Source organism: Pseudomonas sp. PGPR N4 (genome assembly GCF_059693665.1).
On sequence record NZ_JCAUKV010000003.1, the window covers coordinates 1 to 226,639 of the forward strand.

Here is a 226,639-nt window from a genome sequence, read left to right on the forward strand (position 1 = left end):
TGGTAGTGTGGGGTCTCCCCATGTGAGAGTAGGTCATCGTCAAGATTCATTTCGCAAAACCCCTATCTGCGCGAGCAGGTAGGGGTTTTGTCTTTTCCGGATCTGGGAATTTGGGGCTGCTGCGCAGCCCTTTCGCGACATAAGGCCGCTCCTACGACGACCGCGCAACGTCAATTCAACGCGGCCCCAAATATCTGCCCCCGCCACGATCACCGACATTTTCACCCCATCCGCCGCTCCGGCGCCGCAGCAAGGCCGTTCCTACGGCGATGTCAAACTATAAAATCAAAACACTACAGATAATGATTCGTATTTGCTAGAGTGCGTGATCGAACCTATTCCATCACGCCCAGCAGGTCTGCTTATGCTTATCCCTAACGTCCCCCGCAAAAATGCGTTTAATTCCGTGTGGCTGCCGATCGGGCTGGTCGCGAGTATCTCAACACCGTTCGCCTTGGCAGAAACGGCGCTGGAGAACCAGCAACCGGCTAGCGCAAGCGATAGCCCGGGCGTCGTTCTGGAGTTGGAGGAAACTGCGATCTCGGCAAGCGCCGATGCCTCGCGAGAAGGCTTGGTGCCTGAATATGAGGGTGGTCAGGTGGCCCGCGGTGGGCGCGTGGGTATCCTGGGCAACAAGGATTACATGAGCACGCCATTCACCTCGACGTCCTACACCAATCAGCTGATTCGGGATCAACAGGCACAAAGTGTCGCCGATATCCTTCAGAACGACCCGTCGGTGCGCATTGCCCGTGGTTTTGGAAATTTCCAGGAACTCTATGTAATGCGCGGCTTCCCTCTGTATTCCGATGACATTGCTTACAACGGCTTGTATGGGTTACTGCCACGCCAGTATGTGGCTGCCGAATTTATCGAGCGGGTGGAGGTTTTCCGCGGCGCCAACGCCTTCCTCAACGGTGCGGCGCCGGGCGGTACCGGGATCGGCGGTGCGATCAATATCCTGCCCAAGCGCGCCCCCAACGAGGCGCTGACCCGTTTGACTGTAGGTGCCGAGCACAATGGCTTTGGTACCGCCGCCGCGGATCTGGCACGACGCTTTGGCGAAGAGGATCGCTTCGGCGTGCGCGTCAATGTGGCCAAGCGCGGAGGCGAGACTGCGGTAGAAGACCAGGACCGTAGCCTGGACATGTTCGCCTTGGGCCTGGACTATCAAGGCGAGCGCTTGCGTTTGTCCGCAGATGTCGGCCATCAATATCACTTCATCGACAACCCATTACCCAGCGTCACGCCGACGGGCAGAGTGCCGAGCCCGCCCGATGCAGACAAGAACTACGGGCAGTCGTGGACCTATTCGAAAGAGAAGCAGACGTTCGGCACCTTTCGCGCGGAGTACGACCTGAGCGACGCTGTCACCACGTGGGCAGCGATCGGCATGCGCAAAGGCGAAGAGAAGAACGTGCTCGCCAACCCCTCTTCCAATGCCGCAGGCGTAACCCGAGCCAATCGTTTCGACAACTATCGCGAAGAAACCATCACTACCGGCGAAGTCGGGATGCGCTTCAACCTGCAGACCGGCCCGGTGTCGCACCAGTGGGTGGTGTCGGGTGCGATGTTCGACAGCAAGGATCGAAACGCGTGGGCGGGTAACTTCGGCGGCTTCGCCGGTGACCTGTATGATCCCGCAGATTTTGCTAAACCGGACAATGTGAGCTTCAGCGGTTCCATGTCCGATCCGCACATCACTGCCCGCACGCACACGCAAAGTCTCGCAATCGCCGACACGCTTGGCTTCTTTGATGATCAACTGCTGCTGACGGTCGGTGCTCGTCGTCAGGGCATGGATGTGACCGGTTATGACTACAACAGTGGCGACAAGACGTCGAAATACAACCGCTATGAGACCACACCTGTTGCGGGTGCTGTATACCAACTGAACGAGCAGTTCTCGGTATATGCCAATTACATCGAAGGGCTGACCAAAGGTGATACGGCCAGCGCCACCACAACCCTGCCTGACGGCTCCAGCGCGCCTGTTCTAAATGCTGGTCAGTCACTCGCACCGTATGTCGCCAAACAGACCGAGTTCGGCGTGAAATACGATGGCGGTGCTCTGGGCGGTAGCCTCGCAGTGTTCGAAACGCGCAAGCCTGTAGGTATTGTCGAGAATCAGGTATTCAAGGATGGCGGCGAACAACGTAACCGCGGCATCGAACTGTCGCTGTTTGGCACACCAATTCAACGCGTGCGCCTGCTCGGTGGGGTAACACTGCTTGACGCAGAACTGAGCAAGACTCAAAACGGTGAAAACGACGGCAACGAGCCGATCGGCGTGCCTAAGGTGCAAGCAAACATCGGCGGCGAATGGGATGTGCCCGGCGTCGACGGCCTGACCCTGACCAGTCGCGTTGTCTACACCAGTAGTCAATACGTAAACAACGCCAACAGCCTCGAGATCCCCTCCTGGACCAGGTTTGATCTGGGCGCGCGGTACGGCTTTAAAGTCGATGACAAGGATGTAACCTTGCGCGCGCGGCTGGATAACGTTGCGGGCCGTAACTATTGGGCTTCAACTGGCGGCTACCCCGGCTCGAACTACCTGGTGCTGGGCGCCCCGCGCACGTTTTCGGTCAGTGCGTCGGTAGATTTCTGATGATTTGATCCTGCCTGGAGTTTTGTACAGCCGGGTTGTCATGCTGCAAACAGGCCTCGCTCTGGTAGTACCCGCAAAGAGAAATATCCACCTAAAGCTTGAGAGGCAGTTCTAGTCGATCAGACAGGGGCTGTGCTGACGACCGCTCCAGATTTCGCCGCTTCGGCAATGGCCTCAGTGATGATCAGATTTCTGAGGCCATCGCGCACCGTGACCAGCGGCGCTTCAAACCCTTGGATGACCCGGCAGAAGTGCTCGAGCTGGAGCTCCAGAGGATCTCGACGTTCAACATCAGCGGTCGCCGTCTGGAAAGGTTTGAACCAGGATCGGTCCTCAGCGCGGGCATAGTATTTGAGGCGCATTGTGGGCACTGCAAGTGACCCGTTCTTGCCGCTGATTACATAGCAGTCTTCATCGGCGTAAGCGGCGTAGCTCGCATTCTCCTGGGACGTCTGCTCCCAACTGCGGGCACACCCCGCAGAGTCCGACAGCAGAAACGAGCCCAGGGCTCCGTTGGCAAAGCGCAGGCCGATACACACCGTGTCTTCGACCGGAAAGTTGCGCGCGGCACTCGACTGCATGGCCTGGACGGCAACGATCTCTCCGCACAGCGAGCGCAAGTTGCCGATCTCGTGAATCATGTTGATCAGGATCGGGCCGCCACCTTCCTGGCGCCGCCACACGGCCGCATCGAAGTAGTCATCCGGCTTGTAGAACAGCGCGCTGCCCTGCACGGCAACAATGTCGCCGAGCACGCCTTCGCCGATGATCTCCCGTGCCTTGGCCAGCACAGGGCTATGTGCTCGATGGTGCCCGACCAGCAGACGCGCACCCTTTGCGGTTGCCGCAGCGAGCAGACGCTTACCTTCTTCAACGCTGTGGGCGACGGGTTTTTCGATCAAGGCGGCAACGCCTGCCTCGACGCATTGCAACGCCTGCGCAACATGCAGCGCATTGGGCGTGGCAAGGATAACGCCGTCCGGTTTGACGTTGTCGAACAAGGCCGCCAGATCTGCATATTGAGGAACGCCCAGAGCGGTCAGGTAATCGTCCGGGATCGTTACCGGATCAACAACGGCAACCAGTTCACAAGACAGGCTCGCTTGTACAAGTTCGATATGGCGGCGACCGATCATGCCGACGCCGGCCACTGCAATTCTGATTCTGGACATGATTTGATCTTCACAGTTGTTTTTGTGTTCCTGAGGAGCAGCGCTGGCTCATCAGGTGCTGTTAGGATCCAGCCTACTATCGCCGGCGAAGGTCATAATTGGCTCAGATGAAATATCAGAATTCTCAATTACTGAACAATGACCCATTCCTGCGTGACCTTTTGCTCTTCACTGCGATCGCCCGCTGTTCTAGCTTCGTCAGTGCAGGGGCTGAGTTGGGGATCTCGCCAGCGCACGTCAGCAAGCGCATCGCGACACTTGAGCAAAGCCTCAACTGCAAGCTGTTCAACCGCACGACGCGCCGCGTCACCATCACCCGTGAAGGCGAGGCGATGCTGGTCTGGGCCAAACAGATTCTGGAAAACGTCCACGGCATGCTGGAAACGTCCCATGGAGACCGGGTAGAGCCCAGAGGCCTGCTGCGGATCAGCACCAGTCAACGACTGGGCCGTTTCCACGTGGCGCCCATTCTCGGCCTGCTGCGCAAGCGCTACCCAAGACTTGAGGTCTGGATCGAGTTGATGGACAGGCGCACGGACCTGATCGGTGAACAGTTCGACATCGATATTCGAGTAGGGGAGGTGACCGAGCAGCATCTGATTGCCCACAAGATCGCCAGCAGCCAGAGGATTCTGTGCGCCGCCCCGAGCTATGTCGCGGAGCGAGGCCATCCCGCTTCGCTGGCTGATCTGGCACAGCACGAGTGCCTGTTGCTGCGCGACAGGGACAGTAGCTTTGGTTTGTGGCGTCTAGAGGGGCCAGGTGGCATGGAGACCGTCAAGGTGACCGGGCCTATGGCATCGAACAACAGCGACATCGTGCGCGAGTGGGCGCATGAGGGGCTGGGCATCATCATGGCCTCCACATGGGACGTCGCCCCCAGTTTCGCGCAGGGCAAGCTCATGCGACTGCTGCCTGCTTGGCATCAGGTTGCGGATATTTCCGCGGTCACCACGGTCCGTGCTTCGCAGTCGGAAAGAATCAAAGTGTGCCTTGAGTTTCTGACTGAGCAGTTGACGGCTGGTGCTTATGCGCTTGAGGGCATAACTGACTGAGCAGCACATCAAAGAGCACTGCTTTGCTGGAGAAAACGTTCAAACTGTAGAAACTAAAAAGCCCGCAATCAGCGGGCTTTTGGGATGTTGCGTAGACGCTGGTAAGGCGTCTATGTGTTGCGTTTGGTGCCCCGAGGGGGCAACTGTGGATTGCTGGCAGGAAAGTGCTTTAGCTGGCGTATGGCTTCAAAGCACTGATTACGCAGGGTTTTCTCTAGTCGTCTCAGTGCAGAGCACGGCGATTGATTGCGTGGGCGTGGTAGCCTTTACGCCACTTTTACGCCAGCAAGGACAGAGGTAAGGAATGGCATCTTTTCGGAAGCGTAGCGGTGGATGGCGAGCCGAGGTGGCTAGATTGGGAGTGCGGGAAACTAAGACCTTCGCAATGAAGGCCGCAGCAATTGCATGGGCCACCACCCGCGAGGCTGAGATATTGGCATCTGCCGGCGGACCTAAGAGTTCGGTGGAAATGACCGTATCTGAAGCGCTACGCCGCTATAAACGCGACGTAACCCCCACCAAGGCTGGCAAGAAATGGGAAGAGCTTCGCCTGGACAAGTTTGATGCAGAACTTGAATGGGTAGGGGAATTCCTGTCGGACATCACTAGTGACCAGGTGGCCAAGTGGCGTGACGCGAGGCTTCGAGTAGTTGCGAGTCCCACCGTTCGCCGTGAGATGACGTTGCTGTCGTCAGTGTTCGAGATTTCTCGTCGGGAATGGCGCGCATGCGTGGTCAACCCTGTGCGAGATGTGAAGCGTCCCCTGAACAATCCGCCGAGAGATCGCCGTATCGACCCAGCGGAAGAAACGGCTTTGCTCAATCGGCTTGGCTACGTGGAAGCTGATGCCCCTGTGACACTTCACCAGGAACTGGCCATGGCATTTCTCATCGCCCTGGAAACAGCAATGAGGCAAGGCGAAATTCTCGGCATTACCGCCAAGGCTGTGAATCTTAAGCAGCGCTTCGTGCACCTCCCAATGACTAAGAACGGATCTAGCCGGAATGTCCCTCTGAGCAAGCGGGCCGTTGCACTGATAGGGATACTACTGGGAGAGAAGAAAGGTGCTGAAAAACTGTTCAGGCTGACATCTGCGTCGGCCGATGCAATGTTCAGGAAAGTGCGAGACGATGTAGCGATTGTGGGACTCACATTCCATGACACTCGGCATGAGGCTATTACGCGACTGGCAAGGAAAGTCGACGTCCTAGACCTTGCCCGTATCACCGGCCACAAAGACCCCCGTTCGTTGATGATCTATTACAACGCGACTGCTTCAGAAATGGCACTGCGTCTGGACTGAAAAAGCCTGCACGAGGCAGGCTTAAGCTTTACGCACGTCTTCTTGCGCGTGGTTCTGGGAGCCTTGCTTTATTTTGTCTGCTCCAGGTGATCACTTCCCCAGCAAACCAACGTTTGGATGCCCGCTCTCCGGTAGCGCACGGCTGCATGCTCTCCGGAAAGGTGTCCTGCACCACGACACGGCGTTCAACTGTGTACTGGGCCAACTTGAGATAGTCAGCAATGTCCTGTGTTGTCCACAGTTGGTCATGGATTGAAACCTGCGGTCGCTTCAGCTGAGTGATCAGTTCGTTCAGCGTGCTGATGAGAGCCGCGTTCTCCAGCATCAGCTTTTCGGTCGAGGGGGCATGCACATTACTCATTGCGATTATTCCATCAGTTGCCGCGCTGGGCGGTGAATTGAACGTGTGGCTCGGTGCTGCTGCGGTTGGCTGCGAACAGATCCCGCTGTGCTACCTGTGCGCCAAGCTTGTTGGCCAAAGCGCGTGCAGCTGCATCGGCGCTGATGGTGCTGCTGGCTGTAGCCTTCTCGCCGCGCGCCCGGGCGGTGTAAGTGCCGGCGCTGAGGCGAACGCTGATGACCAGGTCGTGGGTTGCTGTTTGGTTAACGTGCATATTGGCGCCCCTGCTGTGTTCGTCGCCGCCATCCACTTCCTGCGGGAACGTTTTGCCCGAGGCACCACGGATTACCAGGGTGTCGAAACGCATTGTGTTAGCCTTCTTTGTGCCGGTTCGGGGGTTTCTGCATGTGGTTCTCCTTGAGTTGGCTGGTGCCAGGGAGCTGCAACTTCTTGGCGCCACTTCGTTCTCAAATCAGTTCCGGCGGGCCAGGTGTACGACTAGGTCGTCGAATTGGGCGTCGTCCTCTACCGCTGACTGCCATGCCAGCACTTTGTGGATCTGGGCCCTGGTGCAGTCATCAACCAGGATCTCGCGCTGGCCACCGTTCCACCGGACTTCCAAGATCGTCAGCAAGCCGTCCTCAGCATATGCGCCGGCGTTGATGACGGGGTAGTTGTGGCCGGCTTGCACCAGCCGGTCTTGCTCCTGCTGCAGCTGGCTGCGGCCGCAAGAGCTGGCGTTTCCTATTAGCACACGAATTTGCATAACGACTCCTTGCTCAGGCCTGGAACATCCAGCACTTGACGATGGGTTGTTTGGTGATGGTGTAGTTGCTGGTTTTGGCCTGGTGGGCGCGCACGGCGCTATCGACGGCTTTATTGACCTCGATGAGTTTGTGGGAGCGGGAACCCTTGAGCCGATCGCGGAGCTCGTTGATGTCAGCAAGCTTCTGGCGATGCTCCGCGGCGCATTTAACGAAGTCGTTGAGGTTGATAGCGATCAGGTTGTCTTTCTTGCTGTGGTTGACCACCGGGCCGTCTGCGTCGAGGCCTTGCAGGTAGTCGTAGACCTCCCAAAATTCTGCGACCACAGGGTGGTCCGAGCTGATCGACGCCTGCCGTTCGATCGCCATCTTCACCAGCTGGGTGCGGGTATGGCTGATCTGATCGTCGTTGAGTGGCACCACCAGGCGTAGGCAGTCGAGAAGGGCGAGCATTTGGGCGTGGTTGTAGATGATCCGCTCGACGCGAATGTAGCCGCTGATCTTGTTGCCGCAGTGGTGACAGTGGCTGTCTTCGCCCTGGAACGGAGTCTGGCAAGCGAAGCAGTGTGAGTGCAGCGCCCGTAGCTTTGCCTCATACACAGGGAGCCGCTCCGCAAACAGCTCAAGGACTTCCGATTCTTTGCGCACAGCCTGCAGCAGAAAGTTACTGAGCAGGGTGCCGTCCAGCCCGTTCAGTCGGTCGGCAGCTGCACGACTCTCCAGCGTGACCTGCGGACGCACGAAGTGCAGTTTCACGATGCGGGTCATGATTGCTTCGGACGCTACTACCGGGGCGTTCTGGCTGATCGCGATCGTGCCACGGAAGGGCGGCTCGTAGGTTTCGTTGCCGGCAGTTTTAACGCCTTTGGTGGCAAGTGTGCCGCCGCCGAAGTAGTCCTTAAGTTCGTCCCATTCGAAGGTCTTTGCATGGGTCTTGTCGTCGCCGCTGCGATCGGACTCCAGCAGGACTACCGGCATGCCGGATACTTGCCCCATCAGTCGGCTGCGGCCTGCCTTTGTGGACTTCGCCGGGTCGAAGCCCTCATAGCCTTCACGGCCGAACAGCTTCCACAGCAGCGTGAGCAGCGTGGTTTTGCCGGCGCCGGCTTCGCCGGTGGCCTCCAGGAATGGGTAAGACTGGTAGCGGGACCGGATCTGCTCCGCGAACAGTGAACCAAACCAGAAGTTTAGGGCGACGATGCCTTGGGCGGCGAAGCACTTCCACAGCAGATCGAGCCACTCCGCGTTGTAGCGCTTCTCGTCTCGCTGCAGCGCCATTTTGACGCCTTTCTGCAAGCTCTTGAGCTTGAGCTTGCCCATCTCGAAGAACTCCTCCTCGTTGACGCCTACGATCTGTCCGTCACGCACCGCGACGTCGTTGAAGACATAGCAGCCGTATTCGCGGCTGTAGCCAAGATAGTCGATGGTCTGTACGGTTTTAATGCCGAAAAGCTGATCTTTCATGATCTTGTCCAATTGCTGTCCACTGCCGGTGAACACGGCTCCGGCACCCATGCCGAGAAGTCTTTTTTTGAATTCGCTTGCGGTGGCCACCTGGCTACCGGTGAAGGTGTTCTTCACGGCGGCGCCGTCGTGTGGGAAGTCGACGCGGAAGAAATACCAAGACTCGTCAGTGATCTCATTTCGCTGGTAGTACAGGGCTTTCGGGTAGCAGTTCGCGATCTCCACCACGCAGCCGGACATGCGCAGCGCTTTGGCGCGGCGGGCTTTGTCGTTGAGTTGCTGATCTTCCTGGGTCTCGCTCGAGTCCAAGGCCTGCATGGCGCTGTTGAACTTGGATATGTCGAGGCGCCACCAGTAGAGGCGGGAGTCGTACCCAAAGTGGAATTCCTCGCGCTCGCGCCACTGGTACAGCAGCAGTGCCTTTTCCACCGCGCTCTCTGCGATCAGCAGCGCACCGTGGTGCTTCGCCTCGTCCAGGTCGGTCTTGATTCGATCCGCCTGGACTTCGTCGTCGTCCAGGAACGCCCAACGCTGATGCAGATCGTTCCAGTCGACCTTGCGTGCGTCCGGCTGGGGAATCTGCGCTGCCTCGCAGGTGAACCCCAGGGCTCTGGCTTGCTTGACCCAGGCCTTGGTGTATTTGTGTGCACCTGGTTCGTTGTCGAGCGCCCAGATCAGCTTGGGTGTTTCTCCCTCGCAGGCAGTGATGAGCGCCTTGAGCGACTCCTCGGGGTAGGCGTTCGATGAAAGCGCAGCTACAGCCGCGATGCCGTTGTGCAACAAAGCGATGGCGTCGAAGATGCCCTCGACAATCCACAGCTCGTTCACTTCCTGCAGATCAATGCAGGGCGGGCACCACCAGTGACCTTTGTAGCTCTTACCAGGCTGGAAGCGTGCTTTCTTCTTGCCGAATCGCGCCGGTTGGTCGATCAGGCGCTCCCAGTAGCCCCCGTGCTCGAGTGGGAAACGTACGGTGGCTGAACCGATGCCCAGCTCGCGGTCGAAGTAGTTCTCTTGGGTAAACCAGCCATTGATCAGGCTAAGGTTGAAGCCGCGGGCAAACGATAGGTAAGCGAGGGCGCTTGCTGCCGGCTCTTTATCAGTTGCAGGTGCGCGCTTGCTCCAGTCGTCGAACAGGTCCGGATAGATCTCTTTGGTCGGTGCCATATAACGGCACTTTTCCTCACGCCCGCAGCGAATGAACCAGGGATTGTCGTGTCGTGAGAACAGGCGTTTCTGGCTGCACTGGGGGCACGTGCCCTTGCGCATGTAGCTGGTGCCGGCCATGTGCTGCAGGCCGAAGTCGGTTTCTAGGCGATGTAAAACGTCCGATCGGAGCTTCTGCTCCATAGCCTCTCGAATCACCGCACACGCTCCGATGATGCGGCTTTCAACTGTGCTTCCAGCGCTTTGTGCGTGCGGCTGATCCCACGCAGGTGGGGCAGGTCCTCGAGCACCTTGCGGCCTCGCTGACCGGCCGGGACGTTGCGATACCTATCGCAGTACCAGACCTCCGTCATGGCGTGGGTGTATTGGCCAGCGAGCCATTGCAGGTATTGCTTGGCCTGCTGCTCGTCCAGAGTGAGTTGGATGGTGATGTTGCTCATTACGGCCACCAGTTGAATGCAGTTTCCCCTTACCCACGCAGTACGGGGCATCGGGAAGGGGTTAATTCGGGGGGGGTGTTTCAGATGTCGCGTGTTTGAACCATCCGCCGCGGTAAGTGGCGGGCGGGTACTTGGTGGCGCTGCTGCGTGATCGTGTCGAGCACAATCAAGGACGGTCGAAAGATCCCGCTCAAGGCCGAAACACCGAGCATTTGCAAGCGCTTGGTGGTCTTGCTCTCGAATTCAGCAACGGCCAGCTCAGTAATCCGTGCCACCAGGTGCCCAGGGACTTCCAGCGAGTGGATAAGGTATTGGCTGCAGATCCGCATGACCTGGTCGTCACCCGAGAGGTGCATGCCCTCACGTCGGAACAGGTAGGCAACAGCAGCTTGCTGCATGGCAGCTCGGTAATCAGTTTCGTGGTTGATCAGGGGAACGGCGTTCATGCGTGTGCTTCCTCCGTGTCGAGCTGGTCCAGCAAGTCGGGGTGGTTATCCGCAGCAGCGGACTTCATGGCTTGGCGTCGTAGGGCGATCGGCGCCACAGGCAGACGCACTGATGGGTTCGGCATGCCGCTGGGGCTCATTTCGTGGGTCATTTCAAACTCAGCGCGTACAGCAAAGCCGCAGGCCTCGTTCATGCACTGCAGGTAGGCGATCCGCAGGAAAATGTGAGTACCTTCGCTTGTGCGGATACGCATCTTGCTGCTGCAGTGGGGACATACGAGCTTGTAGGCGCTGCTCACTTCATCCCCCTGGCACTTGCTGCGCCGTAAAGCTGAAGGGTTGCTGCTACCTCTGCCGTGCGCGCCGCGAAATAACGGGTGAGTGCCTGGATAATGGCCAGTGCCTCACATGCGTCTATGACGCCGTCCTCAATTGAGGATGCGATGAGCTGGTCGATGTGCCCCAGCTTCGCGTCGGTTTTCAACGAACGACGAAACAGCTCCACGTTGTCCAATTCCTCTGCTTTGGTCAGAGGCACGAACATACCGCCGTACAGACGGGCGACGAACTCGGGCAAGTAGGTGGTGCCGACTTCCTGCTCCAACTGATGGATCTGGTCGTAGCTCAGTGGGCGGCTGCCGGCGTTCTCGTAGACGCGGTTGTCGAACTGTTTCAGCTGATAGCCAAGGCGCGCAGCCGCGCACTCCCGGCCGCCTGGATAAGCACAGACAACGGCGCTGACAACCTGGCGCAAGCTTTCTAGAACGGTGGTCTTCATGTTCTGGTTTCTTCCTTGGGCCAGGATGGCTATTTTTCGATTTCGCCGAGCTTGATACCGAGTAGCACTGCTGCCCGATGCGCTTCGCCAAATCGGCCTTTCTTACGACCATTGAGCAGGTCACTGACCAGGTTTTTATTGAGGTTGTGCTTGCGACTGAACTGGGCGATGGAGATGCCGGCTCGATCGAGCTTCTCGCGTGCTTGATCCAGCGTTAGGGGGGCGGGCATAGTGTTCATCCGTGTTCAACCGTGTTCATGTAGCGGTGATGATGGTTCAATAATTTGGACCAGTCAATACCTAAGGTTTAAAAAAATGGCCATCGGCGAACGGCTGAAGGAAGAAAGGTTGCGTATGGGCTTTAGCCAGACTGACCTAGCAGGTGTAGGTGGCGTGGGGAAAACCACGCAAATCAACTATGAGAAGGGCGAAAGGAGCCCGGATGCGGGCTACCTCGCAGCGGTGGCAGAGAAAGGGTTGGACGTTCTCTACGTTGTCACCGGAGAGCGCAAGCCTCAGGCGCTGGGGACCCTTTCCTCCGAAGAAGCGCAGCTAGTTGAGCGGTACCGCCTCATGACAACCGAGGCACGGAACACTATCAACTCCGTAAGTGAAGCGCTGGCGACATTCCATAAGTAACTCAGCAGGATCGGTGGGCGCCGGCCCTCGCTTCTCAGGCAATCGCAGTCCGGCGGCTGCGACGACATGGAATCCAAGGAATGAATGGTTTCGGACGTGCTGTAGTTCGCGGCGCTTGTGCGCTGCTGGTTGCGCTGTCGATAGGGAATGCTTGTGCAAATGAGTTCAGCGACAAGGTGGCGCGTGTGTTGTCGTCGGCGGCGATCGACTCGGTGAGCGAGGCGGGCAAGGTTGGCAGCGTCTTGATGAAGGTTCCCGCGCGCTCGCCTGGTTATTACGAGTCAGGCGACAAGGCAAACAAGATCCTTGCTGTCGAATCGGTTCGGATTTTCAGAGAAGTGCCGGACCTGGAACGTCTCAAAATCACCCTCCCGAGGGACGGCAAAACGCAGACGCTTGATGTGACCAGGGCACAGTTGGAGAAGTACTACGAGATCGACTTGTCCGAGCTGGCGGCGAATCCGACCAACTGGCGAGAGAGCTTCATCCAGCCATACGACAACAAGGCGTCGCGTGCTGGCTTCGTGGAGCAGTTTGCAACGGAAAAACAGTGACACTTTGCTATCAAGGGGCTGGTGGCACGGCGATTCATGCTGAGAATAGGCGACTCCAGAGCGTTTAGTACGGTGCCATGGTGGTGCCGAGCGCTCGAAATGGAGTTTATATGCTGGGTCGCTACTATCAATATTTTAAGGAACTAATTTGTGTTGTTTGGCTATTCTGGCGTATCAGTCCGGAACGGCGTCGTCATGTAAGGATGATTCTTGAAGCGTTTGAAAAGCAGGGTCAATGATAGTGCGGTTTGGCCGCCTAGTTTGATTGTTTTGGCTGTTTTATTGTGAAGGGTGAGTCATGGAAGTTAAACATAAGCATTTAGCTAAGACTTTGCTTTTTTGGATTGCGCTGGGTGTTCCAGTTGTGGTTGGTTTTTTACTTGGGTTAGGTGTTTACTCTGCTGAGCCAGTCATGGTTTTATGTTTAAGGTCAGAGTGTGTTCAATCTTTTTTTACAATTTACAAGTTTCCAATAGCGATTGCTGGATTGTCACTTCCTTTGGTGGCAATGGTGGCGGCAGTTCATAGATCTATGGAGGCAGCGATTCAGATAGGAATAACTTCAGGGCAGTTTCGTGAGGCGCTTATAAATAACAGGTTCGGGAATTTTATTAAGCATCGGGAGGCTTTTGATAAAAGCATTGACGGATATTGTTCAAGATTGGGATCTTTTACCGGGGGTAAGATCTTTATTTTAGTCGACTCGCTATATGGTCAGCTCTTTCCTAAAGCCGCGATCGGAAACTTTGAGTGGGCGGGCGAACATAGTGTTGAGTTCATGGAGAAAGTTGAGGAAAGGGTTAGGGTTATAATTGATGAAGTTGAAAAGGACTCAGAAGATTTTCAGTTTGAAATTTTTTTTAATTCACTAAGATATTTGCTTCAAACGTTCGGGCTGAATTATGAGGCATCGAAAAAGTTGAGTTATCAGAAAGATAATGGAAGGTTCTTGTCCTGTCAGATTCCGGAAAGGGACGATTTGATTTCCTCGGTGGGCTCTGCCGCTCAGGACGTGGTAGACCTACTTCGTGTATTTAAAAATCTTGTCGGCATTTATGAGTTGAATGAATGTGATGTGCCTCTGTCGAAAGATAAACTAACTAGCACTCTTGGCGATTTTTCTAATAGATTATTTTATTCATAGATGCAGGGGCAGGCTATTGCTTACCTTGTCAGCTGCTGTTAAGGCTGTGTTTTCATGTATTTAATATTTAATGGTTAGCCTTGGCCTTGAGCTGCTAAGTATTTATGCTTGGCAGCTCCGTACCCTGAAACGCCTTAAGTAGTAACTGTAGCTCTTGATAGGCAGCCTTTTGGGCGGATTGCTTGTTATCAAAGACACGCCTAATTACTTTTTGTCGTGTTGTATTACCAACTATTACAGCGACCTCCTTGAAGGTGTCCTTGTTGCGATAGTACGCCACAACACCCGTGTGATTGCCCCCCTGCGATTTCTCGTAAAGCGTTTCAATTGAGTCCTCGGGCAACTTACTCTCCAGCTCCAGGCTGGTGGTGAAGCCTGCGTCGGCGGTGAGGCTGTGCTGCACGTTGCCGCCATACCAAACAATTGCATTGATCTCGTCTTTAACCCCGTGCAGGCTGTATGTGAGCTCGGGGATAAGATCTGCGCGGCCTTTGGCCAGGTTGTAACTCAGCGTCGCGCTGCCGCGTTGGAGGCGATTGAACTCTGATCGAGCTGCCCGGAGTGCTGACTCGCGGTCACTGTAGGTATGGCGCAAGTCTTTCAACTTGTCGCCGCCGCCGGCGATCGCCTCCTGCTTCTTGGTGCTGCCTACGTCGTAGTAGTAGGCCTTGACCCCGTCATAACTGTCGCGGTCGGCCTGTAGGAAACGATGACCGTCACCGTCGCGCCTGGTTAGGGTCACATGGGGTAGGGCAGCGCCCTTGGCATTCTTGCCGCCGCCGGCAGGGAGGCACACCAGGCAGCCGGCCTTGACCGTGATCACGGCGTCGTGCAGCTCGCCCAGGCGGGTCAGCATGTTGGCATCGGACTCATTCGCCTGATCCAGATGCTTCACAGCGCGTGCAGCGACGGCTTCAGCGATGCTGGACTTGAGATCATTAGCACCCGCGATATCAGTTAATACTCGGCCCAGAGTGGTGCTGCCCCAGCTGCGCTCGCGCTTGGTCTTCAGACCGTTTCGCAGGTCTGCCGATCGAGCGCGAATGTTGAGTACATCGGGTGACCCGCTGTGCTCTGTTTCATCGACGGTGTAGGTGCCCTTGTTCACCAGGCCCGTATCGCTCCAGCCCAGCCAAAGCTGCATCACCGCGCCCCGGGGCGGGATCTGGAGCAGACCGTCGTGGTCGCTCAGGCTGATGCTCAACTGGTCGGCCTCCAGGCCGCGGTTATCGGTGAGTTGAAGGCTGATTAATCGCGGGCTGATCACTCGTGCCATGTCCTTGCCCGCCACGGTCAAGCGAAATGCCGGGATCGATTGGCGTGCATCACGGTGCATCTCGTCGCGGGCATCCTGCACCAGCGCCGCAACACGCAGTTCTTCCTGAGTGAGCCCGATCACAGTACATCCCTCAGAATCGTTGAGTTGCGGTTTGCAGTGCCTTCCGTGAGGTCGATCCTGCCTGCATCGATGCGTTTCAGGGAGAGGCTGAACTCAATGCGTCGTGGCATACCGTCGGAGAAGAACAAAGTTTGCGTTTCGCTCAGGCTCTCGATGACGTACAGCCCACGCATGCGCCCAGATCCGTCCACCATTGGCCAACTGCGGCCTGTGTTGGCCATGCCTCGCAATTCATCCAGGCTGACCACGTCGCCGGCCAGCTCCGGGAGGATCACCCCGGGCAGGGTGATCTGGTCATCGCCTCGCCCAAGGAACTGGCGCGCTGGTTGCGCACCAACGCGGTTACCACTGGCGTAGCGCCAATCAGTTTGCCGCTGGAGTTCCTGGTAGGCCAGGGTGTTGACGCTAAAAACGAACATGCCCAGGGCGAGCATCATCTTGAGTTACTCCTGGTCAGAAAGGCGGCTTCGCTGCCGTGCGGACTTCTCGCGGTCGCGGCGGTCCAGCTCGGCACTGACGGCCCGGGCGATGGCTTGTGGGTCCATGCCTGGAGACGGGTGGATGTTGATGTTGAAGACATCGTGACTGTCGTTGACGGACGGAGCCGCGGCTGACACTGGTGGTCTGGTATCTAGCGTGATCCCTGGCGCCGTATCCGTGGCGAGCGATTTGCTCGCACTGAGCTGCGGAGTCAGCGGCTTAATATCAGGATGCTGTACGCTGGCCAGCTGCCTGAAGTTGAGGACCTCGGCAGTCTTTGGCTGCGTGGCAGGGATCTGCGGTGCGTCGACCTTGATGGCGGGCGGTACCACGCTGGTCAGCTGCCTGCTCAGGCTGAGGATTGCGGCAGTGTCGCCCGGTGCAGTTGCAGTCCCAGGTGCAGCAGAGAGGAGATCCGAACGTCTCGCGCTTGCGAGCTGTTTGTTCAAGGTGAGGATCTCCGCCGCTGTAGCATGGCTGGCGACAGCCTGCGGTGCAGCGGCGTTGGTATCTGTCCGGCCGGACTTCGACAGGCGCTCGATGAGGCTCGCGACTTCAACACTATTCGGCTGATCAGCTCGTGCCTGTGAGGCGGCAAAGGTGGCGTCCTGCCGCTCAGTCCGCAGCAATGGTGTGCTGAGCGCTTTGGAGTTGGCGGCTAGGTCTTTGCCAGCCTCGATCTGCGGCACAGCCGCGTTGAGCTCAAACCGTCCGGCCTTTGTCAGATCCTGGCCCATTCTCGCAACGGCTTCCAGCGGCGCCCTAGCGCCGGCCTCGACCCCGATAGCCAGCCCTTCTGTGGTAAACCCGCCCAGCTCAGCGAACACCCGCGACGGGCTATGAATGCCCAGCTTTTCCTTGAACCAGCCGACGGTGGAATCGCCCAGGCTGGTGATGGTGTCCTTTACCTGCCCGAGACCCGCGGTCAGGCCGCTGACTAGGCCACTGATGAGCATTCCGCCGAACTCACTGAACCGGGTTGGCATCTCCACGCCCAGGTAATTCAGTACTGCGGAGAAGGCTTGGTAAATCAGGCCAATGGGGCTGAAGTTTGCTAACACAGTGAGAATGCCGGCGACCCCTCCACTGAATCCGGCCTTGATCTCAGCCCAGGCTGTGGCGAAGTAAGCCTTGACCTGGTCCCAGTTCCTGTAGATCAAGAAGGCGGCACCAGCGATAACGGCAACGGCCGCCGCAATGGCCAGCACCACCGGATTTGCGGCCAGGGTCCACATAGCGGCGGATACAAGCCGAATGGCGCCCATCAGGCCGCCAGAGAGCACGCCAATGAGTTTTCCAATCATAGGCAACATCGCGGCGCCCTTGAGCGCGAACAGCGACATGCCATATTGAGCTAGCGCAAATGGACCGAGGATGCTGGCCAGGCCCACGGTCAGGGCACCCATAGCGGCAACCATGACTGCGACAGCTGCGGCGCCTTTGGCGATGCCGGTCGCGAGCTCAGGGTTGGCATCGATCCAACTCTTCGCTGTGCCTACGATCTCCGTCACCGTCTGAACCAACTCGCGCAGTGGCCCCCGCTCGCCCTCCACCAGGGATCCGATCAGAGCGCTCCAGGTTCCGGTCAGCTTGTCCAGGTCGCCGCCCAGGTTGTCGCGGAAGGTTTTCCCCATTGCCTCTGCAGCCCCGCTGATATCGCCCAAGCTGGCGGTACCGCCGGCCAAGGCTTTCAGAAATTCGGGAATCTGATCGACGGCAAGGTCTTCAACTGGCGTACCGAAGAGCGCAATGGCAGCGTTTGCCCTTTCGGCAGGGTTCTTAATGCGGAGCAGGGCATTTGCAGTTTTGGTCAGCGCCTGGCGGGCTTCCGGGCCGCCCTTGGCGATGTCCGAAGACATTTTCTTGGCATTCAGCCCGATCGAGGCGTAGGCCTCTGAGCTGGCTTTGGACATATCAGAACCACGGATGGAGAACTCTTTGATGGCATCTCCAGTTTTATCCAGGGCGAACTTGCCTTGCTTGGCCATGTTGACCAACAGGCTCATAGCTTCCTCCCCGCTGAACCCCATTCCTCGAAAGTGTGTGGAGTACTCGTGGAGGATTTCGGGGATCTCACCCCGCATTTGCGTCGAAACCTTTTGCATCCCCGCTGCGACCAGATCGAAAGCCTGCTCGCTGCTGCTGGCAAGACCATTCTTCATGAGGATGCCGACCATCTGGATGCTCTCGGCCACGTCAATTCCCATGATCTGGGAGAGATCGAGGGCGCGCCGCGCTGTAACGTCGAGTTCCTTATCGCCCACTTTGCCCAGGGCACCCAGCGTGCTCTTGGCTGCCGCGATCGCTTCGCCGATCTGAGCCACGTCGGTGCTCTGGCCGTCGGTGCGGATGTTGCGGACGATGCTCGAGTACTGCTCTGCCCGGGCTGGAGACTCTCCAGACTGGGCAGCAATCATCGAGCCCTGGTGCGCGATCTCCAGCTGCGGCGTCAACAGGGCTGCACCCAGCATGCCGGCGCCGATGCCGCCTGCAATGCCCGCGGCACCTGCGCCTGCCATCTTGCCCGCCCGGTCCTGTGTTTTGTCCAGGCGAGCCTTGGCCTGGGCTGCCTTACGCTGCGTTGCGGCCAGGTGTTTGAGCCTGGTTTCTTGCTGCTCGATCGTATGATTGGTCTGCGACATCTCCTGGCGGAGTGCAGCGTTATGTTGGTTGAGCTTGCGAGTATCAATGCCGGCGCCACTGAGACGCCGCTGAAGGGTACGCAAGGATTCCTGTTCGTCCTTGGTTTGCTGCTTGAGGGCATTGGTCGCCCTGATGGCGGCTTGAAACTCGGCCGTCATCTGTTTGGTAGGGGCGTCCACCTGCGACATGGCGCGCCCCATGTCCTTAACCTTGGCCCTGGCTTCATCCAGGGCTTTGGCGGTTTCACGGGCCTGGGTGTGCTGCTGCCGCCAGGCACTGACGTCCTTTTGCTGAGCGCTCAGCTCCTTGAGGCGCTCGCGGGTTTGCTTGAGTGCGCGGGCAGTATCCTGCCCGCTCTGGTTGATCTGGCGCAGCGGAGCGGTGGCTTTGTCCACGGTGTCCAGAAGTACCTTGAGCCGTAGATCATTTGCTGCCATTACCACTACTCCTTACTCGCGCCCGCTCGCGCCAGTCCATCAGGTCCCGGACGCCAAGCCGGTCCATGTCGGTCGGCGCCCAGTGGAAAACCACGGCCAGGTCGGCCATGGCGTCATCTACGCAGCCTGGGAGGCGTCCGTCATCGTCCGCTTCTGCAGCAAAAAACCGGTAACCTTCACGCCCAAGGCAACCAGGTCGGCTGGATCCAGGGCGCGTACCTCGGCCTCGGTGAGCGGGGAAATGCGCGGCAGCAACTTGATCAGGGCGCCGACGTCCATTTGCAGCAGGTCAGCGAGTTGGATGCCGCGCAGCTCGCCTGAGGACGGCTTGCGCAGCTCGATTTCAGTGAGTACTTGCTCGCCGCGCTTGACGGGGGTGTCCAGCTCGACGGTGTTGTCTTTTTTATCGGTGTTCATGGGTGTTCCCTGTGAGTAATGAGGTTAGAGGCCAATGGCGCGGCGCTGAGCAGCCAGCATGTCGACGCCATTCACGTTTTCGATGAAGTTGAGGAGATCGATCTCCACCAGGACAACGCCGTCCATGGTCAGCTTGTAGTAGCTGCAGGTGGTGGTGATGGTGTGCTCGGTGTCCTCGCCAGGGGTGGCTTCGCCCATGTCGATGGTTTCGTGGCGGCCGCGGACAACGACCTCGACCGCGCTGACCTGGCTGGAGTCGTCGCGCTGGTACGAACCTGCGAAGCGGATCATCAACCCGGAAGCACTGGTGGTACCGAACTGTTTGAGGACGTGATCGTCGATCCCGCCGATCTTCCACTCGGTCTGCAGGCCGTCGTCAGAAAAGCCCAGGTCTGCTTTAACGGGGCCGTTCATGCCGCCCCCTCGGTAGGATTCCATCTTCCGAGCCAGTACAGGCAGGGTTATTGATTTGGTCACCCCCACGAAGTTGATGCCGTCGTGGAACGTGTTCATGTTTTTGAGTTTGCGTGGCATCGCCATTGTGCAGGCCTCCGTCAGCTATTGATGCGGGTGGCGAAATCCGCCAGGTATCGGTCAGTGATGCGCTGACGGAAGTTGAGATCCTCCAGCGGCGGTACCGGCGTGTAGTCGTAATCGATGTACAGCTTGCCGGCCTTGAGGGTGGCCGCGGTATTCGCCTCTTCGTCGTACCAGGCCTCGCCGCCGATCAGATAGCCACCAGATATCAGCTCGCGGAATTTCGCGTTGATACCTTCGATCAGGTCCCGGATCAGCGATGGGTGCATCGGCTTGTCCATCGCCCACATATGGGCTTCGGCCATTGTGTCGGCCAGCACCTGGGCGGTGCGGGTGTAGTTCTCGAAGGCGAACAGCGGATCCTCGGAGCAGGTTCGGCTGCCCCAGAAGCGGAAACCGTCCGCATTGATGAGGGTGGTGACTTCACTGCCGTTCAGGTAGTTGGCGTCAGTGGCTGGGTTTTGCAGGTCCCAGAACACGTCGGCACTGATCCCGGTCACACCGTTGACCGGGATGTTGGAGATGGTTTTGTGCCACCCGGTTTCCTGGTCGATCTTGGCGCGCAGGCCCAGGGCGCGAGCCACTGCCGGCGCAACCGCTGTTGCATCGGATTCAGTGCTCCAGTATTCGAAGTCAGGCCAAATGACCATCACCTCGCGGGCGCCGAAGTTCTCGCGATACGCCACTGCTTCTTCCTTGGTTTTGCAACCGGAGGCACTGACGTAGGCGAAAGCACGCAGTTGCTGCGCGATCGATACCAGTGCGCTGGCCACCGGCCGCGAGTCCAGTCCTGGCACGCCGAGGATTCGTGGCGTGACCTTGAGCCGGGTTTTGGCTGCCAGCAACGCCTTCATGCCGGTGTATTTGCCGTTCTCGGTGGTGGTGCCAATGATGTTGCTGGTGGTTTCGTCGTCGGTGGCCCCGGTCGCCACTCGCACCACGACGGTGAGAGGCTGGGTCTGATCGGCAATCGCTTGCAGGCTGGTGGCCAGCGTGCCGGTTTTGCCTGCCTTCGCGATGGCGCTCTGCACGCGAGTGATCAAGACGGGGGTGTCGAGCGGGAATACGGCAGGGTCAGCATCGTCTGCGGTGCAGACCATGCCGACGATCGCGGTTGATACGGTACGGATTGGGCGCGTGCCCTCGTTGATTTCTACGACGCGCACGCCGTGATGGTATTCGCCGGCCATGATGAGTGCCTGTGCAGGTGGATGACAGGACACAGGCTGCCGCGCGCGCGTGACTTGAGCGAGCTGATGAGCTTGTAAGAGCGCGGCTTACAAGCTCGTCGACCTCATGCAGACATTTGGGAGTCGATCCAGGTTACCAATGCAGTTTCGTTCGGGCTGGTAGGCCAATCTTCTGCAGCTGGTGCTGCGGCGCTGATATCCAGGCGACTCAGCTCCACGCGGTAGACCTTCCAGGCCAGCAGCGCACCGGCTTCGTCCTCGGTGGCCATCTTGAGGTCAACCGCATCCTGCAGCGTGTTGATGCGGCCGGTAGCGAACTGGTTGGCCAAGGTCTGCTTGCGATACGCAACGCTGCGCAGCATCTCGGCACGGGCGGGTTCATCCACAGCCCACTTGTCACCCTCCCAGGTGTCGAACGCGGTTTCGGGCGCCTGCAGGGTGTAGCCCTCGGGCAGATCGCCCAAAGCCTGCCACTGGCGAGACTCGCCGGTGTCCGTGGTGTAGACAGTCGCGCCGCGATGGTCGGCGACCAGCACCCAGCCGTCTTCGTTGCGATTGATCAGCGCGACGAAACCGGGCTTAAGCGGCGGCGCCTCGATCTCGTAGCTATACGCCGGGAAGGCCCACACACCAGGCTCAAGCGGACTAGGGTCGGCCAGAGCAGTACCCAGGAACTCACCGGTTCCACGATGCACAGTACACAGCACCGGCGGCACCACTTCCGGCATCCCCCACCATTCAACAACCTCGACTGGCTCCAGCAGCTCGCCAACATCTACAACGCCAATTACGTTACCCATGGTTCACCTCAATACTTGATGCAGGCCAGATAGGCCCGGTTGGCCATGCGGGTTTCATTCCCGCCCGTGGCGTTGATGATCACTGGATGCGTATGCGCCCCGCCGCGACCTGTCCTGCCGTAGCCAGTAGCTGTACCTTTGCCAATCGCATCCGCCACCGTGGCCTGTCCGGTGGTGTCGACACGCGCCGTGCCGCCAACGTCTTCACCTTCAAGCCCGTGATCGTGATCACCGCTGGATGTCGCAGTGCCGGTATGGCCGTGCGATTCGAGCTGGCCAGCCTCGGTCGAGAACAACTCGCGACCCGGATTCAATGCGTTTAGGCCATCGGTCCAGGCGCGGTCAATCAGCTCGCGGTCGTCAGGTACGTTGAACGTGGTAGACCCATCGCCGGCGCCAAACTTGGTGCCGATGACCGCGAACAGCGCGGCATAGGTGGTACGCGAATACGCTGCGCCGTTTCGCTTCAACCAGCCCGCCGGCGGCGAAGTCGTCGCGAAGTGGGCAACCTGCCCCGGGGGCGCTGCCGCGTCGGTCTTTTTCTTCACCCACGCACTGTTTACGACCCGCGTGCTGTTGTCGTCATCAGCAGGGTGCAGCACAGTAGCGCCGTTGTTGAGTCGCACCAGGCCCGTGGCAAATTCAACCTGCAGAGGCCGTAACCCGTTGAAGTTGCCGCCGGCATCCCCGCCCTCGGTAAGCAGCAGGTAATAGCTGGTGTTGTCGACCCGCTGAATGACGCCGTATTGGCCTGCGTCATTGATCATGCGCAGGACATTGGCGCCCTTGATCTTGACCTCACCGGTAAAGGTGGGCGATTCCGTCTCGGCGACCTCACCCAGCTTGCCGCGCATGGCAATCACATAGTTAGCGTCCGAGGCCTGCATATCGACCCATTCATTCGGACTCAGTACCAGGGTGCTGGCCGTTGCGGCCTTCACATGGATTTCACCTGAGGTCAGCGTGATGGTCACATTGCCGGCGCTGACGTTGCGGATCGTGTACGTACCACCAGTGCCTGCATCGGCGGCGGCTGGCAGCTTTACCGCTACCGCAGCCGTCACGTTGAACACAAAGCCGGTTTGAGCCGCCGTTAGGGTTCGGGCCGAATTGACGCCGACCACAGGCCCCGAGAAATAACGGCGGCTGGCCTGCAGCAACGCTTTGACCGTCGACAGGTCGGGGTTTTCGTCCCAGTCCCGCCAGGTGATCACGCCGTTGGTAACGCCATAAGAGCAGCGGTGATACATCTTGTTGACGGTCTGCGGAAAGAACAGTTGATGCGTGTAGTTCTGCGCATTGGTGCCCACCACCACCAGAATGCCCGAATTACTGATGCCGGGTGGTGCGTTAACGGCCCCGTTAACTTGATACGTGCCGCCCACATTCAGCGTATTGAGGTCAATGCCGGTGGCCAGGTCAGACAGGTCGCTGGTACCCAATCCAAGAGACGCCAACAGATCGCCCACAAACTTGGTACTTGCTGCGCTGGCCGAGCGGTCAGAAGTGCCCTTTGTCGGCACCTGCGGATCACCGGTGAACGCTGGCGAGTCCAGCTCGGCCACTTCCTTGAATTTTCCTCGCCCAGTCACGAACCACGAGCCGCCAGAGGCCGCGACCTCGACCCACTCGCCGGCCTTGATGGTCGCACTAAGCGCCGTACTGCCCACCTCCACAATCGTGCCTGCGGACGCCACGACCAGCGTTTGCGTCGAGGTCGACGGGTTGCGCAGCGTGAAGGTCGCGCCGTTCCCCGCACTGGCAACTGTTGGCAGCGTCAGCGTCAGCCCTTGCGCATTGAACTGCACCGCATTGCCCGCTTGTTCTGGCTTCAAGGTCAGGTTGGTATTTACACCGATGACCGTCGACTTGTACGCCCGCGCTGCTGCAGCGACCGCCACTGCCAGCGCCGACATATTGGCCACCTGCAGCCCGGAACTTCCTGCAGGCGGGGTCGGTGTTTCCGGCGCGCCTGTAAACCTGGGCGAATTGAGCGCCGCTTTTTCTGCCAGCGCAGCGATCACCGTAGCGGCAAAGTTGGCGTCATTCCCGAGCGCTGCAGCCAGCTCTTTGAGCGTATCCAGCGAGCCAGGCGCGGAATCGACCAGCGCCGATACGGCGGTGTCTACGGCCCCCTTGATCGCTTGGTTTGCCTCGATCCTGCTGTAGGTTTCCGACTTGGTGTAAACGTCGGTGATCCCGTAACCCGCTACAGTCGTCGGGTTGGTAGCCGATACCACGCGGCCATACTTGTCGACCTGCACACTGCGGTAGGTGCCAGCATTCACCCCGGTTCGCCCGAACGCCATATCGAAGGCCAACGCCGTAACGCCCAGGGATATCGGGGCATCGGTCACCAGCTGCCAAGCGCTGTCGCCGTAGAGCGTGCCTTGCTCGACCGCGACCAGCAGGCCCGGCGTTACCTTGACGTTGGTGTTGGCGTCTGCAGCGCGTGTCCAGGCACCGGCGGCGGTGACGTAAATGCCATTGTCCTTGGCGGAGGTCTGCGCCTTGACCAGCACGCGCTTGCCAGCAGTCAGCACCACACCGTCGATCGTGGGCAGGCCGGTCAGCGCGATATTGCCGGTGGTGGCCACCAGCACCGAGTGTTTGAAGTCCTGACGGGCCAGTTCTTCGGTTACCCATTCACGGGTGGCGAGCACGACGCCTGGGTCAATCTTGAGCTGCACATTGGCCGAGCTGCTGACCACCAGGCTCAAGCGCACGACCTGGGTACGCCCTGAGCCTTGTGACAGTAACGGCTTGTAGGTCGGCGCACAGTTGGCCACCGCCACCAGGTCGCCGTCCTCGTCGTACAGGCCGATTTCCCGAATCCACTTACCGCCGATATCGGCCGGAATGACCTGCTCGGCCACGATGATCGACATGTCGTTGTCGTCGACCTTCAGCTGGTTGAGCGGCGCCCGGCGCCATTCGTTGATCAGCCGTTGCTGCGTTGCGTTGGGCGTCGGGTCAGTGCCGTTGGCATCCCCCACCCCCATCTGTGTGATTTTCCAGGCGATGCCCAGGGCATCGGCGTTGGCCTGCTTGGCGGCGCCCACATTCGTGAGGATCGCGTAGAACTGTGAGTTCTGGTCAACCATGAGCAATTTCCAGAGTGTCGATTGTGGTTTCACGACCACCGCGGTTGATTACCCCAATGACCGCAATGTCGCGCTGCATAGGCGGGTAGACGTCCAGAATGTCGCCTTCCTGGATGCCTATTCCCAGGTAGATCTGGCCTTTCGTTTCCAAGCTGATGGCCAGCTCAGTGAGGTGCCGGGTGAGGGGTTTTGCGTCGTCGATCAACCAGGTAAGTTCCTGGTACATCTCCTCTGTGATTCCGGTCTCAAGCACGCCTACCTTTAGGGCGAACGTGCCCGGCACGCCTTCGGGCACGGTGTCGAACCACTCCACGATCTCGATCAAGTAGCCGAGAGGCTCGACCACGCGGCGCAGGGCGCCGATCGTTCCCTTGCGCGAGTGGATGAAAAAGGATGACCGGATAGCCCTGCGCTTTGCTGCCTCTGGCCACCTGCTGTCCCACCGATCCACGGAAAATGCCCAAGCGAGGTATGGCAGCAGCGCTGCGGGGCATCGCTCGGGGCTGAGCAGATCCCGGATCGGTACCGGGACGCGCTGGATCTGGGCAAGCGCTTCGGCTGCCTGGCGCTCGAGCTCTGTGCTGTTGTGCGGCAGCAGGGTCATGTCTCGGTACCGAGCAGCAGGTCAATGGCGGTGCAGTACGGCGCTTGGGCCGTGGTTGCATTAATGTCTGCCCAGTTCTGCAGGACCACTTTGCGCACACCCTCAACGTGAAGAGCTGCGTGCACGGCCGATTCCGAGACCTGCATGCCCAGGCGGCGTCGTTGGTTCACATATGCCCAGACCTTTTGCTCTGCAGCGGCAAGGATCGGCTCTGCCTCGGGCCCCTGAGACTGTAGAAAGAGCGTGGCCTTGATCTGGAAGGCCAGAGGCTGGGCGCTCTGGACGATCAGGCGGTCGCCGACTGGACGGCGGTCTAGGTCGTTAAGGTACTCGCGGACCTGGTCGAGTAGCGCAGTACTGGCCAGGCCATTGGCTTCCGTGGACTGGATCGTCACGACCGCGACGGCCGGCGTTGGGCTTTCTGCAGAAGCGTCAGCTACCTGGCCGGCGGCCGATCGAGCATGGAAGATGTAGGCGTTCCTGGGGCCGGCGGTGCTCAGCCCCTCGAACGCCATTTGAGCGCGCTCGCGGAGAGCGTCGTCGCTCTCCATCACCAGGGGCACAGGCGGAATCGCCGACAGGTTCGCCACCTGGATGACCAAGCGCTGCACGTTGAAGTTGCCGGCAATCTGGTCAAGGTCCGAGCCTTTCGCGTAGGCCAGCATCGACGCAAGCGATGCCTCATTCACACGCTGCCGCCACACCATTTCGCGGTAGGCGTTTTCCTCCAGCAGCTTGGTAATCGGCTCAGACTCCAAGGCCAAGCGACCGGCGATTTCAGCTTGTTCGTCGGCTGGCCACAGCGAAATGGCATAAGCCTTGCGCTCTGCGAGGATCTGCTCGAAGTCAATCTGCTGGACCACATCCGGCGCGGGCAGCTGACTGAGATCGATCGGCGTGAAGGTATTCATGCGCTACCCCCCAGTTGCAGTGGCATGCGCATGCTGAACGGCTCGTTGCTATCGACCACTACACCGGTCAGCTCCAGCACTGCGCGCCCGCTCAGGTCGGGGATATCCAGCTGAACGCGGGTCAGGCTGATGCGGGGCTCCCAACTGAGAAGGGCCATTGCCGTGGCGGCGTACAACCGCAGGCACGTTGCGCCGTTAAGAGGCTGATCGATGAGCTCCGGCAGCAGGCTGCCGTATTCGCGCCGGGCTACACGGGTACCGATGCGGGTGGTGAGGATGTCCCCGACCGATTGAGCGATGTGCTCCGCGGTCGTTATGGTTGAACCATTGCTGCGATTCACTTTGCTGGTACCCCCGTAAGTCCTTGGCCTTTCATGACTTCTCCATGGAGGTGGGTGACCAGGCTGATGCCGCTTGCGATCACGTCCTTCGAGACGGTCACGTTGCCGGTGATGGTGATGTCGCCCAGGATGGTGATCCCGCCCCTGCTGATCAGCTGGGTCGTGCCCCCATCAGGCAGAACAGCACTCAGGTGGTGGGCCTGGCTGTCGTACTCGATGACCGCGCCGTCGCTGTAGGTACGGCGGTGCAGGCCGGCGCGGTCACCGTTGGGCGGGATCACGTCGCTGTAAATTCCTGTGACGGCCACGCCGTTGGCCAGCTGGCCGCTGGGGGAGAACAGCAGCACCTGCTCGCCAACAGTGGGTGGGTCCCATTCCTGGTCTGCACCAGCTCGCAATGCCAGCCATGGCAGCCAGGTCGTCTTGATTCCGCCGGTCTGCACCTGGACGCGGGGCGGCAGGTGCTGCACCGCGGCGACGGTGCCGAGGCGGATCAGGTTTTCCAGCAGGCGGTTGATTTCGGCGATGGAGTTCATGCCGGCGATGGTGGCGCTCCGCGTGCGCGAGCGCAGCTCAGGGCGTTTGTAGAGACGGGCTCTACAGACCGAGGTGGGCGAGTACCAGGTCTTTGAGCAGTTCCTGATCACCGGGCGTGAAACCGAGCAGCTCGCGCACCTCGTATTGAGCCTGCGGGCCGCGAGGCGCAATACGGTCGCGCAGGCCGTACTGGTGAACGCGAGCGATCCGCGCAATGCGGCCAGCAAACCCAACGGACAGGCTGCGCGCATCCCCCTTGGCCTTGAGATAGCTTGAGCTGCGCAGCTTTTGGAACATCTTGGCCTTCTTCTTCACGCGGCCTTGTTTTTCACGCAGTTTATGCTCCCGGCGCGGAGCGAAAGGCGTGTCGTCCGGATTGCGTTGCACCTGAATGCGTTGCTGCTGACTCCGTCGCAGTTGCTGTGCCACGGTGCGCGCAAGCTTCGCACGCCCGGCAGGCTCAAGTTTGCGCAGCAGCGGGCCAGCCCAGTCTTCCAGGGCGTCGAGGTTAGCCACGGGGTTGGCGCTTCGGATGAGGCATCGTCAAGGCCATACCAGGTGGCGGCGATGACGGCTGCCAGGATGCGATCGCTTGGCCGTCGGCCATGAGCGTGATCTCACCGTGCTCAACGTATTCCTCGTACTGCGGCTCAGCTGCATGGGTCACCGTGTGAGTGCCATCGGTCTGGCGCTCTACGATCACCCGCTCTGACAGGGGAAGCGTAATGCTGAGGTCGACTTTGCTCCGGTCGATGATGTCCGCTTCGAACTTCAGGCCCTCGGCCGATTTATTCAGGTTGACTAGCAGTTCCGATTGGTTGGACCGCAGCCAACCCAGGATCGGCAACATCACGCTGTCAGGATGGCCAGCGAAATCGGTCAGGATGATCTGCAGGCTATACGCATATTCAAACGACAGGCCGGCAGCTGCGGTGCAGCGAACTTTGCCCTGGTCGATGAACATGAGCAATCGATCCGGGTTTTCCTTGAGTCCGGGCACGGCCTGTAACAGGTGCTCGCGCAGGTTATCGGGCTTGTTCATGGGTCACCTGGAACTGGTAGACGCTATCGATCTGGGCGGCGCACTCGGCCCAGGCCAGTTCGGTCCGCTCCTGGTCATTGAGCAGTTGGCCGTTGACCTTCGGTGCCGTTGCCGGGAGCCGGCACGGCACTACCACTGGACAGCCATTGACGATAAGCGTCGGCGCCGGTGATGGCTGGACGCTCCCGCAACCGGCGAGCAGCATCAGGGAGAGGCTGATCAGCCCAGTTCCGCAGTTCTTCATTTTCATGCTTGAGGTCCTCGATCATACGCTCGCGTTCGGCCAAGCCGTTGCGCAGCGCCCCTTGGAACTTGAGCATCTGCGCTTGAGTTTCGCGCTCCCGCTCAAGGGTCGATTGCAGTTTGGTGGCAGTGTCGAGATTGCGACGAGCGTCGCCTTGGGCGGTGGCCAGCTGCTGCGCCAGGCCTTCAACGCTCTTCTGCTCGATCAGCAGTTGGGTGCGCTGCCACCAGCCCCAGGCGCCAAGGGTGATGCCCGCGGCCAGGGCCACCGACAGCAGTCCGCTGCGCAGGTCCATTACGCGGCCACCAAGGCGCGGTCCTGGTGTCGCTCGCAGGCGCGCTCGAGCTTCACGTCATACAGGTTCCGCTGGTAGTCGGGGCCGTTGTAGAGCTTGGCGACGGTCGCCCACTTTTGCGCCTTCAGGGCCTTTAGCAAGTTGGTGTCAGCTTCGATGTAGCGGACGAAGACTTCCAGGTGTTCCGCTTCGCTGCGGTTCATCGCCGCCACGAAGTCGTGGATGCTTGCGTAGCCCAGGCGTTGCCAGTGGTACCCCATGACCTGGAAGGCTCCCCAGCTGGCGGACTCCAGAGCGGCCACATCATCCAGCTGGCGTGCCTGGGCCAAGCGTTGGTGCTCAGCGGTCCCGCCGATGTAACCGCCGGCTTTGGGGTTGACCAGGGCAGGGGCCTGTTTGGCTAGCAGCAGAGCGCGCTGCAGCAGCTGCTCCTCGTCGTCGGCAGTCGACCGCACCAGTTGCAGACGCTTGTACATGACATGGCGCTCGTAAAGGATCACCGGCTTGCCATTGTCCAGGAAGCCGCGGCCCTTCGATTCGACCTCGTTCAGCGCGTACACGGCTGCCACCGGCACGCCCAGGCGCAGCGAGGCCTGCAGCAGGTCTGCATGCTTGAGCAGCTTCCCGGTGTCCTGCCCCTGCAGGCCGGCCAGGGTTTTCGGTCCAGCGATGCCGTCGGAGACGAGCCCGACCTTCACCTGGTAAGCCCGGACCGCTGCCTCGGTGGCATCACCAAAGGCGCCGTCGGCAATCAGCTTGGCGCCCCGATCGTTAAGCTTGCGCTGCAGGTCTCGCACCGCTTGGGAGCGGTCGCCGTGTCGAAGGGTGATCATGCGGTTTCCTCTTTGCGTGTGAAGAACTTCTTCGCGGTGGCGCGGGTGAACTCGACGCCAAGCAGGCCAATGACTCCGCCGAAAAACGGGGCTGCACTAATTGGAATGCCGATGAGTGACAGTCCGTGGCTGGCGGAGAGGGCAAGCGCGCCGCAGAGTGGGGCTTCAACAGCCATGCGGCGGATACCACCACCGCCGTACATCACCCGCAGGGCGGCGATAACTACGGCTAGGCAGCCGGCATACAGCCCGGGCCAGTTGTGCTCAAGCCAGGTCATGAACCAGGCCCAAGTTTCAGGACGATCAGGCATGTAGGTTCTTCCTTGGTTGTGGATTGGGGCGGCTTGTCAGTCCCATAAATTGATCATCTGCCGCTCTGGCGCGGCCGTCTGTTGCTCGGGAAGTGTCACGAGCAGGCCGGGCGGGAGCACAGGACCTTGATCGGCCAGGCCCGGATTGGCATCAAGCACGGCCTCAACTACGCCGACAGTACGGCCGTAATGCCGCCAACACAGGGCGTCGACGGTGTCGTTTTGCTGAGTGCGCTTCTGCTCGGCCATCAAAGCAGCTCCACGGTGGTGCGGGAGGTGCCCAGGAAATCCCGAATGGCCCAGCGCTGGTCGCGCCGGTAGTCGTCAATGGTTGGGGCTGAGTCATCGGCATTTTTGCCGCCGCTCGCGGTGGCGTCGTAGCCGCGGTACCGCTCGCATACCTCGGCGCCGGCTGCGCATTCGACGGCACGCACGTAAAGGTGCACGCGCTCAGCGCTAGTTAGGCGGTTGTCGTCTGGGGTTCCGGCCAGAGTGGTGAAACCCTCGGCCTGCCGGTCTGTTCGCCACGTGCTCAGGTCCCGGTTGACCCCGATGATTGCCGCAACAACGGCGGTTTCGAGACGGGCAGGGGTGACGCTGGAGTCGATGCGCAGGGTTTCCCGCAACTTGTCCAGGTCGATGGACGGCCAGAACGGGTTGCTGTTGATGTGGGCGCCCGGTACCGATTCGCTTGGTACCAGACCGCCGGCAATGAATCCGCTCATGGTCGTGCTCTGAATAGGTCGGCGGTGGTCGGGGCGTCACAGCTGCGCGAAAGATTCGCCGCTGATCAGCCCCGAGCCGCCGGGTTGCGGGGAACGCTCGGTTAGCCGGCAGTGCCGGTGAGTTTTTTCAGCAGGCTCTGGGCGCGGTCCAGTTCCTTTTTCCCGCCGCAGTGCTCATGCAGCTGGATTGCATCTTTGAGCAGGTCAATGCCGGCCTGAAGCTCGCCTGGTTGACCAGGATTATTTTTGTCCAGGCCCTCCAAGATGCCGCGGCCGAGGGCCAGCTTGAGCTTGGCGCGGACCTCGTCGGGCATGTCCTGTTCTTTGGTGAGTTCAGCGGTACGCCTCATCACGTCGATCGGGAACGACTCCCCGGCTTTCTGCGACTTGAGCGCAGCCTCAGCGACTTCTTCCGCGACAAGGCACCCCGTCGAACGGTTGAAGCGGTTCGGCATTTTGAGGCCGTGCTGCAAGACGTAGCCTGCGACGTCCAGGCCGTTGGCCCAATCGCCCGCATCGAAGCGCCAGAGCATGACAGTGGTCACTACGTCGTCTTGGGCGCCGCGGCCAGCCGAGAGCACGCCATCGATGTAGGGTTTGTACTCGCCAAGCAGTTCGGCTTTGACCAGTGCTTTGTGCTGGGTCGACTGGACCTGCTGCAGGCGCAGCTGGTCTTGCTGGAGCTTGGCAAGCATCAGCTCATAGGTGCTCAGGCCATCCATGAGCGCGGCCGGCGCGGTGAGTGCCGCCTCCTGGACGGCACGCTTGCGCAGCTGGGTACGTTGGGCGAGGGTCAGGCTCATGGCTTAGACCTTCTCGATGTTTTCGACCAGGGCGCAGGCGCCGAAGTCTTCAACGACATAGGACTCGTTGGACGACTGGTAGTCGGCGATCTGGTCGTACTCAGGCTCGTCGCGGATGTTGCGGCGACGTTTGTCGGTCTGCACATAGATGGAAAGCGCGCTCAGCGGGCCGACCCATACCGCGCCCTCGATGAAGAAGGGAACGTCGTGCTCGATCGGCAGGCCGCCCACACGGGTCTTGACGATGATTTCGTCGGCGGCATTGGCTTCCTGGTTCGAGGTCGCACCGTTCTCCAGGGCCTTCAGCTGTTTCGCGTGCAGCAACGCGGGGTCGATGATGGCGACCAAGTCCGAGCGCTTGCGGTGCCACGGGTCCAGCAGCTGGATGGCGTCGAACACCAGGGCGTCGAGCGTCTTGTAATCGCCAGTGGCGCCCAGCGTCACCTTGCCGGCGACGTCACCCTCGTCGATGACACGCTCAGGTGCGCGGTCACGCATTTTCTGCAGCCAGCCAATGTTCACGTCTTGCAACATGGGATTGGCTGCCAGGTCGGTGTCTGCAGCCGCGCTGGTGCCATTGAATCCGATCATGATCCGATCCAGGCCTTGGCGCTCGGCGATCGAGCCGGACAGGCGGGTCTGGAAGTCCTTGAACTTCGCCCAGGCGTCGAGTTTCGCGTATGGCAATGCAGTGTCGAAGTTGGTCTTTTTACAGGCGTAGGTATCAGCCTTCAGCGAGCTGACATCACGCGGTTGGCGGCGCTTGCCCGGGCCGGTCGCGGTGCGGCCGGCGGTCGGGCCATTCACGCCCAGCATGATCGCCTCGCCCTCGGCCTCGTCCACCGGGATGATGTTGATCTTCTTCAGGAAAGCGCTGGACTCCTGGATAGCGCTTTCGAGCTTCTGCGCGGGAGCTGGGGCGACGGTATAGGCCTCGGATACCGACGTCACGTCGTTGATCTTGGCTTGTTGGGCCAGGTAGCCGTTGTAGGCGAGCCGGGTTTGCTTCTGCATAGTGTATCTCCGAACTGGTGATGTGGTAGCGGCTTGGATCAGTAGTCAGCGACGACTTGCCCGTCGCCGCCTGCCACCGGTGGGCGCTGCTGCTGGGTGTGGTCTTCGGTGCTGCCCAGGCGCTTGACCAGCTCGTTGAAGTCGTTGGACAACTTGTCGTGCTTGGCCTGGAGCTCTTCGCGGGCTGTGCGCTCGGCAGTGAAGGCTTCGGCCTGTTCGGCGCCGTGGGTGGCGAGCTGGTCGACCAGCTCGCCCAAGGCGGCGAAATTAGCGGCATCCTTGCCTTCCTTCTCCTTGCTCTTGCCGAGGAGTTCGCCTACCCGTTCGCGCAATGAGGCGAACATGCTTGGGGTATCGACGACTTCCTCGAATTTCATTGAGGCTTCTTCAGCAGCGGTAAACAGATCGTCCTGGTGCTGCTTGCGGCTGGCCAGTCCGCTTTGAGTGCTGAATTTAAGCGCCTCGGTACCCAGGCTGGCCGGGCTGTCGGTGATGGCCAGGCCGATCAAGTAGGCCTTGCCAGATTCGGCGAAGTTGGGACGCACTTCAGCGGAGGTGTAGATCTTTTGCCCCTTTTTGTTCAGCTCGATCAGGCTGTCAGTTGGCTGAATCTGGGCGTACAAAGCGAGCTTCTTCTCGCCGCTGATCTCCACCTCTTCGGCCTTGAGCGCGAGCACGTCGCCGAACGAGCCAAACAAGGTGTCCGGGCCGAGGCCGCGAATGTGCTCACAGTTGAGGCGGGCGCCGTAGGTTTTCGGGTCATAGGACGCGGCCATGTCCTCGATCCAGGAGCGCTCTACGGTACGGCCGTCAGTGGTCGCACCCTCAACGAAGATGCGGAACCAGTCGGAACGAAGTTTCTTGGCGGGTGGAGTGCTTGCGGCCATTCGGGCTGTCCTCAGTGCAGTGGCGTTGTGCCTAGCGATGGGGGCATGGTCCGCAGCGCGCTGCTTTACGGCAACGCGGTGGCTTTGTAGGAGGGCGGGCTACAGGGTGCGCCAGTGGGGCAACGCGCGCGTGAGCGTCAGCATCGGCGCCATGAACACTACAGCCCAACCGACCACCGACTCGCGCCGCCACGCCAAGTTCCTGTACTGGACCGGTTGGCGCATCACTGATATTGCCGATTACCTGGACGAGAAGGAGAAGACCGTCCACAGCTGGAAGGCCCGGGACGAGTGGGACCGAGCAGACAACGTCGAGCGCATCGGCGGCGCTCTGGAGGCCCGACTCGTGCAGCTGATCCTCAAGGACGGTAAGAGCGCGGGTGACTTCAAGGAAATCGATCTACTGCACCGCCAGTTGGAGCGCCAAGCACGAATCCAGCGTTTCCAGGGTGGCGGTACCGAAACCGACCTCAACCCGAACATAGCCAAGCGCAACGAAGGCCCGAAAAAGCAGGCTGTGCGCAACGAGCTGAACGAGGAGCAAATCGAGCTGCTCGTCGAAGCGTTTCGCGATGGCTGCTTCGACTACCAGATGGACTGGTACCGCGCCGGCAACCAGCGCACCCGCATGATCCTCAAGAGCCGGCAGATCGGGGCCACGTTCTACTTTGCCCGGGAAGCCTTGATTGATGCGATCACGACCGGTCGCAACCAGATCTTCCTGTCAGCAAGCAAGGCCCAGGCACATCAGTTCAAGACCTACATGCAGTCATTCCTCAATGAGGTCCTGGGAGTGAAGCTGACCGGCGACCCGATTGTGCTTTGGAACAACGCGGAGCTGCATTTCCTCGGTACCAACTTCCGCACCGCCCAGGGGCGGTCCGGTAACTTCTACTTCGACGAATTCTTCTGGGTACACGGGTTCACTGAGATCAACAAAGTCGCGTCAGGCATGGCCCTGCAGAAGCGGTGGCGCAAGACGTACTTCTCGACCCCGAGCAGCATGGCGCACCAGGCTTACCCATGGTGGACAGGCGAGCGGGTCAACAAGGGCAAGCCCACCGCCCAGCACATCCAATTGGACGTCAGTCACGAGGCCTTGCAGCAGGGCCGGCTGGGCGAGGACAAGATCTGGCGGCAGATCGTCACGATCATGGACGCGGAGTCCCGCGGTTGCGATCTGTTCGATCTGGACGAGTTACGGATGGAGTACGACCCTGCGGCGTTCCAGAACCTGCTTATGTGCCAGTTCGTTGATGACGGCTCGAGCATCTTCCCGCTGTCGATGCTGCAGCCGTGCATGGTGGAAAGCTGGGATTGGCCTGGCTACAGCCCGTTTGCCATGAGGCCATTCGGCGAGCGGCCGGTCTGGATCGGCTACGACCCGGCCGAGAGTGGCGATTCAGCGGGCTTGGTCATATTGGGGCCGCCCATGGTCCCAGGGGGTAAGTTCTTCCTCCTGGAGCGGCATCAGTTCCGCGGCATGGACTTCAACTCACAGGCCGAGACCATCCGCCAGGTGACCCGCCGCTACAACGTGACCTACATCGGAATCGACACCACGGGCATGGGCAGCGCCGTGGCCCAGCTGGTGCGCCAATTCTTCCCCGCGCTGCGCACCTTCTCCTATAACCCCGAGGTCAAGACCCGCCTGGTCATGAAGGCATGGGACGTCATCAGCAAGGGCCGGCTGGAGTTCGACGCGGGCTGGACTGACGTCGCGCAGTCGCTCATGGCCATCCGTAAGACCATTACCCCGAGCGGTCGCCAATTCACATATACCGCCGGCCGGAACGAGGCCACCGGCCATGCGGACCTGGCCTGGGCACTCTTCCACGCATTGCACAACGAGCCGCTGGAGGGCCAGACCGTGGCCAACACCGGAATCATGGAGATCTATTGAGATGGGCACTATTGAGCAGGCCGGCGCAGCGCCGGCACACGAGGGCGATCGGTTGGTCGGTCCGGCAGCCAAGGCCGAGGCATTCACCTTTGGTGAGCCAACACCGGTGCTCGATGGCCGTGAGGTCCTGGACTACCTGGAGTGCTACGACAACGGCCGGTGGTACGAACCGCCGGTTTCCCTTGAAGGGCTGGCTCGCTCATCGAAAGCCAGCGTGTATCTGCAGTCGGGCCTGATCTTCAAGCGCAATGCGCTTGCCCGGACCTTCGTGCCACACAAGCTGCTGAGCCGGCAGGCGTTCGAACAAATTGTTATGGACCTCGGGTGGTCGGGCAACCTGTACCTGGAGAAGCGCGACAACATGCTGCGCGAAGCACTGGGTCTGCGCCCGTGTCTAGCCAAGTACATGCGCCGCGGCTCTGACCTGGACACTTACCACCAAGTGCGCAGTTGGCGGGATGAGCACGAGTTTCGTGCTGGGAGCATATGCCACCTGCGGGTAGCGGACATCAACCAGGAGGTCTACGGGCTACCTGAGTGGCTACCGGCACTGCAGTCGGCGCTGCTCAATGAGGCCGCCACCCTGTTCCGACGCAAGTATTACCAGAACGGCAGCCATGCCGGTTTCATCCTGTACATGACGGACGCTGCGCACAATGAGGACTTCGTTGATGATCTGCGCAAAGCCATGAAGAACAGTAAGGGCCCGGGCAATTTCCGAAACCTGTTCATGTATGCACCGAACGGTAAGAAGGACGGCATCCAGCTAATCCCGATCAGCGAGGTCGCCGCCAAGGACGATTTCGGGACCATCAAGAACATCAGCCGCGACGACCAGCTGGCGATGCTGCGCATTCCGCCGCAGTTGATGGGTGTGGTGCCGCAGAACGCTGGTGGTTTTGGGTCCGTACGCGACGCAAGTCAGATCTGGGCATTGAATGAGTTGGAGCCAGAGCAGGCGAGACTTCTTCAAATAAACGACTGGCTGGGTGAGGAGGTAGTAAGGTTTGATGAATACCAGCTTCCACTGGGAGCGTCGTGATCTAAGCCAATGAATTAGGGCTATTGGTCGGCAGTAGTCTTCAGAGGGCAGGCTGCCGATCAACGCTCTGAAATTACTTACCCTGCTGTAAAGCTATTAAGCCTTTGGGTAAGGGTCTTGAGTGTCTGTGTTCTATCGCGGTGATATCTGCCCATTCTTTTAAGCTCATCGCTTGGATCAAGATTTATATAATCTTCTTCGCTTATCAAGCAGGTACTTAGCCACTTGACGATGTATTCCATCGAATAATTTTCGCTTTTCGGGTTGGGGTGGTACCTGAGTGCTTCATAAATTTCATCCATCTGTACTTGTCCTGCTGCGAGTTTTTGAAATACTCCTGGCCGCATGACTTTCAATGCGCATATGCTTGCTATTAGGGCTGAATTAACATCGTCGCTTGCTTTCTGAGACAGAAGCATTAGCGCGAGGTTGGAAAATATTCTTTCGAGTTCGCGGAGCGAACAGTTCAGCTGCGTTCCTAGTGCTGTGAATAATTCGACCCAGTCGTGATTGTTTACTTCGTGTTGGGTTGCTAGATAGTCGCAGTACTTGCTGATGTCACTGTTGCGTCCTGCTTTTTTTGGTAACGTCGCTTCAATGCTTATGAATTTCTGCAAGTATGTGTGGGCGTCAATGTTTGATCCATATGTCGCTTTTATGGATTCCTGTAGTTGAGCTTTATTTATAACCAGTAGGAAGTTAACGTTCTCCACAGAAAATAAGTGCTTTATTTTTTCAAGCATTTCCACTGCGAAGGATGGGCGGCAGCGATCCAGCTCGTCGATGATTATTGTAAGTGGGCCGTCGGACGGTATCGTTAACGTCTTCGGAATTGTGGAGAGAAATTCCTTGAAATGCTCAATTGTCTCGCGTTCCTTTTTGTGATTTATCAGTCGGTCTTTGATGTATTTCTCAGCGGTGGTGCTGATGTCCTTGGAAATATCCTCTCCGATATTTGCAAACTCTGACAAGTCTGAGTCTTTGATCACACCAGCGGATATTGCTCGAATGCCTATCTTCGCACTCAGGGATAGAACATGAGCGCCAACGTTTTTCGCTTTATCAATGAATTCGGTTGATTGCTTGGGTGGGGCATTCGTAGATACGTAGTCAGTTATTGCTCCAGCAACTACCATAAAAGCGTCATCTACATAGTCTGATGCAAAAGCATCTATGTAGATATTTGGTATGTTTTCATTGTTGAGGATGTTTTGCCATGATCTAACAAATGTGGACTTTCCCTCACCCCAATTTCCATCTAGGCCAATGACCAAAGGTTGCTTGGAGTTTTTCACAACGTTGGCGAGCGCGACGCCAAATTCTTTTCTTCCAAATAAGTCTGGGCCGAAGTCTGCTCTCGGTGTTTGATGAGGTGTCAGCACAATTTTCATTATTACATCCTTGAATGGCTAGGTCAGAGCTACGCAGCATGCGTTCACAACATCGACTGAAAATTTACTTTGCACGCTTTGAGTCAATATCGCTTGGGGTTCGACACAATTCGCTTTTCCCCAGTCATGATCAGACTGAGGATGTGGCAGTTTGCCCAGTCGGGTTCGCAACGGCAAGCCAGTATGACCTTGGCGCGCGCGCTCGTCCCCCCGCCACGCCTGCGGGCTAAACGTGTCGGAATTTCTGCGCCCCTGCAGCCAGGGCCAAGCCGCACCGTGTCTGGGCTTGTGTGGGTGATGAGGTATATGAGGATTCTGCGGATCCCTGCGGCGAGGTTGTTTTGGTGGCGAAGGGGAAGCGGTGTCTTCTCGTTATGGGGGGAGCCGTGGGAAAAAGGTAAGTTTTCGTGAGGAGGACTTGGTGGGGGCTGAGATGCCCGGATTTGCTGGGATTGGCAGCTAACTTTGGATGGTTAGGAATGGTTAGGTTTGAGGTTAGTGATTCCCAACTGCTTAATTTTAAAGGATTTTATTTTTGAGAAACTGACTATAGGTAAAGGTAAGGAAATTACTATTACTTGACCAAAACCTAACTTTAAGAGTTCTTCTGGAAGCCAGAAATGTAGAGGAATGCAGCCTGTTCGCAGAAAACCTAACCGCCCTAACCTTTTTCCGATGGGTCAACATCAAACGGTGGTTGCCCCTAGGGGGAGGTTGGTCGAGAGTGACACCCAGATCGTCGTCTGCACACGCTTACTGAGTGGGGCAGGCTGCGCTTTGTTGCGCTGTTGTTCGATTTGCGCGCGCTAGGGCGAGGTTGCGTCGCTCCATTCTTTGGGCGGCATCTTCGAGGCCACTCATCAGATCGAGCGAGATGGCAGCTTGCTTGGACGCGAGGCTCACCATGGCTGGCAGCGCATTTATACGATTGAGCTCTTTGATTTCTTCGAGGGTGTAGTGCTTCCGAAAAGCTTCGACCGCGATGTCGATCAGTTGATTCGTCGGTACTGACATATCAAGCATGCAGTCCACTGTGTCTCTGTCGGCCTTGAATTCGAGCCGATAGCGTTCTGCCCTCTGTTTTTCCAGGGCCTCCATGGCGTTGCGGAAGCCAGTGGTTTCGATGTAGTACCTGATCTGTACGTTTATGTCATCGCTAACCACTGGGGAGCTTGCTGCCGTGCGGGAAGGTGAGAAGAGTTTGTCCCAGTTGGAAAACACTCCGGTGGAAATGACACCTACCAAGCCGATCACGGCGATGATGATCTCGTTTCTGGTAGCCATATTCCAACTCCTACTGAATCCATTCCTGGGACTGCTGAGCAGCGCTGTGCCGGGATGCGTGGAGGAAAACCATTACGCCACATTTACGCCAGACGAAAAAAAAGACCTTGAAAATCAAGGTCTTCTTTCCAGATCTTGGTGCCCCGAGGGAGACTCGAACTCCCACTCCTTTCGAAAACGGATTTTGAATCCGCCGCGTCTACCAATTCCGCCATCAGGGCTTGTGGGGCGGCAGTATAGAGAGGCTCCGCGGGTCGGTCAATCGGCTTTCATGGAGAATTTTCACAGGTTGGGCTAAACTTTGCGGCCCTGTCGAACCGAACACAATCATGCGCGTCGCCGATTTTTCCTTCGAACTCCCCGATTCCCTGATCGCCCGCCACCCACTGGCCGAGCGCCATGGCAGCCGACTGCTGGTTCTTGATGGACCGAGCGGCGCGCTGGCTCATCAGCAATTCACCGATCTGCTCGAACACCTGCGCCCAGGTGACCTGATGGTGTTCAACAACACCCGGGTGATCCCGGCGCGGTTGTTTGGCCAAAAAGCCTCGGGCGGCAAGCTCGAAGTGCTGGTCGAGCGCGTGCTCGACAGCCACCGGGTGCTGGCCCATGTGCGTGCAAGCAAGGCGCCCAAGGTCGGTACACAGTTGCTCATCGACGGCGGCGGCGAGGCCGAGATGGTCGCCCGCCATGACACGCTGTTCGAGCTCCGTTTCAGCGAAGAAGTGCTGCCGCTGCTCGATCGCGTCGGCCATATGCCGCTGCCGCCGTATATCGATCGCCCGGACGAGGGCGCCGACCGCGAGCGCTATCAGACTGTTTATGCCGAGCGCGCAGGTGCCGTCGCGGCGCCAACCGCAGGCCTGCACTTCGACCAGCCGCTGCTCGAGAAAATCGCAGCCAAGGGCGTCAAGAGCGCGTTCGTTACCTTGCATGTGGGCGCCGGCACCTTCCAGCCGGTGCGGGTCGACAAGATCGAAGACCACCATATGCACAAGGAATGGCTCGAAGTCAGCCAGGAGGTAGTCGACGCCGTGGCCGCGTGCCGTGCGCGTGGCGGCCGAGTGGTTGCCGTCGGCACCACCAGCGTGCGCTCGCTGGAGAGTGCCGCGCGTGATGGCCAGCTCAAGGCGTTCAGCGGCGACACCGACATCTTTATCTACCCGGGCCGGCCGTTCCATGTGGTCGATGCCCTGGTCACCAACTTCCACCTGCCGGAGTCCACGCTGCTGATGCTGGTCTCGGCCTTCGCCGGTTACCCCGAGACCATGGCGGCTTACGCCGCTGCGGTCGAGCATGGCTACCGCTTCTTCAGTTACGGTGATGCGATGTTCATCACCCGCAATCCGGCGCCGCGCGGCCCCGAGGATCAAGCATGAGTCGCACCTGTCGTATGTCCTTCGAACTGCTGGCCACCGACGGCAAGGCCCGTCGTGGCCGCCTGACCTTCCCCCGTGGCACGGTCGAGACCCCGGCGTTCATGCCGGTGGGCACCTATGGCACGGTCAAGGGCATGCTGCCGCGTGACATCGAGGCCACCGGCGCCGAGATCATTCTCGGCAACACCTTCCACCTGTGGCTGCGCCCGGGCACCGAGGTGATCAAGAAGCACAACGGCCTGCACGATTTCATGCAGTGGAAAGGCCCGATTCTGACCGACTCCGGTGGCTTCCAGGTGTTCAGCCTGGGCGCCATGCGCAAGATCAAGGAAGAGGGCGTGACCTTCGCCTCGCCAGTCGATGGTTCCAAGGTGTTCATGGGCCCGGAAGAGTCGATGCAGGTCCAGCGTGATCTGGGCTCGGACATCGTGATGATCTTCGACGAATGCACGCCGTACCCGGCCGAGCATGACGTCGCGCGCACCTCGATGGAGCTGTCGCTGCGCTGGGCGCAGCGCTCCAAGGACGCCCACGCCGACAACACTGCGGCGCTGTTCGGCATCGTTCAGGGCGGCATGTATCAAGACTTGCGGGAACGCTCGCTGGAGGCGCTGGTCAACATCGACTTCGACGGCCTGGCGATCGGCGGCTTGTCGGTCGGTGAGCCGAAGCACGAGATGATCAAGGTGCTCGATTACCTGCCGGCGATGATGCCCGCTGACAAACCTCGTTACCTTATGGGGGTAGGCAAACCCGAGGATCTTGTGGAGGGTGTGCGCCGCGGCGTCGACATGTTCGACTGCGTGATGCCGACGCGCAATGCGCGCAACGGCCATCTGTTCATCGACACCGGGGTGATCAAGATCCGCAACGCGTTCCATCGCCATGATGATTCGCCGCTGGATCCGACCTGCGATTGCTATACCTGCAGCAACTTCTCGCGCGCCTATCTGCACCACCTGGACAAGTGCGGCGAAATGTTGAGCAGCATGTTGAATACAATCCACAACTTGCGTCATTACCAGCGCCTGATGGCCGGTTTACGCGAGGCTATTCAACAAGGTAAATTGGCCGCCTTTGTCGACGCCTTCTATGCCAAACGCGGGCTTGCTGTGCCGCCTTTGGACTGACTGTAACCGTTTGCCAACCCAACACGTTGCAACATAACAACTGGAGTGTCACATGAGCTTTTTGATCCCCGCCGCCTACGCGGACGCCGCAGCCCCTGCCGCCGGCCCTATGGGTGGTGGTTTCGAGTGGATTTTCCTGGTCGGCTTCCTGGTCATCTTCTACCTGATGATCTGGCGTCCACAGGCCAAGCGCGCCAAAGAGCAGAAGAACCTGCTGGGCAACTTGCAGAAAGGTGACGAAGTTGTCACCAACGGCGGCATCGCCGGCAAGATCGTCAAGGTTTCCGATGACTTCGTGGTACTGGAAGTGTCCGACACCGTCGAGATGAAGTTCCAGAAGGGCGCCGTGGCTGCGACCCTGCCTAAAGGTACGCTCAAGGCTATCTGAGGTACCGGTTTTACTTTTTCCAGTCGGGGCGCGCAAAGCGCCCCGCGTCTTGAACGGGCGGCGTGATGCTGAACAAATATCCTCTGTGGAAATACGCACTGATCGTGCTGGTGCTGGCGATCGGTTTCATTTATTCCGCTCCCAACCTCTATCCGGATGATCCGGCTGTACAGATCAGTGGTGCCAGCTCGGCGCTGCAGGTCAACCAGGCCGACCTCGATCGCGTCAACAAGGCGCTGACCGAAGCGGGTATCACCGTGAAGGGCACTAGCCTGGGCGAGAAGGGCAGTGGCTTGGTACGCCTGACCGACCAGGAAGACCAACTGCCAGCCAAGGATGTGGTGCGCAAGGCCCTGGGCGATGATTACGTCGTGGCCCTGAACCTGGCCCAGACCACCCCGCAGTGGCTGCGTAACCTGGGTGCAAGCCCGATGAAGCTCGGTCTGGACCTGTCCGGTGGTGTGCACTTCCTGCTCGAAGTGGACATGGACAAGGCCATGAGCGCGCGCATGAAGGTCTACGAAGGCGAAGTGAAGACCCTGTTGCGCAAAGAGCGCATCCGCTACCGCAGCCTGCCTCAGCAGGATGGCGGCATCGTGCTGGGCTTCTCTGACGACGCCACCCGCGAACAGGCCCGTGCCCTGATTCGCAAGAGCTTCACCGATTTCGACCTGACCACCACCGAGCGCAACGAGCTCGCTGTGCTGCGTCTGGCGCTGACCCCGGCCAAGGTTGCCGAGATCCGCGAATACTCGATCAAGCAAAACCTGACCACCGTGCGTAACCGGGTCAACGAACTGGGTGTGGCCGAGCCGCTGGTGCAGCGTCAGGGCGCCAACCGTATCGTGGTCGAGCTGCCAGGCGTGCAGGACACTGCCGAAGCCAAGCGCATCCTCGGCAAGACCGCCAACCTCGAGTTCCGCTTCGGTGCCGAACCAGGTGCCTCCAAGGCCACTACCGAGGTCTTCGAATTCCGTGATGGCGGCCGTTCGGCGCCGGTCGAGCGTGGTTTGATCATTACCGGTGACCAGGTCACCGACGCCCAAGCCAGCTTCGACGAGCAAGGCCGGCCACAGGTCAACATCCGCCTCGATGGCCATGGCGGCGAGTTGATGAGCCGCGCGACGCGCAGCAACGTCGGCCGCAGCATGGCAGTAATCTTCATCGAGCAGAAGCCGATCACTCGCTACGTCAAGCAGACCGTCGACGGCGTCGAGAAGGAAGTTGCCGTACAGAGCTTCCAGGAAGAGAAAAAGATCATCAGCCTGGCGACCATCCAATCGCCACTGGGCAGCCAGTTCCGCATCACCGGCCTCAATGGCCAGGGTGAATCGTCCGAACTGGCCCTGCTGCTGCGTGCCGGCGGTCTGGCTGCGCCGATGTACTTCGCTGAAGAGCGCACCATTGGTCCAAGCCTGGGTGCCGACAACATCACCAAAGGTGTCGATGCATCGCTGTGGGGCATGCTGTTCGTGTCCATCTTCATCATCGCCATCTACCGTGGTTTTGGCGTGATCGCGACCGTTGCCCTGACCGGCAACATGATCCTGCTGCTAGCCTTGATGTCCCTGCTGGGTGCCACCCTGACCCTGCCGGGCATCGCCGGTATCGTGCTGACCATGGGTATGGCGGTCGACGCCAACGTGCTGATCTTCTCGCGGATTCGCGAGGAGCTGAAAAACGGCATGTCGGTGCAGCGCGCCATCCACGAAGGCTTCAGCCGTGCCTACACCGCGATCATCGACGCCAACCTGACCAGCCTGCTGGTCGGCGGTATCCTCTTCGCGATGGGCACCGGGCCGGTCAAAGGCTTCGCGGTAACCATGTCCCTCGGGATTTTCACCTCGATGTTCACCGCCGTCATGGTGACCCGCGCAATGGTCAACCTGACCTGCGGCGGGCGTGACATCAAGAAGCTGTGGGTTTGAGGGAATAACCATGAAAACCATCAACTTCATGGGCGTGCGCAACGTTGCGTTCGCCGTCACTGTCCTGCTGACCATCCTGGCGTTGTTCAGCTGGTGGCAGAAGGGTTTGAACTTCGGTCTGGACTTCACCGGCGGTACGCTCATCGAGCTGACCTACGAGCGTCCGGCAGACCTCAAGCTGGTCCGCGCCGAGCTCGCTCAGTCGGGCTTCGAGGACGCCATCGTGCAGAGCTTCGGTGCGACTACCGATCTGCTGGTGCGCATGCCGGGCGACGACCCGCAACTGGGCAGCAAGGTTGCTGCAGCGCTGCAGAAAGTCGGCGGCGACAACCCGGCGACCCTCAAGCGAGTCGAGTTCGTCGGCCCGCAGGTAGGTGAAGAACTGCGTGACCAGGGCGGCCTGGGCATGCTGCTGGCGCTGGGCGGGGTACTCATCTACCTAGCCTTCCGCTTCCAGTGGAAATTCGCCGTCGGCGCGATCATCTCGCTGATCCACGACGTGGTCGTGACCGTGGGTATCCTCTCGTTCTTCCAGATCACTTTCGATTTGACGGTGCTGGCGGCAGTGCTGGCGATCATCGGTTACTCGCTGAACGACACCATCGTGGTATTCGACCGCGTGCGGGAAAACTTCCGCGTCATGCGCAAGGCCTCGCTGATCGAGAACATCAACGTCTCGACCACGCAGACCCTGCTGCGCACCATTGCCACTTCGGTTTCGACCTTGCTGGCCATCGCCGCGCTGTTGATCTTCGGGGGTGACAACCTGTTCGGCTTCTCCCTGGCTCTGTTCATCGGGGTCATGGCCGGTACCTACTCGTCGATCTACATCGCCAACGTGGTACTGATCTGGCTGAACCTGAACAGCGAAGACCTGATTCCACCGGTCAAGGCCGAGGGTGTGGACGAGCGTCCATAACCGCAAGCCGCCGCCGTTTGGCGCCAAGAGAGCCGCGAGTGTTGAACTCGCGGCTTTTTTTTTGCTCCAAGGCTGGGACAAGCGCGGGTTATGGCCCGCTGGTACGATCAGGAGGTTCACGTGAATAAATCAATGCTGGTGGGTGCGGTGCTCGGTGCCGTCGGTGTAACTGCCGCAGGCGCAATGGCGACCTACAGCTTGGTGAACAAAGGCCCAGAGGTCGCTGAGGTGACCGACGTGCAGCCGATCAAGCAGCAGGTCAAGACTCCACGTGAAGTGTGCAAGGACGTGACCGTGACGCGCCAGGCGCCGGTCAAGGATCAACATCAGATCGCCGGTACCGTGGTCGGTGCGTTGGCGGGTGGCTTGCTCGGCAACCAGATCGGTGGCGGCACCGGCAAGAAGATTGCCACCGTGGCTGGTGCGGTCGGCGGCGGCTACGCCGGTAACAAGGTGCAGGAAGGCATGCAAGAGCGTGACACCTACACCACCACCCAGACCCGCTGTAACACCGTGCATGACCTGAGCGAGAAAGTGGTTGGCTACAACGTCACCTATTCGATTGGCGACAAGGTCGGCAAAGTGAAGATGGACCACGAGCCAGGTTCGACTATCCCGCTGGACGAGAATGGCAAGCTGGTGCTGAGTCAGGCCCAGAACGGGCAGTAAAGCTGTGCAGGAATCACACTGGCCGCTCCTACGCCGAGCGGTGCGGTTCTTGCGGGCATAAAAAAGCACCCCGTGGGGTGCTTTTTTGTGGCTGACCGGCGCTTAGCGCTTCAGCGATTGTGGTACGTGCGGCTGGATGGCAGTCAGCACGGCTTTGAAGCACTTGATGTTGCCAGCAACGATGTGGCCTTTCTCGAGGAATTCGTGGCCACCGTTGAAGTCGCTGACCAGACCGCCAGCTTCCTGCACCAGCAGTACGCCTGCAGCCATGTCCCACTCGGACAGGCCCGACTCCCAGAACGCATCGAAACGACCGGCCGCTACATAGGCCAGGTCAAGGCTGGCAGAACCGGCGCGGCGGATGCCGGCAGTCTGGCCAGTCAGGGCGCGGATCATGCCCAGGTAGTTGTCGAGGTCTGCCATCTGGTTGTCGCGGAACGGGAAGCCGGTACCCAGCAGAGCGCCTTCAAGGCTGGTGCGCGAGCTGACGCGCAGGCGGCGACCGTTGATCTGGGCGCCACGGCCACGGCTGGCGGTGAACTCTTCCTGGCGAACCGGATCCAGTACCACTGCGTGCTCCAGGCGACCGCGGTATTTGCAGGCGATGCTCACTGCAAAGTGCGGAATGCCACGCAGGAAGTTGGTGGTGCCATCGAGCGGGTCGATGATCCACAGGTAGTCTTTGCCTTCTTCACCTGAGCCAGCGTGGAAGCCGGTCTCTTCACCCTGGATCGAGTGGTTCGGGTAGGCCTTGCGCAGAGCATCGACGATTTTCTGCTCGGCAGCGCGGTCAACCTCGGACACGTAGTCCTTGGCGTCCTTTTCGTCCACCTTGATGGTGTCCAGGCGTTCGATGGAGCGGAAAATCAGTTCACTGGCGCTGCGAGCAGCGCGCAGGGCGATAGTCAGCATAGGCTGCATGGGCGGTTCACCTGGAGATGTTAAAGAAGAAAGCCGGCCATTTTAGCAGAGTTTTTTGACAACGGCAGCGCCGCATTTGCTTTCATGGCGTAACGTCCGTCGGTTCTGTAAGATCGACCGCCCTGATATCTGCCTTTGAGAGCACCCACCGTGCTGCAAAATATTCGTGTTGTTCTGGTCAATACCAGCCACCCCGGCAACATCGGCGGCGCTGCGCGTGCCATGAAAAACATGGGCTTGTCGCGCCTGGTGCTGGTCCAGCCACAGGAGTTTCCGGCAGCTGACGCCAGCGCCCGCGCTTCTGGCGCAGACGACGTGCTCAGTGGCGCGCTGGTGGTCGACTCGCTGGAAGAGGCGCTGGTTGGCTGCAGCCTCGCGATCGGCACTAGTGCCCGCGACCGCGCCCTGCCGTGGCCGATGCTGGATCCGCGCGAGTGCGGCGCCAAGTCGGTCGAGCGTGCCACCATGGGTGACGAAATCGCCCTGGTGTTCGGTCGCGAGCATGCCGGGCTGACCAACGACGAATTGCAGCGATGTCACTTCCATGTGCACATTCCCTCGAACCCTGACTTCAGCTCGCTCAATTTGGCCGCCGCCGTGCAGGTGCTTGGCTATGAGGTGCGCATGGCCTGGCTGGCCGCGCAGGGCGAGCCGTCGATCAGTGACAAGGCCGACGCCGTCGAACTGGCGACCCTGGACGAGATGGAGCGTTTCTACGACCACCTGGAAAAAACCCTGGTGGACATCGCCTTCCTCGATCCGGACAAACCCAAGCACCTGATGGCGCGCCTGCGTCGCCTGTACGGTCGCAGTTCGGTAGAGCGTACGGAAATGAGCATTTTACGCGGCATCCTCACCGAGACTCAGAAGGTCGCTCGGGGTGAGTCGCATAAGCGGAAGGATTGAGCAATGTTCGAACGTCTGCGTGAAGATATCCAAAGCGTATTCCATCGTGACCCGGCAGCGCGTAACGCTTTTGAAGTGCTGACCTGCTATCCCGGCATGCACGCGATCTGGCTGCACCGCCTCGGCCACGCCCTGTGGACGCATGACCTGAAGTGGCTGGCGCGGCTGGTGTCGAACTTCGGCCGCTGGATGACTGGCATCGAAATCCACCCGGGCGCGACCATCGGCCGACGCTTCTTCATTGATCACGGCATGGGGATCGTCATTGGTGAGACTGCCGAGATCGGTGACGACGTCACCCTCTACCAGGGCGTGACCCTCGGTGGTACCAGCTGGAACGCCGGCAAGCGCCACCCGACCCTGGGCAATGGCGTGGTAGTCGGTGCCGGCGCCAAGGTGCTCGGCCCATTCACTGTCGGCGCCGGAGCCAAGATCGGCTCCAATGCTGTGGTCACCAAGGAGGTTCCGCCAGGCGCCACCGCAGTGGGTATCCCCGGTCGCATTATCGTCAAGGCGCAGGAAGATTCCGAAGTCGAAGCCAAGCGCAAGGCCATGGCCGAGAAGATCGGTTTCGATGCCTATGGCGTCAGTGGCGACATGCCTGACCCGGTTGCCCGCGCCATTGGCCAGATGCTCGACCACCTGCAAGCGGTCGACGAGCGTCTGCAGGGCATGTGCGGCGCGTTGACCAAGCTGGGTAGCGACTATCACGGCAAGGCGCTGCCGGCGCTGCCCGAAGAAGATTTCGTTGACGTCGCACCGGTCGAGGCAAGGCAGCAGGCGCAGAGCGACACCCAGCCACATTGACAGCGACGATGGCGCTGGCCGTGGGCGTGTGCTCGCGGCCAGTGTCTGCTACACTCGCGCCCGCCCTTCGAGTGCAAACCCGACTAAAGCAGTAGGTCTAATAGTTGACTTAAATGCTCGGGAATCGCATACTTGCTCACATTCTGTAACTCCCGTGGTACCCATACGCCATGCGACTGACTACCAAAGGCCGATACGCAGTGACCGCCATGCTTGACCTGGCGTTGCACGCGCAGCATGGGCCGGTGTCACTGGCCGATATTTCCGAGCGCCAGGGCATCTCCCTCTCTTATCTGGAGCAGCTGTTCGCCAAGCTGCGCCGCAGCAGCCTGGTTTCCAGCGTGCGCGGCCCAGGCGGCGGCTATCAGCTGTCGCGCGGCATGGAAACCATCCAGGTTGCCCAGGTCGTCGACGCGGTCAACGAATCGGTCGACGCTACCCGTTGCCAGGGCCTGGGTGACTGCCATGCCGGTGATACCTGCCTGACCCACCACCTGTGGTGTGACCTCAGTCAGCAGATCCATGAATTCCTCAGTGGCATCAGCCTGGCCGACCTCGTCAAGCGCCGTGAGGTGCAAGAAGTCGCTCATCGCCAGGACCTGCGCCGTGTTGCAGGTCGATCCGCCCAGTTGGACAAGATTGAGACGTCCGCCGTCGACTGACATTGGTCACGAGCGACGCCACCGCCTGATAGGAGATATTCAATGAAGTTGCCGATCTACCTCGATTACTCCGCGACCACGCCGGTCGACCCACGCGTTGCCCAGAAGATGGCCGAATGCCTGCTGGTCGACGGCAACTTTGGTAACCCGGCGTCGCGCTCCCACGTGTTTGGCTGGCGCGCTGAAGAAGCGGTCGAAAACGGCCGTCGCCAGGTGGCCGAGCTGATCAACGCCGACCCGCGTGAAATTGTCTGGACCAGCGGTGCCACCGAGTCCGACAACCTCGCGATCAAAGGCGTTGCGCACTTCTATCAGACCAAGGGCAAGCACATCATCACCTCCAAGATCGAGCACAAAGCCGTGCTCGATACCGCTCGCCAGCTCGAGCGCGAAGGTTTTGAAGTGACCTATCTCGAGCCAGGCGAAGACGGCATCGTTACCCCGGGCATGGTTGAAGCGGTGCTGCGCGACGACACCATTCTGGTCTCGCTGATGCACGTCAACAACGAAGTTGGCTCGATCAACGACATCGCTGCAATCGGTGAACTGACCCGTGCTCGCGGCGTGCTGTTCCACGTTGACGCTGCACAATCTGCCGGCAAGGTCGAGATCGACGTGCAGAAGCTCAAGGTCGACCTGATGTCGTTCTCCGCGCACAAGGCCTACGGCCCTAAAGGTATCGGCGCGCTGTACGTCAGCCGCAAACCGCGCGTGCGTCTGGAAGCAATCATTCACGGCGGTGGTCACGAGCGCGGCATGCGTTCCGGCACCCTCCCTACGCACCAGATCGTCGGCATGGGTGAGGCATTTGCCATCGCCAAGCAGGAGATGGCCAGCGAGAACGCCCGCATCAAGGCGCTGAGCGATCGCTTCTTCAAGCAGGTTTCCAACCTCGAAGAGCTGTACGTCAACGGCAGCCAGACTGCGCGCGTGCCGCACAACCTGAACCTGAGCTTCAACTACGTTGAAGGCGAGTCGCTGCTGATGGCCCTCAAGGACATCGCAGTATCGTCCGGTTCGGCCTGCACCTCCGCTTCGCTCGAGCCGTCGTACGTACTGCGCGCCCTGGGCCGCAACGACGAGCTGGCACACAGTTCGATCCGCTTCTCCTTCGGCCGCTTCACCAGCGAAGAAGAAGTCGACTACGCCGCGCAGGAAGTCTGCAAGGCTGTCACCAAGCTGCGCGAACTCTCGCCGCTGTGGGACATGTACAAAGACGGCGTCGATATCTCCAAGATCGAGTGGGCCGCCCACTAAGCAGTCGCCGGCAAGAGCGGCTACCTGATGAGGAAGGAATTGCACCATGGCATACAGTGAAAAGGTCATCGACCACTACGAAAACCCGCGCAACGTCGGCAAGATGGACGCTGAAGACCCGGACGTCGGTACCGGCATGGTCGGCGCGCCGGCCTGCGGTGACGTGATGCGTCTGCAGATCAAGGTCAACGAGCAGGGCGTTATCGAAGACGCCAAGTTCAAGACCTACGGCTGCGGTTCGGCTATCGCTTCCAGCTCCCTCGCCACCGAGTGGATGAAGGGCAAGACCCTGGACGAAGCCGAGACTATCAAGAACACCCAGCTGGCTGAAGAGCTGGCGCTGCCACCGGTCAAGATCCACTGCTCGGTACTCGCCGAGGACGCCATCAAGGCGGCCGTACGCGATTACAAGCAGAAAAAAGGCTTGATCTGAGTCGTTTGACTGGACGCTAAGGAGTTCCGATGGCTATCAGCATGACAGAAGCCGCCGCCAACCACGTGCGGCGCTCCCTCGACGGGCGTGGCAAGGGTGAAGGCATTCGCCTGGCCGTACGCACCACCGGTTGCTCGGGCCTGGCCTACGTGCTGGAGTTCGTCGACGAAGTGGCAGGCGAAGACGAGGTCTTCGAGAACCACGGCGTGAAGGTCATCATTGACCCGAAAAGCCTGGTTTACCTCGACGGCACCGAGCTCGATTTCGTCAAGGAAGGGTTGAACGAAGGCTTCAAGTTCAACAACCCCAACGTGCGCGGTGAATGTGGCTGCGGCGAAAGCTTCAATGTTTGAGGCTTGATGTGGGTACTCCTTGTCATTTTGCCCTGTTCAATCTGCAGCCGGGCTTTCGCCTGGACCTCGATCAACTGGCCGTTCGTTACCGCGAACTGGCCCGTGAGGTCCATCCGGACCGCTTCGCCGATGCTTCCGAGCGCGAGCAGCGTGTCGCCCTGGAAAACTCGGCAGCGTTGAACGACGCCTATCAGACCTTGCGCAGCGCCCCCCGTCGGGCGCGCTATCTGCTGGCCATCAGTGGTCACGAAGTGCCGCAGGAAGTCACCGTACATGATCCGGCCTTCCTGTTGCAGCAGATGGAGCTGCGTGAAGAACTTGAAGAGCTTACCGACCTCGACGGTGTCGCGGTATTCAAGAAGCGCCTCAAGCTCGCGCAAGATACGCTGTTCGAGGAATTCGCCGCCTGCTGGGATGATCCTGCGCAGCGTGAACAGGCCGAGCGCCTGATGCGCCGCATGCAGTTTCTCGACAAGCTCGCCCAGGAAGTGCGCCAGCTCGAAGAGCGCCTCGACGATTAACCCGGTGTTGCCGTGACAACGCCTAAGGTAGCTAGATAAGCATGGCCCTACTGCAGATCGCCGAACCCGGTCAAAGCCCCCAGCCGCACCAGCGCCGCCTGGCGGTAGGGATTGACCTGGGTACTACCAATTCTCTGGTTGCTGCCGTGCGCAGCGGCCGCAGCGAACCGCTGCCCGATGCCGAGGGGCAGGTCATCCTGCCATCGGCTGTGCGCTACCTGGAGGCGGCTGTCGAAGTCGGCCAGGCCGCGCGCGAAGCAGCGCCAAGCGACCCGTTCAACAGCATCCTTTCGGTCAAGCGTCTGATGGGGCGGGGCCTGGCCGACGTCAAGCAGCTCGGCGAGCAACTGCCGTACCGCTTTGTCGGTGGCGAGTCGCACATGCCGTTCATCGAGACCATTCAAGGGCCGAAAAGCCCGGTCGAAGTGTCTGCCGACATCCTCAAGGTGCTGCGTCAGCGCGCCGAGGAAACCCTCGGCGGCGATCTGGTAGGTGCCGTCATCACGGTCCCGGCCTACTTCGACGATGCTCAGCGCCAGGCGACCAAAGACGCCGCCAAGCTTGCCGGGCTGAACGTGTTGCGCCTGCTCAACGAGCCGACTGCTGCGGCCGTGGCCTATGGCCTGGACCAGAACGCTGAAGGCCTGGTGGCGATCTTCGACCTGGGCGGCGGTACCTTCGATATCTCCATCCTGCGCCTGACTGCCGGCGTCTTCGAAGTGCTGGCCACCGGTGGCGATACCGCCCTGGGTGGTGACGACTTCGATCACGCGATTGCCAGCTGGATCATTGAGCAGGCTGGTTTGTCGGCTGATCTGGATCCAGCGACTCAGCGTCAACTGCTGCAGACCGCTTGCGCGGCCAAGGAAGCCCTGACCGATGCCGCCAGCGTGCGCGTTGTTCACGGTGACTGGCAGGGCGAACTGAGTCGGGCAGACTTCGAAGCGATGATCGAGCCGATGATCGCCCGTAGCCTCAAGGCCTGCCGCCGCGCCGTGCGTGACAGTGGGGTCGAGCTCGAAGAAGTGGTTGCGGTGGTCATGGTCGGTGGTTCGACTCGCGTACCGCGTGTGCGTGAAGCCGTCGGTGGACTCTTCGGCCGTGCTCCGCTGACCTCGATCGACCCTGATCAGGTAGTCGCCATTGGCGCCGCGATCCAGGCCGATACCCTCGCCGGCAACCGCCGCGAAGGTGGCGAGTTGCTGTTGCTCGACGTGATCCCGCTGTCGCTCGGTCTGGAGACCATGGGCGGCCTGATGGAAAAGGTGATCCCGCGCAACACCACGATCCCGGTGGCCCGCGCTCAGGAATTCACCACCTACAAAGATGGCCAGACGGCCATGATGATCCACGTCCTGCAGGGCGAGCGCGAACTGATCAGCGACTGCCGCTCGCTGGCGCGCTTCGAACTGCGTGGGATTCCGCCGATGGTTGCCGGCTCGGCGAAGATCCGCGTGACCTTCCAGGTCGACGCCGATGGCCTGCTCAGCGTCGCTGCACGCGAACTGGGCTCGGGCGTGGAAGCAAGCATTCAGGTCAAGCCGTCGTACGGCCTGACCGACGGTGAAATCGCCCGCATGCTCAAGGATTCGTTCGAGCACGCCGGCACCGACAAGCAGGCCCGCCAGTTGCGCGAGCATCAGGTCGACGGCGAACGTCTGCTCGAAGCGGTGCAGGGTGCGCTGGATGCCGACGGCGAGCGCCTGCTGAGCGCCGAAGAGCGCGAAGCCATTGGCTTCCAGATGCAACAACTACGTGATTTGCTGGCCGGCACCGATGGCCCTGCCATCGAGCAACAGACCAAGCGTCTGTCGCAGGTGACCGATGCATTTGCCGCCCGTCGCCTTGATTCGACGGTCAAAGCCGCACTGGCCGGGCGCAACCTGAATGAGATCGAGGAGTAATCGATGCCGCTGGTGACATTCCTGCCGCATGAGAAGTTTTGCCCCGAAGGGCTGACCGTGGAAGTCGCAACCGGGACCAACATCCTGGAGCTGGCTCACGACCATCACATCGAGATGGAAAGCGCCTGCGGCGGGGTCAAGGCCTGCACCACCTGCCACTGCATCGTGCGCAAGGGCTTTGACTCGCTCGACGAAGCCGACGAGCTCGAAGAAGACATGCTGGACAAGGCGTGGGGCCTGGAAGCGCAGTCCCGGCTGGGTTGCCAGGTGGTCGTCGGTGATACCGACCTGACCATCGAAATCCCCAAGTATTCGCTCAACCACGCCGCCGAAGCGCCGCACTGAAGCCTGGAGGCTGGCATGAGTCTGAAATGGGTTGATGTACTTGAGATCGCTATCCAGCTTGCAGAAAGCAAGCCGGAGGTCGATCCTCGTTATGTGAATTTCCTCGATCTGCACCGCTGGGTAGTGGCTCTGCCAGAGTTCAGCGACGATCCGACACGCGGCGGAGAGAAGGTGCTTGAGGCGATCCAGGGGGCCTGGATCGAAGAAGCCGACTGAGCGTCACCTGCAGGTTAGGCATTCCCCTGGAACCCGCGTATAATTCGCGGGTTTAATTTTTCGTAATACTCAATTTTCTGGAGTTACCATGGCTGTTCAACGTACTTTCTCGATCATCAAGCCTGACGCAGTTGCCAAAAACGTCATCGGCAAGATCACTTCGCGCTTCGAAGAAGCTGGCCTGAAAATCGTCGCTTCGAAACTCAAGCAACTGTCCAAAGCCGAAGCCGAAGGCTTCTACGCTGAGCACAGCGAGCGCGGTTTCTTCGGTGACCTGGTTGCCTTCATGATCTCCGGCCCAGTTGTTGTTCAGGTTCTGGAAGGCGAAAACGCCATCGCTCTGAACCGTGAGCTGATGGGCGCTACCAACCCTAAAGAAGCTGCTGCCGGCACCATCCGTGCTGACTTCGCTGAATCGATCGACGCCAACGCCGTTCACGGTTCGGACTCCGAAGCTGCTGCCGCTCGCGAAATCGCTTACTTCTTCGCAGCTACCGAGGTAACCGCTCGCTAAGCGAAAGCTTACGGGTGAGGGTGAATCCATGACGACATCTACTGGCAAAATCAACCTGTTGGGTCTGACCCAGCCGGAAATGGAACAATTCTTCGACTCCATTGGCGAGAAGCGCTTCCGTGCCGGTCAAGTAATGAAATGGATTCACCATTTTGGCGTCGATGATTTCGCCGCCATGACCAATGTCGGCAAGGTCTTGCGCGAAAAGCTCGAGGCTGTTGCCGAGATTCGGCCACCGGAAGTGGTCAGTGAAGACATTTCCGCCGACGGCACCCGCAAATGGGTGATCCGCGTTGCCTCCGGCAGCTGCGTCGAAACCGTCTATATCCCGACCGACGACCGTGGCACCTTGTGTGTATCGTCGCAGGCGGGCTGCGCCCTGGACTGCAGTTTCTGCTCCACCGGCAAGCAAGGCTTCAACAGCAACCTCACCGCCGCCGAAGTCATCGGTCAGGTGTGGCTTGCGAACAAATCCTTCGGCACTATCCCGGCCAAAGTCGACCGCGCGATTACCAACGTGGTGATGATGGGCATGGGCGAGCCGTTGCTCAATTTCGACAATGTCATTGCCGCCATGAAGATCATGATGGACGATCTTGGCTATGGCATTTCCAAGCGTCGCGTCACCTTGTCGACCTCAGGCGTAGTGCCGATGATCGACGAGCTGGCCAAGCACATCGACGTTTCCCTGGCACTGTCGCTGCACGCGCCGAACGACGAGCTGCGGAACAAGCTGGTGCCAATCAACAAGAAGTATCCGCTCAAGGTCCTCCTCGAGTCGTGCATGGGCTACATGGCCACCCTCGGTGGCAAGCGTGTACTGACCGTCGAATACACCCTGCTCAAGGACGTCAACGATCAGCCCGAGCATGCCACGCAGATGATCGAGCTGCTGCGCGATATCCCGTGCAAGATCAACCTGATCCCGTTCAATCCGTTCCCGCACTCCGGTTACGAGCGGCCGAGCAACAATGCAATCCGCCGCTTCCAGGACCTGCTCCACCACGGTGGTTACAATGTCACCACCCGTACCACCCGTGGTGAGGATATCGACGCCGCTTGTGGGCAGCTGGTTGGTCAGGTCATGGACCGTACCCGCCGCAGCGAGCGTTACATCGCTGTGCGTCAGCTCAATGACGACGTGCAGATCGCCGACAACGCTGCGCGTCACTGAGCGGGCCGGCAGCGATGATCCTGCGCGCAGCGCTGTCGCTCCTGACCCTGTTGCTGCTGGCCGGCTGCGTGTCGGGCGGCAGCAATGACCCGCTGGCCACCCAGCTGGGTCGGGCCGAGGCGGGCAGGGCGTATGTGCAGTTGGGGCTGGGCTATTTGCAACAAGGTCTGACCGAGCAGGCCAAGGCGCCGCTGGTCAAGGCACTTGCCCTGAACAGCCGTGATGCCGATGCGCATGCCGCGCTGGCGCTGGTGTTTCAGGCCGAGGGCGAGCCGACGCTGGCAACCGAGCATTTCCACAAGGCGCTGGCGCAAAATCCGGATGACACCCGGATTCGCAACAACTACGGCAGTTTCCTATATGCTCAGGAGCGTTTTGCCGAAGCCGAGTCAGTGTTTCGCCTGGCCGCTGCCGATACCCTGTATCCTGAGCGCTCGCGCGTCTTCGAAAACCTTGGCCTGACGGTTCTCAGGCAAGGTCGCCGCGACGATGCCCAGGCGCATCTGCACAAGGCGTTGCAGCTCAACCCGCGACAACCGCGAGCGTTGTTCGAAATGGCTGAGTTGTCCTACGAAAACAGGCATTATGTGCCAGCCCGGGATTACTACGATCGTTTCAGCCAACTGAGCGCCCCGGATGCTCGCAGCCTGCTGATGGGCAGCCGCCTGGCGCGGGTGTTCGAGCAACCGGCAACGGTGGCCGAGCTGGGCCAGCAACTACAACGACTTTATCCCGGTACGCCGGAATATCAGCAATACCTGTCGGAGCAATGATGAAAGCCGCGCATCCCGAAGTAGCAGCAGCGACTCACCAGCACCCCGGTGAGACCTTGCGCCAGGCCCGCGAAAACCGCGACTGGACGCAGGCCGAGGTAGCCCGCAAGCTCAACCTGACCCTGAGCTCGCTGAACAATCTCGAATCCGGCGCCTTCGACAAGCTGCCAGGGCACACCTTTGCCCGTGGTTACATCCGTGCCTATGCCAAGCTGATGGACATGGACCAGGCGCCTCTGGTCGCCGCCTTTGACCAGGTCACCGGCACCCACGCGCAAGGCAGCCAGGTGCACTCGCTGGGACGAATCGAAGAACCGGTGCGCCTGTCGCACAACGTCATGCGCGTTGTCAGCCTGGTTCTGCTGGTGGCAGTAGTAGGTGGCGGCTTCTTCCTCTGGAAGGACCAAAGCAGCCTGCGCAACAGCGACCTTGGCAAAATCGCCCTGGAGCACGTCGAAGTCGAGAGCGCCGACGGCACCACCCAGATCCACCCGCTGGATGAGCCGGAAGACCAGGCTGTCAGCGAAGCCCAGCAAGGCCAGAGTGCGCCGCTGCCATTGGAGCAGGCTGCCACTGGCGAGAGCAGTGGCTCGGCCAACGAAGAAGCCATTCCGGCAAGCCCGGCGGTCGCCGAGAGCACTGCCGCCGCCCCGGTGACCCCGGCCGCGACCAATAATGCCGCCACCGCACCGACTGCACCTGCGCCAGCTGCGCCGGTCAGCGCACCAGCCGTTGCCGCCACAGCCCCCAGCGCACCTGTCGCAGCAGCGCCGGTCCCCGCCGGCAGTGGCCGTGTCGCGATCCAGTTCTCGGCGGATTGCTGGACCCAGGTCACCGATGCCAACGGCAAGCTGCTGGTCAACGCCACCAAGCGCAAGGGCGACAGCCTGGAAGTCACCGGCACACCACCGTTCGCGGTACGCCTGGGCTTCGCCCGCGGCGCTCAGATCAGCTACAACGGCCAGGCCGTTGATGTTGCACCGTTCACCAGTGGCGAAACCGCTCGCCTGAAGTTGGGGCAGTAACTCATGCACGGCGAATCTCCAATCAAGCGTCGCGAAACCCGCAAGATCTGGGTGGGCAATGTGCCGGTGGGCGGTGATGCGCCTATCGCGGTGCAGAGCATGACCAACACCGACACCAATGATGTCGCCGCCACGGTCGGGCAGATCCAGCGCCTGGTCGATGCCGGTGTCGACATCGTCCGCGTCTCGGTGCCAGACATGGACGCCGCCGAAGCCTTCGGCCGCATCAAGCAGCAAGTCAGCGTGCCGTTGGTAGCCGACATCCATTTCGACTACAAGATCGCCCTGCGCGTGGCTGAGCTGGGTGTTGATTGCCTGCGCATCAATCCAGGCAACATTGGCCGTGAAGACCGCGTGCGCGCGGTGGTCGATGCTGCGCGCGATCGTGGTATTCCGATCCGCATCGGGGTCAATGCCGGCTCGCTGGAAAAAGACCTGCAGAAGAAGTACGGCGAGCCGACCCCAGCAGCGCTGGTCGAGTCGGCCCTGCGCCATGTCGAGCACCTCGATCGGCTGGATTTCCAGGACTTCAAGGTCAGCGTCAAAGCCTCCGACGTGTTCATGGCCGTTGAAGCCTACCGTCTGCTTTCCAAGCAGATCATCCAGCCCCTGCACCTGGGCATCACCGAAGCCGGTGGTTTGCGTTCGGGGACGGTGAAATCTGCGGTCGGCCTCGGTATGCTGCTGGCCGAAGGCATCGGCGACACGATCCGGATCTCTCTCGCCGCCGATCCGGTCGAAGAAGTCAAAGTCGGCTACGACATCCTCAAGTCGCTGCGCCTGCGCTCGCGTGGGATCAACTTCATCGCCTGCCCGAGCTGTTCGCGGCAGAACTTCGATGTGGTCAAGACCATGAACGAACTCGAAGGTCGCCTCGAAGACCTGCTGGTCCCGCTGGACGTCGCCGTGATCGGTTGTGTGGTCAACGGCCCGGGTGAAGCCAAGGAAGCCCATGTTGGCTTGACGGGCGGCACGCCGAACCTGATCTACATCGACGGCAAGCCTGCGCAGAAACTGAACAACGACAACCTGGTCGAGGAGCTGGAAAAGCTCATTCGCCAGAAAGCGGCCGAAAAGGTCGAAGCCGACGCGGCGCTGATCGCCCGCGGCTGATACACAGATTCGAAAGGACTTTTCGTGAGCAAATCGCTGCAAGCCATTCGTGGCATGAACGACATCCTGCCTGACCAGTCGCCACTGTGGCGTTACTTCGAAGGCACGGTCGCCAGTTTGCTGGACGGCTACGGTTACAGCCAGATCCGCACGCCGATCGTCGAATTCACCGAGCTGTTCAAACGCTCGATCGGTGAAGTCACCGACATCGTCGAAAAAGAGATGTACACCTTCGAGGACCGCAACGGCGATTCGCTGACGCTGCGTCCTGAGGGTACCGCTGCCTGCGTGCGCGCCGTGCTCGAGCATGGCATCACCGGCAACGGCCAAGTGCAGAAGCTCTGGTACACCGGGCAGATGTTCCGCCACGAGCGCCCACAAAAAGGCCGCTATCGCCAGTTCCACCAGATCGGCGTCGAGGTGTTCAACCTGGATGGCCCGGACATCGATGCCGAGCTGATCATGCTGACCTGGCGCCTGTGGGGCCAGTTGGGCATTCAGGACGCGGTCAAGCTCGAGCTGAACAGCCTGGGCACCAGCGAAGCCCGTGCACGCTATCGCGACGCGCTGGTCGAGTTTCTCTCGGCGCGCCTCGAGCAGCTTGATGAAGACAGCCAGCGTCGGCTCAAAAGCAACCCGCTGCGCATTCTCGACAGCAAGGATCAGGGCACCCAGGCCGTGCTGGTCGGCGCGCCGAAGCTGGAAGATTATCTGGACGAAGAATCCCGTTTGCACTTCGAGGGCCTCAAGGCTCGCCTGAACGCTGCCGGCATTCCCTTCGTGATCAACACCAAGCTGGTGCGTGGCCTCGACTACTACAGCAAGACCGTGTTCGAGTGGGTCACCGACAAGCTCGGCGCCCAAGGCACCGTGTGTGCCGGTGGTCGTTACGACGGCCTGGTCGAGCAGATGGGCGGCAAGCCGACTACTGGTGTTGGCTTTGCCATGGGCATCGAGCGGTTGATTTTGCTGCTGGAAACCCTGGGCAAGGTCCCGGAGTCGATCAGTCGCCAGATCGACGTTTACCTGTGCGCCTTTGGCGAGCAGGCCGAGTTGGCCGGTCTGGGCCTGTCCGAGCGGTTGCGTGACCAGGTACCGGGCCTGCGCCTGGCGGTCAACGCCGGTGCCGGCAGTTTCAAGAGCCAGTTCAAGAAGGCCGACAAGAGCGGGGCGTTGTTTGCCCTGATCATGGGGGACGACGAACTGGCGCAACAAGTGGTAGGTTTCAAACCCCTGCGTGGCCAGGGCGAACAACAGAACATAGCCTGGGATGCTCTGGCCGAGCACCTGCAAGCTGCCCTCGCGAACGCGTGAAGCAGTCAAACAGCCGAATTTGCTGAATAGGAGTATTGGGGTGTCGAGTACCGATGATGATGGCCTGAGCGCGGCCAAGGACTGGTGGGATCGCAACGGCAAGCCGCTGCTGACCGGCGCCCTGTTGGCTGCTGCTTTGGTAGCTGGCTGGCAGACCTGGCACAAGTACCAGAGCAATCAGTCACAAGGCGCTTCGGTGCTGTACCAGAACCTGCTGGAAACGGCCCTGACGCCGACCGGCGAGCCTGATGCAAGCAAGGTTGCCGAGTTGGCTGGCAAGCTCAAGAGCGAGTTTGGCGGCACCGCCTATGCCCAGTACGGCAGCCTGTTCGTGGCCAAGGTAGCGGTCGACAGCGGCAAGCTGGACGACGCAGCCAGCGAACTCAACAGCGTGCTGGCAAAACCTGCCGATGCCACCCTGGGCGAGATCGCACGCCAGCGTCTGGCCCGTGTGCTGGCTGCTCAGGATAAGGCTGACGAAGCACTGAAGCTGCTCGATGGCGACGCTGACAAGGCGTTCCAGGCCAGCCGCGAAGAGCTCAAGGGCGATCTGCTGGTACAGTTGGGCCGCGCTGGCGATGCCCATAGCGCATACGAAAAAGCCAAGGCCGCGTTGTCTGATGAAGCAGCGGTCGGTGGCCTGCAACTGAAGCTGGATGACCTGGCCAAAGGGGACGCTTGACGTGATCGGTTGGAAACAAGCAGCAGTGCTGAGCCTGGCCGTACTGGTCGTGGGTTGCAGCAGCAACAGCAAGAAGGAACTGCCTCCGGCCGAGCTTACCAAGTTCACCGAAGAAGTCGTGCTGAAAAAGCAGTGGAGCCGCTCGATCGGTGACGGTCAGGGTGAGACCTACAATACCCTGGTGCCGGCCATCGAAAACGACCGCATCTACGCTTCCGACGTCAACGGCGAAGTCTTCGCGCTCGATCGCAACACCGGCGACATCGTCTGGAAACAGGACCTCGACCTGCCGGTTTCCGGCGCAGTCGGCGTCGGCTATGGCCTGGTCATGCTCGGCACCCTCAAGGGTGAAGTGATCGCCCTGGACAGCAGCACCGGTGAAGAGCGCTGGCGCTCCCGCGTGACCAGTGAAGTGCTGGCGCCGCCGGCTAACAACGGTGACGTGGTGGTGGTGCAGACTCAGGACGATCGTCTGATTGGTCTGGACGCCGCGACCGGCGACCGTCGCTGGATCTACGAAAGCACTCCAGCGGTACTGACTCTGCGTGGCACTGGCGCACCGATCGTGACCAATCGCATGGCCGTTGCCGGCCTGTCGACCGGCAAGGTTGTTGCTGTCGACATCCAGAACGGCGTGCCGGTCTGGGAAAGCCGCGTCGCGATCCCGCAAGGTCGCTCCGAACTCGAACGCGTCGTCGATATCGACGGCGGTTTGCTGCTGTCTGGTGGTACCCTGTACGTCGGTACCTATCAGGGCCGGGTTGCCGGTCTGGATCTGGAAAGCGGCCGCGTGCTGTGGCAGCGTGATGCGTCCAGCTACGTCGGTGTCGCCCAGGGCTTTGGCAACGTCTACGTCAGCGAAGCTTCCGGCACCGTTGAAGGCGTCGATGAGCGTTCGTCGAGCGCACTGTGGAGCAACGATTCCATGGCGCGCCGTCAGCTGAGCGCCCCTGAAGTGTTCTCCAGTTACGTCGCAGTCGGTGACTTCGAAGGCTACCTGCACCTGCTGAGCCAGGTCGATGGTCGCTTCGTTGGCCGTGAGCGTATTGACAGTGATGGCCTGCGCGCCCGCCCCTTGGTGGTCGGCGACACCATTTATGTCTTCGGCAACAGCGGCAAGCTCGAGGCATTGACCATCCGCTGAGGCTAAGCTTGAAGCCGTGAGGCTTCGAGCAGTGGCGCATGATGCGCCGCGCGAACTCCGGCCGCTGCTCTGCAGCGGCCTTTGCATTTTCAAGAATTCAAGAGTGGAGAGCCGTATGGTTCCCGTAATCGCCCTGGTGGGGCGGCCGAACGTCGGCAAGTCCACCATGTTCAACCGCTTGACCAAAACCCGCGACGCCATTGTCGGCGACCTCTCGGGCCTGACCCGTGACCGCCAGTACGGCGATGCCATGTGGCAGGGCCGTTCGTACATCCTGATCGACACCGGCGGTATCACCGGTGACGAAGTGGGCATGGACGAGAAGATGGCCGAGCAGTCGCTGATGGCCATCGAAGAGGCCGACTACGTGCTGTTCCTGGTGGATGCCCGCGCCGGCATGACCGCTGCCGACCAGATGATCGCTGACCACCTGCGCAAGCGGAACAAGTCTGCGGTGCTGGTCGCCAACAAGATCGACCACATCGATCCTGACCTGGCACGTGCCGAGTTCTCGCCGCTGGGCATGGGCAACGCGATTCCGGTCGCCGGCTCCCAGGGCCGCGGTATCAACGCCCTGATGGAAGAGCTGCTTGGGCACATCCCGCGCGATCAGGAAGAAGACGCGCTCGACCAGGAAGTTGCCGAAGGCGAAGAGGCCGTTCGGATTCCAGGCCCGAGCGAAAAAGACGGCATCAAGATCGCCATCATCGGCCGTCCCAACGTGGGCAAGTCGACCCTGGTCAACCGCATGCTCGGTGAAGAGCGCGTGGTGGTCTATGACGAGCCAGGCACCACTCGCGACAGTATCTACATCCCGTTCGAGCGTGATGGTGACAAGTACACCTTCATCGACACCGCCGGGGTGCGCAAGCGCGGCAAGATCCACGAGGAAGTCGAAAAGTTCTCGGTGGTGAAAACCCTGCAGGCGATCAAAGACGCCAACGTGGTGATCTTTGTCATGGACGCCCGCGAAGGTGTGGTCGACCACGATCTCAACCTGCTCGGCTTTGCCCTTGAGGCCGGCCGCGCCATCGTCATCGCCCTGAACAAGTGGGACGGCATGCAGCCGGGCGAGCGCGACTACGTCAAGACCGAGCTCGAGCGCCGGTTGTTCTTCGTCGACTTCGCCGACATCCACTTCATCTCGGCGCTGCACGGCACCGGCGTGGGCAACCTGTACAAGTCGGTGCAGGCCGCGTTCAAGTCGGCGGTCACCCGCTGGCCGACCAGCCGCCTGACGCAGATTCTGGAAGACGCTATCGGCGACCACCAGCCGCCGCTGGTCAATGGCCGCCGGATCAAGCTGCGTTACGCTCACCTGGGTGGCGCCAACCCGCCGATCATCGTGATCCACGGGAACCAGACCGAGAAGATTCCACGCTCGTACTCGCGCTACCTGGAGAACACTTACCGTCGCGTGCTCAAGCTGGTCGGTACGCCGATCCGCATCGAGTACAAAGGCGGCGAGAACCCGTACGAGGGTAACAAGAACACCCTCACCGACCGCCAGGTCAACAAGAAGCGCCGCTTGATGTCGCACCACAAGAAGGCCGAGAAGAAGCGCAAAGACAAGCGCTGATTCTGGCCTGACCCTGCACCGGGGCTGCTGCGCGGCCCCTGTTGCATCAGTGTATTGTTTCAACCTTTTTCCTGATTGCTCGATCCGCTATGCTCGGACTCCAGTCCGTGCCGGATACCCCCAGGAAAGAGGGCTTCATGATCCGCAGCAAACTGCCGAACGTCGGCACGACCATCTTTACCAGCATGTCGCAGCTGGCCGTGCAAACCGGCGCGCTCAACCTGTCCCAAGGCTTCCCCGACTTCAACGGCCCGCAGGCGCTATTGGATGCCGTAGGCCGGCACGTGGCCGCCGGGCACAATCAATACGCGCCCATGACCGGCCTGCCGGCCCTGCGCCAGCAAGTGGCTGCGAAGGTGGCTCGGCTGTATGGGGTTAGCGTGGATGTCGAGCAGGAAATCACCATCACGCCAGGCGCCACCGAGGCGATCTTCTGCGCGATCCAGGCAGTGATCAATTCGGGCGACGAGGTAATCGTTTTCGACCCGTGCTACGACAGCTACGAGCCTTCGGTAGAGTTGGCCGGCGGGCGCTGCGTGCATGTGCCGCTGAGCAACGACGATTTTGCCATCGACTGGCAACGCTTCAGCGATGCCCTCACGCCGCGCACGCGCATGGTCGTGCTCAATTCGCCGCACAACCCCAGCGGAGCTTTGATCAGCCGTGCCGATCTCGACCAGCTGGCGGGATTGATTGCCGACCGCGATATCTACCTGGTCAGCGATGAAGTGTACGAGCACCTGATCTATGACGGCGTGGCGCATGCCAGCGTGCTGGCTCATGAACAGCTCTATCAGCGCGCCTTCGTCATCAGCTCGTTCGGCAAGACCTACCACGTCACTGGTTGGAAGACCGGCTACGTGATCGCGCCCCCGCAATTGAGCGCCGAGCTGCGCAAGGTACACCAGTACGTCAACTTCTGCGCAGTGACGCCGCTGCAGTGCGCGCTGGCAGACTTCATGGCCGAACACCCTGAGCACATCGAGCAGTTGCCGGGCTTCTATCAGGCCAAGCGCGATCTGTTCTGCGATCTGTTGCATAGCTCACGCTTCAGCTTCAAGCGTACCCCAGGCACCTACTTCCAGTTGGTCGACTACAGCGCCATCCGCCCTGATCTGAACGATGTCGACATGGCCCTGTGGCTGACCCGCGAGCATGGCGTGGCGAGTATTCCGGTGTCGGTGTTCTACCAGACGCCAGTCCCGCAGCAACGCTTGATCCGCCTGTGCTTTGCCAAACGAGAGGAGACGCTGCAGCAGGCAGCGGAGAAACTATGCGCGATCTGACCGCACTGCCCAACCTGAAAATTGCCATGGTGCAGACCACGCTGGCCTGGCATGACCGCGAGGCCAACTACGCCCATTTCGAAGAGTTGCTCAAGCAAGTCGGCAGCCCTGACCTGGTGATTTTGCCAGAGATGTTCACCACCGGCTTTTCGATGGAGTCCGAGCGCCTCGCCGAGCCCGAGAACGGCCCGACCGCCAAGTGGCTCAAGGCCCAGGCGAAGAAGCTCAACGCAGTAATCACCGGCAGCGTGATCGTCCAGGCCGCTGACGGCAGCCACCGTAACCGGCTGCTGTGGGCGCGCCCGGACGGTGAAATCCTGCACTACGACAAGCGCCACCTGTTCCGTATGGCCGGCGAGCACAAGCACTACACCCCGGGCGAGCGCCAGGTGCAGTTCGAGCTGAAGGGTTGGCGGGTCCGCCCATTGATCTGCTACGACCTGCGCTTCCCGGTGTGGAGCCGCGATGCCCATGACACTGACCTGCTGCTGTACACCGCCAACTGGCCGGCAGCGCGGCGGCTGCACTGGAACCGGCTGTTGCCGGCGCGGGCGATCGAGAACCTGTGCTTCGTGGCGGCGGTCAACCGGGTCGGCACCGACGGCAAAGGCTTTGCCTACTCAGGCGACAGCCAAGTGCTGGATTTCCAGGGCGAGAGCCTGCTCAGTGCCGGCGAAGCGGACGGCGTATTCACCGTCGAGCTGCGCGCGGCGGAACTGGCGGCGTACCGCAGCCGTTTCCCGGCCAACCTGGATGCCGATACCTTCGACCTGCATTGAGCGTTGCCGGCCGGGGCATAGCACTCCGGCCGTTCAACCGACTCAGTACACGTCGCGTCGGTAGCGACCGTCTTCTACCAGCTGTTGCAGCATGGCCTCGCCGAGGATGCCCCTGAGCGCCGCGTCGACTGCCGCGGCCATGCCCTGCAGGCTGCCGCACACATAGATGCAGGCGCCGTCGGCGACCCAGCGGCGCACCTCGTCGGCCTGCGCCAGCAGCAAGTCCTGGACATAGACCTTTTCAGCCTGATCACGCGAGAACGCCAGGTCCAGCTTGCGCAGCTCACCGCGCGCCAGCCAGCCTTGCAGTTCATCGGCGCAGAGCAGATCGCTGGCGCGATTGCGCTCACCGAACAGCAGCCAGTTGCGCTGTTCACCTTCACTGATACGTGCCTTGAGCAAGCTGCGCAGTCCGGCCAGCCCGGTGCCGTTGCCGATCAGCAGCATCGGTGCTGGGGCCACTGGCAGGTGGAAGCTGCTGTTGCGGCGCAGGCGCAGGCTCAGCGAGCCTTGCAGGGGCAGCACCTCAGTCAGCCAGCCTGAGCCCAGGCCAAGGCTGCCGTCAGTGTGCCGATGCTGGCGCACAATCAGCTGCAGCACGCCATCGCTGGCAATCGATGCGATCGAGTATTCACGCGTGCCGAGCGGCACCAGCGCATCGATAACCGCCTGCGCGTGCAGGCCGACCAGATGCTCGCGGCTGACCGGCAATTGCCGACTGCCCAGTGCCTGACCCAGAGTTTCGCGCGAACCTTCAAGTTGCACTGGGGTATCCAGATTCAAGCCCAGGCCTTGAATAAACGCTTGAACCTGGGCGGCGGCATTGCGCGGCAATACCTCCACCAGGTCGCCTGCATCCCAGCGCACCGCCTGCTCGGATTGCAGGTCGAGCAGGTACACCGGCTGGCCCTGGCTACCAGGATTGAGCAGCCTGCGCGCGGTCAGGGTCCAGCTGTTGAAGGCGGGCGCTTGCCAGGCGCTGACGGCGCTGGCGCCGGTCAACTGTGCCAGTTGCTGCTGCCAGTGCTGGAGCGCGGCTGGGTCGGCGTTGTCGACTTCGACCGGGCTGAATGCAGTGCTGGCGCCGCGCTCGGCAAGCCATGCCTGCAAGCGCCGCGCAAAGCCACAGAAGTGCTGATACTGGCGGTCACCCAAGGCGAGCAGGGCATAGTCCAGATGCTCCAGCGGCCACGCCTGGCCGAGTATCTTGCGCTCGAAACCACGGGCGCTGTCGGGTGCCTCGCCATCGCCAAAGGTGCTGACTACAAACAGCGCCCGGCGTGCCTGGCGCAGGTCATCTTCACCCAGCTCGGCCAAGGCGCGTACTTGCACCGACAGGCCTGCCGCCTGGAGCTGGCCGGCGCTCTGCCAGGCCAATTGCTCGGCAAGGCCGCTCTGGCTGGCAAAACCAATCAACCAGCTGTCACCTGCCGACGTGGTGCTGTCGACACTGCCACGGGCCACGCGGATCTGGCGTTGCTTGCGCCGGCGGTCGAGGTACAGCAGCCAGCCGGTGATGAAGAACAGCGGCATGCACAGGCTGGCGATGGTAAAGATGATCCGCCCGGGCAAGCCGAAATAGCTACCCACGTGCAGGGCATAGATGCTTTGCAGCAGTTGAGCACTGAGCGACTTGTCGGCATAACGCTCGATGCGCGTGAACGTGCCGGTAGCCGGGTCGAGGGTGACGGTGTCAAAGGCACGTTCGTGATCGGCATCGTCCAGCAGATAGAACAGCGTCGCCGGCTGCCCGCCAACCGGCGGCAGGCGCAGGTTGTAGCCAGTCAGGCCGGGCCCGGCCGCAGCCTGCAGGTTGCTCCAGATGGCGTCGTAGTCGACCCGCAGCGGCGGGGCCTTTTGGTTGACCGACTGCGGGCCACGGCGGCCACCGCCTTCGCCACGCTTGTGCTGCTGGCCCGCAGCCGGGGCGTCGCCGAGCAGCTTGTTCAGCCCGCGGCTGTACCATTCGTACGACCATGACAGACCGGTCAACGCAAACAGCAGATAGAACAGCAGGCACCAGGTGCCGAACACGGCGTGCAGGTCCCAATTGAACGCACGGCCCTTCTTCGCCCAGTCCAGGGTCAGCCAGGTGCGCCAGTTCAGCGCTTTGCGGGGCCAGCGTAGATACAGGCCTGACAGGCAGAAGAAGATCAGCATCAAGGTGCAGGCACCGGTGATCTGCCGGCCGCTTTCGCCCATGGCGAGAAACCGGTGCAGGCTGAGCATCAGGTCGAAGAAGCCTTGGCCGGAGACCTCGCCTTTGATCTCGCCGGTGTAGGGGTCGGCATAGCGCATCTCACCGCGGCGCTGGCCGGTTGGCGCGGTGAAGAAGATTCGTGCGGCATTGCCCTCGCGGGTGTCGACCCGCAGCATCGCGACCTTGTCGCCGTGCGCCGCCTCGACCCGCCGCACCAGCTCTGCCGGTGGCAGCACGCCTTCGGCGCGCACCTGCACCTTGAGCACATCGGCATCGAACAGGCGCAGCAGTTCTTCCTGAAACGACCAGATCGCCCCGGTGGTACCCATCAATGCCAAGACCAGCCCGGCCGTGATGCCAAACAACCAGTGCAATTGAAACAGCGACTTCTTCAGCACGTCGATCACCTTGTCTTGCCGCGCAAACTCAACCGGCGGACATTATGCCTTGCTACGCGAAAGCCCCGCTCACTGGCGTGAGCGGGGCTTGGCGATTGCTGCGTCAGAAATGGAAGCTGGTGGTCAGCAACGCTGTGCGTCCGGCTGCCTGGTTGGCGAAGTGAGTAGAAAACGCCTTGTCGTAGTACACCTCGTTGGTGAGGTTTTGTACGTTCAACTGCAGATCGACGTTCTTGCTCAGCTTGTACGCAGCCATTGCGTCATAGCGCACATAACTGTCGACCATGGTGGTGTTGGCTATGTTGCCGTACACATCATCCATGTAGAAGGCGCCGCCACCCACGGTCAGCTTTGGCGTAAGGGCGTAGGTGGTCCACAGGCTGGCACTGTTGTTCGGCGTATTCGGCAATTGATTGCCGTCGTTGACCGCACCCAGCGCGCCGCCGTCGATCTGGCGGGCCTGCATGTAGGTGTAACCGGCGAACACCTGCCATTTGTCGGTGAGCTTGCCACTGGCCGACAGTTCGACGCCCTGCACGCGGGTCTCGCCGATGTTTTCGTAGGTGGTGGTGTTGACCTGAACGCGGGCGTTTTCCTTCTCGGTGCGGAATACAGCGGCGGTCAGCGACAGGCGCTCGTCGAGCAGATCCCACTTGGTACCGAGTTCGTAGTTGGTGGTTTCTTCCGGCTCCATGTCGCTGGCCAACAGGTTGCCGGCGCGGTCGGTGGTGTTGCCCAGCGGGTTGCCTTCGGAGCCTTCGCCCAACTGCGCGCCGGGTGGGGTTGCCGAGGTGGCGTAGGAAACGTAGATGCTGCCGTTCTCGGCGGGCTTCCACACCAGGCCCAGTTGGCCAGTGATGAACTCGCTGGTGTCACTGCCCTTGGATGCAACGCCCTTGCTGTTGACGGCGGTAGCGCCAGAGGCGGTATAGCCGCGGTACTGGGTGTCGAAGTGGTCATAGCGCAGGCCCATGTTGAGCAGCCACTGTGGCGTCAGCTCAAGGGTGTCGAACACATACAGCGCGCGGGTGTTGCTCTTGGTGTCAGTGCCAGCATAGTTGCGCGCGATGGCGCCGTTCCACGGATCGTCCGGGTTGGGATTGCTCAGGGAGGTGCAGTTGTAGCCGCTGTTAGGGCCGATCAGGCCCGGGGTGCAGGTAGATGCTGTTGCGCCGCCGGTGTTGGTATTGACGTTGTAAGACGAGCGCTGGCTTTCTTCCCGGCTCAGCTCAATGCCGGTGGAGAAGCTGTTCTTCATGCCGCCCAGGTAGAACTCGCCAAACAGATCGGTTTGGTTGGTTGTGGTAGCGGTGTTGCCAACTCGGGTGTTGGCGCGGCGCCAGACGCTGCCGTTGTTGACGTTGCCCTTGCTGTCGTCGGGCTGCGTGAGGATGTAGTCCTGCATGCTGTTGCCATGACGCAGGGTGTTCTTGATGGTCAGCGCGTCGGTCAGGTCATGCTCGATCGCGAAGGTGGCGATGTCGACCCGGCTCTTGCGAAAATCACGCCCGGTCAGGCCGTAGAAGTTGTCGCTGTCGCCACCGTCATCCGGTTTGCTCGGGTGGGCCGAGGTGCGCGCGTTGCTGCCCGCGGTCGGGATCGAATAGGGGATTCCCGAGTCCGGCAGATCGTCGCTTTCCAGGTGGTAGTAGTCAAGGTTGACCCGGGTTGGCGTGCCCAGGCCAAACGCCAGCGACGGGGCGATCCCCCAGCGGTCGTAATTGACCTTGTCGCGGCCAGCGACGTTGCTCTCGTGGGTCATCAGGTTGAGGCGCCCGGCAACACTGTCACTGAATTGGTAGTTGCCATCCAGGGTGTAGCGCTGGGTCTGGTCACTGCCCCAGGTCCAGGCACCGTCCAGCGAGTTGCCCAGGTGCGCGCGCTTGCTCACCAGGTTGATGGTGCCGCCGGCGGCGCCACGCCCGCCAACAGCCGAGTTCGGCCCTTTGGCCACTTCCACCGATTCAACAGCGAAGATTTCCCGAGTTTGCGCGCCAGTGTCGCGCACGCCGTCCAGGTAGGTATCACCCTGGGCATCGAAGCCGCGGATGAACGGCCGGTCACCTTGGGGGTTGCCGCCTTCGCCGGCACCGAAGGTAATCCCCGGGACGGTGCGCAGGGCGTCTTGCAAGCTCAGCGCGTTGGTTTCCTTGATCACCTGCTGCGGGATTACGGTTACCGAGCGCGGGGTGTCCACCAGCGGCGCGGTGTACTTGGGCGACGAGGCTTTGTCGACCTTGTACTCGGTTGCGGCCTGTTCTGCCTTGCCGTTGACGCTGGTCGCGTCGAGCGTGATGGCTGCGGGCTCTGCGGCATAGGCAGACGAAGCACTGATGGCAACGCCAATGGCTGAGGCGAGCAGGCGTGGTGAACTTACAGCAGACGGCACGTGGCGCATTTTTTTATGACCTTCCCCAAGGTGTGAAGGCCGCGAAGAGTAATGTAAGCAATTGTAAGTCACAATTGAGAAATATTACCATTCGGTACAAATTTACATTCTTTACAATTTAACCCTGCATTTTCTCCGGTCTCATTCGTTAGGGCATGGTGAAAGGGCTTGCCGTGAGTAAAAGGGAATCAATATCATTGGCGCCCTAGTCCCGACCCGGTCCATTTCCATGCTGCTGCACATCCCTAGCCTGTTCGCCGCCGATGAACTCTTGCGGATTCGTGAAGCGCTGGCGCAGGCAGATTGGGCCGATGGCAAGGTCACCGCAGGCCACCAATCGGCCAAGGCCAAACACAACCTGCAGCTGCCAGAGGCGCATCCATTGGCCAAGGAAATCGGCAGCGCCCTCATCGAGCGTCTTTGGCAGACCCCGCAGTTCATGTCTGCGGCCCTGCCGCACAAGGTGTTCCCGCCGTTGATCAACTGTTATCGCGAGGGTGGCAACTTCGGCTTTCACATCGACAATGCCCTGCGCCAGCCCAAGGGCAGCGCCGAGCGAGTGCGCACCGACCTGTCAGCGACGCTGTTTCTCAGTGACCCGGACAGCTATGACGGCGGCGAACTGGTGATTCAGGACACCTATGGCACGCAGCAGATCAAGCTGGCCGCAGGCCACATGGTGCTGTACCCCGGCACCAGCCTGCACAAGGTCAACCCGGTCACTCGCGGTGAGCGCTACGCGGCGTTCTTCTGGACTCAGAGCCTGGTCCGTGAAGACAGCCAGCGGGCGCTGCTGTTCGAGATGGACAATGCCATTCAGCAGCTCAGTGCTGACCTGCCCGATCACCCTTCACTGCTGCAACTGACCGGCGCCTATCACAACTTGCTGCGGCGCTGGGCAGAGGTCTGAACATGTCCTATACGTTGCGCCGCGATGAGGTCGTGGATGTCACAGCGCTGCGAGCCATGCTCGAAGCCAGCCCCGCTAAGGCCGCCCAAGCGATCCTGGCAGCGGCCGGGCAGGGCGTCAGTGAGGCGCAGTTGTTGCTGGGCCAGATCCTGCTCGATGGCCGCGGCATCGAGCAGGATCCGCAGCTGGCGCGGCGATGGTTCAGCATTGCCACCCGCGCCGGCAGCGGCATGGCGCACAACATGCTTGGGCGCTGCCTGGAGCACGCCTGGGGCGGGCCGGCCGACCTGCCTGGCGCAGCAGTGCAGTACCAGCGCGCAGCCGCGCAGGGGCTGGACTGGGGCTGGTACAACCTGGGCAACCTGCTGGCCACCGGGCGCGGTGTCGAGCTTGACCAGAAGCTGGCGCTGGCCTGCTACGAGAAGGCTGCACATCTGGGCCACGCCAAATCGATGAACCTCTATGGGCGTTACCTGGAACAAGGCATCGCCGGCCCTGCCAGCCCAGCGCGGGCGTTTCGCTGGTATAAGCGCTCGGCCGAGGCTGGGGATTTTCGCGGTATGTTCAGCCTGGCCATGGTGCTGATCGAGCGTGGCCAGTTGGGCGAGGCGCGGCCTTGGCTGGCGCGTGCGCGGGTGCAAGGCAACGTCAACTTCCTGCGCAGTGCAGTGCTGACTCTGCAAGGTGCTGGACGGTTGCTGGCTGAGGAGGCGGCAGTGTTTGCGCAGGAGCTGCGCCAGCGGGAGCTGGGCTAGCAAAGCGCTGCGTTTACATACAAAAACGGGGCCTTGCGGCCCCGTTTATGATTTACAGGTAGTAGGCTTTCAACGGTGGGAAACCATTGAACTCCACTGCGCTGTAGCTGGTGGTGTAGGCGCCGGTCGACAGCCAGTACAGGCGGTCACCGATGGCCAGGTTCAGCGGCAGGCCATACTTGTAGTGCTCGTACATGATGTCGGCGCTGTCACAGGTAGGCCCTGCAATCACCACTTCTTCCATCTCGCCTTTCTTCTCGGTCCAGATCGGGAACTTGATCGACTCGTCCATGGTTTCGATCAGGCCGGAGAACTTGCCCACGTCGGTGTACACCCAACGCTCGACCGCGGTACGCGACTTGCGCGCAACCAACACCACTTCGCTGACCAGAATACCGGCGTTGGCAATCAGCGAACGGCCCGGCTCGAGGATGATTTCCGGCAGGTCGTCGCCGAAGTCTTCCTTGAGGAAGCGGATGATTTCTTCAGCGTAAGTCTCCAGGCTGTTGGTCCGGGTGATGTAGTTGGCCGGGAAGCCGCCACCCATGTTGATCAGCTTGAGAACGATGCCGTCTTCTTCCTTCAGGCGCTCGAAGATCACTTTGACCTTGGCGATGGCGGCGTCCCAGACGCTGATATCGCGCTGCTGCGAGCCGACGTGGAAGGAGATGCCGTAAGGCACCAGGCCCAGGTCACGGGCAAGGATCAGCAGGTCCATGGCCATGTCGGTCTGGCAGCCGAACTTGCGCGACAGCGGCCAGTCGGCAGTGGTCGAGCCTTCGGTGAGAATGCGCACGTAGACCTTGGAACCCGGCGCAGCCTTGGCGATGTTGCGCAGGTCGGCTTCGGAGTCGGTCGCGTACAGGCGCACACCCTTGTCGAAGAAGTAGCGGATGTCCTTGGACTTCTTGATGGTGTTGCCGTAGCTGATGCGGTCCGGGCTGACGCCCTGGTTCATGACCTTGTCCAGCTCGTAGATCGAGGCGATGTCGAAGTTCGAGCCTTTGTCCTTGAGCAGGTCGATGATCTCGACCGCTGGGTTGGCCTTGACTGCGTAGTAGACCTTGGCGAACTCGAAACCGGCGCGCAGGTCGTCATAGGCCTTGCTGATCATCTGCGTATCGATGACCACAAACGGGGTTTCCTGCTTGTCGGCGAACGCCTTCATCTTCTGGAAGGTGTCACGTGCGAAATAATCTTCGACTTGGATCGACATGCTCAAGGACTCCATGGGCAAACTGAAAAAGAAAGTGGCTGCAAACTGAACGCCCTCCGTATCCCCACTTTGGTTCGCCTACTTCCCAAGGCATGTCGCCGAAAGCAAAAAGGCCAACCGCATGGTTGCGCCTGCTGTCTCGTCGTCAGTACTTGAGCCGGATGGATCGTTTCCAGCATGGACGTTCGGCGCGCACTTTAGGGCGTGAACCAGGCAAGATCAACAGGCAATCCCCACCTGTTCGTCGCGGATCGACGAGCAGTTACTGGAATAACCGACTCGTATTACCGACAGATGTTCCTGAGCAGGCTCAAACGTAAATAATTGTGGAACAGGCAGGGATCTGGCGGCGAACCCCTGAAAAGCTGTGTTCATTGCAGGTCGGTGATATTTCACTGCAAGAACCCGCAAGTAAGCTCTGGAGACCGTTGGTCAGTGGTTCGCTGGATCACACGTCGAGGCAGGGAGTGTTCACATTTATGGCCACACAGTCAGTGCCTGCGAGTGGCCAAAAAAAGCATAAATTTTTTGTTACTACAGCGGGGGCGCCCGATCACAGACGCCCCCGTTGATTCAGGAAGCCACCGTCTCGGCCGGGGAGACGATGCTGGTCTTGGCACCGCGAGAGCGCCCCGAACTCAGGTAGGCCGCAATCGACTCCTGGGTCACCTCGCCAAGGAACACCTGCTCGGCGTCCAGCACCGGCAACCACGCCCGGTTGAACTCGTACATCCGCGACAACAGGATGCGCAGGTGCTCATCGTGCGAAGCGGTGGCGTTGAACTGACGCAGGAAGTCAGCACAGGTGCCCTGTTGCCGGTGCATGTCGCGGCGGCGCACATAGCCCAGCGCCTTGTTCGCCGCGTCGGTCACCACCACGTAGCGGCGGTCGTGCTCGTCGAGCAGCTCCAGCGCATCGGCCACTGGTGTTTCCGGGCTGACCGACGGCGCGTTGTCGGCGGCGTCCTCGGCGCGCACCAGCAGCAGCCGCTTGAGGGTGCTGTCCTGGCCGACGAAGTTGCTGACGAAGTCGTCCACCGGGTGCGCCAGCAGGGTATCCGGATGATCCAACTGGAGCAGCTTGCCCGCGCGGAAGATAGCGATCTTGTCACCCAGCTTGATCGCTTCGTCGATGTCGTGGCTGACCATGATCACGGTCTTGTTCAGCGCCCGCTGCATCTCGAAGAACTCGTTCTGGATCATCTCGCGGTTGATCGGGTCGACCGCGCCGAACGGTTCATCCATCAGCAATACCGGCGCATCTGCGGCCAGTGCGCGGATCACGCCGATGCGCTGTTGCTGGCCACCGGACAACTCGCGCGGGTAACGCTGCAAGTACTGCTTGGGTTCAAGCTTGATCATGCTCATCAGTTCGCGCGCGCGGTCGTGGCAGCGCTGCTTGTCCCAGCCGAGCAGGCGCGGCACTACGGTGATGTTCTCTTCGATGGTCATGTTGGGGAACAGACCGATCTGCTGGATCACGTAGCCGATGCTGCGGCGCAGGCTGACTTCGTCCAGCCCGGTGGTGTCCTCACCGTTGATGAACACCTGGCCTGAGGTCGGTGTGATCAGGCGGTTGATCATCTTCAAGGTGGTGCTCTTGCCGCAGCCCGACGGGCCGAGGAACACGCAGATTTCGCCTTCGTTGACGGTCAGGTTGACCGAGTCGACGGCTTTGACGTCCTTGCCGTTGGCATGGAAGGTCTTGCTGAGGTTCTTCAATTCGATCATGAGCGCAGTCCTCGTGGAGTCAGGGCACGTTGCAGGGCTTGCAGGAGCAGGTCGGCGACAATCGCCAGCAGGCTCACCAGCACCGCGCCGACCAGCAGCATCGACATGTCGCTGCGGCTGATGGAAGTCAGAATAAGCACACCCAGGCCACCGGCGCCGATGGTCGCGGCGATGGTCATTACGCCGATGTTCATCACCACGGCGGTGCGCACCCCGGCGAGGATCACCGGCACGGCGATCGGCAGCTCGACCATGCGCAGGCGCTGGCCGAAGGTCATGCCGATACCGCGGGCGGCTTCACGGATGCCCGGTTCGACGTTGGTCAGGGCCAGGTAGGTGTTGCGCAGGATCGGCAGCAGTGAATAAAGGAACACCGCCGTGATCGCCGGCAATGGGCCCAGGCCCTGGCCGAACTTGGAGTAGAACGGCAGCAGCAGGCCGAACAAGGCAATCGAGGGAATGGTCAGCAGCACCGTGGCGCTGGCCTGCAGTGGGCCGGCCAGGACCGGGAAGCGTGTCATCAGAATGCCCAGCGGCACGCCGAAGACAATCGCCAGGCTGACCGCGATGCCGACCAGGGTGATGTGCTGCCAGGTCAGCTGCAGCACCAGCGCCCAGTCGAGGTGGGCAAAGGTATCGAACAGGCTCATGGCTGTACCTCTTTGTCGGCAGTGCCGGGCAGCGGGTGCTCACGCAGGAATGCAGCGGCAACCACCGACGGGCTCTGGTGTTCGACGTCGACCTTGGCATTGAGCTGGCGCATGGTCTCGTCGTCCAGTTGCTCGGCCAGCGGCTTGAGCAGGGTGGCCAGTTGCGGGTTGGCGTCGAGTACCGCTTTACGTACCACCGGCGCAGCGGTGTAGTCGGGGAAATAGTGCTTGTCGTCTTCCAGCAAGGTCAGATTGAACGCGTTGAGGCGACCATCTGTGGTGTACACCAGGCCGGCAAACACCTGATCGTTGCGCAGCGCGGTATAGACCAGGCCGGCGTCCATCTGGCGGATGTTGGCGCGGCCGACCTGCAGGTCGTACAGCTCTTTCAGGCCCACCAGGCCATCCGGGCGATTGGCGAACTCGGTGTCCAGCGCGACCAGATGCTTGCGCTTGTGCTCGTCACGCAGCACCTGATTGAGCTGGCTGATGTTGCGCACCTGCGGATACTTTTCGGCGACCTTGCTGGGCAGGGCCAGGGCGTAGGTATTGCTGAACCGCGACGGGGTCAGCCAGATCAGGTCCTTTTTCGCGTCTAGCTGTTTGACCTTGGCGTAGGTCGCTTCGGCACTGGTCATGCGCTCGTCGATATGGTTGTACGAGACCAGCGACACACCGGTGTATTCCCACATCAAATCGAGCTGGCCGGTCTCTTGCGCCTGGCGCGCCAGGCTGCTGCCCAGGCCGCCGGTCACGCGCACGGCAAAGCCATTGGCGCGCAGGTATTGCGCGGTGATTTCGGCGAGTACCGTCTGTTCGGTGAACACCCGGGCACCGATGCGAATCAGCGGTTTTTCCGCCGCTTGGGCAAATCCTGCCAACAGCAGGCCCGCGCCAAGCAACAAGGCGATGGTTTTTCTCATGGGTTCCCTCTACTTATTGAGCCAGACCGCGTTCCAGCCAGCGTTTGCTGGAGAAACTCACCAGCACATCCAGCAACAACGCCAACGCCGCCGTGCAGGCCGCGCCGAGCAGTAGCTGTGGCTGATTGTTCAAGGCAATGGCAGGGAAGATCAGGCTGCCAAGGCTGTTGGCGCCGATCAGAAACGCCAGCGGCGCGGTGCCGACATTCAGCGCCAGAGCAACCCGCACGCCGCCGACAATGATCGGCACGGCGTTGGGCAGTTCGACTTGCCAGAGTTGCTGGCGCGGAGTCATGCCGATGCCGGTAGCGGCTTCCTTGAGTGAGGCAGGGACGTTTTTCAGGCCTTCGTAGGTGTTGCGCACGATTGGCAGCAGGGAGGCGAGAAACAGCGCGAAGATCGCCGGGCCTGCGCCGATGCCCAGAAAACTCAGGGCGATGGCCAGTACGGCCAGGGGAGGGATGGTGTTGCCTACGTTGAAGAACTGCATGAAGCGCTCGGCTTTGTCGACCCGGTGCGGTCGACTCAAGGCAATCCCGGCGGGGATGCCCACGGCCAACGCCGCCGCCATCGAAGCCAGCACCAGCACAAGGTGCGCTTGCAGGTAAAACCACAGATCGTCGCGATAACGCGCGATCGTATCAAGGCCGATCCAGTGGATCAGCAGGGCCAGGATGACAAGCGCGGTGGCCCATCCCATCAGCCCTTTTCCGTAGCGTCTAGCCACAGGTGGACTCCTTTTCTTGTCGTCGGCGAACAGTGCTGCGCAGCGCGGCCAGTGCAGGCGGCGGGCAGAGTGATCGCGAGTAGCAGCGTGGCGCTCAGCAAAGCTGCGCGGACATGCCATGAGCCAAGCCCCGTCGGGCTCGAAAATGCAGGTATTACCAGCCCCAAACTGCAATGGTCAGCAGGGGGTGGACGTCTCCGGGGACGCAAAGGTTCCCATCTACGGCGGCAGTTGGCCAGTGTTAATCACTGGCAAGGCCAATTCATGGCGCGACAAAAACAGCGGATTTATCCTCTGCAGGCGTTGAAATACCTACGCTGGGCCGCTTCGTGGACATTTGCCTGTGTGGCTGCAAAAAACTCGGCTGGCCAGGCATTGGCTGATGGCTTACGCCGCTGGGCAGGGCGCTGCGGCTGTGTTTGGGTCTATGGGCGGTTTCGGGTATAATCTGCGCCCTTTTTTCGATCCCCATTCAGGCGATTTCCCATGACCAACCAGGCCGCCGAAGTCGCGAAGCGCCGCACTTTCGCAATCATTTCCCACCCCGACGCCGGTAAGACCACCATCACCGAGAAACTCTTGCTGATGGGCAAGGCCATTGCCGTCGCCGGTACCGTGAAGTCGCGCAAGTCCGACCGCCACGCCACCTCCGACTGGATGGAAATGGAGAAGCAACGCGGTATCTCCATCACCACCTCGGTCATGCAGTTCCCTTACCGCGAACACATGATCAACCTGCTCGACACCCCGGGCCACGAAGACTTCTCGGAAGACACCTACCGCACCCTGACCGCGGTCGACTCGGCCCTGATGGTGCTCGATGGTGGTAAAGGCGTCGAGCCACGCACCATCGCCCTGATGGACGTCTGCCGTCTGCGTGACACGCCGATCGTCAGCTTCATCAACAAACTCGACCGCGACATCCGCGACCCGATCGAGCTGCTCGACGAGATCGAAGCGGTACTCAAGATCAAGGCCGCGCCAATCACCTGGCCGATCGGTTGCTACCGCGACTTCAAGGGCGTTTACCACCTGGCCGGCGACTACATCATCGTCTACACCCCAGGCCATGGTCACGAGCGCACCGAGGTCAAGATCATCGAGAAACTCGACTCCGATGAAGCCCGCGCGCACTTGGGTGACGAGTACGATCGCTTCCTTGAGCAACTGGAGCTGGTTCAAGGCGCCTGCCACGAGTTCAACCAGGAAGAGTTTCTCAACGGCCAGCTGACTCCGGTGTTCTTCGGTACCGCGCTGGGCAACTTCGGTGTCGACCATGTGCTCGACGCTGTGGTCGACTGGGCGCCACGCCCGCTGGCGCGCGTAGCCAACGAGCGGACCGTCGAGCCGGTCGAAGAGAAATTCACCGGCTTCGTGTTCAAGATCCAGGCGAACATGGACCCGAAACACCGCGACCGCATCGCCTTCATGCGCATCTGTTCGGGCAAGTACGAAAAGGGCATGAAGATGCGCCACGTGCGCACCGGCAAGGACGTACGCATCGGCGACGCCCTGACCTTCTTCTCCTCCGAGCGTGAGCAACTGGAAGAAGCCTTTGCCGGCGACATCATCGGTCTGCACAACCACGGCACCATCCAGATCGGCGACACCTTCAGCGAAGGCGAAAGCCTAGGCTTCACCGGCATCCCGCACTTCGCCCCGGAATTGTTCCGCCGCGTGCGGCTGAAAGACCCGCTCAAATCCAAGCAGCTGCGCCAGGGCCTGCAGCAGCTCGCCGAAGAAGGCGCGACCCAGGTGTTCTTCCCGCTGCGCAGCAACGACATCATCCTCGGTGCGGTCGGTGTGCTGCAGTTCGACGTGGTCGCCAGCCGCTTGAAGGAAGAGTACAAGGTCGAGTGCGGCTACGAGCCAATCACGGTCTGGTCGGCGCGCTGGATCAGCTGCGACGACAAGAAGAAGTTCGAGGAATTCGAGACCAAGGCCGTGGAAAACCTCGCCGTCGATGGCGGCGGTCACCTGACCTACCTCGCCCCGACCCGGGTCAACCTGGCGCTGATGGAAGAGCGCTGGCCGGACGTGAAATTCCGCGCCACGCGGGAACATCACTGATCTGATTATTGGGGCCGCATCTGCGGCCCCAATGCTGTTCAGTTACCGGCTTTGATACTGGTCCACAGGCGAGTGCGAATGCGGTCGATCTTGGCGGGCATCGCCTCCAGTGCGTATAGCTTGCCCATCACATCGTCACTCGGGTAGATCATCGTGTTGCTTTTAAGTGCAGGGTCGACCAGCGTGTCGGCCTTGAGGTTGCCGTTGGCGTACTGCACATGGTTGCTGATGTTGGCCATCACCTCAGGCTGCAACAGGTAGTTCATGTAGGCGTAGGCCTGCTTCTCGTCGGGCGCATCGGCTGGCATGGCGACCATGTCGAACCACATCGGCGCACCTTCCTTGGGGATCGAATAGCCAACCTTGACGCCGTTCTTGGCCTCTTCGGCGCGATTCTTCGCCTGCAGCACATCGCCGGAGAAGCCAACCACCACGCACACGTCGCCATTGGCCAGGTCGCCGGTGTACTTGGATGAGTGGAAGTAGCTGATGTACGGGCGCACCTTCATCAGCAGTTCTTTGGCTTTCTCGTAGTCCTTCGGATCCTGGCTGTGGTGCGGCAGGCCGAGGTAGTGCAGGGCAATCGGCAGCAGCTCGGGGCCGTTGTCGAGCACCGCCACACCGCAGCTCTTGAGCTTGCTCATGTACTCGGGCTTGAAGATCAGGTCCCAGGAATCGACCGGCGCGTTGTCGCCGAGCACCGCCTTGACCTTGTCGATGTTGTAGCCGATGCCGGTGCTGCCCCACAGGTAGGGGAAGCCATACTGGTTGCCCGGATCATTGACCTCAAGCGCCTTGAGCAGTACCGGATTGAGGTTCTGCCAGTTGGGCAGTTGGCTCTTGTCGAGCTTCTTCAGGGCCTTGCCCTGGATCTGCCGGGCCATGAAGTGGTTCGACGGGAACACCACGTCATAGCCGGAGTTGCCGGTCATCAGCTTGCCGTCGAGGGTCTCGTTGCTGTCGAACACGTCATAGGTCGGCACGATGCCGCTGGCCTGCTGGAAGTTCTTCAGGGTATCGGGGGCGATGTAGCTCGACCAGTTGTAGATCTTTACCGACTCGGCGGCGTTGCTGACACAAGCGGCGAGCATCAGGGGAGCGATTAGAAGCGTGCGCATGTCCGGGGTACCTTGCTTTGTGTGTTGTTATCGAAGGACGGCAGAGGCGATCAGCGATCAGAAAATCAATACATAGCTCTTGCGCACGGTTTCTTCGATGTCCCAGATCCCGGTGCTGTTGGCCGGTAGCATCAGTGCGTCTCCGGCTTCTATGAGTAGCGGTTCGCCTCCATCAGGGGTGAAGGTGCAGCGGCCCTTGATGAAATGGCAGAACTCCTGCTGCACGATCTGCCGGCGCCAGCGCCCTGGGGTGCACTCCCAGATACCGGTTTCGACCCCATCGCTGCGTTCGACGCTGGTCACCGACGTCACGGCGACTGGCTCCCCGAGCGGCACGGCGACCGGGTTGGATTCCTCGAGTACGGCGCTGTCGGTGTGTTTGAACTGGGTGATGTTCATGACCAGTGAATCCTGTGTTGAGAAAAGGGCAAGTCAGTGCATGAAGCCTTCCATGAAGTCGGCCACGCCGCTGGCCAGGCGCCGGCGCCAGGGGGCGCTGGCAGGGTTGGCGAGGGTGCGGTCTTCATGGACGAAGCTGCGGATGATCGCGTTGTAGCCCAGCCAGCGGCAGGGCTCGGGCGGCCAGCTCGCCAGGCTCGTCAGCGGGCAGTTGTCGTGTACCCAGGGCTGTGCGGTCAGCTGGTTGTGCTGGCCAAGAATCAGCGCCGCCAGGGTGCGCCCGCCCAGGTTGGTCGCGCCTACACCTTCGCCGCCGTAGCCGCCGGCGAGGGCGATGCCGCGCTGACGATCACACAGCATGTGCGGGCGGAAGCGCCTGGCCATGCCTAGGTTGCCGCCCCAGGAATGGGTAATACGGGCGTTTTTCAGCTGCGGGAACAGCTCGCCAAACAGATAGCGGCGCAGCTCGATCTCGTGGTCCTTGAGGTTGAAGTCTTCGCGCAGGCGGCCGCCAAAGCGATAGCCACCACGCGCACCGAACACCAGGCGGTTGTCGGCTGTGCGCTGGCCGTAGGTGACCTGGCGGCTGTTCTCGCTGAAGGCCTGCCCCTGGTTCAGGCCGATCTGCTCCCAGGTCGACTCCGGCAACGGCTCGGTGGCGACCAGCAGGCTCTGCACCGGCAATTGGTGCTTGCCTAGCGGCGGCAGGCTGGCTGCGTAACCCTCCACGGCCGGCACCAGCCAATGGGCGCGGACGTTGGCATGGGGCGTGCGCACCATGCCAGGCTGCAGATCAAGCGCAGGGCTGTTCTCGTAAATGGTCACGCCCATGCGCTCGACCGCTCGGGCCAGGCCGCGCACCAGTTTGGCCGGCTGGATGGTGGCGGTGTGCGGGCTGAAGATCGCCCCGTAAGGGCTGCTAACGCGCAGCTGTGCATCCAGTTGTTCAGGACGCAGCCAGCGGTAGTCGTCTTCGTTCATGCCCTGGCGGTAGAGCTCGTCGAGGTGGGCACGCAGGCTGCGCTCCTGCTCCGGATACCGCGCTGCGCAGTACAGTACGCCACCTTTGCGGTAGTCGCAGTCGATGCCTTCATGCTGCAGCACGTTGTGCACTTCGTCAGGGATGCCATGCAGCAGGTCGATACTGGCGCGGCGCAGCTGCGGCGACAGGGTAGCGAGCAGGCGGTCTTCGCCCAGCAGGTTGCCCATCAGCCAGCCGCCGTTGCGCCCGGAGGCACCGAAGCCGGCGATGTTGGCTTCGACAATGGCAATGCTCAACTGCGGCGCCTGCTGTTTCAGGTAATAAGCGGTCCACAGGCCGGTGTAGCCGGCGCCGATGATGCACACGTCGACATCGAGGTCCTTGGCCAGGGCCGGGCGGGCGTCGAGGGGCTCGTCGAGCTGGTCCATCCAAAGGCTGATCGTGCGCCAGGGTTGCATCAGGTGCAGCTCCACATCGGTAAGGTCTGTGGCTGATCCTAGGTTGTGCTGGCGGCGGCTGTCTTACGTGCGTGCACGCAGCGAAAGTTGTTTTACGTAAGCCTTGGGCGACAGCCCGGTGTGCTCGCGAAACGCCTTGTAGAATGCTGACAGCGAGTTGAAACCGGCGCCGAACGCCAGCGCATCCATGGTGGCACCGCCGCTGCTGCCGTCGAGCCCGGCCAGCAGGTGCTGCAGACGCGCCTGGTTGACGTAGCGATAGAAGCTCTGGCCGAGCACCTGATTAAGCAGGTAGGAAATCTGATTGCGGCTGTAGCCGCTGTCCTTGGCCACTTGTTGCAGGTCCAGCTCAGGGTCCAAGTAGGGCCGCTGGCGCTGAAAGTAATGCTCAAGATCCTGTGCCATGGTGCTCAGCTGACGCGGTGACAGGCCCAGCCGGCTGGTGGCAGGACGCAGGCCGCCGTTGCTGATGCTCTTGCTGCCCTGACGGACCAGTGTGGCGTATTCGTTGACCCGCCAGATCAAGCCGTCCTTGACGGTGATCGCCTCACTGGAGTGAAACGCAGTCAGGCCATCGCCGCCCTGCACCGTGACCTCGTACTGGATGAAAGCGGTGCAGCCGTCGACCCTGATGCGGTCACTGTGAATGATGTCTTCGCCTGCTTCACGGGGCAGGCAGGCGCGTACGTACTCGCGCAGCTCGGCATGGCCCATTACACGGTTCTGGAAGAAGTCGTGGTACTCGACGTCGGGGTGATACAGGGCCATCACCCCGTCGAGGTCGCGGTGTTTCCAGCACAGGTGATAGCGCAGCACGGTGTCGGCTGTAACGGGCGTCTGGGCGGGGCCGTCGGGCAGGGTAATCGATGTCATGGGGTGATGGTGCCGGGCCGCTCAGCGCCGGGCAAGTGCGCGTTGCCGAGGCCCCATTGCAGAAACCCTGAGTGGTATATGGCCATTCGGGTTTTATGCACGATCTTCCCTATACGTTTTTTTGTAAGTAGTTGATTTATATAGATGTCATTTTTTGTCGCAATTGGCACAGTGTCTGCACTAGTGCAAGTGCAAGCAAACGGAACCGTTGCTAACTACAAAAGGCGCTGCCACATGATTACCACTGCCGAGCTATCACCCACTGCCGCCGATGCCTCGAACCATTCGGGCGTGTCCTGGGCGGCGATCTTCGCCGGTGCCGCTGCTGCTGCGGCCCTTTCATTGATCCTGATGATCCTGGGCGCGGGCCTGGGCTTCGCTGCAACTTCGCCATGGGCCCATGAGGGTGCCAGTGCCAAGGCGCTGGGTATCTCGACCATTATCTGGCTGCTGCTGACGCAGATTATTGCATCGGGCGCCGGTGGCTATGTTGCCGGTCGCCTGCGGGTCAAGTGGGCCAATCTGCATGCTGATGAAGTGTACTTCCGCGACACCGCGCATGGCTTCCTGGCGTGGGCTGTGGCGACTCTGGTAACCGCAGTGCTGATCGTCAGCATGCTCGGCAACGTCCTCAGCGCTGGCGCGCAGGCCGGTGCAGCTGCAGTGGGCGGCGCGGCTACTGCTGCGACCGCAGTAGTGGGCAAGACCGATGCTGACCCAATGGGTTATTACATCGACAACCTGTTCCGCAGCGAAGGCCCAGCGCCTGTAACAGACGACGCTGCTACCGCAGTTGCCGGTCGCATCGTTGCCCGTGCCGTAGCCAACGACGGTGCTCTGTCTGCTGATGACCGTACCTACCTGGCGCAATTGGTTGCTCAACGTACCCGCCTGACTCAGGCCGAGGCCGAAGCTCGCGTCGACCAGATCTATACCGAAGTGCAGCAGGATGCACAGAAAGCCAAGGTAGCTGCTCAAGAAGCCGCTGATACCGCCGCCAAGGTCGCTGCCTGGACCGCTCTGTGGACCTTCATCGGCCTGCTTTGCGGCGCGTTCTTCGCCTGCCTTGCTGCCCTGTTTGGTGGCCGTCAGCGTGATCAGGCTCGCTGGATCGACGTCGACGACGCGGCTTATGTCGGTCGCCGTACCGTTCACACCAACAGCGCGCCGATTCGCTAATCAACTGAACTGACCAGGAGAACTACCATGCGCTCGATTCTGCTTTGGATGATTGGGGTACCGATCCCTGTGATCATTTTGATCGCGATCTTCATGCACTGATAAAACCGGGGGGCGCTTTGCGCCCCTTTCGCGACACAAGGCCGCTGCTACAGCTCAGACCGCGTATTTCGTTATCTCGCGGCGTCTGTAGGAGCGGCCTTGTGTCGCAAAAGGGCTGCGAAGCAGCCCCAGCTATCTAAAGAAACTGCTCCGCGTAATGACACGCCACCTGCCGCGTCCCCACCTGCCGGAACGCCGGCACCTCCTTGCTGCACCGCTCCGTGGCATACGGGCAACGCTTGTGAAAGGCACAGCCATCTGGTGGATTCAACGGATTGGGCAGCTCACCCACAATCCGAATCTTCGGCTTCAACGGGTCTGGATGAATCGCCGGGGTCGCTGACAACAACGCCTGGGTATAAGGGTGCAGCGGCTTGTCATAGATATCCGCCTTCGGCCCCATCTCCGCAGGCCTGCCCAGATACATCACCAACACCTGATCAGCCACATGCCGCACCACCGCCAGGTTGTGCGAGATGAACACGTAAGCGGTGTTGAATTCCTTCTGCAGGTCCATGAACAGGTTCAGCACCTGGGCCTGGATTGACACATCCAGCGCCGATGTCGGCTCATCCGCCACCAGCACCTTTGGCTGCAGCATCATCGCCCGGGCCAGGGCAATGCGCTGGCGCTGGCCACCCGAGAACATGTGCGGATAACGCTGATAATGCTCCGGTCGCAAACCCACCTGCTGCATCATTGCCTGAACTCTCTCGCGGCGCTCCTGCTTGCTCAGCGAGGTGTTGATCAGCAATGGCTCGGCCAACTGGTCACCAATCTTCTGCCGCGGATTGAGCGAGGCATACGGGCTCTGGAACACCATCTGCACATCACGGCGCAGTTGCTTGCGCTGCTCCTTGCTGGCGCCAGTGACTTCGGTGCCTGCGATCTGCAACGAGCCGGCAGTGGGTTCTTCGATCAAGGTCAGGGCGCGGGCCAGGGTCGACTTGCCGCAACCCGACTCGCCGACCACCGCGAGGGTCTGGCCCGCTTCGAGCTCGAACGACACGCCATTGAGTGCCCGCACCAGGGCATGGCCCTTGAACAGGCCGCGAGAAACCTGGTAATGGCGGGTAAGGTCACGTGCGCTGAGTACGGCAGTCATCACGCCACCTCCTGGTTCAGTGGATAGAAGCAGCGCGCCAGGCTCTGGCTCTTGGGCTCGAGCGCTGGTCGCTGCGTGCGGCAGTTGTCGCGCACATACGGGCAGCGCGGCGACAACAGGCAGCCCTGCGGCCGGTCATAGCGGCCGGGGACGATGCCGGGCAGGGTGGCCAGGCGTTCGGCACCGATGCTGTGCTCGGGGATAGCCGCCAGCAAGGCTTCGCTGTAGGGATGCGCGGGCACGTCGAACAGTTCAGGCACCTGACCAACTTCAACGGCCTGGCCGGCATACATCACGCAGACCCGCTTGGCGGTTTCGGCCACCACGGCGAGGTCATGGGTGATCAGGATCAGCGCCATGTTGCGCTCCTGCTGCAGGTTGACCAGCAGCTCCATGATCTGCGCCTGAATGGTCACATCCAGCGCCGTGGTCGGCTCGTCGGCAATCAGCAGCTTGGGCTCACCGGCGATGGCCATGGCAATCGCCACACGTTGGCTCATGCCGCCGGAAAGTTGGTGCGGGTAGGCCTGCAAGCGGCTTTCGGCAGCCGGAATCTCGACTTTTTCGAGTAGCTCCAGGGCCCGTTGCCGGGCCGCTTTGCCTTTTAAACCGAGGTGCTGGCGCAGTACTTCTTCGATCTGGAAGCCGACCGTGTAGCTGGGATTGAGCGCGGTCATCGGGTCCTGAAAGATCATCGCGATGTCCTTGCCGACGATCTTGCGCCGCTGGCGGCCACTGAGCTTGAGCATGTCGGTGCCGGCGAAGCTCATGGTGTCTGCGGTGATCCAGCCGGGGGCGTCGATCAAGCCCATCAGGGCCATCATGGTCACCGACTTGCCCGAGCCGGACTCGCCGACGATGGCGACGATCTCGCCGGCATCGACCGCCAGGTCCAGGCCATCCACCACCGGCACTGCCGAGGCATCGCCGAAGCGCACATTGAGGTTGTTGATCTGCAATAGCGACATGGCGTGGTCCTCAGGCGGCGTTCTTGAGTTTCGGGTCCAGCGCATCGCGCAGTCCGTCGCCCATCAGGTTGATTGCCAGCACACTGAGCAATATGGTCAAACCGGGCAGGCTCACCACCCACCAGGCGCGTTCGATGTAGTCGCGGGCCGAGGCCAGCATGGTGCCCCACTCAGGCGTTGGCGGTTGCACACCCAAGCCAAGAAAGCCCAGTGCTGCGGCATCGAGGATGGCTGAGGAAAAGCTCAAGGTCGCCTGCACGATCAGCGGCGCCATGCAGTTCGGCAGCACGGTGACGAACATCAGCCGCGGCAGGCTGGCGCCGGCCAGTCGGGCAGCGGTGACGTAGTCGCGGTTGAGTTCGCCCATCACCGCGGCGCGGGTCAGGCGCACGTAGGCCGGCAGCGAAACGATGGCGATGGCGATCACGGTATTGATCAGGCCAGGGCCGAGGATCGCGACGATGGCCACTGCCAGCAGCAGCGAAGGCAGGGCCAGCATCACGTCCATCAGGCGCATGATCGACGGCCCGAGAATCCGCGGAAAGAACCCGGCCAAAAGGCCGAACAGCACGCCCGGGATCAGCGAAATCACCACCGACGACAGGCCGATCAGCAGCGACAGGCGCGCGCCCTGGATCAGCCGCGACAGCAGGTCACGGCCAAGCTCGTCGGTGCCGAGGATGAACTGCCAGGTACCGCCTTCGAGCCACACCGGCGGGGTCAGCAGGAAGTCGCGGTACTGCTCGCTCGGGCTGTGCGGTGCAACCCATGGCGCGAACAGCGCGCAGAACACCACCAGGGTCATGAATGCCAGGCCTGCGACCGCGCCCTTGTTGCGCGCGAACGCTTGCCAGAATTCCTTGTACGGTGACGGGTACAGCAGGCTTTGATCGACCGGGCTGGGCGCGGTCACGGTGTTGCGCGTATTACTGCTCATGACGGGGCCTCAGCGCTGGTGACGGATACGTGGATTGGCCAGGCCGTAGAGAATATCCACGACGAAATTGACCAGAATGACCAGGCAGGCGATCAGCAGGATGCCGTTCTGGACCACGGGATAGTCACGGGCGCCGATGGCTTCGATCAGCCATTTGCCGATGCCCGGCCAGGAAAAGATGGTTTCGGTCAGGACCGCGCCTGCCAGCAACGCGCCGACCTGCAGGCCGAACACCGTCAGCACCGGGATCAGCGCATTGCGCAGGCCATGCACGAACACCACCCGCGCTGGCGACAGGCCCTTGGCGCGGGCAGTGCGGATGTAGTCCTCGCGCAGCACTTCGAGCATCGACGAGCGGGTCATGCGGGCGATTACCGCCAGTGGAATGGTGCCAAGCACGATGGCCGGCAGAATCAGGTGCATGAGCGCATCCTTGAACGCGCCTTCTTCGTCACTGAGCAGGCTATCGATGAGCATGAAGCCGGTCCGCGGCTCAATATCCAGCAAGGGATCGATGCGCCCGGATACCGGCGTCCAGCCAAGGCTCACCGAGAAGAACATGATCAGGATCAGGCCCCACCAGAAGATCGGCATCGAGTAGCCGGCCAGAGAAAGCCCCATCACCCCGTGATCGAACAGCGAACCGCGCTTGAGGGCGGCGATCACGCCGGCGAGCAAACCGACGACGCCGGCGAAGAACAGCGCCGCCAGGGCCAGTTCGAGGGTCGCCGGGAACAGCGTGGTGAACTCGCTCCAGACGCTCTCGCGAGAACGCAGCGATTCACCCAGATCGCCCTGGGCGAGCTTGCCGATGTAGTCCAGGTACTGCACCGGCAGCGGCTTGTTCAGGCCCAGGCGCTCCATAGCTTGGGCGTGCATTTCAGGGTCGACCCGGCGTTCGCCCATCATCACTTCGACCGGGTCGCCGGGGATCAGGCGAATCAGGGCAAAGGTCAGCAGAGTGATACCGAAGAACGTCGGAATCAGCAGGCCCAGACGTCGGGCAATAAAACTCAACATGCTTGGTGTACCTCATCAGCCGGCCAGCCCGCCATCGGGGCGGCTGGTCCGGATTGCGCCGCCGGCTCCCGTGCAGGCTGCCAGCGGTCATTGTTGTCGTGCTACTCCACCCGGGTTGTGGCAAAGTTATTGTTGGTCAGAGGGTTGAGCTGATAACCCTCCACATTCGCACGCATGGCCGTGAACACTTTCGGATGGGCCATGCTGATCCAGGGTTGGTCGCCATCGTACACCGCCAAGGCCTTGAAATAGAGGTTTGCCCGTTGATCTTCGTCGATCACGGTGCGCGCCTGACTGATCAGTGCCTGAAACTCAGAGTTGCACCAGCGTGCATAGTTCTCGCCGCTTTTGGCCGCATCGCAGCTGAGCAGCGGAGTGAGGAAGTTGTCCGGGTCGCCGTTGTCGCTGCCCCAGCCTGTAGAGACCAGATCGGCCTCGCCGTTTTTCGCCCGGCGCAGCATCTCGGCCCACTCCATCACGCGGATTTCAAGCTTGATGCCGATCTGAGCGAGGTCTGCCTGGAGCATCTCGGCAGACAAGCGCGGGTTGGGGTTGGTCGGACCGCCGCCGTTGCGCGTGAACAGGGTGAGCGCGGTGCCGGGCGGCACTCCGGCCTCTGCCAGCAACGCGCGGGCCTTGTCCAGATCACGAGGTGGGTTGTGGTTGTCGGTATTGAAGCCGGACATGCTTGGCGGATAAGGGTTTACCGCCATCAGCGCGTTGCCTTTGCCGAACAACTGGTCGACATGCGCCTGGCGGTCGAAGGCTAGGTTGATCGCGCGGCGCACGCGCACATCGCTGAGGTATTTGCGTTGGGTATTCATGGCGATATAGCCGGTGACCAGCGCTTCCAGCTCTGCCACCTTCAGGCGTTTGTCCTGCCTGATCAAAGGCACATCGTCAGGCTTGGGATGCAGCGCGACCTGGCATTCATTGGCGTGCAGTTTCTGGACCCGCACGTTGTTGTCGGTGGCGATCACGAATATCAGCGGGTCAGCCGGCGGCTTGCCGCGGAAATACTCCGGGTTGGCCTTGTAGCGCACCTGAGCATCCTTGCGATAACGCTGGAAGATGAACGGACCGGTACCGATCGGCTTGCTGTTGAGCAGGTTGGGGGTGCCGGCCTTGAGTAGCTGATCGCCATATTCGGCGGAGTAGATCGAGGTGAAGGCCATGGCCATGTCACGCAGGAACGGCGCTTCCGGCCGATTGAGGGTAAAGACCACGGTGAGCTGATCGGTCTTCTCGACCGACTTGATCAGTTTGCTGAACGCCATGCTCTCGAAGTACGGATAACCGACACTGGTCTTGTTGTGCCAGGGATGGTTCGGATCGAGCTGACGGCGAAAACTCCAGAGCACGTCGTCGGCGTTGAAGTCGCGCGTCGGCGTGAAGTAATCGGTGCTGTGGAATTTGACCCCTGGGCGCAAGTGGAAGGTGTAGGTCAGGGCATCGGCACTGATCTCCCAACGCTCGGCCAGCGCTGGCTGGATATCGGTGGTGCCGGGTTTGAAATCGACCAGGCGGTTGAACACGGTCTCGGCCGAAGCGTCGGCAGTCACTGCGGTGGTGTACTGAACGATGTCGAAGCCCTCAGGGCTGGCCTCGGTGCACACCACCAGCGGCTTGGCCGCAACGTTTGCCGCTGCGGCGAGGGTCAACAGGGCTGCCAGGGCAGCGCGTAGGGATAGAGATGTCATGCAACCTCCCTGCTATGAATGATCCAGCGTAGCCGCCACGGCCGGCCTCAGCGAGCCGCGGCGGCTACGGTCAAAGGATGTTGAAAGGGATGGTGGTGACGATGCGCAGTTCATCCAGGCTGCCGTCGGACTGCGCCTTGCTGGCCCGGTGGGTGGTATAGGTAGCGCGGATGCTGGTGTCTTTCAATGGGCCGCTCTGCAGCACATAGCTGCTGCCGACACCCCACTCGTAGTGGGTCTCGCCGTCCACACCGCGCACGTCATAGGCCGTACCGCGGTAGTGGGTGCCGTCGATGCCCCAGCCGCGGGCGTTGTACAGGTTGAACTTGAGTCCGGGCACGCCGTAATAAGCCATGTTCAGGACATAGGCCAACTGCAGCGATTTCTCGTTGGGGCCGTTGAAGTCCGAGAGTAATGAGTTGGCCAGGTAGATGCCGTTGGTTTCATGCAGGTAGTCGAAATACTCGTTGCCCATGACCTGCTGCCAGGACGCCGTCAGGCTGTGCGCCTGATGAGTCAGTCCCAGCGACAGGCTGTAGGTGTCGTTATCGATTTTACCGAGCTTCTTGCGGCCTTCGTCCTTGGTTTTGTAGTAGTGCAGGGCGCTGGTCAGGCTCAGGCTTGCGCTGTCTCCCAGCACATGGTTGGCGCCGAAGTAGTACTGGTTCCAGAAGTCATCCACCTTGGCCGCGTACAGGCTGGCGCTCAGGTTGGGCAGCGGCTGATAGTTGAGGCCGACGGTGCTGGCGCGGTCGGTTTCCAGGCCAGCAGCGCCATACTCGCTGCGGAACTTGCTCAAGCTTTGTTCGGTACGTGGCGAGACTCGGTCGAAGCTGGCGAAGTCGAACGAGAGCTTGTCGAATTCGGCGCTGTGCAGGCTGACGCCTTGAAAGCTCGAGGGCAGAGCACGGTTGCCGATGCTGGCCAGCATTGGTGTGTCGAGCGACTGGCGGCCCGCAGTCAGGGTGGTGTTGGAAATCCGCGCCTTGATATTGGCCAGGCCGGCTTTGCTCCACTGGTCGAGCGGGTCGCCATTGCTGTGGGTCAGGGTACGGTTGTTGGGGCCGGCCACCGAGCGGCGGTCGCGCTCCAGGGCTACAGCGTTGTAGGCCGCCACTTCTGCGGCGAAGCCGACGGTGCCCTGGGTGAAGCCTGAGCTGTAGTTGAGGATGCTGCCCTGCAGCCAGTTGCTGCGGCTATGCGTGTCGTGGCGGCTGCCGTCGCTTTTGCTGTACTTCCACAGCGGCGCGCGTGCTGCGCGTTCGCGGGCATACCAGTTGCGGGTGCTGCCGGTGACGCTTTGGCCGTCGAAAAAGCCGCTGGCGTCGGCCTGGGCACTGGGCCTGAGCTTGAGGGTGAAGAACTCATCGCCGAGCGTGTCGGCCTGGGCGGCCGTGCAGAACGCACCTAGCGACAGTGCCAGTGCAGTGGTTACGGGTAGTTTCATGGCTACAGCTCCATTGTATTTTTTTAGTTATCGCCGCGCCTTGTGAGCGCGGGGTGGTTGCGGTGTTGCCGGAGGACGCGGGGTGTCCGCGAAGAGGGCGGGCGCAGCGGCTCAATCGACGCTGACGCCAGTGAAGTCATTGCGGCCAAATGGGCTGACCTTGAAGCCCTGGACCCGAGTGCTGAGCGGCTGATTGACCGTCGAATGTGCTACCGGGGTAATGGGTACCTGCTGCTTGAGGCGCTGCTGGGCCTGTTGATACAGCGCGCTGCGCTGGGCGGGGTTGGTGACCTGTTTGGCCTGCTGGACCAGTTGGTCGTACTCGCGATCGCACCAGCGCGAGTAGTTGTTGCTGCCGATGGCGGCGCAGCTGTAAAGCGTGCCCAGCCAGTTATCGGGGTCGCCGTTGTCGCCGGTCCAGCCGATCAGGGCAACGTCATGCTCGCCACTTTTCATCCGCTTGACGTATTCACCCCACTCGTAGCTGACGATGCGCACCTTGAAGCCGAGCTTGTTCCAGTCGGCCTGAAGCATCTCTGCCATCAACTTGGCGTTGGGGTTGTAAGGACGCTGCACGGGCATGGCCCAGAGGGTGATTTCGGTGCCGGGCTTGACCCCGGCCTCGTCCAGCAGGCGCTTGGCCTTGGCCGGGTCGTAGAGGGCGTCCTTGATGCTGGTGTCGTACGACCATTGCGTCGGCGGCATGGCATTGACGGCCAGTTGCCCGGCGTCCTGGTACACCGCCTGCAGGATCGCCTGCTTGTTGACCGCCATGTCCATGGCCTGGCGCACCTGCAACTGGTCAAACGGCGCGTGCTGAGTGTTGTAGGCGATATAGCCGAGGTTGAAGCCCGGCATGCTCAACACCTGCATGTTGTCGTCAGTGCTGAGCATCGGCAGGTCGGTAGGCCTTGGATTCAGGGTCACCTGGCATTCGTTACGCCGCAGCTTCTGCATCCGCACCGACGGGTCGACGTTGATCGAAAAGATCAGGTTGTCCAGCTGCACTTGCTCAGGCGCCCAGTAGTGCGCGTTGCGCTTGTAGCGGATCTGCGAGTCTTTCTGATACTTGCTGAACACAAACGGCCCGGTGCCGATGGGCTTGCGGTTGATGTCGGTCGGGCGGCCGGTGGCGAGCAGCTGCTCGGCATACTCGGCGGAGAGGATCGAGGCGAAGCTCATGGCGATGTTCTGGATGAACGCTGCATCGACGCTATTCAGGGTGAAGTTGACGCTCAGCGGATCGTTGCTTTCGATCCTGGCGATGTTCTTGTCCAGGCCCATGCTGACGAAGTAGGGAAACTCGCTGGGGTACGCCAGGCGGAAGCGGTGCTGACGGTCGAGCATGCGCTGGAAGGTGAACAGCACGTCATCGGCGTTGAAGTCGCGGCTTGGCTTGAAGGTTGAACTGCTGTGGAATTTCACTCCCGCACGTAAGTTGAAGGTGTAATGCAGGCCGTCGTCGCTGACCTGCCAGCTTTCGGCCAGCGCCGGTTGCACTGCGGTGCCGCCGCGCTCGAACTCGACCAGGCGGTTGTAGATCGGTTCGGCGGCGTCATTGTCGGTGGCGCTGGTGTACTGGGCGGTGTCAAAGCCGGCCGGGCTGCCCTCGGAACAGAACACCAGGCTGTTGCCATGGCTGAGCGATGCCTGGGTCAGCAAGCCCAGGCCTAATACAACCGAATACAGCGGAATATGGCGCATGGCAGATCCTTCTCCTCATCCAATGTCAGCCGCAGCGGGGGCGCTGGAGCGGCAACAATTGCTCGTTCCTGACGTTACGTCGGGAGGGAAGGAGGCGACAGGTTGTGATTTCCCCAAGGGCTGTAGGGATTTTCCGACGGAAGTGGGGGATCCGTCCGATGGCCTGATTACAGCGCCCACTGCCAAGGGCTGGCAGTGGGCCTGGCGGGGTTATTTGGCGACGCTTACGCCGTAGAAGGAGTTGAGGCCGAACGGGCTGATCTTGAAGTCCTGCACTGTGCTGCGCATCGGCTGGTACACAGTCGAGTGAGCGATCGGGGTAATCGGCACCTGCTGTTTGAGGATGTGCTGCGCCTGTTGGTACAGCTCGCTGCGCTTGGCTTGGTCAGGGGTGGCCTTGGCCTGCTTGATCAGGTCGTCATAGGGCTTGTAGCACCACTTGGAGAAGTTGTTGCCGTCGACCGCATCGCAGCCGTACAAGGTGCCCAGCCAGTTGTCCGGGTCGCCATTGTCACCGCTCCAGCCGATCAGCATGGCGCCCTGTTCGCCGCCTTTGGAGCGCTTGATGTACTCACCCCATTCATAGCTGACGATCTTGGCCTTGATGCCAACCTTGGCCCAGTCTGCCTGCAGCATCTCGGCCATCAGCTTGGCGTTGGGGTTGTATGGGCGCTGCACGGGCATGGCCCACAAGGTGATCTCGGTGCCTTCCTTGATGCCGGCCTCCTTGAGCAGCTGCTTGGCTTTTTCCGGGTCGTAGGGGGCGTCCTTGATGCTGCTGTCGTAAGACCACTGGGTCGGCGGTAGGGCATTGACTGCCAGCTGGCCGGCGCCCTGGTACACCGATTCAATGATCTGCGGCTTGTTCACCGCCATGTCCAGGGCCTGGCGAACCTTGAGCTGGGCCAGCGGGTTGGGCTGGTTGCTGCCTTTGATCTGGTCCATCACGTTGTAGGCGATATAGCCCAGGTTGAAGCCAGCCTGGTCAGGCATCTGCAGGTCTTTGTCGGCCTTGAGCGGCTGGATGTCGGCCGGTCGCGGGAACAGTGTCACCTGGCACTCGTTACGCTTGAGCTTCTGCATGCGCACCGAGGCGTCGGTGGTGATGGCGAAGATCAGGTTGTCGAGCTTGACCTCACCGGCTTGCCAATACTGCTTGTTGCCCTTGAAACGGATCAGCGCGTCCTTTTGATACTTGTTGAAAACGAACGGGCCGGTGCCGATCGGCTTCTGGTTGATGTCGGCCGGCTTGCCCTGCTTTAGCAGTTGATCGGCGTATTCCGCTGACTGGATCGAGGCAAAGCTCATCGCCATGTTCTGGATGAACGCTGCATCTACCTCATTGAGGGTAAAACGTACGCTGTGCTCATCGATTTTTTCGACGCTGGCGATGTTGCGGTCCATGCCCATGTCGGTGAAATAAGGGAATTCGCTGGGGTATGCCTTACGGAACGGGTGGTTCTTGTCGAGCATGCGCTGGAAGGTGAACAGCACGTCATCGGCATTGAAGTCGCGGCTCGGTTTGAAGTACGGCGTGGTGTGGAACTTGACCCCTTCACGCAGGTGGAAGGTCCAGGTCTTGCCGTCGTCGGAGACGTCCCAGCTGGTCGCCAGACCCGGAATCACCTTGGTGCTGCCGCGCTCGAACTGGCTGAGGCGATTGAAGATGGTCTCGGCCGAAGCGTCGAAATCGGTGCCAGTGGTGTACTGACCAGGATCGAAGCCTGCCGGGCTACCCTCCGAACAAAACACCAGGTTGCTCGCGGCGCTGGCCGACGGCGCTCCGGCGAGCAAACCTGCGCCGAATAAAAGCGGAATGACTGCATGTTTGAGCATGATGGCCTCATTGTTGTCATTTTTAGCTGAGATGGCCTTGTGAGCCGACCCATCGATCTTTATGCGCGGCAGATTGGCAATGCAACAGTGTGGGGGATAGCTGGCAAGCGGAATGTGGAACGAGCGTACGATAATGTCGCCTAGGTGTAATTAATAGCGAAGTTGATCGTTTGCGCGGCGAAGATGGCGGCTTTTTGCCATATGTTGCGCAGCGGGATGTCAAGGAGGAAGCGCCGCATTGGGGCGTAGGAAAGGGCTTAAAGCGATGTAAGAGGGGGCCGTAAAGCGGCCCCTTCCGGTATAACGTGCAGATCAATCGATCAAGGCATCAGCACTTCAATCAAACCGTCAGCATTCATGCTGACTTCACTGGTGCCCGCTTCGATTTCAGGCGCCACCGCCGCCTCATCAGCCCCCATGGCTTTCATCGCCATTGGCGCGCTGCGCATATAAGGGCGCGGATAGCCGCTGCTGTTCAGGTTCAGGTTGACCACCTTGTAACCCTTGCCGCCGAGGGCCTCGGTCGCCAGCTGAGCGCGAGCCTTGAAGGCATTTACCGCATCCTTGAGCAACTCGTCTTCGCTGGTCTTGCGCGTAGTCTGGGCAATGGAGAAGTCCATGCCGCCCATCTTCAGGTCCTGCAGCAGCTCGCCGGTGAGTTTCGACAGGGTCGGGAAGTCGGCGCTCTCGAGGCGCAGCTCGGCACGCTCGCGCCAGGCGGTGATCTTCTGACCCTTGGCATCGTAGACCGGGTAGCTGTTGCGGCTGCCCTGGCTGATTTTCACTTCCTTGACCTGACGCGCCTGCTGCATGGCCTTGTTCATGGTCTCGGTAATGTCCTTGGCCAGCTTGCCCGGATCGCTGTTCTGAGCTTCGCTGTAAAGGGTCACGACCATCAGGTCGCGGGGCACTTCCTTGCTGACTTCGGCGCGTAGCGAGACCTGGTTGTAACGCGGCTCTTCAGCCAGCGCCGGGAGGCTGGCCAACAGGCCGCAGGAAAGCAGCAGGGCAGTGCTGCGACGAGACATATGCATAGGTGACTCCTTGGCGAAGAATAGGCGTGGCGAGTAATTGTCCATGCCACGCATGGCCCATAGGACCGGTTTCAGTGTAGTGGGTTCAAAAGTGCCATCATCAAGCTGTGACAAAGTGTGGCGCTTTGCCGCAGCGCTGCAGTGCAAGGCCAGGCTTGGGTATACTCCCGCCGATGTCCCTGGAGCACTCATCAGGAGAGCTCATGCTCGCTGCCGCACAACCGTTGTCTGCAACTCGCCAGAACCTCTGGCGCCTGACCGTTATTCGGGTCCTGGTGCTGGCCGCCCAGGCCGGCTCGGTCGGCGTTGCCTACTGGACCGAACTGCTGCCGCTGCCGTGGCTGTCGCTGGCGGCAACCCTGGCGCTGTCATCGCTGCTGTGCGCCTTCACCGCCTTGCGCCTGCGCCTGTCGCTGCCGGTTACCGAACTCGAGTACGCCTTCCAGCTGGCCTGTGACCTGCTGATTCACAGCGCCTTGCTGTACTACTCGGGTGGCTCGACCAACCCGTTCGTCTCCTATTACCTGGTGCCGCTGGCGATTGCTGCGGTGACCTTGCCGTGGATCTACTCGCTGGTGCTCTCGGGCCTGGCCCTGGTCGCCTACAGCCTGTTGCTGGTGCAGTTCTATCCGCTGGAAACGCTGCCGCTGGCGCGCGACACCATGCAGGTCTACGGCATGTGGCTGAGTATTGCCCTGGCCGCGGCGGTGATCACCTTCTTTGCCGCACGCATGGCCGAAGAGTTGCGCCGCCAGGAGCAATGGCGTGGCGAGCGCCGCGAAGAGAGTCTGCGCGATGAGCAATTGCTGGCCGTCGCCACGCAGGCCGCCGGTGCCGCGCATGAGCTGGGCACGCCGCTGTCGACCATGAGCGTACTGATCAACGAGATGCGCCAGGACCATCACGACCCGCAGTTGCAGGAGGACCTGGCGATCCTGCAAGACCAGGTCAAGCTGTGCAAACAGACCCTGCAGCAACTGGTGCGCGCCGCCGAGGCTAACCGACGCATGGCCATCGTCGAGCAGGACGTTACCGCCTGGCTCGACGAAGCACTCAACCGCTGGCACCTGATGCGGCCCGAAGCCAGTTACCGCTTCCAGCGCCTGCGCGATGGCGAGGTGCCGCAACTGACCCCACCGCCCGACCTGACCCAAGCGCTGCTGAACCTGCTTAACAATGCTGCCGATGCCTGCCCGGATGACCTTGAAGTGCGCCTCGACTGGAGCGCCGAGGACATCATCATCAGTATCCGCGACCATGGCCCGGGCATTCCTCCGGCCATTGCCGAGGCCATCGGCAAACCCTTCTTTACCACCAAGGGCAAAGGCTTCGGTCTTGGCCTGTTTCTGAGCAAGGCCAGCGTTACGCGTGCGGGCGGCTCGGTGAAACTCTATAGTCATGAGCAGGGCGGCACGCTTACCGAGCTGCGCCTGCCCCGTGGCAAGCGAGGAGATGAATGATGACTGATGAAACCCAGATCGACGGCGAAGAGCTGCCGCACCTGTTGCTGGTAGACGACGATGCCACCTTCACCCGGGTCATGTCCCGGGCCATGAGCCGCCGCGGTTTCCGCGTAAGCACCGCGTCGTCGGCCGAGGAAGGTCTGATCCTGGCCCAGCACGACCTGCCCGACTATGCCGCGCTGGACCTGAAAATGGACGGTGATTCGGGCCTGGTGCTGCTGCCCAAGCTGCTCGAGATGGACCCGGAAATGCGCGTGGTGATCCTCACCGGTTACTCGAGCATTGCCACTGCGGTCGAGGCGATCAAGCGTGGCGCCTGCAATTACCTGTGCAAACCGGCTGATGCCGATGACGTGCTGGCGGCGTTGCTGTCCGAGCACGCTGATCTGGATTCGCTGGTACCGGAAAACCCCATGTCGGTGGACCGCCTGCAGTGGGAACACATCCAGCGCGTGCTCGGCGAGCACGAAGGCAATATCTCCGCCACGGCGCGGGCGCTGGGCATGCACCGGCGCACCTTGCAGCGCAAGCTGCAGAAGCGCCCGGTACGCCGCTGAGGTGAGCGCTGCCGACTGGGTCGAGTGACGACCCAGCCGGCAGCGTGTACTTCACCCGCGCGTTACCTCCGCCTCCCGTGCCACGGTCTTGTGCGCTAGCAGCGTGTAGATGCACGGCAGCACAAACAGCGTGAACAAGGTCCCGATCGACATCCCGGTGGCAATCACCATACCGATGTCAAAGCGGCTGACCGCCCCAGCGCCTGTCGCCAGAATCAACGGCACCATGCCGAACACCATCGCCGCGGTCGTCATCAGCACTGGCCGCAAGCGGATCGCCGCCGCCTCTTCGATGGCTTCGCGCACATCCAGCCCCTTGTCCTTGCGCAGCTGATTGGCGAATTCGACGATCAGAATGCCGTGCTTGGTAATCAGCCCGATCAACGTCACCAGGCCGACCTGGGTGTAGATGTTCATGCTCGACAGGCCCAGGAACAACGGCAGCAAGGCCCCGCAGATCGACAACGGCACCGTCACCAGAATCACCAGCGGGTCACGGAAGCTCTCGAACTGCGCCGCCAGCACCAGGAAGATGATCGCCAGCGCGAGGCCGAAAGTTACCCACAGCGCGCTGCCTTCCTGGACGAACTGCCGCGATACCCCGGCGTAGTCGAACGAGAAGCCTTCTGGCGCTTCTTCACTGGCGATCTGCCGCACCGTCGCCAGCGCTTCGTCCATGCTCACCAGTGGCACGCCCTGAATGATCGCCGAGTTCAGTTGCTGGAACTGGTTGAGCTGGCGCGGTCGAGCACGGTCGCTCAGGGTGATCAGGGTCGACAACGGCAGCAGTTGGCCCTGGTTGTTCTTCACGTAGTAGCTGTTGAGCCAGTCGGGATTGTCGCGATAGGCGCGTTCGACCTGGGCGATGACCTTGTAGCTGCGCCCTTCGAGGGTGAAGCGGTTGATCTCGCCTTCGCCGAGCAGGGTGGCCAGGGTGCCGCCGAGCACGTCCATCGACACGCCCATCTGCGCCGCCTTGGCCCGGTCGATGTCGACCACCACCTCGGGCTTGTCGAACGCCAGGTCGATGTCGAGGAAGGCGAACTTGCCGGACGCCTGCGCGCGCTCCTTGACCCGCTGGGCGACCTCGAGCAGCGCCGGGTAATCACCGGCAGTATTGATTACGAACTGGAACGGCAAACCTTCGCCAGTGCCGGGCAGCGCCGGCAGGTTGAAGCCGAAGATCTGCAGGCCGGCGATTTCGGCAAGCTTGGCCTGGACCAGTGGCAGCAGCTCCATCTGGCTGCGCTCGCGCTCGTTCCACGGCTTGAGCAGGAAGCCACCGATGCCGCTCTGCACGCCATTGAAGCCGTTGATCTGGAACGACGAGTAATACTCCGGGAAGCCTTTGAAGATCCCGGTGTACTGATTGGTATAAGTGTTCAGGTAATCAAGGTTGGTCGGCTGCGGCGCACTGCTGATCATGAAGATCACGCCCTGATCCTCGTCGGGCGCCAGCTCGTTCTGGGTGAACTTGAGCAGCACCGGGATCAGGCACAGGATGATCACGGCAAACACCACCACCACCGGCCTGGTGTCGAGGGTGCCGTGCAGCAGCCGTTGATAACGCAGCTTGAGGCCGTCGAAGATCCGGTCGAGGCGATGCGCCAGGCCACTGGCGTTCTGCTCGCGGCGCAGCAGCAACGCGCACATCATCGGCGACAGAGTCAGGGCGACGATGCCGGAGATCACCACTGCACCCGCCAGGGTCAGGGCAAACTCCTTGAACAGCGCACCGGTCAGGCCTTCGAGAAAACCAATTGGTGCATACACCGCAGCCAGGGTAATAGTCATCGACACTACCGGTATCGCAATTTCGCGGGCGCCCTGCAGCGCCGCATCGAACGGCGTCTTGCCTTCCTCGATATGGCGATGGATGTTTTCCACCACCACGATCGCATCGTCCACCACCAGGCCGATCGCCAGCACCATCGCCAGCAAGGTCAGCAGGTTCAGCGAGTAGCCCATGGTCTGCATGAAGAACAGCACGCCGATCATCGACAGCGGGATGGTGACGACCGGGATCAGCACCGAGCGCAGCGCGCCGAGGAACAGGAACACCACGACGATGACGATCAGCACCGCTTCGCCGAGGGTCTTGATCACTTCGTCGATGGAGGCCTGGATAAACAGCGTCGCGTCGTAGGCAATCGACACCTTGAGCCCGGCCGGTAGTTGACCTTCCAGCTCCGGCATGACCCGCCGCACTTCCTTGATGACCTCGAGCGGGTTGGCCGACGGCGTGGCCTTGATGCCGATGTACACCGAGGGCGTGCCGTCGAACGAGCTGACCGTGTCGTAGTTCTCTGCGCCCATCTCGACCCGGGCGACATCGCCGAGCAGCACCCTGGTGTCGCCGGCCGTCTTCAGCGGCAATGCAGCAAACGCCTCCGGTGATTTCAATTCGGTGGTGGCGTTGATGCTGGTGACCACGTACTCGCCCTTGACCTCGCCTGCGGCCGAGAGGAAGTTGTAGCGGCGCACGGCATCGGTGACGTCATTGGCGGTCAGGCCGAAGCCGGCCAATTTGACTGGGTCGATCCAGATGCGCATGGCAAACACCTGGTTGCCGAGGATCTCGGCCTCGGCCATGCCCGGTAGGGTCGCCAGCTTGGGCTGGATCACCCGTGACAGGTAGTCGGTGATCTGCGGGTTGCTCATCTGCTCGCTGTAGAAGCTGATGTACATCAGCGCCGAGGCGTCTGCTGCCTCCTTGCTCAATACCGGCGCTTCGGACTGCTGCGGCAGCTTGTTGCGCACTTCGTTGGCCTTGGCCAGCAGCTCGGTGAACAAGCGGTCGCTGTTGGCGCCAACCCGTGCGTAGATCGAGATGATGGAGAAGTTCTGCCGGCTCACCGAGGTCATGTAGTCGATGCCTTCGGCACTGGCCAGGCTCTGCTGCAGCGGCTGGGTGATATAGCCCTGGATGGTCTCGGCGTTGGCCCCGGGGTAGGCGGTGGTCACCGTGATCAGGGCGTTTTCCATTTGTGGGTACTGGCGGATCTGTAGTTTGCTCCAGGCCTGAAAGCCGAGCAGCAGGATCAGCAGGCTGACCACACTGGCCAGCACCGGGCGGCGGATGAACGGGTCTGTGAACGCCATGTCAGCCTCCTGCTCAGTTGCCGCGCGGAGCGCTGGCTGGGGTGGTCGACGCTTGCTCGGTGATCTGGATGGCGGCGCCCGGGGTCAGTTTCAGTTGCCCGGCACTGACCACCCGTTCTCCCGCCTTGAGCCCCTCACTGACCACCACCACACCGTCACGGCGCTCGCCGGTGCGGATGGTGCGTTGCTCGGCGATCAGCTGCGGCTTGCCGTCGGCGGCGTTTTCCGGCTGGCCGTCTGCGTTCTGTTTCGGGCTGACCACGTATACCGAGTTGCCGTACAGGGTGTAAGTGATGGCGCTCTCCGGCACTACCACCTGTGGCTGAGGATCGGGCAGCAGCACCAGCAGGCTGGCAAACATCCCCGGCAGCAACTTGCCATCGGGGTTGGCCAGGCTGGCGCGGACCAGCAGGTTGCGGGTGTTCTCGTCGACCTTGGGGTTGATCGCGCTGAGCGTGGCATTGAAGGTCTGGCCAGGGAACGCCGCCACCTGCAGCAGCACTTTTTGGCCGAGGGCCAGTTGCGGCAGGCTCTGCTCGGGCATGTTGAAGTCGACGTACAGGCTGGACAGGTCCTGCAGGGTAGCGATCACCGTACCGCTGGCAAGAAAATCGCCGATGTCGACCTGACGGATACCAATGGTGCCGCTGAACGGCGCCTTGATGCTCTTCTTCTCCAGCGAGGCCTTGAGCTGATCGACCACCGCCTGGTTACGCCGGTACTGCGCAGTCAACCGGTCGAACTCGCCGCGAGAGATAGCCTGGTCACCAACCAGCTGACTACCACGGCCGTAGTCCACCTTGGCCAGGCCTAGGTCAGCCTGGGCGGTGCCGAGCAGGGCGGCTTCCTGATCGCTGTCCAGTTGCAGCAACAACTGGCCTTGCTTGACCTGCTGGCCAGACTCGAAGTGCAGCGACTTCACCGTGCCGGCCTGCTCCAGGCTCAGCTCGACGCCCTGCAACGCCTTGAGGCTGCCGACCGCCGGCAGGCGCTGCTGCCATGGGCGCTGCTCAGCCGTTGCGGCGGCAACGCTGACCGGCGGTTTCGGTGCGGTAAACATCTGGATCTGCTGATAGATCGAAAAGGCCTTGTAGCCCCCCAGAATCAACACGATCAACAGCACGATGGCCAACATGATCAGCATGCGCCGGCGCAGCATAGGTCCACTTCCCTGGAGGTAGTCATTATTATGGCTGAGGCACGACCACGGGCGTTCCTGCCCACGTGCGAATGCACTGAGTATCGCTGGTTTTCAGTGAGTAGTGTTTCGAATGGGCCGTTCGTTGATCTAAATCTGCCCAGCAATCGTTGAGCGAGACAAATAAATCGCGGCATCCCGCGAACATCGAACGCACGCTGTCTTTGTAGGAGCGGCCTTGTGTCGCGAAAGGCGCGCGTAGCGGGCCCGGGATTTGCGTAGCGCCAAAGAATGCTGGGGCCGCTGCGCAGCCCATTCGCGACACAAGGCCGCTCCTACAGTGGACCGCGCATGTCGATGGAACGCGGGTGCCGGGGCGCCGGAACGATCGCGATAGGCCAGCGCAGCTGGCCCCGGCTATCCGACGGCTCTATCTGATCAAACCAGATGCAGATGGTTATCCCACAAGCCAGACGGCAGCTCCAGCGGCTGGCCCACAAGCTGCTGTTTGCGGCAGTCGTAGAAGCGGCAACGGCCTTGGCCGGAGGTGACCACAAAACCGTCCTTCACCGCACCCACGCCGGCGCAGTCGGGCATCGGTGCGTCGAGCTTGATCGCTGCCGTGTCCAGGTCCCAGATGAACAGCCGGTTGGCCCGCGGCGCAGTCAGGGCGACCAGCCGCAACTCGCTGTGGATGGCCACACTGGCGGTGTACTGAGCCATCGACTGCAATTGCCGCTCCGGCACCGGGAATGCCTGGAACGGTTCGCCCGGGCGCTTGATCGCCAGCAGCTCGGCGGTCTCATCCGATGCGCCCATGAACTGCTGGCAAGCGACCAGGGTGCCGTCGCTGCCGATGGCCAGGTGGCGCACGCTGTTCATCTGCTGCCCGAGGGTTTCCTTGGACAGCAGGGTGCCATCGCGCTGCATCATGACCAGGCTTGGTTGCATGGCGTTGAGGTTCATCTCCACCCGGCTTTCGGCTTCGGTGCGGATGCCGCCGTTGGCCACTACCAGGGTTTCGCCGTCGGGCATCCACGCCAGCTCGTGCGGGCCGATGCCGTGGGTCGAGATCTCGCCGCTGTGCACCAGGCGTTCACCGTCGAAGCGATACACCCCGAGTACGCCACGGCCCGGATCGGTGGTGTCGTTCTCGGTGGCGTACAGCCACTCGCCGTCCTTGTGCATCACCGCATGGCCATAGAAATGCCGGTTGGGCTGCGCCGTCAGGGTTTGCAGCAAACGCCCATCACGCAGGTCGACCAGATAGCTTTCGGTGCCGGGGCGACGCGCCACGAACAGCGCAATCGGCTGTTGCGGGTGATGAATGATGGCGTGGCAACGCTGGCCCACTTCGGTGGCGAACACCTGGCTGCCGTCGAGGCGATAGCCGACGGCGTAGTGCTTGCCGTCGGCATCGTCGCGGGCCGACAGCAGCAGTGGCTCGCTGCCTTTGTTGCGCAGCAGGCTCCAGCCGCCCAGGGTCAGGGCGCTAAGGGCGATACTGGCAAGTTTCAGGGCCTGGCGTCGCAGCATGTCAGTCACCGTCGTTGGCATTGAAGCCCAGCTGAATGTTCAATGCTTTGGCCAGCTCGCCTTCGTGCAGGCGGTGAACCACGTTGAGGCTGTCGTAGATATCGTTCAAGGTCTGCTTGCCGGCGTCGTCCGCGAGCAGCTCGCCAAGGGGCTTGTCGTTGGCGGCCAGCAGCTTCAGCGCGTTGGCATAGGCGGCGTCGATCTTGTCGGCGAGGGCGCTCTGGTCCTTGCTGAGCAGGCCGCGCAAGCCGCGGTTGTCGACCCCGACCCAGACCGCCTGGGCGGCTTTCAGGCTGGCTTCCAGGCTCTTCATCGAAGAGTGGCTGCGCCAGGCTTCGGCCTGCAGCGGCTGGGCGATGCCCTTGCTCTGGCGGCCCATCGGTGCGCCGAGCTTTTTCTTCAGGGTGTCCAGTGCGGTGACCTGGGCGCGGAGCAGATCGGCGATCGCCTCGTGCGAGTCAGCATAGCGCTGGTTGGGGAACTTGGTCATCTGCGAAAGCATGCCGTCGGTGCTGTTCCAGCCCTTGAGGATCTCTTCGGCGAGGGCCTTCTGGTGTTCGCTGATGGCCACCAGCAGCGGGCAGTAGCGGGCCTTCTGCTCAGGGGTGGCGATGTCCGGCTTGCTGTCGAAAAGGATGTACTCGTAGGCCGACAGACCGCGCACGACGACGCTGGACTTGCCCAGGGTCTCGTTGTCGATCGGCTTGTCGCCGTTGACCAGTTGCTCGACCTGACGGCCGACCAGGTTTTTCTTGTCGGGCCAGAACTGTACCTGCCACGGGCGGTTGCCTTCGGCCAGCGGGCCGACCAGCAGAGGCTGCAGCTCGGCCCAGGCTTTTTGCGCGTTGAGGAAGTCGGCGCGAGCGGCGTCCAGGGTGGTTTTGCCTTCACAGTAGGACAGGGCGCTGGCGGCCAGCTGGCGGTCAGCTTCGACCCAGCGGCTGTAAGTCGGCAAGATCACCTGCTTGGCGATTGCCGCCGAGGTGACGGCCTGCGGGTCTTGCGGCGAGCAAGCACCGAGGGCGATTGCGGCGAGGCTGGTGAACAACAGTTTGGGTCGGAACATGCCCGGCTCCTTGCGCGTTAAAGTGAATTCAGAAAAGCCAGCAACGCGGCGCGTTGCTCGGCATTGAAGGTCAAGACCTGGTCGCGCGCCGCCTGCGCTTCGCCGCCATGCCAGAGCACGGCTTCGAGCAGGTTGCGGGCGCGCCCATCGTGCAGTAACTGAGTGTGGCCGCTGACCGTTTCGGTCAGGCCCAGGCCCCACAGCGGCGCTGTGCGCCAGTCCTGGCCACCGGCGGCGAACTCGCTGCGCTGGTCGGCCAGGCCGGGGCCCATGTCATGCAACAGCAGGTCGCTGTAGGGGCGAATCAGCTGGTTGGCCAGCTCCGGCTCGACGCCTGCGCTGGCCGTGGTGAACTGCGGCGTGTGGCAGCCCTGGCAGCCGGCCTGGAAAAACAGGTTCTTGCCGGCCAGCACCTGTGGTGCGTCGACGTTGCGGCGGGCCGGCACGGCCAGGTTGCGGGTATAGAAGGTGACCAGGCGCAGGATATTGTCGCTGACCTCTTTCTCGCCGTCGGCGCCGTCACCGTTGGGCGCGGCCAGGCAATCGGTCTGGGCCGGGGTGCAGTCGTCATGGGGCTTGAGCGTGCTGGTCAGGCCCATGTCGCCGGCAAAGGCATGCACGTTCTGCTGGTTGACGTTGGGCTGCCCGGCTTTCCAGCCGAAGCGGCCGAGCACGGTCTTACCCTGGGCGTCATCCCAGACCTGATTGGCGCGCCCGCGGATGCCGTCGCCGTCGCGATCGTCCGGGTCGGCGTTGGCCAGAATCGCCGCTTCGGGGATTGCCTCGAGCAAACCCAGGCCGATCATCGGCGGCGCGATCCGCGCCGAGAAACGCGTGGCGGGGTGCAGCGGGCCGTAGCCGAGCTGGGTGATCTGCAATTGCGGGCGGCGCAATTCCACCGTGTGGCCGTCGGCGAAGCGTACGGTCTCGCTGCTGTAGCTGACGCGGACCTTGCCCTCGGGCTTGATGCCGGGGATGGCCATGTCCTGCAACTGCGTGCCGTAGAACGGCTCCGGGACCACGCCCAGGCGTTCGATTTCCTTGGCGTAGGCGGGCTGGTCGGGGATCGACAGCCTTACCAGCATCGACACAGCGTTGCTGTCGTCGAGTTCCGGCGGGTGCCCGCGGCCGTCGCGGACGTGGCAGTTCTGGCAGGCGTTGGTGTTGAACAACGGGCCGAGCCCGTCACGCGCGGTGGTGGTCGCCGGAGCGATTACCCACGGGTTGCGGAAAAAGCTGTTGCCCACGGCAAAGTCCAGCCGCCGCTCGGGGCTGAGGTTGGCAGAGGGTAGGGAGAAGGCCTGGCGATCGCTGCGCAGGACGGTTGCCTTGCCACCGGACAGGGCCTCGCCTGGTTCGGCCTGAGTGAAACGCGGGGCGTCGTCACAGGCGACCAGAACAGCGGCCAGTAGCAGGGGGCTTAGGCGGAGCAAGGACATCAACAATCCTGGGCTTGGGCAGAAAACCGGCGTGCAAGCTTAGCAGGACGGGATTGTTTGAATAAGAGCAATTTGCAATTACTGGATGAAATCGTTGTCAGGTTGCTGCTGCAATTGGGGCCGCAAAGCGGCCCCAATAGAGTAGGTTTACAGCCCGAATCAGAACTCGTGATCAGCAGTATCCGGATTCAGGTTGGCAATCCCCAACTTGCCCGCAGCCTGTTCGATCGCACCGGTCTGCTTGACCAGCGAAGCAATCGCATCACGCACGATCTGGTTGCCGGCAGCATTGTCGGCGGCGATCAGCTGATCGTAATGCTCACCCTTGAGGGCATGATCGACGATCACCTGGATCTTGGCCTCGGTGGCCTCCAGGTCAGCTTTCAAGGTGGCGTCGGTAGCCGGGTCAACCTTGGCCACCAGCGACGACAGGCTCGGGCCGGTCAGCTTGCTGCCGTCGGCGCGGGTGTACTCGCCCAAGTAGACGTTACGAATACCCTTGGCATCGTAGAAGTGCGAGTAGTGGGTGTTGTCGCTGAAGCAGTCGTGCTCGTCTTCCGGCGAGTTGGCTTCCAGCGAAACCTTCATGCGCTCGCCCGCCAGTTCACCCAGCGACAGGCTGCCCATGCCGAACAGCATCTTGCGCACGCCGTCGTTGACCGGCTCTGCTTCCAGCGTGGAGCGGTAGTTGTCGGCGACGTTTGGTGCCCAGTTGCCGACCATCTCTTCGAGGTCTTTTACAAGCAGGTCGGTGACCGCCTTGAGATAGGCACGGCGACGGTCGTTGTGGCCACCGGTGGCGCCAGCGCCTTCCAGGTAGTCAGACGCCGGACGGTTGCCCGCACCTGGGCCGGTGCCGTTCAGGTCCTGGCCCCAGAGCAGGAATTCGATTGCGTGGTAACCGGTTGCGACGTTGGCCTCTGAACCGCCCAGCTCATTCAGGCTGGCGAGTTTCTCCGGGGTCAGGTCCTTGACGTCGATCTTGTCTTCGCCAACCTGGATTTCGGTGTTGGCAATGATGTTGGCGCTGGCGGCAGGGTTGCCCAGCGCATGCTCGTAGCTCTTGTCGACGTAGTCGATCAGGCCTTCGTCCAGTGGCCAGGCGTTAACCTGACCTTCCCAGTCATCGATGATGGTGTTGCCGAAGCGGAACACTTCGCTCTGCAGGTACGGCACGCGGGCAGCGACCCAGGCATCCTTGGCGGCTTGCAGGGTTTCGTCGTTCGGCGTGGCGAGGAACGCGTCGATCGCGCTTTGCAGGGTCTTGGCGGTGCTCAGCGAGTCGCTGTAGACGGCCGAGACGAGCTCTGCATAGTGCTTGACCACGGCCTTGCCAGCCGCCTCGTCGATCGCCCCGGCGGTCGCGGCGGTGGTGCTGGCGGCAGCAGGTGCCTGGGCTTGCGGAGCGGCGGCCTTGTCATTTTTGCCTTCGCCGCAACCGGCGAGGGCGATAGCGATGGCCAGCAGACTGGCGGAGGCCAGAGGCATACGAATCATTGTTGGTTTCCTGCGTGGTGGGTTTGGACGTGTGCCGTGGCACGCGAAACCGTGACATCATGCGAAAGATTTGCATTTGCTGTAAAGGGGTGGGCAGTGAATTCATGAAAATGCCCGCGGGTGGGGCATTTTCCTGTTCTGGCGGGGTTTACAGCACTGAGACCTGATTGCGCTGGGCCTGCTTGAGGTAGGCAGTCAGCTCGCGCGCCGACAGCGGCTTGCTGTAGTGATAGCCCTGCCCCTCATGGCAGCCCTGGGCAATGATGTAGGTCTCCTGCTCGGCGGTTTCCACGCCTTCGGCGATGACCTGCATGCCAAGGCTCTTGCCGAGCTGGATGATGGCGCGAACGATGGTGGCGTCATCGTCGTCATCGAGCAGGTCCTGGACAAAGCTCTTGTCGATCTTGATCTTGTCCAGCGGCAGCGATTTCAGGTAGCTGAGCGAAGAATAACCAGTGCCGAAGTCGTCAATCGCAATCAGCGCACCTGAGCGACGCAGGCTAAGCAGGTGCTGGGCGGCGGTGCTGATGTCTTCCATCAGGCCGGTTTCGGTGACTTCCAGCTCAAGGCTGCGTGGCGGCAGGCGATAGGCCTGCAGCAGGTTGTTGACCACCCGCGGCAGCTCGTTGTGGTGCAGTTGCACGGTCGACAGGTTGACCGCCATGCGCAGCTCGCCAAAGCCCTGATCATGCCATTCGCGCAGTTGCCGGCAGGCCTGGTCGAGGACCCATTCGCCGATCGGGATGATGTGGCCATTCTGCTCGGCCAGCGGGATGAACTGGTCGGGAGGGACCATGCCCAGCTGCGGATGCTGCCAGCGCAGCAGGGCCTCGACGCCGACTACGCTGTGGTCGCGGTAGCTGATCTGTGGCTGATAAACCAGGTACAGCTGGTTGCGCGGCAGGGCTTCGCGCAGGTCCTTTTCCAGTTCGCGGCGTCGGCGCATTTCGCTGTCGACGCTGGCGATGTAGAACTGGTAGCGATTGCGCGAGCGCGCCTTGGCCAGAGTCATGGTCTGCTCGGCCTTTTGCAGGAGCTTTTCGGTGCTGTCGCCGTCCTCCGGGAACAGGGTGATGCCGATGGTCGCGCGCAGGCGGATTTCCTGCTGCTCGAGGGCAAACGGCGCCTCCAGGTCGTCGAGGATGCTCTGGGCCAGCTCGGCCGCCTCGTAAGGCTGCTCGATGTCGGCCTGGACTAGCGCAAACTGGTCGCCGCCCAGCCGGGCCAGGGCGCCGAGGCGGCCACTGTGTGCGCGCAGACGGTCGGCCAGGGCCAGCAGCAACTGGTCACCGACCTGATAACCGAATTGTTCGTTGATGCCTTTGAAGTCATCCAGACCTACGCACAGCACCGCTACTCGGCGCTGCAGGCGGCCGCCATCGACGAGGATCTTGTCCAGTTGCTGCTGCAATTGCTGGCGGTTGGGCAAGCCGGTCAGAAAGTCATACTGAGCCATACGTTGCAGGCTGTTCTCGGCTTCATGGCGCAGGTGGGTATTGCGCTCGATCGAGGCCAGCAGCTGGTTGGCGGTGTTGACCCACAAACCCAGTTCATTCTTTTCGTGGCCTTTGACCAGCGGAATCTGATGCTGGCTGGGCCGATCAGGGTTGATCTGGGTAAGGTGCTCGATGATCTTCGACAGCGGCTTGGTCAGCAGCCAGTGGTAGACCAGGTACAGCACCAGGCCCATGGCCAGCGCTCGTAGTACGCCGGAGATGAAGATGATCACGGCGTTGATCAGGAATTCTTTGCCATAGGCGGCAGTGTCGAGGGTGATGCTGAGGTCGCCGTAATACTCGCTGTAGGGGCCGCGGCCGACCAGTTGCGTGGTGTAGGTGCGTTCCTGACCGAGCAACAGATCGGTCAGCCAGCGCATCGACATGTCGCGCAGCGGTCGCGATTTCTCTGCGAGCATGGTTTCGTTGGGGTGGCCAATCGAGGCCATGCGCACCGAGTCATCCTGGAACAGGCCTTCCATGACCTGCATGCCCATTTCCCGGTCGAGGCTGTAAACCGCCTGCGTCGACGGGTCACGGAACATGTCGAGGATGCGCTGGGCATCGCTGTTCACCGCCTGACGCGTCTTGTAGGTGTCGTAGACGATCTGCGCACAGCTAAGGACGACGCCAACCGCTAGCGCCGACAGCAGCACTACCCTGAGCAACTTGACCGATAAGCTGTTCCGCAATTGCAGCTTCAATGGGGATTCCTTAATCCATGCGCATGCCATTATTTTGCCAGTAGTTGTGGCAAGACACTATCGACCCTTTGTTGCATTGCTACTGTATCGGTTGCGCAGGCTTGCTACTTTAGTGCTATGCGCCAACTTTCCCAGAGATTTGATGTTAGCGCGCTATGCGGGCGGATCAAGCTGGATTTGCAGCGGTGCGAGCGGGCATAAAAAAACCCGGCAAGTGCCGGGTTTTTTTTGTGCCAAAAGCGAAGTCGATCAGGCCTTGAAGGTCTGGCCTTCGAACTGCTCGGCAACGAACTTCCAGTTGACCAGGTTCCAGAACGCCTCGACATACTTAGGACGGACGTTGCGGTAGTCGATGTAGTAAGCGTGCTCCCAGACGTCGCAGGTCAGCAGCGGAGTGTCGCCGTTGGTCAGCGGGTTGCCGGCGCCGATGGTGCTGGCCAGTGCCAGGGAACCGTCAGCTTTCTTCACCAGCCAGCCCCAACCGGAACCGAAGGTGCCGACCGAAGTCTTGGTGAACTCTTCCTTGAACTTGTCGAACGAACCGAAGGCGGCGTTGATGGCCTCGGCCAGTGCGCCAGTCGGTTGGCCGCCGGCGTTTGGTGCCAGGCAGTTCCAGTAGAAGGTGTGGTTCCAGACCTGAGCGGCGTTGTTGAAGATGCCACCCGAAGAGGTCTTGACGATCTCTTCCAGGGTCTTGCCTTCGAATTCGGTGCCTGGGACCAGGTTGTTCAGGTTCACGACATAGGTGTTGTGGTGCTTGTCGTGGTGATACTCCAGGGTTTCCTTGGAGATGTGCGGCTGCAGGGCATCATGAGCGTACGGCAGCGGCGGCAATTCAAAAGCCATGGTGGATCTCCTGATTCAGGTCTAATTCGCGGTTTGCGCAAGGCCGATCACGGGCGGCCCGAGGTACGTCGGCGAGTTTGTACTCTTTGCGACGCAAGCCTTGGATCATATCACCAGCCCCCGCGCATAACCACGCAACAACTATAGGGACAAATAGTTGCAGCGCCGGCGCCAGTGGCATTCAGCCCAGAATCAGCTGCGCGGCCACCGCAAACATCATCACTGCCACCATCAGGTCGAGCAGGCGCCAGGTCGCCGGCCGTGCCAGCCACGGTGCCAGCCAGGCTGCGCCGAGGGCGAGGGTGAAGAACCACACCAGTGAGGCGCTGGCCGCCCCTGCTACGTAAGCGCTGGGCACGGTTTGCTGGGCGCCCAGGGAGCCGATCAGCAGCACCGTATCCAGGTACACATGGGGGTTTAGCAGGGTCACTGCCAAGGCGCTGAGCAGCACCGCCCGGCGCGAGCGGGAGCCCTGGCCTTGCTCCTGCTCCAGGCTTTGTTTGGAGCAGGCCCGTTGCAAGGCCTTGGCCCCGTACCAGATCAAGAACGCCGCGCCGCCCCAACGCGCAGCAGCCAGCAACGTCGGGTTCTGCGCCAGCACCGTGGCCAGTCCGAACACTCCGGCGGCAACCAGCAGGGCGTCGCAGACCACGCAGAGGATGGCCACCGGCAGATGGTGTTCACGGCGCAGGCTCTGCGCCAGTACAAACGCGTTTTGCGTGCCGATGGCCATGATCAGGCCAAAGGCAACCAGCATGCCGTTCATATAACTTTGCCACATAGCGCAGACACTCCACTGCCACCAACCGATTGGCTGGCGCTGATTGCTTGATCGAATGCTGGTCATTGTGCCGATCTGCGTTGTATAAGAAAAACCAATAAAGCTGATCAGGCATTAGTAAAATCGATGTTCGACTACAAGCTCCTGGCGGCCCTGGCGGCGGTCATCGAACAAGGCGGTTTCGAGCGCGCAGCACAAGTGCTTGGCCTGTCGCAATCGGCCGTGTCGCAGCGGATCAAGCTGCTCGAAGCGCGGGTCGGCCAGCCGGTGCTGGTGCGCGCCATGCCGCCGAGCCCGACCGAAGTCGGCCGGCAACTGCTCAACCATGTGCAGCAGGTGCGCCTGCTCGAGCGTGACCTGCAGCGCCAGGTGCCGGCGCTGGACGAAGGCGGTATGCCCGAACGTCTGCGCATTGCGCTCAATGCCGATAGCCTGGCGACCTGGTGGGCCGGTGCGGTGGGCGCGTTTTGCGCCGAACAGCCGGTGTTGCTGGACCTGGTAGTCGAGGATCAGGACGTCGGCCTCAAGCGCATGCGCGCCGGTGAGGTTGCGGCTTGCCTGTGTGGCAGCGAGCGCCCGGTGGCCGGCGCGCGCAGCCAGCCACTGGGCGCCATGCGCTATCGCGCCTTGGCAAGCCCGGCATTCATGGCCCGGCATTTCCCGCAGGGCTTCGACGCCAGCCGGCTGGCGCGGACCCCGGCGATCGTGTTCGGCCCGGATGACTTCCTCCAGCACCGTTATCTCGCATCGCTAGGCATTGCCGATGGATTTTTGCATCACCTGTGCCCGTCCTCGGAGGGCTTTCTGCGCATGACCGAAGCCGGCCTGGGCTGGGGCCTGGTGCCGGAGCGGCAGGTGACTGCGCAGCTGCAGTGTGGCGAACTGGTAGAAATCTGCGCCGATACTCCGATCGATGTGCCGCTGTACTGGCATCATTGGCGCAATGGCGGGCAACTGCTCGCCCAATTGACCGAGCACCTGCGCCAAATGGCGCCAGGTTGGCTAGTGCCGTTGTAGCCGGCCGCGACGTCAACTGCATCTGAAATCTGGCAAGGCGGAGTGTTACATGCGAATTCTGGTCACCGGCGCGAGCGGCTTTATCGGCGGGCGCTTTGCGCGTTTTGCCCTGGAGCAGGGCCTTGAGGTCCGTGTCAACGGGCGGCGTGCCGAAGGCGTGGAGCATTTGGTCAAGCGCGGCGCGCAGTTCATCCCAGGTGACCTCGGTGATGCCGAGCTGGCCCGGCGTCTGTGCCAGGGCGTCGATGCCGTGGTGCATTGCGCGGGCATGACCGGCGCCTGGGGGCGCTACCAGGATTTCCATCAGGGCAATGTGGTGGTCACCGAAAACGTCGTTGAAGGCTGCCTCAAGGAACATGTGCGCCGGCTGGTACACCTGTCGTCGCCGTCGATCTACTTCAATGGCCGCTCCCGCCTGAATGTGCAGGAACAGCAGCTGCCGCGGCGCATGCATGACCATTACGCCACGACCAAATTTCTCGCCGAGCAGAAGGTCTTCGGCGCGCAGGAGTTCGGCCTCGAAGTGCTCGCCCTGCGCCCACGGCTGGTCACCGGCGCCGGCGATGCGAACATCTTCCCGCGCTTGCTGCAGATGCAGCGCAAGCGCCGCCTGGCGATCATCGGCAACGGCCTGAACATGGCCGACTTCACCAGTGTGCACAACCTCAACGAAGCGTTGCTCAGCTCACTCTTTGCAGATGATGAGGCGCTCGGCCAGGCCTACAACATCAGTAACGGCCAGCCGCTGCCGCTGTGGGATGTGGTCAATTACGTCATGCGTCAGATGCAGTTGCCGCAGGTCACCCGCTACCGCTCCTACGGCCTGGGTTACAGCCTGGCAGCACTCAACGAAGCGGCGTGCATGCTCTGGCCTGGCCGCCCGCAGCCAACCTTGTCACGCCTGGGTATGCAGGTCATGAGCAAGGACTTCACTCTCGACATCAGTCGGGCCCGGCAGCATCTGGATTACCGGCCTCAGGTCAGCCTGTGGAGCGCGCTCGACGAGTTCTGCGGCTGGTGGAAGAACGTCCCGCACAACCGCTGAAGCGCGCGTCTTGATGATGGTCATCAACGTAACGCGCTGGCGGTTTATACTGTGTCTCTTTGCTATGACTGTGGTTGAAAGCCCCCATGCGTAACGATCTTCGCGACGACTTCGACGACGTGCCAACATTGCGTGCCGGCACCCGAGATGACGATGAACTGCTCCCCAAGCACGTGGCGCGCAGCCGCCAGAAAGCCGCACGGCCGACCAACACCGCGCCGCTCTGGGCTTTGCTGGTGGCCTCGTTCATCGCCCTGGCCGGGCTCGGCTGGTGGAGCTTCCAGCAGATTTCGCTGATGGAGCAGCAACTGGTCGCGACCCAGGAGAGCTTTGCCCGCATCAGCGAGGAAGCCGCCGGCCGGCTGCAAGCGATCAGCGGCAAGGTCGAAGCCAGCGATGCCAGCGTCAACACCGGCAGCGAAGCCTTGAAACTGCAGATTCGCCAGTTGCAGGCCAGCCTGGCCGAGCAGGGCAAGCAGCAGCAGGGCGTGGCCGGTCAGGCCGGCGACCTCGGCAAGCGTCTGGAACAGGTGCTGGCCGATACCCGCGACCAGCAAAAAGCTGTAACTGAATTGCAGACCCAATTGCAGGCGCAGTTGAAGGCGGTGAATGCCGAGTTGGCGGCGCTGAAGGCGGGCCAGCTGGATGGCGGCAAGCTCGACAACGAGCTCAAGAGCCTGAACAGCGAGATTGCCGCGCTGAAGAAGCAGGGCAACCCGAGCGCGGCGATCAGCAGTCTGGAGCAGGACGTGCTGGTGCTGAAGAGCCAGATCGACAATCGCCCCGCAGCAGCGGCCAGCAGCGGTGCCTCGGTGCAGGAATTCGACGCTTTCAGGGGGCAGACCACGCGCAGCCTGAACACCCTGCAGAACCAGGTGCAGAACCTGCAACAGCAGATCAACGCCCGGCCATAGCCGTAATGCTGATGGGGGGCCGCGCAAGGCGGCCCCATTCATCTGCTTACAGCCGTGGATAGTCGATATAGCCCACCGCGCCACCGCCATAGAACCCCTCCGGCCGCGCCTCGTTCAACGGCGCATCGGCGGCCAAACGTGCTGGCAGGTCCGGGTTGGCAATGAACGGCACGCCAAACGCCACGGCATCGGCCAGGCCACCGGCAAGGGCAGCGTTGGCGCTGGCCTTGTCGAAGCGTTCGTTGACGATGTACGGCCCACCGAATGCTTGCTTGATCTGCGCGCCGAGGCTGTCGTCGGCGAGTTTTTCCCGCGAGCAGATAAACGCGATACCGCGTTTGCCCAGTTCGCGGGCGACGTAGGTGAAGGTCTCGGCGCGGTCAGCATCGCCCATGTCATGGGCATCGGCGCGTGGCGCCAGGTGCATGCCGACGCGCTGGGCGCCCCACACTTCGATCACCGCATCGGTCACCTCCAGCAGCAGCCGGGCCCGGTTCTCCAGTGAACCGCCGTAGTTGTCGTTGCGCTGGTTGGTGCTGCTTTGCAGAAACTGATCCAGCAGGTAGCCGTTGGCGCCATGAATTTCGACGCCATCAAAGCCCGCCGCCTTGGCGTTCTCGGCACCGATCCGATAGGCCTCGACAATGTCGGCGATCTCTTCGCTTTCCAGTGCCCGCGGGGTTGGGTAGTCGGCCAGCGGACGCACCAGGCTGACATGGCCCTTGGGCTGGATCGCGCTGGGCGCAACCGGCAGTTCACCGTTGAGGTAGCTGGGGTGGGAGATGCGCCCGACGTGCCACAGCTGCAGGAAGATCCGCCCGCCGGCAGCATGCACTGCCTTGGTCAGGCTGTGCCAGCCGCGCACCTGGTCGTTGGACCAGATGCCGGGGGTGTCCGGGTAGCCAACGCCCATTGGCGTCACCGAAGTCGCCTCACTGAGAATCAGCCCGGCGCTGGCGCGCTGCACGTAGTACTCGGTCATCAGCGCATTGGGCACGCGGCCTTCGTCGGCGCGGCAGCGGGTCAGTGGCGCCATGATGATGCGGTTGGGCAACTGCAGGTCACCCAGCAGCAGTGGATCGAATAGCGTAGTCATCGGTTCAGCCTCGCAAAGGTTCAGTTGCCAGCGGTGGCCAGCTCGGCATCGTTGCCGCGCTGGTTGAAAGTGATGAGGGTGACGATCAGGGCCAGCAGCGCCAGGGCTGCGGCGGCCAGCGGCACGCGGGTCAGGCCCAGACCATGGGCGATCACGCTACCGCCGACCCAGGCGCCGAGGGCGTTGCCCAGGTTGAAGGCGCCGATGTTCAAGGTCGACACCAGGTTCGGTGCAGCCTTGCCGTAGGTGACCACGTTGACCTGTAGTGCCGGCACGGCGGCAAAGGCAGCTGTGGCCCACAGGAACAGAGTGATTTCAGCGGGGATCACGGCGCTGCTGGTCCAGCTGAACAACGTCGAGATCACCGCCATGGCCACAAACACGCCAATCAGAGTTGCGCCCAGACGGCGGTCGGCGAGCTTGCCGCCGATGATGTTGCCCAGGGTCAGGCCAAGGCCGATCAGCAGCAAGGTCCAGGTCACGCCGCTGGGCGAAACCCCGGTGACATCACCCAACAGCGGCGCGACATAAGTGAAGAGGGCGAACATCGAGGCCGAGAACAGCACGGTCATGCTCAGTGACAACCAGATACCGGCCCCTTTCAGCGCGGCCAGTTCAGCGCGCATGTCGACCGCCTCTTCGTCACGTTGCAGCGGCAGGTAGCGGATCAGGCCGGTCAGCGCGATCACACCGATCACGGTCACTGCCCAGAAGGTCGAACGCCAGCCGGCGACCTGGCCCAGCGCAGTCCCCAGCGGCACGCCGAGCACGTTGGCCAGGGTCAGGCCGGTGAACATCAAGGCTACGGCGGAGGCGCGGCGATCGGCCGGTACCAGGCTGGCGGCGACCACGGAACCGATGCCGAAGAAGGCCCCATGGCACAGCGCGGTGACTACACGGGCGAACATCAACAGGTTGTAGTCAGCGGCGACGGCGCACAGCAGGTTGCCGACGATGAACACGCCCATCAGCGTGACCAGCGCGGCCTTGCGTGGCAGGCGGGCGGTGGCCAGGGCCATGAACGGTGCGCCGATGGCGACGCCCAGGGCATAGCCGGTAACCAGCCAGCCAGCACCAGGGATAGACACGCCGAGGTCGCTCGCCACTTCGGGCAGCAGGCCCATGATGACGAATTCGGTGGTGCCGATGGCGAAGGCGCTCAGCGCCAGCATCAAGAGTGGAAGGGGCATCGCTGAATCCTCGTCAGAGCGTTTCGCTCAGTTGCTTGAGAAACGCCTGGATCGCGTCCTCGTTGCGTTTGAAAAAGTGCCACTGGCCGATTTTCTGGCTGCTGATCAGGCCTGCGCGTTGCAGGGTGGCCAGGTGGGCCGACACGGTGGATTGCGAGAGGCCGCAGCGTTGGTCGATCTGGCCGGCGCAGACACCGTGCTCGATGCTGTGCTGTTGATCGGGGAACTGGGTGGCCGGGTCCTTGAGCCAGCCGAGGATTTCGCGGCGGACTGGGTGGGACAGGGCTTTGATGGTTTCGTCGAGGTCCAGGGGCATGGGGGAGGCTCTTGGGGTAGGGCGCTATATCGCGATGGGACGAAATATAAATCGGTATTTCGCGATATACAAATATGATGTTGGTCTTAGCTCGGGTCGAATCGCTATATCGGGTTATAACGATATTGGGGGTCAGCAAAACACCACAAAAAGCAGATAAGCCCGCAGCCAGTTATCCATCATCCCAAGCCGACCCACCCGCAGAAATCTTATACTGCCCCCATGAACTACCTAGCCCACCTCCACCTAGGCGGCCAACAGCCGCAGCAACTACTCGGCAGCCTATACGGCGATTTCGTCAAAGGCACCCTGCACGGCCGTTTCCCGCCCACCCTGGAAGCTGCCATCCAGCTCCACCGCTCGATCGACAGCTACACCGACAGCCACCCCATAGTGCTAGCCGCACTGGCCCGTTTCCCGCGGGAGCGGCGGCGCTACGCCGGAATCGTGCTCGACGTATTTTTCGACCATTGCCTGGCGCACCACTGGCACGACTACGCCGCCCAGCCGCTGACCGAGTTTACCCAGCGCTTTTACCAGGTCCTGCTCGCCGAGCCCGAGCTGCCAGGCCGGCTCGCGCATATCGCTCCGATGATGGCCGCGGACGACTGGCTGGCCGCGTACGGCGATTTCGCTACGCTGGAGTACGTATTCCGAGGCATAGGCCGGCGCCTGTCGCGCCCCGAAGGCTTGGCGGGAGTAATGCCCGAACTGGAGGCGCTGTACCAGCCGTTGCTGGAAGACTTCAGAGCGTTTTATCCACAGCTGCAGGCGTTCGCCAGCGCCCGCTGGCCCCGCTGATCAAGCCGCTCGCGCTTGCCGGCGTGGGGCCAACTCGGCTTGCTCGTGCCCGAACAGGGCGCCATGAATGGCTTGTTGTGCCTGAAACGCCAGCTGCGCGCGCTCCTTGCCGACGCTGCTGATCGGCGCCAGCAACTGAATGCGTACCTGCCCACGCGGTTGGGCAAACAAGCGCAGCAGGTGTGAAACCAGGTCGTCATCGCCAACGAAAGGTGCAATTGGATCAACCTCACCACTGCGCCAGTACTGAATCGCCACCGGTTGCAGTGGGGTAGCGCCATCGATGGCGCCGGCCAGCAGGCGGCCGTGGAAGGTGCGCAGGCTGCGGCCATCGGTAGTGGTGCCTTCCGGAAAGATCAACAGCGGCAGGGCGTCGCCCAATTGTTGGCTGATCTGCTCGCGCAGGCCTTGGGCGTCACCGCCACCGCGGCGGATGAACAGCGTCCCGGCCTGCTCGGCAAGCCAGCCGGCCAGCGGCCAGTGACGGACTTCGGCCTTGGACAGAAACGATAGCGGGGTGAGCATGCCGAGCAGCGGAATGTCGGTCCATGACACGTGATTGCCGACCCACAGCATCGGCCGCTGCGGCAGCTCGCCGAGCACCTCGACCTGAAATGGCAGCGCGCCGACCAGGCGCTGCATGTACCAGCGGCTCCAGCGCTGGCGCAGAGCCAGCGACACCGGCACACGCAGACGCTGGCCAAGCGCGGTAACGCTGGCCATGGCCATGCCGATCAGCAGCACCCACAGCAAACGTGCCAGGCGGGCGGCGACCCGCAGCCTCAGCATCACACCGCTGCCTTGAAGTGGCGGGCGTAGCGCGGGCAGAGGTCGTCGCGTTTGAGCAGGATGAACACGTCGGCGACCTGGAAGTCCTCGTCCCAGCACGGTTCGCCGCAGATCTTCGCGCCCAGGCGCATGTAGGCCTTGAGCAGCGGGGGCATTTCGGCAATCACGTTGTTCGGCAGGGCCAGAGTCGGCAGCGGTTTTTTCGGCTCGGCGCGCAGGTTTTCGGTGCACAGGTAGCGTTCACGCAGGCGCTGCATGATCGCGTGGGCCTGCACACCGCCATCCTGCATGGGGATGCTCGCGCAGCCCATCAGGTAGCTGTAGCTGCCTTCGTTGAGCACCTCGGCCAGCTCGCCCCAGAGCACGGCGATGGTGCCGCCGTTGCGATAGGCCGGGTCGACGCAGGTGCGGCCCAGTTCAAGGATCGGCCCCTGCAATTGCAGCAGGCCGTGCAGGCTGAACTCTTCTTCGCTGTAGAAACGCCCGAGGCTGCTCGCGGCTTGGTGGTCTAGCAAGCGGGTGGTGGCAACCAGGCGGCCAGTGCTCAGGTCACGCACGCCGATATGGCGGCAGTGGATATCGAAATCGTCCATGTCCAGGCCCTGTTCGGCGCCCTTGAGCTTGGCCATGAGTTCACCGCTGAACACCTTGAAACGCAGGGCCTGGGCTTCTTGCAGGGCCGCAGCGCCTAGCAGGCGCTCGGCTTGCAGACGGCGTTCAGTGCTGGTGTCGCCTGAGCGAGCGATCTGGGTCATTGCGAGTCTCCATTGGCCAACCATGTGCGGGGCTGCCGGTCGGCTTTGTTGTGCAGGGTCAGCCTAGGTAGGGGGGGTGTCACCTCGGTGAATCTTTGGTGATGCTTGCGTGACAGCCACCGCTGGCCGTACCTGAGGGGCCGCGAGACTGCTGCTTGCTGCACCGAAGGCGGGCGGGTAATGTTCACGGCTTTGTTTCACGGAATTTCCCATGCCCATGCTTGCCCGTCTGCTTCCCGCCCTGTTCCTGGCGTTGTGCCTGCCTGCTCATGCCAATTGGCACCTGGACGGTGAGTCTTCGCGCTTGTCGTTCGTCACCGGCAAAAACGGCGAGATCACCGAAGTGCATCGCTTTCTGGTGCTGCACGGCAGCGTCGATCGCAAGGGCGCAGCCGGCCTGCGGATCGAGATGGATTCGGTCAGCAGTGGTATCCCGCTGCGTGACGAGCGCATGCGCGATGGCCTGTTCGAGGTCGACCAGTTCCCCGAAGCGAAGGTCAAGGCGCAGATCGACCTGCGCCCGATCGACAACCTCGCCAACGGCGCGCAGATCGAATTGCGCCTGCCGCTGACCGTCACCCTGCACGGCCACTCGCACAGCTACAACGCATTGCTGATGGCCACGCGCCTGGACGAGCGGCGCTTTCAGGTGGTGACCCTTGAACCGTTGATCCTGCGCGCCGCTGACTATGGCCTGCTGCCCGGGCTCGAGAGCCTGCGCAAGTTCGCCAAGCTGAAGTCCATCAACCCCTCGGTACCGGTCAATGCGGTGCTGATCTTCAACGCCCGCTGATATGCCAGGGCCGGTCTTTCCTTGGCGCGACGGTAATCATTTCGAGCTGCTGATCGACGGCCCCGATTTCTTCCCGCGGATGTTGCACCTGATTGCCGAGGCCGAGCGCCAGGTCGATCTGGAGCTTTATCTGGTCGAGGCCGGCACGTGCGCCGAGGCAGTGGTCACTGTGCTGGAGCAGGCCGCCCGGCGCGGCGTGCAGGTGCGCTGCCTGTTTGATGACTACGGCTCGCTGGCCTTCACCACGGCGCTGCGCCAGCGCTTGCTTGGCGCCGGTGTGCAGTTGAGCTGGTACAACCGCCTGCACTGGCGCCGCGGCGTGCGCAATCTGTACCGCGATCACCGCAAGATTCTCCTGGTCGACAGCCGCTGGGCGGTAGTCGGCGGCACGGGCGTCACCGATGAGTTCTGGCAGCCGCAGGCCGAGCGCAGCGAATGGCATGAAGTGATGGTGCAGATCCAGGGACCGGTGGTCAGCGACTGGCAGCTGTTGTTCGATCGCCAATGGCATGCCAATGACCGTCGCACCGCCTGGCGACCGCCAGCTGGTTTCGGTCTGCCACGCCTGCCCAAAGTGCCGGTGCAAGGGCAGGGCATGGGCCGGGTGGCTTACGCCGATGCCCGGCAACACCGCGACATCCTGCATTCGCTGGTGCGTGCCCTGAACAGCGGGCAGCAGCGCATCTGGCTGGCGACGCCGTATTTTTTGCCGACCTGGAGTGTGCGTCGTTCTCTGCGTCGGGCTGCTTCGCGCGGCATCGACGTGCGCCTGCTGCTGACCGGGCCGCGCACCGACCACCCCTCGGTGCGCTACGCCGGGCACCGCTATTACCCACGCTTGCTGCGCGCTGGCGTGCGCATCTTTGAATACCAGCCGTGCTTCCTGCACCTGAAGATGGTCGTGATCGATGACTGGGTCAGCGTCGGTTCGTGCAACTTCGACCACTGGAACCTGCGCTTCAACCTGGAGGCCAACATCGAAGCGCTCGACCCCAGCCTGACCGCAGCAGTCAGCGCCAGTTTCGAGCGCGACTTTGCCCTCAGCGAGGAGGTTGATCTGGCCCACTGGAACGCGCGGCCGTTGTGGCGGCGAGTCAAGCAACGGATCTGGGGCTGGATGGACCGGCTGGTGGCCAACCTGCTGGATCGGCGCAATTGAGATGAACGGCGCATATCGGTAAGCGCCGAAGCGGTCTATCGTGCTCTGATTGATCCCAGGCTAGGCAAGGAGCGGTGGCGATGACAGGCAAGAAGATTCTCATGCTGGTGGGCGACTATGTCGAAGACTACGAAGCGATGGTGCCGTTCCAGGCGCTGAGCATGGTCGGCCACACCGTGCATGCGGTGTGCCCGGAGAAAATCGCGGGGCAGACGGTGCGTACCGCTATCCACGACTTCGAAGGCGAGCAGACCTACAGCGAAAAACCCGGGCACAACTTTGCCCTCAACTTCGACTTCGTCCAGGCCCGCGCCGAAAGCTACGACGCCTTGCTGATCCCGGGCGGCCGCGCACCTGAGTACCTGCGCCTGAACGAGCAGGTGCTGGCGCTGGTGCGGGCTTTCGACGAGGCGCGCAAGCCGATTGCCGCGGTGTGCCATGGCGCCCAGCTGCTGGCAGCGGCAGGCGTGCTGCGTGGCCGCGAGTGCAGCGCGTACCCTGCCTGCGCGCCGGAAGTGCGTCTGGCCGGAGGTACTTTCATCGATATCGCGGTGGATCAGGCCCACGTCGAGGGCAACTTGATTACCGCACCGGCATGGCCTGCGCATCCTGCCTGGCTGGCAGCGTTCCTGAAAGTGCTGGGCACTCGGATTTCTTGAATCGGCCGCTGTGCAGGGGGCGAGGCTGACAGCAAAAAGCGGCAGTTATGTAGGAAATATCCTTTTAGCAGTGGCTATTGTCCGCAAAACCCAGCGCCTGGCGTATCATTAGCCCCCTAACGGCAACCCCAAAACCAGGACCGCTCGCGCATGCTCGCCCTTCTTATCCAGACGCTGAACATCACTGCACCGGTGTTCGCCATGCTGTTCATGGGCGTATTGCTCAAACGTTTGCACCTGATCGACGACAACTTCACTAAGGTTGCCTCGACGCTGGTGTTCAACGTGTGCATGCCGGCGCTGCTGTTCCTTGGCATCTACCATGCCGATCTGGATGCAGCGATCAAACCCGGTGTGCTGGTCTACTTCACCGCAATTACCCTGATCGGCTTCGCCTTGTCCTGGGGCCTGGCGATCTGGCGCGCGCCGCTGGCCGAGCGCGGCATCTACACCCAGGGGGCTTTTCGCGGCAACAACGGCGTTATTGGCCTGGCCCTGGCGGCCAGCCTGTACGGTGATTACGGCATTTCGCTGGGCGCGGTGCTCGCCGGCCTGGTGATCCTCCTGTACAACTCGCTGTCGGCGGTGGTGCTGGCGGTGTACAGCCCGGACCTCAAGTCCGATCCGTGGAGCATCTGCAAAAGTGTTTTCAGCAACCCGCTGATCATCAGCGTGCTGCTCGCCACACCCATGGCCTACGCCCAGGTGCCGCTGCCGAACTGGCTGCTGACCTCGGGCGACTATCTGGCGCAGATGACCCTGCCACTGGCGCTGATCTGCATTGGCGGCACCTTGTCGCTGGCGGCGCTGCGCGACAGCGGCAAGCTGGCGGTGGATGTCAGCCTGGTGAAGATGGTCTGGTTGCCGCTGATTGGCACCCTCGGCGCCTGGCTGTGTGGTTTCCGCGGTGCCGAGCTGGGCATCCTGTTCCTGTACATCGGCAGCCCTACCGCTGCCGCCAGCTATGTCATGGCCCGCGCGGCCAATGCCAATCATCAGTTAGCGGCGGCGATCATCGTCATCACGACCCTGATGGCGGCGATTACCACCAATATCGGCATCTTCATCTTGCAGTGGGGCGGCTGGATCTAGATCCTTGCTGCCTGAACAGAACAACAACAGCAACAACGCTGCCACCTGACCTAAGGACACTCCATGCAAGACCAGAACTCGCCCGAGCGGTTACAGCGCGGCCTGAAAAATCGCCATATCCAGCTGATCGCGCTGGGCGGGGCCATCGGCACCGGGCTGTTCCTGGGCATTGCCCAGACCATCCAGATGGCCGGCCCATCGGTGTTGCTCGGTTATGCCATTGCCGGCCTGATGGCCTTCCTGATCATGCGTCAGCTTGGCGAAATGGTGGTGGAAGAGCCGGTTGCCGGCAGCTTCAGCCACTTCGCCCATAAATACTGGAGCGAGTTCGCCGGCTTTGTCTCGGGCTGGAACTACTGGGTGGTCTATGTGCTGGTAGGCATGGCCGAGCTGACCGCAGTCGGCATCTATGTGCAGTACTGGTGGCCGGACTTCCCGACCTGGGCCACGGCAGCGATCTTCTTTGTGGTGATCAACCTGATCAACCTGACTCAGGTCAAAGTCTACGGCGAGATGGAGTTCTGGTTCGCTCTGGTCAAAATAGTGGCGATTGTCAGCATGATCGGCTTTGGCGCCTGGTTGCTCACCAGCGGCCAGGGTGGCCCGGATGCCAGCGTCGCCAACCTGTGGCAATACGGTGGCTTCTTCCCCAATGGCGTCGGCGGTTTGATCATGGCTCTGGCGGTGATCATGTTCTCGTTCGGCGGCCTGGAGCTGGTCGGTATCACCGCCGCCGAGGCGGAAAACCCGCGGGTGAGCATTCCCAAGGCGACCAACCAGGTGGTGTACCGCATCCTGATCTTCTACATCGGTGCGCTGGCGATCTTGCTGTCGCTGTACCCGTGGCAGAAGGTGGTGCAGGGCGGCAGCCCGTTCGTGATGATCTTCCATGAGCTGGACAGCAACCTGGTCGCGACCATCCTCAACGTAGTGGTACTGACCGCCGCGCTGTCGGTGTACAACAGCTGCGTGTACGCCAACAGCCGCATGCTGTTCGGCCTGGCCAGCCAGGGCGATGCACCGCGTCAATTGCTCAAGGTCAGCCGTCGCGGCGTGCCGCTGACCGCGCTGGGTGTGTCGGCTACGGCCACCGGCCTGTGCGTGGTGATCAACTACCTGATGCCGGGCGAAGCCTTCGGCCTGTTGATGGCGCTGGCGGTATCAGCGCTGGTGATCAACTGGGCAAGCATCAGCATCACCCACCTGAAATTCCGCAAGGCCAAGATCGCTGCCGGCGAAACGCCGTTCTACCGCAGCTGGGGTCATCCGATCACCAACTACCTGTGCCTGGCGTTCATCGTGCTGATCCTGGTGGTGATGTACCTGACTCCGCCGATCCGCATCTCGGTGATGCTGATCCCGCTGTGGATTGCCGCACTGGGCATTGCGTTCAAGCTCAAGAAGCAGCGCCAGGCCAAGCGCTGAGGTGTTTGCTGCAAGGCCTGCGCGGCTAAACCTGCGCAGGCCTCAGTGCTGGCGCCGCCAGGCGCGCACGGTGGTGTAGAGCAGCGTCAGGGCGAGCAGCGGCAGCACGTAGAACAGCATCAGTTTCTCCAGCTTGCCCGCCAACGGCATGCCGGTGGTGAAGGTCACCACATGCAGGCCGTAGGCCAGGTACAGGCAGAGAAATACCAGTCCCTCGGCGCGGGTGACGCGGTAGCCGGAGTAGAACACCGGCAGGCTCAGGCAGGCGACGCCGAGCATTACCGGCAAATCAAAGGCCAGCGCATTCGGTGAGATCGACAGCGGGGCAGGGGTGACCAGCGCGGTCGCACCCAGCACCGCCAGCAAATTGAACAGGTTGCTGCCGATCACCGTACCTACCGCCACTTCGCGCTCACCGCGCAGCGCCGCAACCAGCGCAGCGGCAAGCTCCGGCAACGAGGTGCAGACGGCGACTACGGTCAGCCCAATGATCCGTTCCGACAGGCCAAGGTCAGTGGCCACTTCCACTGCGGCTTCCAGCAGCAGATGGCCGCCAATGCTGAGCAATACCAGGCCCAACGCGGTCTGCCCCACAGCACCGCTCCAGAAGCGCAGGCGGCTGACCTCGAGGGCATTCGGTGCCGGATAAGTACGCGCGTAGTGGCGCGATTGGTGCCAGAGGATCAACAGATAACCGAGCAGCCCGAGCAGTAGCAGCGCGCCTTCGAAGCGGCCCAGCTGGCCGTTGGCCGCGAGCAGGTAGACCAAGGCGCTGGCGGCCACCATCAACGGGATGTCCAGACGCACCAGTTGGCGCGACACGCGCAGCGGGATGATCAGCGCGGTAAAGCCGAGAATCACCAGCACATTGAAGATGTTGCTGCCGATCACGCTGCCGACAGCGACGTCAGGCGCACCTTGATAGGCCGCTTGCAGGCTGACAGTCAATTGCGGCGCGGTACTGCCGAAGGCAACCAGGCTCAAACCGATTATCAGCGGCCGCACATGCAGGCGCGTGGCCAGGCGCAGGGCGGCGCGCACCAACAGTTCGGCGCCGAGCACCAGCAGGACAAGGCCCACAGCCAATTGCAGGAGGCTGAAGGTGGGTAGGGTGGCGAGGTCGAAAATGGTCAGGCTCCCGTTGGCTCAGTCGCTCAGACCTTGTACCCGCACTCGCGCGGTTCCGCTACGGATCATGCCGATTTTTTCTGCGGCCGCGCGGGACAGATCGATCAAACGGCCACGGCTGTGTGGTCCGCGGTCATTGATGCGCACCACGACGCTGCGCTGGTTGGCCAGGTTGGTGACCAGCACCCGGCTGCCAAAAGCGAGGCTGCGGTGGGCGGCGGTAAGGCCGTGCTGGTTGAAGGGCTCACCACTGGCGGTCCGTTTGCCATGGTGGCGCGAACCGTAATAGGAGGCGGTGCCGGTCTTGTCGTAACCGCTAGGGTCGATATCGTGACTGGCGCAGCCGGCCAGCAGGGAGAAAAGCGCAAGTGCGCCAAGGGTATGCCGCATGCTCGCGTACGCTCCGCAAAGAATGAGTTGCGCGGTGCACGGCCATGGCTGGCCGCGCACCGCGCAGGGCTTAGCCTTCGAGCTTGGCCTTGAGCAGTTGGTTCACCTGCCCCGGGTTGGCCTTGCCTTTGGAGGCTTTCATCGCCTGGCCGACGAAGAAGCCGAACATCTTGCCGCGCTTGGCTTCATCGGCGGCGCGGTACTGTTCGACCTGCTCGGCATTGGCTGCCAGCATTTCGTCGAGCATGGTCTCGATTGCACCACTGTCGGTGACCTGCTTGAGGCCCTTGCTGTCGATGATGCTGTCGGCGTCGCCTTCGCCTGCGGCCATCGCTTCGAACACGGTCTTGGCAATCTTGCCGCTGATGGTGTTGTCGCGAATACGCAGGAGCATGCCGCCCAGTTGCTCGGCGCTGACCGGCGCCTGGTCGATCTCGACACCGAGCTTGTTGAGCAGGCTGCCCAGCTCGACCATGACCCAGTTGGCGGCGAGCTTGGCGTCGCCACCAATGCGCACCACGGCCTCGAAGTAGTCGGCCTGTTCGCGGCTGGCGGCCAGCACGTTGGCGTCGTAGGCCGACAGGCCGTACTGGCTCTGGAAACGTTCGACCTTTTGCGGTGGCAGCTCTGGCAGGCTGGCGCGGATGCTCTCGAGCAGGCTGCTCTCGATCACCACCGGCAGCAGGTCAGGGTCGGGGAAGTAACGGTAGTCGTTGGCTTCCTCCTTGCTGCGCATGGAGCGGGTCTCATCCTTGTTCGGGTCGTACAGGCGGGTTTCCTGGATGACCCGGCCGCCGTCTTCGATCAGCTCGATCTGGCGCTGGATTTCGCTGTTGATGGCGCGCTCGATGAAGCGGAACGAGTTGACGTTCTTGATCTCGCAGCGAGTGCCGAACTCGACCTGACCCTTCGGCCGGATCGACACGTTGCAGTCGCAACGCAGCGAACCTTCGGCCATGTTGCCGTCGCAGATGCCCAGGTAACGCACCAGCGCGTGGATCGCCTTGACGTAGGCCACGGCTTCCTTGGCACTGCGCATGTCCGGCTCGGAGACGATCTCCAGCAGCGGCGTGCCGGCTCGGTTGAGGTCGATGCCGCTGGCGCCATTGAAGTCTTCGTGCAGGCTTTTGCCGGCGTCTTCTTCAAGGTGCGCACGGGTGATGCCGACGCGCTTGATGGTGCCGTCTTCAAGGGCGATGTCGAGGTGCCCCTTGCCGACGATCGGCAGGTCCATCTGGCTGATCTGATAGCCCTTGGGCAGGTCAGGGTAGAAGTAGTTCTTGCGCGCGAACACGTTGCGCGGGCCGATCTCGGCTTCGATGGCCAGGCCGAACATGCACGCCATGCGCACGGCTTCCTGGTTGAGCACCGGCAGTACGCCAGGCATGCCCAGGTCGATCAGGCTGGCCTGGGTGTTCGGCTCGGAGCCGAAGGTGGTAGCGCTGCCGGAGAAAATCTTCGACTGGGTGGCGAGCTGGGTATGAATCTCCAGCCCGATCACAACTTCCCATTGCATGTGTGAATTCCTCAGAAGCCGGTAGGGGCGCGGGTGTGCCAGTCGGTGACTTGCTGGTAGCGGTGCGCGACGTTGAGCAGGCGGCCTTCCTGGAAGTACGGCGCCAGCAGTTGCACGCCGACGGGCAGGCCGTCGACGAAACCGGCTGGCATCGACAAGCCGGGCAGGCCGGCCAGGTTGGCGGTGATCGTGTAGACGTCTTCGAGGTAGGCGGAGACCGGGTCGTTGCTCTTGGCGCCAAGTTTCCAGGCCGGGTTGGGCGTGGTTGGGCCGAGAATCAGGTCGACGTCTTCGAAGGCTGCCATGAAGTCGTTCTTGATCAGGCGGCGAATCTTCTGTGCCTGCAGGTAGTAGGCGTCGTAGTAACCGGCCGACAGCGCGTAGGCGCCAACCATGATCCGGCGCTGTACTTCAACGCCGAAACCTTCACCGCGCGAGCGCTTGTAGAGGTCGGTGAGATCCTTCGGATCCTCGCAGCGATAGCCAAAGCGCACGCCATCAAAGCGCGACAGGTTGGACGAGGCTTCAGCGGGGGCGATCACGTAGTACGCCGGGATGGCGTGTTGCATGTTCGGCAGGCTGATCTGCTTGACCACCGCGCCGAGCTGCTCCAGTTCCTTGACGCTGGCATGCACCAGGTCGGCGATGCGCGAGTCGAGGCCGGCACCGAAGTACTCCTTCGGCAGGCCGATGCGCAGGCCTTGCAGCGGCGCGTTGAGGTTGGCGCTGTAATCAGGCACTGGCTCGTCGATGCAGGTCGAGTCCTTGGCGTCGAAGCCGGCCATGCCTTGCAGGAGCAGGGCGCAGTCTTCGGCAGTACGGGCCATCGGGCCGCCCTGATCGAGGCTCGATGCATAGGCGATCATGCCCCAGCGCGAAACACGACCGTAGGTCGGTTTCAGGCCGGTCAGGTTGGTCAGCGCCGCCGGCTGGCGGATCGAGCCGCCGGTATCGGTGCCGGTTGCCACCGGCAGCAGGCGTGCCGCCACGGCTGCCGCCGAACCACCGGACGAACCACCCGGCACGTGCTCGAGGTTCCACGGGTTCTTCACCGGGCCGTAGTGGCTGGATTCGTTGGCTGAACCCATGGCGAATTCGTCCATGTTGGTCTTGCCCAGAGTGACCATACCGGCCTCGGCCAGCTTGCTGACCACGGTGGCGTCATACGGCGCGGTGAAGTTGTCGAGCATCTTCGAGCCGCAGCTGGTGCGTACGCCCTGGGTGCAGAACAGGTCCTTGTGGGCGATCGGGGCGCCCAGCAGAGGGCCGGTTTCGCCAGCGGCGCGACGGGCGTCGGCAGCGCGCGCCTGATCCAGCGCGCGTTCTTCGGTGACGCTGATGAAGCTGTTCAGTTGCGGATCGAGTTGCTTGATCCGGCCCAGCAGGCTCTGGGTCAGCTCTTCGGATGAAAACGACTTGTCGGCGAGTCCGCGGGCGATCTCGGCCAGGGTCAATTGATGCATGGCAGGTGCTTTCCCTTACTCGATGACTTTTGGAACCAGGTACAGACCGTTCTCGGTCGACGGGGCGATGGCTTGATACGCGTCGCGCTGGTTGCTTTCGGTAACCTGGTCGGGGCGCAGACGTTGGCTGGCCTCCAGGGGGTGGGCGAGCGGTTCGATACCGCTGGTGTCGACAGCTTGCATCTGGTCGACCAACCCGAGGATGCTGTTCAAGGCATCGGTGATGCGCGGCAGTTCGCCTTCATTCAGCCCCAGTCGGGCCAGATGGGCGATCTTTTCCACGTCGGAGCGTTGCAGCGCCATGGGGAATCTCCAGAAAAACCAAACGGAATTAGTTCCGCGATGAGGAACATGCCGGCATTTTGGCGGTCATACAGCCGCGATCATCTGCAGGCTTGCTCGGAAAAACTGCCAATTTAACATATTGGCTCCTTGCCCAAAATCCCTGCCATTGTTAGAGTTTGCCGCACTTTTTTACCCACGCTTTCCCCAGGGTCACTTTCCCATGTTCAAGAAACTGCGTGGCATGTTTTCCAGCGATCTGTCTATCGACCTGGGTACTGCCAACACCCTTATTTACGTGCGTGAGCGCGGTATCGTCCTGAATGAGCCCTCGGTTGTTGCCATCCGTACCCACGGCAACCAGAAAAGCGTTGTCGCCGTCGGGACTGAAGCCAAACGTATGCTGGGCCGTACGCCCGGCAACATTGCAGCCATTCGTCCGATGAAAGACGGCGTCATCGCCGACTTCAGCGTTTGTGAAAAAATGTTGCAGTACTTCATCAACAAGGTTCACGAAAACAGCTTCCTGCAGCCCAGCCCACGTGTGCTGATCTGCGTGCCGTGCAAATCGACCCAGGTCGAGCGCCGCGCCATCCGTGAATCGGCGCTGGGCGCCGGTGCACGTGAAGTGTTCCTGATCGAGGAGCCAATGGCTGCGGCCATCGGTGCCGGCCTGCCGGTCGAAGAAGCGCGTGGCTCGATGGTCGTCGATATCGGTGGTGGTACCACTGAAATCGCGCTGATCTCGCTTAACGGTGTGGTCTACGCCGAATCGGTACGGGTTGGCGGCGATCGCTTCGACGAAGCTATCGTTACCTACGTGCGCCGCAACTACGGCAGCCTGATCGGTGAATCCACTGCCGAGCGCATCAAACAGGAAATCGGCACCGCCTACCCAGGTGGTGAAGTACGTGAAGTCGACGTACGTGGCCGTAACCTGGCCGAGGGCGTGCCGCGTGCCTTTACCCTGAACTCCAACGAAGTGCTCGAAGCGCTGCAGGAATCCCTGGCGACCATCGTCCAGGCGGTCAAGAGCGCCCTTGAGCAGTCGCCGCCGGAACTGGCCTCGGACATCGCTGAGCGTGGTCTGGTGCTGACCGGTGGTGGCGCGCTGCTGCGCGACCTCGACAAGCTGCTGGCGCAGGAAACCGGCCTGCCGGTGATCGTCGCCGAAGACCCGCTGACCTGTGTGGCTCGTGGCGGTGGTCGTGCGTTGGAAATGATGGACAAACACGCAATGGATCTGCTCTCGAGCGAGTGATTCACGGCGCTGTTCAACGTCCGGTAATGATCGCCTGGTTTACAGGTAGCACTCGCAGTGCTACCTGTATGCGCTGGGTTGGCGTCCGTGGGGCGCTGTTTCCGTCAATTCGCAGCAGGCCGGTGCTCCGCTTCATGTCCAGTCACCTCCTGAATCGTCGTCCACGAGGAACGGCCCATTAAACCGCTTTTCTCCAAGGGCCCTTCGCTGGGCGTTCGTCTGCTGGTACTGGTGGTGCTCTCGGTTGCCTTGATGGTGGTCGACTCGCGCTTCGCCCTGCTCAAACCAGTGCGTAGCCAGATGGGCCTGGTGCTGATGGAGTCGTATTGGCTCACAGACCTCCCGCAGCGCGTATTTCAGGGTGTCGCCAGCCAGTTCGGCAGCCGCACCGAGCTTGCCGCCGAGAACGAAAAACTCAAGACCGAAGCCCTGCTGTTGCAGGGGCGCTTGCAAAAGCTGGCGGCCCTGACCGAGCAGAACGTGCGCCTGCGCGAGTTGCTCAACTCGTCGGCGCTGGTCAACGAGAAGGTTGAAGTGGCCGAGCTGATCGGCGTCGACCCCAATCCGTTCACCCACCGTATCCTGATCAACAAGGGCGAGCGCGACGGCGTCTTCCTCGGCCAGCCGGTGCTCGATGCCCGCGGCCTGATGGGCCAGGTGGTCGAGCTGATGCCTTACACCTCGCGGGTACTGCTGCTCACCGACTCCACCCACAGCATTCCGGTGCAGGTCAACCGCAACGGCTTGCGCGCCATCGCCAGTGGTACCGGTAACCCGGAGCGGCTTGAGCTGCGCCATGTTGCCGACACTGCCGATGTCAAAGAGGGCGACTTGCTGGTGAGCTCGGGCATGGGTCAGCGCTTCCCGGCCGGTTACCCGGTGGCCACGGTCAACGAAGTGATCCACGATTCCGGTCAGCCGTTCGCGATCGTGCGCGCCATCCCTACTGCGGCGCTCAACCGCAGCCGCTATATGCTGCTTGTGTTCAGCGACCGCCGCACCCCGGAGCAGCGTGCGACCGAGGCAGCCATGGCCCAGGAAGAAGCTGATCGGCAGGGTACGGCGCAGCCGCCAGCCGCAGCTGCTACCGAGCAAGCCACACCTGCTGCCAGCGCGCCAGCAAGCACTGCGCCCGCCAACCCTACTGCCCCTGCGGCAACGCCAGCGGCACCCGTTAATCCGGCTGCGACGCCTGCTGCGTCGCCCAGCCAACCGCGGAGGCAATGATGGCCAGTTCGCGCAGTAGAAACGGTTGGGTCATCTGGCTCAGCTTCGCCATCGGCCTGTTGCTCAGCGTCTCGCCGATGCCGCAGTTCATGGAAGTGTTCCGGCCGATGTGGCTGGCCCTGCTGGTGTCATTCTGGGTACTCAACGTACCGAACAAGGTCGGCATGACCACCGCCTTCGTGCTGGGCCTGGCAGAGGATGTGCTGTACGGCACCCTGCTGGGGCAGAACGCGCTGATTCTGACCCTGATCGCCTTCCTGGTGCTGTCATTGCAGCAGCGCCTGCGCATGTTCCCGCTGTGGCAGCAGAGCCTGGTGATCCTGGTGATCTTCGGCATCGCCCAGTTGATCCAGTTGTGGCTCAGTGCCCTGACCGGCAATCGCCTGCCGACCCTGGCGCTGGTGTGGTCGGCAGTCATCAGTGCGCTGCTCTGGCCGTGGATCAGCTTTGCCTTGCGCGACCTGCGCCGCCGCCTGCACATCAACTGACCGGCATCGCCGCGCCTGACAGGGATATGTCCACATGAAGCCACTCTATCTCGCCTCTGGCTCGCCGCGTCGTCGTGAACTGTTGACCCAGATTGGCGTACCGTTCACCACCGTCAGCGCACCCATCGATGAAACCCCGCTTGCCGAGGAAAACGCCGCGGCTTATGTCGAGCGCCTGGCTCGCTCCAAGGCAGCTGCCGGACTGGCCCATATCACCGGTGCTGGTGTGGTACTCGGCGCCGATACTGCGGTGGTGCTTGATGGGCGCATTCTCGGCAAGCCTGAAAGCCGCGAACACGGCCTGGCTATGCTCGCTGAACTGGCTGGGCGCGAGCATCAGGTACTTACCGCAGTTGCTCTGGATGATGGCCAGCAGGTCCGCAGCCTGTGCGTCGCCAGCACGGTACGTTTTCGCTCGATCGGCCCTGACGAGGCCAGCCGCTATTGGGCCAGCGGAGAGCCGCTGGACAAAGCCGGCGGCTATGCCATCCAGGGTTTGGCCGCGATTTTTGTCACCGCACTGAGCGGCAGCTATTCGGCCGTGGTCGGCCTGCCGCTCAGCGAAACCGCCGATTTGCTCGGCCAGTTCGGCATCCCCTGCTGGCAACTGCCAGCAGCTCAGGCAGAGGGTTGAACGCAGCGCTAGCCAGGGATCGGTCAGCGATCCATCATAACCCCAGACCTTTGATGAGAACCTGCCATGAGTGAAGAGATCCTGATCAACATCACGCCGATGGAATCGCGCGTGGCAGTGGTTGAAAACGGTGTTCTGCAGGAGGTGCATGTCGAGCGCACCCTGCGCCGCGGTATCGTTGGCAATATCTACAAAGGCAAGGTGGTGCGGGTTCTGCCGGGCATGCAGGCAGCCTTCGTCGATATCGGCCTGGACCGCGCGGCGTTCATTCATGCCTCGGAGATTTCCCAGCGCGAAGGCTCGGCGGTCGAGACCATCACTGCGCTGGTGCATGAAGGCCAGTCACTGGTGGTGCAGGTCACCAAGGATCCGATCGGCACCAAGGGCGCGCGGCTGACTACTCAGCTGTCGATTCCGTCGCGCTATCTGGTGTACATGCCGCGTAGCAGTCACGTCGGTATTTCGCTGAAGATCGAGGACGAAGCCGAACGCGAGCGCCTCAAGCAGGTGGTCAACAGCTGCATCGAGCAGGAAAACGTCAAGGACGCCGGCGGCTTCATCCTGCGCACCGCTGCCGAAGGCGCTCGCCAGGACGACATCCTCCAGGACATCCGCTACCTGCGCCGGCTGTGGGAGCAGATCGCCAGCCAGATCCAGACCTGCGGTGCACCGACGGTCATTTACGAAGACCTCGGCCTGGCGCTGCGGACCTTGCGTGACCTGGTCAACCACAAGATCGAGAAAATCCGCATCGACTCGCGGGAAACCTTCCAGAAAACCACGCAGTTCGTCGGTGAACTGATGCCGGAGATTGCCGACCGCCTCGAACACTATCCGGGCGAGCGGCCGATCTTCGACCTGTATGGTGTCGAAGACGAAATCCAGCGTGCGCTCGAGCGCAAGGTGCCGCTCAAGTCTGGTGGCTACCTGGTGGTCGATCCGGCCGAGGCGATGACCACCATCGACGTCAATACTGGCGCCTTCGTCGGCCATCGCAACCTCGAAGAAACCATCTTCAAGACCAACCTCGAGGCGGCCACGGCGATCGCCCGCCAGCTGCGTCTGCGCAACATCGGCGGGATCATCATCATCGACTTCATCGACATGGAAGATCAGGAGCACCAACGCCAGGTGCTGCGCACCCTGGAAAAACAGCTCGAACGTGATCACGCCAAGACCAACATCATCGGCATCACCGAGCTGGGTCTGGTGCAGATGACCCGCAAGCGCACCCGCGAGAGCCTTGAGCAAGTCTTGTGCGAGCCGTGCGCCGGCTGCCAGGGCCGCGGCAAGCTGAAAACCGCCGAAACCATCTGCTACGAAATCTTCCGCGAGATCCTCCGTGAAGCGCGGGCTTATCAGGCCGAGGGCTACCGTGTGCTGGCCAACCAGAAGGTGGTCGATCGTCTGCTCGATGAAGAGTCCGGCAACGTTGCTGAGCTGGAAGCGTTCATCGGCCGCACCATCCGCTTCCAGGTCGAGACCATGTACTCCCAGGAACAATACGATGTGGTGCTCCTCTGACGCGTCCTGAAAACCATCGCCGGTTGGCGAAAGTCGCGCTTGCAGCCATAGTTAAAGCACGTTTTGGAGGGCCATGGCCATGGAGCGTCTGACCCGCGTTCTGAGCGCCTTGACCCGTTGGGGGCTGGGCTTGTGTGCCTTGCTGGCGGTGCTGGTGGCGCTGTATGTGAGCATCGGCCGGCAACTGGTGCCGCTGGTGGCAGAGTATCGCGCCGACGTTGAGAGCAAGGCTGAGCAGTCCCTCGGCCTGCCGGTACATATCGGCGCACTGGAAGGCCGCTGGAGTGGCCTGGCACCGGTGCTGCGTGTGCGTGATCTGCAGCTGGGCGAGGGCGCCGATGCGCTGCGCCTGGATGACGTCAAGGCCGTGCCTGATCTGTGGGCCAGCCTCAAGGCCCGCGAAGTGCGCCTGGCGCGCATCCAGCTGGGCGGCCTGCAGTTGATTCTGCGCGAGGACGAGCAGGGCTCCTGGGCGCTGGAAGGCCTGCCCAAGCAGGACGACACCCCGCTCGACCCGGCGCAGTTGCTGCAGCGCTTGCAGCAGCTGGGGCGGATCGACGTATTCGATAGCCAGGTCACACTGCACCCCTGGCAGCGCGATCCCCTGACCCTGACTTACGTCAGCGTTGGCTTGCAGGCCGGCGCCTCGCGCCAGGCGCTGGATGCACGGGCGACCCTGCCCGATGGGCAGCCACTGGCGCTCAATCTGCGTAGCCGGGCCACGGCTGATAACTGGCGCGATGGCTCCCTGGACGGCTACCTGAGCCTGCCGCAAAGCGACTGGTCGCACTGGCTGCCACCCAAGCTGCTTGGCCAGTGGCGCGCCGAAGCGCTGCGCGCGGGCGGCGAATTCTGGGTAGGTGTGCGCAAGGGCCAGTTGCAGCACGCAAGCGTGCGCCTCAACGCGCCGCACCTGCGTGGTGCCTACAGCAGCCGCAAGCCCGTCAGCCTGGATAACCTTGCCTTGTCCGCCTGGCTGCAGCGTGGTGAGGACGGTTACCAGCTAGTGCTCGACTCGCTGGCGGCCAGCATCGGCAAGCAGCGTTGGGAAACCCACCTGCAAGCCCGACAGCACAGCGCTTCGACACCTCTCGAAGAATCCTGGCAGGTCCAGGCCGACACCCTCGACCTGACCCCTCTGACCCCCTTGATCAATGCTTTGGCGCCGTTGCCGGACAACCTCATGGCGGTGGTCGACGGGCTCAAGGTGACCGGCGCGCTGCATAACGTGAAGCTGGATATCCGGCCCAAGGCCGAAGGTGATCAGCGCCTGCAGTTTGCCGCCAACCTGGACCGCATTGGTTTCAACGCCTACCACGGTGCGCCGGCGGCGGGGAACGTCAGCGGCAGCATCAGCGGCGACCTCGGTCATGGCGAATTGCGCCTGGATACCGATGCGTTCATGCTGCATCTGTATCCGATCTTCGCCAAACCCTGGCATTACCAGAAAGCCAATGCTTTGCTCACCTGGCGCCTGGATCAGGAGGGCTTCACCCTGATCGCACCGTACCTCAAGGTACTTGGCGAAGAAGGCAAGATCGCCGGCGACTTCCTGATCCGCCTGCTGTTCGAGGAAGGCCGCGAAGACTACATGGACCTGCGCGTCGGCCTGACCGAAGGCGATGGTCGCTACACCGCCAAATATCTGCCCGAAGTCCTTAGCCCGGCCCTCGATGAATGGCTGCGCAGTGCCATCGTCAAGGGCACTGTGGATGAGGGCTACTTCCAGTATCAGGGTTCGCTGAACCACGATGCCACCCCCGAAGCGCGCAGTATCAGCCTGTTCTTCAAGGTGCGTGACGCGGCGCTGGACTTCCAGCCCGGCTGGCCTCAGGTGCAGCAGGTGGCCGGCGATGTGCTGATCGAAGACAGCGGCGTGCGCATCAAGGCCCGGCAAGGCCTGTTGCTCGACACCAAGGTCAGCGATGTCACGGTGAACATCCCCCACGTTGACGCTGGCCAGGACAGCCATCTGTACCTGACCGGCAACTTCGCCGGCCCGCTCGGCGATGGCCTGAAGATCCTCCAAGAGGCGCCGATCGGCACTGCTGATATTTTCGCTGGCTGGGAAGGTGAAGGCCCGCTCAACGGCAAGCTCAACCTCGATATCCCAATGGCACACCGCAAGCTACCCAAGGTCAAGGTCGACTTCAGCACCGCTGATGCGCGCCTCAAGGTCGAGCCGCCGGAGCTGCAACTGAGCAAGCTCAAGGGCGATTTCACCTTCGACCTGGACAAGGGCCTGAGCGGCAACAACATCAGCCTGCAGGCCTTTGGCAAACCGGTCACCGCGCAAATCGTCGCCGAGGGCCAGCCCGGTCAGATGCAGACCCGCATCAATGCCTCTGGCCAGGTCGCGTTGAAGACCTTGACCGACTGGCTGCAGGTCAAGCAGGCCTTGCCTGCCAGCGGCGAGATTCCCTATCAGCTGCAGCTGAGCCTGGGCAGCCGGGACAATCGCCTGACCGTCGATTCTTCGCTCAAAGGCCTCAGCATCGACTTGCCGGCGCCCTTTGCCAAGGCTGCCCAGGATACCCGTGACAGCCGCTTCAGCATGACCCTGCAAGGTAACGAGCGACGCTTCGATGCCCGTTATGGGGACAGCACACGCTTCGCCTACGCAGCGCCCGGCGGCAAGCTTGACCAAGGCCGCGGCGAGCTGCTGCTGGGCGCGGGCGAGCCACAGCTGCCTGGTGGCAAGGGCCTGCGCGTGCGTGGCCGGCTCGACACGCTCGATCTTGAAGCGTGGCAGCAGCAGGCACAGCGCCTGGCCGGCGATGACCCCGGTGGCAGTGCCCGGCAGACCCTGCAAAGCGTCGATCTGAGCATCGGCCAGATACAAGCTTTCGGCACCCAACTGAACCAGGCCGTGGTCCGCCTGGCCCGTGTCGCCAGTGCCTGGGACCTGCGCCTGGACAGCCGCGAGGTGATCGGCAACGCACGCATTCCGGATGCCAAGGCGCAGCCCATGGTGGTCAAACTGCAGAGCCTGCGCCTGCCACCGGCCGATCCAGCGCAAGCGCAGGACGACAATGCCCCCGACCCGCTGGCCAGTTTCGACCCGCGCAAGGTCCCTGCGCTGGACCTGAGCATCGACAAGCTGTATCGCGGTGATGACCTGTTCGGTTCGGTAGCGCTGAAATTGCGACCGACCCCGCGCGGCGTGTCTTTCAATGGCGTCGACCTGCTGATCAAGGGCCTGCACATCGACGGTAATGGCGCCTGGGAAGGTCCGCCGGGCAGCACTGCGAGCTGGTACAAGGGCCGCCTGGATGGCAAGAACCTGGCCGATGTGCTGCAGGGCTTTGGCTTTGCGCCAACGGTAACCAGCCGCGACTTCCATCTGGATGTCGATGGCCGCTGGCCTGGCTCGCCGGCCTGGATCGACACCAAGCGCTTCTCCGGCAGCCTCGATGCGTCGTTGCGCAGTGGTCAGTTCGTCGAGGTCGAGGGCGGCGCCCAGGCGTTGCGCGTGTTCGGTCTACTCAACTTCAACTCGATCGGTCGGCGCCTGCGCCTGGACTTCTCCGACCTGTTCGAGAAGGGTCTTGGCTATGACCGGGTCAAGGGCCTGCTGGTGGCTAGTGAAGGCGTTTACGTGACCCGTGAGCCGATTACCGTCACCGGGCCGTCCAGCAACTTCGAGCTCGATGGCACCATGGACATGGTGCGTGATCGCATCGCTGCCAACCTCCAGGTCACCCTGCCGGTCACCAACAACCTGCCGTTGGCGGCGTTGATCGTCGGCGCGCCGGCCATTGGTGGTGCGCTGTTTCTGGTCGATCAATTGATTGGTGATCGAATTTCGCGCTTTGCCAGCGTGCACTATCGCGTCGATGGCTCGTGGAAAGAGCCTAAGATCACCTTTGTGAAACCTTTCGAAAAGTCTCGCTAGGAGTGCCGATGAAAGCAGCGGTGATTCAGATGGTCAGCCAGGACGATGTGATGGCCAACCTGCAGCGGGCCGGTGTATTGCTCGAGCAAGCCGCTGCCGCCGGCGCTCGGCTCGCGGTGCTGCCGGAAAACTTCGCTGCCATGGGCCGGCGCGATGCCGCTGCGATCGGCCTGGCCGAGGCGCGTGGCGAAGGGCCGATCCTGCCATGGTTGAAACGCACCGCTCGCGCCCTCAAGTTATGGATAGTTGCCGGCACCTTGCCGTTGCCCCCGCTCGGCCAGCCGGACGCCAAGGCGCATGCCTGTTCGCTGCTGATCGACGAGCACGGTGAGGTGGTCGCACGCTACGACAAGCTGCACCTGTTCGATGTCGATGTGGCCGACAACCGCGGTCGTTACCGTGAATCGGATGACTATGCCCACGGCAGCCAGGTGGTGGTGGCCGACACGCCGCTGGGCAAGGTAGGCCTGTCGGTCTGTTATGACCTGCGCTTCCCTGAACTGTACAGTGCACTGAGGGCGGCCGGCGCGGAGTTGATCACGGCCCCCGCAGCATTTACTGCGGTGACCGGTGCGGCGCATTGGGAGGTACTGATTCGCGCCCGAGCCATCGAAACCCAATGCTATCTGTTGGCGGCGGCCCAGGGCGGAATCCACCCCGGCCCCCGCGAAACCCACGGTCAGGCGGCGATCGTCGACCCCTGGGGGCGCATCATCGCCCAGCAGGCTCGCGGTGAAGCGGTGCTGCTGGCCGAGCGCGACATAGATCAACAAGCGTCCATCCGGGCGCGGATGCCGGTGATTACGCACCGGCGCTTTTTCTCGCAGGACGCTTTGCGGCCTGCGCACACCTCGGAGTGACTATGAGCCAGATGTTAACCACCGTCAGCGACCAGCTGCTTGCCCCGGGCGGACTGACCCTGGACAGCCTGCAGGCTGTACTGGGCGAGTTGGCCGGGCCCGGCATCGATGCTGCCGATCTGTACTTCCAGGGCCAGATTTCTGAAACCTGGGCGCTGGAAGACGGCATCGTCAAAGAAGGCAGCTTCAACCTCGACCAAGGCGTTGGCGTGCGCGCCCTGTCTGGTGAGAAAACCGGCTTCGCCTACAGCAATGCGATCAACCTCGAAGCCCTGACCTCGGCCGCACGCGCCGCCCGGTCGATCTCGCGTGCCGGCCAGAACGGCACGGTGCAGGCGTTTCGCAGCCAGGATGTGACCCAGCTGTACACCCCGAACAACCCGCTGGATGTGCTCAGCCGTGCCGACAAGGTCGAACTGCTCAAGCGCGTCGACGTCGCCACGCGGGCCCTTGACCCGCGCATCCAGCAGGTCAGCGTGAGCATGGCCGGGGTCTGGGAGCGGATTCTGGTGGCCGCTGCCGATGGCGGCCTGGCTGCCGACGTGCGTCCGCTGGTGCGCTTCAATGTCAGTGTGATCGTCGAGAAGGACGGCCGCCGTGAACGTGGCGGGCAGGGCGGTGGTGGGCGGACCGACTACCGCTTCTTCACCGAGGAGCGGGTCATGGGCTATGCCCGTGAAGCCCTGCGCCAGGCGCTGGTCAACCTCGAAGCCAAGCCGGCGCCGGCCGGCACCTTGCCAGTGGTGCTTGGCCCGGGCTGGTCCGGCGTGCTTCTGCACGAGGCGGTCGGCCATGGCCTGGAAGGCGATTTCAACCGCAAGGGCAGTTCCGCCTACAGCGGGCAGATCGGCCAGAAGGTTGCCTCCAGCCTGTGCACCATCGTCGATGACGGCACTCTGCAGGATCGTCGCGGCTCGCTCAGCGTCGACGACGAAGGTACGCCAACCGAGTGCACCACGCTGATCGAGAACGGCATCCTCAAAGGCTACATGCAGGACAAGCTCAACGCGCGCCTGATGGGCATGGCAGTGACCGGTAACGGCCGCCGCGAATCTTACGCGCACCTGCCGATGCCGCGTATGACCAACACCTACATGCGCGCAGGCGAGAGCGATCCCGAAGAGATCATCGCTTCGGTCAAGAAGGGCATCTACTGTGCCAACCTGGGCGGTGGCCAGGTCGATATCACCAGCGGCAAGTTCGTCTTCTCCACCAGTGAGGCGTACCTGATCGAAGACGGCAAGATCACCGCGCCGGTCAAGGGGGCGACGTTGATTGGCAATGGGCCGGAGGCGATGAGCCGGGTATCGATGGTCGGTAACGACCTGGCGCTGGACAGCGGCGTCGGTACCTGTGGCAAGGATGGTCAGTCGGTGCCGGTGGGCGTTGGCCAGCCGACCCTGAAGCTGGATGCGATCACCGTCGGCGGTACCGGCGGGTGAGCGTAGTGCGCAGCAAGCGCGCCTCCACCGCGGTGGGGGCGGGCTTGCTGCGCACGAGGCATTACCTAGCGCAGGCCGCGCTGAGCTTCGTCAAGTTCGCGGATGTACTTGAACACCTTGCGCGCAGCAGCCGGCGGCTTGTCCCGGGCTTTTTCGTGCTGGGCATGGCGGATCAACGAGCGCAGTTGCTGACGGTCGGTTTCAGGGTATTCCTGAACAAACCGCTCAAGGTCCTCGTCGTTGCCGTCGACCAGCCGATCGCGCCAGCGCTCAAGGCCGTGAAAGCGTTCGTTGTACTGGCGGGTAGAGCTGTCGAGTTGCTCGATCACCGCAAGAATTGCGTCGGTGTCCTGGTCGCGCATCAGCTTGCCGACGAACGACATATGGCGTTTGCGGGCGATGTGCGCGGTGTGCTTGCTGGCATCGGCCAAGGCCTTGCGCAGCGGGTCGGTCAAGGGCAGGCGCGCCAGGGTGTCAGGCTTGAGCGTCGTCAGGCGCTCGCCGAGTTCAACCAGTGCATGTAGCTCGCGCTTGATCTGGGTTTTGCTTTTTTCGCCATCGAAGGCGTCGTCGTATGAATCAACCATGGTGGCCGTCCGCTAGAAATCGCCGCCATGATAACCAGTCGGGGGCCAATTGTCCGGCCCGGTCGTAGAATGACCCTAGCCGTAAGCAGAATTTGAGTGGAGAAGACCATGAGTGCAGTCCAGAGCATAGGCCCGAAGGACCTGCCGGCCTTGCAGGAGCAAGTCGAGGCGATCGTTGCCGAAGCGCGCCGCCAGGGTGCCAGCGCCTGCGAGGTGGCGGTGTCGCTGGAGCAGGGTTTGTCGACCACGGTGCGTCAGCGCGAGGTCGAGACGGTCGAGTTCAACCGTGACCAGGGCTTTGGCATCACCCTCTATGTCGGCCAGCGCAAGGGCTCGGCGAGTACCTCGGCCAGCGGCCCGGAGGCCATTCGCGAAACCGTTGCTGCAGCCCTGGCGATTGCCAAGCACACCTCGGAAGACGAATGCGCCGGGCTGGCCGATGCCGCCCTGATGGCCCGCGATATCCCTGAGCTTGACCTGTATCACGATTGGGACATCAGCCCCGAGCAGGCCATCGAGCAGGCACTGGCCTGTGAGGCCGCTGCTTTTGATGCCGATCCGCGGATCAAGAATGCCGACGGCACCACCCTCAACACCCATCAGGGCTGCCGTGTTTACGGCAACAGCCATGGCTTTATCGGCGGCTATGCCTCGACCCGGCACAGCCTCAGTTGCGTGATGATTGCCGAAGCCGACGGGCAGATGCAGCGCGACTACTGGTATGACGTCAACCGCCAGGGCGAACTGCTGGCCGACCCGCGCAGCATTGGCCTGCGTGCAGCGCAACGTGCCGCAAGCCGCCTGGGTGCGCGCCCGGTGCCGACCTGCGAAGTGCCGGTGCTGTTCTCTGCCGAGCTTGCCGGTGGCCTGTTCGGCAGCTTTCTTGGGGCGATCTCGGGCGGCAATCTGTACCGCAAGTCGTCGTTCCTCGAAGGCTCGCTGGGGCAGCGCCTGTTTCCCAGCTGGCTGACCCTGGATGAACGCCCGCACTTGCCGCGGGCACTGGGCAGCGCGGGGTTCGACGGCGATGGCCTGGCCACCTACGCCAAGCCGTTCGTCGAAAACGGCGAACTGGTGGCGTACCTGCTCGGTACCTATTCGGGGCGCAAGCTGGGCTTGCCAAGCACCGCCAATTCGGGGGGCGTGCACAACCTGTTCGTCACCCATGGCGTCGAAGATCAAGCTGCATTGATTCGGCGCATGGGCCGTGGCCTGTTGGTAACCGAGCTGATGGGACATGGTCTGAACATGGTCACGGGTGATTACTCGCGTGGCGCAGCGGGCTACTGGGTCGAGAACGGCGAGATTCAGTTCGCTGTGCAGGAAGTGACCATTGCCGGCAATATGAAGGACATGTTTCAGCAGATTGTGGCGATTGGCAGCGATCTTGAAACCCGCAGCAATATCCACAGCGGCTCTGTGCTGATTGAGCGCATGACGGTCGCGGGCAGCTAAAACCCTCCGTTGTGCCAGTTGCACACCCCGGACCCGGCCATCGCGCCGGGTCTTTTGTTTTTGCCTTCGGGGTTGAAGTGATTCTATTTATCACTTAATAATGAATATCATTACACCGTCCAGCAGTGATGATATTCATGAATACCGTACTCCATGAGTTGCCCTACCTGGAAAACTGGCGTTGGCTGAGCCGGCGCATTCGCTGCGCGCTCGACCCCGACGAGCCGCGACTGATCGAGCATTACCTGGCCGAAGGTCGCTACCTGGTGTGCTGCACCGCGACCTCGCCATGGACCGTCGCCCTGACTTCCCTGCGTCTGCTGCTGGATACCGCCAGCGATCGCATGCTGCCCTGGCACTGGCGCGCGCAGTGCCTGGACCAGGCCTGGCGGCCGCTGCTGGACCTGCGCAGCCTTGATCGCCTTGAGCAGAACCAGCGCTGGCAGCCCTATGCCATGCAGCTCGCCAATTGCGTGCTGCTGCCTTCGATTTCCCCCGACGAACTGTTGCAAGGAATTGACCATGAGTAATACCCGTATCGAGCGTGACAGCATGGGTGAACTGCAGGTGCCGGCCCAGGCCCTGTATGGCGCTCAGACCCAGCGCGCGGTCGATAACTTCCCGATCAGCGGCCAGCGCATGCCGGTGCAGTTCATCCGTGCACTGTTGCTGGCCAAGGCGGCAGCGGCCGAGGCCAACGTCGAACTCGAGCAGATCTCGCCGGCGCAAGGCCAGGCCATCGTCCAGGCGGTCGAGCAGTTGCTGGCCGAGGATTTCATTCAGCACTTCCCGGTCGACGTTTATCAGACGGGTTCTGGTACCAGCTCGAACATGAACGCCAACGAGGTGATTGCCACCTTGGCCAGCCGCGTCCAGGGCGAGCCAGTCAACGCTAATGACCACGTCAACTGTGGCCAGAGCAGCAACGACATCATCCCCACTACCATCCATGTCAGCGCTGCGCTGGCCATGCACGAGCAGTTGCTGCCGGCACTGCGCCACCTGGTGCAGGTGATCGATGCCAAGGCCGTTGAGGTGCATCAGTACGTCAAGACCGGCCGCACTCACCTGATGGATGCCATGCCGGTGCGCATGAGCCAGGTATTGGCTGGCTGGGCGGCACAGATCCGCGCTGCCTTGAGCCATCTTGAAGCGACCCTGCCGAGCCTGCAGGCGCTGGCCCAAGGCGGCACTGCGGTAGGTACCGGGATCAACGCTCACCCGCAGTTCGCCGCCGGTTTCGCCCGCCAGCTGAGCGGCCTGACCGCGATTGAATTCACCCCCGGTGACAATCTGTTTGCCCTGATCGGTTCGCAGGACACTGCCGTGGCGCTGTCTGGCCAGCTGAAAACCACCGCCGTTGCCCTGACCAAGATCGCCAACGACCTGCGCTGGATGAACTCCGGCCCGCTGGCGGGCCTGGGCGAGATCGAACTGCAGGCCCTGCAGCCTGGCTCTTCGATCATGCCGGGCAAGGTCAACCCGGTGATTCCCGAGGCGACCGCCATGGTGGCTGCACAAGTCATCGGCAACGACGCCACCATCGCCGTGGCCGGACAGTCGGGCAACTTCGAACTCAACGTGATGCTGCCGGTAATCGCTCGCAACCTGCTGGAGAGCATCGAGCTGATGGCCAACGCCAGCCGCTTGCTGGCCGACAAGGCCATCGCGACCTTCAAGGTCAATGAAAGCAAGCTCAAGGAAGCCCTGGCGCGCAACCCGATTCTGGTCACCGCGCTGAACCCGATCATCGGCTACCTGAAGGCCGCCGAGATCGCCAAGACCGCCTACAAGCAAGGCCGGCCGATCATCGACGTGGCGTTGGAGCACACCGACCTCTCGCGTGACCAGCTCGAAGCCTTGCTTGACCCGGAAAAACTCACCGCTGGCGGTATCTGACCGTCCAGGAGGCACGTCATGCAGCACTGGAAACGCACCACCGATCACGCCAACCGGCTGTTTGCCCAAGGCGACTGGGTCGACGCTCGGGAGTATTACCTGCAAGCGCTGGCCCTGGCCCAGGTGCTGCTCGAGCGCTGGCATGACGTTGACGAGGCGGTTGCCGCACTGGTCATCGCCCATCACAACCTGGCCGATCTGCACCTGCGCCTGAACCAACCCCACGAAAGCGCGGATTACCTCTGCGCTGCCCATCAGCGCCTGCTGCAGGCCAGCCACGAGCCACGACTGCCGCAGCCGCTACGCGAGGCGGCACTGCGCCACAGCGCACGTACCTACACCGAGCTGCTCAATTTCATTGCCGAGTACGGCCAGTACCCGCGCACCGCGCGCTTGCTCAACCGCCAGGCTGGCGCGGCGAGCGAGCTGATTGCTGCGCCGGAAGTTGCACCTCACTCACATAATTACGGAATCCACTGACATGCCGCATACCTTGCCTGCACTGCCGTACGCCTACGATGCGCTGGAGCCGCACATCGACGCCCAGACCATGGAAATCCACCACAGCAAGCATCACCAGACCTACATCAACAACCTCAACGCGGCCATCGAGGGCACCGAGTGGGCTGAGTGGCCGGTGGAAAAACTGGTTGGCGCGGTCAAGCAATTGCCTGAAAAGTTGCAGGCAGCGGTGATCAACCAGGGCGGTGGCCACGCCAACCACAGCTTGTTCTGGACTGTTATGGCGCCCAATGGCGGCGGCGTGCCGCAAGGCGAGGTGGCCAAGGCCATCGAGCAGCAATTAGGTGGCTTTGATGCTTTCAAGGAGGCTTTCACCAAGGCTGCGCTGAGCCGCTTCGGCAGTGGCTGGGCCTGGCTCAGCGTGACCCCGACCAAGCAACTGGTGGTCGAGAGCAGCGGCAACCAGGACAGCCCGCTGATGCACGGCAACACGCCGATCCTCGGCCTGGACGTGTGGGAGCACGCCTACTACCTGAAGTACCAGAACCGCCGGCCTGAATACATTGGCGCGTTCTACAACGTGGTCGATTGGGCCGAAGTGGAACGCCGCTATCAGCAAGCCTTGAAGTGAGCCTAACCGGTATGCGCTCGCAGGTGATGTCTGTCAGCAGTGTGCGCCTGTTTCGTCTGGCGCTTGGGACTGTGCTTTTGCTGGTCGGGACTGCGCTGCTAGTGGCACGCGGGATCGATTGGCTGGGCCTGGAGCCGCGCATGCTGCGGGCTCTGGAGGGCGGTGCACTGTGCGCTCTGGGTACTGCGCTGGGCGCGGTGCCGGTGTTGGTGATCCGCAATATGCCGGTGGCGGTGGCTGACACCTTGCTCGGCTTCGGCGCTGGAGTGATGCTGGCAGCGACTGCGTTCTCGCTGATCATGCCGGGCCTGGCCGCTGCAGAGGCGATCGGTTTCAGCCCATGGGGCGCCGGTGGGCTGATCAGTTTTGGCCTGCTGTTCGGCGCGCTTTGCCTGTTTCTGGTCGACCTCAAGGTCTCGGGTGCTTCACCCGAAGCCTTGGTCGGTAACGGCAATCAGCCGGTTATCGCGGCGCGGATCTGGTTGTTCGTGATTGCCATCATTGCCCATAACATTCCTGAAGGGATGGCCATTGGCGTATCGGCCGGTGGCGGCATGCCGGACGCCGACAGCCTGGCCATGGGCATCGCCCTGCAGGATGTGCCGGAAGGTCTGGTGATCGCCTTGGTGCTGGCCGGGGCGGGGATGTCGCGCCTCAAGGCTTTCTTGATCGGCGCGGCCTCGGGCCTGGTCGAGCCGCTGGCAGCAGTGATCTGCGCGTGGCTAGTGAATGTTGCCGAACTGCTGTTACCGTTGGGCCTGGCCTGCGCGGCGGGAGCGATGTTGCTGGTGGTGACGCAGGAGATCATTCCGGAATCACGCAGCAACGGCAACTATCGCCTGGCAAGCCTGGGGCTGTGCGTGGGCTTCTGCCTGATGATGGTGATGGACACGGCCATGTCGTGACCGTTTGCTGGTCCAGCGCTGCGGCAGCGCTGGGCCTGGCAGCGGCGGGGCGTTATTCGCCTTCGTCGAAGTAGTTGTTGATCAAATCCACCACGGCCTGGAGTGCCTCGTCTTCCTGCTCGCCCTCGGTGAACAGGTGCACCTGAGTGCCCTTGCCCGCTGCGAGCATCATCACCGCCATGATGCTTTTGCCATCGACCAGCTTGTCTGGCGCCCGGCCGACCCTCACCTGGCAAGGAAAGCGCCCGGCCACGCCGACGAACTTGGCGGCCGCTCGGGCGTGCAGGCCCAGCTTGTTAATGATGGTGATTTCGCGGGCGGGCATGTTCGGGTAAATCCTGTGGGCTAGAGGTCGCGGTGGCGGACCTGGACGTTTTTCAAGGATTGCTGCAGAACCTGGCCGAGGCGCTCGGTCAGGTACACCGAGCGATGGTGGCCGCCGGTGCAGCCGATGGCGATGGTGACATAGGCACGGTTGCTGGCGGCGAAGCGCGGCAGCCATTTGAGCAGATAGCTGGAGATGTCCTGGAACATCTCTTCGACATCCGGCTGCGCAGCCAGGTAATCGATGACTGGCTGATCCAGGCCTGAGTGCTCGCGGATTTCCGGCTTCCAGTACGGATTGGGCAGGCAGCGCACGTCGAACACCAGGTCGGCGTCTACCGGCATGCCCCGCTTGAAGCCAAACGACTCAACTAAAAACGCCGTACCCGGCTCGGGTTGGTTGAGCAGGCGCAGCTTGATCGAATCGCGTAGCTGGTAAAGGTTGAGGTTGGTGGTATCGATCTTCAGGTCGGCAAGGTCGGCAATCGGCCCGAGCATATCGCTCTCGACCCGAATGGCTTCGGCCAGCGAGCGATTGGCGTTGGTCAGTGGGTGACGGCGGCGCGTTTCGGAGAAGCGCTTGAGCAGGGTGTCTTCGTCAGCGTCCAGGTACAGCACATCGCACTGGATGTGCCGTGCGCGGGCATCCTCGAGCAGCTCGGGGAAGCGTGACAGATGGCCTGGCAGGTTGCGCGCATCAATCGAGACAGCAACCTTGGGCTGCATCAGCTCGGTATTGATCAACGCGTTTTCAGCCAGCTGCGGCAGCAACCCGGCGGGCAGGTTGTCGATGCAGTAGAAGCCATTGTCTTCCAGCACGGCAAGTGCAGTGCTCTTGCCGGAGCCAGAGCGGCCGCTGACGATGATCAGGCGCATGCTCAGCTCCCGTTTTGCACGTCCAGGACGACCTGGTACAAGGCCTTGTTGTCTCTCGCAGCGCGCAGACGCTTACGCACATCTTCGCGATCGAGCATGCTGGCAATCTGGCGCAACAGCTCAAGGTGAGCATCGGTGGCAGCTTCGGGCACCAGCAGGACGAACAGCAGGTCCACGGGGGCGCCATCGATGGCGTCGAAATCGATTGGATGATCCAGGTGGAGCAGGGCGCTGACCGGATTGGCGCAGCCCTTGAGGCGGCAGTGCGGAATGGCGATGCCATTGCCGAACCCGGTGGAGCCCAGTTTTTCGCGGGCGATCAGCTTCTCGAAGACTTCTTGCTGGTCGAGCTCGCTGACTTCGCTGGCTACGACCTTGGCGATTTCTTCGAGGGCGCGTTTCTTACTGCTGACGCCCGGCACGTTCACCAGGGAACGGCCGGGGGTCAGGATGGTTTCAAGTCGGATCATGGATGAGGGGGGTCAGCGAGCAGCTGCACCTTGCAGGAGACTTTGCTGTTTTTCCTTGTGTTTTTTCAGTTGGCGGTCGAGCTTGTCAGCCAAATTGTCGATGGCTGCATACATGTCTAGATCTTCGGCATTGGCAACCACTTCGCCGCCCGGAATCTGCAGAGTCGCTTCGATCTTCTGCTGCAGTTTCTCGACTTTCATGATCACCGTAACGTTGGTGATCTTGTCAAAGTGCCCTGCGAGTCTCTTCAGCTTCTGCTCGACGTAGTCGCGCAGTGGTGGGGTTACTTCTACATGGTGTCCACTGATGTTGACTTGCATACAGCTTCTCCTTTGTTGCCCGTGCATAAAGAGGCAGGTCTTGCACCTGCCACAAAAACGCTGTGGCACATCCCGGGGCTACATCAGTCGCTTGCGTTCACTCGACGGTGCTATGCCGAGCGACTCGCGGTACTTGGCGACGGTGCGACGGGCTACCTGGATGCCTTGTGCCTCCAGTAAACCAGCGATCTTGCTGTCACTCAATGGCTTTTTCTGATTTTCCGCTGCAACCAGTTTCTTGATGATCGCGCGGATCGCCGTGGACGAGCATTCACCGCCTTCGGAGGTGCTGACGTGGCTCGAGAAAAAGTATTTCAACTCAAAGATGCCACGCGGAGTGTGCATGTACTTCTGGGTGGTGACGCGGGAGATGGTCGACTCATGCATGCCCACTGCTTCGGCGATGTCATGCAGCACCAACGGTTTCATCGCCTCGTCGCCGTACTCGAGAAAATCGCGCTGGTGCTCGACGATCTGCGTGGCGACCTTCATCAAGGTCTCGTTGCGGCTCTGCAGGCTCTTGATGAACCAGCGCGCTTCCTGCAACTGGTTGCGCATGAAGGTGTTGTCGGCGCTGGTATCGGCGCGGCGGACAAAGCCTGCATATTGCGGGTTGACCCGCAGGCGCGGCATGGCCTCCTGGTTCAGCTCGACCAGCCAGCGGTCGGTGTCCTTGCGCACGATCACGTCAGGCACCACGTACTCCGGCTCGCTCGACTCGATCTGCGAACCAGGCCGCGGATTGAGGCTCTGCACCAGCTCGATGACCTGCCGCAGCTCGTCTTCCTTGAGCTTCATACGGCGCATCAGCTGGCTGTAGTCGCGGCTGCCGAGCATATCGATGAAGTCGCTGACCAGGCGCTTGGCCTCGGTCAACCAAGGCGTATTGGCCGGCAACTGACGCAGCTGCAGCAGCAGGCACTCGCCCAGGTTGCGTGCGGCAACGCCGGCGGGTTCGAACTGTTGAATACGGTGCAGCACGGCCTCGACTTCATCGAGCTCTATGTCGAGCTCCGGGTCAAAGCCTGCGCAGATTTCTTCGAGGGTGTCTTCCAGATAGCCTTGCTGGTTGATGCTGTCGATCAGCGTTACTGCAATCAGGCGATCGGTATCGGACATCGGCGCCAGGTTCAGTTGCCACAGCAAGTGGCTTTGCAGGCTCTCGCCAGCAGAGGTGCGGGTGGTGAAGTCCCACTCGTCATCGTCGTTGCTGGGCAGGCTGCTGGCGCTGGTCTGGTAGACATCTTCCCAGGCGGTGTCGACCGGTAGTTCGTTGGGAATGCGCTCGTTCCAGTCGCCTTCTTCAAGGTTCTGACTGGCGGCGCTGCCTTCCTGCAGGCTGCCATCCTGAAAACCGCTGTCCTGGAAGCTGTTCTCCAGGTTTTCGGCGCTTGGCTTGCTTTCGGCACTGTCGGCCAGCGGGTCGCTGTTGTCGAAGTCTTCGCCATCTTCCTGGCGTTCGAGCATCGGGTTGGATTCCAGCGCTTCCTGAATTTCCTGTTGGAGGTCCAGGGTCGAGAGCTGAAGCAGACGAATGGCCTGTTGCAACTGCGGGGTCATCGTCAGTTGCTGGCCCATTTTTAGGACGAGCGATGGTTTCATAGCTTGGGCTTAATACCTTGTCCGCCGGCGCATCTGCGCCATCCACTACACGAAGGGCGCCGCGGCGCCAATTTCAAGCAAGTTATATGCCTTAATTTGTAGCGTTTGCCTAGAGCACTGTAACACTTAAGCTGTTTTAGCTTGCTGCTGCCAGTGCCCAGGCAAGGGCCTCAGAGCCGGAACTCGTGGCCCAGGTAGACTTCCTTGACCAGATCGTTGGCCAGAATGGTCTCGGCATCGCCTTCGGCGATCAGTTGACCATCGTTGACGATGTAGGCTGTCTCACAGATATCCAGCGTCTCGCGGACGTTGTGGTCGGTGATCAACACACCGATACCCTTGGCCTTGAGGTGATGAATGATCTGCTTGATGTCACCTACCGAGATCGGGTCGACGCCAGCGAACGGTTCATCCAGCAGAATGAACTTGGGTGCGGTGGCCAGGGCGCGGGCAATCTCGACACGGCGGCGTTCGCCACCGGAAAGGCTCATGCCGAGGTTGTCGCGGATGTGGCTGATATGGAATTCCTGCAGCAGGCTTTCCAGCTCCTTGCGACGGCCGTCACGGTCGAGTTCCTTGCGCGTTTCGAGGATCGCCATGATGTTGTCGGCAACCGACAGCTTGCGGAAAATCGACGCTTCCTGCGGCAGGTAGCCAATCCCGGCACGGGCGCGGCCGTGCATGGGTTGGTGGCTGACGTCATTGTTGTCGATCAGCACGCGGCCTTGATCGGCCTGAACCAGGCCGACGATCATGTAGAAGCAGGTGGTCTTGCCGGCACCGTTGGGGCCGAGCAAGCCGACGATCTGGCCGCTGTCGATCGACAGGCTGACGTCGCGAACCACCTGGCGGCCCTTGTAGCTCTTGGCCAGATGCTGGGCTTTGAGAGTCGCCATTTACTCGGCCTTCTTCTTCGGCTGGATCACCATGTCGATGCGCGGACGCTTGGTCGTGGCGGCGCCACCGGCATTGCCTGCGGTTGCGACCTGCGACTTGGTGTTGTAGACGATCTTCTCGCCTTCGGTGGTGTTGCTTTCATTCTCGACCTTGGCGCGGTCGGTCAGAATCACCGTGTCTTTTTGCGCCTGGTATTGAATGGTCACGGCCCAGCCTTTCATCTTGTCGGGCTTGGCGGCGTCCTGCTGTTGCTCGAAGTAGGCCAGGTTGCCCACCGAAGTCACCACGTCGATGTCGCCATTGGCGGCACGGGTCATGGTCACGGTGTTGCCTTTGATCATCATCGAGCCTTGGGTGATGATCACGTCGCCGCGGTAGGTAGCTACGCCTTGTTTGTCATCCAGGTGAGCGTCGTCGGCCTGGATACGAATTGGCTGGTCACGATCGTTCGGCAGGGCCAAGGCGCTCGCGCTTCCCAGTGCTGCGCTCAGGCTGAGCAAAAAAGGGAGGGTTTTAACGAGCCTCATACTGTCCTCTTACGTTGGACAGCAGGTCCATCCTGCCGTCTTTCAAATACGCTTTCATGCCAACGCCGGTGGTGGTGCCGCCGGCGCCGTCGATTCTAACGGCTTGCTCGGTCTGCGCATATTGCTTCTGCGGGAACACCGTCATGCGCGTGCTGGTAATGATGGTTTCGCGTTGTTTTTCGTCGGTGCGAGCAACCCGTACCTTGTCGATCAGCTCGACCTCGGTGCCATCCGGGTTGACCTCGGCACGCACGCTCTGGACATGCCAGGGATACGCGGTGCCGCGATACATGTGCAGGTCTGGCGTGGTCAGCAGTGTGACTTCGCTGGCCTTGAGGTGCTCGACCTTGTCGGCGGTCATTTCATATTGCATCTTGCCGTCAGGCAAGAACTGCACGCTGTGGGCATTGATCGCATAGTAGTCGATGGCGCTTTCGTCGGCCTGGGCCTGTGGCTTGTCGAGGAAGCTCTCGGGGCTGACGTTCCAGTAGCCGACCGCTACCAGCAGGGCAGCGATCAGCCCCAGCAGCGCGATGTTTTTAGCTTTTTTGCTGAACATGTGCGGCCTTACAGGTAGTTGGCGTTGGCAGCGTCCAGGGTACCCTGGGCCTGCATGATCAGTTCACAGAACTCGCGGGCAGCACCTTCGCCGCCGCGGGCCTGGGTTACCCCGTGGGCGTTCTGGCGGACGAACACGGCAGCGTTGGCTACGGCCATGCCCAGGCCGACCCGGCGAATCACTGGCAGGTCGGGCAGGTCGTCGCCCAGGTAGGCGACCTGCTCATAGCTTAGGCCCAGTTCAGCGAGCAGGCCGTCCAGAACCACCAGTTTATCCTCGCGGCCCTGAAACAGGTGCGGGATGCCGAGGTTCTTCGCACGACGCTCGACCACCGGGGTCTTGCGCCCGCTGATGATTGCCGTGGTCACACCCGAGGCCATGAGCATCTTGATGCCCTGGCCGTCGAGGGTGTTGAAGGTCTTGAATTCGCTGCCGTCTTCAAGGAAGTACAGGCGGCCGTCGGTGAGCACACCGTCGACGTCGAAAACGGCCAGCTTGATGGCTTTGCCGCGTTGCAGGATGTCTTCGCTCATGGCATCTCCGTTCATCACATGACTCCGGCGCGGAGCAGGTCGTGCATGTTCAGCGCGCCGGTCGGGCGATCGTGCTGATCGACCACGACGAGGGCGCCGATCTTGTGGTCTTCCATGATCTTCAAGGCTTCAGCGGCGAGCATCTCGGCGCGGGCAGTCTTGCCGTGCACGGTCATCACCTCATCGATCAGGGTGGTGTGTACATCGATATTGCGGTCCAGGCTGCGGCGCAGGTCGCCGTCAGTGAACACGCCAGCCAGGGTACCGTCGTTTTCCAGCACGACGGTCATGCCCAAACCTTTACGGGACATTTCCAGCAGCGCTTCCTTGAGCAGGGTGCCACGTCGCACCTGCGGCAGCTCGTCGCCCGAGTGCATGACGTTTTCGACCTTGAGCAGCAAACGTCGGCCAAGGGCGCCGCCGGGGTGCGAGAAGGCGAAATCCTCGGCCGAGAAGCCGCGGGCCTCAAGCAGGGCGATCGCGAGGGCGTCGCCGAGCACCAGCGCTGCGGTGGTCGAGGAAGTTGGTGCCAGGTTCAGCGGGCAGGCTTCCTGCGCCACGCGCGCATCGAGGTTGGCCTCGGCCGCTTGCGCCAGCTGTGAATCGGGGTTGCCGGTGAGGCTGATCAGCTGAATGCCAAGGCGCTTGATCAATGGCAGCAGGGTAACGATCTCGGCAGTGCTGCCGGAGTTGGACAGCGCCAGGATCACGTCATCACGGGTGATCATGCCCATGTCACCGTGGCTGGCTTCGGCCGGATGGACAAAAAATGATGGCGTACCGGTACTGGCCAGGGTCGCCGCGATCTTGTTGCCGATATGCCCGGACTTGCCCATGCCAACCACGACCACACGGCCTTTGCTGGCCAGAATCAGTTCGCAGGCCTTGACGAAATTGTCGTCGATACGCGGCAACAGGCCCTCAACAGCCTCGAGTTCCAGGCGCAAAGTGCGCTGGGCAGATTGGATCAGCTCGCTGGATTGGCTCATGTCGAAAAGCAATGCCTGATGAAAAGGCGCCGATTATAGCCGCAATGTGCGAAAGGCTCATCACTGGATTGTCATAAGCCTGCCGCGGCCGCCTGTCATTCGCCTGAATGACGCTGCGATAGCCTTGGGGCGGGCTCGCCTGCGGTGCTATAGTTCGCCGCTGATTCGGCCCGGGTGGGGCGTGTGTGCCTTCACGATGAGGGCAGGCGTCCATTGGACGAGGCTGTATTGCAAGGAGTCTAGATGAGTGTGGATAGCGCCTACGCGGTCGAGTTGAAGGGGGTTACCTTCAAGCGCGGTTCGCGCAGCATTTTCAGTAATGTCGACATCCGCATTCCGCGCGGAAAGGTCACTGGCATCATGGGGCCATCGGGGTGCGGCAAGACCACCCTGTTGCGCCTGATGGGCGCCCAGCTGCGCCCCGCCAGCGGCGAAGTGTGGGTGGCCGGGCAGAATTTGCCGACGCTGTCGCGCAGTGATCTGTTCGATGCACGCAAGCAGATGGGCGTGCTGTTTCAGAGCGGTGCATTGTTCACCGACCTCGACGTGTTCGAGAACGTTGCCTTCCCGCTGCGGGTGCACACCGAGCTGTCGGAAGAGATGATCCGCGACATCGTCCTGATGAAACTGCAGGCCGTTGGCCTGCGCGGCGCCATCGACCTGATGCCCGACGAACTCTCCGGCGGCATGAAGCGGCGGGTGGCGTTGGCGCGGGCAATTGCCCTGGACCCGCAGATTCTCATGTACGACGAGCCATTCGTCGGCCAGGATCCTATCGCGATGGGTGTTCTGGTGCGTTTGATCCGTCTGCTCAACGATGCCCTTGGCATTACCAGTATCGTCGTGTCGCACGACCTGGCGGAAACCGCGAGCATCGCCGACTACATCTACGTAGTGGGTGATGGCCAGGTGCTGGGTCAGGGCACTCCGGACGAGCTGATGGGCTCGGACAATCCGCGCATCCGCCAATTCATGAAGGGCGATCCGGACGGACCGGTACCTTTCCATTTTCCTGCGCCTGACTACCGCGCCGATCTGCTGGGGACGCGTTGATGCGCCGAAGATCCTTACTTGAACGCGTACGCCTGCTCGGTCGCTCGGCCATCGATGTAGTGGCAGTACTGGGTCGTTCGTGCCTGTTCCTGGGCCATGCCCTGGTCGGCCGGGGCGGGCTTGGCGGTGGCTTCCAGCTGCTGGTCAAGCAGCTTTATTCAGTCGGCGTGCTGTCGCTGGCGATCATTGTCGTCTCCGGCATGTTCATCGGCATGGTGCTGGCCCTGCAGGGCTACAGCATCCTCACCAAATACGGCTCCGAGCAAGCGGTCGGGCAGATGGTTGCCCTGACGCTGTTGCGCGAACTCGGCCCGGTCGTCACTGCGCTGCTGTTTGCCGGTCGCGCCGGCTCTGCGCTGACTGCCGAAATCGGCAACATGAAGTCGACCGAGCAGTTGTCGAGCCTGGAAATGATCGGCGTCGACCCACTCAAGTACATCGTTGCACCGCGGCTGTGGGCCGGCTTCATTTCGCTGCCGCTGCTGGCGCTGATGTTCAGCGTGGTGGGGATCTGGGGTGGCTCGTGGGTGGCAGTCGACTGGCTGGGTGTCTACGAAGGCTCGTTCTGGGCCAACATGCAGAACAGTGTTTCATTCACCGATGACGTGCTCAACGGCCTGGTCAAAAGCCTGGTGTTTGCCTTCGTCGTGACCTGGATTGCCGTTTTCCAGGGGTATGACTGTGAGCCCACTTCAGAGGGGATCAGCCGTGCCACCACCAAGACCGTGGTCTATGCCTCGTTGGCAGTGCTGGGTCTGGACTTTATTCTGACCGCCTTGATGTTTGGAGATTTCTGATGCAAAACCGCACCCTGGAAATCGGTGTCGGCCTGTTCCTCCTGGCCGGGATCCTGGCGTTGCTGCTGCTGGCCCTGCGTGTCAGCGGGCTGTCGGCCAGCCCGACCAGCGATACCTATAAAGTTTACGCGTACTTCGACAATATCGCCGGTTTGACGGTCAGAGCTAAAGTGACCATGGCCGGTGTGACCATCGGCAAGGTCACGGCCATCGATCTGGATCGCGATTCCTACACCGGTCGGGTCACGCTGCAGCTGGACAAGAACGTCGATAACCTGCCGGTCGACTCCACTGCATCGATCCTGACCGCCGGGTTGCTCGGCGAGAAGTACATCGGTATCAGCGTGGGTGGTGAGGATCAGGTGCTCAAAGATGACAGCACCATCCATGACACCCAGTCTGCCCTGGTACTGGAAGATCTGATTGGCAAGTTCCTGCTCAATACTGTTGGCAAAGAACCGAAAGAAGCCAACCCAGCTAATTAAGGAGTTTCCATGATCTCGATCCTGCGACGCGGTTTGCTGGTCCTGCTGGCGGCTTTCCCCCTGCTGACCACCGCTGCACCTGGGCAAACCGCCCGAGAAGTGATTCAGACCACTACCGATCAGTTGCTCAGCGACCTCAAGGCCAACAAGCAGCAATACAAGGCTGACCCGCAGGCGTTCTACGATGCTCTCAACAGCAACCTCGGCCCCGTGGTCGACGCTGATGGCATCTCCAAGAGCATCATGACCGTCAAGTATTCGCGCAAGGCTACGCCTGCGCAGATGCAGCGCTTCCAGGAGAACTTCAAGCGCAGCTTGATGCAGTTCTATGGCAATGCCTTGCTCGAGTACAACAACCAGGGCATCACCCTCGACCCTGCCAAGGGCGATGAAGGTGACCGCACCAGCGTGGGCATGAAGGTCACTGGTACCAATGGTTCGATTTACCCGGTGCAATACACCATGGTCAAACTGGATGGCGAGTGGAAGGTGCGTAACGTCATCGTCAACGGCATCAACATCGGCAAGCTGTTCCGTGACCAGTTCGCCGACGCCATGTCGCGCAATGGCAATGACCTGGACAAGACCATCGACGGCTGGGCGGGTGAAGTGGCCAAGGCCAAGCAAACCGCCGACAGCTCGCCGGAGAAGGCAGTCAAATGAGTGAAACCAGCGTAAGCATGGCCGAGCCGGGCGTGCTGCGTCTGGCCGGCGTGCTGGACTTTCGCACCGGCCCCGCCCTGCGCAAGCAGGGCAAGGCACTGATTGCCGCCTGTGGTGAGCAGCAGGTAATGCTGGACTGCTCGGCGGTAGTCAAGTCGAGCAGTGTCGGCTTGTCGTTACTGCTGGCATTCATGCGTGATGCGCAGGCCGCAGGCAAGTCCTGGGCACTGCGTGGCATGCCTGATGACATGCGTGAAATCGCCGAGGTCTATGACCTCGACGAAGTGTTGGCGGGCTGATTGCCCGGCAAGGTGAAAAGGCCCCTCGGTCAGCGTGCCCATTCATGGGCTTCGCAGGCGAGGGGCTTTTTTGTATGATGGCCGACCCGCGCGCACAGGGCGCCGATTGAGGTTGAGCATGCAGGCCGTAGAAGTTAAGAGCTTCCTTGAAGCGAAATTGCCCGGAACCCGGGTCGAAGTTGAAGGCGAAGGCTGCAACTTCCAGTTGAACGTGATCAGCGACGAGCTGGCGGGGCAGAGCCCGGTAAAGCGTCAACAGGCGATCTATGCTCACCTGAATCCGTGGATTGCCGATGGCAGTATCCACGCGGTAACCATGAAATTTTTCAGCAGCGCAGCCTGGGCTGAGCGCACCTGAGCCAACTTGGCGGCGAGATCCTAATGGACAAACTGATTATTACTGGCGGCCCTCGTCTCGATGGCGAGATCCGCATTTCCGGGGCAAAGAACGCTGCCCTGCCGATCCTTGCAGCAACGCTGCTGTGCGATGGTCCAGTGACCGTCGGCAACCTGCCGCACCTGCACGACATCACCACCATGATCGAGCTGTTCGGGCGCATGGGCATCGAGCCTGTGATCGACGAGAAGCTGGCAGTCGAAATCGATCCGCGTGCAATCAAGACACTGGTTGCGCCGTACGAGCTGGTCAAGACCATGCGCGCCTCGATTCTGGTACTGGGGCCGATGGTTGCCCGCTTCGGCGAGGCTGAAGTTGCCCTGCCTGGCGGTTGCGCGATCGGTTCGCGTCCGGTTGACCTGCACATCCGCGGCCTGGAGGCCATGGGTGCAAAAATTGAAGTCGAAGGCGGTTACATCAAGGCCAAGGCGCCTGAAGGCGGCCTGCGCGGTGCGCACTTCTTCTTCGACACGGTGAGCGTGACCGGCACCGAAAACATCATGATGGCTGCTGCTCTGGCCCGCGGCCGCAGCGTTCTGCAGAACGCCGCACGCGAACCGGAAGTGGTCGACCTGGCCAACTTCCTGATCGCCATGGGCGCCAACGTCCAGGGCGCGGGCACCGACACCATCACCATCGATGGCGTCGAGCGTCTGCACTCGGCCCACTACCGGGTCATGCCTGACCGTATCGAAACCGGCACCTACCTGGTGGCGGCTGCCGTCACTGGCGGTCGGGTCAAGGTCAAGGACACCGATCCGACCATCCTTGAAGCAGTCCTCGAGAAGCTCAAGGAAGCCGGCGCCGATATCACCACCGGCGAAGACTGGATCGAGCTGAACATGCACGGCAAGCGGCCCAAAGCCGTCAACCTGCGCACCGCTCCGTATCCGGCGTTCCCGACCGACATGCAGGCGCAGTTCATCTCGCTCAACGCCATTGCCGAAGGCACTGGTGCAGTGATCGAGACGATCTTCGAAAACCGCTTCATGCATGTTTACGAAATGCACCGCATGGGCGCGCACATCCAGGTCGAAGGCAACACTGCCATCGTTACCGGGGTCAAGACCCTCAAGGGCGCGCCAGTGATGGCCACCGACCTGCGTGCCTCGGCGAGCCTGGTGTTGTCGGCTCTGGTTGCCGAGGGCGACACCCTGATCGATCGCATCTACCACATCGACCGTGGTTACGAGTGCATCGAAGAGAAGCTGCAAATGCTCGGCGCGAAGATCCGCCGCGTACCGGGCTAACCTGCCCAGGCGCATGGACGCGCCAACGAATTCAATGCAGCCGGGCTTTGCTCCCGGCTGCTGTAGCCGCTTAAGGACCGACGTTTGCCATGTTGACCATCGCGCTATCCAAAGGCCGCATTCTCGACGATACCCTGCCGTTGCTGGCCGAAGCCGGTATCGTGCCCACCGAGAACCCGGACAAGAGCCGCAAGCTGATCATCCCCACGACTCAGGATGACGTGCGCCTGCTGATCGTGCGCGCCACCGACGTGCCGACCTATGTCGAGCATGGGGCGGCCGACCTCGGTGTGGCTGGCAAGGACGTGCTCATGGAGTACGGCGGCCAGGGCCTGTATGAGCCGCTGGACCTGCAGATCGCCTGCTGCAAGCTGATGACCGCCGGTGTTGTCGGCGCACCCGAGCCTAAGGGCCGTCTGCGTGTGGCCACCAAGTTCGTCAATGTTGCCAAGCGTTACTATGCCGAACAGGGCCGTCAGGTCGACATCATCAAGCTGTACGGCTCGATGGAGCTGGCGCCGCTGATCAACCTCGCCGACAAGATCATCGACGTGGTCGACACCGGCAATACCCTGCGTGCCAACGGCCTCGAGCCGCAAGAGCTGATCGCCATGGTCAGCTCGCGTCTGGTAGTGAACAAGGCTTCGATGAAGATGCAGCATGCGCGCATCCAGAGCCTGATCGACACCCTGCGCCAAGCGGTCGAGTCGCGACACCGCGGTTGACTCCTGCGCACGACCTTCGCTGTCGTGCCCGTCTATCCGCGCCATAGCCAATTTTCTCAGGTGCCCGCGCGGATCGACTGGTAGCCTAGGGCGCCTGAGCATTCGCTACTATTCGAGGCCCTCGCCATGACCGTGTCCACTGCAATTGCCCGTCTCAACGCCGCTGATCCGGATTTCGCCCGACATCTGGATCATCTGCTGAGCTGGGAGAGTGTGTCCGATGATGCGGTCAACCAGCGCGTGCTCGACATCATCAAAGCCGTCCGTGAGCGCGGTGATGCCGCCTTGGTCGAGTTCACCCAGCGTTTCGATGGCGTGCAGGCGACCTCCATCAACGATCTGATTCTTGACCGTGCCCGGCTGGAGCTTGCGCTTACGCGGATTACCGCGAGCCAGCGTGAAGCCTTGGAAAAAGCCGCCGAGCGCGTGCGCAGCTACCATCAGCGGCAGAAGCAGGATTCCTGGCAGTACACCGAAGCCGACGGCACCGTGCTTGGCCAGAAGGTCACGCCACTGGACCGCGCTGGCTTGTACGTTCCCGGCGGCAAAGCGTCCTATCCGTCGTCGGTGTTGATGAACGCGATTCCGGCCAAGGTTGCCGGTGTTGGCGAAGTAGTCATGGTGGTGCCGACGCCGCGTGGCGAGCTCAACGAGCTGGTGCTCGCGGCGGCCTGCATCGCTGGGGTTGACCGGGTGTTCACGGTCGGCGGCGCTCAGGCCGTGGCTGCGCTTGCCTACGGTACCGAGAGCGTGCCGCAGGTCGACAAGATCGTCGGCCCGGGCAATATCTATGTGGCCACCGCCAAGCGCCATGTGTTCGGTCAGGTCGGCATCGACATGATCGCCGGCCCGTCGGAAATCCTGGTGGTCTGCGACGGCCAGACCGATCCGGACTGGATCGCCATGGACCTGTTCTCCCAGGCCGAGCACGATGAAGATGCCCAAGCCATCCTGGTCAGCCCGGATGCGGAGTTTCTGGATCGGGTGGCGGCCAGTATCGACAAACTGATGCCGACCCTGGAGCGCGCCGAGATCATCGAGAAGTCGATCAATGGCCGTGGTGCACTGATCCACGTGCGCGACATGCAGCAGGCCATCGAAGTGGCCAACCGGATTGCTCCGGAGCACCTTGAACTGTCGGTTGCCGACCCGCAGGCGTGGCTGCCGCAGATCCGCCACGCCGGTGCGATCTTCATGGGCCGCCACACCAGCGAGGCGCTGGGCGATTACTGCGCAGGCCCCAACCACGTCCTGCCAACCTCCGGCACCGCGCGCTTCTCGTCGCCGTTGGGCGTGTATGACTTCCAGAAGCGCTCGTCGATCATCTTCTGTTCCGAGCAGGGCGCTTCCGAGCTCGGCCACACCGCATCGGTGCTGGCCCGTGGCGAATCGCTGACGGCCCACGCCCGCAGCGCCGAATACCGTATCCGCACCACTGCCGAGGGCAACTGAACATGAGTCGATTCTGGAGCCCATTCGTCAAGGACCTGGTGCCTTACGTACCCGGCGAGCAGCCCAAGCTGACCCGCCTGATCAAGCTCAACACCAATGAAAACCCCTATGGCCCATCGCCCAAGGCGCTGGAGGCCATGCGTGGGGAGCTGAACGACAACCTGCGGCTGTACCCGGACCCTAACAGTGATCGGCTCAAGCAGGCCGTGGCCGAGTATTACGGTGTGAGCAGCGGCCAGGTGTTTGTCGGCAATGGCTCGGACGAGGTGCTTGCGCACATTTTCCATGGCCTGTTCCAGCACGGCGCGCCGCTGCTGTTCCCTGATGTGAGCTACAGCTTCTATCCGGTGTACTGCGGTCTGTACGGCATTGCGTTCGAGCAGATCGCCCTGGACGAGCAGTTCCAGATCCGCGTCGAAGATTATGCCAAGCCCAACGGCGGCATCATCTTCCCCAACCCGAACGCGCCTACGGGCTGCCTGTTGGCGCTGGAGGCGATCGAGCAGTTGCTGCAGGCCAACCCCGACTCGGTGGTGGTGGTAGACGAAGCCTACATCGACTTCGGCGGCCAGACGGCGATCAGCCTGGTCGACCGTTACGACAACCTGCTGGTTACCCAGACCTTGTCCAAGTCGCGCTCGCTGGCCGGCCTGCGGGTAGGCTTGGCGGTCGGCCACCCGGACCTGATCGATGCGCTGGAGCGGATCAAGAACAGCTTCAACTCGTATCCGCTCGACCGCATGGCGATTATCGGCGCCGCGGTAGCGTTCGAGGACCGCGAGTACTTCGACGAGACCTGTCGCCAGGTCATCGACAGCCGCGAGGCCTTGGTCGCGCAGCTGCAGGCCAAGGGTTTCGAGGTGCTGCCGTCAGCGGCCAACTTCATCTTTGCCCGCCACCCGCAGCACGACGCTGCCGAGCTTGCGGCGCGCCTGCGCGAGCAAGGGGTGATCGTGCGTCACTTCAAACAAGCGCGAGTTGCCCAGTTCCTGCGCATCACCATCGGTACGCCGCAGATGAACCAGGCGCTGGTCGATGCTCTGGGCTGAGTAAGCCAGGCGGCCCGGCCCTCACTTGCGAGGGCCGGCTTTGCTCATCGGACTTGATGACGATCGCCAACAGCAACAGCGTCAGTACCACCAGCCCGATGACGATACCCATGGCTATGTGGTTACGCATTCACGTTCAGCCCTGTAAAAAAGCGCTACAGCCTCCCAAAGCCGCACCGCAGCCGCAACTGACAAAAATGCCAAGTGGCGGCAGGCCAGCTTTCAGTTACAATCCGATAATTCGTAGGATGATTGGTTGAGTTGGCTGCGGCATGGGAAATGAACTGATCAAGCGTTCGCTGGTGGAGCTGGCGGTCGAGCAGTTGCGCCGGCGGATCGTCGAGGGCAGTTGGAAAGTAGGTGAGCGCCTGCCGACCGAGCCAGAGCTGGCCGCCGAGCTCGGCATCAGCCGCAATACCGTACGCGAGGCCATGCGCGTGCTTGCTTTCAGCGGTCTGGTCGAAGTCCGCCAGGGTGATGGCAGCTACCTGCGTACCGCGCAGGATCCGCTCCACGCGATACAGGCCATGGCCCGCTGCACGCCCGAACAGGCGCGCGAGACCCGCCACATTCTCGAGGCTGAAGCGATTGGTCTGGCAGCCCTGCGGCGCACCGAGCAGGACCTGCTGGAGCTGCGCGCAGCCCTTGCCGGCAGCGCCGAGCACTATCACGCCGACCTCGATACCTATGTGCACTGCGATCTGCTGTTCCACCAGCGCCTGGTCGATGCCGCGCACAACCCTGCCTTGAGCGAGCTGTACCGATACTTCTCCGGTGTCGTGGCCGCTGCCCTGGAACGCAACATGAGCGCGCTGCCGCGCTGCCAGGCGGTGTTCGATCTGCACGGAGAGATTCTCGATGCGGTTGAACAACGCGATCCGGAACGGGCCAAGCGTCTGTGCCGGGCCCTTATCGAATCCTGACTGCGAGACCATCATGGCTGACCAACTGACCCGCTCTGCGCCTGTGCGTGAGACCGAACTGGATGAACTGCTGATCGATGCCGAGGCCGATGACGAACAGGTGCAACAGCAGCCGCCAGCCATTCACCGGCCCTGGCTGTTGCTGTTGGGGCTGGTGCTGGTTGCGCTGAACCTGCGGCCGGCCCTGTCGAGCATGGCGCCAGTGCTCGGCCAGGTTGCCGAGAGCCTGGGCTTGAGTGCTGCGCAATCGGGCCTGCTGACGACCTTGCCGGTGCTGTGCCTGGGTTTGTTTGCGCCACTGGCGCCGTTGCTGGCACGCCGCTTCGGCAGTGAGCGGGTGGTACTGGGCATTCTCTTCACGTTGGCCCTGGGGATTGTCCTGCGCAGTACGTTCGGCGCGACCGGAGTATTTCTCGGCAGCCTGCTGGCGGGGGCGAGTATCGGCGTCATTGGCGTGCTCTTGCCCGGTATCGTCAAGCGCGACTTTCCCAAGCATGCCGGGACTTTGACCGGTGTCTACACCATGGCCTTGTGCCTGGGTGCAGCGCTGGCCGCTGGCGCCACCGTTCCTCTGAGCCACGCCTTGGGCGACAGCTGGTCGCTCGGCCTGGGCTTCTGGATGCTGCCGGCGCTGCTGGCGATGCTGGTGTGGTTGCCGCAGGCGAAGCAGCGGCATGCCGGGCACAAGGTCGCTTATCGCGTGCGTGGCCTGTGGCGTGACCCGCTGGCGTGGCAAGTGACGCTGTACATGGGCTTGCAGTCGTCGCTGGCGTATATCGTGTTTGGCTGGCTGCCGTCGATTCTGATCGGCCGTGGCCTGAGCCCCACCGAAGCAGGGCTGGTGTTGTCCGGTTCGGTCATCGTGCAGCTGATCAGCGCGCTGAGTGCGCCGTGGCTGGCGACCCGCGGCAAGGATCAGCGGCTGGCGATTGTGCTGGTCATGCTGGTAACACTGGTGGGTTTGTTTGGCTGCTTGTACGCGCCGTTGGCCGGGCTGTGGGGCTGGGCGGTGTTGCTTGGGCTGGGGCAGGGCGGCACTTTCGCCCTGGCGCTGACCCTGATCGTGCTGCGCTCCAAAGATGCCCACGTGGCCGCCAATCTGTCGAGCATGGCTCAAGGCGTCGGTTACACCCTGGCGTCGATGGGACCCTTTGCCGTTGGCGTGGTGCATGATCTGACGGGCGGCTGGGCTGCCTTGGGGTGGATCTTTGCCGTGATCGGTGGCGGTGCCATCCTGTTTGGCCTCAAGGCCGGCCGGGCGCTGCATGTACAGGTGACCTGTGAGCGTATCCAAGGCTGAGCAGGGGCTGGCATTCACCTGGCAAATGAGCGTGGCAATCCTTGGCGTCTGGCTTTATCGTGCCGCTGTTGACCCGGACCATGGATGCCACGCATGAGCGACACCTCACACGCCCTGATTACCCGCTTCTACCAGGCGTTCCAGCGCCTGGATGCCGAGGCCATGATCGCCTGTTACAGCGCGGACATCGTCTTCACTGACCCGGTCTTCGGTACTTTGCGCGGTCAGGAGGCGGGCGCCATGTGGCGCATGCTCACCTCGCGCGCGCAAGACTTCAGCCTGACCTTCGATCAAGTGCGTGGCGAGCCAGGCGGCGCCAGCGCGCATTGGGTGGCAACCTATCTGTTCAGCCAGACCGGGCGTACCGTGATCAACGATATCCGCGCACGGTTCGTGATCGAGGACGGTCTGATCACCGAGCACCATGACAACTTCGACCTGTGGCGCTGGTCGCGCCAGGCATTGGGCATGCCTGGCGTGCTGCTGGGTTGGACGCCGCTGCTGCAGAACAAGGTGCGTCAGCAAGCGCGCAAGGGCTTGCAGGCGTTTACCGGAGCCCGTTGAGCTGGTCTAGTCTGCACCAACCGCCTGTTCCTCCGGGGGACTCGGCCTTATCCCACGCTGCGACGATCACCTCGTTCCACGGAAACGACAGCGTTGCGGCGAAGATTTTCTTGGACATGATGAAGCCCCGTTGATGTGGGGCTCATCAAGCTAATGCCGGGCAGGAGCAAAGTCGTGAGTGAACAAGTTCCGCCTCCGGCGGAAAAACCCTGGTACGTATACCTGGTACGCGCGCTGAATGGCTCGCTGTACTGCGGTATCAGTGATGATCCGCAGCGCCGCTTCAAGGTGCACCAGCAGGGGCGTGGTGCGCGCTATTTCAAGACCAGCCCGGCGCAGGCGCTGGTCTATGTCGAAGCCTGGCCAGACCGCTCCGAGGCTTTGCGTCAGGAGCGGCTGGTGAAGAAGCTGCGCAAGTCGGCCAAGGAAGCCTTGGTCGCGTCCTGGTCTGGTTTTACTCAGCCCGACGCTTGAGCTGATCGATCAGCTGGGTTGGCAGGCCCTTGATGATCAAGGTGCCGGCTTCTTCGTCATACTCCACTTTTGACCCGAGCAAGTGCGCCTCGAAGCTGATCGACAAGCCTTCGGCACGGCCGGTGAAACGGCGGAACTGGTTCAGTGTGCGTTTATCCGCCGGGATCTCTGGCGACAGGCCGTAGTCCTTGTTGCGGATGTGATCGTAGAACGCCTTGGGCCGCTCTTCGTCGATCAAGCTGGAGAGCTCTTCAAGGCCGACCGGCTCGCCCATCTTGGTCTGGCTGGTGGCGTAGTCGACAAGGGTCTGGGTCTTCTCGCGCGCGGACTCTTCCGGCAGGTCTTCGCTCTCGACGAAATCACTGAAGGCCTTGAGCAGCGTGCGCGTTTCGCCGGGACCGTCGACGCCTTCCTGGCAGCCGATGAAGTCGCGGAAATACTCCGAGACCTTCTTGCCGTTCTTGCCCTTGATGAACGAGATGTACTGTTTGGAATTGAGGTTGTTCTTCCACTCCGACAGGTTGATCCGTGCGGCCAGGTGCAACTGCCCCAGGTCCAGGTGGCGCGAGGGCGTTACGTCGAGCTCGGCGTTCACGGCCACGCCGTCACTGTGGTGCAGCAGGGCAATCGCCAGGTACTCGGTCATGCCTTGCTGGTAATGGGCGAACAGCACGTGGCCGCCGGTGGAGAGGTTGGACTCTTCCATCAGCTTTTGCAGGTGCTCGACGGCGGTGCGACTGAAGGCGGTAAAGCCTTGCTCGTCGTTCAGGTATTGCTTGAGCCAGCCACTGAACGGGTAGGCACCGGACTCACCATGGAAGAAACCCCAGGCCTTGCCCTGCTTGGCGTTGTAGTTGTCGTTGAGGTCGGCCAGGAGGTTTTCGATGGCATCCGATGCAGCCAGCTCGTTATCCCGTGCGTGGAGCACGGCGGGGCTGCCATCGGGCTTCTTGTCGATCAGGTGGACGATGCAATGACGGATAGGCATGGAAAATCTCGGCAGTAGCTGGAGCGCGGTTTGCGAGTACTCGCGGGGCGCTGGGCAAAGTGGCTAAGTTTAACCCAGACCACCAGTGATGCAGTGGCCAGAAGTTGGCGCAAATAGCGGTTGCTGGTTTTTTGCTCAATTTTTGCCGATTTATGTGAAAAGCCCCGAATTAGCTGCATTAAATCGGCCTCGACAGCGGATATTTATCCAGTCCTGTGGTACTTTTCGCGGTCTTGCGCTGCATCAATGGCGCATCGCTGGCAGATCACTTGCGTTATGTCGAACCAAACGCCGATTTGTGTATCTACATACGCAATTGGCGCGGCCCGCCGGAATCACCGGGCTGGCCCGATACCGACGTAGCATGCTGCATAACCTCTGAATTTTTTAGGGAAGGAACACCACCATGGCATTGACCAAAGACCAACTGATTGCCGACATCGCCGAAGCAATCGACGCGCCAAAAACCACCGCTCGTAACGCCCTGGAGCAACTTGGCCAGATCGTTGCCGACCAACTGGAAAACGGCGCCGAAATCACTCTGCCAGGCATCGGCAAGCTGAAAGTCTCGGAGCGTCCTGCCCGTACCGGCCGCAACCCTTCGACTGGCGCTGCCATCGAAATCGCTGCCAAGAAAGTCGTCAAGTTCGTACCTGCGAAAGTGCTGACCGACGCCGTCAACAAGTAATTGTCGACGCTTGGATAAACCGCGCCCGGCTTGCCGGGCGCGGTTTTTTTACGCCTGCGATTTGCCCTGGCGCTGCGCATGCCAGGCTTTGCGCGCAGCTGCGTCGTGGAAGCTCCAGGCAACTACGCGGCTCTGTTTCTGCCCTTGGCCCATTGCCAGCGTCTGTACTGCTACGGCGCCAGCCTTTTTCAGTGCGGCTTCGATCACCGGCAGGTTACCCGCCTTGGACACCAGGCTGGTGAACCACAGCACCTGCGGCGCACAGGCGACGCTCTCGCTGATCAGCTGGCTGACGAAGCGGATTTCGCCGCCTTCACACCACAGCTCATTGTTTTGCCCGCCGAAGTTCAACACCGGCAGCTTGCGCTTGGGGTCTTGCTTGCCGAGGTTTTTCCATTTGCGCTGGCTGCCACGGGTAGCCTCGTCGCGCGAGCTGTGGAAGGGTGGGTTGCTCAGCGTCACATCGAAGCGCTCGTCGGGCTGTAGCAGGCCGCTGAAGATGAGCTTGCTGTTGCTTTGCTGGCGCAGTGCAACGGCCTTATGGAGGCCATTGGCCTGCACGATGGCCTTGGCCGAAGCCAGCGCCACAGGGTCGATATCGGAGCCGAGGAAGCTCCAGCGGTAGTCGCTGTGGCCGAGCAGGGGATAGATGCAATTGGCGCCGACGCCGATGTCCAGCGCGCGCACCTGAGGGCCGCGGGGGATTTCACCGCCGTTATCGGCAGCCAGCAGATCGGCGAGGACGTGCAGGTAATCGGCGCGGCCAGGGATCGGCGGGCACAGGTAGTCGGCCGGAATATCCCAGTGCTGGATACCGTACTGAGCCTTGAGCAGGGCGCGGTTGAACACGCGCACGGCTTCGGGGTTGGCAAAGTCGATGCTGGGGTTGCCGTAGGGGTTGGTAATAGTGAAACGGGCCAGATCGGGGTGGGCCTTAATCAGGGCGGGAAAGTCGTAGCGGCCCTGGTGGCGGTTTCTCGGGTGCAGGGTGGGTTTTTCGGTCATGGTCGGATCCGGTGTTGCAAGCCTTGGGGCTGCTCTGCAGCCCTTTCGCGACACAAGGCCGCTCCTACAGTAACCGCGTCAGTCTAGGTGAACGCGGTCGGTGTAGGAGCGGCCTTGTGTCGCGAAACGAGGGCAAAGCCCTCGCCGCTCAGGTCAGCAATGTCGAGTTACAGCGCTGCAATCCGCGCATGCTGCTCGGTAAAGTTGGCCAGTGCCTGTTCGGCTTCGGCCAGCTTGGCGCGTTCCTTGTCGATCACCGCAGGCGGTGCCTTGTCGACAAAGGCAGCATTCGACAGCTTGCCGCCAACGCGCTGGACTTCGCCCTGCAGACGCTGGATTTCCTTGTTCAGGCGCGCCAGCTCGGCATCCTTGTCGATCAGCCCAGCCATTGGCACCAGCACCTGCAGATCACCTACCAGTGCAGTCGCCGACAGCGGCGCTTCGTCGGCTTCACCGAGCACGGTGAACGACTCGACCTTTGCCAGCTTCTTCAGCAATGGTTCGTTTTCCTGCAGGCGGCGCTGGTCTTCGGCGCCGGCGTTCTTGAGGAACAGCGGCAGCGGTTTGCCCGGGCCGATGTTCATCTCGGCGCGGATGTTGCGCAGGCCGTTCATCAGCTGTTGCAGCCATTCGATATCGCCTTCGGCAACGGTATCGATACGGCTCTCGTTGGCCACCGGCCACGGTTGCAGCATGATCGTCTTGCCGCTGACGCCGGCCAGCGGCGCGATGCGCTGCCAGATCTCTTCGGTGATGAAGGGCATGAACGGATGCGCCAGGCGCAGTGCCACTTCAAGTACCCGCACCAGCGTGCGACGCGTGCCACGGGCGCGCTCGATCGGGGCGTTTTCGTCCCACAGGACCGGCTTGGACAGCTCCAGGTACCAGTCGCAATACTGGTTCCAGATGAACTCGTAGAGCGCCTGGCTGGCCAGGTCGAAGCGGAACTGCTCCAGCTGACGGGTCACTTCGGCTTCGGTGCGCTGCAGCTGCGAGATGATCCAGCGATCAGCCAGCGACAGCTCGTAGGCTTCGCCGTTCTGGCCGCAGTCTTCGCCCTTGTCCAGCACGTAGCGCGCGGCGTTCCAGATCTTGTTGCAGAAGTTGCGATAGCCTTCGACGCGGCCCATGTCGAACTTGATGTCGCGACCGGTCGACGCCAGCGAGCAGAAGGTAAAGCGCAAGGCATCGGTGCCGTAGCTGGCGATGCCTTCCGGGAACTCGGCCTTGGTCTGCTTGGCGATCTTCTCGGCAAGTTTTGGCTGCATCATGCCGCTGGTGCGTTTTTCCAGCAGGGCATCGAGGGTGATACCGTCGACGATGTCCAGCGGGTCAAGCACGTTGCCCTTGGACTTGGACATCTTCTGGCCTTGGCCATCACGCACCAGGCCGTGCACATAGACGGTCTTGAACGGTACCTGCGGGGTGCCGTCCTCGTTCTTCACCAGGTGCATGGTCAGCATGATCATCCGGGCAACCCAGAAGAAGATGATGTCGAAACCGGTGACCAGCACGTCGGTGGAGTGGAATTTCTTCAGGAACTCGGTTTGCTCTGGCCAGCCGAGAGTGGAGAAGGTCCACAGCCCCGAGCTGAACCAGGTATCCAGCACGTCGTCGTCCTGACGCAGTACCACGTCGCTGCCCAGCTGATGCTTGGCGCGGACTTCGGCTTCGTTGCGGCCAACGTAGACCTGGCCGGCTTCGTCGTACCAGGCCGGGATGCGGTGGCCCCACCACAGCTGACGGCTGATGCACCAGTCCTGGATGTCGCGCATCCACGAGAAGTACATGTTTTCGTACTGCTTGGGCACGAACTGGATACGGCCGTCTTCAACGGCAGCAATCGCAGGCTCGGCAAGCGGCTTGGTCGACACGTACCACTGGTCGGTCAGCCACGGCTCGATGATGGTTCCGGAACGGTCGCCCTTGGGCACCTTCAGGGCGTGGTCATCGACGCTGACCAGCAAGCCCTGGGCATCCAGGTCGGCAACCATCTGCTTGCGCGCGACAAAGCGGTCGAGGCCGGCGTACTGCGCAGGCAGACTGGTGTCGAGCTGCTCGTTGAGGCTGCCGTCGAGGTTGAACGCCTGGGCGTTGGCCAGCACCAGCGCATTCTTGTCGAAGATGTTCAGCAGCGGCAGGTTGTGACGCTTGCCGACTTCATAGTCGTTGAAGTCGTGGGCCGGGGTGATCTTCACGCAGCCGGTGCCGAACTCGGGATCGCAGTAGTCGTCGGCGATGATCGGGATAAGACGCCCGACCAGCGGCAGTTTGACGAACTTGCCGATCAGCGCCTGATAGCGCTCGTCGTTCGGGTTGACCGCAACCGCCGCGTCACCCAGCAGGGTTTCCGGGCGAGTGGTGGCGACTACCAGGTAGTCCTTGCCATCAGCGGTGGTGGCGCCATCGGCCAGCGGGTAGCGCAGGTTCCACAGGTGGCCCTTCTCGTCGTGGTTTTCCACTTCAAGGTCGGAGATTGCCGTGTGCAGCTTGGTATCCCAGTTGACCAGGCGCTTGCCGCGGTAGATCAGGCCGTCTTCATGCAGACGCACGAAGGCTTCCTTGACCGCATCGGACAAACCGTCATCCATGGTGAAGCGCTCGCGGCTCCAGTCGACCGACGAGCCCAGACGGCGGATTTGCCGGCTGATGTTGCCGCCGGACTGTTCCTTCCATTCCCAGACCTTGTCGAGGAACTGTTCGCGGCCCAGATCGTGGCGGCTCTGGCCTTTGGCCTCGAGCTGACGCTCTACCAGCATCTGCGTGGCGATACCGGCGTGGTCGGTGCCCGGCTGCCACAGGGTGTCGCGACCCTGCATGCGGCGGAAGCGGATCAGGGCATCCATGATCGCGTTGTTGAAACCATGGCCCATGTGCAGGCTGCCGGTCACGTTTGGCGGCGGGATCATGATGGTGTAGGACTCGCCTGCACCTTGTGGGGCGAAGTAGTTCTCGGACTCCCAGGTGTTGTACCAGGAAGTTTCAATGGCGTGCGGCTGGTAGGTCTTATCCATGCGCGGCGGGACCCTTAGGCATTAATTCGGGAAAGCCGAGCAGTATAACGGAGCGGCTGGTTGCACGCGACAGGCGCCTGAGTCGATCGCAGCGAGTGCTGCGTGCAGACTTCGCCAGCCGCCGCTACGCGGCACTGCGGGCTGTGCTGTTACTCGGGGCGCTTGAGCAGGCGCTCCATGCGGGCATCGAGGCGGCGCTTGATTTCGGTCTCGATGTGCGGGGTGTAGTCGTTGATGACGTCCTGCATGATCAACTGCGCGGCAGCACGCAGCTCGGCGTCCAGCCGCAGCAAGGTGTCCTGGCGGCGCGCCTGGGCAGCGTCGTCGTCCTCGGCTTCGATTTCGGCCACGGGCGTCGGCGCATGGTTGCCTTGCGGCTCGTCGAGCACCAGCGGGATTTGCTCGACGGTATCGGTCAGCAGCGGCGGTTGCAGGTTGTCGTCGCCCAGCAGCACCCGAATCGACTCGAGATCATCCAGCAGGTGGGCGGAGGTAGGCAGAGAAGAAGGCTTGTCCATCGTCGTTAAAGTCGCTGTAGGCGGTGATTGTGCAGAGCATAGCCCTGTTCCCGGTAGAAACGGAACCGTTCTCGGGCCGCCTCGCGAATCGCTGGCGCCTCGACGACGATTTCCGCTACACGCTGGAAGTTGCCGACAAAGCCTGGCACTTCGCCGCCAAGGTTGATCAGCAGGTCGGCATGGCTGCCGGCATCGTTGCCCAGGCCCAGCACCACCACGGCGTTGGCATCGACCTCGGCCAGGTCGTGGGGCACGAAGGCTTCGCCTTTGAACTGCCACAGGCGTTGGTCGAGCTGAGCGCGCTGGTCGGCATCCTCGCAATGCAGGTACACCCGATGGCCCAGCCGCCAGGCTTTCTCGCACAGCTTGCAGGCAAAATCCAACCGCGCGTCGAGGGCGTCGGTAGGCAGCACATAGAAGTCTACTTGGCTCATGATTCAGTCCGTTGGCGGCAGCCCCTGCGGGCTGCCGCCGTGCCCGGTCAGGCGTTGGCGCGGTCGAGCAGATACTGGGTCAGCATCGGCACCGGGCGGCCAGTGGCGCCCTTGTCCTTGCCGCCGCTGATCCAGGCGGTGCCGGCGATGTCCAGGTGGGCCCAGTTGTAGGCCTTGGCAAAGCGCGACAGGAAGCAGGCAGCGGTGATGGTGCCGGCCTTTGGCCCGCCGATGTTGGCGATGTCGGCGAACGGGCTGTCGAGCTGCTCCTGATACTCATCGAACAGTGGCAGCTGCCAGGCGCGGTCGTCGGCGCGCTTGCCGGCGTCGAGCAGTTGCCCGAGCAGTTCGTCGTTGTTGCCGAGCATGCCGGTGGTGTGGCTGCCTAGAGCGACGATGCAGGCGCCGGTGAGGGTGGCGATGTCGATCACCGCCTGCGGCTTGAAGCGCTCGGCGTAGGTCAGGGCGTCACACAGCACCAGACGGCCTTCGGCGTCGGTGTTTAGGATTTCGACGGTTTGCCCGCTCATGGTGGTGACGATGTCGCCCGGGCGAGTGGCATTGCCGCTCGGCATGTTCTCGGCACAGGCGAGGATGCACACCAGGTTGATCGGCAGCTTCAGTTCAAGCACGGCGCGCAGGGTGCCGAACACGCTGGCGGCGCCGCACATGTCGTACTTCATTTCATCCATGCCGGCGCCAGGCTTGAGGCTGATGCCGCCGGTGTCAAAGGTGATGCCTTTACCGACCAGAACGTAGGGTCTTTCGCTTTTTTTGCCGCCCTGGTACTGCATGACGATCAAGCGTGGCGGCTGCTCGCTGCCCTGGCCGACCGCATAGAAGGCACCCATGCCCAGTTCTTTGATTTTTTTCTCGTCGAACACTTCGACCTTGAGGCCCTTGTGCGTCTTGCCCAGCTCCTTGGCCTGTTCAGCCAGGAACACCGGGTGGCACAGGTTAGGCGGCAGGTTGCCGAGGTCGCGCGTGAAGGCCATGCCGCTGGCAATCGCGGTAGCGTGCTGCACGGCGCGTTCGACTTCGGCCAAGCCAGCCTTGTCGGCCAGCAGGGTAATTTTCTTCAGGGCGCGCGGCTCGGCTTTCTGGCTCTTGAAGCGGTCGAACACGTACTCGCCATCGAGCAGGCTTTCAGCCAGCAGACGGTATTTGCCGTAATGACCTTCGCGGCCAGTGATGGCGATATCGTCCAGCGCCAGTACGGCATCGCTGCCACCGAGGTTTTTCAGCACGCCGGCGACAGCGCTGGCCAGCTTGCGCCAGCTGCGGTCGCCAAGGTCATCCTTGCCGCTGCCGACCAGCAGCACGCGCTCGGCCTTCAAGCCGGCCAGACCGTGCAGAAGCAGGGTCTGGCCCGACTTGCCGGCCAGGTCGCCGCGCTTGAGCACGGCGCTGATGGCGCCGTTGCTGGCTTCGTCGACAGCCTTGGCGATTTCACCGAGCTTGCGCCCTTCGCCAACGGCCAGTACCAAAGTGGCGGTTTTCACCGATGCAGCAGCTACGCTCTTTACAACCAGTTCCATGTACGGGTCCCCGAATGGTCAGTCAGATAGCGCATGGGCTTTTGTCAGCCCTGGATACGCTCGATGCGAGCCTGGCCGCGTACTCGCGTGCCAGCAGGAAAGCTGCCAGTTTGAGCCTCGCGCAAGCGTGCTGACAACCCCGATGTCTGCGCTGATGCGTAGCCAAGTGACAGGCGAGGGCAATCACAGGATAATGCGCGCACTTTACATGGAGGTTCGCCCCTGGCGAACCGGCATTGGTCTTGGCTGTCTGAAGCCATTGTTTGGCGTCCGCCCCTGACAACCCAGGAGTGTCTGGTTTGATCGTCTTTCGTTATTTGTCCCGCGAGGTCCTGCTGACCTTGAGCGCCGTCAGCGCTGTGCTGCTGGTGATCATCATGAGCGGGCGTTTCATCAAATACCTGGCGCAGGCCGCACAGGGGGTCCTTGACCCGAGCGTGCTGTTCCTGATCATGGGCTTCCGGCTGCCGGGTTTCCTGCAGTTGATCCTGCCATTGGGGCTGTTCCTGGGTATCTTGCTGGCTTATGGCCGGCTGTACCTGGAAAGCGAAATGACCGTGCTGTCTGCCACCGGCATGAGCCAGCAGCGTCTGCTCGCCATGACCTTGGCACCGGCTGCGCTGGTGGCACTGCTGGTGGCCTGGCTGAGCCTGAGCCTGGCCCCGCAGGGCGTCGCTCAGGTGCAGCAGATCATCTCTCAGCAGGATGCGCTGACCGAGTTCGATACCTTGGTGCCTGGGCGTTTCCAGACCTTGCGTGACGGCTCGCGGGTGACCTACACCGAGCAACTGTCGGACGACCGCGTCAACCTCAGTGGCGTGTTCATCTCCGAGAAGCGCTTCAATCAGGACAAGACCAAGGACCGCGCGCCTTCGGTACTGGTGGCTGAAAAGGGCCACCAGGAAGTACAGGCCGACGGCAACCGCTACCTGGTGCTGGAAAACGGCTATCGCTACGACGGTAACCCCGGCCAGGCCGATTACCGCGCGATCAAGTACGACACCTATGGCGTATTGCTGCCCAAGCCTGAGGTCAGCGAAGAAGTCACCGAGCGTGAAGCCATCCCGACTTCCGAGCTGTTCGGCCAGACGGGCCTGCGTGAGCGCGCCGAGCTGCAGTGGCGCTTGTCGCTGCCGCTGCTGGTATTCATCGTGACCCTGATGGCGGTGCCGCTGTCGCGGGTCAACCCACGCCAAGGGCGCTTCCTCAAACTGTTGCCGGCGATTCTTCTCTACATGGCTTACCTGACAATGCTGATTTCCGTACGCGGCGCCCTCGAGAAGGGCAAGCTGCCAATGGCCCTGGGCATGTGGTGGGTGCACGGGTTGTTCCTGCTCATCGGCCTGGGCCTGATGTACTGGGAACCGATGCGTCTGAAACAGGCTGCACGGCGCGCGGAGGTGACCCGTGGCCAAGCTTGATCGTTATATCGGCATGAGCGTGCTGGTGGCCATTCTGGCGGTCCTCGGCATCATTCTCGGGCTGGCTTCGCTGTTTGCCTTCATCGATGAGATGGGTGACCTGAGCGACACCTACAGCGTGCTCGACGCCAGTTACTTCGTGTTACTGACCGCGCCGCGGCGGCTATACGAGATGCTGCCGATGGCGGCCTTGATCGGCTGCCTGATTGGTCTTGGCAGCCTGGCCAGCAGCAGCGAGCTGACCATCATGCGTGCGGCGGGCGTGTCCATCGGGCGCATCGTCTGGGCAGTGATGAAACCGATGCTGGTACTGATGCTGGTTGGTCTGTTGATCGGCGAATACATCGCGCCGGTGACGGAGAACAAGGGGCAGGCCGAGCGGTCGCTTGCTCAGGGTGGCGGTGAGGCGCAGAGCTCCAAGCGCGGTATGTGGCACCGGCAGGGTGATGAGTATGTGCACATCAACTCGGTGCAGCCCAATGGCTTGTTGTTGGGTGTGACCCGTTATCGCTTTGATGCCGAGCGCAAGATCATCACCTCGAGCTTTGCTCGCCGTGCTACCTACAGCACTGATCATTGGCAGCTGAATGACGTCACTACTACGCACTTCCGCGGGGATCACACTGAGGTGATCAAGGCGCCGGAAGAGCGTTGGGATGTGTCGGTTACGCCTGAGCTGCTCAATACCGTGGTGTTGGCGCCTGAGTCGCTGTCGATTACCGGGTTGTGGGATTACATCCATTACCTGGCTGATCAGGGGCTGAACAATGCGCGTTACTGGTTGGCGTTCTGGGGCAAGGTGTTGCAACCGGTGGTGACGGCGGCGCTGGTGTTGATGGCGATCTCGTTTATCTTTGGGCCGTTGCGGTCGGTGACCTTGGGGCAACGGGTGTTTACCGGTGTGCTGGTTGGGTTTACCTTCAAGATTGCTCAGGATTTGCTGGGGCCTTCTAGTCAGGTGTTTGGCTTCCCGCCGTTGTTGGCGGTGCTGTTGCCGGCTGGTATTTGTGCGTTGGCTGGGGTTTGGTTGTTGCGTAGGGCGGGGTGACCGGGGGCGGTCCGAGCTATATTTGGGCTGTTCGCGCTTAATGTGAGCTTATCCGGCTTTTTTGGTGGCTGATCGGGCCCCTTTCGCCTTTACGGCGAGTTACTTTTTTGGCAAACGCCCCAAAAACGTAACCAAAAAAGGGCTTGGCTCCACATCCGGCCCCTTCGCTGCGCTGCGGGGTTCCCTCGCTCCGGTCTTGCTCCCGGGAGGACCGCGCTGTACGGCCCATCCTGGGCCGCAGCGCTTGCCGGCCATCCATGGCCGGCACCTCCCTTCGCAAGACCTGCGCTCGGCCTCCTGAGTCGCCGGTGGATCAAGATCAAAAGCAGATCAAGATCAAGATCAAGGGCACGCCTCGCTACGCTGGCGCAGAGCGTGAGTGGCGTGGCTGCTATGTTTTCAACGGCCCAGAATCACTTCTTTTGCTTTGGCACCCTCACGAGTTCCGTCTGCGAATAGATGTCATGCCAGCCGCGTTTGCGTTTGTCGAACAATGCCCAGACAAAGCCCAGACCCAGGCACAGCCACGACGCAATCGACACGACAAAACGCAACAGCGCCTGCCACAGGCTGATGGCGCTGCCGTCGGGGTTCTGTACGCGTACGCCCCATACTTGCATGCCCAGGGTCTGGCCGCCGTGGGTCCAGAATTTGGCGAAGAAACCGAACAGCGCGAACAGCAGCACCGTCGACAGCAGCGGGTCGCCATCCAGCGCGCCGGCGTCGGTGAGGGTGCGCATGCGGTCCTGGCCAATGATCGACATCTGGATCAGCTTGTACGCCCCGGCGGTGACGATCAGCAGTGCCGTGCACAGCAGGAAGTCGTAGAACATCGCCGCCAGTCGGCGCCCGAGGCCGGCGGGTGGGAACTCGCCTTGGGGGTGCAGGGTGTGCTTGGGCATGCAGGCAACTCGTCAGGCCAAAAGCGCATTCTATGAAATTGCAGGCGTAAAAAAGCCCCCGCAGGTCAATGCGGGGGCTTTTTTATATCAGTTGTCAGGCGATTACTTGCACTTCATCAGCTTGCAGGCCTTTTTGCCCCTGAGTTGCCACGAAGCTGACCTTCTGGCCTTCTTTCAAGGTCTTGAAGCCGTCGCCCTGGATTGCGCGAAAGTGCACGAACAAGTCCGCGCCGCTGTCCGGGGTGATGAAGCCGTAGCCTTTTTCATCGTTGAACCATTTGACGGTACCGTTCTGACGCTGAGCCATTGTCTTGTTTCCCATGAATCTTCTAGAGGGTGATAACCGCGCACTGCTGGTGCAGGCAGTCGGCAAAATTACGCTGTAGTGCAGGAAACCAAGCGTCGTCGAACGGGTTGTAGCGGACCGCGGCTACTGGCCCAAGTCACGATCAATTGCGACCCATGCAAACACAGTGGGCTGAATGTACGCCAACTTTTGCGACCATGACAAGCCCTCGCATAGCACCCACCAAGAGGATCTCGGGCGCACTGTTCAATAGTGCTCCAGATACCATGGCGCCTGGGCTGGCGCCATTTTCAAAAGGTTATCGAACAGGTTCGAAATCGAATAAGCAGGCCGGCTTAGCCGCGGTAGTAACGTGGCGCAACGAAAGGCATCTTGCTGACTTTCAATGGCACGTTCTTACCCCGCACTACCGCACTCAGGGGAGTGTCGAGTGCGGTGTGGGCGAGATCGACGTAGCCCATCGCAAGCGGTGCTCCCAGGGTCGGACCGAAGCCGCCGCTGCAGACCTTGCCGACTACCTTGCCTGAGGCATCGACAATCTCGGCGCCCTCACGCACCGGAGTCCGTTCCTGCGGCAGCAAACCGACCCGTCTACGCGCCACCCCCTGGTGCTGCTGGGCGAAGATCTGCTCGGCACCGGGGAAGCCACCGGCACGTTCGCCGTCGGCGCGGCGTACCTTGGATATGGCCCAGAGCAGGCTGGCCTCGATTGGTGTGGTCGCGCTGTCCATGTCATGCCCATACAGGCACAGGCCGGCTTCCAGGCGCAGCGAGTCCCGCGCGCCAAGGCCGATGGCCTGCACTTCAGGCTCTTGCAGCAGGCGCCGGGCCAGCAGCTCTGCACCTTCGGCCGGTACCGAAATCTCGTAACCATCTTCGCCGGTGTAACCCGAGCGGCTGACGTAGCAGTCCAGACCGAGCAACTTGAGTGCACGGAACTGCATGAAGGTCATGCTCGCCACCTCTGGCGCCAGGCGCGCCAGCACCGTTGCTGCGGCCGGGCCTTGCAGGGCTAGTAGCGCACGCTCGCTAAACAGCGGCTGGATCTCGCACTGGCCTTCGAGGTGTTGGCGCAGGTGCGCCAGGTCCTGCTCCTTGCAGGCAGCATTGACCACCAGCAGCAACTCATCGTTGCCCAGGTTGGCCACCATCAAGTCATCCAGAATGCCGCCAGCGTCGTTGGTGAACATCGCATAACGCTGCATGCCGACTGGTAGGTCGATGATGTCGACCGGTACCAGGGTTTCCAGCGCCTGCGCCGCAGCGCTGCCGCTGAGGCGGATCTGGCCCATGTGCGAGACGTCGAACAAACCGGCCTGGGCGCGGGTGTGCTGGTGTTCCTTGAGCACGCCGAGCGGGTACTGCACCGGCATGTCATAACCGGCGAACGGCACCATGCGCGCGCCCAGTTCCAGGTGCAGCGCGTGCAGCGGGGTCTTGTGCAGCTGTACTTCGGACATCGGTGACTCCTTGAGAGTGGTTCAGATCAACATTCGATGATGTTGACGGCCAGACCGCCGCGGGCGGTCTCCTTGTATTTGCTTTTCATGTCGGCGCCGGTCTGGCGCATGGTGCGGATCACCTTGTCGAGCGAGACGAAGTGCTGGCCATCGCCGCGCAAGGCCATGCGCACAGCATTGATCGCCTTGACCGAGCCCATCGCGTTGCGCTCGATGCACGGCACCTGGACCAGCCCGCCAATCGGGTCGCAGGTCAGCCCGAGGTTGTGCTCCATGCCGATTTCGGCGGCGTTCTCGACTTGCTGGGCAGTGCCGCCCATGACCTCGCACAACGCCCCGGCAGCCATCGAACAGGCTACGCCGACCTCGCCCTGACAGCCGACTTCGGCGCCGGAAATCGACGCGTTTTCCTTGTACAGAATGCCGATCGCTGCGGCGGCCAGCAGGAACCGCACCACGCCGTCCTCGTTGGCACCGGGCACAAAGCGCATGTAGTAGTGCAGCACGGCCGGGATGATCCCGGCGGCACCGTTGGTGGGCGCTGTGACCACGCGCCCGCCGTTGGCGTTTTCTTCGTTGACCGCCAGTGCATACAGGTTGACCCAGTCGAGCACTGACAAGGCATCGCGCAGGCTGGCTTCCGGGTGCTGGCTGAGCTGACGGTATAGCGCCGCCGCACGGCGTTTGACCTTGAGTCCTCCAGGCAGGATGCCTTCGTGCTGGCAGCCGGCAGTGACGCAGTCCTGCATGACCTGCCAGATCCGCAGCAGGCCGTCCCGGGTTTCCTGTTCCGGTCGCCAGGCCGCTTCGTTGGCCAGCATCACCTGGCTGAACGAAAGCTGCTGCGCGCTGCAATGGGCGAGCAACTGTTTGCCGGTGGTGAACGGGTAGGCCAGGACGGTGCGGTCTTCGACGATGCGGTCGTGCCCGGCCGCTTCTTCATCGACCACGAAGCCGCCGCCAACCGAGTAATACTCGCGGCTGCGCAACTGCAAACCGGCCTCGTCGAAGGCGCGAAAGATCATGCCGTTGGGGTGATAGTCGAGCGGCTTGCGGATCATCGCCAGGTGCTGCTTTTCGTTGAAGGCGATTTCGTGCTCACCGAGCAGACACAGCCGGCCACTGCTGCGAATAGCCTGCAGACGCGGGGCGATGCTGTCGGTATCGACGCTGTCGGGCTGGGCGCCTTCAAGGCCGAGCAACACCGCCTTGTCGCTGCCGTGGCCCTTGCCGGTGGCACCGAGCGAGCCATACAGCTCGGCCTTGACGCTGGCCGTCTGGCTCAGCAGGCCGTCGCGGCGCAGTCCTTCGGCGAAGCGCGCGGCCGCGCGCATCGGCCCAACCGTGTGTGAGCTGGAGGGGCCGATGCCAATTTTGAACAGGTCGAACACGCTCAGGGACATGGATTGCTCCTCGGAACAGGCCTGGCTGTCGGGTGCGCCCGCCTCCAGTGGAGGCGGGCGAGGCGGCTATCAGACGTCCTGATAGCTCTCGATCGACGGGCAGGCGCAGATCAGGTTGCGATCACCAAACACGTTGTCGACCCGACCCACTGGTGGCCAGTACTTGGCTTCTACCAGGCTTGGCAGCGGGTACACCGCCTGCTCGCGGCTGTAGCCGTGGGCCCATTCACCGACCAGCTCGGCGGCGGTGTGCGGGGCGTTCTTCAGCGGGTTGTCATCCTTGTCCAGGTAGCCGTTTTCGACGGCGCGGATCTCTTCGCGAATCTTGATCATGGCATCGCAGAAGCGGTCCAGTTCTTCCCGCGATTCACTTTCGGTCGGCTCGATCATCAACGTGCCGGCCACCGGGAACGACATGGTCGGGGCGTGGAAGCCGTAGTCGATCAGGCGCTTGGCCACGTCATCGACGCTGATGCCGCTGCTGTCCTTGAGCGGGCGCAGGTCAAGAATGCACTCGTGCGCCACCAGGCCATTGCTGCCGGTGTACAACACAGGATAGTGCTCTTCCAGGCGGCGTGCGATGTAGTTGGCGTTGAGGATGGCCATTTGCGAGGCGCGGGTCAGGCCAGCGCCACCCATCATGCGGATGTACATCCAGGTGATCGGCAGGATGCTGGCGCTGCCGAACGGCGCGGCGCAGACCGCACCGGCGGTGTTTTCCAGCGCGGCGTGGCCGGGCAGGAACGGCGCCAGGTGGGACTTGACGCCAATCGGGCCGACGCCTGGGCCGCCACCGCCGTGGGGGATGCAGAAGGTCTTGTGCAGGTTCAGGTGCGAGACGTCGCCACCGAACTTGCCCGGCGCGCACAGGCCGACCATGGCGTTCATGTTGGCGCCGTCGATGTACACCTGGCCGCCGTTGTCATGGATGATCGCGCAGATTTCGCCGATGGCTTCCTCGAACACGCCATGGGTGGACGGGTAGGTGATCATGATCGCTGCCAGCTGCTCGCGGTGCTCGACGGCCTTGGCGCGCAGGTCGGCGATGTCGACGTTGCCGCGTGCATCGCAGGCGGTCACTACCACACGCATACCCGCCATGTGCGCGGTAGCCGGGTTGGTGCCGTGTGCCGACGACGGGATCAGGCAGATATTGCGGTGCGCGTCACCACGGCTGCGGTGGTAGGCACGGATCGCCAGCAAGCCGGCGTACTCGCCCTGGGAGCCGGCGTTGGGTTGCAGCGACACCGCGTCATAGCCGGTGGCAGCGCAGAGCATCGCCTCCAGCTCGTTGGTCATCTGCAGGTAGCCCTGGCTTTGCTCGGCGGGGGCGAACGGGTGCAGGTTGCCGAATTCGGCCCAGGTTACCGGGATCATTTCGCTGGCGGCGTTGAGCTTCATGGTGCAGGAGCCCAGCGGGATCATGCTGCGGTCCAGCGCCAGGTCCTTGTCGGCCAGCTTGCGCAGGTAGCGCATCAGCTCGGTTTCGCTGTGGTAGCGGTTGAACACCGGGTGTTCGAGGATCGCCGACTGCCGACGCAGCGCTGCTGGCAGGCGAGACTCATCGACCGCAGCCAGGGCGGCGAAGTCAGGCAGCGACTGCTCGCCGGCAAATAGCTGCCAGAGTGCTTCGACGTCAGCCTGGGTGCTGGTTTCATCAAGCGACAGGCCCAGTTGCTCGGCGTCGATCTGGCGCAGGTTGATGCGCTGCTCGCGGGCTTTTTGGTGCAGGGCGGCGGTGGTTGCGCCGGTGGCCAGGGTCAGCGTGTCGAAATACGCCTGGGTCTGCAGGGTGACGCCCAGTTGCTGCAGGCCAGCGGCGAGAATTGCGGTGAGCGCGTGAGTACGCTCGGCGATGCGCTTGAGGCCAGCCGGGCCGTGGTAAACGGCATACATGCCGGCGATGTTGGCCAGCAGGACCTGCGCGGTGCAGATGTTGCTGGTGGCCTTCTCGCGGCGGATATGTTGCTCGCGGGTCTGCATGGCCAGGCGCAGGGCGGTCTTGCCGAAGCGATCGATCGACACGCCGACCAGGCGGCCTGGCATATCGCGTTTGAATGCATCGCGGGTGGCGAAGTAGGCCGCGTGCGGGCCGCCGAAGCCCAGCGGCACGCCGAAGCGCTGCGCGCTGCCGATGGCCACGTCGGCTTCAAATTCACCGGGTGGGGTCAGCAAGGTCAGCGCCAGCAGGTCAGCGGCCACCGCGACCAGGGCGTTGCCGGCGTGCAGGCGCTGGACCAGTTCGCGGTAGTCGAACACATCGCCATTGCTGGCCGGGTATTGCAGCAGCGCGCCGAAGAAGCGGCTGGTGTCATCCAGTGTGCGCTCGTCACCGATCACCACTTCGATGCCCAACGGCTCGGCACGGGTGCGCAGCACGTCGAGGGTCTGCGGGTGGCAATGCTGCGAAGCGAAGAAGCTGTGGCTGGCCTTGTTTTTCGACAGGCGCTTGCAGAAGGTCATGGCTTCGGCGGCGGCGGTGGCTTCGTCGAGCAGCGAGGCGTTGGCGATCGGCAGTCCGGTCAGGTCACTGATCATGGTCTGGAAGTTCAGCAGGGCTTCCAGGCGGCCTTGGGAGATCTCTGGCTGGTAAGGCGTGTAGGCGGTGTACCAGGCCGGGTTTTCCAGCAGGTTGCGCAGGATCGGGGCAGGCGTGTGGGTGTTGTAGTAGCCCTGGCCGATCAGGCTTTTGAACAGCTGGTTCTTGCCAGCGATGGCTTTCAGCGCGGCAAGCGCCTCGGCTTCACTCTGGCCGTCGCTGCTGCCGAGCACGCTGGTGCCCTTGATGCTGTCGGGGATCACCGCGGCGCTCATGGCGTCGAGGCTGTCAAAACCCAACTTGGCGAGCATGCTCTGCTCGTCAGCGGTGCGCGGGCCGATATGGCGGGCGATGAATTCGTTGGCAGTGCCGAGGTTACTGGTCATGGTCGGTCCTCAAGCGTCAGCGTTGGCTTTGATCAGGCGGTCGTAGGCATCCTGGTCAAGCAGTTTAGCCACGGCGTCGGCATCGGCCGGCTGGAAGCGGAAAAACCAGCCTGCGCCCAACGGGTCTTCGTTGACCAGTTCAGGGTTGTCAGCCAGTTGCTGATTGACCTCGAGCACTTCACCGGTCAGTGGCATGTACACGCCACTGGCGGCTTTCACTGATTCCACGGTGGAGGCTTCTGCGCCTTGCTCGTAGTGCTGCAGCTCAGGCAGTTGCACGTACACCACGTCACCCAAGGCGTTCTGGGCAAAGGCGGTGATGCCTACGGTGACGCTGCCGTCGGCTTCGCTGCGCAGCCATTCGTGATCTTCAGTGAAACGCAATTCGCTCATGGGGATTCCTCAAGGAAACAGGGCGTTGGCGCGGTCTTCCGCGCTCTTGGGTTGAGAATTGGTTAGCAATAACGTTGCCAATTGAAGAATATTTAATAAATTCAATGACTTGCATTTATTTCGGGCTAATTGTTGGCAGATATTGGAATGATTTCGATACGGGCGGGGTGGGGTAGAAATGCTTAGAGGTATCAAACCCTTGCATATGTGGTGCTTCGGCATGGTGGAACGTATTCGATACGGTGTGTTGAAATCGATACGGTGGCGTTTGGAAAGGGGCCGCTTTGCGGCCCTTCGCGGGTAAACCCGCTCCCACAGGGTTTTGCAGCGCAGTCCAATCTGTGGGAGCGGGTTCACCCGCGAAGGCCCGCAGAGCGGCCCGAATGTGGCAGGTGTAAGCCTTGATACGGGTCCATCCGGTATTTGCAGGTGGAGCGTGGCCAAAAAAAAGGCGCCCAGAAGGGCGCCAAAAGATCCACCTTTACCAAAGGAGCGCTTGGCTACTCAAGGTGAATGGGTACAACTTGCGGTATTACAGGATCGACAACGGGTATTCGATTATCAGGCGAACTTCATCCAGGTCCGATTCAAAGGCGGTAGCGCGGGTGTTGGCCTGGCGCATGCGCACTGACAAGTTCTTGGCCGGGCCCGCCTGCACCACGTACTTGACCTCGATGTTGCGCTCCCAGCGTTTCTGCTCGGTGAGCGGGTCGCCGTTGCTGTCAGTACGCAGGTAGAAGCGGTTGGCGTTGCTGTAGTCCGCGCCGCTGCCACGGGCATAACGGGTCATGAACGACAGCCCGGGGATCCCATAGCTGGCCATGTCCAGGTCGTAGCGCAGCATCCATGAGCGCTCTTTCGGCGAGTTGAAATCGCTGTACTGGATCGAGTTGTCGACAAAGATCGAATCCGACTGGCGCAGGTAATCGAAATCGTCGTCGCCGTTGTTGCGCTGGTGTGACAGGGCCAACGTATGCGCGCCAAATTGAACGCCTACTTTGGCGCTCCAGATGTTGTTGTTGAATTCGCCCAGGCGCTGTTTGCCTTGATCGACAGCCTTGTAGTAATTGGCACCGCCGATCAACGCCAATTGATCGCTCAACGGATAATTCAGGCTGATGCCGGTGTAGTACTGATTCCACACGTCTTTCAACTGACTGGCATAGGCGCTGACACTGATGGTGTCGTTGACCTGGTAATCACCGCCGCCGTAGCCGATCCACGGTGAGTCCACTGCGCCGCCGTAGAACGTGACGAAGCTGTCATTGAGGTCGCTGGAGACCGGCTGGCTCATTGCATGCAGACGGCCACCTTGCACGGTCAGGCCATCGATGCTGGTGTTCTCGACGGTGACGCCACGAAAACTCTCTGGCAGCAGCCGCGAATCGCCGGCAGCCACCACTGGCGTCGACGGGAACACATCACCGACTCTGACCGTGGTGTCGAACAGGCGCACCTTGGCCGCAGCGCCGAGTTTGCTGTACTCATCGCGGGCCTCGCCATTGCTGGCGACAGGCAGGATGTCGAAGGAGCTGCGGCCGCCGTTGCGCCCGTCGCCGGTGTCGAGTTTCAGCCCGAGCATGGCAAAGGCGTCGATACCGAAGCCGACTGTACCTTGGGTGAACCCGGAACTGAAACGGCTGATGATCGCGTGGGCCCAGGCCTCGGAGTAGCCGTTGGTATTGCCCTTGCCGCTGTTGTAAGTGGGCGCTGCCGCGCTGCGATCATCCCGATTGAAATAGAAATTGCGGTTGAGGACGGTCAGGCTACTGCCTTCGATAAAACCTTCGGCTTGGTCAGCAGCGTTAGCCGAAACTGCACAAGTTGCCGATAACGCGGAACTTGCCGCTACACACAGCGCTAGTTTGACATTCATCCAGAGCTCCCCTGATACGGCAGTTTTTATTAGTGTGCCAAAGGTTGTTTTTATGAAATCTGCCTCGGCGGCGCAGGGATATTTGCGCTGGATATATCGTTGCAGTCAGAAGATAACGGCAGGGTAATCCGATCATTACAATTTGGTCATTTGCCTGTTGCCCGACCACGTCAACGGGACGCGCTGGAAAGTCACGCCGCATTCACTTCCTTGCAAAATTGTAATGTTGCCGCCACCGCGCTGATAGCTGCCGTTCATTAGCGTGCCTGCACTTGATTCAACAGGGCTTGGCGGCGGCCGCAGGGTGCTTGCCAGGTTTCAGTGAAATGTGTGCAGAGGACCCTTACCGTGCCCCGGTTCAACCGTTCCACCTTGATCAGCAAGCCAGCCTGGGCGTGCCGGCTGCTGGCTGTCTGCGCGCTGATCGGCGCCGGCCTGCCCGCGCCGGCACTGGCCCAGGGCCTGAGTTTGACCCAGGCCCTGGCCCAGGCCATGGCGGCCAACCCGCAGTTGGCAGCTGCCCGCCAGGAAATCGGCATCGCTCAAGGTGCGCGTGACCAGGCTGGGGTCATGCCCAACCCTGAGCTGTCTTACGAGGTTGAAGACACTGACCGCAACAGCAGCACGACCACGGTCACGCTCAGCCAGGCACTGGAGCTGGGTGGCAAGCGTGGTGCGCGCATCGAAGCTGCCAGCTACGGGCAGAGCGTCGCCCAGCTGGAGCTGGCGCGTCAGGTCAACAGCCTGCGCGCCGATGTTGTAGAGGCCTTTCATGCCGCGCTGCGCGCGCAGGTCGGGGTCGATCTGGCGCGCCAGTCGCAGCAGCTCGGCGAACGCGGCCTGAAGGTTGTCGATGGCCGGGTGCGGGCGGGCAAGTCGTCGCCGGTCGAGGCGACCCGCGCCCAGGTCGAGCTGGCCGAAGCGCGCCTGCAGTTGCGCCGTGCTGAAACCGAACAGGCCATGGCTTACCAGAACCTGGCCCTGATCAGCGGCAGCGCCACTGCCGATGTTCAGCGGCTGGATGCGCCGAGCCTGTCGCCTGGCTTGCCGCCATCCTCCGTCGACCTGCTGGCCCGGCTCGAGCAGACCGCCGAGATGCGCCACGCGCTTGCCGTGATCGACCAGAGCGATGCCGCGCTTGGCTCGGAAAAGGCCCTGCGCGTGCCCAACCTCACCGTCAGTGTCGGCAGCCAATACGACCGCACCGTGCGCGAGCGGGTCAACGTGGTCGGCCTGTCGATGCCCTTGCCGCTGTTCGATCGCAACCAGGGCAACGTGCTCTCGGCTGCGCGCCGCGCCGATCAGGCGCGCGACCAACGCAACGCGGTCGAGCAGCGGCTGCGCAGTGAAACCCAGACCGCGCTGCTGCAATGGACCCGCGCAATGCACGAGGTCGAGACCTACGAGCAGACCATCCTACCGGCAGCCCAGCAGGCGCTCGACAGCGCCACGCGCGGTTTCGAAATGGGCAAGTTCGGCTTTATCGAAGTGCTCGATGCCCAGCGCACCTTGATCACCGCACGCGGCCAGTACCTCGACTCGCTGGGCGCCGCCAGTGCTGCCCGGGCGCAAGTGGAACGGATCTACGGCGACCTTGATGGTGCCGTTGCCGCGCGTTGAGCGGCCAGACGCTTTATTCGGTACCTGGCGGCTGAGCCCGTCACTGCCCACGATCAGCAGGAGTAGCAATGAACAACACACGCAAGATCGCCCTCGCGGTTGCCGCCGTGGCCGCCCTCGGCCTGGGCAGCCTGCTCTGGAGCTCGAATGCCGAGCAGCACGCCGATGCCCATGGCAAGGATGACGATCATGGCCATGCCGAGACGCAGGCGACGCCAGCCAAAAACTCAGGCGAGGATGATCACGACCACCAGGAAGGCGCTGAAGACGAGCACGCCGAAGCAGGCCATGGAGAAGAGGAGGGCAAGCTGACCCTCAGTGCTGAGCAGATCAAGGCTGCGGGCATCGTTCTCGCCCCTGCAGGGCCACGCCAGCTCGGCACCGTGGTGAGCTTCCCGGGTGAAATCCGCTTCGACGAAGACCGCACCGCGCACGTGGTACCGCGGGTGCCTGGCGTGGTCGAAAGCGTGCAGGCCAATCTCGGCCAGGCGGTGCGCAAGGGCCAGGTGCTGGCGGTGATCGCCAGTCAGCAGATCTCCGACCTGCGCAGCGAACAGCAGGCCGCCCAGCGCCGACTGGAGCTTGCCCGGCTGACCTTCACCCGCGAACAACAGTTGTGGCAGGACAAGATTTCTGCCGAGCAGGACTACCTGCAGGCGCGCCAGGCCCTGCAAGAGGCTGAGATTGCCCAGGCCAATGCCCGCCAGAAAATCGCCGCAATCGGCTCTGCCATCGGGGCCGCCGGCGGCAACCGCTACGAACTGCGAGCACCGTTCGATGCAGTGGTGGTGGAGAAGCACCTGAGCGTCGGCGAAGTGGTCAGCGAGGCCACCAACGCGTTCATTCTGTCTGACCTCAGCCAGGTCTGGGCGACGTTTGCGGTGCCGCCCAGTGACTTGAACAAGGTCACCACCGGCCGCGCGGTCAAGGTGTCCTCGCCAGACATGAATGCCGAAGTCGACGGCAAGGTCGGCTATGTCGGCAGCCTGCTCGGTGAGCAGAACCGCGCGGCGACCGTGCGCGTCACCCTGACCAATCCCGAGGGGGCTTGGCGCCCGGGCCTGTTCGTGAATATCGCGGTCACGGCGCAGTCGGCCCAGGTCGCCGTGGCCGTGCCCGAGTCGGCTGTACAAACCCTCGAAGCACAGCCTGCGGTATTCGTGCGCAGCGTCGACGGCTTCGAGGCGCACCCAGTCAGCCTTGGTCGGCGTGACGGCGGTTATGTGGAAATCACCACGGGCCTGCAGGCCGGTGTCGAGGTCGCTGCCAGTGGCAGTTTCACGCTCAAGTCGGAGCTGGGCAAGGCCACTGCCGAGCACAGCCACTGATGCGCCGCGAAAGGAAGATTGCCCATGTTTGAACGTCTTATCAGATTCGCCATCGAGCAGCGTATCGTGGTCATGATCTCGGTGCTGATCATGGCTGCGGTCGGGGTCTACAGCTACCAGAAGCTGCCCATCGATGCGGTCCCGGATATCACCAACGTCCAGGTTCAGATCAACACCGCCGCACCAGGCTATTCACCGCTGGAAACCGAGCAGCGCATCACCTTTGCCGTGGAAACGGCCATGGCCGGCCTGCCGGGGCTGCTGCAGACCCGCTCGCTGTCGCGCTCGGGCCTGTCGCAGGTCACGGTGATTTTCAAGGACGGCACCGACATCTTCTTCGCCCGGCAGCTGGTCAACGAGCGTCTGCAGGTGGCCAAGGCGCAATTGCCGCAAGGCGTCGAGGCGATCATGGGCCCGGTATCGACCGGGCTCGGCGAGATTTTCCTGTGGACCGTCGAGACCGAGCCTGGCGCGTTGAAGGAAGACGGTACGCCCTACACCCCGACCGACCTGCGGGTGATCCAGGACTGGATCATCAAGCCGCAGTTGCGCAACGTGCCCGGGGTTGCCGAAATCAACACCATTGGCGGCTACGCCAAGCAGTATCAAATTGCGCCCGATCCCAAGCGCCTGGCTGCCTACAAACTGACCTTGAATGATTTGCTGGCTGCCCTGGAAAGCAACAATGGCAACGTTGGCGCCGGCTACATCGAGCGCAGTGGCGAGCAATTGCTGATCCGCGCACCTGGCCAGGTGGGCACTGTCGATGACATCGCCAACATCGTCATCAGCAGCGTTGGCGGCGCGCCGATCCGCGTCAGCAATGTTGCCGAAGTCAGCATCGGCAAGGAACTGCGCTCCGGCGCTGCCACCGAGAACGGCCGTGAGGTGGTGCTCGGCACCGTGTTCATGCTGATCAACGAGAACAGCCGCAGCGTGTCGCAAGCGGTTGCCAGCAAGCTCGCCGAGATCAACCGCACGCTGCCCAAGGGCGTGGTGGCGGTCACCGTCTATGACCGCACCAATCTGGTCGAAAAAGCCATTGCCACGGTCAAGAAGAACCTGATCGAAGGGGCGATCCTGGTCATCGTGATTCTGTTCCTGTTCCTCGGCAATATCCGCGCGGCGTTGATCACGGCGATGGTGATCCCGCTGTCGATGCTGTTCACCTTCACCGGCATGTTCAACAACAAGGTCAGCGCCAACCTGATGAGCTTGGGCGCGCTGGACTTCGGCATCATTGTCGACGGCGCGGTGGTGATCGTGGAAAACGCCATCCGGCGTCTGGCCCATGCCCAGCACAAGCACGGGCGCATGCTGAGCAAGACCGAGCGTTTCCATGAGGTGTTCGCGGCGGCCCGCGAGGCGCGCCGGCCGTTGATCTTCGGTCAGTTGATCATCATGGTGGTGTACCTGCCGATCTTTGCCCTCACCGGGGTCGAGGGCAAGATGTTCCACCCGATGGCCTTCACCGTGGTGCTGGCGCTGCTCGGCGCGATGATCCTGTCGGTGACGTTCGTGCCTGCCGCGATTGCCATGTTCGTCACCGGCAAGGTCAAGGAAGAGGAAGGCGTGGTCATGCGCACCGCGCGCCAGGGTTACCAGCCGGTGCTGCGCTGGGTGCTGGAGCATCGCCGGTTTGCCTTCGCCGGGGCGTTCATCGTGGTACTGCTCAGCGGCGTGCTGGCGACGCGCATGGGCAGCGAGTTCATCCCCAGCCTGAGCGAGGGTGATCTGGCCTTGCAGGCGTTGCGTGTGCCGGGCACCAGCCTGACCCAGTCGGTCGACATGCAGCAGCGTCTGGAAAAAGCCATCATTGAGCAGGTCCCAGAGGTGGAACGGATATTTGCCCGTACCGGCACCGCCGAGATCGCCTCCGACCCGATGCCGCCGAACATCTCCGATGCCTACATCATGCTCAAGCCGCAGAGTCAGTGGCCCGACCCGAGCCTGTCGCGGGAGGCATTGATCGCCCAGGTGCAGAAGGCAGCCGCCAGCGTGCCGGGAAGCAACTATGAGCTATCGCAGCCGATTCAGTTGCGTTTCAACGAGCTGATCTCCGGTGTGCGCAGTGATGTTGCGGTCAAGGTTTTCGGCGATGACATGGATGTGCTCAACCGCACTGCGGCCAAGATCGCCACGGCGTTGCAGGGCGTGCCAGGCGCGTCCGAGGTCAAGGTCGAACAGACCACCGGCTTGCCGGTACTGACCATCAATATCGACCGCGACAAGGCCGCACGTTATGGCCTGAGCATGGGCGCTGTGCAGGACGCCATCGCCATCGCGGTAGGTGGCCGTGAGGCTGGCACCTTGTATGAAGGCGACCGCCGTTTCGACATGGTGGTGCGCCTCTCGGAGACCTTGCGCACCGACGTTGCCGGGCTGTCCAGCCTGTTGATCCCGGTGCCGGCAAGCGCCGCCAGCGGGGCCCAGCAGATTGGCTTCATCGCCTTGTCGCAGGTGGCCAGCCTGGACCTGCAGTTGGGGCCCAACCAGATCAGCCGCGAGAACGGCAAGCGCGTGGTGGTGGTCAGCGCCAACGTGCGCGGGCGTGACCTTGGCTCGTTCGTCGCGCAGGCCAGCGAGACCCTGGCCAGCACGGTCGCCATCCCGGCAGGTTACTGGACCAGCTGGGGCGGCCAGTTCGAGCAGTTGCAGTCGGCGGCCAAGCGGCTGCAGATCGTGGTGCCGGTGGCTTTGCTGTTGGTCATGACCTTGCTGTTCTTGATGTTCAACAACCTCAAGGACGGCTTGCTGGTATTCACCGGGATTCCCTTTGCCCTGACCGGCGGGGTGGTGGCGCTGTGGCTGCGTGATATCCCGCTGTCGATTTCGGCTGGGGTCGGCTTTATTGCCTTGTCCGGGGTCGCGGTGCTCAACGGACTGGTGATGATCGCGTTCATCCGTGGGCTGCGTGAGGAGGGTCGCAGTGTCAGGCTGGCCGTGGATGAAGGTGCGCTGACCCGGTTGCGACCGGTGTTGATGACGGCGCTGGTGGCGTCGCTCGGCTTCATCCCGATGGCCTTGGCCACCGGCACCGGCGCTGAGGTGCAACGGCCGCTGGCGACCGTGGTGATTGGCGGGATTCTGTCGTCTACGGCGTTGACGCTGCTGGTGTTGCCGGCGCTGTATCACTGGGTGCATCGGCGTGATGATGAGGTAGAGCAGGCTTGAAGTAGTTGCCCAACAAAAAACCCACAATGCAGATTGTGGGTTTTTTTATTGAAGATTGAATAGAGCGGGGCCGCTGCGCGGCCCTTCGCGGGTGAACCCGCTCCCACAGGTTGATAAGTTAACTCACAACCCTGTGGGAGCGGGTTCACCGGGACGCCGGACCGCCGCGAAGGGGCGCGCAGCGGCCCCGTTATTGGTATGACAACTTACTTACTTTCAGTGCGTGGCTGTTTCTGCTGTTGCGCAACTTTTTGTTTGTCATCCTGCTGCAACGACTTGCTATCCCAAAGTCGTGCCTGTTCAGTCCGAAAATCCTTATTGAATTGCTTGGCGCGCTCATGCCCGCCTTCAGCATATGCGGTGCCGGTCATTCCAATCAGCAGGCTGGCCATGGCCATGCGCTTCAGCAGTTTCATAATTAACCTCGCTATCGTCAACCTGCCGGGAACGGCGGTTTCTCTCGCATGCAGGTTAACCAGGCGAAGTTAACGCGAGGGTGAGTGGGCCATTACAGTTTGGTTAGGTTGGCGCACTCATAACGGCAGCGGGTAATCGGCGCGCTAAAGATTACGGCAGCGTTAGTTGAATTCAACTTTTGAACGTTCATTGCCCGACCATTCGTCTTGTTTTGATAAAAATAGGGCACGATTTCTAACCGTTTTTCTCCCAATAGGTAGATGACGCGGTTCTGCGGTATCGCCCGACTACAGCAAAGGCTAGGAGAAAAATGTATGCACAACCCCGCCGATAAACAACACCAGCAACAAACACCGAGCAAGTCCGCCGGAGAAGCCGAGCGCGACAACGATGCACGCCGGCCAGACGGCTCGACGGGCACCGAGCATGATTCGACCGCGCAGAAAACTGCACGTCAGGAAGACCAGCAGCGCAAGTAAAAATGAAAAAGCGGCGCGCATCTCTCGGGATGCGCGCCGCTTTTTTTGCGGGGTTTACAGGATGGGCTTACCGCCGGTCACGCCATAGCGCGAACCGGAAATGTAGCTGGCCTCATCCGAGCCCAGCAGCACGTAGATCGGGGCGACTTCGACCGGCTGGCCAGGGCGGCCCATCGGCGTTTGCGTACCGAATTCGCTGACCTCTTCGACCGGCATGGTCGCCGGGATCAATGGTGTCCAGATCGGGCCAGGTGCGACGCTGTTGACGCGAATGCCCTTGCTGCCAAGCATCTGCGCCAACCCGGCGGTGAAGTTGGCGATCGCACCTTTGGTCGTCGCGTACGGCAGCAGTGTCGGCTTGGGCGAATCGGAGTTGATCGAGCTGGTGTTGATGATCGAACTGCCCTTGGCCATCGACGGCAGCGCGCGCTGGCAGATGCGGAACATGGCAGTGATGTTCACATCGAAGGTCATCACCCACTCGTCATCGGTGATGTCTTCGAGGTTTTCGTGGGACATCTGGAACGCGGCATTGTTGACCAGGATGTCGATGCGGCCGAATTTCTCCACCGTTTTGTCGACGGTTTCGTAGCACACCGCCTTGTGCGCCAGATCGCCCGGCAACAGCAGGCATTGGCGACCGGCCTGCTCGACCCAGCGGGCAGTTTCCTGGGCGTCTTCGTGTTCATTCAGATAAGCAATGGCGACGTCGGCACCTTCACGTGCATAGGCAATCGCCACGGCGCGGCCGATGCCGCTGTCGCCGCCAGTGATCAGGGCAATCTTGCCCTGCAGGCGGCCACTGCCTTTATAGCTGTGCTCACCGCAATCGGGGAGCGGTTGCATCTTCTGCTGCTCGCCGGGTACGTCCTGCGGTTGTGCCGGAAACGGTGGCGTAGGGTAATCGCGCATGGTCGGTACTCCTGTTGAGATGAAAGGCTCCTGTTATTGGAAGGAGCTCATCCGCGGGAGTTGGAGTGCATGCGCGGTCAACGCGACCAGTGGTCAAGCCTCAGGGTTTGGCGGGGATCCCGTACTTGCGCAGACGCTGAGCAATCGCAGTATGTGAGGTATTCAGCCGTGCTGCCAGCTGCCGGGTGGAGGGATAGCTGGGGTACAGGCGCTGCAACAGCTCACGCTCGAAATCGCCAACTGCCTGCTCAAGGCTGGCCACCTCGGTGTCCTGGCCTCGGCGCACCGCGGTGCCGGCGATGTCCAGGTCGCCAATGTCGACCAGGTCGCTGTCGCAGATGGCCGCAGCGCGGAAGATCACGTTCTGCAATTGGCGCACGTTGCCCGGCCACGGGTTGGCCAGCAACGCTGCATGGGTGCCTGGGGCGAGCTGGCAGGTCGGGCGCTGGATCTGCGTGCAGGCCTGCTGCATGAAATAGTGCGCCAGCAGCAGAATGTCCTGGCCGCGCTCGCGCAGCGGCGGCACTTGCAGGTTGAGCACGTTGAGGCGGTAGAACAGGTCCTCGCGAAAGCTGCCCTCGCTGACCATGCGTTCGAGGTCACGGTGGGTGGCGCTGATGATGCGTACATCGACCTTGACCTCGCGATCGCCACCGACCCGGCGAAAGCTGCCGTCGTTGAGAAAACGCAGCAGCTTGGCCTGCAGGTACGGCGACATCTCGCCGATTTCGTCGAGAAACACCGTACCCTGGTTGGCCAGCTCCATCAGCCCCGGCTTGCCACCGCGCTGCGCGCCGGTAAACGCGCCCGGGGCATAGCCGAACAGTTCGCTCTCGGCCAGGCTCTCGGGCAGCGCGGCGCAGTTGAGAGCCAGAAACGGCGCGCCCTGACGGCTGCTCAGGGCATGGCTGGCGCGGGCCACCAGCTCCTTGCCGGTGCCGGTTTCGCCATGCACCAGTAACGGCGCATCCAGCGCCGCCACACGCAGGGCACGGGCCTTGAGGGTGCGAATGGCTGGCGAGTCGCCGAGCAGCGCATCGAAGCCTTCGGCGTGATCATGGTGCAGCGCCGACAAGCGCTCCCCCATACGCTTGGGCGGGTACAGCGTCAGCAGGCCGCCGGCATGGGTGATCGGCGTGGCATCCAGGAGCAGGCTGTGGCCGTCGAACTGCATCTCGCGCATCGGCAGGTGGAAGTTGTTGTCCAGCAGCGCCTGCAGCAGCGCCGGGTCCTTGAACAGCTCGCCAACCGAGCGCCCAGCCGACTCGCGCCCGCACAGGGCGATCAGCGCCGGGTTGGCCAGCAACACCTTGCCGGCGCTGTCGACGGCCAGCACCGGGTCGCTCATGGCTGCCAGCAAGGCATCCAGCTGCAGGTGGCGGCGCTGTCCGGGGAGGATGTCGACCACTTCCACCGATTGCACGCCGTGCACTTCCAGCAGGGCATCGTGCAGTTCTTCGAGCACCGCCGGGCTGAGGGTCGGGGCGTCGATGTAGACGTTGGGCGGGACCATCTCCACGGCGTCCAGGTTGAGATGGCGGGCACCGAGCAGGGCCAGGACTTCCTGGGTGATGCCGACGCGGTCGATGAAGCTGACGTGAATGCGCATGGGGAGCGTACAAGGCTGTGGCCGCAGAGGCGCTCAGTATGCCGCGCCCGCCTCAGGCTTCAAGCCTTGTGCATCAACAAAACTGCCGGCGGTACTGTCGCCGTAGAGGCTATTCCAGATGCTCAGGCTTGACGCAGTCGCCGGATTTGACCGCGAGCTTCTGGCGGATGTCTTCAAACATCAGGTCATAGATTTTGTGCGACGAGCCCATGCTTTCGAATTTTTTCGGCTGCGGCATGTAGCTCTGGGCCTTGCGCGTGGCGATGCTGAGAAAGCTCGGCAGGACCTGATCCTTGGCCAGAAAGAACGTCTCATCGACCGGCTTGCCTTCGATGCTGCCGTGCATACGAAACTGGATGCCGGCGCCGTCCTTGGGGTCCGTGGCCACTTCGTAGTTGATGTTGAGGTCGTAGCTGTGATCCTGGTTGTGCAGCGCCATGCGCTCGATATGCACGTGACCTGGCTCGAACTTGGCCATGATAGCTCCTCGCAAAGGTGTGAAAACGGCGGGCGACCGGCACCCGCCAACTGCAATCAACGGTAGCTTATTCCAGGCTTGGCGGTGGATACCCGAGTGCCGGCGGTGCCTTTGACGATCTCTTCGATGTCGGCCAGCGAGCCAATCACCGCGACCTTGCCGGTGTTGCGGGCGAAGTCGCAGGCAGCCTGCACCTTGGGTCCCATCGAGCCTGCGGCAAAGCCAAGCCGCTCCAGTTCATCCGGGTGAGCCTGGGCAATCGCCTTCTGCGTGGGCTTGTTGAAGTCGATATACGCGGCATTGACGTCGGTGGCGATGACCAGCAGATCAGCGTCCAGCTGTTCAGCCAGCAGGGCCGAACACAGGTCCTTGTCGATCACCGCTTCGATGCCTTTGAGCTTGCGGTTTTCATCGTACATGGTGGGGATGCCGCCGCCACCGGCACAGATCACGATGCTGCGTTTTTCCAGCAACCATTTGATCGGACGGATTTCGAAGATGCGCTTGGGTTTCGGGCTGGCGACTACCCGGCGGTATTTGTCGCCGTCAGGCTTGACCACCCAGCCCTTGTCCTTGGCCAGACGCTCGGCGTCCTCCTTGCTGTAGACCGGGCCGATGAACTTGGTCGGGTCCTTGAAGGCCGGGTCGTTGGCGTCGACTTCGACCTGGGTGAGCAGGGTGGCGAACGGCACTTCGAAGTCGAGCAGGTTGCCCAGCTCCTGTTCGATCATGTAGCCGATCATGCCTTCGGTTTCAGCGCCAAGCACGTCCAGCGGGTAGGCTTCGTCCGGCTTGTAGGCCTGGGCCTGCAGCGACAGCAAACCGACCTGCGGACCGTTGCCGTGGGCGATGACCAGTTCATTGCCGGGGTGGATCTTGGCGATCTGTTCGGTGGCGGTGCGGATGTTGCTTCGCTGATTGTCAGCGGTCAGAGGCTCGCCTCGGCGGAGCAGGGCGTTGCCGCCCAGTGCAACAACGATACGCATGGTGAAGTGTCCTTTGGCAGAGAGGAGCAGACGGCGTGGCCGCTGCACGTGAACGTGCTGACAAGCAGCAATTCACCCAGCAGCGGCCACGCCAGCCCAGCGGATCGGTCAGAGATCGGCCAGGGTCGAGACCAGGATCGCCTTGATCGTGTGCATGCGGTTTTCCGCCTGCTCGAAGGCAATGCAGGCCGGCGACTCGAACACGTCGTCGGTCACTTCGATACCGTTGGCCAGGTGCGGGTACTGCTCGGCGATCTGCTTGCCGACCTTGGTGTCGGAGTTGTGGAACGCCGGCAGGCAGTGCATGAACTTGGCCCGCGGGTTGCCGGTGGCCTTCATCAGCTCGGCGTTGACCTGATACGGCAGCAGTTGCTGAATGCGTTCGCCCCAGGCTTCGACTGGCTCGCCCATCGATACCCAGACGTCGGTATGGACGAAATCGACGCCTTTGACCGCCGCTTTCGGGTCTTCGGTGAGGGTGATGCGCGCGCCGCTTTCTTCGGCGTATTTGTGGCAGCGTTCGACCAGATCATCGTGCGGCCACAGCGCCTTGGGCGCGGCAATGCGCACGTCCATGCCGAGTTTGGCGCCGATCAGCAGCAGCGAGTTGCCCATGTTGTTGCGGGCGTCGCCCAGGTAGGCGTAGCTGATGTCGTGGATCGGCTTGTCGCTGTTTTCGCGCATGGTCAGCACGTCGGCGATCATCTGGGTAGGGTGGTATTCATCGGTCAGGCCGTTGAACACCGGTACCCCGGCAAACTTGGCCAGCTCTTCGACGATCTCCTGCTTGAAGCCGCGGTACTCGATGGCGTCGTACATGCGCCCGAGCACCCGTGCGGTGTCCTTCATGCTTTCCTTGTGACCGATCTGCGACGAATTGGGGTCGATGTAGGTGACGTTTGCGCCTTGGTCGTAGGCGGCCACTTCGAACGCGCAGCGGGTGCGGGTCGAGGTCTTTTCGAAGATCAGGGCAATGTTGTTGCCCTTCAGGTGCTGCTGCTCGGTGCCGGTGTACTTGGCGCGCTTGAGGTCGCGGGACAGGTCGAGCAGGTAGCGCAGCTCGCGCGTGGTGTGGTGTTCCAGGCTGAGCAGGTTGCGGTTGTGGATGTTGAACGCCATGACAGTTCTCCTTGGATTCGGTGAGGTACCCGGCCGGCGCCTGGTGAGCGCGGCCGGGGTGCTGGCTATTTCAGTAATCGATAGGGTCGCGGATGATCGGGCAGGTCATGCAGTGGCCGCCGCCACGGCCACGGCCGAGTTCGCCGGCACTGATGGTGATGACCTCCACTCCCGCCTTGCGCAGCAGGGTATTGGTATAGGTATTGCGGTCGTAGCCGATGACCACGCCAGGCTCGAGCGCGACCACGTTGTTGCCGTCATCCCACTGCTCGCGCTCGGCGGCAAAGGCGTTGCCGCCGGTTTCCACCACGCGCAGCTCCTTCAGGTTGAGCGACTCGGCGACCACTTCGATGAAGCTCTTGTGCTCGCGGCGCACGTCCAGGCCATACGGCTTGCTGCTGTCCTGACGGATCACGAACGGCACGATCTCTTTGACTACTTCCGGGAAGACCGTGACCAGGTCGCGGTCGCAGAAGCTGAACACGGTATCCAGGTGCATCGCCGCGCGCGATTTGGGCAGGCCGGCGACCACTACTTTTTCTACCGCGCCCTTGGCGAACAGCGACTGCGCCAGTTGGCCGATGGCCTGGCGCGAAGTGCGCTCACCCATGCCGATCAAGACCACGCCATTGCCGATCGGCATCACGTCGCCGCCTTCCAGGGTGGCCTTGCCGTGGTCCTGGTCAGGGTCGCCGTACCAGATTTCGAACTCGGCGTTGGTGAACTGTGGGTGGAACTTGTAGATGGCGGTGGTCAGCAGGGTTTCCTGACGGCGCGCTGGCCAGTACATCGGGTTCAGCGTGACGCCGCCGTAGATCCAGCAGGTGGTGTCGCGGGTGAACTGGGTGTTGGGCAGCGGGTCGAGGAGGAAGCTGGAGTGACCGAGGTAGTCGCGGTACATCTTGATCACGCTGGCGCCTTCGCTTTCAGGCAGGTCTTCGCCGGCCACGCCGCCAATCAGAAACTCAGCCAGACGGCGCGGCTCCATACCTTCGAGCCAGCTGCGCACTTCGTTGGTCAGGCCCAGGCCGACGGTGTCGGCGGTGATCTTGCGGTCGAGGATCCACTTCAGCGCTTCAGGGATCTGCACGGTCTCGGTCAGCAGGTTGTGCATTTCCAGCACTTCGATGCCTCGCTCGCGCATCTTGGTAACGAAGTCGAAGTGGTCGCGCTTGGCCTGGTTGACCCAGATCACATCGTCGAACAGCAGGTCGTCGCAGTTGCTTGGGGTCAGCCGCTGGTGCGCCAGGCCTGGGGAGCAGACCATCACTTTGCGCAGTTTGCCGGCTTCGGAATGGACGCCGTACTTGAGGTTTTCGGTGGACATGGTGATTGCCTCCATGATGCAGATTCGGTGATTAAAGGGTCAGGAAACCGTCATACAGGCCGTAGGCCGCCACCAGCGCGCCGACGACTACTGCGGCGAAGATCAGCTTCTCCATGCTGGTGAAGATCGGTTGCCCCAGTTCACGCTTGGCCTTGGCGAACAGGATCGCCCCAGGCGCATACAGCAGCGCCGACAGCAGCAGGTACTTCATGCCGCCGGCATACAGCAGCCAGATCGCGTAGAGCAGGGCGATGGCGCCGATCAGCAGGTCCTTGCGCCGCTCACCGGGTGCTTGTTCGTAGGTTTCGCCGCGCAGCGCCATGAGAAAGCCGTAGGCCGCCGACCACAGGTAGGGCACCAGGATCATCGAGGTGGCAAGGTAGATCAGCGACAGGTAGGTGCTGGCCGAGAACAGGGTGATGATCAGGAACACCTGCACCATCGCGTTTGTCAGCCAAAGGGCGTTGGTCGGGACATGGTTGGCGTTTTCGCGGCGCAGGAACTCCGGCATGGTGTGGTCCTTGGCCGCCGCGAACATGATCTCGGCGCACAGCAGCACCCACGACAGCAACGCCCCGAGCAGCGAGATGATCAGGCCGACGCTGATCAGCACCGCGCCCCAGTGGCCGACCACATGCTCAAGCACTGCCGCCATCGACGGGTTCTGCAGCTTGGCCAGTTCCGGTTGGGTCATCACGCCCATCGACAGCACGTTGATCAGCACCAGGAACAGCAGCACGGTGATAAATCCGATTACCGTGGCCTTGCCGACGTCGGCGCGTTTTTCTGCGCGGGAGGAGAAGATGCTCGCGCCCTCGATGCCGATGAACACCCACACGGTGACCAGCATCATGTTGCGCACCTGGTTCATCACGCTTCCCAGGTCCGGCGAGCCGACCGCCCAGATGTCGGCGGTGATCACGTCGAGCTTGAACGCGAACAGGCAGATCAGCGCGAACAAGGCCAGCGGCACCACCTTGGCGATGGTCGTCACCAGGTTGATGAAGGCGGCTTCCTTGATCCCGCGCAGCACCAGAAAATGCACGGCCCAGAGCAGGATCGAGGCGCCGATCACCGCCGCCGGCGTGTTGCCTTCGCCAAATACCGGGAAGAAATAACCGAGGGTGCTGAACAACAGCACGAAGTAACCGACGTTGCCCAGCCAGGCACTGATCCAGTAACCCCAGGCTGAGGAAAAGCCCATGTAGTCACCAAATCCAGCCTTGGCGTAGGCATACACGCCACCGTCCAGATCGGGCTTGCGATTGGCCAGGGTCTGGAATACGAACGCCAGGGTCAACATGCCTACTGCGGTAATTGCCCAGCCAATCAATACCGCGCCAACACCGGCACTGGCGGCCATGTTTTGCGGCAGGGAAAATATCCCGCCACCAATCATCGAGCCGACCACAAGTGCGACCAGTGCGCCGAGTTTAAGTTTTTCGGGAGAATCAGACATTTAACGACTCCGTACCAGGAGAAAGTTGACGTCATGGTAAACCTGACGCCGCCGGCATTCGCTGATGTAGATCAGTTCATGGCAACGTAAGGCCTGGGCCAGACGTGTCTCCTGGAGTGTGCCGACCGCTCTGCTGCAGGCCTTTGCACCGGCAACTCCATGTCTAGGTAGAGTAAACACTCTGTTCTGCCTGCGATGTTTCAAACTAGCCGCTTTTACTGGATAGGCAAATTTTCAGCGTAAATTAAAATTATTACTGTAGAGGCTATAGTTGCCCGGCAGTCTCCCACTGGCGCACAGGATCGCCTATAGACAGTGTTGCTATTAGTGCTATAGCGTTTAAGGGTGACAGCGCATATACAGCGCTATTTATATGGGCTCAAAAGTTTTGCGTGCAGATGACATCAACCAACGGTGGGCGCCCAATGAGCGAGCCTGGAAATAAACTGCGACTCGGTGCATTGATTGCGCTGGTAGTGGGTTCGATGATAGGTGGCGGAATCTTTTCGCTGCCGCAGAACATGGCCGCCCGCGCCGACGCCGGCGCTGTGTTGATCGGCTGGGGCATCACCGCCGTAGGCATGCTGGCGCTGGCGTTCGTGTTCCAGACCCTGGCCAACCGCAAACCCGAACTCGACTCGGGGGTGTATGCCTACGCCAAGGCCGGCTTTGGCGACTACATGGGTTTCTCTTCGGCGTGGGGCTACTGGATCAGCGCCTGGCTGGGCAACGTCGGCTACTTCGTACTGCTGTTCAGCACCCTGGGGTTTTACTTCCCGATGTTCGGCGAGGGCAATACGCCGGTGGCGATCGGCTGCGCCTCGGTGTTGCTCTGGTGCGTGCACTTTGTGGTGCTGCGTGGGATCAAGGAAGCCGCGTTCATCAACCTGATCACTACCGTGGCCAAGGTAGTGCCACTGCTGATTTTCATCGTGATTGCCGCCGTGGCGTTTCGTGCCGAAGTCTTCACCCGCGACTTCTGGGGCGCGAGCAACCCGCAGTTCGGCAGCGTCATGGAGCAGGTCCGCAACATGATGCTGGTGACCGTGTTCGTGTTTATCGGCATCGAGGGCGCGAGCGTGTACTCGGCGCGGGCCCAGCGCCGTTCAGACGTGGGCAAGGCGACCGTGATCGGCTTTCTCGGCGTGCTCGCCTTGCTGGTGCTGGTCAACGTGCTGTCGCTTGGGGTGATGACCCAGCCGGAGCTGGCGGGGTTGCAGAACCCGTCGCTGGCAGCGGTGCTGGAGCATATCGTCGGCCCATGGGGCGCGCTGCTGATCAGCCTTGGCCTGGCGGTGTCACTGCTGGGCGCGCTGCTGTCGTGGGCACTGTTGTGTGCAGAGATCCTCTACGCCACGGCCAAGGACAAGACCATGCCGCGTTTTCTCACCGTCGAGAACGCCAATCACGTGCCGGCCAACGCGCTGTGGCTGACCAACTGCATGATCCAGGGCTTTTTGCTGATCACGCTGTTTTCGGCAGGCACCTACACCAGCCTGATCTATCTGGCGTCGTCGATGATTCTGGTGCCGTACCTGTGGTCCGCGGCCTATGCGGTGCTGCTGGCGCTGCGCGGTGAAGGCTATGCCGAGCAAGCCGGGCTGCGCCGCAAGGACCTGGTGGTGGCCGGCCTGGCGCTGGTCTACGCGATCTGGCTGTTGTACGCCGGCGGGCTCAAGTACCTGCTGCTGTCGGCGTTGCTGTATGCGCCAGGGGTGATTCTGTTTGCAAGGGCCAAGCACGAGCAGGGCCAGGCGCTCTTCAGCGGCTGGGAAAAGCTGATTTTCGCTGCGGTGCTGGCAGGTGCAGGCGTGGCCGCGTATGCGCTGTACGCGGGGTTGTTGACGCTCTAGCTCAGCCGGCGTTGCAGTTGGAGGCTGCGGGCTGAACGCGCTCCGGGCGTGACCAGATCCACAGGTTGCCCAGGCTCATGCCGGCGATGGCCAGAAACACCGGCCAACGGTGCTCGAGAAAGGTCAGCATCAGGCAGGCGCAAATCAGCATGCTCACGGTGGCGCTGATTTTCGCCCGGCGCTGGATCACCCGGCCGTTGCGCCAGTTGTGCAGGATCGGCCCGAACAGCCGATGGTTCTCCAGCCAGGCGCTCAGGCGCGGCGAGCTGCGTGTCGCGGCCCAGGCTGCAAGCAGAATGAACTCGGTGGTCGGCAGGCCCGGAATGACAATCGCCACCAAGCCGATCCCCAGGCTCACATAAGCCAGGATCGCGTACAGCAGGCGGGTCAGTTTCGAGCGGGCAAGTTGGGTCATGGTCTCACTGCAAAAACGGCCGGCCACCACCGCGGTGACCGGGTAAAGCGTATCAGGCCGGCGCGACTTCTGCCGCGTAGGCATGCTTGAGCAACTCGGTGAAGCGCTCGAAGGCGGCGACTGCAGCACGCTCGGCGGCTGCGTCTTCTTCAGCCGACAGCTCCAGGCCGTCGAGGATGCGCGTGAACTGTTTCCAGCCTTCGGCACGGCCACCGGCCGGCTCACCCAGGTGACGTGCGCCAAAGCTGTCGGACAGCTCCAGTGTCACTGCACGCTTGATCAAAAAAGCGGCGCCCAGTTTGGAGCCTTCGGAGACGAAGATCCAGCCCAGTGCCTCGCCCAGGCTCGGCGCCTGCAACGCGCCAGCCACGGGCGCCGGTACTGCGGTATCGAGATCGGCCAGGTCCAGGCGAGCCTGATCGGCGCGGCAGCGTGCGGCCAGGTCGGGCACGATAGCGATCAGTTGTGGGTCGTTGTACAGCGCCTGCAGCTCGGACTGAAACAGGTACTGGGCGACCACGAAGCGGGCAAAGTTGTCACGGTTGGCAAACGGCGCGTGGGCTTTGACCAGTGCGTCGAGCTCGGTGTGTGGGGCGTTGGTCGCTTGATTCAGGCGTTGCGAGCGCAGCAGCGGGCGCTCGGCGTTGGCGGCGTTGGTCATGGTGGATCCTTGGAAAAAGGGCGGTCTAGTTACGAGACGAACAAGCGGGCTGAACACAGTAAAAATTCATGCTCAATAGTCCTGGCAGCGCAGGTCCATGTAGGAGCGGCCTTGTGTCGCGAAAGGCGCGCGTAGCGGGCCCAGGATCTGCGCAGCACCACAGAATGCCGGGGCCGCTACGCGACCCTTTCGCGACACAAGGCCGCTCCTACAGGGAACGCGGCGCCCGCCAGATATCAGTTTCGCCGGGGCATCGCGCCGGCGCAGGTCAGATATCCCAGATGACGTTCACGGCAAAATTGCGCCCGGGCATGGTCAGGCGGTCGAGGTTGGCCGGCTGGGTCACCGCCGCTTCGCCCTGGCCGTCGTAGCCACGCACCGAATCCCACTGCCAGTACTTCTTGTTGGTCAGGTTGTACAGCCCGGCGTTGACGGTGACGTCGTCGGTGACTTTGTAGAAACCGCTCAAGTCGAGCACGCCGTAGCCCGGGCTGCGGAACTGGGTGCTGGCGCCGTCCGGGGCGAAGAAGGCGCTGTCGTCGACGCGGGTCTTGCGTTTGACCAAAGTCCAGCTGAGCAGGGCGCCATAGTCGGCCTGGTCATAACCGAGACCAAACACGCCGGTCAGCGGGTTGACGCTGTTGATCGGCTGGCCATTGTCATCGTTGCGACCGTTGGCATAGGCAATCGAGGTCTGGCCATACAGGCCCTGCGGTGCGCCAAAGTGGTCGAGGTTCAAGCGGCCTTTGAACTCGGCGCCCTTGATGGTGGCGTGCTTGATGTTGCTGGCCTGGAAGGTGGTGCCGAGGTTGGCCGACTGCACGGCGTCTTCGTTGATGAAATCCCGGTACTTGTTGTAGAACACCGCGACATCGAAGTTACCTGCGGCAAAGTTGCCGCGCAGGCCGGTTTCATAACTCTTGCTTTTTTCCGGCTCCAGGCCCGGATTACCCTCTACCCGGTAGCCCACAATCGGGTTGTCGAAGCGCCCGTACATCGACTTGGCCGTCGGCGTGCGGAAGCCTTCGGCGTACTGGCCGTACCAGGTGTAGTTGTCGTCAAAGGCGTAGGTCACGCCGAGCTTGGGCGACAACCGATGCCATTTCTTGTCCGAGTCGTCGATAGACGTAGGGGCGACGCCGGTGCCCTGAATGCCTCGCAGGAAGGCGTCGGTCATCTCCGGTCGCATGCGTGTGTAGTCGTAGCGCGCGCCGGGCAGGAAGGTCCAGCTGTTCCAGCGGATTTCGTCCTGGGCGAACAGGCTGTAGGTGTCGACGGTCGGGTCGGGGAAGTCGCTGACCAGCACTTGGCCATCGCTGGCTTGGCCTACTGCCGTGCAGCTGCCGCCGACGTTCAGGCAAGTGCCGCTGCCGCTGCGCGTGCCGGTGACTTCTTCGTGCTTGAGGGTGGTGCCGTAGGTCAGCAGATGGTCGGTCTGGCCGATGCTGAAGGACTTGTCCAACTGCCCGTCGAATACCCACTGGCGGTCCTTGTAGGTGGTCTTGCGATCACGCGCTACCTGGCGGCCCGAGGCGACATACAGCTCTTCGGTGCGCTGGTCGGTCTTGGCGATCTGGTAGTTCAGGCTCCACTTGGCGCGGTCGGCGAACAGGCTGTCGAGGCCGAATTCATGGTTGATGCCAAAGCGTTCGCGGGTAACTGTGTCGTTGCCCTGGCGCGCGCGGTACATGTTCCTCGCGCCAACGCCTGGGATAAACGGCCCGCCCACGGCACTGAGGATGTTCTGGTCGCGATCATCCTTGTAGTTTTCGTAGGTGAAACCCAGCCGCGCATCGTCGGCGTAGTTCCAGCCGGCCTTGGCCAGCACGTTGGTGGTGCGCACGTCTTCCGGGTTGGCCGCGGTGCGATCGAGGCCGGTGCCGTTGTGCTCGCCATAGGACTCGGTCTCATGGCCGTTACGCTGGCTCAGGTGCAGCAGGCCGTCGACATCGCCCTGACGGCCGGCGATGGTGGCCGAGGTCAGCCAGCTTTCGTCAGCCGAGCTGTAGCCGGTCTTCAAGCGTGCGCCGAAGTCCTTGCCCGGTTTGATGATGTCGTCCGCGTCGAGGGTGAAGTAGCTGACCGCGCCGCCGATGGCGTTGCTGCCGTACAGCACCGAAGCCGGGCCGCGCAGGATCTCTACGCGCTTGACGATTTCCGGGTCGACATAGTTGCGTTGGGTCTGCGCGTAGGGGCCGTAGAAGAAACTGTCGGGGATCGACACTCCGTCGATCTGGGTCAGGATCCGTTCACCGTCGATGCCGCGGATGTTGTAGCCGTTGAGGCCGCTGCGCTGGCCGGTGCCGCCAACCGAAACACCCGGCTCGTAACGCACCAATTGCTGGATATCGTTGACGTTCTGTCGATCCAGCTGCTCGCGGGTCTGCACAGTGACGGTGCTCGGTACCTGGCTGACATCCTGGGCGCTGCGGGTGGCGCTGACGGTCAGTTGCTGCAGGGCAATCACACTGCTGGCCGACTGGCGTTCAAGCACCACGTTGCCGTTACCGATCTTGCGGTAGCTCAGCCCGGTGCCTTGCAGCAAACGCTGCAGCGCAGGCTCGGCTGGCAGCGAGCCCTGGACGCCGGGCGATGAGATACCCTCGGCGACCTCGGCGCTGAAGCCGACCTGCCAGCCGGTAACCTGGCTGAAGGCGTTGATGGCCGCAACCAGCGGCTGTTGGCTGATGCTGAAGCGGTAATCGCCCATGCGCGGGCTGTTGGCCTGGGCCGGCTCTGCGGCAAGGGCCGGCAGGCTGACGGCGCCACTGGCGATCAGGGCCAAGGTCAGCAGAGACAGCTGCCCCAGGCGGCGGGGTGACGGGCGGAGTTGAGCTGTGGACATCGAAAGCGCTCCCAGACGCGCGAACTGTTATAGGTGATGCTTGTTCTTGTTTAAAAACAAGAATCAGTTGCATTGGCTATAACGAGACGTGTTGTGGGTAGCGATCGCGTAAAAATAATTCAGGCGGCAGTCAGCGATTCAGTTGAGGATCACCAGCGCCGGGTATTCATGCAGCCTGGCTGAGGTGATCTGGGCCAGCGCGCGCAAGGTTTCCAGCGGTTGGTCGAGGCGGTAGTTACCAGTCACGGCAACCTGCTCGAGCGCGCCGTTGCGGCTGATGATCCAGCCCGGATAGTAACGGCGCACCTCGGCCAGCACTTCGCTCAGCGGGCAGTTCTCGAACACCAGGCGGCCCTCGACCCAGGCCAGATCCTGGCGCATATCGGGGCGGCTGGGCTGGCCAAAACCCTGCGGGCCAACGCTGATGCTGTCACCGGCGCGCAGGCGAATGTGCTGATCACTGGCAGCGTGCAGGTCAACATCGCCGCGCTGCACGCGGACCTGCGCCTGGCCATCCAGGTAGCGCACGGCAAAGTCGGTGTCGCGGACCTGCGCACGCATCGGCCCGGCCTGCACCTCAAGCGCCTGCTCACCGGCACGGCTTACCTGAAAATACGCCTCGCCTTGCAGCAGGCGGGCCACTGGCTGGCCGTCGCGCACATCGCTGGCAAACGCCGAGTCGGTGTTGAGCAGGACCTTGGTGCCGTCGTCCAGTTGCAGCCGCTGGCGCTCGCCGACCACGGTCAGGTGATCGGCCTGCAGGCGCACCGGCAGGTTGCCGAAGGTGAACAGGCCGACCAGCAGCACGGCTGCGCTGGCCAGTGGCTTCCAGTGGCGGCGCAGGCGAGCGGCTGGAGCGTTGCGCTGGGTCTGGTGGATCTGCCCGGCGGCCTGACGCAGGGGCACACCGTTCCACACCGCTTCGGCCTCGACATAGGCCTCGGCGTTTTCCGGCGCAGCGCTCAGCCAGACCTCGAAGGCTGCGGTGTCTGCTGCGCTGGCGCATTGCAGGCGCAGCAGCCAGTCCAGTGCCTCGTCCATGGCACGCGCGCGGGCATCGGGCCCGGCAGGTGTCGGGCGTGGGCTGGGGCTGTCGGTCACGAAGGGTCCTTGCTTGGGGGATTTTGCCGAATGATCGGGGCTGCAACGGGCCAAGGCAAGCGCTTTACCGATCCTGGCGGGCCAGCGGTCGGCTTACTTGAGCCGCTCGGCCACACCCATGCAGATGGCCATGATCAGTTTCAGTTCCTTTTGCACCGTGCTCGCCGAAACCTGCAACTGCTCGGCAATCTCCAGGTAGCTGGCGCCGTGCAGGCGGCTGAGGATGAAGATGCGCTGCTGGCGCGTGCTCAGTTGGCCAAGGCTGACACTCAGGTGCTTGAGCAACTGCTCGGCGTGGGCGGCGTCCTCGCTGCTGCTGGTGGGAGCGGCGACGTTGTGCAGGATCTGTTCGGGCACATCCTCGACCAGCGTGCGCGCTTGTACGCGGCGGGCGCGCAGGTGATCCAGGGCCAGGTTGCGGGCAGTCTGGAACACGAATGGCTCAAGGTGTTCGACCGGCCGTTCGCCGAGGGCGCGGGTTACCCGCAGGTAGGTTTCCTGGAGCAGGTCTTCAGCGGTACTGGGGTTGCCCACCATGCCTTGCAACGTGCGCAGCAGGCTGAGGCGTTGGGTTAGGAAGACGATATTGAAGCGTGACTGACTCACGGGGCGACCTGGCCGATACGGAGGTTAATGATAATGCTTATCATCACCTGTATTGGTCAAGCGTTAAAACTGATCCCCTGCGAGGCGTATGTCCGGCCTGAGCAGGCAGCGCAATGTCTGCGCTGCTGCTGGGCGAGCCACCTTACTGCGCGTTGTGCAGCGCGAGGCAGTTGTCGAGCATGCGGTTGGAGAAGCCCCACTCGTTGTCATACCAGGCCAGCACCTTGAGCATGCGACCGTTGCTGCGGGTGTGGTTGGCATCGAAGATCGACGACAACGGGTTGTGGTTGAAGTCGCATGACACCAGCGGCAGGGCGTTGTAACCCAGGACCCGCGAATGGCGGCTGGCTTCGAGGAACAGCTGGTTGACCTGCTCGGCGCTGGCTTCGCGCTTGAGGTTGACGGTCAGGTCCACCAGCGACACATTGATCACCGGCACGCGCACGGCCATGCCGGTCAGCTTGCCCGCCAGTTCCGGCAGCACCAGGCCGACCGCTTCGGCGGCGCCGGTCTTGCTCGGGATCATCGACTGGGTGGCCGAACGCGCCCGGTATGGGTCGCTGTGGTACACGTCGGTCAGGACCTGATCGTTGGTGTAGGCGTGAATGGTAGTCATCAAACCCTGCTCGATGCCGAACTCGCGGTGCAGCACCTGGGCAATCGGCGCCAGGCAGTTGGTGGTGCAGGAGGCGCTGGAGATGATCTGGTGCGAGGCACGCAGCACATCATGGTTGACCCCGTAGACGATGGTGGCGTCAACGCCCTTGCCCGGCGCCGAAATGATCACCTTGCCGGCGCCGGCGCTCAAATGTGCTGCAGCCTTGGCGCGGTCGGTGAACAGCCCGGTGCATTCGAACACGACGTCGATGGCTTCGGCCTTCCACGGCAGCTCGGCCGGATTACGGATGGCGCTGACCGCGATGCGGTCGCCGTTGACGGTCAGGCTTTCATGATCGGCCTCGACCTGTGCATCGAAAATGCCGTGGACGCTGTCGTACTTGAGCAGGTGGGCGTTCATCGCGCTGTCGCCCAGATCGTTGATGGCGACGACCTGCAGGTCTTGCCGGTAGCCTTGGGTATACAGTGCGCGCAGGACGTTGCGCCCGATACGGCCGAATCCGTTGATGGCGATGCGTAGGGTCATGGTAATACCTCTGGCAGTCGGGTGAAAGCTGTGGCACAAGGCCTATTGCCGTGGAGCACGCATTCACTGAAACGATTTTGTTATTGGAATTACAAGATTATGCGTTATGGGATAGAAAACAAGCCCTTTTGATGGCAGTATTTTGTGTAAACATACAACGAGTGGTCGGGCGAGCTGCTTCCACGTTGCACCAGGCAGGTTTCACTTGAGCCTAGGTCGCAATCGGGGGGAGGGGAAATCCCGCTTCAGATCACCCTTACCGTCAGCCTGGAGTTCAGTACATGCACCCGCGCATCCTAGAGGTCACCCAACGGCTGATCGAACGTAGCCGTCCTACCCGTGAACGTTATCTGCAACTGATTCGCGGTGCGGCCAGTGACGGCCCGATGCGCGCCAGCCTGCAGTGCGCCAATTTCGCCCACGGCGTGGCCGGCTGCGGTAGCGAAGACAAACACAGCCTGCGCATGATGAATGCTGCCAACGTGGCAATTGTTTCGGCTTATAACGACATGCTTTCGGCGCATCAGCCGTACCAGCATTTCCCCGAGCAGATCAAACAGGCGCTGCGCGAGATTGGCTCGGTCGGCCAGTTTGCCGGCGGTGTGCCGGCCATGTGCGATGGCGTCACCCAGGGTGAGCCGGGCATGGAGCTGGCCATCGCCAGCCGCGAAGTGATCGCGATGTCCACCGCGATTGCCCTGTCGCACAACATGTTCGACGCCGCCTTGATGCTCGGCATCTGCGACAAGATCGTCCCTGGCCTGATGATGGGCGCGTTGCGCTTCGGCCATCTGCCGACCATCTTCGTCCCTGGCGGACCAATGCCGTCGGGCATTTCCAACAAGCAGAAGGCCGATGTGCGCCAGCGCTATGCCGAAGGCAAGGCCAGCCGCGAAGAGCTGCTCGAGTCGGAAATGAACTCCTACCACAGCCCCGGCACCTGCACCTTCTACGGCACCGCCAACACCAACCAGCTGGTGATGGAAGTGATGGGCCTGCACCTGCCCGGCGCCTCGTTCGTCAATCCTTACACGCCGTTGCGTGATGCCCTCACCGCCGAAGCTGCGCAGCAGGTCACGCGCATGACCAAAGCCAGCGGCAGCTTCATGCCGCTGGGCGAAATCGTCGATGAAAAGGCTCTGGTCAACTCGATCGTCGCCCTGCATGCCACCGGCGGCTCGACCAACCACACCCTGCACATCCCGGCGATTGCCCAGGCTGCCGGCATCCAGTTGACCTGGCAGGACATGGCTGACCTGTCCGAGGTCGTGCCAACCCTGTCCAACGTCTACCCCAACGGCAAAGCCGACATCAACCACTTCCAGGCCGCCGGCGGCATGTCGTTCCTGATTCGCGAGCTGCTCGATGCCGGGCTGCTGCACGACGACGTCAACACCGTGGCCGGGCCCGGCCTGCGCCGCTACACCCAGGAGCCGTTCCTTGAGGATGGCCGACTGGTCTGGCGCGAAGGCCCGTTGCAAAGCCTGGACGAGAACATCCTGCGCCCGGCTTCGCGGCCATTCTCCAGCGAGGGCGGCCTGCGGGTGATGGAAGGCAACCTCGGCCGCGGCGTGATGAAAGTCTCCGCCGTGGCGCCCGAGCACCGCGTGGTCGAAGCGCCGGCGCGAGTGTTCGAAGATCAGCAGGCATTGGCCGATGCGTTCAAGGCCGGTGAGCTGGAGCGCGATTTCGTCGCGGTGATGCGCTTCCAGGGCCCGCGCTGCAACGGCATGCCCGAGCTGCACAAGATGACGCCGTTTCTCGGCGTGCTGCAGGATCGCGGCTTCAAGGTCGCGCTGGTCACCGATGGGCGTATGTCAGGCGCCTCGGGCAAGATCCCGGCGGCGATCCACGTCTGCCCGGAAGCGTTCGACGGCGGCCCGCTGGCACGTGTGCGCGATGGTGATATGGTGCGCGTTGATGGTGTCGAAGGCACCTTGCGGGTGATGGTCTCGGCCGAAGAGCTGGCCAGCCGCGATCTGCCGCCTGCACCCCAGGGCAATGACCTGGGCTGCGGGCGCGAACTGTTTGGTTTCATGCGCATGGCGTTCAGTTCAGCGGAACAGGGCGCCAGCGCCTTTACCTCTGGCCTGGAGAATCTCAAGTGAATGAGTTGCTGGTTGGCGACATCGGTGGCACCAACGCACGTTTTGCCCTTTGGCGCGACAACCAGCTGCACGCCGTGCGGGTGTTGCCGACGGCTGACTACACCAGCCTGGAGCAGGCGATCCAGGCGTACCTGCAGGAGCAGGGCATCGCACGCGGTGAGCTTGCGGCGGTATGTCTGGCGGTTGCCGGGCCGGTGGATGGCGATGAGTTCCAGTTCACCAACAACCACTGGCGGCTGAGCCGACGGGCGTTCTGCGACATGCTTCAGGTCAAGCAGCTGCTATTGCTCAACGACTTCTCGGCGATGGCGCTGGGCATGACCCGTTTGCTGCCTGGTGAATTCCAGGCGGTATGCGCCGGTGACGCCGACCCAGCCCGTCCGGCGCTGGTGATCGGCCCTGGCACCGGGCTGGGCGTCGGCAGCTTGTTGCACCTCAACCAGCAGCAGTGGATGGCGGTGCCAGGCGAGGGCGGCCATGTCGACCTGCCCGTCGGTAACGCGCGTGAAGCCGCGATCCATCAGCAGATCCAAAGCCAGATTGGTCATGTCAGTGCCGAAACCGTACTCAGCGGCGGCGGCCTGGTGCGCTTGTATCAGGCGATGTGCGCGCTGGATGGTGTTCAGCCAGTTCACCTGAGCCCAGCTGAAGTCACCGAGGCTGCGCTGGCTGGTGAGCCGCAGGCATTGGCCGTGATCGAACAGTTCTGCTGCTTCCTTGGCCGGGTTGCCGGCAACAACGTACTCACCCTCGGCGCGCGCGGCGGGGTGTATATCGTCGGTGGCGTGATCCCGCGGTTTGCCGAGCTGTTCCTGCGCAGCGGTTTTGCTGCCAGCTTTGCCGACAAGGGCTGCATGAGCGGCTATTTTGCCGGGATCCCGGTATGGTTGGTCACCGCTGAGTTTTCTGGCCTGTTGGGTGCCGGTGTGGCGCTGCAGCAAGCGATGGCTCGTTAGATTTCTTGGGGCCGCCGCGCTGCCCTTCGCGGGTGAACCCGCTCCCACAAGGACCGCGCCGTTCTCAAGCGCAGCTCATAACCCTGTGGGAGCGGGTTCACCCGCGAAGGGCCGCAGAGCGGGCCCAACAACACGGAAGAACTTCAGTGAGCACTGCCCCCCGATCGATCCTGATGGTCGATGACGACCATGACATCCGCGAACTGCTGCAGACCTACTTGAGCCGCTCCGGCTTTCAGGTGCGCGCCGAGGCCGATGGCCAGGGTTTTCGCCAGGCGCTGGACAGCACGACGTGTGACCTGGTGATTCTCGACGTGATGCTGCCCGACGAAGACGGCTTCAGCCTATGCCGTTGGGTGCGCCAGCACCCGCGCCAGTCGCGGGTGCCGATCATCATGCTCACCGCCAGTTCCGACGAGGCCGATCGGGTCATCGGCCTGGAGCTGGGCGCCGATGACTACCTCGGCAAACCGTTCAGCCCACGGGAGTTGCAAGCGCGGATCAAGGCCTTGCTGCGCCGTGCTGAGTTTGGCCAGGTAGCGCCCGCCAGTGCCGTGCTGGCGTTTGACGAATGGCAGCTGGATACCGTCAGCCATCGACTGTTCCACCGCGACGGTGAAGAGGTGATTCTGTCGGGCGCCGACTTTGCTTTGCTCAAACTGTTTCTCGACCACCCGCAGCAGATCCTCGATCGCGACACCATCGGCAATGCTACCCGTGGCCGCGAGCCGATGCCGCTCGACCGCATCGTCGACATGGCCGTCAGCCGCCTGCGTTCACGCTTGCGCGATACCGACAAACCGCCACGGCTGATCCGCACCGTGCGCGGCAGTGGCTACCTGCTGGCGGCACATGTCAACCGCAGCCACTGAGCGCCGCTGGCGCCTGCTGCCGCGCTCGCTGCTGGGGCGCATGCTGCTGTTGACCCTGCTGGTGGTATTGCTGGCGCAGGGCCTGTCGAGCTTGATCTGGGTGGCGCAGTTGCGCGCCAGCCAGTTGCAGGGCCTGCGCGCCAGCGCGCAGAGCCTGGCCCACTCGATGAGCGCCAGTGTCAGTTACTTCCGCTCGTTGCCGGTGGCCTATCGGCCAATGGTCCTCGACCAATTGCGCAGCATGGGCGGCACGCGCTTTTTCGTATCGCTCAACGACAAGCCGCTGGACATGGCCACGCTGCCGATCACTCCGCGCAAGCAGGCAGTCATCGACGTGTTCCAGCAAGTGCTGCACGAGCGCCTCGGCCAGCAGGTGGAAGTTTCGGTCGAGTTCGTCAGCCCCGATCAGCTGCGCATCTTCAACAGCGGCCTCAAGCTCGATGAATTGCCGCGCTCGTGGGCGCATTATTCGCTGACCCTGGAACCGCTCAACCCACCGGTGCTGGTCAACCAGATCCGCCTGGCCGAAGGCGAGTGGCTGTACATCGCCTCGCTGCTGCCGGAGCCCTACACCAGCCTTGAGGCCGAGCGCCTGCCGCGTCAGCAGATCGGCTTCATTGCCCTGACCACGGCCATGTTGCTGCTGTTCATCGGCCTGTTGGTGCACTGGCAAAGTCGACCGTTGAAGCGTCTGGCCCGCGCGGCCCGCGATCTGTCGCTGGGCGCCGATGTGGTGCCGGTGACCGAGGGGGGCGGCAGCGAAGTGGTCGAGGTAGGTCGCGCCTTCAACAGTATGCGCGAGCGCATCAGCCGTTACCTGACCGAGCGCAGCCAGCTATTCAGCGCGATCTCGCACGACTTGCGCACGCCGATCACGCGCCTGCGCCTGCGCGTCGAGCTGCTTGAAGACGAACGCCTGCAAGCGCAGTTCAGCCGTGATTTGGACGAGCTGGAGCTGTTGGTCAAAGGCGCACTGCAGTGCGTCAAAGACACGGATATCCACGAGAACATCGAGCCGATCGATCTCAACCAGCTGCTGGAAATTCTCGCTGAACCGTACCTGCGTGACGGCCGGATCACCGTCGAGGGGCGGGCGTTGGCGCCGTATCCGGGCAAGGCGTTGGCCCTGCGCCGCTGCATCGGCAACCTGGTCGACAACGCGATCAAGTACGGCGAGCGCGCGCACCTGCGCATCATCGATGGCCCGGAGGGCTTTGTGCTGCAGGTCGATGACCACGGCCCGGGTGTGCCGCAGCAGCAAATGGAGCAGGTGTTCGAGCCGCATTTTCGTCTGGCCGGGCAGCAGCAAGGCTATGGCCTGGGCCTGGGCATCGCGCGCAATATTGCCCACAGTCATGGCGGTGAAGTCAGTTTGCTCAACCTGCGCGAGGGCGGCCTGCGGGTGACCCTGTGCCTGCCGCGCAGCGCCGAGTGAGCAACGCTTGGTCACCAGCCAGTGACAGCAATGGCGGCCTTTGTGACCTATTGGCCGTAGCACCCTGGCTAGACTTGGCCGCCACGACAGGCGCCGTGCCTGTTCTCGACAAGGACGCAGCAGGCCGATGAATCATGCTCAATCGCCGTTGATCGACGGGCCGCATAGTGCCTGGCTGGATGCCGAAGGGCAGCGTTTGCTGGCCTTCGCCAGAGCCTCACAGCTGGAACTCGGCTTCGGCAACCTCGACAGCTACGGCCACCTCGCCGCCGACGCAATTGCCGACACCATTACCACCGCGCGGATGACCCACAGCTTCTCTTTGGCCCATCTACAAGGCAGGCCCGGTTGTCTGGAACTGGTTGAGCTCGGCATCGCCGCCTTGGCCGGCACGCTGCGCGATGTCGAGCACGGCGGCTGGTACGCCAGCGCCGCCCCCGCTGGCGACAGCATCAAAGCCGCTTACCTGCACGCCTTCGTTGCCCTCGCTGCGAGTTCTGCGCAGGTGGCCGGCAGCGCTGCTGCGCCGGCCTTGCTGGCGCAAGCCATCGAGATCATCGAGGCGCATTTCTGGAGTGAAAGCGAGGGTGCCCTGCGCGAAAGCTTCAGTCGCGATTGGCAGCAGCAGGAGGCCTATCGCGGGGCCAACAGCAACATGCATGGCACCGAAGCGTTTTTGGCCCTTGCCGACGTGACTGGCGAGCCGATCTGGTTGCAGCGTGCGCTGCGCATCGTCGAGCGGGTGATCCACGGCCATGCGCGTGCCAATGGCTTCAGTGTGATCGAGCACTTCGACCTGCACTGGCAGCCGCTCACCGATTACAACAGCGACAACCGCGCCGATGGCTATCGACCCTACGGTGTTACTCCCGGCCACGGCTTCGAGTGGGCGCGGCTGCTGCTGCACCTTGAAGCTGCGCTGCAATTGCCCGATCTAGCGACACCCGACTGGCTACTGGCCGACGCACGCGGCCTGTTTGCCAGCGCCTGTCAGCACGCCTGGCACGCCGACGGCGCCCCCGGAATCGTCTACACCCTCGACTGGCAACAACGCCCGGTAGTACGCCAGCGCCTGCACTGGGTGCATGCCGAAGCCAGCGCCGCTGCCGCTGCGTTGTGGCAGCGCACGGGGGAGGCGCAATACCAGTGCTGGTACGGGCGTTTCTGGGCGTTCATCCAGGCGCATCTGATTGATAACGACGCCGGCAGCTGGCACCACGAACTGAGCCCGGACAACCTCCCCAGTGCGACGATATGGGCGGGCAAACCGGACCTCTATCACGCTTATCAGGCCGTGCTGTTGCCCACCCTGGCTCTGGCGCCAAGCCTTGCCACGGGCCTCGCGCGGCGAATGTAACCAACTGATGACAATCGCGCAGCGCTTCGTTACCTGAGGCGCCTTGCCGGGTTATTACACTCCTGTGCAATGCAAGCGACAGTCTTGCCCTGCATAACAACAAGAAAGGTATTGCGATGAACTCCACTCTGCGTCTCGCCGCCGCGATTTCCCTCGCCTCCCTGCTGCCCCTGAGCGCGTCTGCCGCCGATGCCAAAGGCTCGGTCGAAGTGGTGCACTGGTGGACCTCTGGTGGCGAAAAGGCTGCTGTCGATGTACTCAAGGCTCAAATCGAAAAAGACGGCTTCATCTGGAAAGATGGCGCTGTTGCCGGCGGCGGCGGTGCCACCGCAATGACCGTACTGAAGAGCCGAGCCGTGGCCGGGAATCCGCCAGGCGTGGCCCAGATCAAGGGCCCGGACATCCAGGAGTGGGCCTCCACCGGCCTGCTCGACAGTGACGTGCTCAAGGACGTGGCCAAAGAGCAGAACTGGGACGGCCTGCTGGAGCAGAAAGTCGCCGACACCGTCAAGTACGAGGGCGACTATGTCGCTGTGCCGGTCAACATCCACCGCGTCAACTGGCTGTGGATCAACCCCGAAGTATTCAACAAGGCCGGCATCGACAAGGCGCCGACCACCCTCGACGAGTTCTACGCCGCCGCCGAAAAACTCAAGGCAGCCGGCTTCATTCCGCTCGCCCACGGCGGCCAGCCATGGCAGGACAGCACCGTATTCGAAGCGGTGGTGCTGTCGGTAATGGGCGCGGACGGTTACAAGCAGGCGCTGGTTGATCTTGACCAAAAGGTGCTGACCGGACCGGGCATGGTCAAGGCGCTGACCGAGCTCAAGCGCGTCGCTACCTACATGGACGCTGACGGCAAAGGCCAGGACTGGAACCTGGAAGCCGCCAAGGTCATCAACGGCAAGGCCGGCATGCAGGTCATGGGCGACTGGGCCAAGAGCGAGTGGACCCTGGCCAACAAGGTCGCCGGCAAGGATTATCAGTGCGTGCCGTTCCCGGGTACCGACAAGGCCTTCACCTACAACATCGACTCGCTGGTGGTGTTCAAGCAGAAGGACGCCGGCACTTCGGCTGGCCAGCAGGACATCGCCAAAGTGGTGATGAGCCAGGACTTCCAGAAGCTGTTCAGCAGCAACAAGGGCTCGATCCCGGTACGTAAGGACATGCTCGTCGACATGGCCAAGCATGGCTTCGATGCCTGCGCGCAGACCTCGGCCAAGGACTTCCTTGCCGACGCCCAGACCGGCGGCCTGCAACCAAGCATGGCGCACAACATGGCGACCAACCTGGCAGTGCAGGGCGCGTTCTTCGATGTGGTCACCAACTACATCAACGACCCCAAGGCCGACCCGGCCGATGCCGCGAAAAAGCTCGGCGCGGCGATCAAGTCCGCCCAGTAACGGCTGGTCCGGCGCAGCCGTCCTCGCGGCGGCTGTACGCCACCCTCAGTTAACGTTCTGTACTGACAGGTATCGCTGCCATGACTACTGCGACCGCGCAACTGCGGGCCTCACCCCTGGACGCCGTGCAGCGCTGGTTACCTAAACTGGTACTGGCGCCAACCATGGTCATCATCCTGGTGGGCTTCTACGGTTATATCCTGTGGACCTTTGTCCTCTCGTTCACCACCTCGACCTTTTTGCCCAATTACAAATGGGCAGGACTGGCGCAATACGCACGCCTGCTCGACAACGACCGCTGGTGGGTGGCGAGCAAGAACCTGCTGGTGTTCGGCAGCCTGTTCATCGGCATCAGCCTGGTCATCGGAGTACTGCTGGCGATCCTGCTGGACCAGCGTATCCGCCGCGAAGGGTTTATCCGCACCATCTACCTGTACCCGATGGCACTGTCGATGATCGTCACCGGCACCGCCTGGAAGTGGCTGCTCAACCCGGGCATGGGCCTGGACAAGCTGATGCGCGACTGGGGCTGGGAAGGCTTTCGCCTGGACTGGCTGATCGACCCCGACCGGGTCGTGTACTGCCTGGTGATCGCTGCCGTTTGGCAAGCCTCCGGGTTCATCATGGCAATGTTTCTGGCCGGCCTGCGCGGGGTCGATCAGTCGATCATCCGCGCGGCGCAGATCGACGGTGCGAGCTTGCCGCGGATCTATTGGCAGGTGGTTCTGCCCAGCCTGCGCCCGGTATTTTTCAGTGCGGTGATGATCCTCTCGCACATCGCCATCAAGAGCTTTGACCTGGTGGCGGCGATGACCGCTGGCGGCCCGGGTTACTCGTCCGACCTGCCGGCCATGTTCATGTACTCGTTCACCTTCAGCCGTGGCCAGATGGGCATGGGTTCGGCCAGCGCAATTCTCATGCTGGGCGCGATCCTGGCGATTCTGGTGCCTTACTTGTACTCGGAGCTGAGGAACAAACGCCATGACTAGCCGCCTCGACAAACCGGCCATCAGCCTCAGTCGGCTGGCCATTCATGCGGTATTGCTGTTTGCCGTGCTGCTGTACCTGGTGCCGCTGGTGGTGATGCTGCTGACCAGCTTCAAGACCCCGGAAGACATCGGCAGCGGCAACCTGCTCAGTTGGCCGGCGGTGGTCACCAGCATCGGCTGGGCCAAGGCCTGGGCCACGGTCAGTGGCTATTTCTGGAACTCGATCATGATCACCGTACCGGCGGTGCTGATCTCTACCGCGCTCGGCGCACTCAATGGCTACGTGCTGGCGATGTGGCGTTTCCGTGGCTCGCAGGTGTTCTTCGGCCTGCTGCTGTTTGGCTGCTTCCTGCCGTTCCAGACCGTGCTGCTGCCAGCCTCGTTCACCCTTGGCAAGCTCGGCCTGGCCAACACCACCGCTGGCCTGGTGCTGGTGCATGTGGTGTATGGCCTGGCGTTCACCACGCTGTTTTTCCGCAACTACTACGTGACCATCCCCGATGCGTTGGTAAAGGCGGCGCGGCTGGATGGTGCCGGGTTTTTCACCATCTTCGGGCGGATCATGCTGCCGATGTCGACGCCGATCATCATGGTCTGCCTGATCTGGCAGTTCACCCAGATCTGGAACGATTTTCTGTTCGGCGTGGTGTTCTCCAGCGGCGATTCGCAACCGATCACCGTGGCCCTCAACAACCTGGTCAACACCAGCACTGGGGCCAAGGAATACAACGTCGACATGGCCGCGGCAATGATCGCCGGCCTGCCAACCCTGCTGGTCTATGTGGTCGCAGGCAAGTATTTCGTGCGCGGCCTGAGCGCCGGCGCAGTCAAGGGGTAAGTCATGGCCACACTCGAACTTCGCAACGTCAACAAGACCTACGGCACTGGTGTGCCAGACACACTGAAAGACATCCAGCTGGCGATCAAGGACGGTGAGTTTCTGATCCTGGTCGGCCCTTCCGGCTGCGGCAAGTCGACCTTGATGAACTGCATCGCTGGCCTGGAGAGCATCAGCGGCGGGGCGATCCTGATCGATGGCGACGACGTCAGCGGCATGAGCCCGAAGGATCGCGACATCGCCATGGTGTTCCAGTCGTACGCGCTGTATCCGACCATGAGCGTGCGCGACAACATCGCCTTCGGTCTGAAGATCCGCAAGCTGCCCCAGGCAGCCATCGACGAAGAAGTGGCGCGGGTAGCCAAGCTGCTGCAGATCGAACACCTGCTCACGCGCAAGCCGGGCCAGCTCTCCGGCGGCCAGCAGCAGCGCGTGGCGATGGGCCGGGCGCTGGCACGGCGGCCGAAGATCTACCTGTTCGACGAGCCGCTGTCCAACCTCGACGCCAAGCTGCGGGTTGAGATGCGCACCGAAATCAAGCTGATGCACCAACGGCTGAAAACCACCACGGTGTACGTCACCCATGACCAGATCGAGGCGATGACCCTGGGCGACAAGGTGGCGGTGATGAAGGACGGCATCATCCAGCAGTTCGGCACCCCGCAGCAGATCTACAACGACCCGGCCAACCAGTTTGTCGCCAGCTTCATTGGCTCGCCGCCGATGAACTTCGTGCCGGTGCGCCTGCGCGAGCAGGGCGACCGTGTGCTGGCGCTGCTCGACAGTGGCCAGGCGCGCTGCGAGCTGGTGCTGGGCGCGGCCAGCCAAGGCTGCGATGGTCGTGAAGTGATTCTCGGCATTCGTCCCGAGCAGATCAGCCTCGGTGCAGGGGAGGGCGACGGCCTGTCGCTGTTGCGCGCCGAAGTCCAGATCACCGAGCCGACCGGGCCGGACCTGCTGGTCTTCGTCACGGTCAACCAGACCAAGCTGTGCTGCCGGCTGGCGCCGGATATCAGCTGCCAGGTCGGCGACACCCTCAACCTGCAGCTGGACCCGGCACGGGTGCTGCTGTTCGACGCGCAAACCGGTGAGCGCCTGCACCTGGCTCGCCACGCCGCACCCTTGCAAGACAACGTTGCCCACATCGCGGGCCGTTGATTGGACCCTTCATAACAAGAAAAGAGGACGCACAGGGATGGAACATCGCAATCGCATCAGCACGTTGGGTTCGCTGGCCTTGCTGGCCGTGGTCGGCAGCAGCAGCGTACAGGCCGCCGAGGCCTTCTCCAGCGAATCGAAATGGATGAGTGGCGACTGGGGCGGCACCCGCACCGAGCTGCTCGACAAGGGCTACGACTTCACCCTCGACTACGTCGGTGAGGTCGCCGGCAACCTCAATGGCGGTTACAACGACGACAAGACTGCGCGCTACAGCGACCAGTTCGCCCTCGGCATGCACCTGGACCTGGAGAAAATCCTCGGCTGGCACGACACCGAGTTCAAGCTGGCGGTCACCGAGCGCAGCGGCCGCAACCTGTCCAACGACCGTATCAGCGACCCGCGCGCCGGTCAGTTCAGTTCGGTGCAGGAAGTCTGGGGCCGCGGCCAGACCTGGCGGCTGACCCAGATGTGGATCAAGCAGAAGTATTTCGATGGCGCGCTGGACGTCAAATTCGGCCGCTACGGCCCGGGCGAGGACTTCAACAGCTTCCCTTGCGACTTCCAGAACCTGGCGTTCTGCGGCTCGCAGGTGGGTAACTGGGTTGGCGGCATCTGGTACAACTGGCCCGTTAGCCAGTGGGCATTGCGGGTCAAGTACAACATCACCCCGGAAGTATTCGTGCAGGTCGGTGCGTTCGAGCAGAACCCGTCCAACCTCGAAACCGGCAACGGCTTCAAGCTCAGCGGCAGTGGCACCAAAGGCGCGATCATTCCGGTCGAGGCGGTCTGGCAGCCCAGGGTCAATGGCCTGCCGGGCGAATACCGCCTGGGTTATTACTACAGCACGGCCTCGGCCGATGACGTCTACAAGGATGTCAATGGCAACGCCCAGGGCATCAGCGGCGTCGGCTTCAAGTCGCACTCGAGCAAGCACGGCTGGTGGGTGGTGGCCCAGCAGCAAGTCACTGCACATGCCGGTGACGTCAACCGCGGCCTGAGCCTGTTCGCCAACTTCACCGTGCACGACAAGGCCACCAACGTGGTCGACAACTATCAGCAAGTCGGCATGGTCTACAAAGGCGCTTTCGATTCACGGCCCAAGGATGACATCGGCTTCGGCATCGCCCGGATCCACGTCAACGATGACGTGAAAAAGCGCGCCGAGCAGCTCAACGCACAGAGCGGTATCAGTGATTACAACGACATGGGCTTTGTGCCGCTGCAGCGCACCGAGTACAACGCCGAGCTGTACTACGGCTTCCACGTCACCAACTGGCTGACCGTGCGGCCCAACCTGCAGTACATCAAAAGCCCAGGCGGGGTTGATGAAGTCGACAACGCGCTGGTCGCAGGGCTGAAGATTCAGTCGTCATTCTGAGGCTAAATGTTGTAAATTTACGCCATCGTAGCGACCGCACTGCGGTCGCTTGTCGCCCAGCCGTTGTCACGCAGGCTGTTTCAGCAGTGCGTGGCGACGCGTTTGGCCGGCAACCGCGGCCCTAATGACAACAAGAGTTACCAGCCATGCCCGAACATCCGCTCCACTGCTTGTTCACCCCGCAGCGGCCCAGGCCCGTCTTCGAGTGGGAGCGTCATCAACAGCGCGATGTCCTTGTCATCGATCACCCGCACTGTCAGGCGGTGTTCAGCCGTCAGGGTGCGCAATTGCTGCACTTTCAGCCGAGCGGCGAACGGCCGTGGTTGTGGTGCGCCGAGCAATGGCCGCAAGTTGGCGCGATCCGCGGGGGAGTGCCGGTGTGCTGGCCCTGGTACGGGCGCCACCCCAGCGAAGACCTATGGCCTACCCATGGTTGGGCCCGGCTACTGGACTGGAAGCTGCTGAGCAGCACATCCGACGATGACGGTGTGACCCTGGTGTGGCAGTTGCAGCTGTGTGAGTGGCAGGTCGACCTGCACGCGCGGCTCGGCAAGAATATGGAGCTCAAGCTCAGCACCGTGCATCAGGACAGTGAAACCTGCCAATTGAGTCATGCTCTGCTGGCTTACTGGCGTATTAGTGACGTTGCCAAGATAGCGCTGTCTGGGCTCGAAAACATTGAAGGTTATGACCAGCTCAGCCGGCAGAGCTGCCGGCAGAAGGGCGCCTTGAAGGTCGGTGGCGGGTGCCAGCGAGTGTATCCAGGCACCTCATCGGTGCAGTTGCACGACCCGACCTGGGACCGCGAGCTGTGCATCGATACCGGCGACAGCGACGACACCGTGGTCTGGCACCCCGGCAGCCGTCCGCTGATGGGCGTCAGTGGCCGCGAGAGTCAGCGCTTCGTCTGTGTCGAAGCCGCCAGCGGCAGCACCGCTGGCCTGAGCCTGGCGCCGGGCGAGCAGGCGCACCTGAGCCTGCAGGCGCACCGGCTCAATTGAGCTCGTCGTCCTCGATCGGGTAGCGGCTGGCGTTGAGGCTCTCTTTGATCTTGCGCAGGTGCGGCTGGAAGTCGACGCCGCGGCGCAGGGTCATGCCGGTGGCCAGGACGTCGAGCACGGTCAGTTGGATGATCCGCGAAGTCATCGGCATGTAGATGTCGGTGTCTTCCGGCAGCGGAATATGCAGGCTCATGCTGCAGGCGTTGGCCAGCGGCGAGCCGGCGGCGGTCAGGCCGAGCACCGAGGCGCCGTTTTCGCGAGCGACGCGGGCAACCTCGACCAGCTCACGGGTGCGCCCGGTGTAGGAGATGATCACGAACAGGTCGCCGGTGTGTGCTACCGAGGCGAGCATGCGCTGCATCAGCACGTCGGCGTGGGCCGACACGGCCAGGTTGAAGCGGAAGAACTTGTGCTGGGCGTCCAGTGCCACCGGGGCCGAGGCGCCGAGGCCGAAGAAGTGGATCTGGCGGGCCTGGATCATCATGTCGACGGCGCGGCTGACCTGCTGCGGGTCGAGTTGCTGGCAGGCACTGTCGAGCGAGGCGATGGCGCTGCCGAAGATCTTCTGGGTGTAGGCGGCCGGATCATCATCAGCCTCGACCGCACGGCTGACGTAGGCGGCGCCGCTGGCCAGGCTCTGCGCCAGCTGCAGCTTGAGTTCCGGGTAGCCGCTGACGCCGAACGAGCGGCAGAAGCGGTTGACGGTCGGTTCGCTGACCTTGGCCGCTTGGGCCAGTGCGGCGATGCTGAAACGGGTGGCCTGTTGCGGGTTGAGCAGGATGACTTCGGCGACTTTGCGTTCGGCCTTGTTCAGCTCATCGAGGCGTCCCTGGATCTGTTCCAGGAGGTTGCGCACGCGGTCCATGGTATGTCCTTGGGTCGAGAAGACAGCCGGCTGGCGTTACAGCAGGCTTTTTGCAGGGTTGTCTATCGTACTGTCGGTAGGGGTTGATCTACCACTTGTCTGTAACACTTGTCGGTAATGTTGTGGTTTTTACTACATTACCTCTTGAAAAGTGCGGTTGAAAACGATATTCCTAGGCCAACTTTAGGAAAGAACCAACATCATGGCTGCGATCAGTGTTGAACCTTGCACCTTTGCCTTGTTTGGCGCCTTGGGCGACCTGGCGCTGCGCAAGCTGTTCCCCGCGCTTTATCAGCTCGACCGTGCCGGCCTCCTGCACGCCGATTCGCGCTTGCTGGCGCTGGCCCGCGAGGCCGGTGACAGCCAGCAGCACCTGGCCAACATCGAAGCGCACCTGCGCCGGTTTGTGCCCGATGCCGATATTGAAGCGGCTACGTTTGGGCGCTTTCTGGCCCGGCTGAGCTACCTGCATCTGGATTTCCTCCAACCCGAGGGCTATCAGACCCTGGCTGAACAGGCCGCCCCAGGCGTGCCGCTGATCGCCTACTTTGCCACCCCGGCAGCGGTGTACGGCGCGATTTGCGAGAACCTCGACAAGGCCGGCCTGGTCGAGCGCACCCGAGTGGTGCTGGAAAAGCCCATCGGGCACGATCTTGAGTCATCGCGGCGGGTCAACGACGCGGTGGCGCGGTTCTTCCCCGAGAGCCGGGTCTATCGCATCGACCACTATCTGGGCAAGGAGACGGTGCAGAACCTGATCGCCCTGCGCTTCGCCAACAGTCTGTTCGAGACTCAGTGGAACCAGAATTCGATCTCTCATGTGGAGATCACCGTGGCCGAAAAGGTCGGTATCGAAGGCCGTTGGGGCTACTTCGACAAGGCCGGCCAGCTACGCGACATGATCCAGAACCACTTGCTGCAGCTGCTTTGCCTGATTGCCATGGACCCGCCCAGCGACCTCTCGGCCGACAGTATTCGCGACGAGAAGGTCAAGGTGCTCAAGGCTCTGGCGCCGATCACTGGCGAGGCCCTCAGCACCGCTGTGGTCCGCGGCCAGTACATCGCCGGTTACAGCGATGGCAAGCCAGTGCCGGGCTACCTCGAAGAAGACAATGCCAACGCCCAGAGCGACACCGAAACCTTCGTCGCCCTGCGTGCCGATATCCGCAACTGGCGTTGGTCGGGGGTGCCGTTCTACCTGCGCACCGGCAAGCGCATGCCCGGCAAGCTGTCGCAGATCGTTATCCACTTCAAGGAAACCCCGCACTATATCTTCGCTCCGGAACAGCGCTTGCAGATCGGCAACAAGCTGATCATCCGCCTGCAGCCGGACGAAGGTATTTCGCTGCGGGTGATGACCAAGGAGCAGGGCCTGGACAAGGGCATGCAACTGCGCAGCGGCCCGCTGCAACTGAATTTTTCCGACACCTGGCGCAGTGCGCGGATTCCGGATGCCTACGAGCGCTTGCTGCTGGAAGTGATGCGCGGCAACCAGAACCTGTTCGTGCGCAAGGACGAAATCGAATATGCCTGGAAGTGGTGCGATCAGCTGATCGCTGGCTGGAAAAACGCCGGCGACGCGCCCAAGCCCTATGCGGCCGGTTCATGGGGGCCGATGAGCTCGATTGCACTGATTACACGTGATGGGAGGTCATGGTATGGCGATATCTGAACTGCAACTGCCAAGCGTCGTCACGACGCACCAACTGGCTGATGCCAAGGCGTTGGCTGCACGCCTGGCGGCGGATGTCGCCGAGCGTCTGCGCCAGGCCATTGCCAGTAGAGACCAGGCCTGCCTGGTGTTGTCTGGCGGGCGTAGCCCGGTGCCGTTTCTCGAACAGCTGGCCAGCGCCGAGCTGGACTGGAGCAAAGTCACCGTCAGCCTCGCCGACGAGCGCTGGGTGCCGGTCGAGCATGCCGACAGCAATGCTGGTCTGTTGGCCCGGCACCTGTTCAAAGGCCCGGCGGCCAAGGCCCGTTTCATCGGCCTGTATCAAAACGCCGGCAACCTTGAGGCCGCCGCCGAGCAGGCCGATCAAGCCCTCGCCGAGTTGCCGCCGATCGACGTACTGGTGCTAGGCATGGGTGACGATGGCCATACCGCCTCGCTGTTCCCGGCCAGCCCGTTGTTGCGCCAGGGCCTGGCCAAGGTCGGCGAGCAGCGAGTGTTGCCGATGCTTGCGCCCAGCGTCCCGCATCAGCGCCTGAGCATGACCCGCGCCTTGCTGGCCAGCGCTGCCTTTACTGCTTTGTCTGTGCAGGGGGCCGGCAAGCTGGCGACCCTGCGCGCCGCGCTGGCGGGCGATGACCCCAGCGAGATGCCGATTCGCGCCTTTCTTCACGACCCCCTGAGCATCTACTGGTGCCCATGAGCCAAGGATCCACTGTCATGACCACCCTTGAACGCCCCCAGCCTTTGCTGTCGATGGCCGAAAAAACCGCGCGGATCGATGCGATCTGCGCCGCTGCACGGATCCTGCCGGTGATTACCATCGCCCGTGAGCAGGACATCCTGCCGCTGGCCGATGCGCTGGCCGCTGGCGGCATTCGCACGCTGGAAGTAACCCTGCGCTCGCAGCATGGCTTGAAGGCCATTGAAGTGCTGCGCGAGCAGCGCCCGGAACTGTGCATCGGCGCCGGCACTGTGCTCGATCGCGGTATGTTCACTGCTGTCCAGGCCGCAGGCGCGCAGTTTGTGGTGACCCCGGGGATCACTGCCGACATTCTCGCTGCCGGTGTAGAGAGTGACATTCCACTGTTGCCAGGCATCAGCACGCCGTCGGAGATCATGCAGGGCTACGCCCTCGGTTACCGCCGCTTCAAGCTGTTCCCGGCCGAAATCAGCGGTGGCGTGGCAGCGATCAAGGCCTTTGGCGGGCCGTTTGGCGATATCCGCTTCTGCCCAACCGGCGGCGTCAATCCAGGCAATGTGCGCAACTACATGGCGCTGAACAACGTGATGTGCGTGGGTGGCACCTGGATGCTTGACAGCAGCTGGATCAAGAACGGCGACTGGAACCGCATTACCGAATGCAGCGCCGAGGCGCTGGCATTGTTCGACTGATTGAATTCGTTGTGTGCTGCACGGCTTATGGGGCGCTTGGTCAGCGCCCCTTTTTTTTGGGCCGAACGGCTGTGTAGGAGCGGCCTTGCGTCGCGAAAGGCGCGCGTAGCGTGCCCAGCAATCTCGCGGCGCTGCACAAATCGAGGGGCCGCTGCGCAGCCCTTTCGCGACACAAGGCCGCTCCTACGGGCGGATTGGTCAGGCCAGGCGGAAGCGGCTGACCAGTTGCTGCTGATGCTCGGCCAGGCGCGCCAGTTCCTGGCTGGTGACGGCGGTCTGCTGGGCGCCGGCGCTGACCTGGATGACCAGGTCGTTGATCTCGTTGACGTTGCGGCTGATGTCTTCCGAGACCGCACTCTGCTCTTCAGCGGCCGAGGCGATCTGGATAGTACGGTCGTTGATGGTGGCCACGCCTTCGGCAATATTGCCGAGCAATTCGCCGGCCCGACCGATACGTTCGGCGCCTGACTGCGCCTTGCTCAGGGTCTCCAGCATCGAGGCG

At 61.9% G+C, this 226,639-nt stretch carries 215 protein-coding genes, 1 tRNA gene and 2 pseudogenes (1 of these 218 cut by a window edge); 100 read left to right on the forward strand and 118 right to left on the reverse strand.

Features of this window, described 5'->3' with window-relative positions; translation table 11 throughout:
• The first annotated feature begins 364 nt into the window (after positions 1–364).
• Entirely contained in the window at positions 365–2,611 is a 2,247-nt protein-coding gene (locus AC58X1_RS13725) for a TonB-dependent receptor (RefSeq protein WP_497428974.1), read from the forward strand.
• 119 nt (positions 2,612–2,730) lie between these two features.
• On the opposite strand, the gene AC58X1_RS13730 is transcribed toward AC58X1_RS13725, so the two are convergent.
• The gene (locus AC58X1_RS13730; protein WP_497428975.1) at positions 2,731–3,783 is read right to left on the reverse strand and encodes a Gfo/Idh/MocA family protein; all 1,053 of its coding nucleotides are present in this window, start codon (positions 3,781–3,783) and stop codon (positions 2,731–2,733) included.
• Positions 3,784–3,890: 107 nt separating this feature from the next.
• Between AC58X1_RS13730 and AC58X1_RS13735 the strand changes: the two genes are divergently transcribed.
• Entirely contained in the window at positions 3,891–4,838 is a 948-nt protein-coding gene (locus AC58X1_RS13735) for a LysR substrate-binding domain-containing protein (RefSeq protein ID WP_497428976.1), read from the forward strand.
• A 385-nt stretch (positions 4,839–5,223) separates the two neighbouring features.
• Positions 5,224–6,141: a tyrosine-type recombinase/integrase gene (locus tag AC58X1_RS13740; protein ID WP_497428977.1), complete on the forward strand. Its 918-nt coding sequence runs from the start codon at positions 5,224–5,226 to the stop codon at positions 6,139–6,141.
• A gap of 28 nt (positions 6,142–6,169) precedes the next feature.
• Here the strand turns inward: AC58X1_RS13740 and AC58X1_RS13745 are convergent, their stop codons facing one another.
• The 9 genes from AC58X1_RS13745 to AC58X1_RS13785 all read right to left on the reverse strand — a co-directional run bounded on the left by AC58X1_RS13745 (position 6,170) and on the right by AC58X1_RS13785 (position 11,770).
• The gene (locus AC58X1_RS13745) at positions 6,170–6,502 is read right to left on the reverse strand and encodes a hypothetical protein (RefSeq protein WP_497428978.1); all 333 of its coding nucleotides are present in this window, start codon (positions 6,500–6,502) and stop codon (positions 6,170–6,172) included.
• 13 nt (positions 6,503–6,515) lie between these two features.
• Complete coding sequence (locus tag AC58X1_RS13750; protein ID WP_497428979.1) at positions 6,516–6,848, reverse strand: hypothetical protein; 333 nt, start codon at positions 6,846–6,848, stop codon at positions 6,516–6,518.
• Positions 6,849–6,953: 105 nt separating this feature from the next.
• On the reverse strand, positions 6,954–7,247 hold the full coding sequence (locus AC58X1_RS13755) for a hypothetical protein (protein ID WP_497428980.1): 294 nt from the start codon (positions 7,245–7,247) through the stop codon (positions 6,954–6,956).
• A gap of 13 nt (positions 7,248–7,260) precedes the next feature.
• Positions 7,261–10,059, reverse strand: coding sequence for a toprim domain-containing protein (locus AC58X1_RS13760; RefSeq protein ID WP_497428981.1), 2,799 nt, complete (start codon positions 10,057–10,059; stop codon positions 7,261–7,263).
• A gap of 11 nt (positions 10,060–10,070) precedes the next feature.
• Positions 10,071–10,316 (reverse strand): hypothetical protein, encoded by a 246-nt coding sequence (locus tag AC58X1_RS13765; RefSeq protein ID WP_497428982.1) that lies wholly within the window; start codon positions 10,314–10,316, stop codon positions 10,071–10,073.
• 80 nt (positions 10,317–10,396) lie between these two features.
• A complete protein-coding gene (locus AC58X1_RS13770) occupies positions 10,397–10,762 on the reverse strand; it encodes a hypothetical protein (RefSeq protein ID WP_497428983.1) in 366 nt (121 codons plus the stop codon).
• Positions 10,759–11,061, reverse strand: coding sequence for an Ogr/Delta-like zinc finger protein (locus tag AC58X1_RS13775; RefSeq protein WP_497428984.1), 303 nt, complete (start codon positions 11,059–11,061; stop codon positions 10,759–10,761). The genes AC58X1_RS13770 and AC58X1_RS13775 overlap by 4 nt, the downstream gene beginning before the upstream one ends.
• Positions 11,058–11,540 carry a YmfL family putative regulatory protein gene (locus tag AC58X1_RS13780; RefSeq protein ID WP_497428985.1) on the reverse strand — a complete coding sequence of 161 codons (483 nt, stop codon included), beginning with the start codon at positions 11,538–11,540 and terminating at the stop codon, positions 11,058–11,060. Before AC58X1_RS13780 ends, AC58X1_RS13775 begins: the two co-directional genes overlap by 4 nt.
• A gap of 29 nt (positions 11,541–11,569) precedes the next feature.
• Positions 11,570–11,770 carry a DNA-binding protein gene (locus AC58X1_RS13785; protein ID WP_497428986.1) on the reverse strand — a complete coding sequence of 67 codons (201 nt, stop codon included), beginning with the start codon at positions 11,768–11,770 and terminating at the stop codon, positions 11,570–11,572.
• 85 nt (positions 11,771–11,855) lie between these two features.
• Here AC58X1_RS13785 and AC58X1_RS13790 point away from each other — a divergent pair, with 85 nt between their 5' ends.
• From AC58X1_RS13790 to AC58X1_RS13800, 3 genes are all read left to right on the forward strand, one after another.
• A complete protein-coding gene (locus AC58X1_RS13790) occupies positions 11,856–12,179 on the forward strand; it encodes a helix-turn-helix domain-containing protein (protein WP_497428987.1) in 324 nt (107 codons plus the stop codon).
• 80 nt (positions 12,180–12,259) lie between these two features.
• A complete protein-coding gene (locus tag AC58X1_RS13795; RefSeq protein WP_497428988.1) occupies positions 12,260–12,733 on the forward strand; it encodes a hypothetical protein in 474 nt (157 codons plus the stop codon).
• A 298-nt stretch (positions 12,734–13,031) separates the two neighbouring features.
• The gene (locus AC58X1_RS13800; RefSeq protein WP_497428989.1) at positions 13,032–13,877 is read left to right on the forward strand and encodes a hypothetical protein; all 846 of its coding nucleotides are present in this window, start codon (positions 13,032–13,034) and stop codon (positions 13,875–13,877) included.
• A 94-nt stretch (positions 13,878–13,971) separates the two neighbouring features.
• Here AC58X1_RS13800 and AC58X1_RS13805 read toward each other — a convergent pair whose 3' ends face one another.
• From AC58X1_RS13805 to AC58X1_RS13925, 25 genes and pseudogenes are all read right to left on the reverse strand, one after another.
• Positions 13,972–15,213 (reverse strand): phage late control D family protein, encoded by a 1,242-nt coding sequence (locus AC58X1_RS13805; protein WP_497429176.1) that lies wholly within the window; start codon positions 15,211–15,213, stop codon positions 13,972–13,974.
• Between the two features lie 59 nt (positions 15,214–15,272).
• On the reverse strand, positions 15,273–15,713 hold the full coding sequence (locus tag AC58X1_RS13810; RefSeq protein WP_070415234.1) for a phage tail protein: 441 nt from the start codon (positions 15,711–15,713) through the stop codon (positions 15,273–15,275).
• 6 nt (positions 15,714–15,719) lie between these two features.
• The gene (locus AC58X1_RS13815; protein WP_497428990.1) at positions 15,720–18,836 is read right to left on the reverse strand and encodes a phage tail tape measure protein; all 3,117 of its coding nucleotides are present in this window, start codon (positions 18,834–18,836) and stop codon (positions 15,720–15,722) included.
• Positions 18,823–18,945 carry a GpE family phage tail protein gene (locus AC58X1_RS13820; RefSeq protein WP_497428991.1) on the reverse strand — a complete coding sequence of 41 codons (123 nt, stop codon included), beginning with the start codon at positions 18,943–18,945 and terminating at the stop codon, positions 18,823–18,825. The genes AC58X1_RS13815 and AC58X1_RS13820 overlap by 14 nt, the downstream gene beginning before the upstream one ends.
• An 8-nt stretch (positions 18,946–18,953) precedes the next feature.
• Positions 18,954–19,253 (reverse strand): phage tail assembly protein, encoded by a 300-nt coding sequence (locus AC58X1_RS13825; RefSeq protein ID WP_497428992.1) that lies wholly within the window; start codon positions 19,251–19,253, stop codon positions 18,954–18,956.
• Positions 19,254–19,277: 24 nt separating this feature from the next.
• Positions 19,278–19,793, reverse strand: a complete 516-nt coding sequence (locus AC58X1_RS13830; RefSeq protein ID WP_497428993.1) for a phage major tail tube protein — start codon at positions 19,791–19,793, stop codon at positions 19,278–19,280.
• A 14-nt stretch (positions 19,794–19,807) separates the two neighbouring features.
• Complete coding sequence (locus tag AC58X1_RS13835; RefSeq protein WP_497428994.1) at positions 19,808–20,980, reverse strand: phage tail sheath protein; 1,173 nt, start codon at positions 20,978–20,980, stop codon at positions 19,808–19,810.
• Between the two features lie 104 nt (positions 20,981–21,084).
• A complete protein-coding gene (locus AC58X1_RS13840; RefSeq protein WP_497428995.1) occupies positions 21,085–21,780 on the reverse strand; it encodes a tail fiber assembly protein in 696 nt (231 codons plus the stop codon).
• Between the two features lie 8 nt (positions 21,781–21,788).
• Positions 21,789–24,089, reverse strand: a complete 2,301-nt coding sequence (locus tag AC58X1_RS13845) for a tail fiber protein (RefSeq protein ID WP_497429177.1) — start codon at positions 24,087–24,089, stop codon at positions 21,789–21,791.
• A gap of 3 nt (positions 24,090–24,092) precedes the next feature.
• Positions 24,093–24,884 (reverse strand): annotated as a pseudogene (locus tag AC58X1_RS13850) (phage tail protein); the annotation flags it as partial.
• Positions 24,877–25,488, reverse strand: coding sequence for a phage tail protein I (locus tag AC58X1_RS13855; protein WP_497428996.1), 612 nt, complete (start codon positions 25,486–25,488; stop codon positions 24,877–24,879). The pseudogene AC58X1_RS13850 and the gene AC58X1_RS13855, both read right to left, overlap by 8 nt.
• Positions 25,485–26,399: a baseplate J/gp47 family protein gene (locus AC58X1_RS13860; RefSeq protein WP_497428997.1), complete on the reverse strand. Its 915-nt coding sequence runs from the start codon at positions 26,397–26,399 to the stop codon at positions 25,485–25,487. The genes AC58X1_RS13855 and AC58X1_RS13860 overlap by 4 nt, the downstream gene beginning before the upstream one ends.
• Positions 26,396–26,740 carry a GPW/gp25 family protein gene (locus AC58X1_RS13865; RefSeq protein WP_486102258.1) on the reverse strand — a complete coding sequence of 115 codons (345 nt, stop codon included), beginning with the start codon at positions 26,738–26,740 and terminating at the stop codon, positions 26,396–26,398. The genes AC58X1_RS13860 and AC58X1_RS13865 overlap by 4 nt, the downstream gene beginning before the upstream one ends.
• Positions 26,737–27,276: a phage baseplate assembly protein V gene (locus AC58X1_RS13870; protein WP_497428998.1), complete on the reverse strand. Its 540-nt coding sequence runs from the start codon at positions 27,274–27,276 to the stop codon at positions 26,737–26,739. The genes AC58X1_RS13865 and AC58X1_RS13870 overlap by 4 nt, the downstream gene beginning before the upstream one ends.
• Positions 27,277–27,337: 61 nt before the next feature.
• Positions 27,338–27,793: a phage virion morphogenesis protein gene (locus tag AC58X1_RS13875; protein WP_497428999.1), complete on the reverse strand. Its 456-nt coding sequence runs from the start codon at positions 27,791–27,793 to the stop codon at positions 27,338–27,340.
• Positions 27,786–28,319 carry a phage tail protein gene (locus AC58X1_RS13880; protein WP_497429000.1) on the reverse strand — a complete coding sequence of 178 codons (534 nt, stop codon included), beginning with the start codon at positions 28,317–28,319 and terminating at the stop codon, positions 27,786–27,788. Before AC58X1_RS13880 ends, AC58X1_RS13875 begins: the two co-directional genes overlap by 8 nt.
• A complete protein-coding gene (gene lysC / locus AC58X1_RS13885; RefSeq protein ID WP_497429001.1) occupies positions 28,303–28,569 on the reverse strand; it encodes an Rz1-like lysis system protein LysC in 267 nt (88 codons plus the stop codon). The genes AC58X1_RS13880 and lysC overlap by 17 nt, the downstream gene beginning before the upstream one ends.
• A pseudogene (locus AC58X1_RS13890) lies at positions 28,490–28,858 on the reverse strand (Rz-like lysis system protein LysB); the annotation flags it as partial. The gene lysC and the pseudogene AC58X1_RS13890, both read right to left, overlap by 80 nt.
• Positions 28,858–29,691: an N-acetylmuramidase domain-containing protein gene (locus tag AC58X1_RS13895; RefSeq protein ID WP_497429002.1), complete on the reverse strand. Its 834-nt coding sequence runs from the start codon at positions 29,689–29,691 to the stop codon at positions 28,858–28,860. The gene AC58X1_RS13895 and the pseudogene AC58X1_RS13890, both read right to left, overlap by 1 nt.
• Positions 29,688–30,002: a phage holin, lambda family gene (locus tag AC58X1_RS13900; protein WP_070415267.1), complete on the reverse strand. Its 315-nt coding sequence runs from the start codon at positions 30,000–30,002 to the stop codon at positions 29,688–29,690. Before AC58X1_RS13900 ends, AC58X1_RS13895 begins: the two co-directional genes overlap by 4 nt.
• 36 nt (positions 30,003–30,038) lie before the next feature.
• On the reverse strand, positions 30,039–30,251 hold the full coding sequence (locus AC58X1_RS13905; protein ID WP_497429003.1) for a tail protein X: 213 nt from the start codon (positions 30,249–30,251) through the stop codon (positions 30,039–30,041).
• Positions 30,251–30,727: a head completion/stabilization protein gene (locus AC58X1_RS13910; protein WP_497429004.1), complete on the reverse strand. Its 477-nt coding sequence runs from the start codon at positions 30,725–30,727 to the stop codon at positions 30,251–30,253. Before AC58X1_RS13910 ends, AC58X1_RS13905 begins: the two co-directional genes overlap by 1 nt.
• A 101-nt stretch (positions 30,728–30,828) precedes the next feature.
• Positions 30,829–31,530: a phage terminase small subunit gene (gene gpM / locus AC58X1_RS13915; protein ID WP_070415263.1), complete on the reverse strand. Its 702-nt coding sequence runs from the start codon at positions 31,528–31,530 to the stop codon at positions 30,829–30,831.
• A gap of 3 nt (positions 31,531–31,533) precedes the next feature.
• Complete coding sequence (locus AC58X1_RS13920) at positions 31,534–32,544, reverse strand: phage major capsid protein, P2 family (protein ID WP_497429005.1); 1,011 nt, start codon at positions 32,542–32,544, stop codon at positions 31,534–31,536.
• A 38-nt stretch (positions 32,545–32,582) separates the two neighbouring features.
• Positions 32,583–33,431, reverse strand: coding sequence for a GPO family capsid scaffolding protein (locus AC58X1_RS13925; RefSeq protein ID WP_497429006.1), 849 nt, complete (start codon positions 33,429–33,431; stop codon positions 32,583–32,585).
• 151 nt (positions 33,432–33,582) lie between these two features.
• On the opposite strand from AC58X1_RS13925, the gene AC58X1_RS13930 reads away from it, so the two are divergent.
• Together AC58X1_RS13930 and AC58X1_RS13935 are read left to right on the forward strand one after the other, a co-directional pair.
• On the forward strand, positions 33,583–35,334 hold the full coding sequence (locus AC58X1_RS13930; RefSeq protein WP_070415278.1) for a terminase ATPase subunit family protein: 1,752 nt from the start codon (positions 33,583–33,585) through the stop codon (positions 35,332–35,334).
• Position 35,335: 1 nt separating this feature from the next.
• Entirely contained in the window at positions 35,336–36,376 is a 1,041-nt protein-coding gene (locus AC58X1_RS13935; RefSeq protein ID WP_497429007.1) for a phage portal protein, read from the forward strand.
• Positions 36,377–36,453: 77 nt separating this feature from the next.
• On the opposite strand, the gene AC58X1_RS13940 is transcribed toward AC58X1_RS13935, so the two are convergent.
• From AC58X1_RS13940 to AC58X1_RS13950, 3 genes are all read right to left on the reverse strand, one after another.
• Positions 36,454–37,767, reverse strand: a complete 1,314-nt coding sequence (locus AC58X1_RS13940; protein WP_497429008.1) for a KAP family P-loop NTPase fold protein — start codon at positions 37,765–37,767, stop codon at positions 36,454–36,456.
• Between the two features lie 753 nt (positions 37,768–38,520).
• On the reverse strand, positions 38,521–39,051 hold the full coding sequence (locus tag AC58X1_RS13945) for a DUF2059 domain-containing protein (RefSeq protein WP_497429009.1): 531 nt from the start codon (positions 39,049–39,051) through the stop codon (positions 38,521–38,523).
• A 136-nt stretch (positions 39,052–39,187) separates the two neighbouring features.
• Positions 39,188–39,272: transfer RNA gene (locus AC58X1_RS13950), tRNA-Leu, on the reverse strand.
• A 108-nt stretch (positions 39,273–39,380) separates the two neighbouring features.
• On the opposite strand from AC58X1_RS13950, the gene queA reads away from it, so the two are divergent.
• The 6 genes from queA to AC58X1_RS13980 all read left to right on the forward strand — a co-directional run bounded on the left by queA (position 39,381) and on the right by AC58X1_RS13980 (position 45,464).
• Positions 39,381–40,430, forward strand: coding sequence for a tRNA preQ1(34) S-adenosylmethionine ribosyltransferase-isomerase QueA (queA, locus tag AC58X1_RS13955; protein WP_497429010.1), 1,050 nt, complete (start codon positions 39,381–39,383; stop codon positions 40,428–40,430).
• 14 nt (positions 40,431–40,444) lie between these two features.
• Positions 40,445–41,560 carry a tRNA guanosine(34) transglycosylase Tgt gene (gene tgt / locus AC58X1_RS13960; RefSeq protein ID WP_178080815.1) on the forward strand — a complete coding sequence of 372 codons (1,116 nt, stop codon included), beginning with the start codon at positions 40,445–40,447 and terminating at the stop codon, positions 41,558–41,560.
• Positions 41,561–41,612: 52 nt separating this feature from the next.
• Complete coding sequence (gene yajC / locus AC58X1_RS13965; RefSeq protein ID WP_103436107.1) at positions 41,613–41,948, forward strand: preprotein translocase subunit YajC; 336 nt, start codon at positions 41,613–41,615, stop codon at positions 41,946–41,948.
• A gap of 65 nt (positions 41,949–42,013) precedes the next feature.
• On the forward strand, positions 42,014–43,876 hold the full coding sequence (gene secD, locus AC58X1_RS13970) for a protein translocase subunit SecD (RefSeq protein ID WP_101316672.1): 1,863 nt from the start codon (positions 42,014–42,016) through the stop codon (positions 43,874–43,876).
• Positions 43,877–43,886: 10 nt separating this feature from the next.
• On the forward strand, positions 43,887–44,795 hold the full coding sequence (gene secF / locus AC58X1_RS13975; protein WP_101316674.1) for a protein translocase subunit SecF: 909 nt from the start codon (positions 43,887–43,889) through the stop codon (positions 44,793–44,795).
• 120 nt (positions 44,796–44,915) lie between these two features.
• On the forward strand, positions 44,916–45,464 hold the full coding sequence (locus AC58X1_RS13980; protein WP_103438701.1) for a glycine zipper 2TM domain-containing protein: 549 nt from the start codon (positions 44,916–44,918) through the stop codon (positions 45,462–45,464).
• Between the two features lie 102 nt (positions 45,465–45,566).
• On the opposite strand, the gene suhB is transcribed toward AC58X1_RS13980, so the two are convergent.
• Complete coding sequence (gene suhB, locus AC58X1_RS13985) at positions 45,567–46,385, reverse strand: type III secretion system regulator SuhB (protein WP_101316676.1); 819 nt, start codon at positions 46,383–46,385, stop codon at positions 45,567–45,569.
• A gap of 150 nt (positions 46,386–46,535) precedes the next feature.
• On the opposite strand from suhB, the gene trmJ reads away from it, so the two are divergent.
• From trmJ to AC58X1_RS14090, 21 genes are all read left to right on the forward strand, one after another.
• Positions 46,536–47,291 carry a tRNA (cytosine(32)/uridine(32)-2'-O)-methyltransferase TrmJ gene (gene trmJ / locus AC58X1_RS13990; protein ID WP_497429011.1) on the forward strand — a complete coding sequence of 252 codons (756 nt, stop codon included), beginning with the start codon at positions 46,536–46,538 and terminating at the stop codon, positions 47,289–47,291.
• Between the two features lie 3 nt (positions 47,292–47,294).
• A complete protein-coding gene (cysE, locus tag AC58X1_RS13995) occupies positions 47,295–48,098 on the forward strand; it encodes a serine O-acetyltransferase (protein ID WP_497429012.1) in 804 nt (267 codons plus the stop codon).
• Between the two features lie 170 nt (positions 48,099–48,268).
• The gene (gene iscR, locus AC58X1_RS14000; protein WP_101316682.1) at positions 48,269–48,760 is read left to right on the forward strand and encodes a Fe-S cluster assembly transcriptional regulator IscR; all 492 of its coding nucleotides are present in this window, start codon (positions 48,269–48,271) and stop codon (positions 48,758–48,760) included.
• A 42-nt stretch (positions 48,761–48,802) separates the two neighbouring features.
• Positions 48,803–50,017 (forward strand): IscS subfamily cysteine desulfurase, encoded by a 1,215-nt coding sequence (locus tag AC58X1_RS14005; protein ID WP_150570782.1) that lies wholly within the window; start codon positions 48,803–48,805, stop codon positions 50,015–50,017.
• Between the two features lie 46 nt (positions 50,018–50,063).
• Entirely contained in the window at positions 50,064–50,450 is a 387-nt protein-coding gene (iscU, locus tag AC58X1_RS14010) for a Fe-S cluster assembly scaffold IscU (RefSeq protein WP_027619655.1), read from the forward strand.
• A 29-nt stretch (positions 50,451–50,479) separates the two neighbouring features.
• Positions 50,480–50,803 carry an iron-sulfur cluster assembly protein IscA gene (gene iscA, locus AC58X1_RS14015; protein ID WP_101316686.1) on the forward strand — a complete coding sequence of 108 codons (324 nt, stop codon included), beginning with the start codon at positions 50,480–50,482 and terminating at the stop codon, positions 50,801–50,803.
• Positions 50,804–50,811: 8 nt separating this feature from the next.
• Positions 50,812–51,324: a co-chaperone HscB gene (gene hscB / locus AC58X1_RS14020; protein WP_150572098.1), complete on the forward strand. Its 513-nt coding sequence runs from the start codon at positions 50,812–50,814 to the stop codon at positions 51,322–51,324.
• A gap of 41 nt (positions 51,325–51,365) precedes the next feature.
• Positions 51,366–53,228 (forward strand): Fe-S protein assembly chaperone HscA, encoded by a 1,863-nt coding sequence (gene hscA / locus AC58X1_RS14025; protein WP_150570784.1) that lies wholly within the window; start codon positions 51,366–51,368, stop codon positions 53,226–53,228.
• A gap of 3 nt (positions 53,229–53,231) precedes the next feature.
• A complete protein-coding gene (gene fdx / locus AC58X1_RS14030) occupies positions 53,232–53,573 on the forward strand; it encodes an ISC system 2Fe-2S type ferredoxin (RefSeq protein WP_101316692.1) in 342 nt (113 codons plus the stop codon).
• 15 nt (positions 53,574–53,588) lie between these two features.
• Positions 53,589–53,789: a Fe-S cluster assembly protein IscX gene (gene iscX, locus AC58X1_RS14035; protein WP_101316694.1), complete on the forward strand. Its 201-nt coding sequence runs from the start codon at positions 53,589–53,591 to the stop codon at positions 53,787–53,789.
• A gap of 88 nt (positions 53,790–53,877) precedes the next feature.
• Positions 53,878–54,303, forward strand: coding sequence for a nucleoside-diphosphate kinase (ndk, locus tag AC58X1_RS14040; protein WP_101316696.1), 426 nt, complete (start codon positions 53,878–53,880; stop codon positions 54,301–54,303).
• A 28-nt stretch (positions 54,304–54,331) separates the two neighbouring features.
• The gene (gene rlmN / locus AC58X1_RS14045; RefSeq protein ID WP_101316699.1) at positions 54,332–55,477 is read left to right on the forward strand and encodes a dual-specificity RNA methyltransferase RlmN; all 1,146 of its coding nucleotides are present in this window, start codon (positions 54,332–54,334) and stop codon (positions 55,475–55,477) included.
• Positions 55,478–55,491: 14 nt separating this feature from the next.
• Positions 55,492–56,250: a type IV pilus biogenesis/stability protein PilW gene (gene pilW / locus AC58X1_RS14050; RefSeq protein ID WP_497429013.1), complete on the forward strand. Its 759-nt coding sequence runs from the start codon at positions 55,492–55,494 to the stop codon at positions 56,248–56,250.
• Complete coding sequence (locus tag AC58X1_RS14055) at positions 56,250–57,275, forward strand: RodZ domain-containing protein (RefSeq protein WP_181108505.1); 1,026 nt, start codon at positions 56,250–56,252, stop codon at positions 57,273–57,275. Before pilW ends, AC58X1_RS14055 begins: the two co-directional genes overlap by 1 nt.
• A 3-nt stretch (positions 57,276–57,278) precedes the next feature.
• Positions 57,279–58,388 carry a flavodoxin-dependent (E)-4-hydroxy-3-methylbut-2-enyl-diphosphate synthase gene (ispG, locus tag AC58X1_RS14060; protein ID WP_101316705.1) on the forward strand — a complete coding sequence of 370 codons (1,110 nt, stop codon included), beginning with the start codon at positions 57,279–57,281 and terminating at the stop codon, positions 58,386–58,388.
• Positions 58,389–58,412: 24 nt separating this feature from the next.
• The gene (gene hisS / locus AC58X1_RS14065; RefSeq protein ID WP_150570787.1) at positions 58,413–59,702 is read left to right on the forward strand and encodes a histidine--tRNA ligase; all 1,290 of its coding nucleotides are present in this window, start codon (positions 58,413–58,415) and stop codon (positions 59,700–59,702) included.
• Positions 59,703–59,742: 40 nt separating this feature from the next.
• Positions 59,743–60,384, forward strand: a complete 642-nt coding sequence (locus AC58X1_RS14070; RefSeq protein ID WP_101316709.1) for a tetratricopeptide repeat protein — start codon at positions 59,743–59,745, stop codon at positions 60,382–60,384.
• 1 nt (position 60,385) lies between these two features.
• On the forward strand, positions 60,386–61,528 hold the full coding sequence (bamB, locus tag AC58X1_RS14075) for an outer membrane protein assembly factor BamB (RefSeq protein WP_207072425.1): 1,143 nt from the start codon (positions 60,386–60,388) through the stop codon (positions 61,526–61,528).
• Positions 61,529–61,643: 115 nt separating this feature from the next.
• Positions 61,644–63,107: a ribosome biogenesis GTPase Der gene (der, locus tag AC58X1_RS14080; protein ID WP_103436120.1), complete on the forward strand. Its 1,464-nt coding sequence runs from the start codon at positions 61,644–61,646 to the stop codon at positions 63,105–63,107.
• A gap of 137 nt (positions 63,108–63,244) precedes the next feature.
• Positions 63,245–64,393 carry a pyridoxal phosphate-dependent aminotransferase gene (locus AC58X1_RS14085; RefSeq protein ID WP_497429014.1) on the forward strand — a complete coding sequence of 383 codons (1,149 nt, stop codon included), beginning with the start codon at positions 63,245–63,247 and terminating at the stop codon, positions 64,391–64,393.
• Positions 64,381–65,172 carry an amidohydrolase gene (locus tag AC58X1_RS14090; protein ID WP_188035435.1) on the forward strand — a complete coding sequence of 264 codons (792 nt, stop codon included), beginning with the start codon at positions 64,381–64,383 and terminating at the stop codon, positions 65,170–65,172. Before AC58X1_RS14085 ends, AC58X1_RS14090 begins: the two co-directional genes overlap by 13 nt.
• A 42-nt stretch (positions 65,173–65,214) precedes the next feature.
• On the opposite strand, the gene AC58X1_RS14095 is transcribed toward AC58X1_RS14090, so the two are convergent.
• Positions 65,215–67,770: a PepSY domain-containing protein gene (locus tag AC58X1_RS14095; RefSeq protein WP_497429015.1), complete on the reverse strand. Its 2,556-nt coding sequence runs from the start codon at positions 67,768–67,770 to the stop codon at positions 65,215–65,217.
• A 103-nt stretch (positions 67,771–67,873) separates the two neighbouring features.
• Positions 67,874–70,168: a TonB-dependent receptor gene (locus tag AC58X1_RS14100; RefSeq protein ID WP_103436123.1), complete on the reverse strand. Its 2,295-nt coding sequence runs from the start codon at positions 70,166–70,168 to the stop codon at positions 67,874–67,876.
• Between the two features lie 220 nt (positions 70,169–70,388).
• On the opposite strand from AC58X1_RS14100, the gene AC58X1_RS14105 reads away from it, so the two are divergent.
• Both AC58X1_RS14105 and AC58X1_RS14110 read left to right on the forward strand, forming a co-directional pair.
• Positions 70,389–71,069: a Fe2+-dependent dioxygenase gene (locus AC58X1_RS14105; protein WP_497429016.1), complete on the forward strand. Its 681-nt coding sequence runs from the start codon at positions 70,389–70,391 to the stop codon at positions 71,067–71,069.
• A gap of 2 nt (positions 71,070–71,071) precedes the next feature.
• On the forward strand, positions 71,072–71,824 hold the full coding sequence (locus tag AC58X1_RS14110) for a tetratricopeptide repeat protein (protein ID WP_101316723.1): 753 nt from the start codon (positions 71,072–71,074) through the stop codon (positions 71,822–71,824).
• A 52-nt stretch (positions 71,825–71,876) separates the two neighbouring features.
• Here AC58X1_RS14110 and AC58X1_RS14115 read toward each other — a convergent pair whose 3' ends face one another.
• The 5 genes from AC58X1_RS14115 to AC58X1_RS14135 form a co-directional block, all read right to left on the reverse strand.
• Positions 71,877–73,040: a type III PLP-dependent enzyme gene (locus tag AC58X1_RS14115; protein ID WP_101316725.1), complete on the reverse strand. Its 1,164-nt coding sequence runs from the start codon at positions 73,038–73,040 to the stop codon at positions 71,877–71,879.
• Positions 73,041–73,613: 573 nt separating this feature from the next.
• On the reverse strand, positions 73,614–74,771 hold the full coding sequence (locus AC58X1_RS14120; RefSeq protein ID WP_101316727.1) for an osmoprotectant ABC transporter ATP-binding protein OsmV: 1,158 nt from the start codon (positions 74,769–74,771) through the stop codon (positions 73,614–73,616).
• A complete protein-coding gene (locus tag AC58X1_RS14125) occupies positions 74,768–75,421 on the reverse strand; it encodes an ABC transporter permease (protein ID WP_101316729.1) in 654 nt (217 codons plus the stop codon). The genes AC58X1_RS14120 and AC58X1_RS14125 overlap by 4 nt, the downstream gene beginning before the upstream one ends.
• Positions 75,418–76,344, reverse strand: a complete 927-nt coding sequence (locus tag AC58X1_RS14130; RefSeq protein ID WP_497429017.1) for a glycine betaine ABC transporter substrate-binding protein — start codon at positions 76,342–76,344, stop codon at positions 75,418–75,420. The genes AC58X1_RS14125 and AC58X1_RS14130 overlap by 4 nt, the downstream gene beginning before the upstream one ends.
• Before the next feature lie 13 nt (positions 76,345–76,357).
• Positions 76,358–77,044: an ABC transporter permease gene (locus AC58X1_RS14135; protein ID WP_219860630.1), complete on the reverse strand. Its 687-nt coding sequence runs from the start codon at positions 77,042–77,044 to the stop codon at positions 76,358–76,360.
• A 513-nt stretch (positions 77,045–77,557) separates the two neighbouring features.
• Here AC58X1_RS14135 and AC58X1_RS14140 point away from each other — a divergent pair.
• On the forward strand, positions 77,558–79,141 hold the full coding sequence (locus AC58X1_RS14140; protein ID WP_101316735.1) for a peptide chain release factor 3: 1,584 nt from the start codon (positions 77,558–77,560) through the stop codon (positions 79,139–79,141).
• A gap of 38 nt (positions 79,142–79,179) precedes the next feature.
• Here the strand turns inward: AC58X1_RS14140 and AC58X1_RS14145 are convergent, their stop codons facing one another.
• The 4 genes from AC58X1_RS14145 to AC58X1_RS14160 form a co-directional block, all read right to left on the reverse strand.
• Positions 79,180–80,259: a polyamine ABC transporter substrate-binding protein gene (locus AC58X1_RS14145; RefSeq protein WP_101316737.1), complete on the reverse strand. Its 1,080-nt coding sequence runs from the start codon at positions 80,257–80,259 to the stop codon at positions 79,180–79,182.
• Positions 80,260–80,316: 57 nt separating this feature from the next.
• Positions 80,317–80,658, reverse strand: coding sequence for a cupin domain-containing protein (locus AC58X1_RS14150; protein ID WP_101316739.1), 342 nt, complete (start codon positions 80,656–80,658; stop codon positions 80,317–80,319).
• Positions 80,659–80,691: 33 nt separating this feature from the next.
• Positions 80,692–82,098, reverse strand: coding sequence for an NAD(P)/FAD-dependent oxidoreductase (locus AC58X1_RS14155; protein ID WP_101322950.1), 1,407 nt, complete (start codon positions 82,096–82,098; stop codon positions 80,692–80,694).
• Between the two features lie 63 nt (positions 82,099–82,161).
• Entirely contained in the window at positions 82,162–82,971 is an 810-nt protein-coding gene (locus tag AC58X1_RS14160) for an AraC family transcriptional regulator (protein ID WP_150570797.1), read from the reverse strand.
• Positions 82,972–83,205: 234 nt separating this feature from the next.
• Here AC58X1_RS14160 and AC58X1_RS14165 point away from each other — a divergent pair, with 234 nt between their 5' ends.
• Positions 83,206–84,150: a hypothetical protein gene (locus AC58X1_RS14165; RefSeq protein WP_497429018.1), complete on the forward strand. Its 945-nt coding sequence runs from the start codon at positions 83,206–83,208 to the stop codon at positions 84,148–84,150.
• A gap of 238 nt (positions 84,151–84,388) precedes the next feature.
• Here AC58X1_RS14165 and AC58X1_RS14170 read toward each other — a convergent pair whose 3' ends face one another.
• The 9 genes from AC58X1_RS14170 to AC58X1_RS14210 all read right to left on the reverse strand — a co-directional run bounded on the left by AC58X1_RS14170 (position 84,389) and on the right by AC58X1_RS14210 (position 96,003).
• Complete coding sequence (locus tag AC58X1_RS14170) at positions 84,389–85,357, reverse strand: peptide ABC transporter ATP-binding protein (protein ID WP_101316745.1); 969 nt, start codon at positions 85,355–85,357, stop codon at positions 84,389–84,391.
• Positions 85,357–86,325, reverse strand: coding sequence for an ABC transporter ATP-binding protein (locus AC58X1_RS14175; protein ID WP_101316747.1), 969 nt, complete (start codon positions 86,323–86,325; stop codon positions 85,357–85,359). Before AC58X1_RS14175 ends, AC58X1_RS14170 begins: the two co-directional genes overlap by 1 nt.
• 10 nt (positions 86,326–86,335) lie before the next feature.
• Positions 86,336–87,262, reverse strand: coding sequence for an ABC transporter permease subunit (locus AC58X1_RS14180; RefSeq protein ID WP_181108495.1), 927 nt, complete (start codon positions 87,260–87,262; stop codon positions 86,336–86,338).
• A gap of 9 nt (positions 87,263–87,271) precedes the next feature.
• A complete protein-coding gene (locus AC58X1_RS14185) occupies positions 87,272–88,282 on the reverse strand; it encodes an ABC transporter permease subunit (protein WP_101316749.1) in 1,011 nt (336 codons plus the stop codon).
• Positions 88,283–88,383: 101 nt separating this feature from the next.
• Positions 88,384–89,982, reverse strand: coding sequence for an ABC transporter substrate-binding protein (locus AC58X1_RS14190; protein WP_150570800.1), 1,599 nt, complete (start codon positions 89,980–89,982; stop codon positions 88,384–88,386).
• A 70-nt stretch (positions 89,983–90,052) separates the two neighbouring features.
• The gene (locus AC58X1_RS14195) at positions 90,053–91,429 is read right to left on the reverse strand and encodes an OprD family porin (RefSeq protein ID WP_497429019.1); all 1,377 of its coding nucleotides are present in this window, start codon (positions 91,427–91,429) and stop codon (positions 90,053–90,055) included.
• 111 nt (positions 91,430–91,540) lie between these two features.
• Positions 91,541–93,133, reverse strand: a complete 1,593-nt coding sequence (locus AC58X1_RS14200; RefSeq protein WP_497429020.1) for an ABC transporter substrate-binding protein — start codon at positions 93,131–93,133, stop codon at positions 91,541–91,543.
• Positions 93,134–93,343: 210 nt separating this feature from the next.
• On the reverse strand, positions 93,344–94,969 hold the full coding sequence (locus tag AC58X1_RS14205; protein ID WP_181108492.1) for an ABC transporter substrate-binding protein: 1,626 nt from the start codon (positions 94,967–94,969) through the stop codon (positions 93,344–93,346).
• A gap of 320 nt (positions 94,970–95,289) precedes the next feature.
• The gene (locus AC58X1_RS14210) at positions 95,290–96,003 is read right to left on the reverse strand and encodes an SIMPL domain-containing protein (RefSeq protein ID WP_101316759.1); all 714 of its coding nucleotides are present in this window, start codon (positions 96,001–96,003) and stop codon (positions 95,290–95,292) included.
• 203 nt (positions 96,004–96,206) lie between these two features.
• Between AC58X1_RS14210 and AC58X1_RS14215 the strand changes: the two genes are divergently transcribed.
• Together AC58X1_RS14215 and AC58X1_RS14220 are read left to right on the forward strand one after the other, a co-directional pair.
• Positions 96,207–97,463 carry an ATP-binding protein gene (locus AC58X1_RS14215; protein WP_101316761.1) on the forward strand — a complete coding sequence of 419 codons (1,257 nt, stop codon included), beginning with the start codon at positions 96,207–96,209 and terminating at the stop codon, positions 97,461–97,463.
• On the forward strand, positions 97,463–98,023 hold the full coding sequence (locus AC58X1_RS14220; RefSeq protein WP_101316763.1) for a response regulator transcription factor: 561 nt from the start codon (positions 97,463–97,465) through the stop codon (positions 98,021–98,023). Before AC58X1_RS14215 ends, AC58X1_RS14220 begins: the two co-directional genes overlap by 1 nt.
• Before the next feature lie 51 nt (positions 98,024–98,074).
• Here AC58X1_RS14220 and AC58X1_RS14225 read toward each other — a convergent pair whose 3' ends face one another.
• From AC58X1_RS14225 to AC58X1_RS14265, 9 genes are all read right to left on the reverse strand, one after another.
• Positions 98,075–101,125, reverse strand: a complete 3,051-nt coding sequence (locus AC58X1_RS14225) for a multidrug efflux RND transporter permease subunit (protein WP_150572079.1) — start codon at positions 101,123–101,125, stop codon at positions 98,075–98,077.
• A gap of 13 nt (positions 101,126–101,138) precedes the next feature.
• Positions 101,139–102,284 carry an efflux RND transporter periplasmic adaptor subunit gene (locus AC58X1_RS14230; protein WP_150570805.1) on the reverse strand — a complete coding sequence of 382 codons (1,146 nt, stop codon included), beginning with the start codon at positions 102,282–102,284 and terminating at the stop codon, positions 101,139–101,141.
• Between the two features lie 417 nt (positions 102,285–102,701).
• Positions 102,702–103,799 carry a DUF1513 domain-containing protein gene (locus AC58X1_RS14235; protein WP_101316769.1) on the reverse strand — a complete coding sequence of 366 codons (1,098 nt, stop codon included), beginning with the start codon at positions 103,797–103,799 and terminating at the stop codon, positions 102,702–102,704.
• 1 nt (position 103,800) lies between these two features.
• Positions 103,801–104,865: an imelysin family protein gene (locus AC58X1_RS14240; RefSeq protein WP_150570806.1), complete on the reverse strand. Its 1,065-nt coding sequence runs from the start codon at positions 104,863–104,865 to the stop codon at positions 103,801–103,803.
• Between the two features lie 17 nt (positions 104,866–104,882).
• Positions 104,883–106,310, reverse strand: a complete 1,428-nt coding sequence (locus tag AC58X1_RS14245; RefSeq protein WP_497429021.1) for a di-heme oxidoreductase family protein — start codon at positions 106,308–106,310, stop codon at positions 104,883–104,885.
• Positions 106,311–106,463: 153 nt separating this feature from the next.
• Entirely contained in the window at positions 106,464–107,801 is a 1,338-nt protein-coding gene (locus AC58X1_RS14250) for an imelysin family protein (protein ID WP_181108487.1), read from the reverse strand.
• Positions 107,802–107,949: 148 nt separating this feature from the next.
• The gene (locus AC58X1_RS14255) at positions 107,950–110,001 is read right to left on the reverse strand and encodes a putative bifunctional diguanylate cyclase/phosphodiesterase (RefSeq protein WP_101316777.1); all 2,052 of its coding nucleotides are present in this window, start codon (positions 109,999–110,001) and stop codon (positions 107,950–107,952) included.
• Positions 110,002–110,250: 249 nt separating this feature from the next.
• Complete coding sequence (locus tag AC58X1_RS14260; RefSeq protein WP_101316779.1) at positions 110,251–110,847, reverse strand: superoxide dismutase; 597 nt, start codon at positions 110,845–110,847, stop codon at positions 110,251–110,253.
• Between the two features lie 181 nt (positions 110,848–111,028).
• Positions 111,029–111,628, reverse strand: a complete 600-nt coding sequence (locus tag AC58X1_RS14265) for a LysE/ArgO family amino acid transporter (RefSeq protein WP_101316781.1) — start codon at positions 111,626–111,628, stop codon at positions 111,029–111,031.
• 126 nt (positions 111,629–111,754) lie between these two features.
• Between AC58X1_RS14265 and AC58X1_RS14270 the strand changes: the two genes are divergently transcribed.
• The 3 genes from AC58X1_RS14270 (at position 111,755) to AC58X1_RS14280 (ending at position 114,604) form a co-directional block, all read left to right on the forward strand.
• Positions 111,755–112,645, forward strand: a complete 891-nt coding sequence (locus AC58X1_RS14270; protein ID WP_101316783.1) for a LysR family transcriptional regulator ArgP — start codon at positions 111,755–111,757, stop codon at positions 112,643–112,645.
• A gap of 49 nt (positions 112,646–112,694) precedes the next feature.
• Positions 112,695–113,690 carry an NAD-dependent epimerase/dehydratase family protein gene (locus AC58X1_RS14275; RefSeq protein ID WP_150570809.1) on the forward strand — a complete coding sequence of 332 codons (996 nt, stop codon included), beginning with the start codon at positions 112,695–112,697 and terminating at the stop codon, positions 113,688–113,690.
• Between the two features lie 86 nt (positions 113,691–113,776).
• Positions 113,777–114,604 carry an ATPase gene (locus AC58X1_RS14280; protein ID WP_497429022.1) on the forward strand — a complete coding sequence of 276 codons (828 nt, stop codon included), beginning with the start codon at positions 113,777–113,779 and terminating at the stop codon, positions 114,602–114,604.
• A 46-nt stretch (positions 114,605–114,650) separates the two neighbouring features.
• On the opposite strand, the gene AC58X1_RS14285 is transcribed toward AC58X1_RS14280, so the two are convergent.
• The 3 genes from AC58X1_RS14285 to AC58X1_RS14295 are packed head-to-tail and all read right to left on the reverse strand — an operon-like array spanning position 114,651 to position 117,206.
• Entirely contained in the window at positions 114,651–115,700 is a 1,050-nt protein-coding gene (locus AC58X1_RS14285) for an alkene reductase (protein WP_101316789.1), read from the reverse strand.
• 20 nt (positions 115,701–115,720) lie between these two features.
• Complete coding sequence (locus tag AC58X1_RS14290) at positions 115,721–116,890, reverse strand: MFS transporter (protein WP_497429023.1); 1,170 nt, start codon at positions 116,888–116,890, stop codon at positions 115,721–115,723.
• 13 nt (positions 116,891–116,903) lie between these two features.
• Complete coding sequence (locus tag AC58X1_RS14295; RefSeq protein ID WP_101316793.1) at positions 116,904–117,206, reverse strand: ArsR/SmtB family transcription factor; 303 nt, start codon at positions 117,204–117,206, stop codon at positions 116,904–116,906.
• 222 nt (positions 117,207–117,428) lie between these two features.
• Between AC58X1_RS14295 and AC58X1_RS14300 the strand changes: the two genes are divergently transcribed.
• On the forward strand, positions 117,429–118,007 hold the full coding sequence (locus AC58X1_RS14300; protein ID WP_312390290.1) for an acyl carrier protein phosphodiesterase: 579 nt from the start codon (positions 117,429–117,431) through the stop codon (positions 118,005–118,007).
• On the opposite strand, the gene AC58X1_RS14305 is transcribed toward AC58X1_RS14300, so the two are convergent.
• Complete coding sequence (locus AC58X1_RS14305) at positions 118,008–118,796, reverse strand: 1-acyl-sn-glycerol-3-phosphate acyltransferase (RefSeq protein WP_181089305.1); 789 nt, start codon at positions 118,794–118,796, stop codon at positions 118,008–118,010.
• Positions 118,796–119,551: an L-ornithine N(alpha)-acyltransferase gene (olsB, locus tag AC58X1_RS14310; protein ID WP_101316799.1), complete on the reverse strand. Its 756-nt coding sequence runs from the start codon at positions 119,549–119,551 to the stop codon at positions 118,796–118,798. Before olsB ends, AC58X1_RS14305 begins: the two co-directional genes overlap by 1 nt.
• A 211-nt stretch (positions 119,552–119,762) precedes the next feature.
• Between olsB and AC58X1_RS14315 the strand changes: the two genes are divergently transcribed.
• The 5 genes from AC58X1_RS14315 (at position 119,763) to AC58X1_RS14335 (ending at position 124,679) form a co-directional block, all read left to right on the forward strand.
• Positions 119,763–120,344: a YceI family protein gene (locus AC58X1_RS14315; protein ID WP_101316802.1), complete on the forward strand. Its 582-nt coding sequence runs from the start codon at positions 119,763–119,765 to the stop codon at positions 120,342–120,344.
• Between the two features lies 1 nt (position 120,345).
• Entirely contained in the window at positions 120,346–121,503 is a 1,158-nt protein-coding gene (locus tag AC58X1_RS14320) for a phospholipase D-like domain-containing protein (protein WP_220633139.1), read from the forward strand.
• An 80-nt stretch (positions 121,504–121,583) separates the two neighbouring features.
• Complete coding sequence (locus AC58X1_RS14325) at positions 121,584–122,162, forward strand: DJ-1/PfpI family protein (RefSeq protein ID WP_150572068.1); 579 nt, start codon at positions 121,584–121,586, stop codon at positions 122,160–122,162.
• Positions 122,163–122,312: 150 nt separating this feature from the next.
• Positions 122,313–123,254: an AEC family transporter gene (locus tag AC58X1_RS14330; RefSeq protein ID WP_101316808.1), complete on the forward strand. Its 942-nt coding sequence runs from the start codon at positions 122,313–122,315 to the stop codon at positions 123,252–123,254.
• 63 nt (positions 123,255–123,317) lie between these two features.
• The gene (locus AC58X1_RS14335; RefSeq protein ID WP_259075761.1) at positions 123,318–124,679 is read left to right on the forward strand and encodes an amino acid permease; all 1,362 of its coding nucleotides are present in this window, start codon (positions 123,318–123,320) and stop codon (positions 124,677–124,679) included.
• Positions 124,680–124,721: 42 nt separating this feature from the next.
• On the opposite strand, the gene AC58X1_RS14340 is transcribed toward AC58X1_RS14335, so the two are convergent.
• The 5 genes from AC58X1_RS14340 to gatC all read right to left on the reverse strand — a co-directional run bounded on the left by AC58X1_RS14340 (position 124,722) and on the right by gatC (position 129,479).
• Entirely contained in the window at positions 124,722–125,765 is a 1,044-nt protein-coding gene (locus AC58X1_RS14340) for a calcium/sodium antiporter (protein WP_101316812.1), read from the reverse strand.
• A 60-nt stretch (positions 125,766–125,825) separates the two neighbouring features.
• Entirely contained in the window at positions 125,826–126,197 is a 372-nt protein-coding gene (locus AC58X1_RS14345; RefSeq protein ID WP_101316814.1) for a septal ring lytic transglycosylase RlpA family protein, read from the reverse strand.
• 70 nt (positions 126,198–126,267) lie between these two features.
• Positions 126,268–127,713, reverse strand: a complete 1,446-nt coding sequence (gene gatB, locus AC58X1_RS14350; RefSeq protein ID WP_103436164.1) for an Asp-tRNA(Asn)/Glu-tRNA(Gln) amidotransferase subunit GatB — start codon at positions 127,711–127,713, stop codon at positions 126,268–126,270.
• An 11-nt stretch (positions 127,714–127,724) separates the two neighbouring features.
• The gene (gene gatA / locus AC58X1_RS14355) at positions 127,725–129,176 is read right to left on the reverse strand and encodes an Asp-tRNA(Asn)/Glu-tRNA(Gln) amidotransferase subunit GatA (RefSeq protein WP_150570818.1); all 1,452 of its coding nucleotides are present in this window, start codon (positions 129,174–129,176) and stop codon (positions 127,725–127,727) included.
• A gap of 15 nt (positions 129,177–129,191) precedes the next feature.
• Positions 129,192–129,479, reverse strand: coding sequence for an Asp-tRNA(Asn)/Glu-tRNA(Gln) amidotransferase subunit GatC (gene gatC / locus AC58X1_RS14360; protein WP_101316820.1), 288 nt, complete (start codon positions 129,477–129,479; stop codon positions 129,192–129,194).
• A gap of 202 nt (positions 129,480–129,681) precedes the next feature.
• Between gatC and mreB the strand changes: the two genes are divergently transcribed.
• The 8 genes from mreB to tldD all read left to right on the forward strand — a co-directional run bounded on the left by mreB (position 129,682) and on the right by tldD (position 140,789).
• A complete protein-coding gene (mreB, locus tag AC58X1_RS14365; RefSeq protein ID WP_003255163.1) occupies positions 129,682–130,719 on the forward strand; it encodes a rod shape-determining protein MreB in 1,038 nt (345 codons plus the stop codon).
• Between the two features lie 207 nt (positions 130,720–130,926).
• Positions 130,927–131,946 carry a rod shape-determining protein MreC gene (gene mreC, locus AC58X1_RS14370; RefSeq protein ID WP_497429178.1) on the forward strand — a complete coding sequence of 340 codons (1,020 nt, stop codon included), beginning with the start codon at positions 130,927–130,929 and terminating at the stop codon, positions 131,944–131,946.
• Complete coding sequence (gene mreD / locus AC58X1_RS14375) at positions 131,946–132,434, forward strand: rod shape-determining protein MreD (RefSeq protein WP_101316824.1); 489 nt, start codon at positions 131,946–131,948, stop codon at positions 132,432–132,434. Before mreC ends, mreD begins: the two co-directional genes overlap by 1 nt.
• A 34-nt stretch (positions 132,435–132,468) precedes the next feature.
• Positions 132,469–133,068 (forward strand): Maf family protein, encoded by a 600-nt coding sequence (locus AC58X1_RS14380; protein ID WP_497429024.1) that lies wholly within the window; start codon positions 132,469–132,471, stop codon positions 133,066–133,068.
• Between the two features lie 66 nt (positions 133,069–133,134).
• Positions 133,135–134,592: a ribonuclease G gene (gene rng / locus AC58X1_RS14385; RefSeq protein ID WP_101316828.1), complete on the forward strand. Its 1,458-nt coding sequence runs from the start codon at positions 133,135–133,137 to the stop codon at positions 134,590–134,592.
• Between the two features lie 73 nt (positions 134,593–134,665).
• The gene (locus tag AC58X1_RS14390; protein WP_497429025.1) at positions 134,666–138,487 is read left to right on the forward strand and encodes a YhdP family protein; all 3,822 of its coding nucleotides are present in this window, start codon (positions 134,666–134,668) and stop codon (positions 138,485–138,487) included.
• Positions 138,488–138,495: 8 nt separating this feature from the next.
• On the forward strand, positions 138,496–139,347 hold the full coding sequence (locus AC58X1_RS14395; RefSeq protein WP_101316832.1) for a carbon-nitrogen hydrolase family protein: 852 nt from the start codon (positions 138,496–138,498) through the stop codon (positions 139,345–139,347).
• Between the two features lie 2 nt (positions 139,348–139,349).
• Positions 139,350–140,789 carry a metalloprotease TldD gene (gene tldD, locus AC58X1_RS14400; RefSeq protein ID WP_103436172.1) on the forward strand — a complete coding sequence of 480 codons (1,440 nt, stop codon included), beginning with the start codon at positions 139,350–139,352 and terminating at the stop codon, positions 140,787–140,789.
• 65 nt (positions 140,790–140,854) lie between these two features.
• Here tldD and yjgA read toward each other — a convergent pair whose 3' ends face one another.
• Positions 140,855–141,376: a ribosome biogenesis factor YjgA gene (gene yjgA, locus AC58X1_RS14405; protein ID WP_101316835.1), complete on the reverse strand. Its 522-nt coding sequence runs from the start codon at positions 141,374–141,376 to the stop codon at positions 140,855–140,857.
• Between the two features lie 108 nt (positions 141,377–141,484).
• On the opposite strand from yjgA, the gene pmbA reads away from it, so the two are divergent.
• The 6 genes from pmbA (at position 141,485) to AC58X1_RS14435 (ending at position 146,728) form a co-directional block, all read left to right on the forward strand.
• Entirely contained in the window at positions 141,485–142,831 is a 1,347-nt protein-coding gene (gene pmbA, locus AC58X1_RS14410; RefSeq protein ID WP_101316837.1) for a metalloprotease PmbA, read from the forward strand.
• Positions 142,832–142,959: 128 nt separating this feature from the next.
• Positions 142,960–143,361 carry a FagA protein gene (locus AC58X1_RS14415; RefSeq protein WP_178080747.1) on the forward strand — a complete coding sequence of 134 codons (402 nt, stop codon included), beginning with the start codon at positions 142,960–142,962 and terminating at the stop codon, positions 143,359–143,361.
• Positions 143,354–144,730: a class II fumarate hydratase gene (locus AC58X1_RS14420; RefSeq protein ID WP_497429026.1), complete on the forward strand. Its 1,377-nt coding sequence runs from the start codon at positions 143,354–143,356 to the stop codon at positions 144,728–144,730. Before AC58X1_RS14415 ends, AC58X1_RS14420 begins: the two co-directional genes overlap by 8 nt.
• A gap of 18 nt (positions 144,731–144,748) precedes the next feature.
• Positions 144,749–145,210: a DUF2753 family protein gene (locus AC58X1_RS14425; RefSeq protein ID WP_101316843.1), complete on the forward strand. Its 462-nt coding sequence runs from the start codon at positions 144,749–144,751 to the stop codon at positions 145,208–145,210.
• 1 nt (position 145,211) lies between these two features.
• Positions 145,212–145,823, forward strand: coding sequence for a superoxide dismutase (locus AC58X1_RS14430; RefSeq protein WP_150572060.1), 612 nt, complete (start codon positions 145,212–145,214; stop codon positions 145,821–145,823).
• 11 nt (positions 145,824–145,834) lie between these two features.
• The gene (locus tag AC58X1_RS14435; protein WP_188035470.1) at positions 145,835–146,728 is read left to right on the forward strand and encodes a ZIP family metal transporter; all 894 of its coding nucleotides are present in this window, start codon (positions 145,835–145,837) and stop codon (positions 146,726–146,728) included.
• Positions 146,729–146,780: 52 nt separating this feature from the next.
• Here the strand turns inward: AC58X1_RS14435 and AC58X1_RS14440 are convergent, their stop codons facing one another.
• The 10 genes from AC58X1_RS14440 to AC58X1_RS14485 form a co-directional block, all read right to left on the reverse strand.
• Positions 146,781–147,053, reverse strand: a complete 273-nt coding sequence (locus AC58X1_RS14440; RefSeq protein ID WP_101316850.1) for an HPr family phosphocarrier protein — start codon at positions 147,051–147,053, stop codon at positions 146,781–146,783.
• A gap of 20 nt (positions 147,054–147,073) precedes the next feature.
• Positions 147,074–147,928, reverse strand: a complete 855-nt coding sequence (gene rapZ, locus AC58X1_RS14445) for an RNase adapter RapZ (RefSeq protein ID WP_101316852.1) — start codon at positions 147,926–147,928, stop codon at positions 147,074–147,076.
• 2 nt (positions 147,929–147,930) lie between these two features.
• A complete protein-coding gene (gene ptsN / locus AC58X1_RS14450) occupies positions 147,931–148,398 on the reverse strand; it encodes a PTS IIA-like nitrogen regulatory protein PtsN (RefSeq protein WP_101316854.1) in 468 nt (155 codons plus the stop codon).
• A 12-nt stretch (positions 148,399–148,410) separates the two neighbouring features.
• Entirely contained in the window at positions 148,411–148,719 is a 309-nt protein-coding gene (gene hpf / locus AC58X1_RS14455) for a ribosome hibernation-promoting factor, HPF/YfiA family (RefSeq protein WP_101316856.1), read from the reverse strand.
• A gap of 78 nt (positions 148,720–148,797) precedes the next feature.
• A complete protein-coding gene (locus AC58X1_RS14460) occupies positions 148,798–150,321 on the reverse strand; it encodes an RNA polymerase factor sigma-54 (RefSeq protein WP_101316858.1) in 1,524 nt (507 codons plus the stop codon).
• Positions 150,322–150,491: 170 nt separating this feature from the next.
• On the reverse strand, positions 150,492–151,217 hold the full coding sequence (lptB, locus tag AC58X1_RS14465) for an LPS export ABC transporter ATP-binding protein (RefSeq protein ID WP_101316860.1): 726 nt from the start codon (positions 151,215–151,217) through the stop codon (positions 150,492–150,494).
• Positions 151,218–151,745, reverse strand: coding sequence for a lipopolysaccharide transport periplasmic protein LptA (lptA, locus tag AC58X1_RS14470; protein ID WP_101316862.1), 528 nt, complete (start codon positions 151,743–151,745; stop codon positions 151,218–151,220).
• Complete coding sequence (lptC, locus tag AC58X1_RS14475; protein ID WP_101316864.1) at positions 151,732–152,304, reverse strand: LPS export ABC transporter periplasmic protein LptC; 573 nt, start codon at positions 152,302–152,304, stop codon at positions 151,732–151,734. Before lptC ends, lptA begins: the two co-directional genes overlap by 14 nt.
• A gap of 8 nt (positions 152,305–152,312) precedes the next feature.
• Positions 152,313–152,837 carry a KdsC family phosphatase gene (locus AC58X1_RS14480; RefSeq protein WP_101322952.1) on the reverse strand — a complete coding sequence of 175 codons (525 nt, stop codon included), beginning with the start codon at positions 152,835–152,837 and terminating at the stop codon, positions 152,313–152,315.
• A 14-nt stretch (positions 152,838–152,851) separates the two neighbouring features.
• On the reverse strand, positions 152,852–153,826 hold the full coding sequence (locus tag AC58X1_RS14485) for a KpsF/GutQ family sugar-phosphate isomerase (protein ID WP_101316866.1): 975 nt from the start codon (positions 153,824–153,826) through the stop codon (positions 152,852–152,854).
• Between the two features lie 243 nt (positions 153,827–154,069).
• Between AC58X1_RS14485 and AC58X1_RS14490 the strand changes: the two genes are divergently transcribed.
• The 14 genes from AC58X1_RS14490 to AC58X1_RS14555 all read left to right on the forward strand — a co-directional run bounded on the left by AC58X1_RS14490 (position 154,070) and on the right by AC58X1_RS14555 (position 165,257).
• Positions 154,070–154,879 (forward strand): ATP-binding cassette domain-containing protein, encoded by an 810-nt coding sequence (locus AC58X1_RS14490; RefSeq protein ID WP_101316869.1) that lies wholly within the window; start codon positions 154,070–154,072, stop codon positions 154,877–154,879.
• Entirely contained in the window at positions 154,879–155,676 is a 798-nt protein-coding gene (mlaE, locus tag AC58X1_RS14495) for a lipid asymmetry maintenance ABC transporter permease subunit MlaE (protein WP_101316871.1), read from the forward strand. The genes AC58X1_RS14490 and mlaE overlap by 1 nt, the downstream gene beginning before the upstream one ends.
• On the forward strand, positions 155,676–156,161 hold the full coding sequence (mlaD, locus tag AC58X1_RS14500; protein ID WP_101316874.1) for an outer membrane lipid asymmetry maintenance protein MlaD: 486 nt from the start codon (positions 155,676–155,678) through the stop codon (positions 156,159–156,161). The genes mlaE and mlaD overlap by 1 nt, the downstream gene beginning before the upstream one ends.
• Before the next feature lie 9 nt (positions 156,162–156,170).
• Positions 156,171–156,824: an MlaC/ttg2D family ABC transporter substrate-binding protein gene (locus tag AC58X1_RS14505; RefSeq protein ID WP_101316876.1), complete on the forward strand. Its 654-nt coding sequence runs from the start codon at positions 156,171–156,173 to the stop codon at positions 156,822–156,824.
• Positions 156,821–157,123: an STAS domain-containing protein gene (locus AC58X1_RS14510; protein WP_101316878.1), complete on the forward strand. Its 303-nt coding sequence runs from the start codon at positions 156,821–156,823 to the stop codon at positions 157,121–157,123. Before AC58X1_RS14505 ends, AC58X1_RS14510 begins: the two co-directional genes overlap by 4 nt.
• Before the next feature lie 118 nt (positions 157,124–157,241).
• Complete coding sequence (locus AC58X1_RS14515) at positions 157,242–157,481, forward strand: BolA family protein (protein WP_101316880.1); 240 nt, start codon at positions 157,242–157,244, stop codon at positions 157,479–157,481.
• 23 nt (positions 157,482–157,504) lie between these two features.
• Positions 157,505–158,770, forward strand: coding sequence for a UDP-N-acetylglucosamine 1-carboxyvinyltransferase (murA, locus tag AC58X1_RS14520; protein WP_101316882.1), 1,266 nt, complete (start codon positions 157,505–157,507; stop codon positions 158,768–158,770).
• A gap of 89 nt (positions 158,771–158,859) precedes the next feature.
• Positions 158,860–159,495, forward strand: a complete 636-nt coding sequence (gene hisG, locus AC58X1_RS14525; RefSeq protein ID WP_101316884.1) for an ATP phosphoribosyltransferase — start codon at positions 158,860–158,862, stop codon at positions 159,493–159,495.
• A 126-nt stretch (positions 159,496–159,621) separates the two neighbouring features.
• Positions 159,622–160,947, forward strand: coding sequence for a histidinol dehydrogenase (gene hisD, locus AC58X1_RS14530; protein WP_101316886.1), 1,326 nt, complete (start codon positions 159,622–159,624; stop codon positions 160,945–160,947).
• Between the two features lie 2 nt (positions 160,948–160,949).
• A complete protein-coding gene (gene hisC, locus AC58X1_RS14535) occupies positions 160,950–161,996 on the forward strand; it encodes a histidinol-phosphate transaminase (RefSeq protein WP_497429027.1) in 1,047 nt (348 codons plus the stop codon).
• A gap of 272 nt (positions 161,997–162,268) precedes the next feature.
• Positions 162,269–162,919, forward strand: coding sequence for a FadR/GntR family transcriptional regulator (locus AC58X1_RS14540; protein ID WP_101316890.1), 651 nt, complete (start codon positions 162,269–162,271; stop codon positions 162,917–162,919).
• 13 nt (positions 162,920–162,932) lie between these two features.
• Positions 162,933–164,219 (forward strand): CynX/NimT family MFS transporter, encoded by a 1,287-nt coding sequence (locus AC58X1_RS14545; RefSeq protein ID WP_497429028.1) that lies wholly within the window; start codon positions 162,933–162,935, stop codon positions 164,217–164,219.
• A gap of 93 nt (positions 164,220–164,312) precedes the next feature.
• Positions 164,313–164,783, forward strand: a complete 471-nt coding sequence (locus tag AC58X1_RS14550; protein WP_497429029.1) for a nuclear transport factor 2 family protein — start codon at positions 164,313–164,315, stop codon at positions 164,781–164,783.
• 174 nt (positions 164,784–164,957) lie between these two features.
• Positions 164,958–165,257, forward strand: coding sequence for a GIY-YIG nuclease family protein (locus AC58X1_RS14555; RefSeq protein WP_101316896.1), 300 nt, complete (start codon positions 164,958–164,960; stop codon positions 165,255–165,257).
• Here AC58X1_RS14555 and yejK read toward each other — a convergent pair.
• A complete protein-coding gene (gene yejK / locus AC58X1_RS14560; protein WP_101316898.1) occupies positions 165,238–166,245 on the reverse strand; it encodes a nucleoid-associated protein YejK in 1,008 nt (335 codons plus the stop codon). The two genes, AC58X1_RS14555 and yejK, sit on opposite strands and share 20 nt — an antisense overlap.
• Positions 166,246–166,651: 406 nt before the next feature.
• Between yejK and AC58X1_RS14565 the strand changes: the two genes are divergently transcribed.
• The gene (locus AC58X1_RS14565; protein WP_029613585.1) at positions 166,652–166,933 is read left to right on the forward strand and encodes an HU family DNA-binding protein; all 282 of its coding nucleotides are present in this window, start codon (positions 166,652–166,654) and stop codon (positions 166,931–166,933) included.
• Between the two features lie 48 nt (positions 166,934–166,981).
• On the opposite strand, the gene rlmF is transcribed toward AC58X1_RS14565, so the two are convergent.
• From rlmF to AC58X1_RS14590, 5 genes are all read right to left on the reverse strand, one after another.
• Entirely contained in the window at positions 166,982–167,938 is a 957-nt protein-coding gene (gene rlmF, locus AC58X1_RS14570) for a 23S rRNA (adenine(1618)-N(6))-methyltransferase RlmF (RefSeq protein ID WP_220633147.1), read from the reverse strand.
• 167 nt (positions 167,939–168,105) lie between these two features.
• Positions 168,106–170,952, reverse strand: coding sequence for a valine--tRNA ligase (locus AC58X1_RS14575; protein ID WP_150570831.1), 2,847 nt, complete (start codon positions 170,950–170,952; stop codon positions 168,106–168,108).
• A gap of 149 nt (positions 170,953–171,101) precedes the next feature.
• A complete protein-coding gene (locus tag AC58X1_RS14580) occupies positions 171,102–171,470 on the reverse strand; it encodes a DNA polymerase III subunit chi (protein ID WP_101316904.1) in 369 nt (122 codons plus the stop codon).
• A gap of 5 nt (positions 171,471–171,475) precedes the next feature.
• Positions 171,476–171,904, reverse strand: coding sequence for a DNA polymerase III subunit chi (locus tag AC58X1_RS14585; protein ID WP_101316906.1), 429 nt, complete (start codon positions 171,902–171,904; stop codon positions 171,476–171,478).
• Between the two features lie 47 nt (positions 171,905–171,951).
• Entirely contained in the window at positions 171,952–173,442 is a 1,491-nt protein-coding gene (locus AC58X1_RS14590; RefSeq protein ID WP_497429030.1) for a leucyl aminopeptidase, read from the reverse strand.
• Positions 173,443–173,741: 299 nt separating this feature from the next.
• On the opposite strand from AC58X1_RS14590, the gene lptF reads away from it, so the two are divergent.
• A complete protein-coding gene (gene lptF, locus AC58X1_RS14595; RefSeq protein WP_101316910.1) occupies positions 173,742–174,863 on the forward strand; it encodes an LPS export ABC transporter permease LptF in 1,122 nt (373 codons plus the stop codon).
• A complete protein-coding gene (gene lptG, locus AC58X1_RS14600; RefSeq protein ID WP_101316912.1) occupies positions 174,850–175,911 on the forward strand; it encodes an LPS export ABC transporter permease LptG in 1,062 nt (353 codons plus the stop codon). The genes lptF and lptG overlap by 14 nt, the downstream gene beginning before the upstream one ends.
• 413 nt (positions 175,912–176,324) lie before the next feature.
• Here the strand turns inward: lptG and AC58X1_RS14605 are convergent, their stop codons facing one another.
• From AC58X1_RS14605 to AC58X1_RS14635, 7 genes are all read right to left on the reverse strand, one after another.
• Positions 176,325–176,813: an RDD family protein gene (locus tag AC58X1_RS14605; RefSeq protein WP_101316914.1), complete on the reverse strand. Its 489-nt coding sequence runs from the start codon at positions 176,811–176,813 to the stop codon at positions 176,325–176,327.
• A gap of 94 nt (positions 176,814–176,907) precedes the next feature.
• The gene (locus AC58X1_RS14610) at positions 176,908–177,120 is read right to left on the reverse strand and encodes a cold-shock protein (RefSeq protein WP_497429179.1); all 213 of its coding nucleotides are present in this window, start codon (positions 177,118–177,120) and stop codon (positions 176,908–176,910) included.
• Between the two features lie 335 nt (positions 177,121–177,455).
• A complete protein-coding gene (gene gcvT, locus AC58X1_RS14615; protein WP_497429031.1) occupies positions 177,456–178,580 on the reverse strand; it encodes a glycine cleavage system aminomethyltransferase GcvT in 1,125 nt (374 codons plus the stop codon).
• Positions 178,581–178,606: 26 nt separating this feature from the next.
• Positions 178,607–179,983, reverse strand: coding sequence for an L-serine ammonia-lyase (locus AC58X1_RS14620; protein ID WP_497429032.1), 1,377 nt, complete (start codon positions 179,981–179,983; stop codon positions 178,607–178,609).
• Positions 179,984–180,052: 69 nt separating this feature from the next.
• Positions 180,053–182,908 carry an aminomethyl-transferring glycine dehydrogenase gene (gcvP, locus tag AC58X1_RS14625; protein WP_497429033.1) on the reverse strand — a complete coding sequence of 952 codons (2,856 nt, stop codon included), beginning with the start codon at positions 182,906–182,908 and terminating at the stop codon, positions 180,053–180,055.
• Positions 182,909–182,917: 9 nt separating this feature from the next.
• Positions 182,918–183,301 carry a glycine cleavage system protein GcvH gene (gene gcvH, locus AC58X1_RS14630; RefSeq protein ID WP_101316925.1) on the reverse strand — a complete coding sequence of 128 codons (384 nt, stop codon included), beginning with the start codon at positions 183,299–183,301 and terminating at the stop codon, positions 182,918–182,920.
• Between the two features lie 532 nt (positions 183,302–183,833).
• A complete protein-coding gene (locus AC58X1_RS14635) occupies positions 183,834–185,177 on the reverse strand; it encodes an OprD family porin (RefSeq protein ID WP_497429034.1) in 1,344 nt (447 codons plus the stop codon).
• A 348-nt stretch (positions 185,178–185,525) separates the two neighbouring features.
• Here AC58X1_RS14635 and AC58X1_RS14640 point away from each other — a divergent pair, with 348 nt between their 5' ends.
• The 3 genes from AC58X1_RS14640 (at position 185,526) to AC58X1_RS14650 (ending at position 191,299) form a co-directional block, all read left to right on the forward strand.
• Complete coding sequence (locus tag AC58X1_RS14640) at positions 185,526–186,797, forward strand: TolC family protein (protein ID WP_259075705.1); 1,272 nt, start codon at positions 185,526–185,528, stop codon at positions 186,795–186,797.
• A 68-nt stretch (positions 186,798–186,865) separates the two neighbouring features.
• The gene (locus tag AC58X1_RS14645; protein ID WP_150571078.1) at positions 186,866–188,125 is read left to right on the forward strand and encodes an efflux RND transporter periplasmic adaptor subunit; all 1,260 of its coding nucleotides are present in this window, start codon (positions 186,866–186,868) and stop codon (positions 188,123–188,125) included.
• 24 nt (positions 188,126–188,149) lie between these two features.
• Positions 188,150–191,299: an efflux RND transporter permease subunit gene (locus AC58X1_RS14650; protein WP_497429035.1), complete on the forward strand. Its 3,150-nt coding sequence runs from the start codon at positions 188,150–188,152 to the stop codon at positions 191,297–191,299.
• A 206-nt stretch (positions 191,300–191,505) separates the two neighbouring features.
• Here AC58X1_RS14650 and AC58X1_RS14655 read toward each other — a convergent pair whose 3' ends face one another.
• A complete protein-coding gene (locus tag AC58X1_RS14655) occupies positions 191,506–191,715 on the reverse strand; it encodes a hypothetical protein (RefSeq protein WP_259075700.1) in 210 nt (69 codons plus the stop codon).
• Between the two features lie 315 nt (positions 191,716–192,030).
• On the opposite strand from AC58X1_RS14655, the gene AC58X1_RS14660 reads away from it, so the two are divergent.
• Entirely contained in the window at positions 192,031–192,195 is a 165-nt protein-coding gene (locus AC58X1_RS14660) for a hypothetical protein (RefSeq protein WP_191622787.1), read from the forward strand.
• A gap of 54 nt (positions 192,196–192,249) precedes the next feature.
• On the opposite strand, the gene AC58X1_RS14665 is transcribed toward AC58X1_RS14660, so the two are convergent.
• From AC58X1_RS14665 to arcD (AC58X1_RS14695), 7 genes are all read right to left on the reverse strand, one after another.
• Entirely contained in the window at positions 192,250–193,107 is an 858-nt protein-coding gene (locus AC58X1_RS14665; RefSeq protein WP_497429036.1) for an SDR family oxidoreductase, read from the reverse strand.
• 100 nt (positions 193,108–193,207) lie between these two features.
• Positions 193,208–194,716 carry a transcriptional regulator GcsR gene (gcsR, locus tag AC58X1_RS14670; protein ID WP_101316936.1) on the reverse strand — a complete coding sequence of 503 codons (1,509 nt, stop codon included), beginning with the start codon at positions 194,714–194,716 and terminating at the stop codon, positions 193,208–193,210.
• Between the two features lie 109 nt (positions 194,717–194,825).
• Positions 194,826–195,194, reverse strand: coding sequence for a DUF5064 family protein (locus AC58X1_RS14675; protein WP_101316938.1), 369 nt, complete (start codon positions 195,192–195,194; stop codon positions 194,826–194,828).
• A 56-nt stretch (positions 195,195–195,250) separates the two neighbouring features.
• Positions 195,251–196,180 (reverse strand): carbamate kinase, encoded by a 930-nt coding sequence (gene arcC / locus AC58X1_RS14680; protein ID WP_447735526.1) that lies wholly within the window; start codon positions 196,178–196,180, stop codon positions 195,251–195,253.
• 108 nt (positions 196,181–196,288) lie between these two features.
• Positions 196,289–197,299 carry an ornithine carbamoyltransferase gene (locus AC58X1_RS14685; protein ID WP_101316942.1) on the reverse strand — a complete coding sequence of 337 codons (1,011 nt, stop codon included), beginning with the start codon at positions 197,297–197,299 and terminating at the stop codon, positions 196,289–196,291.
• 70 nt (positions 197,300–197,369) lie between these two features.
• Positions 197,370–198,626 (reverse strand): arginine deiminase, encoded by a 1,257-nt coding sequence (gene arcA, locus AC58X1_RS14690; protein WP_150572047.1) that lies wholly within the window; start codon positions 198,624–198,626, stop codon positions 197,370–197,372.
• 31 nt (positions 198,627–198,657) lie between these two features.
• The gene (gene arcD, locus AC58X1_RS14695; RefSeq protein ID WP_101316946.1) at positions 198,658–200,085 is read right to left on the reverse strand and encodes an arginine-ornithine antiporter; all 1,428 of its coding nucleotides are present in this window, start codon (positions 200,083–200,085) and stop codon (positions 198,658–198,660) included.
• Between the two features lie 425 nt (positions 200,086–200,510).
• Between arcD (AC58X1_RS14695) and arcD (AC58X1_RS14700) the strand changes: the two genes are divergently transcribed.
• On the forward strand, positions 200,511–201,938 hold the full coding sequence (arcD, locus tag AC58X1_RS14700; protein WP_497429037.1) for an arginine-ornithine antiporter: 1,428 nt from the start codon (positions 200,511–200,513) through the stop codon (positions 201,936–201,938).
• 1 nt (position 201,939) lies between these two features.
• Here arcD (AC58X1_RS14700) and AC58X1_RS14705 read toward each other — a convergent pair whose 3' ends face one another.
• From AC58X1_RS14705 to gap, 6 genes are all read right to left on the reverse strand, one after another.
• Entirely contained in the window at positions 201,940–202,353 is a 414-nt protein-coding gene (locus tag AC58X1_RS14705; RefSeq protein ID WP_103436217.1) for a YbaN family protein, read from the reverse strand.
• Between the two features lie 52 nt (positions 202,354–202,405).
• A complete protein-coding gene (locus AC58X1_RS14710) occupies positions 202,406–203,014 on the reverse strand; it encodes a biliverdin-producing heme oxygenase (protein WP_188035473.1) in 609 nt (202 codons plus the stop codon).
• A 268-nt stretch (positions 203,015–203,282) separates the two neighbouring features.
• On the reverse strand, positions 203,283–205,859 hold the full coding sequence (locus AC58X1_RS14715; protein WP_497429038.1) for a TonB-dependent receptor: 2,577 nt from the start codon (positions 205,857–205,859) through the stop codon (positions 203,283–203,285).
• 138 nt (positions 205,860–205,997) lie between these two features.
• Positions 205,998–206,960 (reverse strand): FecR family protein, encoded by a 963-nt coding sequence (locus AC58X1_RS14720; protein WP_181088632.1) that lies wholly within the window; start codon positions 206,958–206,960, stop codon positions 205,998–206,000.
• Between the two features lie 93 nt (positions 206,961–207,053).
• The gene (locus AC58X1_RS14725; RefSeq protein ID WP_103436221.1) at positions 207,054–207,566 is read right to left on the reverse strand and encodes an RNA polymerase sigma factor; all 513 of its coding nucleotides are present in this window, start codon (positions 207,564–207,566) and stop codon (positions 207,054–207,056) included.
• A 142-nt stretch (positions 207,567–207,708) separates the two neighbouring features.
• A complete protein-coding gene (gap, locus tag AC58X1_RS14730; protein WP_101316958.1) occupies positions 207,709–208,710 on the reverse strand; it encodes a type I glyceraldehyde-3-phosphate dehydrogenase in 1,002 nt (333 codons plus the stop codon).
• A gap of 281 nt (positions 208,711–208,991) precedes the next feature.
• Between gap and edd the strand changes: the two genes are divergently transcribed.
• The 11 genes from edd (at position 208,992) to AC58X1_RS14785 (ending at position 222,208) form a co-directional block, all read left to right on the forward strand.
• Positions 208,992–210,818, forward strand: a complete 1,827-nt coding sequence (edd, locus tag AC58X1_RS14735; protein WP_150571069.1) for a phosphogluconate dehydratase — start codon at positions 208,992–208,994, stop codon at positions 210,816–210,818.
• Positions 210,815–211,774, forward strand: coding sequence for a glucokinase (locus tag AC58X1_RS14740; protein ID WP_101316963.1), 960 nt, complete (start codon positions 210,815–210,817; stop codon positions 211,772–211,774). The genes edd and AC58X1_RS14740 overlap by 4 nt, the downstream gene beginning before the upstream one ends.
• A 146-nt stretch (positions 211,775–211,920) precedes the next feature.
• Complete coding sequence (locus AC58X1_RS14745; RefSeq protein ID WP_101316965.1) at positions 211,921–212,646, forward strand: response regulator; 726 nt, start codon at positions 211,921–211,923, stop codon at positions 212,644–212,646.
• Positions 212,627–214,081: an ATP-binding protein gene (locus tag AC58X1_RS14750; RefSeq protein ID WP_103436225.1), complete on the forward strand. Its 1,455-nt coding sequence runs from the start codon at positions 212,627–212,629 to the stop codon at positions 214,079–214,081. Before AC58X1_RS14745 ends, AC58X1_RS14750 begins: the two co-directional genes overlap by 20 nt.
• 127 nt (positions 214,082–214,208) lie before the next feature.
• Entirely contained in the window at positions 214,209–215,438 is a 1,230-nt protein-coding gene (locus tag AC58X1_RS14755) for a D-mannose isomerase (protein ID WP_497429039.1), read from the forward strand.
• A 116-nt stretch (positions 215,439–215,554) separates the two neighbouring features.
• On the forward strand, positions 215,555–216,841 hold the full coding sequence (locus AC58X1_RS14760; RefSeq protein WP_150571065.1) for an ABC transporter substrate-binding protein: 1,287 nt from the start codon (positions 215,555–215,557) through the stop codon (positions 216,839–216,841).
• 80 nt (positions 216,842–216,921) lie between these two features.
• The gene (locus tag AC58X1_RS14765) at positions 216,922–217,830 is read left to right on the forward strand and encodes a carbohydrate ABC transporter permease (protein ID WP_101316973.1); all 909 of its coding nucleotides are present in this window, start codon (positions 216,922–216,924) and stop codon (positions 217,828–217,830) included.
• Positions 217,823–218,668, forward strand: a complete 846-nt coding sequence (locus AC58X1_RS14770) for a carbohydrate ABC transporter permease (protein WP_497429040.1) — start codon at positions 217,823–217,825, stop codon at positions 218,666–218,668. Before AC58X1_RS14765 ends, AC58X1_RS14770 begins: the two co-directional genes overlap by 8 nt.
• A 3-nt stretch (positions 218,669–218,671) precedes the next feature.
• Positions 218,672–219,826 carry an ABC transporter ATP-binding protein gene (locus AC58X1_RS14775; protein ID WP_497429041.1) on the forward strand — a complete coding sequence of 385 codons (1,155 nt, stop codon included), beginning with the start codon at positions 218,672–218,674 and terminating at the stop codon, positions 219,824–219,826.
• A gap of 37 nt (positions 219,827–219,863) precedes the next feature.
• Positions 219,864–221,207: a carbohydrate porin gene (locus AC58X1_RS14780; RefSeq protein ID WP_150571063.1), complete on the forward strand. Its 1,344-nt coding sequence runs from the start codon at positions 219,864–219,866 to the stop codon at positions 221,205–221,207.
• 146 nt (positions 221,208–221,353) lie between these two features.
• A complete protein-coding gene (locus tag AC58X1_RS14785) occupies positions 221,354–222,208 on the forward strand; it encodes a D-hexose-6-phosphate mutarotase (protein ID WP_150573734.1) in 855 nt (284 codons plus the stop codon).
• Here the strand turns inward: AC58X1_RS14785 and hexR are convergent.
• Complete coding sequence (hexR, locus tag AC58X1_RS14790) at positions 222,201–223,064, reverse strand: DNA-binding transcriptional regulator HexR (RefSeq protein WP_178080816.1); 864 nt, start codon at positions 223,062–223,064, stop codon at positions 222,201–222,203. The two genes, AC58X1_RS14785 and hexR, sit on opposite strands and share 8 nt — an antisense overlap.
• A gap of 211 nt (positions 223,065–223,275) precedes the next feature.
• On the opposite strand from hexR, the gene zwf reads away from it, so the two are divergent.
• The 3 genes from zwf to AC58X1_RS14805 are packed head-to-tail and all read left to right on the forward strand — an operon-like array spanning position 223,276 to position 226,137.
• Positions 223,276–224,745, forward strand: a complete 1,470-nt coding sequence (gene zwf / locus AC58X1_RS14795) for a glucose-6-phosphate dehydrogenase (protein WP_497429042.1) — start codon at positions 223,276–223,278, stop codon at positions 224,743–224,745.
• Positions 224,732–225,445 carry a 6-phosphogluconolactonase gene (gene pgl / locus AC58X1_RS14800; RefSeq protein ID WP_181108803.1) on the forward strand — a complete coding sequence of 238 codons (714 nt, stop codon included), beginning with the start codon at positions 224,732–224,734 and terminating at the stop codon, positions 225,443–225,445. Before zwf ends, pgl begins: the two co-directional genes overlap by 14 nt.
• A 17-nt stretch (positions 225,446–225,462) precedes the next feature.
• A complete protein-coding gene (locus AC58X1_RS14805; protein ID WP_150571060.1) occupies positions 225,463–226,137 on the forward strand; it encodes a bifunctional 4-hydroxy-2-oxoglutarate aldolase/2-dehydro-3-deoxy-phosphogluconate aldolase in 675 nt (224 codons plus the stop codon).
• A gap of 198 nt (positions 226,138–226,335) precedes the next feature.
• Here AC58X1_RS14805 and AC58X1_RS14810 read toward each other — a convergent pair whose 3' ends face one another.
• A protein-coding gene (locus tag AC58X1_RS14810) for a methyl-accepting chemotaxis protein (protein ID WP_409035103.1) crosses the window boundary here: on the reverse strand, positions 226,336–226,639 show its 3' portion. Its footprint extends 563 nt past the window's final position; only the last 304 of its 867 coding nucleotides appear in the window; its start codon lies off the right edge, out of view — the gene reads right to left on this strand; it ends in the stop codon at positions 226,336–226,338.

Excerpts from the sequence above, each read along its gene's own strand:
- AC58X1_RS14750 (WP_103436225.1), top strand. The coding sequence starts at position 212,627 with ATGTCAACCGCAGCCACTGAGCGCCGCTGGCGCCTGCTGCCGCGCTCG.
- AC58X1_RS14395 (WP_101316832.1), top strand. The coding sequence starts at position 138,496 with ATGAAAGCAGCGGTGATTCAGATGGTCAGCCAGGACGATGTGATGGCC.
- iscX (WP_101316694.1), top strand. The coding sequence starts at position 53,589 with ATGAGTCTGAAATGGGTTGATGTACTTGAGATCGCTATCCAGCTTGCA.
- AC58X1_RS13840 (WP_497428995.1), bottom strand. The coding sequence starts at position 21,780 with ATGGGTAACGTAATTGGCGTTGTAGATGTTGGCGAGCTGCTGGAGCCA.
- AC58X1_RS13940 (WP_497429008.1), bottom strand. The coding sequence starts at position 37,767 with ATGAAAATTGTGCTGACACCTCATCAAACACCGAGAGCAGACTTCGGC.
- AC58X1_RS13770 (WP_497428983.1), bottom strand. The coding sequence starts at position 10,762 with ATGAACGCCGTTCCCCTGATCAACCACGAAACTGATTACCGAGCTGCC.
- AC58X1_RS13810 (WP_070415234.1), bottom strand. The coding sequence starts at position 15,713 with ATGATGCTCGCCCTGGGCATGTTCGTTTTTAGCGTCAACACCCTGGCC.
- AC58X1_RS14590 (WP_497429030.1), bottom strand. The coding sequence starts at position 173,442 with ATGGAACTGGTTGTAAAGAGCGTAGCTGCTGCATCGGTGAAAACCGCC.
- tldD (WP_103436172.1), top strand. The coding sequence starts at position 139,350 with ATGAGCCAGATGTTAACCACCGTCAGCGACCAGCTGCTTGCCCCGGGC.
- AC58X1_RS14755 (WP_497429039.1), top strand. The coding sequence starts at position 214,209 with ATGAATCATGCTCAATCGCCGTTGATCGACGGGCCGCATAGTGCCTGG.
- yajC (WP_103436107.1), top strand. The coding sequence starts at position 41,613 with ATGAGCTTTTTGATCCCCGCCGCCTACGCGGACGCCGCAGCCCCTGCC.
- yejK (WP_101316898.1), bottom strand. The coding sequence starts at position 166,245 with ATGCCTATCCGTCATTGCATCGTCCACCTGATCGACAAGAAGCCCGAT.
- AC58X1_RS13795 (WP_497428988.1), top strand. The coding sequence starts at position 12,260 with ATGAATGGTTTCGGACGTGCTGTAGTTCGCGGCGCTTGTGCGCTGCTG.
- AC58X1_RS14565 (WP_029613585.1), top strand. The coding sequence starts at position 166,652 with ATGGCATTGACCAAAGACCAACTGATTGCCGACATCGCCGAAGCAATC.
- AC58X1_RS14305 (WP_181089305.1), bottom strand. The coding sequence starts at position 118,796 with ATGCTGAGGCTGCGGGTCGCCGCCCGCCTGGCACGTTTGCTGTGGGTG.
- mreD (WP_101316824.1), top strand. The coding sequence starts at position 131,946 with ATGGCCAGTTCGCGCAGTAGAAACGGTTGGGTCATCTGGCTCAGCTTC.
- gap (WP_101316958.1), bottom strand. The coding sequence starts at position 208,710 with ATGACCCTACGCATCGCCATCAACGGATTCGGCCGTATCGGGCGCAAC.
- ispG (WP_101316705.1), top strand. The coding sequence starts at position 57,279 with ATGCACGGCGAATCTCCAATCAAGCGTCGCGAAACCCGCAAGATCTGG.
- AC58X1_RS14210 (WP_101316759.1), bottom strand. The coding sequence starts at position 96,003 with ATGCATATGTCTCGTCGCAGCACTGCCCTGCTGCTTTCCTGCGGCCTG.
- gcvT (WP_497429031.1), bottom strand. The coding sequence starts at position 178,580 with ATGTCCGAAGTACAGCTGCACAAGACCCCGCTGCACGCGCTGCACCTG.
- mreB (WP_003255163.1), top strand. The coding sequence starts at position 129,682 with ATGTTCAAGAAACTGCGTGGCATGTTTTCCAGCGATCTGTCTATCGAC.
- AC58X1_RS14215 (WP_101316761.1), top strand. The coding sequence starts at position 96,207 with ATGCTCGCTGCCGCACAACCGTTGTCTGCAACTCGCCAGAACCTCTGG.
- zwf (WP_497429042.1), top strand. The coding sequence starts at position 223,276 with ATGGCTGCGATCAGTGTTGAACCTTGCACCTTTGCCTTGTTTGGCGCC.
- AC58X1_RS14765 (WP_101316973.1), top strand. The coding sequence starts at position 216,922 with ATGACTACTGCGACCGCGCAACTGCGGGCCTCACCCCTGGACGCCGTG.
- AC58X1_RS14145 (WP_101316737.1), bottom strand. The coding sequence starts at position 80,259 with ATGCGCACGCTTCTAATCGCTCCCCTGATGCTCGCCGCTTGTGTCAGC.
- AC58X1_RS13860 (WP_497428997.1), bottom strand. The coding sequence starts at position 26,399 with ATGAATACCTTCACGCCGATCGATCTCAGTCAGCTGCCCGCGCCGGAT.
- iscU (WP_027619655.1), top strand. The coding sequence starts at position 50,064 with ATGGCATACAGTGAAAAGGTCATCGACCACTACGAAAACCCGCGCAAC.
- AC58X1_RS14055 (WP_181108505.1), top strand. The coding sequence starts at position 56,250 with ATGAAAGCCGCGCATCCCGAAGTAGCAGCAGCGACTCACCAGCACCCC.
- AC58X1_RS14165 (WP_497429018.1), top strand. The coding sequence starts at position 83,206 with ATGATTACCACTGCCGAGCTATCACCCACTGCCGCCGATGCCTCGAAC.
- AC58X1_RS13825 (WP_497428992.1), bottom strand. The coding sequence starts at position 19,253 with ATGAACACCGATAAAAAAGACAACACCGTCGAGCTGGACACCCCCGTC.
- arcC (WP_447735526.1), bottom strand. The coding sequence starts at position 196,180 with ATGCGTATCGTTGTTGCACTGGGCGGCAACGCCCTGCTCCGCCGAGGC.
- AC58X1_RS14645 (WP_150571078.1), top strand. The coding sequence starts at position 186,866 with ATGAACAACACACGCAAGATCGCCCTCGCGGTTGCCGCCGTGGCCGCC.
- AC58X1_RS13800 (WP_497428989.1), top strand. The coding sequence starts at position 13,032 with ATGGAAGTTAAACATAAGCATTTAGCTAAGACTTTGCTTTTTTGGATT.
- AC58X1_RS14190 (WP_150570800.1), bottom strand. The coding sequence starts at position 89,982 with ATGACATCTCTATCCCTACGCGCTGCCCTGGCAGCCCTGTTGACCCTC.
- AC58X1_RS13750 (WP_497428979.1), bottom strand. The coding sequence starts at position 6,848 with ATGCGTTTCGACACCCTGGTAATCCGTGGTGCCTCGGGCAAAACGTTC.
- AC58X1_RS14420 (WP_497429026.1), top strand. The coding sequence starts at position 143,354 with ATGAGTAATACCCGTATCGAGCGTGACAGCATGGGTGAACTGCAGGTG.
- AC58X1_RS14545 (WP_497429028.1), top strand. The coding sequence starts at position 162,933 with ATGGCTGACCAACTGACCCGCTCTGCGCCTGTGCGTGAGACCGAACTG.
- AC58X1_RS14265 (WP_101316781.1), bottom strand. The coding sequence starts at position 111,628 with ATGTGGCAAAGTTATATGAACGGCATGCTGGTTGCCTTTGGCCTGATC.
- AC58X1_RS14280 (WP_497429022.1), top strand. The coding sequence starts at position 113,777 with ATGCGTAACGATCTTCGCGACGACTTCGACGACGTGCCAACATTGCGT.
- AC58X1_RS14505 (WP_101316876.1), top strand. The coding sequence starts at position 156,171 with ATGATCTCGATCCTGCGACGCGGTTTGCTGGTCCTGCTGGCGGCTTTC.
- AC58X1_RS14345 (WP_101316814.1), bottom strand. The coding sequence starts at position 126,197 with ATGCGGCATACCCTTGGCGCACTTGCGCTTTTCTCCCTGCTGGCCGGC.
- AC58X1_RS13870 (WP_497428998.1), bottom strand. The coding sequence starts at position 27,276 with ATGAACTCCATCGCCGAAATCAACCGCCTGCTGGAAAACCTGATCCGC.
- AC58X1_RS14380 (WP_497429024.1), top strand. The coding sequence starts at position 132,469 with ATGAAGCCACTCTATCTCGCCTCTGGCTCGCCGCGTCGTCGTGAACTG.
- arcD (WP_497429037.1), top strand. The coding sequence starts at position 200,511 with ATGAGCGAGCCTGGAAATAAACTGCGACTCGGTGCATTGATTGCGCTG.
- AC58X1_RS13900 (WP_070415267.1), bottom strand. The coding sequence starts at position 30,002 with ATGCCTGATCGTCCTGAAACTTGGGCCTGGTTCATGACCTGGCTTGAG.
- AC58X1_RS14205 (WP_181108492.1), bottom strand. The coding sequence starts at position 94,969 with ATGCTCAAACATGCAGTCATTCCGCTTTTATTCGGCGCAGGTTTGCTC.
- AC58X1_RS14290 (WP_497429023.1), bottom strand. The coding sequence starts at position 116,890 with ATGCCCCTTCCACTCTTGATGCTGGCGCTGAGCGCCTTCGCCATCGGC.
- AC58X1_RS13880 (WP_497429000.1), bottom strand. The coding sequence starts at position 28,319 with ATGAACAAGCCCGATAACCTGCGCGAGCACCTGTTACAGGCCGTGCCC.
- AC58X1_RS14785 (WP_150573734.1), top strand. The coding sequence starts at position 221,354 with ATGCCCGAACATCCGCTCCACTGCTTGTTCACCCCGCAGCGGCCCAGG.
- AC58X1_RS14485 (WP_101316866.1), bottom strand. The coding sequence starts at position 153,826 with ATGAGCCAATCCAGCGAGCTGATCCAATCTGCCCAGCGCACTTTGCGC.
- AC58X1_RS14770 (WP_497429040.1), top strand. The coding sequence starts at position 217,823 with ATGACTAGCCGCCTCGACAAACCGGCCATCAGCCTCAGTCGGCTGGCC.
- AC58X1_RS13830 (WP_497428993.1), bottom strand. The coding sequence starts at position 19,793 with ATGGCGATGCCACGCAAACTCAAAAACATGAACACGTTCCACGACGGC.
- AC58X1_RS14295 (WP_101316793.1), bottom strand. The coding sequence starts at position 117,206 with ATGCCCCTGGACCTCGACGAAACCATCAAAGCCCTGTCCCACCCAGTC.
- mlaD (WP_101316874.1), top strand. The coding sequence starts at position 155,676 with ATGCAAAACCGCACCCTGGAAATCGGTGTCGGCCTGTTCCTCCTGGCC.
- AC58X1_RS13820 (WP_497428991.1), bottom strand. The coding sequence starts at position 18,945 with ATGGCCGACCTGGCCGTGGTTTTCCACTGGGCGCCGACCGACATGGAC.
- AC58X1_RS13730 (WP_497428975.1), bottom strand. The coding sequence starts at position 3,783 with ATGTCCAGAATCAGAATTGCAGTGGCCGGCGTCGGCATGATCGGTCGC.
- AC58X1_RS14710 (WP_188035473.1), bottom strand. The coding sequence starts at position 203,014 with ATGACCAACGCCGCCAACGCCGAGCGCCCGCTGCTGCGCTCGCAACGC.
- AC58X1_RS14425 (WP_101316843.1), top strand. The coding sequence starts at position 144,749 with ATGCAGCACTGGAAACGCACCACCGATCACGCCAACCGGCTGTTTGCC.
- AC58X1_RS13925 (WP_497429006.1), bottom strand. The coding sequence starts at position 33,431 with ATGGCCGCAAGCACTCCACCCGCCAAGAAACTTCGTTCCGACTGGTTC.
- hpf (WP_101316856.1), bottom strand. The coding sequence starts at position 148,719 with ATGCAAGTCAACATCAGTGGACACCATGTAGAAGTAACCCCACCACTG.
- AC58X1_RS14610 (WP_497429179.1), bottom strand. The coding sequence starts at position 177,120 with ATGGCTCAGCGTCAGAACGGTACCGTCAAATGGTTCAACGATGAAAAA.
- AC58X1_RS14575 (WP_150570831.1), bottom strand. The coding sequence starts at position 170,952 with ATGGATAAGACCTACCAGCCGCACGCCATTGAAACTTCCTGGTACAAC.
- AC58X1_RS14180 (WP_181108495.1), bottom strand. The coding sequence starts at position 87,262 with ATGAGCAGTAATACGCGCAACACCGTGACCGCGCCCAGCCCGGTCGAT.
- AC58X1_RS14100 (WP_103436123.1), bottom strand. The coding sequence starts at position 70,168 with ATGCGCCACGTGCCGTCTGCTGTAAGTTCACCACGCCTGCTCGCCTCA.
- rapZ (WP_101316852.1), bottom strand. The coding sequence starts at position 147,928 with ATGCGCCTGATCATCGTCAGCGGCCGCTCTGGCTCCGGCAAGAGCACT.
- AC58X1_RS14140 (WP_101316735.1), top strand. The coding sequence starts at position 77,558 with ATGACCAACCAGGCCGCCGAAGTCGCGAAGCGCCGCACTTTCGCAATC.
- AC58X1_RS14170 (WP_101316745.1), bottom strand. The coding sequence starts at position 85,357 with ATGACTGCCGTACTCAGCGCACGTGACCTTACCCGCCATTACCAGGTT.
- AC58X1_RS14085 (WP_497429014.1), top strand. The coding sequence starts at position 63,245 with ATGATCCGCAGCAAACTGCCGAACGTCGGCACGACCATCTTTACCAGC.
- AC58X1_RS13910 (WP_497429004.1), bottom strand. The coding sequence starts at position 30,727 with ATGAGCGGATTCATTGCCGGCGGTCTGGTACCAAGCGAATCGGTACCG.
- AC58X1_RS13735 (WP_497428976.1), top strand. The coding sequence starts at position 3,891 with ATGAAATATCAGAATTCTCAATTACTGAACAATGACCCATTCCTGCGT.
- AC58X1_RS14760 (WP_150571065.1), top strand. The coding sequence starts at position 215,555 with ATGAACTCCACTCTGCGTCTCGCCGCCGCGATTTCCCTCGCCTCCCTG.
- AC58X1_RS14655 (WP_259075700.1), bottom strand. The coding sequence starts at position 191,715 with ATGAAACTGCTGAAGCGCATGGCCATGGCCAGCCTGCTGATTGGAATG.
- hscA (WP_150570784.1), top strand. The coding sequence starts at position 51,366 with ATGGCCCTACTGCAGATCGCCGAACCCGGTCAAAGCCCCCAGCCGCAC.
- suhB (WP_101316676.1), bottom strand. The coding sequence starts at position 46,385 with ATGCAGCCTATGCTGACTATCGCCCTGCGCGCTGCTCGCAGCGCCAGT.
- AC58X1_RS14715 (WP_497429038.1), bottom strand. The coding sequence starts at position 205,859 with ATGTCCACAGCTCAACTCCGCCCGTCACCCCGCCGCCTGGGGCAGCTG.
- der (WP_103436120.1), top strand. The coding sequence starts at position 61,644 with ATGGTTCCCGTAATCGCCCTGGTGGGGCGGCCGAACGTCGGCAAGTCC.
- AC58X1_RS14250 (WP_181108487.1), bottom strand. The coding sequence starts at position 107,801 with ATGATTCGTATGCCTCTGGCCTCCGCCAGTCTGCTGGCCATCGCTATC.
- yjgA (WP_101316835.1), bottom strand. The coding sequence starts at position 141,376 with ATGGTTGATTCATACGACGACGCCTTCGATGGCGAAAAAAGCAAAACC.
- AC58X1_RS14415 (WP_178080747.1), top strand. The coding sequence starts at position 142,960 with ATGATATTCATGAATACCGTACTCCATGAGTTGCCCTACCTGGAAAAC.
- AC58X1_RS14705 (WP_103436217.1), bottom strand. The coding sequence starts at position 202,353 with ATGACCCAACTTGCCCGCTCGAAACTGACCCGCCTGCTGTACGCGATC.
- AC58X1_RS14335 (WP_259075761.1), top strand. The coding sequence starts at position 123,318 with ATGCAAGACCAGAACTCGCCCGAGCGGTTACAGCGCGGCCTGAAAAAT.
- AC58X1_RS13835 (WP_497428994.1), bottom strand. The coding sequence starts at position 20,980 with ATGGCCGGCGAATACCATCACGGCGTGCGCGTCGTAGAAATCAACGAG.
- AC58X1_RS14515 (WP_101316880.1), top strand. The coding sequence starts at position 157,242 with ATGCAGGCCGTAGAAGTTAAGAGCTTCCTTGAAGCGAAATTGCCCGGA.
- AC58X1_RS14275 (WP_150570809.1), top strand. The coding sequence starts at position 112,695 with ATGCGAATTCTGGTCACCGGCGCGAGCGGCTTTATCGGCGGGCGCTTT.
- AC58X1_RS13895 (WP_497429002.1), bottom strand. The coding sequence starts at position 29,691 with ATGATCACCCTTCGACACGGCGACCGCTCCCAAGCGGTGCGAGACCTG.
- AC58X1_RS13805 (WP_497429176.1), bottom strand. The coding sequence starts at position 15,213 with ATGCACCGTGATGCACGCCAATCGATCCCGGCATTTCGCTTGACCGTG.
- ndk (WP_101316696.1), top strand. The coding sequence starts at position 53,878 with ATGGCTGTTCAACGTACTTTCTCGATCATCAAGCCTGACGCAGTTGCC.
- AC58X1_RS14550 (WP_497429029.1), top strand. The coding sequence starts at position 164,313 with ATGAGCGACACCTCACACGCCCTGATTACCCGCTTCTACCAGGCGTTC.
- gatA (WP_150570818.1), bottom strand. The coding sequence starts at position 129,176 with ATGCATCAATTGACCCTGGCCGAGATCGCCCGCGGACTCGCCGACAAG.
- AC58X1_RS13785 (WP_497428986.1), bottom strand. The coding sequence starts at position 11,770 with ATGCCCGCCCCCCTAACGCTGGATCAAGCACGCGAGAAGCTCGATCGA.
- AC58X1_RS14230 (WP_150570805.1), bottom strand. The coding sequence starts at position 102,284 with ATGCTGCGCCGGCGCATGCTGATCATGTTGGCCATCGTGCTGTTGATC.
- hisC (WP_497429027.1), top strand. The coding sequence starts at position 160,950 with ATGAGTCGATTCTGGAGCCCATTCGTCAAGGACCTGGTGCCTTACGTA.
- tgt (WP_178080815.1), top strand. The coding sequence starts at position 40,445 with ATGTCCTTCGAACTGCTGGCCACCGACGGCAAGGCCCGTCGTGGCCGC.
- AC58X1_RS14160 (WP_150570797.1), bottom strand. The coding sequence starts at position 82,971 with ATGACATCGATTACCCTGCCCGACGGCCCCGCCCAGACGCCCGTTACA.
- arcA (WP_150572047.1), bottom strand. The coding sequence starts at position 198,626 with ATGTCCACCGAAAACCTCAAGTACGGCGTCCATTCCGAAGCCGGCAAA.
- secD (WP_101316672.1), top strand. The coding sequence starts at position 42,014 with ATGCTGAACAAATATCCTCTGTGGAAATACGCACTGATCGTGCTGGTG.
- AC58X1_RS14585 (WP_101316906.1), bottom strand. The coding sequence starts at position 171,904 with ATGAGCCAAGTAGACTTCTATGTGCTGCCTACCGACGCCCTCGACGCG.
- AC58X1_RS14805 (WP_150571060.1), top strand. The coding sequence starts at position 225,463 with ATGACCACCCTTGAACGCCCCCAGCCTTTGCTGTCGATGGCCGAAAAA.
- AC58X1_RS14200 (WP_497429020.1), bottom strand. The coding sequence starts at position 93,133 with ATGCGCCATATTCCGCTGTATTCGGTTGTATTAGGCCTGGGCTTGCTG.
- AC58X1_RS14440 (WP_101316850.1), bottom strand. The coding sequence starts at position 147,053 with ATGCCCGCCCGCGAAATCACCATCATTAACAAGCTGGGCCTGCACGCC.
- gpM (WP_070415263.1), bottom strand. The coding sequence starts at position 31,530 with ATGAGCCTGACCCTCGCCCAACGTACCCAGCTGCGCAAGCGTGCCGTC.
- AC58X1_RS14320 (WP_220633139.1), top strand. The coding sequence starts at position 120,346 with ATGCCAGGGCCGGTCTTTCCTTGGCGCGACGGTAATCATTTCGAGCTG.
- lptA (WP_101316862.1), bottom strand. The coding sequence starts at position 151,745 with ATGAGGCTCGTTAAAACCCTCCCTTTTTTGCTCAGCCTGAGCGCAGCA.
- AC58X1_RS14185 (WP_101316749.1), bottom strand. The coding sequence starts at position 88,282 with ATGTTGAGTTTTATTGCCCGACGTCTGGGCCTGCTGATTCCGACGTTC.
- murA (WP_101316882.1), top strand. The coding sequence starts at position 157,505 with ATGGACAAACTGATTATTACTGGCGGCCCTCGTCTCGATGGCGAGATC.
- AC58X1_RS14490 (WP_101316869.1), top strand. The coding sequence starts at position 154,070 with ATGAGTGTGGATAGCGCCTACGCGGTCGAGTTGAAGGGGGTTACCTTC.
- AC58X1_RS14115 (WP_101316725.1), bottom strand. The coding sequence starts at position 73,040 with ATGTCGATCCAAGTCGAAGATTATTTCGCACGTGACACCTTCCAGAAG.
- AC58X1_RS13755 (WP_497428980.1), bottom strand. The coding sequence starts at position 7,247 with ATGCAAATTCGTGTGCTAATAGGAAACGCCAGCTCTTGCGGCCGCAGC.
- AC58X1_RS14780 (WP_150571063.1), top strand. The coding sequence starts at position 219,864 with ATGGAACATCGCAATCGCATCAGCACGTTGGGTTCGCTGGCCTTGCTG.
- AC58X1_RS14390 (WP_497429025.1), top strand. The coding sequence starts at position 134,666 with ATGGCCATGGAGCGTCTGACCCGCGTTCTGAGCGCCTTGACCCGTTGG.
- AC58X1_RS14675 (WP_101316938.1), bottom strand. The coding sequence starts at position 195,194 with ATGGCCAAGTTCGAGCCAGGTCACGTGCATATCGAGCGCATGGCGCTG.
- gcvP (WP_497429033.1), bottom strand. The coding sequence starts at position 182,908 with ATGACCAGTAACCTCGGCACTGCCAACGAATTCATCGCCCGCCATATC.
- AC58X1_RS14125 (WP_101316729.1), bottom strand. The coding sequence starts at position 75,421 with ATGAGCCTGTTCGATACCTTTGCCCACCTCGACTGGGCGCTGGTGCTG.
- lptB (WP_101316860.1), bottom strand. The coding sequence starts at position 151,217 with ATGGCGACTCTCAAAGCCCAGCATCTGGCCAAGAGCTACAAGGGCCGC.
- gatC (WP_101316820.1), bottom strand. The coding sequence starts at position 129,479 with ATGGCGCTGCAACGCTCCGACGTGGAAAAGATCGCCCATCTGGCCCGA.
- AC58X1_RS14005 (WP_150570782.1), top strand. The coding sequence starts at position 48,803 with ATGAAGTTGCCGATCTACCTCGATTACTCCGCGACCACGCCGGTCGAC.
- rng (WP_101316828.1), top strand. The coding sequence starts at position 133,135 with ATGAGTGAAGAGATCCTGATCAACATCACGCCGATGGAATCGCGCGTG.
- AC58X1_RS14260 (WP_101316779.1), bottom strand. The coding sequence starts at position 110,847 with ATGGCTTTTGAATTGCCGCCGCTGCCGTACGCTCATGATGCCCTGCAG.
- AC58X1_RS14460 (WP_101316858.1), bottom strand. The coding sequence starts at position 150,321 with ATGAAACCATCGCTCGTCCTAAAAATGGGCCAGCAACTGACGATGACC.
- rlmN (WP_101316699.1), top strand. The coding sequence starts at position 54,332 with ATGACGACATCTACTGGCAAAATCAACCTGTTGGGTCTGACCCAGCCG.
- lysC (WP_497429001.1), bottom strand. The coding sequence starts at position 28,569 with ATGAAAATGAAGAACTGCGGAACTGGGCTGATCAGCCTCTCCCTGATG.
- AC58X1_RS14775 (WP_497429041.1), top strand. The coding sequence starts at position 218,672 with ATGGCCACACTCGAACTTCGCAACGTCAACAAGACCTACGGCACTGGT.
- AC58X1_RS13815 (WP_497428990.1), bottom strand. The coding sequence starts at position 18,836 with ATGGCAGCAAATGATCTACGGCTCAAGGTACTTCTGGACACCGTGGAC.
- AC58X1_RS14110 (WP_101316723.1), top strand. The coding sequence starts at position 71,072 with ATGTCCTATACGTTGCGCCGCGATGAGGTCGTGGATGTCACAGCGCTG.
- hisD (WP_101316886.1), top strand. The coding sequence starts at position 159,622 with ATGACCGTGTCCACTGCAATTGCCCGTCTCAACGCCGCTGATCCGGAT.
- AC58X1_RS13740 (WP_497428977.1), top strand. The coding sequence starts at position 5,224 with ATGAAGGCCGCAGCAATTGCATGGGCCACCACCCGCGAGGCTGAGATA.
- AC58X1_RS14325 (WP_150572068.1), top strand. The coding sequence starts at position 121,584 with ATGACAGGCAAGAAGATTCTCATGCTGGTGGGCGACTATGTCGAAGAC.
- AC58X1_RS14105 (WP_497429016.1), top strand. The coding sequence starts at position 70,389 with ATGCTGCTGCACATCCCTAGCCTGTTCGCCGCCGATGAACTCTTGCGG.
- AC58X1_RS14330 (WP_101316808.1), top strand. The coding sequence starts at position 122,313 with ATGCTCGCCCTTCTTATCCAGACGCTGAACATCACTGCACCGGTGTTC.
- AC58X1_RS13765 (WP_497428982.1), bottom strand. The coding sequence starts at position 10,316 with ATGAGCAACATCACCATCCAACTCACTCTGGACGAGCAGCAGGCCAAG.
- AC58X1_RS14605 (WP_101316914.1), bottom strand. The coding sequence starts at position 176,813 with ATGCCCAAGCACACCCTGCACCCCCAAGGCGAGTTCCCACCCGCCGGC.
- hisG (WP_101316884.1), top strand. The coding sequence starts at position 158,860 with ATGTTGACCATCGCGCTATCCAAAGGCCGCATTCTCGACGATACCCTG.
- cysE (WP_497429012.1), top strand. The coding sequence starts at position 47,295 with ATGTTCGAACGTCTGCGTGAAGATATCCAAAGCGTATTCCATCGTGAC.
- AC58X1_RS14300 (WP_312390290.1), top strand. The coding sequence starts at position 117,429 with ATGAACTACCTAGCCCACCTCCACCTAGGCGGCCAACAGCCGCAGCAA.
- AC58X1_RS14685 (WP_101316942.1), bottom strand. The coding sequence starts at position 197,299 with ATGGCGTTCAACATCCACAACCGCAACCTGCTCAGCCTGGAACACCAC.
- AC58X1_RS13760 (WP_497428981.1), bottom strand. The coding sequence starts at position 10,059 with ATGGAGCAGAAGCTCCGATCGGACGTTTTACATCGCCTAGAAACCGAC.
- AC58X1_RS14225 (WP_150572079.1), bottom strand. The coding sequence starts at position 101,125 with ATGGCGTTCACAGACCCGTTCATCCGCCGCCCGGTGCTGGCCAGTGTG.
- mlaE (WP_101316871.1), top strand. The coding sequence starts at position 154,879 with ATGCGCCGAAGATCCTTACTTGAACGCGTACGCCTGCTCGGTCGCTCG.
- AC58X1_RS14620 (WP_497429032.1), bottom strand. The coding sequence starts at position 179,983 with ATGTCCCTGAGCGTGTTCGACCTGTTCAAAATTGGCATCGGCCCCTCC.
- pmbA (WP_101316837.1), top strand. The coding sequence starts at position 141,485 with ATGAGTGCAGTCCAGAGCATAGGCCCGAAGGACCTGCCGGCCTTGCAG.
- AC58X1_RS14510 (WP_101316878.1), top strand. The coding sequence starts at position 156,821 with ATGAGTGAAACCAGCGTAAGCATGGCCGAGCCGGGCGTGCTGCGTCTG.
- AC58X1_RS13935 (WP_497429007.1), top strand. The coding sequence starts at position 35,336 with ATGGGCACTATTGAGCAGGCCGGCGCAGCGCCGGCACACGAGGGCGAT.
- ptsN (WP_101316854.1), bottom strand. The coding sequence starts at position 148,398 with ATGATCCGACTTGAAACCATCCTGACCCCCGGCCGTTCCCTGGTGAAC.
- arcD (WP_101316946.1), bottom strand. The coding sequence starts at position 200,085 with ATGTCTGATTCTCCCGAAAAACTTAAACTCGGCGCACTGGTCGCACTT.
- AC58X1_RS14480 (WP_101322952.1), bottom strand. The coding sequence starts at position 152,837 with ATGAGCGAAGACATCCTGCAACGCGGCAAAGCCATCAAGCTGGCCGTT.
- AC58X1_RS14150 (WP_101316739.1), bottom strand. The coding sequence starts at position 80,658 with ATGAACATCACCCAGTTCAAACACACCGACAGCGCCGTACTCGAGGAA.
- AC58X1_RS14155 (WP_101322950.1), bottom strand. The coding sequence starts at position 82,098 with ATGCAACCCTGGCGCACGATCAGCCTTTGGATGGACCAGCTCGACGAG.
- AC58X1_RS13920 (WP_497429005.1), bottom strand. The coding sequence starts at position 32,544 with ATGCAGAAGCAAACCCGGCTCGCCTACAACGGCTACCTGGCCCAACAA.
- AC58X1_RS14120 (WP_101316727.1), bottom strand. The coding sequence starts at position 74,771 with ATGATCGAATTGAAGAACCTCAGCAAGACCTTCCATGCCAACGGCAAG.
- AC58X1_RS13930 (WP_070415278.1), top strand. The coding sequence starts at position 33,583 with ATGAACACTACAGCCCAACCGACCACCGACTCGCGCCGCCACGCCAAG.
- olsB (WP_101316799.1), bottom strand. The coding sequence starts at position 119,551 with ATGACCCAGATCGCTCGCTCAGGCGACACCAGCACTGAACGCCGTCTG.
- AC58X1_RS14220 (WP_101316763.1), top strand. The coding sequence starts at position 97,463 with ATGACTGATGAAACCCAGATCGACGGCGAAGAGCTGCCGCACCTGTTG.
- AC58X1_RS14635 (WP_497429034.1), bottom strand. The coding sequence starts at position 185,177 with ATGAATGTCAAACTAGCGCTGTGTGTAGCGGCAAGTTCCGCGTTATCG.
- AC58X1_RS14540 (WP_101316890.1), top strand. The coding sequence starts at position 162,269 with ATGGGAAATGAACTGATCAAGCGTTCGCTGGTGGAGCTGGCGGTCGAG.
- AC58X1_RS14665 (WP_497429036.1), bottom strand. The coding sequence starts at position 193,107 with ATGCGCGATTACCCTACGCCACCGTTTCCGGCACAACCGCAGGACGTA.
- AC58X1_RS14135 (WP_219860630.1), bottom strand. The coding sequence starts at position 77,044 with ATGGGATGGGCCACCGCGCTTGTCATCCTGGCCCTGCTGATCCACTGG.
- AC58X1_RS14430 (WP_150572060.1), top strand. The coding sequence starts at position 145,212 with ATGCCGCATACCTTGCCTGCACTGCCGTACGCCTACGATGCGCTGGAG.
- secF (WP_101316674.1), top strand. The coding sequence starts at position 43,887 with ATGAAAACCATCAACTTCATGGGCGTGCGCAACGTTGCGTTCGCCGTC.
- AC58X1_RS13790 (WP_497428987.1), top strand. The coding sequence starts at position 11,856 with ATGGCCATCGGCGAACGGCTGAAGGAAGAAAGGTTGCGTATGGGCTTT.
- AC58X1_RS14130 (WP_497429017.1), bottom strand. The coding sequence starts at position 76,344 with ATGAGAAAAACCATCGCCTTGTTGCTTGGCGCGGGCCTGCTGTTGGCA.
- AC58X1_RS14660 (WP_191622787.1), top strand. The coding sequence starts at position 192,031 with ATGCACAACCCCGCCGATAAACAACACCAGCAACAAACACCGAGCAAG.
- AC58X1_RS13780 (WP_497428985.1), bottom strand. The coding sequence starts at position 11,540 with ATGAAGACCACCGTTCTAGAAAGCTTGCGCCAGGTTGTCAGCGCCGTT.
- gcvH (WP_101316925.1), bottom strand. The coding sequence starts at position 183,301 with ATGAGCGAATTGCGTTTCACTGAAGATCACGAATGGCTGCGCAGCGAA.
- gatB (WP_103436164.1), bottom strand. The coding sequence starts at position 127,713 with ATGCAATGGGAAGTTGTGATCGGGCTGGAGATTCATACCCAGCTCGCC.
- gcsR (WP_101316936.1), bottom strand. The coding sequence starts at position 194,716 with ATGCGCATTCACGTCAGCTTCATCGACCGCGTCGGCATCACCCAGGAA.
- queA (WP_497429010.1), top strand. The coding sequence starts at position 39,381 with ATGCGCGTCGCCGATTTTTCCTTCGAACTCCCCGATTCCCTGATCGCC.
- AC58X1_RS14240 (WP_150570806.1), bottom strand. The coding sequence starts at position 104,865 with ATGTTCCGACCCAAACTGTTGTTCACCAGCCTCGCCGCAATCGCCCTC.
- pilW (WP_497429013.1), top strand. The coding sequence starts at position 55,492 with ATGATCCTGCGCGCAGCGCTGTCGCTCCTGACCCTGTTGCTGCTGGCC.
- AC58X1_RS14270 (WP_101316783.1), top strand. The coding sequence starts at position 111,755 with ATGTTCGACTACAAGCTCCTGGCGGCCCTGGCGGCGGTCATCGAACAA.
- rlmF (WP_220633147.1), bottom strand. The coding sequence starts at position 167,938 with ATGACCGAAAAACCCACCCTGCACCCGAGAAACCGCCACCAGGGCCGC.
- AC58X1_RS13945 (WP_497429009.1), bottom strand. The coding sequence starts at position 39,051 with ATGGCTACCAGAAACGAGATCATCATCGCCGTGATCGGCTTGGTAGGT.
- AC58X1_RS13845 (WP_497429177.1), bottom strand. The coding sequence starts at position 24,089 with ATGGCGTTCGGGCGAACCGGGGTGAATGCTGGCACCTACCGCAGTGTG.
- AC58X1_RS13725 (WP_497428974.1), top strand. The coding sequence starts at position 365 with ATGCTTATCCCTAACGTCCCCCGCAAAAATGCGTTTAATTCCGTGTGG.
- lptC (WP_101316864.1), bottom strand. The coding sequence starts at position 152,304 with ATGTTCAGCAAAAAAGCTAAAAACATCGCGCTGCTGGGGCTGATCGCT.
- AC58X1_RS13905 (WP_497429003.1), bottom strand. The coding sequence starts at position 30,251 with ATGGCCGAGCAGAAGCGCACTCAGCAAAACGACACCGTCGACGCCCTG.
- AC58X1_RS14650 (WP_497429035.1), top strand. The coding sequence starts at position 188,150 with ATGTTTGAACGTCTTATCAGATTCGCCATCGAGCAGCGTATCGTGGTC.
- AC58X1_RS14195 (WP_497429019.1), bottom strand. The coding sequence starts at position 91,429 with ATGAAACTACCCGTAACCACTGCACTGGCACTGTCGCTAGGTGCGTTC.
- AC58X1_RS14315 (WP_101316802.1), top strand. The coding sequence starts at position 119,763 with ATGCCCATGCTTGCCCGTCTGCTTCCCGCCCTGTTCCTGGCGTTGTGC.
- pgl (WP_181108803.1), top strand. The coding sequence starts at position 224,732 with ATGGCGATATCTGAACTGCAACTGCCAAGCGTCGTCACGACGCACCAA.
- AC58X1_RS14090 (WP_188035435.1), top strand. The coding sequence starts at position 64,381 with ATGCGCGATCTGACCGCACTGCCCAACCTGAAAATTGCCATGGTGCAG.
- AC58X1_RS14235 (WP_101316769.1), bottom strand. The coding sequence starts at position 103,799 with ATGCTGCGACGCCAGGCCCTGAAACTTGCCAGTATCGCCCTTAGCGCC.
- iscR (WP_101316682.1), top strand. The coding sequence starts at position 48,269 with ATGCGACTGACTACCAAAGGCCGATACGCAGTGACCGCCATGCTTGAC.
- AC58X1_RS14435 (WP_188035470.1), top strand. The coding sequence starts at position 145,835 with ATGCGCTCGCAGGTGATGTCTGTCAGCAGTGTGCGCCTGTTTCGTCTG.
- edd (WP_150571069.1), top strand. The coding sequence starts at position 208,992 with ATGCACCCGCGCATCCTAGAGGTCACCCAACGGCTGATCGAACGTAGC.
- fdx (WP_101316692.1), top strand. The coding sequence starts at position 53,232 with ATGCCGCTGGTGACATTCCTGCCGCATGAGAAGTTTTGCCCCGAAGGG.
- AC58X1_RS14580 (WP_101316904.1), bottom strand. The coding sequence starts at position 171,470 with ATGGACAAGCCTTCTTCTCTGCCTACCTCCGCCCACCTGCTGGATGAT.
- AC58X1_RS13745 (WP_497428978.1), bottom strand. The coding sequence starts at position 6,502 with ATGAGTAATGTGCATGCCCCCTCGACCGAAAAGCTGATGCTGGAGAAC.
- AC58X1_RS14175 (WP_101316747.1), bottom strand. The coding sequence starts at position 86,325 with ATGTCGCTATTGCAGATCAACAACCTCAATGTGCGCTTCGGCGATGCC.
- AC58X1_RS14285 (WP_101316789.1), bottom strand. The coding sequence starts at position 115,700 with ATGACTACGCTATTCGATCCACTGCTGCTGGGTGACCTGCAGTTGCCC.
- AC58X1_RS13855 (WP_497428996.1), bottom strand. The coding sequence starts at position 25,488 with ATGACCCTGCTGCCGCACAACAGCACAGAGCTCGAGCGCCAGGCAGCC.
- iscA (WP_101316686.1), top strand. The coding sequence starts at position 50,480 with ATGGCTATCAGCATGACAGAAGCCGCCGCCAACCACGTGCGGCGCTCC.